The sequence below is a fragment of the Lentzea xinjiangensis genome (assembly GCF_900110955.1).
In the GTDB taxonomy this organism is placed as follows: Bacteria; Actinomycetota; Actinomycetes; order Mycobacteriales; family Pseudonocardiaceae; genus Lentzea; species Lentzea xinjiangensis.
Map to the genome: position 1 here is coordinate 9290 of NZ_FOFR01000004.1, position 221630 is coordinate 230919.

Consider the following 221630-nt stretch of genomic DNA (forward strand, 5'->3'; position numbering starts at 1 on the left):
GTGGTCGACACGGGTCTGCACGCGTTCGGCTGGTCGCGGCAGCAGGCCGTGGACTACCTGCGCGAGAACACCGTGATGTCTGATTCGGAGATCAGCTCCGAGGTGGACAGGTACATCGAGTCGCCGGGGCAGGCCCTCGCGTACATGGTGGGACGCCTGGAGATCCAGCGCCTGCGCGCCGAGGCCGAGGCCGAGACGAGCATGGGCGACCGGTTCGACGTCAAGGGGTTCCATGACCTCGTGCTGCGCAACGGCGCGATGCCGTTGTCCACGCTCGGCAACCTCGTCGTCGCTTGGTCGGAAAGGGTCTGATGTCGCTCGCTGATGAGATGCTCCAGGCAGCCATGGACAGGAAGCCGTTCAGGGCGACGATGTACGGGCTGCCGGGCTGGGACGACCAGGTCGAGGACCTGAGCGTCGAGGGCGAGCAGGCCCTGCGGTCGCGGATCGCCGACATCCTGCGCCGTGCCGAGACCAGCGACGACGACCCGGTCACCCTCGCCGTGATCGAGCACCAGGGCCGGTCCATCGTCGACCGCATCGACGCGAGGCTCGTCGAGCACACCGTCGCGACCGGGATGAACGCCCCGGTGAACAGCCTGCTCCTGATCGCGTCGAAGCTCGACGTGTCCCAGCGCCTCGACCGGATCCCGCCCTACATCGACCAGGCAGGGGAGCGGATCCGCAACTCCGACCGCAAGCCGTTGCGCCGCCACCTCCACACCGGCATCCAGCGGACGGAGAGCTTCCTCGCCTCGCAGAGGCAGGAGTGGGAAGGCGACCACTCCACCGAGATCCGCACGGCCGTCGCCGGGTTCCGCGACGTGTTGGCGTCGGTCGAGGACGCCCGCGGCGACGACCAGCCGGGCCTGTGCTGGCTGCCGGAGGGCGAGCAGAACTACGCGAACCTGGTCCGCAACTACACGACGACCTCGCACACCCCCGAGGAGTTGCACCGGCTGGGGCTCGACCTGATCGCGTCGCTGCGCGAGGAGTACGCGGAGATCGGCTCACGGGTGTGGGGCACTTCGGACGTGCCGGAGATCTTCCGCCGGCTGCGCACCGAACTGTTGTGGGACAACGAGGAGCAGATGGTCTCCAGCGCGGTGGAGGCCATCGCGCGAGCCGAGGCCGAGGCACCGAACTGGTTCAGCCGCATGCCGAAGGTCGGCTGCGAGGTGCGGCCCGTCGCCGAGGAGGAACGGAAGACGGCACCGATCGCGTTCTACCTGCCGGCGCCGCAGGACGGCTCACGTCCCGGCACGTACTGGCTGAACCCCTTGGGCGCCACCGAACGCAGCCGCACGCTGTCCGAGGTGACGGCGTTCCACGAGGCGATCCCCGGCCACCACTACCAGCTCTCGATCGCGGCCGAGACCGACATGCACGACATCCGCCGGTTCGCGTTCATCGAGGCCTACCTGGAGGGCTGGGGTCTCTACACCGAACGGCTGGCCGACGAGATGGGCCTGTACTCGTCCGACGAGCAACGGCTCGGGATGCTGGGCACCGACGCGATGCGCGCCGGTCGGCTCGTGGTCGACACGGGCCTGCACGCGCTCGGCTGGACGCGGCAGCAGGCCGTCGACTACCTGCGCGAGAACACCGTCATGCCGGAACCCGAGATCAACGCCGAGATCGACAGGTACATCGAGACGCCGGGGCAGGCCCTCGCGTACATGGTGGGGCGCCTGGAGATCCAGCGCCTGCGCGCCGAGGCCGAGGCGAGGATGGGCGACCGGTTCGACATCCGGGCCTTCCACGACCTGGTGGTGGGGAGCGGCGCGGTGCCGCTCTCCACCCTCGACCGGATCGTCACCGCTTGGACTGCTTCTCCATGACGGAGTGGCGCTTGGAGTACGCGAAGTAGATGACGAGGCCGATCGCGAACCAGACGCCGAACCGCAGCCAGGTCTCCGGCGTGAGGAACGTGATCAGCCAGAGCGAGAAGATCACGCCGATGATCGGCACCACCGGCATGCCCGGCGTCTTGAACGTGCGCGGCAGGTCCGGCTGCTTGTAGCGCAGCACGATCACGGCGATGCAGACGACGACGAACGCCAGCAGGATGCCGATGTTGGTGAGCTCGGCGGCCTCGGCGATCGGCAGGAACCCGGCGATGACCGCGGAGGCGACACCCAGCACCCAGGTGATGCGCGACGGGACGTGCTTCACCGGGTGCGTCTTCGCGAACCACCGGGGGAGCAGCCCGTCACGGCTCATGGAGTAGCCGACGCGGGCCGCGCCCAGCAGGAACGTGAAGAGCACCGTCGTGATGCCGAGGATCGCGCCGACGCTGATGACGATGCCCAGCGCGGGCAGGCCGATGTCGGCGAACGCCGTGGCGAACGCGGACTCCGAGTCGACGTCGGAGTAGTTCACCATGCCGGTGAGCACCAGGCAGGCCAGCACGTACAGGACCATCGAGATCGCCAGCGAGTAGATGATCGCCCTGGGCATGTGCCGCTGGGAGTCCTTCGACTCCTCGGCCGCCGTCGACATGGCGTCGTAGCCGAACACCGCGAAGAACACCGTCGCCGCGCCCGTGAGCGCACCCGAGACGCCGAACGGGAAGAACGGGTTGTAGTTGCCGGTGTCGATGTGGAACGCGCCGATGACGATGACCAGCGCCACGACCGCGATCTTCAGGTACACCAGCGTCGTCTCGAAGCGGGCCGCGTTCTTCATGCCCATGTTCAGCACGTACGCGATCAGCAGGCACAGCACCACCGCGAACAGGTTCACCTTGTACGTGCCGGCGGCGACGTCACCGGTCTCGGTGCCCGGCGCGCCCAGCATCCACTGCGGCAGGTGGACGTTCAGCAGGCTCAGCAGCTCGGTGAAGTAGCCGGAGATGCCGATGGCGACCACCGCCACGATCGCGGTGTACTCGAGCAGCAGGTCCCAGCCGATGAACCAGCCGACGATCTCGCCGAGCACCGCGTAGCCGTAGGTGTAGGCGCTGCCCGCCTTGGGGATCAGGCCCGCGAACTCCGCGTAGGAGAACGCGGCCGCCGCGCTCGCGATGCCGGCCACGAGGAACGAGATCAGCACGGCGGGGCCGGCCGTCTTGTTCGCGACGGCGCCCGCGAGCGAGAAGATGCCCGCGCCGATGATGCCGCCGATGCCGATCGCCGTGAGCTGCCACAGGCCCAGTGTTCTGGTGAGCCCGTCGCTCCTGTCCTCCGCGATCTGGTCGATGGGCTTGCGCCGGAAGACGCCCTGCGCCGTGCTCATGCTTCAGCTCCCTCGATGAAGTGGGTCCGGCTGAACCTATGCGCGTCAAATGTGACGCGCTTTGGCCGGACCCACCAATCAGGAGACCGATCTTTGGCACATCGTGCTGTTTACGAGCGGGTGAAGACGATCTTGCCGGCCGTCTCGCCGTCGAGCATCGCCCGGAACCCCTGCTCGGCGTCCTCGAACGCGAGCTCCGCGCCGATCTGCGGCTTGAGCCCGCTGAGGGCGCAGAACCGGAGCAGGTCGCCCAGCTCCTCACGGGTGCCCATGGTCGAGCCGACCACGCGCAGCTGCAGGAAGAACAGCCGCTGCAGCTCGGCCGCCGACGCGTCACCGGACGTCGCGCCGGAGATCACCACGATGCCGCCGGGCTTGAGCGCCTTCATCGAGTGCGACCAGGTGGCCTTGCCGACGGTCTCGAACACCGCGTCGACCCGTTCGGGCAGCCGGGCGCCCGACTCGAACACCTCGTGCGCACCGAGCGCCGTGGCGAGAGCGCGCTTGTCCTCGGAACGGCCGGTGACCCACACGCGGAAACCGGCGGCGCGGCCGAGCTGGATCAGCGCCGTCGACACACCGCCCGACGCGCCCTGCACGAGCATCGTCTGACCGGGGCGCAGGCCGGACTTCACGAACAGCATCCGGTACGCGGTCAGCCAGGCCGTGCCCATGCAGGCGGCCTCGGCGAAGGTCAGGTCCGCCGGCTTGGGCAGCGCGTTGCGGGCGGGGACGACGACGTGGTCCGCGAACGTGCCCTGGTGCTTCTCGGTGAGCAGCGTGCGCTTCGGGTCGAGCGTCTCGTCGCCGGCCCAGTCCGGGTCGCCGATGACGGAGTGCAGCACCACCTCGGTGCCGTCGTCGAGGGTGCCGGCGCCGTCGCAGCCCAGGATCATCGGGAACTGCTCGGCCTTGATGCCGACCCCGCGCAACGTCCACAGGTCGTGCATGTTGAGGCTGGCCGCCTTGACCGCGACCCGCACCCACCCGGCGGGGACCTCGGGGTCGGGGCGCTCGCCGACGCGGAGCGAGGCCAGCGGGTTCTCGGGACTGGGTTCTGCTGCGTAAACGGCGAACATGGTTCGCAACGTACCCGGCGTGCGCCTGGCCGAATGCCGTGACACCGGTCACGAGACTAGGGTGGGGCAGGTGGAGTGGCTGGTGCAGTGGTGGGACGGGGTCGAGCTGTGGGTGGTGCAGCTGCCCGTCGCCGTGCAGTTCCCCGTCGTGATGGCCGTGGTGCTACCGCTCTGCCTGGGGGTGGCGCGGCTGATCGACCGCGTGGCCGACTGGGGCGCGAAGAACCCGGCGTCGGCTCCTGAGTCCGAACCCGAGCCCGAGCCCGAGAAGGTCGCTGCGTGAGTCCTGGTCGTCGCCTGACCGTCGCACTGGTCGGGCTGCTCGCCCTCGTCGTCATCGGGTGGTTCGTCAAGGACAGCACGTCCGGCGCGCCCCCCGGGATCACGAAGCCGTTGGTCACCGAGTCCGCGTCGGCGGTGCCCGGCGCCGCGTCGGGGCTGACCGTCGAGGCGTTGTCGAAGCTGCCCGCCGAGGCCGGCCGGACGTGGGAGCTGATCGAGGCCAACGGCCCGTTCCCGTACCCGCGCAACGACGGCGTGACGTTCCAGAACCGCGAGAAGCGGCTGCCCGTCAAGAACTCCGGGTACTACAAGGAGTACACCGTGCCGACGCCCGGCAGTCAGGACCGGGGGGCGCGCCGGCTCGTCACCGGGTCGGAAAGAGAAGTCTTCTACACCGGTGACCACTATTCGACGTTCGTGGTCGTGGACGTGACGAAGTGAAACGGCACATTCTCGTTTCAGAGAAGAAGGCCGCCATCGCGGCCATTGCGCAGGCCCTGGACTTCCCCGACTGGTTCGGGCAGAACCTGGACGCCCTGCACGACAGCCTGAGCGACCTCTCGTGGTTGCCCGAGGGCGAGTACGTGCTGGTCGTGCCCGCCGACCTGGACGCCTCCGTCGCCGAGGTGCTGCGGGACGCCGCGAAGCGGACCGCTGGATCAGGTGACCGCACATTGCGCGTGATTCGCGCAGAACGGTGACGTGCACTGCGCCTTCGCGGTCCGGAGTGGACAGTTCTGCTCCATGGGAACGCAATTCCGCCGGGTGCGCTGTGCATTCGGCGTCGTGCTGGTCGTCGGGGCGCTCTGCCCGGCCGTGTCGTTCGCCGGTGATTCCGGCTGCTCGCAGGAGAAGGCCTTCACGCCGTTCGACACCGCCGACGGCGACAACCCGGTGACGATGCAGAACAGCCGGGTGATCGAGCTGCGCGCGTCGAACGAGTCGAAGTGCGCGTGGGGCCGCATCTCCCACGGCACGCCCGGCGAGGAGATCTGGACGGACCGCAAGGACCCCTCGGCGGGCGAGCACGAGGGGTTCCTCGGGTACACGCGCATCGACTCGGGCACCGCGAAGTACACCGACGCGTTCAAGAACGACGGCAAGGTGATGCGCGCCTGCGGGTCCTCGCAGGGCGTGATCGAGTGCAGCGGCTGGTTCTAGCCCTCAGTCCCCGGCCGGGACCCACGACGGCCTGCGCTTCTCCTTGAACGCCGCGATGCCCTCCTGGCCCTCCGGTCCGCCGAAGTGCCGGGCCGACAGCTCCAGCATGTCCGCGAAGACCTCGCCGAGGTTCGCGGAGCGCTCCTGTCGCAGCATCTCCTTGGTGGCGGCCAGCGCGCCGGGCGCGCCCAGGGCGAGCATGTCCGCGTAGCGGCGGACCTCGGCGTCGACGCCGTCGACGGGCACGGCGGAGTTGAGCAGGCCGATCTCGACGGCGCGCCGCGCGTCGAAGGTCTCGCCGGTGAGGAACAGCTCGTGCGCCTGGCGGGGCAGCAGGCGCGGCAGCACGGTCACCGAGATGACCGCGGGCACGACGCCGATCCGCACCTCGCTGAACGCGAACGTCGCCTCGTTCGCGGCGATCGCGATGTCGCAGGCCGCGACGATGCCGACGCCGCCCGCGCGTGCCGGGCCCTTCAGCGCGGCCACGACCGGCTTCGGGCTGGTCCACAGCTGTTCGAGGATCGCGGGGAACTCGTTGACGCCCTGGTTCCCCGCGCTCGCGCCGGCGGCCTCCTTGAGGTCCATGCCGGAGCAGAACACGGTGCCCGTGTGGGTCAGCACGACCACCCGCACCTGGTCGTCACCCGCCGCCGCCGTCAGGTGCTCGCGCAGCTCCCGGCGCAGCTGCGCGGACAGGGCGTTGCGGTTGTGGGGGGAGTCCAGCGTGATCGTCGCGATGCCACGCCGCACCTCGTAATGGACCAGCTCGTCTGCCATGCGCCGACCTTAGCCGGACCCCGCGTCGACGCAGCCGGTGTACCTGGCGCTGACCGACGGGATCGCGGACTGGGCCGCGCAGCACGAGTGGCCGAACCGCGTCGTGCGCAGGTCTCGCTGGAAGACCTGCGCACGACGCTCGCCACGATGACCGCTGCTACCTCCTGATGCCCGGCAGGGGGTGGGGCACCGGAGTCAGCCGATGGTCGTGGTCGTCAGGACGGGGCTGGGGTCCGGGTAGCCCTTCGCCGCGGCGTTGACCGGGAAGCCGAGCACGGCGACGACGGCGGTGAAGGTGAGGCCGGGCGCGTCGTAGCCGGTGCCGCCCAGCTTCGTGGTGATCGTGCCGGAGGCGCCGGCCTGGAGGCCGATCGTGACGGTCGGCAGCTCGAAGGCCGCGCCGCCCTTGATCGGACCGGGCACGTTCAGCACGACGTCGCTGCCCTGCAGGGCGATCGTCGGCGTGCCACCGAGCCCGGAGCCGCCGGACAGGCTCGCGGAGCGGAACGTCGAGTTGGCGGGCACCGGCAGCCTGAGCGCGAGACCCTTGATCTCCCGCACCTGTCGGCCGCCCGCCTCGGACGGAATCGTGTTGGGGGCGGGGTCGATGGTGACGGCGACGGTGCCGTTCGGCGCGACACCCGCCGGCGCGGCGGCGTCGACGCCCTGGTCGAGCGTGAAGTCCGTCGTCTGCCCGACGGCGCTCGCGCGGAGCTTGTACGTGACGGTCTGCGGTGCCGCGGCTGACGCGGTGGTGGCGAACACCAGCACCGGCACCAGTGCGGCTGCGGTGATTGCGGCTAGCTTCATGGCCTCTCCCCGTTGGGTGGACGAGGGACATCTCCAGCGCGCGGCGTAGTCATGTGACTACTCATGAGTAGGTTTCACGTCAACGGTTCGCGTCGCACATCGCCTGAACGGCGCACCGGGGTGGCAGCGGTTGGGGTCAAATGTGCTAGGCTGTTGTCATAGCCTCCGCCACTAGGTGGAGGAAGTGAGCCCAGGTGCGCTTCCGGACGGTTGCTGCCTGGGCTTCGCGCTGTTCAGGGCTCGATGCGGGTCACGACAGGTCCGATTCGGCGCCTCCAGTCGCCGCCAGCGCCTGAACACCACGCGACGGCGTCACTCACCCAGAGTGCCGGTTCGGCGGACGACTGGATGTGTTCGTAGACGATGCCCGCATCGCGTGCCTTCGTGCGGGCGAGCACCCCGCGGTCGCGTCCGTTGCTCGCATGATCGCGCGAGTCGAGGACGAGTCTGCTCACCCCACGCTCGATCGCCTCCACCACCAGCCGTTCCAGCAGGACGGCTCTCGCGCGATCGCCCTTCTCACTGCTCGACAGCACGATGACCTCAAGGCCGCGCTCGACGATGCGCGACACGATGTACTTGCGGCGGCTGTCCTTCTCGGATTTGAAGTGCACTCGCCGCTCGCCCGGCAGAAGAAGGCCGCGCATCAGCGACCGGGTCGAGTGCAGTGCGGCGGGAGCGACGAGCGTCGCGGCGAGCAGGTGGCCGCCGCGTTCGGTCTCGTCGACGAACATATGCATCCAAACAGGATCCCAGGCAGAAACGGCAATTCCTGTTCGGGTGACGGTGAAGGAGGCGATCGGCCGGTGAAGGCCTAGGCGGCCACCGACTGCCGGGCCAGCGCCTCGTCGTACCGGTCCAGCACGAGCTGCGCGACCTCGACGTCGTCACCCAGCGGCCGCGCCACGACGGCGTCTCCCGCCAGCGAGGCGACCTTGTCCGGCAGCAGGCCGGGTGCCAGGAACCAGGACGCGACGGCGATCCGGGTGGCCCCGCGGGCCTTCAGCCGCTCGATCGCCTCGGGCACGGACGGCGAGGCGATCGAGGCGAACGCCGCCTCGGCACCGGCCCAGCCCGACTCCCGGCTCCAGCGCCGCGCGACCTCCGCCACGGCCTCGTTCGCCGGGCCGTGCGACGACCCGGCGCCGGCCAGCACCACGCCCAGGGACCGGTCTCCGAACGACACCCCGGCCTCGGAAAGCCTGCGCAGCGCGGCGGACTCAAGCCGCGGGTCCGGGCCCAGCACGTCGGAGACGATCGCGGGTACCCGCGTCTCGGCGACGGCGGCCGGCACGTCGACCCGTGCGTGAAAAGCCCTGCCCAGCAACAAGGGTACGACGACCGATGGGCCGCGCAGGACGTCGCTCAGCCGGGGCGCGCAGAGGTCCAGGAAGCAGCCGCGGACGTCCAGTTCGGGGCGCAGGGAGCGCACCACGTCCAGCAACGCGTGCACCGACGCGGCCGAGCGGGGGTCGCGGCTGCCGTGCGCGACGGCGACGAGGGAGGTCACAGCGCTCCCGTCAGTCCGCGGGCGCGCAGCACGGCGCGCTCCAGCGGGCGGAACAGCAGCAGCTCGATCCCGATGCCCACCAGCAGGATCAGGAAGATCGCCGCGATCACCATGTTGATGTCGTTGAGCGACGAGCCGTTGTGCAGGTACTGGCCCAGGCCGGTGCCGAGCTGGGGCGAGGTCGCGATGATCTCCGCGGCCATCAGCGACCGCCAGGAGAACGCCCAGCCCTGCTTCAGGCCGGCGAGGTAGCCGGGCAGGGCGGCGGGCAGCAGGATGTGCCGCGCGGACGCCAGCCGGCCGGCGCCCAGCGCCCGTCCGACGCGGGGCAGCAGCGGCGGGATCTGGTCGATGCCCGCCACCAGGCCGTTGGCGATGGACGGCACGGACCCCATCAGCACGACGAAGTAGATCGTCGACGGCGTCACGCCGAACCACAGGATCGCCGCCGGGACCCACGCCACCGACGGAAGCGACTGCAGGCCGGTCAGCAGCGACCCGATCGCCGCGCGGACCACCCGCACCTTGGCGATCAGCAACCCGAGCGGCGTCGCGATCAGCACCGCCGCGATGAACCCGAACACCGCGCGGTGCAACGAGGTCCACAGGATGCCGAACGCCTCGCCGGAGCCGACCGACCGCACGAGCTCGTCCCACACGTCCACCGGTGCGGGTAGCTGGAACTCCGGCAGGACCGCCGACGCCCACAATGCCTGCCACACGCCCAGCAGCACTGCGAACGCGATGATCGGTGGCACGCCGGTCTTCAGGAAACGGCGCCACAACGGTGGTCGGTGCGCCTCGATCGGCACGTCGAGGGCGTCGAGGCCGGCGCCGACCTTGTCGAGCGTGTCAGGAGGCGTGGCCACTGATGACCTCTCGCAGCTCGGTGTTGATCTCGTCGAGGACCTCGTCGGAGGAGTCCGTGACGTCCCACTCGCGCACGACGCGGCCGGGACGCGAGGACAGCAGCACGACGCGCTGACCCAGGCGCACGGCCTCGCGCACGTCGTGCGTCACGAAGATGATCGCGGTGTTCGTGGTCTCCCACACCCGCACGAGCTCGCTCTGCAGCACGTCACGCGTGATCGCGTCGAGGGCCGCGAACGGTTCGTCCATCAGCAGCAGGGCGGGAGCGCCGTCGGCCGAGACGGTGGTCGACGCCAGCGCGCGGGCCAGAGCCACGCGCTGGCGCATACCGCCGGAGAGCTCGTGCGGCCGCTTGTCCGCGACGTCGCCGAGCCGCACCAGTTCCAGCAGCTCCAGCGCACGGCGCTTGCGCGCGGGACGGCCGACGCCGGCGAAGCGCAGCGCCAGCTCCACGTTGCGCTGGGCGGTGAGCCACGGCATGAGCGCGGGCTCCTGGAACATCACGGCCGGGCGCGACGTGGTGAGCCGCAGCTCACCGGACGTCGCGCCGTCGAGGCCGGCGACGATGTTCAGCAGCGTGCTCTTGCCGCAGCCGGACGCCCCGAGCAGGCAGACGAACTCACCCGGCTCGACCTTGAGGTCGACGCCGTCGAGCGCCACCACGGCCGAGCTGCCGTGGCCGAACACCTTGCGGACGCCGGTCAGTTCGACGGCGACATCCACAGTGGACTGAGCAGTGGTCTCGAGCGTGGCGGTCATGTCCGTGTCCCCTCGGAGGTTACTTCTGGTCCAGTCCGGCTGCTTGCACCTGCGGCTTGCCCTGTGCCTGGAGAACCTTGTTCAGCAGCGTGAAGTCGGCGTACCCGGCGACGTCAGCGGCCTCCTTGGCCACGCCCGCCGTCACGGCGTCCTTCGCGAGCTGCGGGAAGTGCTTGGCCTGCGCGTCGGTGGTCAGCTCGATGTTGTCCCAGGCGGCGTCGAGGATCTTGTCGCCGAGCTTCTTGGACGTGAGCTTCTCCAGCGCGGCGTTGACCGTCTTCTTCGCGTCGCCGGAGTTCGCCTTGGCCCAGTCGATGGCCGCGACGTGGCCCTTGAGCACGGCCTCGACCGTCTCCGGGTGCTCCTGGAGGAACTTCGTCCGCACGATGATCACCGTGGTCGGGAAGCTGCCGCCCTCCCACAGCGTCTTCTCGTCCAGCAGCACCTTGCCGCCCGCCTCGGCGACGATGCGCGCCGACCACGGCTGCGGCGACCACGTGGCGGCGATGTCGCCCTTCTTGAACAGGTCGAGCGACGCGGCGTTCTCCACGTTGGTGACGGTGACCTGGCCGGTGAGGCCCTTCTCCGCCAGGTACTTCTTCAGCGCGACGTCCTGGGTGTTGCCGAGCTGCGGCGTCGCGATGGTCTTGCCCTTGAGGTCCTCGATCGAGCTGATCTCGGGCTTGGTCACGAGCTGCGCACCCCCGGACGTGGCCCCGGCGATCAGCCGCACGGTCTCGCCCTTGGACTTCGAGTACGCGTTGATGGCGGGCCCGGAACCGATGTAGCCGATGTCGAGTGACTCGCCCAGCAGCGCGTTGACCTCGTCGGGGCCGGCGTTGAACGTCTGGGTGGTGAGCTTGGTGCCGCCGAGCTCGGACTTGAACAGCTCCTTCTCGACACCGATCAGCGCGGCGGCGTGCGTGACGTTCGGGAAGTAGCCGAGGCGGACTTCGGCGGCGGCGCCCTTCGACTGGGCGGCGGGTGTCTCCGCGGTCCCGGCGCGGCTGCACCCGGACAGTGCGGTCAGTGCGATCAGTGCGGCGGCGATGGCGGGCTTGAGGTTCACGGGGCGGTGGCCTTTCAGGGACCGGGGGAGACGAGGGCGTGGTTGTCCGGGGTGGCGTTCTCGCCACCCCCGCTACAGCTCTCCACGCCGTTCTCCAGCAACGGCAGCGGAGCCCCGACCAGCCCGGCGGCGAGCGTGGAACCATCGCTCGCGTCGATCACCAGGAAGGACCCGGTGCGCCGGCTGAAGCTGTAGTCGTCCAGCGGAACGGGCTCTGCCAGGCGCAGAGCCACTCGGCCGATCTCGTTGAGCTCCAACGAGCTCGGAATGTCCACACTGGACAGTTTCTGCTCGTCGAAGCGGTCGCACAGCTCGGTGACCACCGCCTGCACGGTGCGCGTGCCGTGCTTGACGAGCACCCTGGCGCCGGTGCGGAGGGGCTTCTCCGCGAGCCAGCAGAGCGTGGCGTCGAGCTCGTCGGTGACCTTGGGTTCGTTGCCCGCCACCGAGATCAGGTCGCCGCGCGAGATGTCGATGTCGTCGGCCAGCAGCAGCGTCACGGACTGGCCGGCCGCCGCCTCCGCCAGTTCGCCGTCCGCCGTGTCGATCTTCGTGACCGTCGAGCGGCGGCCCGACGGCAGCACCACGACCTCGTCGCCCGGCTTCACCGTGCCCGCCGCGACCAGACCGGCATAGCCCCGGTAGTCGAGGTGCTCCGCGGTGCGCGGCCGGATGACGTACTGCACGGGGAACCGGAACGGCGCGTCATGCGGGTCCGGCTCGACCGGCACGTTCTCCAGGTGCTCCAGCAGGGTCGGGCCGGAGTACCACGGCGTGTTCGCGGACTTGTCCACGACGTTGTCACCGGCGAGCGCCGAGACCGGGATCTCCACGACCGCGTCCTCGGTGTAGCCGAGCGCGGTGGCGTGCGCGGTGAACTCCTTGGCGATGCGGGAGAACGTCACCTCGTCGTAGTCCACGAGGTCGATCTTGTTGACCGCCAGCACAAGCCGCGGCACGCCCAGCAGCGCGAGAACCGCGGCGTGGCGGCGGGTCTGCTCGATGACGCCCTTGCGCGCGTCGACCAGCAGCACGGCGAGCTGCGCCGTCGAGGCGCCCGTGACCGTGTTGCGGGTGTACTGCACGTGGCCGGGGGTGTCCGCGAGCACGAACGACCGCTTGGGGGTGGCGAAGTAGCGGTACGCCACGTCGATCGTGATGCCCTGCTCGCGCTCCGAGCGCAGGCCGTCGACCAGCAGCGACAGGTCCGGTGTCGCGAGGCCGCGGTCGGCGCTCGCGCGGTGCACGGCGTCGAGCGTGTCCGCCAGCACCGACTTGGTGTCGTAGAGCAGCCTGCCGACGAGCGTGGACTTGCCGTCGTCCACGCTGCCCGCGGTGGCCAACCTCAACAGGTCGCTCATTTAGAAGTAGCCCTCCCGCTTGCGGTCTTCCATGGCGGCCTCGGACAGCCTGTCGTCGGCCCGCGTGGCGCCGCGCTCGGTCAGCCGGGACGCGGCGACCTCGGCGATCACCGCGTGGATGTCGGCGGCGTCGGACTCGACGGCACCCGTGCAGGAGCCGTCGCCGACCGTGCGGTAGCGAACCGTCTTGCGCTGCAACGTCTCCCCGGCGCGCGCCGTGCCCCACGGCCCCTCGGCGAGCCACATGCCGTCGCGCAGGAACACCTCGCGCTCGTGCGCGTAGTAGATGTCCGGCAGCTCGATGCCCTCGCGCTCGATGTAGTGCCAGACGTCGAGCTCGGTCCAGTTCGACAGCGGGAACACGCGGACGTGCTCACCGGCGCGGTGCCGGCCGTTGTAGAGGTTCCACAGCTCGGGGCGCTGGCGCTTCGGGTCCCACTGGCCGAACGCCGTGCGCAGGCTGAAGATCCGCTCCTTGGCGCGGGCGCGCTCCTCGTCGCGGCGGCCGCCGCCGAAGACCGCGTCGAACCTGTGCTGCGTGATGGAGTCCAGCAGCGGCACGGTCTGCAACGGGTTGCGCGTGCCGTCCGGGCGTTCCTCCAGGCGGCCGTCGTCGATCCAGTCCTGGACCTTCGCGACCTCCAGGCGCAGGCCGTGCCGCGCGACGACGCGGTCGCGGAACTCGATGACCTCGTCGAAGTTGTGCCCGGTGTCGACGTGCAGCAGCGGGAACGGCACGGGCGCCGGGTAGAACGCCTTGATCGCGAGGTGCAGCAGCAGCGTCGAGTCCTTGCCGCCGGAGAAGAGGATCACCGGCCGGTCGAACTCGCCCGCGACCTCGCGGAAGATGTGGATCGCCTCGGATTCCAGGCGTCCCAGGGTGTCCAGTGCGAGAGTCATCCGTGCAACCCGCATTCCGTCTTGGCCTGGCCTGCCCACCGGCCGCTGCGGGCGTCCTGCCCCGGCAACGGCTTCGCGGTGCACGGCAGGCACCCGATCGAGGGGTACCCCTCCTGCACCAACAGGTTTTCGAGGATGCCCTTCTCGCGGATGTAGGCGTTGAACTCGTCGTCGGTCCACGGCGCGATCGGGTTGATCTTCACCAGGCCGTTGCGGTCGTCCCACTGCACGATCGGGGTGTTCGCCCTGGTCGGCGCGTCCACGCGGCGCACGCCGGTGACCCAGGCGTCGTACTTCGCGAGCTCGCGGCGCAGCGGCACGACCTTGCGCAGGTTGCAGCACTTGGCCGGATCCGACTGGTACAGCAGGCCGAACTCGCGCTCCTGGTCCTCCACCGACTGCTCGGCGGCGGCGTTGACGATGCGCACCTCCGGGTAGACGACCCCGACGGCGTCGCGCACGCCGATGGTCTCCGGGAAGTGGTAGCCCGTCTCCAGGAACAGCACGTCGAAGTCCGGCTTCACCTTCGCGGCGAGGTCGATCAGCACCGCGTCCTGCATGTTGGAGGCGACGATGTAGCTGTCGCCGAACGTCCGCGCGGTCCACTCCAGGGCCTCGATCGCCGTGGCGTCCCCCAGCTCCCGCTCGGCCGCCTCGGCGACGATCTTGAGGTCTTCCTTGAGGTCGCTCACTTCTTCACCTCCTGCGGCAGGTTGAGCCCGACGAACGAGACCTTGAAGACGCGGCGGCACCCGGTGCACAGCCACGCGTAGCTCGGTTCCTCCTGCGGCCGGAGGTCCTCGTCACCGCAGTAGGGGCAGTAGAAGGGCGTCGCTCTTTCACTCATCGCGGCCTCCGCTGAGAGACGTACGTCGGCTGGCGCTCATCGCAGCGAACCCTCTTCCGCACGGGCGACCCACTGGGCGAAGCGCTCGTCGGTCTCGCGCTGGGCGACGAAGTTGCGCACCACGCGCTCGACGTACTCGGGCAGCTCGTCCGCGGTCACCTTGTGGCCGCGCAGCTTCCGGCCGAAGCCCGCGTCGAGGCCCAGGCCGCCGCCGAGGTGCACCTGGAAGCCCTCGACCTGGTTGCCCTGGTCGTCGGTGACGATCTGGCCCTTCAGCCCGATGTCCGCGGTCTGGATGCGGGCGCAGGAGTTGGGGCAGCCGTTGATGTGCACGGTGATCGGCGCCGTGACGCCGTCGACGATGTCCTTGAGGTTCGCCTCGAGCTGCGTGACGAGGTCGAGCGCACGGGCCTTGGTCTCGACGATCGCGAGCTTGCAGAACTCGATGCCGGTGCAGGCCATGATCCCCCGCCGCCACGGCGACGGGTCGACCTGCAGGCCGAGCTTCGCGAGGTCGCTCTTGAGCGCCGGAACCTCGGCCTCGGCGACGTCGAGCACGATGATCTTCTGCTGCGGCGTGAACCGGACGCGCCGCGACCCCGCCCGTTCGGCGGCCTTCGCCACCTCGACGAGGATCGAGCCGGACACGCGGCCCGCGACCGGCGCGGCGCCGACGTAGTGCAGGCCGTCCTTCTGCTTGTGCACGCCGATGTGGTCGAGCTGCTGGTCGAGGACCTCCGGCGCGGGCCCGTCGATCATCTTGCGCTTGAGGTACTCGTCCTCCACGACCTGCCGGAACTTCTCCGGGCCCCAGTCGGCGACGAGGAACTTGATGCGCGCGCGGTGGCGCAGGCGCCGGTAGCCGTAGTCGCGGAAGACGCTGATGACCGCCTCCCACACGTCGGGCACCTCGTCGAGCGGCACCCAGGCGCCCAGCCGCTTGCCCAGCATGGGGTTCGTGGACAGGCCGCCGCCGACCCAGAGGTCGAAGCCGGGCCCGTGCTCGGGGTGGTGCACGCCGACGAACGCGACGTCGTGGATCTCGTGCGCGACGTCCTGCAGGCCGGAGATCGCGGTCTTGAACTTGCGCGGCAGGTTGGAGAACCGCGGGTCGCCGATGTAGCGCTCGAGGATCGTGTCGATCGCCGGTTGGCCGTCGACGACCTCGTCCTCGGAGATGCCCGCGACCGGGGAGCCGAGGATGACGCGGGGGCTGTCGCCGCACGCCTCCATCGTCGTCAGGCCGACGGCTTCGAGCCGCTGCCAGATCGTGGGCACGTCCTCGATCCGGATCCAGTGGTACTGGATGTTCTGCCGGTCGGTGATGTCGGCGGTGTCGCGGGCGTAGGTCTGCGAGATCTCGCCGAGGACCTTGAGCTGGTGCGTCGTCAGCGCACCGCCGTCGCTGCGGACGCGCATCATGAAGTACTCGTCGTCCAGCTCCTCCGGCTCCAGCGTGGCCGTGCGGCCGCCGTCGATGCCGGGCTTGCGCTGCGTGTAGAGGCCGTACCAGCGGAACCGGCCACGCAGGTCGGCCGGGTCGATCGAGTCGAAACCGCCGTGGGCGTAGATGTTCTCGATGCGGGCGCGGACGTTGAGCGGGTTGTCGTCCTTCTTGCTCCGCTCGTTGGGGTTCAGCGGCTCTCGGTACCCGAGCGCCCACTGCCCCTCGCCGCGACGCTGCTTGGCGCGCGGTGACGTCTGCGGCGGGACCATCGCCATCCTCCGGGGATTCGAGGCGCTCGGTGCGCGTGCGAGCCCGGAGGTGCTTGTGGTGGGGGCGTCGTCAGCGCGCCGGGCGCCGACGGGAACAAATCAGCGCGCGGTCAGGCCGAACGACGGCACATCGCGCTGGAGACACGACGGAAGTCGACGTGGCGGCGGGCCACGAGGCGGACTCCAGTCGAAGGCATGGCCTCAGTGTGCCTCGCGTCCAGAGCATGGTCCACCGCCAACCGCATGCTGGGATCTCCGAGGAGAAGTTGACATCGCGGACCGGTTTCACTCAGTGATAACTCTGTCACCGACAGATACTTCCCTCGGCTGAACACCGCCATTCGGGCCGGGTAGGGAACACTGGGAGTCATGCCCTCCGCTCTGCCCGAAGGCGAGCCCGCGCCCGCCGACGGTTCCCTCCCCGCGTCCGCTCTGGCCGGTGTCGGCTCCCGCCCCTTCGGCGTCTACGTGCACGTGCCGTTCTGCGCGACCCGCTGCGGTTACTGCGACTTCAACACCTACACGCCCGGCGAGCTGGGGTCGTCCGCGTCGCCTGCCTCGTGGCTGGAGGGCCTGCGCCGCGAGCTCGACCTCGCCGCCGCGGTGCTCGGGACTCCGGTGCAGGCCGAAACGGTGTTCGTGGGGGGAGGCACCCCGTCGCTGCTCGGTGCCTCCGGCCTGACCGACGTGCTGGACGCGGTCCGCCAGTCGTTCGGCCTCGCCCCCGGCGCCGAGGTGACGACGGAGTCGAACCCGGAGTCGACGTCCGTCGAGTTCTTCGAGGGCATCCGGTCCGCCGGCTACACCCGCGTGTCCCTCGGCATGCAGTCCACGGCACGGCACGTGCTGGCCGTGCTGGACCGCAGGCACACGCCGGGCCGCCCCGTCGACGCGGCGCGTGAGGCCCGCAAGGTCGGGTTCGGCCACGTGAACCTCGACCTGATCTACGGCACGCCGGGGGAGCGGCCCGCCGACCTGGCCGCGTCGCTGGAGGCCGTGCTGGAGGCCGGCGTCGACCACGTGTCCGCCTACGCGCTGATCGTGGAGGACGGCACCGGGCTGGCGCGGCGGATCCGCCGCGGTGACCTGCCGATGCCGGACGACGACGTGCTGGCGTCGTCGTACGAGATGGTCGACTCGGTGCTCGGCGGCGCCGGGTTCTCCTGGTACGAGGTGTCGAACTGGGCCACGTCCGAAGCCGCCCGCTGCCGGCACAACGTCCTGTACTGGAAGGGCGCCGACTGGTGGGGCTTCGGGCCCGGCGCGCACAGCCACGTCGGCGGCGTGCGGTTCTGGAACGTGAAGCACCCCGCGAGGTACTCGTCGGTCCTCGCCGAGGGCAGGTCGCCCGCGGCGGGTCGCGAGGTGCTGTCGGAGGAGGACCGGCGGGTGGAGCGGGTGCTGCTGGAGCTCCGGCTCGCCGAGGGACTGCCGATGGACGTGCTCGACGACGCCGGGCGTGCCGAGGCCCGGTCCGCGATGGCGGACGGCCTGCTCGAACCGCTCGCCGACCGGTGCGTGCTGACCGCCCGCGGCCGGCTGCTCGCCGACGCCGTGGTCCGGCGGCTGCTGCCCTGAATCGGCGTGCCCTGAATCGGCGTGCCCTGAATCGGCGTGCCTTGGGTCAGCGTGCGCGCAGGTCGTGCTGGCTGCGCACCTCGACGACCTCCCGACCGTCCCTGAGGTAGGTCACCTCGCCCCACCACAGCCCGTCCTCCCGGCGGGTCCCTTCCCACCTCACCGCGCCCTTCCACCACTCGCCGCCGCTGTGCACCAGGCACGCCCTGCCCGGCGTCGGCGGCGGCTCGCCGTCCCGCACCACCGACAGGTGCCTGCGCCCGTCCTCCGCCACGGTCCGGACCCTAGCGAGCACCACCGACAAAAACCTGGAGCCCGGATCGCGCACGACTCCGGAGCTGGCACCAGGCAGGAATCGGCCTGGGTAAACTCGGGAACAGTGGACACGGAGGTGAACAGCGATGAACGCCGATGAACGTCGGTTCGAGGTGCTGCGCGCCATCGTCGCCGACTACGTGTCCAACCAGGAGCCCGTCGGGTCGAAGGCCCTGGTGGAACGGCACAACCTGGGTGTGTCGAGCGCGACCGTGCGCAACGACATGGCCGCGCTGGAGGACGAGGGCTACATCGCCCAGCCGCACACGTCCGCGGGGCGGGTGCCGACGGACAAGGGCTACCGGCTCTTCGTCGACAAGCTGAGCGAGGTCAAGCCGCTCTCCCCGGCGGAGAAGCGGGCCATCCGCAGCTTCCTCGACGGGGCGCTCGACCTGGACGACGTGATGCGCCGCAGCGTGCGGCTGCTCGCGCAGCTCACCAGGCAGGTCGCGGTGATCCAGGTGCCGACCCTGTCCCGCGCCGCCGTGCGGCACCTGGAGGTGCTGCCGATCACGCCGTCGCGGCTGATGCTGGTGCTGATCACCGACACCGGCCGCGTCGACCAGCGGATCGTCGAGCTGGGCGACGTGATCAGCGAGGAGCACACGGCGCAGCTGCGCGGCGTGCTGAACCAGGCGATGGCGGGCCAGCGCCTCGCCGAGGCCTCCGCCAAGGTGGCCGAACTGCCGGACGAGGTCCCGTCGAACCTGCGCGACCCGATGCTGAGGGTCGCCACGGTGCTGATCGAGACGCTGGTCGAGCACCCGGAGGAACGGCTGGTGCTCGGCGGCACCGCGAACCTCACCCGCAACATCACCGACTTCCCCGGCTCGCTGCGACAGGTGCTGGAGGCGCTCGAGGAACAGGTCGTCGTGCTCAAGCTCCTCGCCGCCTCCCGCGACCCCGGTCGCGTGCTGGTGCGCATCGGCGAGGAGAACGAGGCTGCTGAGATGCGCAGCACTTCCGTGGTGTCCATCGGGTACGGCAGCCGCGACAATCCGCTCGGCGGCCTCGGCGTCGTCGGACCGACCCGCATGGACTACCCCGGGACCATGGCGGCCGTGCGCGCGGTCGCCAACTACGTCGGTGAGATCCTGACCGGTCGTTGAACCAGGAACTTTGCTGAAATGAAAACGAAAGCGAATCAGGTGGCCAGGGATTACTACGGCATCCTCGGTGTTTCGCAGAACGCGACACAGGATGAGATCAAGCGCGCCTATCGCAAGCTCGCGAGGCAGCTGCACCCGGACGTCAATCCCAACGAGGAGGCCCGCTTCAAGGAGGTCACGGCCGCCTACGAGGTGTTGTCGAACCCCGAGAAGCGCCGCATCGTCGACCTGGGTGGCGACCCGCTCGACTCGGGCGGCGGCGGTCGCGCGGGCGGCGACCCGTTCGCGGGCTTCGGTCTCGGCGACATCATGGACGCCTTCTTCGGCGCCACGTCCGGCAGCGGCCGCGGTCCGCGCAGCCGGGTGCAGCCCGGTTCCGACGCGCTCATCCGGCTCGAGATGACGCTGGAGGAGTGCGCGGCGGGCGCCACCCGCGAGCTGACCGTCGACACGGCGATCCTCTGCGACCGCTGCCACGGCGCCGGCACCCAGAACAACTCCAAGCCGGTCCAGTGCGACACCTGCCACGGGCGCGGTGAGGTCCAGTCGGTGCAGCGCTCGTTCCTCGGCCAGGTCGTGACGTCGCGGCCCTGCCCGGTGTGCCGCGGCTTCGGTGAGATCATCCCCGACCCGTGCCAGCAGTGCGCGGGCGACGGCCGCACGCGGTCGCGCCGCACCATCTCGGTGAACATCCCCGCCGGCGTCGCCGAGGGCATGCGCGTGCGCCTCGCGGGCCAGGGCGAGGTCGGCCCCGGCGGCGGCCCGGCCGGCGACCTCTACGTCGAGGTGGAGGAGCAGCCGCACGAGATCTTCGAACGCGACGGCGCCGACCTGCACTGCGTCGTGCAGATCCCGATGACGACGGCCGCGCTCGGCGCGACCCTGCCGCTGAAGACCCTGGACGGCGAGGAAGAGCTGCAGATCGACCCCGGCACGCAGCCGAACACGCAGCTCGTCCTGACCGGCCGCGGCATGCCGAAGCTGCGCTCCACCGGCCGCATCGACGGCCGCGGCGACCTGCACGTGCACCTCGAGGTCGTCGTGCCGACCAAGCTCGACGCCGCGCAGACCGCGTTGCTGCGCGACCTGGCCGAGATGCGCGGCGAGAACGAGCCCTCGCTCTCGCACAACGGCAAGGGCGGCGGCGGGTTGTTCTCGCGGCTGCGTGCTTCCCGCGGCCACCGGTGACCCTGCCGGTCTTCCTCGTCCCGGCGCTCCCGCCGGGCGAGGAGTTCGTGCTGGACGGACCGGAAGGCCGGCACGCCGCGACGGTCAAGCGCCTGCGCGTGGGCGAGGAACTGGTGCTGGCCGACGGGTCCGGGGTGCTGGCGCGTTGCCGCGTGGTCGCGGTCGAGCGCGACGCGCTGTCGCTGCGCGTGCTCGACCGCGCGGAGGAGCCCGCGCCGACACCGCGCGTCGTCCTGGCCCAGGCGCTTGTGAAGGGCGACCGCGGCGAGCTCGCCGTCGAACTGGCCACCGAGGCCGGCGTGGACGGCGTGCTGCCGTGGCGCGCCGCCCGGTGCGTGGCGAAGTGGGAGGACGGCCCGCGCGGCGCGAAAGCGCTGGGTCGTTGGCGGTCCACGGTGCGTGAGGCGGCGAAGCAGGCACGGCGTTCGAGAGTGCCTTTCGTCGACGAGCCCGTGTCGACCAAACAGCTCGCTCATCGCGTGTCGTCGTCGGCGCTCACGCTCGTGTTGCACGAGAGCGCGACCGAGCGTCTCGCCGATGTCGAGCTGCCTTCCGAAGGAGATGTGCTGCTCGTCGTAGGTCCCGAAGGGGGAATTTCCCCCGAGGAACTCGATGTTCTGCGATCTTCGGGCGCACGGGTTGTCCGATTGGGCCCAACCGTTCTCCGTGCGTCCACCGCAGCCGCGGTTGCACTCGGCGCCATTGGGGTACTCACTGCCCGGTGGTGACCCCGCTGACTTCGAAGATGAACATCGGATGGATTGGCTTGACGCAAGTTGTAGCGAATCGCAGGCGGATGGGGTTACCCTGGTTTGCAGAGGGGCCGATTGGTCTATCCGGAAGCGGAGCAGACGATTAAGCCCTTCTGACCACAAGGACTCGCCGGACACCTCCCCCCTCGGTCCGGCGTCGGCGCCTCGCGGCGAAGCGACCCCCAGGCTTCGGACCGCGAGGCGCCTTCTTTTGGGTTGGGCCCCTTCGGTTTTCCGGCGCCGAGCCCCGAAACCCACCCCGGCGCCCTGCCGTCCGGCCTTCGAGGCCGGTGAGCCCTTGCTGATTCGGCCGGCGCGGTTCCGTTCCTTCTTGACATGACGGGCGGCCTTTTGGTGCGTCCCGTACTTTTTGGGGGTGCAGCGGATTGCTTACGGTGACCACCCCAGTCAGTTCGGTGAGCTATATGTGCCCGAAGGGGCGACTCAGGGTGCTGTTGTCGTCATTCACGGTGGTTTTTGGCATCAGCGTTATGGGCTGGAGCTCGGCCGGCCGCTGGCGGACGTTCTCGTGGCGGACGGGTTCGTCGTCTGGAACGTGGAATACCGGCGCGTCGGCGGCGGTGGAGGATGGCCGCAGACCGGGGAAGACGTGCTCGCCGCCATCGAGGCCGTCGACATCGGGCCCGTCGTGACGCTCGGCCACAGCGCCGGAGGACATCTTGCCGTGTGGGCGGCCAAGCACAGCCCCCGAGTGGTGGGGGCCGTGGCGCAGGCGGCGGTCCTCGACTTCTCCCGGCACATCACCGCCAGGGCGTTGGAGCTGTGCTCGGAGGAGCAGTTCGCGGAGGCCTCACCGGCCGCCCTGGTGCCCATCGGCAAGCCGGTGGTGTGCGTGCACGGCGACCGCGACGAGGACGTTCCCGTGGCGCAGTCCGCCGAGTTCTGCGCGGCCGAGCCGCAGGCCGAGCTCGTCGTGGTCGAGGGCGCCGGGCACATGGACCTCATCACGCCCGGCACCGCGGCGTGGGAGCGGTGCCGCGCGGCGGTCGGCAGGCTGGCGCGCGGCTGCTAGAAAGGGGCCCGTGCCGAAGGTTGTCGACCACGAGCGACGCCGCCGCGAGCTCGCCGAGGCGGTCTGGCGCATTGTGCGGCGCGACGGCATCGACCACGCGTCGGTGCGCGCCGTCGCGGCCGAGTCCGGGTGGTCGAGCGGGTCGCTGCGCCACTACTTCCCCACGCAGGACGCGTTGCTGGGCTTCGCGATGGAGCTCGCGTACCGGCGGTTCCTCGCGCGGCTGGCGAAGATCGACACCTCGGCCGGCAACCGGGAGCTGGTGAGGGCCCTCGCGCACGAGCTGCTGGCGCTGGACGACGAACGCCGGGTCGAGGCGGCGGTGTTGCTGTCGTTCCTGCCGAGGGCGCTGGTCGAGCCGTCGTTGCACGAGCTGGAGCGCCGCGGCACGCGTGAGCTGTACAGCGGGATCGAGCGCGTGCTCGTCGCCGCCGGGGAAGCCGGTGAGCTGCGGGAGGGCGTGGTCCCGGCGAAGGCGGCGCGGCGGCTCGTCGCGCTGGTCGACGGGCTCAACATCCACCACGGGCTCGGGCCGGACGAGCTGACGGCCAGCGACCTGGTCGAGGCCGTCGACGAGCAGCTCGACGCCATCTTCGCTTAGCTGGGGGCATGTCCTGCTTGTTCTGCCGGATCGCCGGCGGTGAGGTTCCCGCGACGATCGTGCACGAGACCGAGACGACGCTCGCCTTCCGCGACATCCAGCCCAAGGCACCGGTGCACGTGCTGCTGATCCCGCGCGAGCACGTGCCGGACGCCGTCGACCTCGGCGGCGACCGGCTCGGCGACCTCTTCGCCGCCGCGAAGGAGGTCGCCGAGGCGGAAGGCGTCGCGGAGAGCGGCTACCGGCTGCTGTTCAACACCGGACCGGACAGCGGGCAGGAGGTCTTCCACGCCCACCTGCACCTGCTGGGCGGCCGGCGCCTCTAGCCCAGGGCCTGCAGCAGGGGAGCGCGGTAGCGGGCGCGGTCACCGGGCAGCTCCTCGGCGCCCCTGACCATCCAGGTGGCCTCGCCCCACGACTCCAGCCCGTGCGCGCGGACGAACGCGATCACCCCGGGGTCGTGCACGTCGACGCGCACGCTGGGGACGCCGGCCGCGCAGTCGGCGATGAGCGCGCACGCGTCGGCCTCGGTGTCCGCGATGACCGGGCCGATGAGCATCCGCTGCTCGCGGACCTGCCACGTGCCGGCGACACCGCGCCCGGAGATGCGGATGCCGCCCATCGCGAGCAACGACTCCCACAGGTACGGCCGGGTGATGCCGGTGACCTTGGTGTCCAGGGCGACGACGTCATCGAGGTCGGCCGCCGTCGCGAGGCGCGACGCACCCGCCGGCGGCCCCGTGAAGGTGCCCGTGTGGATGTCGGTGAAGCCGACGGCGTGGAAGCCCAGCTGCTCGTACAGCGGCCGCCCCATGTCCGTCGCGAACAACGTCGAGACACCCGAGTCCAGCACGTGCGACACCAGGCGCCGGGCGTGACCGCGGCGCGCGGCGCGGTCCGCGACCAGCACCATGCTGATCGACGCGAGCTCCGGGTAGCGGGTCGAGATCGTCGTGCCGACGAGGCCCTGCTCGTCGAACAGCCCCCAGCCCTCGCCGTGCGCGAGCAGGAACTCCCACTTCTTCTCCTCGCGCGCCCACGACCGGCTTTCCGCCAGGTCGGAGCACGCGGGGATGTCGTCCAGCCCGAGCCGTCGCAGTTCCACCGCAGTCCCCCGATCATCCCAGCGCGAGCGACGCGGGCGCGAAGTACCGCGCACGGTCCCCGCCGACGTCCTCGACGCCGCGCACCATCAGCGTGCAGCCGCCGCGCACTTCGAAACCCCTGCTGAGCAGGAACTTCGCGACGTCCTGGCCGGTCACGTCCACGCGGACCCGTCCGGCACCGGCGGCCACGTCCACGATGATGTCGCACGCCGCCGAGGCATTCGGCGCCACGAGCGGACCGATGACCAACATCTCATCGATGCGGCGCGTGCAGACGAAGCCGTCGTTCGCGATGTAGGGCGTGTACGAGGAGGACGGACCGAACACGTGCGCCCAGAACGCCTCCCGCGTGAACCCGCTCGCAGCTCGGTCCATCGCCACCACCGCGGGCAGGTCATCGGGCGTTGCAGGCCGCGTCACCCCGGTCGCCGCGCCCGCGAGTTCGCCGTGGTGCGCCGAGGCACGCCCGACCGGGTGAAAGCCGAACCGCTCGTACAGCGGCTCACCCATCTCGGTCGCGTACAGCACCGACGGACCGGTATCCAGCACATGGGACACCAACGCGCTCGCGACGCCCCGCCGACCGGCCCACGAACCGACCAGAACGCCGCTGATCGCCTGCATTTCGGAGTACGGCGTGACCAGGGTCGTGCCGAGCAGCCCGGTCTCGTCGAAGGCGCCGTAGCCGGGGCCGAGGGCCAGCAACATCTCCCACTGCGCGGGCGGCCAGCTCCAACCGCGGTCAGTGACGAGTTTCATGCACTCGGGTATGTCCCCGGCACCAAGCCTGCGAATCTCCACAGGCCATGAGCACACACGGTGAGCAATCCGGTAGCCACTCATTTTCGGCCGGACTAGCATCGACGTCATCAGATCCGAGCGACAGGAAGCAGGCCGGGGCCACGTGGCCGAGGAAACACAGCAGAGCAACAAGGAAGGTCAGTCCCGGTTCGCCGTGCCCGATGGCGCGGTGCTCAGCCTGCTGGGGTCGCGCGACGAGAACCTCCGGCTCGCCGAGGAGCTGCTCGACGCCGACGTCCACGTGCGCGGGAACGAGATCACCTTGTCCGGCGACCCCGCCGACGTGGCCTTCGCCGAACGCGTCTTCACCGAGCTCGTCACCCTCGCGAGCCGCGGCCAGGCCATCGACCAGCACACCGTGCGCCGCATCGTCGCGATGCTGAGCGCGAACGAGGCGGAGTCACCCGCCGACGTGCTGAGCCTCGACATCATCAGCCGCCGGGGCCGCACGATCCGGCCGAAGACGCTGAACCAGAAGCACTACGTCGATGCGATCGACAAGAACACCATCGTCTTCGGCATCGGCCCCGCCGGCACCGGCAAGACCTACCTCGCCATGGCCAAGGCCGTGCAGGCGCTGCAGGCCAAGCAGGTCAACCGGATCATCCTGACCCGCCCGGCCGTCGAGGCCGGCGAGCGGCTCGGCTACCTGCCCGGCACGCTCTACGAGAAGATCGACCCGTACCTGCGCCCGCTCTACGACGCGCTGCACGACATGGTCGACCCGGAGTCGATCCCGCGCCTCACGCAGGCGGGCACGATCGAGGTCGCGCCGCTGGCCTACATGCGTGGTCGCGCCCAGCCGATCTTCACCCCCGTCCTGACCCCCGACGGCTACCGGCCGATCGGCTCGCTGCAGGTCGGTGACCTCGTCATCGGCTCCAACGGCGAACCGACCCCGGTGCTCGGCGTCTACCCGCAGGGTGAGAAGGACGTCTACCGGGTCACGGCGCAGGACGGCTCGTCGACCCTCGCCTGCGGTGAGCACCTCTGGACGGTTCGGACGGCGTCCGACCGCCGCCGCGGCAAGCCGTGGCGGGTCCTCGAGACCAAGGAGATGATCGGCAACCTGCGGGCCGCGCACGCCCGCCGCTACGAGCTGCCGCTGCTCAGCGCTCCGGTCTGCCTGCCGGAACGCGATGTGCCCATGGACCCGTACGCGCTGGGCCTCCTGCTCGGTGACGGGTGCCCGGCGTCGGCGATCGCCCTGCGGACGACCGCCCACGGCAACGTCCTGGTCCTGGAGCGTGCCGCTACGTCAGAAGGCGATGCGTCTGTCGGCGAGACGTACCTGCGCAACACCGTGCAGGTACGTCTCGATTTGCTGCAGGGTCTCCTCGATGCGGGTGGTGCACCGGCCGGTCAGGCCGATGGTGGCTGCCGTGTTCGTTTCGCGGCCTCCTCGCCGCAGCTCCAGGCTGACGTCATCGAACTGGTGCGTTCGCTCGGTGGCATCGCGTACAGCCGAAATGGGCGTGCGATCGACATCCGGCTGCCCCAGGGCGTCGAGCCGTTCCGGCTCGAGCGCAAGCGGCAGAAGTACCACGCCGCCGGTGGTGGCGGGCGTCCGATGCGCTTCATCGACAGCATCGAACCCGCGGGCAGGACGGAGACGGTCTGCATCCAGGTGGCGGCGCAGGACTCCCTGTACGTCACCGAGGACTACCTGCTGACGCACAACACCCTGAACGACGCGTTCATCATCCTCGACGAGGCGCAGAACACGACGCCCGAGCAGATGAAGATGTTCCTCACCCGCCTCGGCTTCGGCTCGAAGGTCGTGGTGACCGGCGACATCACCCAGGTCGACCTCCCCGGCGGCCAGCGCAGCGGTCTGCGGGTCGTCAAGGACATCCTCGAAGGTGTCGACGACGTGCACTTCTCGGTGTTGACCAGCCAGGACGTGGTGCGCCACCGCCTGGTCGGCGACATCGTCGACGCCTACGACAAGTGGCAGGTCCAGCAGGACGCGCTCGACCAGAACGGGCAACACCACGGACCCGGTGCACGCCGGGGGAACCAGCGCCGGGGACGATAGGCGCCGTGAGCATCGAGATCGCCAACGAGTCGGGTGTCGGAGTCGACGAGGGTTCCATCGTCTCCGCCGCCCGCTTCGCGCTGGACCGCATGGGCGTGAGCCCGCTGGCCGAGTTGTCCGTCCTGCTGGTCGAGCTGGACGTCATGGCCGACCTGCACGAGCGCTGGATGGACCTGCCCGGTCCCACGGACGTCATGGCCTTCCCCATGGACGAGCTGGACTCCGCGCGCCGCCCCGACGCCGCGGGCCTCGGGCCAGCGCTGCTCGGGGACATCGTGCTGTGCCCGGCGTTCGCCAAGGACCAGGCCAAGAAGGCCGGTCACGGGCTGCTGGACGAGCTGCACCTGCTGACCGTGCACGGGGTGCTGCACCTGCTCGGCTACGACCACGCCGAGCCCGCTGAGGAACGCGAGATGTTCACGCTGCAGAACCGCATCCTCGCGGACTTCCGCACCGCGCGTGACGAGGCCGAACGGGCGGCGCACCAGCGCAGTGCGGACGACAAGGTGCTCGGCGCCGTCGGGCTGGACGAGCAGAGGCCTCTGCAGCATCCCGAAGAAGACTGACGGCGATGAGCGCGAACCCTGCCAGTGTGATCGTGCTGGCCGTTTTCCTCGTGCTCGCCGCCGGGGTCTTCGCGTGCGTGGACGCCGCGCTGGGCACGGTGTCGCGCGCTCGGGTGGAGTCGCTGCAACGGCAGGGCCGGTGGGGCACGGGTCAGTTGCTGCAGGTCCTCAACGACCGGCCGCGGCACGTCAACCTGTTGCTGCTGCTGCGGCTGTTCTGCGAGATGTCGGCCGCGGTGCTCGTCACGACGGTGTTCCTGGACTACGTGGACCGGGATTCGCTCGCCGTTCTGTACTCGTGCCTGAGCATGCTCGTCGTGTCGTACGTGCTCGTCGGCGTCGGACCGCGCACCATCGGCCGTCAGCACCCGTACGGCGTGAGCCTGCTGGCCGCGGGTACCGTCCGGCAGCTCGGCCGCGTGCTCGGGCCGTTGTCGAAGGTCCTGATCCTCATCGGTAACGCGATCACGCCCGGCAAGGGCTTCCGCGAGGGCCCGTTCAGCTCCGAGGTGGAGCTGCGCGAGCTGGTCGACATGGCGCAGGAACGCGGCGTCGTCGACGAGGGCGAGCGCGAGATGATCCACTCGGTGTTCGAGCTGGGGGACACCATCGCGCGCGAGATCATGGTCCCGCGCACCGAGATCGTGTGGATCGAGCACTCCAAGTCGCTGCGGCAGGCGCTCGCGCTGTCGTTGCGCTCCGGCTACACCCGCGTCCCGGTGATCGGCGAGAGCGTCGACGACGTGCTCGGCGTGGTGAACATCAAGGACCTCATGCGGGCCACGCTCGCCGAGGACGAGCACCCGAAGAGCGTCTCCGAGCTGATGCGCCCGATGAGCTTCATCCCGGACTCGAAGCCGATCGCGGACCTGCTGCGCGAGATGCAGGTGTCCCGCCGGCACATGGCGATCGTCGTCGACGAGTACGGCGGCACCGCGGGGCTGCTGACCATCGAGGACATCCTCGAGGAGATCGTCGGCGAGATCACCGACGAGTCCGACACCGACGACCGCCCGCCGGTCGAGCACCTCGACGACGGCGCGGTGCGGGTCAGCGCGCGGCTCCCGGTCGACGACCTCGACGCGCTGTTCGGCACCGAGCTCGACGACCACGAGGTCGAGACCGTGGGCGGCCTGCTCGCCCAGCGGCTCGGGCGCGTGCCGCTGCCGGGCACCGAGGCCGAGATCGCGGGCCTGCGCATGCGGGCGGAGGGCGGCAAGGACGAGCGGGGCCGCATCCGCGTCACCACCGTGCTCGTGCGTCCCGTGCAGAAGGAGACCGAAGAAGATGAGTGACCTGGATCCCGAGGACGCCAAGCTCGTGACGCTCGCGCGTTCGGTCCGTGCGCGCAACGGCGCCGCGGAGGGGGCCGCGGTACGCGACCTCGACGGCCGCACGTACAACGCGTCCACCGTCGCGCTGCCGTCGCTGAAGCTCACGGCGTTGCAGGCGGCCGTCGCGGCCGCCGTGTCGAGCGGTGCCGAAGGGCTGGAGGCGGCTGTCGTGGTGACCGGCGAGGACGCGCTCGACGCGGCGTCGGTGTCCGCGGTGCGCGACCTCGCGGCAACTGCGCCGGTTTTTCGTGCAACTCCGGCCGGGGACGTCGCCGACGTGGTTCGCTAGCCCCCGAAGCGGGCTGAGACCCGTGTGAGCTGGGGGAACTGCTGATGAGACGGTTGTCCGCGTTGTTCGGCGTGCTCGCGATGGCGGCGGGTGCGCTCCTCTTCTCCGCGTCGGCGGCGCGGGCGGCGTGGAGCGACTGGACCGGGCACGGCGGGAAGGTGTACGGCACGCCCACCGTCACCACGTGGGGTCCCGGGCGGCTCGACGTGTTCGCCGTCGCGACGGACTACACGTTGCAGCACCGGGTGTACGAGAACGGCCGGTGGCTCCCGTGGGAGTCGCTCGGCGGGCACCTCACCACCTCGCCGTCCGCGGTGGCGTGGGGACCGGGCCGCATCGACGTCGTCGCCGGCAACGTCGACGGCGGGGTGCAGCGGCTCGTCTACGACGGTGTGTGGCGCCCGTGGGAGACGATCGACACCGGCACGTACCGCTACGCCCCGGCCATCTCCTCGCGCGGGCCGGGCAGGCTCGACCTCTTCACCGTCGGCCGCGCGGGCACCGAGGACAGCGGGCTCCACGTGAAGAGCTTCGCCAACGGCGCCTGGTCCGGCTGGACGTCGCTGGGCGGCGACCTCACCTCGGCACCCGCCGCGGTGTCGTGGGACGCCGGCCGGATCGACGTCTTCGCCAAGGGAGGCGACAACTCGCTGCACCACACGTGGGCGGACAACGGCGTGTGGGGTTCGTGGGAGTCGCTGGGCGGCGGTATCTCCCAGGCGCCCGGTGTCGCGTCGTGGGCGCCCGGCCGGCTCGACGTCTTCGCGCGCGGCACGGACGACGCGCTGTACCACAAGGCGTTCGACAACGGCTGGCACGCGTGGGAGTGGCACGCGGGCGTGCTGTCCTCGGGTGTGAGCGCCGTCTCGTGGGGCCCGAACCGCATCGACGCGTTCGTCACCGGCAACGATCAGGCCGTGCACCAGAAGGCCTGGTCCTGACCGGTCGGGAACGCGGCGGGGTAGCAGATCCCGGGACCGGCGACAACCCTGTTGCCGGTACCGGGGACAATGGGGAGATGGATGGTTACCGCTCCGGGTTCGCGTGCTTCGTCGGACGCCCGAACGCAGGGAAGTCGACGCTGACCAACGCGCTGGTGGGCACCAAGGTCGCCATCACGTCGAGCAAGCCGCAGACCACCCGGCACACGATCCGCGGCATCGTGCACCGCGAGGACGGCCAGCTCGTGCTGGTCGACACACCGGGGCTGCACCGGCCGCGCACGCTGCTCGGGCAGCGCCTCAACGACCTGGTGCGCGAGACGTGGTCGGAGGTCGACGTGGTCGGCTTCTGCGTGCCCGCCGACCAGAAGGTGGGGCCCGGCGACAAGTTCATCGCCGCGGAGCTGGAGAAGGTCGCCAAGCGCACGCCCGTGGTCGGCATCGTCACCAAGACCGACCTGGTCTCGCAGCAGCAGGTGATGGAGCAGCTCCTCGCGCTGCAGAAGGTCATGGAGTTCGCCGAGATCATCCCGGTGTCCGCGGTGGACGGCTTCCAGGTCGACAAGCTGGGTGACCTGCTGCTGGGCAAGCTGCCGGAGGGGCCGCAGCTGTTCCCGGACGGCGACCTGACCGACGAGCCGGAGCAGACGCTGGTCGCGGAGCTGATCCGCGAGGCCGCGCTGGAGGGCGTGCGCGACGAGCTGCCGCACTCCATCGCCGTGGTGGTGGAGGAGATGCAGCCGCGCGAGGGCCGCGACGACCTGATCGACATCCACGCGTTCGTGTTCGTGGAGCGGCCGTCGCAGAAGGCGATCATCCTGGGCCACCGGGGTGAGCGGCTCAAGCAGGTCGGCACGGCCGCCCGCAAGCAGATCGAGGCGCTGCTGGGCTCGCGCGTCTACCTCGACCTGCACATCAAGATCGCCAAGGACTGGCAGCGCGATCCGAAGCAGTTGCGCCGCCTGGGGTTCTGATGGCGAACCTGTACCGCGACACCGGCATCGTGCTGCGCGTGCAGAAGCTCGGTGAAGCGGACCGGATCATCACCTTCCTGACCCAGCGGCACGGCAAGCTGCGCGCCGTGGCCAAGGGCGTGCGCCGCACGTCGTCGAAGTTCGGCGCGCGGCTGGAGCCGTTCTGCCACGTCGACGTGCAGTTCCACCCCGGCCGGTCGCTCGACATCATCACGCAGGTGCAGACGCTCGACGCGTTCGGCGTGGGCATCGTCAACGACTACCAGCGTTACACGGCCGCGTGCGCGATCTTGGAGACCGCCGACCGCCTCACGGCTGAAGAGGGCGAACCGGCCGTGCGGCTCTATCTGCTCGTCACGGGCGCTCTGCGGGCGCTGGCCGCGGGCGAACGGGATCCGTCGCTGCTGCTGGACGCGTACTTGATGCGTGCGATGGCGTTCGCCGGTTGGGCACCCGCGGTCAACGAGTGCGCGAAGTGCGGCGATCCCGGTCCGCACCGGGCCTTCAGCGTGCAGGCCGGAGGCTCGTGCTGCCCGAACTGCCGCCCGCCCGGCTCCGCCTCGCCGTCGCAGGACACGCTCACGTTGCTCTCGGCGCTGCTGCACGGGCGGTGGAACGTGGTCGACGACATCCCGCACGTGGCCCGCCGGGACGCGAGTGGCCTGGTCGCGGCACACCTGCAGTGGCACCTCGAACGGCAGCTCCGGTCGTTGCCCTTGGTCGAGCGCAAGGCCAGAGCCGACGAAGGCGCCAGAGCCGGCGAAGGCTAGGGTGGCGGCTACCGACAACGGTTTTCGCTGAGAGGATGCCGAGCCCCATGCTGCGTCGCCGCCGTTCCGAGCGTGAGAAGCGCGTACCGCGCCCGCCGGAGCCGCACCCCTCCGGCGCTGTGCCCCCGGCCATCCCCGCCGAGTTCGTGCCCAAGCACATCGCGATCGTGATGGACGGCAACGGCCGTTGGGCCAACCAGCGCGGCTTGTCGCGGGTCGAGGGGCACAAGCGCGGCGAGCAGGTCGTCGTCGAGGTCGCCAAGGGCGCGATCGAGATGGGCGTGAAGTGGCTGTCGCTGTACGCCTTCTCCACCGAGAACTGGCGCCGCAGCCCCGAAGAGGTCCGGTTCCTGATGGGCTTCTCGCGCGACGTCATCCACCACCGCACCGACGAGCTCGACGAGCTGGGGGTGCGGGTGCGCTGGGCCGGTCGGCGGCCGAAGCTGTGGCGCAGCGTCATCAAGGAGCTGGAGGTCGCGGAGGAACGCACCCGCGACAACGACCGGCTCAACCTCGCGATGTGCATCAACTACGGCGGCCGCGCCGAGATCGGTGACGCCGCCCGCGAGATCGCCCGCCTGGCCGCCGCCGGGCAGCTCAACCCGGACAAGGTCGACGAGAAGACCATCGCGCGCTACCTCTACCAGCCCGAGATGCCGGACGTGGACCTGTTCATCCGGCCGTCCGGCGAGCAGCGCACCTCGAACTTCATGCTCTGGCAGTCCGCGTACGCCGAGCTGGTGTTCCAGGACATCCTCTGGCCCGACTTCGACCGCCGCGACCTGTGGAGCGCCGTCGAGAAGTTCGCCGAGCGCGACCGCCGCTTCGGTGGTGCGATCGACAAGCCCGATTCGGAGGTCTCGTGAACGCGAGCGGTGAGGCCCTGGAGGCCGCGCGCAAGGCGCTGGAGCTGTTCCACGACGTCGCCGTGGACGACGACGGCGCGTTGAGCTTCCGCCACGGCGACGTGCCGTGCGCGGTGCAGGGCATGGAGCTGGCCGAGGGCCTGACCGTGCTCTCGCTGACGTGCGTCGTCGCGTGGGACCTGCCGGGTGATGCGGCGGTGTGGGTGGCCGAACGCGCTGGTCAGGGCTTGTTCGGCACGCTCGGGGTGATCGCTTCCGAACGCGGCACCGACGTGATGCTGCGGTACGCGTTCCCGGCGGACGGGCTCAAGCCGGAGCCGCTGAGCACGCTGCTCATGCTGGTCGTGTCGACCGCCTCGCAGGTGCGCGGCGAGCTCCTCTCCCGGTTTTCTTGAGAAAGGACCCTTCCATGGGTGGCGTGATCATTTACGAGCCGGAAGAGGACTCGGACGTCAACGAGTTCCCGTGGACCGTCACGTTCGAGCCGTCGGGCGGCGACGACTGGGACTCGTTCATCTGCGGCCCGTACGAGCGCGACCACGCCGTCGCGCTGGCGGAGGCCGTGGCCCTGGAGGACGCCGAGGGCGGCGTGCTGGCGATCGTGAAGCCGATGCTGCCCGCGCTGTCGGCCGAGGACGTGAGCGCCACGATCGAGGAGCTGCGTGAAGCCGCCCTCGAGGAGGACGCCGCCGAGGAGGCCGTCAACGGCACCGCGGTCGACTTCGCCGACGACGAGGACCTCGAGGAGGAAGAGGCCGAGTTCGACGAGCCGCCGTCGCCGGAGGAGATCCGCGAGGGCATGGCGCGCCAGTACCGCCGGCTGCTGGACCTGGACGCGGAATGACGATCACCGGCGAGATCCGCTCGTCGAAGCGGCGCTCCGGCCCGCCTCGGCTGAAGATCACGTCGTTGGAGGTGCTGTGCGGGATCCTCGTGCTCGCACTGCTCTTCCAGTCGCGGCTCGTCGACCTGCTGGACGTGCCGAAGCTGCGCACCGCCTCGACCGTGTTCGTGGCGATCTGCGTGCAGGCCATGCCGTTCCTGGTGCTGGGCGTGCTGATCTCCGGTGCCATCGCGGCGTTCGTGCCGGCCGCGGCGCTGCGCCGGCTGCTGCCGTCCCGCACCTCGCTGGCCGTGCCGGTGGCCGGTGTCGCGGGCGTGGCGCTGCCGGGGTGCGAGTGCGCTTCGGTCCCCGTCGCCCGGCGGTTGATGCAGCAGGGCGTGGCGCCGGCCGTCGCCTTGACGTTCCTGCTGGCGGCGCCCGCGGTGAACCCGATCGTGCTGGTGTCGACCGCGGTGGCGTTCAACGACACCCCGATGATGGTCGTGGCGCGGTTCGCGGGGTCGCTGCTGACCGCGATGGTCATGGGCTGGCTGTGGGTGCGCTTCGGCAAGGCCGAGTGGATCGCCGAACGCGCCCTCGCCCGGCTGGAGGACCGCTCCGGTGGCTCCCGCTGGGCCGTGTTCGCCGAGAGCGCGCGCCACGACCTCGTCGACGCCGGCGGGTTCCTGGTGCTCGGCGGGTTGTTCGCGGCGGCGTTCAAGACGTTCGTGCCGGTCGCGTGGATGCAGACCCTCAGCGGTCAGATCGTGCTCGGCGTGCTCGTGATGGCCCTGCTCGCGGTGGTCCTGGCCCTGTGCTCGGAGGCGGACGCGTTCGTCGCCGTCGCCTTCTCGGCCCTGCCGCTGCTGCCGCGGCTCGTGTTCCTCGTCGTCGGCCCCGCGGTCGACGTGAAGCTGATCGCGCTGCAGGCGGGTGCGTTCGGCAAGTCTTTCGCCTTCCGCTTCGCACCCGCTACGTTCGTGGTGGCGATCCTGTGCGCGGTGGTGACGGGAGTGGTGCTGCTGTGAGGCGGGAAACCCAGAACATCCTGCTGATCCTGCTCGGCGGCGCGTTGCTGAAGATCAGCTTCTCCGGGCTGTACCTCAGGTACGTGCAGAAGGGCCTGCTGCCGCTGCTGATCGCGGCCGGCGCGATCATGATCGGGCTGGCGCTGTTCGCGATCGTCCGGGACATCCGCCGCGGCCAGGCCGTCGACGACGGTCACGGCCACGGGCACGCGCACTCGTCGCGGTCGACGTGGCTGATGCTGCTGCCGGTGATGGCGGTGTTCCTGATCTCGCCGCCGGCCCTGGGCGGCGACGTCGTGAACTCGGCCGCGGACACGAACCAGACGCAGCGGTCGCGCAACCTGCTGGGCGAGCTGCCCTCCGGCGACGTCATCCCGCTGTCCATGACGGAGTTCGTCACGCGCACGGCGTGGGACGAGTCCGGGACGCTGGACGGGCGCCGGGTGCGGCTGACCGGCTTCCTGCTGCGCGCCGAGGGTGACACGTTCGTGGCGCGGCTCGCGATCTCGTGCTGCGCGGCGGACGCGCGGCCGTTGAAGGTGCGGCTCACCGGCGACGTGCCCGCGCTGCCCGACGAGCAGTGGGTCGAGGTCACCGGTCAGGTCGTGCCGAAGTCGGCGTCGGAGAAGAACTCCTGGGTGCCGAGCTTCACGGTCGAGTCGTTCACCCCGGTGGCGGAGCCGGTCGAGCCCTACGAGTCCTAGAGGCCCTTGGCCGTGCAGTCCGCGCACGTCCCGAAGATCTCGACGGTGTGGCTGACCGCGGAGAAGCCGTTCTCGGCGGCGACGCGGTCGGCCCACTTCTCGACGGCGGGTCCCTCCACCTCGACCGTGCGGCCGCAGTGGCGGCACACGAGGTGATGGTGGTGGTGGGCCGAACAACGGCGGTAGATGGCCTCGCCCGAGTCGGTGCGCAGGACGTCGACCTGACCGGCGTCCGCCAGCGACTGGAGCGTGCGGTACACCGTGGTCAGGCCGATGCCCTCGCCACGGCGGCGCAGTTCCTCGTGCAGTTCCTGGGCGCTGCGGAAGTCGTCGAGCTGGTCGAGCAGGTTCGACACCGCGGTGCGCTGCTTGGTGGACCTCAGTCCGGTCACAACTTCTCCTCGACGTGCGTCACAGCGTCCACGACGATGTGCGCCAGGTGTTCGTCTACCAGTCGGTACACGACCTCGCGGCCGTGGCGTTCGCCGTGCACCACGCCCGCCGACTTGAGCACCCGCAGGTGTTGGCTGATCAGCGGCTGGGCCACGCCCAGGGCCTCCACCAGCTCGTGCACGCAGCGGTCGTGCTCGCGCAGTTGCAGCACGATCGCGATGCGGACCGGTGCGGCCAGCGCGCGCAGCAGGTCACCCGCCTCGGCGAGCGTGTGCGCGGAGCGGGGTGGCGCGGGCGCGGGAGCCGCGCGTTCGGGGGAGTGCTCGCCGTGCAGCTGGACGGTCATGGCGCCGCACCTCACCTGGTAGGGATTTTCACCACCAATTCTACGGTGATGACGACCAGTACCAGCAGGACCACCACGCGCAATGTGCGTTGAGCTGGGGAAAGCACCTTCCAGGTGGCCGCCAGCAGCACGCCGGCGCCGAGCACGAGCACCCCGAGCAGCACCGCGCCGAGGGTGCCGCCGACGAGGACGCCGGTGACGAACAGTCCGAGGACGAGCACGAACGCCACGACCGGGCGCACAGGCGCGAGTGGGCCGTCGCCGGGCAGGAGAGGGCGCTTGGAGGTCACCGTGCCATCCTTGCACCGTGCTGCTCGTGTGCCGTTTCCGCGTATCCGACCCCGAGACGTTCACCGCGCGCGTCGAGCAGGCGTTGACGCTGTTGACGGCTCAGCCCGGCTGCCGTCGCGGCACGCTGGCGCGGTCCACCGACGAGGACGACCGGTGGGTGCTGACGGTCGAGTTCGACTCCGTGGTGGCTTATCGGCGCGCGATGTCGCCGTTCCCCGTGCGGGAACACGTGATCCCGCTGCTGTCCGAGGCGCTCACCGACGAGCCCGCGATGTACGAGCCGACGCTGACCAGCGCCGACGGCCAGGTCGAGGAGCACACGAGCGTGCTCGCCGAGGACGCGTTCACGGTGCGTCTGGGCGAGGCGGCGGGGCCTGCGACCCCGCGGCGATAGCCTCCATCTCCTCGACCCACTCGTCGTGCGAGTCGTGGGGGAGGAACTCGAGCGCCCTGCGCGCGGCCTCGGCGGCCTCCGCCGTGCGGCCGAGCGCGTGCAGCGTCTTGGCCTTGCCGCTCTCGGCGTACGCCTCCGGCGTCTTCTCGAACGCGTCCAACGCCTCGTCGTAACGGCCGTTCTCGTAGTAGAACCAGCCGAGGTTGTTGTGCAGCGGCCCGAGCCAGCGGACCAGCTCCGGGTTGGCCACGACCAGTTCGAGGCCCTGCCTCGTCCACTTCTCCGGGTCGTCGACCAGCGACGCCATGTGCGCGGCGTCGACGGCCAGTGACAGGTCACCCCTGGTCTTGGCCAGCACGAACGCCGCCACGAACAGCGGTTGGGCCGCTTCGGCGTCACCTGCGGAGCGGTGCAGCCTGCCGCGTTCGAGCAGCGCCCGCACCCGGCCCGTCGAGTCGGGGGCGACGAGCGTCTCCGCCTCGTCGACCAGGGCGTGGCCCGCGGCGAAGTTCTCCCGCAGGCCCTCGACGCGGGCGAGCTGGGTCAGCACCTCCGCGCGCTCGTCGTCGGTGCCCACCTCGCCGAGGAACGCGCGGAACCTCGCCTCGGTGCCGTCGAGGTCGGCGAAGTCCCACAGCTCGCGCAGCCGGTCTTCCATTGCTGCAGCGTAAGGCTCCGGTCGCCCGTTCGGGGCGCAACGTGACGGGCTAGGCTTGGGCCCCCGAATCTGATTCCCCCGATGGAGTTCCCGTTGGCCGCCGATCGTATTGAGACCGTTGTCAGCCTCTGCAAGCGCAGGGGGTTCGTCTACCCGTGCGGGGAGATCTACGGCGGTACCCGCTCGGCGTGGGACTACGGGCCTCTGGGCGTCGAGCTCAAGGACAACATCAAGCGCCAGTGGTGGAACTTCATGGTCCGCGGCCGCGAGGACGTCGTGGGCCTGGACTCGTCGGTGATCCTGCCGCGGGACGTGTGGGTGGCCTCCGGTCACGTCGAGGCGTTCGTCGACCCGCTCGTCGAGTGCGAGTCCTGCCACAAGCGCTTCCGCGCGGACACGCTGTCGGAGGAGTACGCCGAGCGCACCGGCAAGGAGGTCGCCGAGGGCGACGTCTCGGACGTGCCGTGCCCCAACTGCGGCACCCGCGGCCAGTACACCGAACCGAAGATGTTCAACGGCCTGCTCAAGACCCACCTCGGCCCGGTCGAGACCGAGGAGGGCCTGCACTACCTGCGCCCGGAGACCGCGCAGGGCATCTTCACGAACTTCCTGAACGTGCAGACGACCTCGCGCAAGAAGCCGCCGTTCGGCATCGGCCAGATCGGCAAGTCGTTCCGCAACGAGATCACGCCGGGCAACTTCATCTTCCGCACCCGCGAGTTCGAGCAGATGGAGATGGAGTTCTTCGTCGAGCCGGGGACCGACGAGGAATGGCACCAGTACTGGATCGACGAGCGCACCCGCTGGTACACGGACCTGGGCGTGTCGAAGGAGAACCTGCGGCACTACGAGCACCCGCGGGAGAAGCTCTCGCACTACTCGAAGCGCACCGTCGACATCGAGTACCGCTTCCGGTTCGGCGGCCAGGAGTGGGGTGAGCTCGAGGGCATCGCGAACCGCACCGACTTCGACCTCACCACGCACTCGAACCACTCCGGCGTCGACCTGTCGTACTTCGACCAGGCCACGAACTCGCGCTACAAGCCGTTCGTCATCGAGCCGGCCGCCGGCGTCGGCCGCCCGATGATGGCGTTCCTGCTGGAGGCCTACACCGAGGACGAGGCCCCGAACGCCAAGGGCGGCGTGGACAAGCGCGTCGTGCTGAAGCTCGACCGCCGCCTGGCCCCGGTGAAGGTCGCCGTGCTGCCGCTGTCGCGCAACGCCGACCTCTCGCCGAAGGCCCGCGACCTCGCGACCGCACTGCGCCGCAACTGGAACGTCGACTTCGACGACGCCGGCGCGATCGGCCGCCGCTACCGCCGCCAGGACGAGATCGGCACGCCGTTCTGCGTGACGGTCGACTTCGACACGCTCACCGACCTCGCCGTGACGGTGCGGGAACGCGACACGATGTCGCAGGAGCGCGTGGCGATGGACCAGCTGGAGTCCTACCTCGCGGCGCGGCTGATCGGCTGCTGACCGCTGCTCCCCGCTCGGCGACGGTGCCACCGCAGGCACAGGGCCTGAACGCCGTAAAGGACGTCGCGAACCAGCCGCGCGCGTCGCTGAACAGCCTGGCCAGCTCGATCGACGCGTTCTGGATCGCGATGGGCGTCGCTTTCGCCACCTTCGTCGTGTCGGCTGTCGGTGCGATCGCGGCGGCCTGCACGGTCGTCGGCACGCCCGCCGCCATCGCGGGTGGACTCACTGTCGCGATCGGCATCGTCGGCGCCACGATCATGGCGCTGGAGTCGCACACCAACACGATCGAGACCGAGCAGAACGCGATCACGCAGAAGATCCACGGCATCGGCCGCGAGTGGACGATGCCCAACGTCGGCGACATGAGCGATGCCAGCGTCGCCGACGGCGACGGTTCGGACTGGAAAGCCGATGATCGATGATCATCGGTCAGGGCGCGGCGTTCTGGGTGGTGCTGTCCGGCCTGAGCCTCACCACTGCGCGGTCCCGCGTCCGGGACGGGTACGTCGACGTGAACGGGGTTCGCCTGGTGCGCCGCCTGCTCGGGGTGTGGTGGGTGGGGTGATCTTCTGCGGACTGGCCGCCGGGTTCGCCGAGATCTCGGCGTTCAACGTGAAGACGCGGCCGGTTCCGTTCACGGCGGGGGCGGCGGTGTACCTCGCGGTGGCTGGCGCTCCTCGTGGTGCTGCGCGGCGTCGCGTTCTTCACCGCGCAAGGTGCTGCGGCTCAGCCCTTGACGCCGAGTTCCGCCAGGACGGCCCGCGTGACGGCGTTGATCGGCTCGCGGGCCGTGGCTACCCGACACGGGTCAAGGTGCTCCTCCCGCAGGAAAGGCAGGTCCACCGTCCCGCTACATCAGGTGGCTGCGTCATTGTCAGCCGGGCGATGTCCTGAGCCGCACTCACTCTGACCGTCACCGTGAGGTACCCGATCATGGAACCGCAGTAGCCACCGCCGCTGTCGGAGGTCCGTGCCGGAGTCTTTCCGGTGGCTTCCGCGTCGTTACCGATCAGTCTGACTGCATCGCCGCAGACCGTTCGGTAGAGGTACACGCCAGGCTCGGATTCCACGATGGTCAACTTGTGCCGGCCGTCGGTCCAGGTACCGGCGATCCCGGTCTGTCGAGCACTTGTGATCTTGGGCTTTTCGGCTTTCGCGACACCGGTCCTTCCCACACCGGCGGTCGCGGTCGGCCGACGGCTGGTGGCCTCCTCGTCCTTGTTCTTGTCGTACGCGATGAGGGCGACGGCACCGACGATCGCGAGTGTGACGAGGAGCGTGGCCAGTAGCGAGCCGCCCTGCGCGGTGGCTGCCGCCGTTGCCCCGGTGGCGCTGCCGGGTAGCGCCGGACTTGTCGTGTTGGCGGTCAGGCCGGGGTCGCCGGCGTCCGGTGCGGTGGTGTTGCCGAGCGATTGGGCCGGGCCCGGGCCGGGTGGCACCCCGGATTCGGCGAGTTCGGCGAAGTCGGTGCTGGAGTAGCCGGGGTCGGCACTGTCGTGGGTGGTCAGTGCCGAGGGTTCCCGCGTCGTGTGTTCGAGGTCGGCCATGTGGTCGGCCACGGCCTGGGAGGTGGCGCCCTCGTCGGGGACCGCTTGCGCCGGTGCGTCGATCCGGCCGGGTGGCTGGAGTTCCTGCGGCAGGAACTGGTGGGCGTCGGACGCGGCGGTCGTGCCCTGGTCGTCGCCGAGGACGTGCCACAGCACGGCCGCCTGTGCCAGCAGGGCCGCCGCCGCGATGCGCTGACCTGTGACCAGGCAGCGGATGCCTTCCTCGTGGATGAAGTACGCCTCGGCCAGCCGATCGCCCGCACGCCGGGCACCGGCCCAGCCGCGGCCCAGCGTTCGTCCCCAGGCGTTGAACCGCAGCGAGTGCGCCAACTTCGGCGATGCGGCCCGGCCGAGCGCCACGGTGAGTTCGGGCATCCCGGCGTTCGTCGCGAGGCCGGCGACCTTCTCGATCGCCCTGCTGTGGGCAGCGACCTGGGCGGGTGTCGTGGACGGATCGGCCGCCCAGCGGGTGAAGTACCGGCACAATCCCTCGACCGGGATCGCCGCGGGGTCGCGGTGCCGCACGGCCGACGCCACGCCCGGTGCGCACCGGTAGCCGTGTTCGCCTGGCACCATGAGCCCGAGGCCGGTGAGGCGTTCGCACAGCGAGGCCGGATCCGGTTCGCTTGCCAGGGCGCCGATGTGCTCGGTGGCGAGTTCGGCGTCCTGCAGTGCCGCGAGGAGGTTCAGCGTGTCCATCGCGGAGTTGTCGAGCTGTTCGAACAACTGCGGCAGCAGGTCCTCGACAGCGCCCGGCGCCGGCAGTGCCGACCGGCCGGATGCCGCCATCCCGGCCGCGCGCACCAGGAGCAATGGGTTTCCGCCGGACACGTGCCACAGGTCGGCCGCCGTGACCTGTTCCGCGTCGTGCAGCGGCCTGCCGAGGGTCTGGGTCAGCAGTCGCGTCGCCGTGTCCTGGCCCAGGCCGTCCAGGTGGTGCACGGCGCCATCGCCCAACAGTGTGCTGTCCCGGCAGGCCACGACAAAGGTCGCGTCGGGTACCAGGTCGGTGAGTTCCCGCAGCTCGTCGATCGTCAGGTCGGCGTCGTCGACGTACACCGTGATCCGCAGACCGGTCAGCATCCCGCGCAGGTCGGTCCGGGAGGGCGCGTAGCCCCACGTCCGGTAACAGGACTCGAACACCTCCTGCGCGAGATCGGCGACCTGCTTGTGCGTGGCACTGACGAACACCACACCGTCGGGTCCGTTCTCAGCCGTGCGCGCCAGGTGCCGCAACAAGATGCTCTTGCCGATCCCGGCCGGCCCACAGAGCTGCACCAGACCACGTCCGGCGATGGCGGCGGCCAGCGTCGCCGTGTCCGCTTCCCGCCCGAGCGGCTCGCGCGTGGGCCGGGGAAGAACCGAGATCCGATCCCTGCGCACAGGCGCAGGCCGCTCCCGCGCCACCCTTCCCACCGTGACGGAGGACCCGTGTCGCGCGTCGATCACGAGGTTGTAGTCCCCGGCGACCACCGGTCCGTCGGTGCTCCCGCCGACCTCGACGTTGTGGCTGATGCCTCGGTGGGTCCGCGCGGGGCCTTGACCGTCCTCGTCCGGTCGTCCGAGGTCTTCATGTGCCCGGCTCACGACCACCCCTCCTCGTAACGTGAGAAACCTCGGCACCGAAAGGGCCGGTCACAACAACCGCCACCAGGCGTCGCACGACGTCTCCTTGACGACCACCGCGAGGTGCCGGTAGCCGATGGGACCGACCTTGCAGTAGCCCTCGTCCACCACGTGCTTCGCCGCGTCCGACACCACCAGCGCCAGGCACGCGTCGCCGGCCTCCCCGAGGACGTGCTTCACTTCGGGCGCGTCCACCAGACGTGCCGCGTGCACCAACGGGGTCCCCGACCACTCACCGCCCACCTGGTCGACGTAGCCGACGTGCACCGCGGCCCGCAGGTCGATCCGGTAGGCGTCACTGGCCGCCTGGTTGTGCTCCCGCAGCGCCTTGGCGACCCCCTCGACGAAGGTGTCGAGGACGTCGACCAACGTGACCGCCTCGGGCATCACCACCTGAAGGCCGTCACCGCGGTCGACCGGCTCGAAGACCTCCTGCGGCACGCCCAGCGCCACGGCCCCCGCCTGGACGCACTCCTCCAGCGCTCGACGCATGCGCCGTTGCCCGTCGTTGTTGCGCGAGCTCGACCTCTGCACGTCCGTGGTCACCACGACCCGGTACGCCGCCAGCAGGTCGGCACGCCGACCCCGTTCGGACGCAACCTCCGGCTCGGGGGTCGCGGTGTTCATGTGGGTGACGTTGCCATTGCCGGCCACTACCGGACCGTGGGCGTTCCCGCCGATCTTGACGCGCACACCGTGAGATGGCTCGCTCTGCATCACGACTCCTCGCCGCCGAATCGCACCGATCCGGTCACCCCCTGGGTGATCGCCCGCCTCGCGGGGCGCCCGAAGAAACGCAGTTGTACCGATCAACGGAGGCGCGATCTGCGTCAGTTGACGCACAAGTCACTCGTTCAGCCGCTCAGCCCACTCAACTGGTCGACGATCGATACGGCGCCGTTCCCTGCGCGTGTCGGCGAGGATGATCAGCAGGCAGCCCGCCGGTCGCCAACCCGCCCGACACCGGCTTGCTGATTCGTCCAGGAGCACTGCGGCTGCAGCGACCAGCTCGAACCGGCCCATCACTCTGGGCGACGTAGGCGTTCTGCGCGACCGGTATCTGTGCGGAGTCCGTGCCCTCGTCACGCCAGGCGAGTTCGGCGGACATGGCGTTGCGTTCGGCCGACGCCCGCCAGCCTGCGGGCCAAGCGCAGCGCGGTCCTCCGCTCACCGATCCATCCGGCGCGGATGGCGGGCCCTGCTTGGCGTGGACGCCGGTGGCGCCGAGCAGGGCGAACGCCTGGTCGAAGCCGTCGGCGGCGGTGGCCGGGGCGGCGGAGAGCGCGGCTGCGACCGCGCCGCGCACCGGTGATCCGAGGACGTGGTGGTGAAGCCGCACCATGCCGTCGGCGGCCAAGATCGGCTTCGACAGCGACGCCGAGCGGAACGGCCGGTCGCCCTTTCGGAGACCACCGGGTCGGAGTCGAGGTCCATGAGGGCGAGGCCGACATCGGACGCCCGCCTGCGGCTGCCGTGCCCGGCACGTCGGCTGCCGACATGTCCGACATCGCGGACCTCGGCTCCGGTGCGACCAGGGCGTCCGGGCCGCGTGAGGAGGAGGATCAGGGCCCAGCGCACATCTCCGCGGTCCGCGTCACAGCAGCCTGGTGTCGAGCTTCTCCTCCTGTGCGGTTGCCGAAGAATCCTCCCTGACCACGACGTACGCACCCGAGCCGCGGCGTTCCGCCACGGCCTCGACGAACTCGGTGCCCCGGTAGAGCAATCCGACGCCGTCGTCGGTGCAGTACGTCATCGGCAGCACCCCGGTGGCGACCGCCTCGTGGATCTTCGGGCGGCGCTGCTCCTCGGAGTCGTAGTGCACGCCGTTGCCGTAGGGCAGGAAGCCCAGGCCGTTGGTGACGACGCGGAGGTCCGGGCCGAACGAGTCGGTGGCGCCGCCCGCGTGCCAGCAGATCGAGCCCGCAGACACGCCGCTGAGCACCACACCGGCCTGCCACGCCGTGCGGAAGACCTCGCCGAGCCCGTGCACCTCCCACACCGCGAGCAGGTTCGCGACCGAGCCGCCGCCCACCCACACGACGTCGTTGGACAGCACGTAGTCCTCGAGGTCGTCGGTCGGCGGCATCGTGAAGAGGTTGAGGATCGACACGTCGACGCCCGCGACGGCGCCCGCCTCCACCACGTTCGCGTTCATCGACCGCTGGTCGCCGCCCGCTGTGCCGACGTGGCACAGCCGCGGCCGGCGGCCGTCGACCCCGGACAGCTCCAGCGCGAAGTGGATCAGCTTGTGGAACTCCAGGGGGGTCCGGCGGCCGGAGCGCCAGCCCCCGGACGTGGCGAGGATGGTGGGCTGCTCAGCGGGCATGGCGTTGATCCTCGCAGGGGCGTCAATGCGGCGGCGGCCGGATCTGCGACCATGCAGGGGTGCGGACGACGCCCCTGAGACCACTCGCCAGGATTCGCCGGATCGTGCTGCGGTTGTTCTTCGGCGCGATCGTCATCGGCATGCTGGTCGTGGGCGGCACGGCGTTCCGGGTGTGGCAGGTCGCGCGGGTCGACGACTGGACGAAGGCCGACGTGGCGGTCGTCCTCGGCGCCGCGCAGTACAACGGCGTCCCGTCCGACGTGCTCGAAGCCCGGCTGCGGCACGCGCTCGGCCTCTACAGCAAGGGCGTCGTCGGCTACATCGCGACGACCGGTGGCCGCCAGCCCGGCGACAACTTCACCGAGGGCCAGGTCGGCAAGCTGTGGCTGGTCGAGCACGGGGTGCCGGAGGACCACGTGCTGCAGGTCGGCGAAGGCGCGGACACGCTCGGCTCGTTGCGGGCCGTGGCGTCGGTGGCGCGGGAACGCGACCTGAAGACGGCGGTGATCGTCAGCGACCCGTGGCACTCGCTGCGCGCCCGCACGATGGCCGAGGACGCCGGTCTGCAGGCCTGGACGTCGCCGACCCGCAGCGGCCCGAACGTGCAGACGCGCGAGACGCAGCTGTTCTACATCCGGCGCGAGACCGGAGCCTTGCTCTACTACCGCCTGATGAAGGCGCACGCCGGCGTGTTCGAGGAGCTCAACCTCCCTAAAATCGGCTGATGGGATACACCGGCCACGACGCGGAGCGTCTGCTCACCGAGCAACCGAAGACCGCGGTGCTGCCGGGCGCTCGCACGGACACGCGCACGCCGTTCTCCCGCGACCGCGCCCGCGTGCTGCACTCCGCCGCCCTGCGCAGGCTCGCGGGCAAGACCCAGGTCGTCGGTCCCGGCGAGGGCTCCGAGGTCACCGGTGTGCCGCGGACCCGCCTGACGCACTCGCTGGAGGTCGCGCAGATCGGCCGCGGCATCGGCGAGGAGCTGGGCTGCGATCCCGACATCGTCGACACGGCCGGTCTGGCGCACGACATCGGGCACCCGCCGTTCGGGCACAACGGCGAGAGGGCGTTGAACGAGCTCGCCGGCCCATGTGGCGGCTTCGAGGGCAATGCGCAGACGTTCCGCATCCTCGCGCGCCTTGAACCCAAGTCGGCGCACGGCCTGAACCTCACACGCGCGGTGCTCGACGCCTCGACGAAGTACCCGTGGGCGCGCAGGCCGGGCACGGTGAAGTTCGGTGTCTACGAGGACGACCTCGAAGTGTTCGAGTGGATGCGCCAGGGCGCGCCGGATCGCGAACGGTGCATCGAGGCGCAGGTGATGGACTGGTCCGACGACGTGGCGTACTCCGTGCACGACGTCGAGGACGGCGTGCTGGCCCACCGCATCAGCCTGGGTGCGCTGGCCCGCCCCGACGAACGCGCGGCCATCGCCTCCCTCGCCGCCAAGACGTTCTCCGACGAGTCCGTCGCCACGCTCGAGGCCACCGCCGAGGAGCTGCTCACACTGCCGGTGATCGCGTACTGGACCGAGCACGAGTACGACGGCTCGCTGGGCGCGCAGGTGGCGCTGAAGAACCTCACCAGCGAGCTGGTCGGCCGCTTCGCCTCGGCCGCCGTCACCGCCACCCGCGCTGTGCACGGCGACGGCGCGCTCACCAGGTACAACGCCTCGCTGGAGGTTCCGAGCCAGGTCGCGGCGGAGGTGGCGCTGCTCAAGGCGATGGCCGTCCGGTACGTCATGAGCGACCCGGCCCGCCTGGCGATGCAGGCGCGGCAGCGCGAGCTGATCACCGACCTCGTCACCCGGCTGGTGGAACGACCGGAGCTGCTCGACCCCGCGTTCGGACCGGTGTTCGCGGCCGCTTCCTCCGACGCCGCACGGCTTCGCGTCGTCGTCGACCAGGTCGCGCTGCTCACCGACGCGCAGGCCGTGGCCTGGCACCGCGCATCGGCGTAGCTTCGACGACGGAGGGGCCCGTCCTCAGGGAACCCGGTCGTGCCGTCACCGCCAGATCCGCGCCGATGGAGGAGCTCTCGTGACCGACCAGGCCGACTTCGCCCTGACCCTGCACCGCGTCGCCGTACCTGATCCGTCCTCCACCGCGTGCTGGTCGCCGTTCTCGGTCGCCGGCGCGCTCGCACTGGCCCGTGAGGCCGCGCGCGGCGAGACCCGCGCCCAGCTCGACGGGCTCCTGGCCGGCTTCGACCCCGCGGACGCCTTGGACGTGCCCGAGCTCGCGGTCGCGAACACCCTGTGGGCCGACGACCACCTCACCCTGAACCCGGACTTCTCGCTCGCGTCCTCGGTCCGGCGCACCGCGTTCTCCGACTCGGCCACCGTCCGCAAGCTGGTCAACACCGACGTCGCCGAGACGACCCGCGGCCTCATCCCCGAGCTGCTGTCGAGCCCGCCGCCACCGGACGCCGCCGCGATCATCGTCAACGCCCTCTACCTCAAGGTGGGCTGGCTGAACGCGTTCCCGGCGCACGAGACCGCGCCGGCGCCGTTCCACGCGCCCGGCGGGGACGTGGACGTGCCGACGATGAAGATCACCGAGAAGTTCCGCTACGCCCACCGCGACGGCTGGCGGACGATCGTGCTGCCCGCCGATTCGGGCGTCGAGGCGGTGGTCCTGCTGCCGGACGAGTCGCTGGAGCAGCCGCTGCACCCCGCCGCCTTCACCGCGCAGGACTTCGTGAGGCTCGAACTGTCACTGCCCACAGTGGACGTCCGGGCGAAGTTCACCCTGAAGAGTGCGCTGCGGCAGCTCGGCGTCGAGCGCATGTTCGCCCGCGAGGCCGACTTCTCCTGGCTGGCGCCCGGCGACCGGATGTTCGTGGACGACGTCGTGCACGAGGCCGTGCTGCGCCTGGACGAGGAAGGCCTGGAGGGCGCGGCGGCCACCGCCGTCACGTTCCGGACGGTGTCGATGGAGATCCCGGTGGACCCGGTCGTGGTGACCGTCGACCGGCCGTTCCTGCTCGCGGTGCGGCACGCGCGCTCGGGTGCGGTCTACTTCCTCGCGCAGGTCGCCCATCCGTGAGCATTCGCCCTGATGGGTGGGCGTTTCGCGCGGCGAGATCATGATCACGGCTTTACCGTTCCAGGCATGACCCAGCACGGTGCCGGCGAGCAGCTCGTCGTGCTCGCCGCCGCGGGCGCCACGCGGATCACCTGCTTCAGCGGCGTCACCATTCCCGTTCTGCTGCGCACCGAGTGGTACGCGAAGGCGCTGGCCAGCGCGCTGGGCCTCACGCCGGCCCCGGAGCTGCAGTGCGCCGGCGTGCTGCCGCAGTGCGTGTTCTTCATCCACGAGTACGCGCTGCGCACCCTCGTCGGCAACAACCGGTTGATGGAGGACCAGGTCCTGCACCTGCTGTTCCACGCGCCCTCGATCCGGATCGTGCCGGCCAGCGCGGGCGGGGCGGCGGCGGTCGGGCTCGACTACGCGCTGATCCAGTACGAGCACGAGCCACCGCTGGTCTACCTCGCGAACTGGGTGCTCGCCAGTGACGCGGAAACCGTCGAACGCGCCGTGCGGGTCTTCCAGCGCATGCACGCCGTGGCGCTCGACAACGAGAAGTCGCGTGATCTGCTGATGGAGTACGTGGCGGTCTACGACCGTTAGTTCGGATCGTTGCGGCGCAGGAAGAGGCGCATGCCGTCCTCGCCGGGCAGCGCGCACAGCAGCAGCCGGACGTTCTGATGACGCACCGGCACCGCGCACGAGTCGCCGGCCAGCAAGGTCCCCGCCAGCAGACCGGCCGACTCGTGATCGATGTCCAGCACGAAGTCGTTGCTCATGCGGTGGACCCTATGAGCTGGGCGCCCTGCTACCCAGTCACCCAAAGGTGTCACGTTTCCGCGGGCCGCCTCGTCCAGTGGGCATGACCAGGATCAACGGAGTCTCCCGCAAGGAAGCCGGCCCGCTCGTCAAGGCCCTGTACTGGTTCGCGCGACGCGAGTTCGGCGCGGTGCCGGAACCCGTCGCGGTGATGGCGCACCACCCGGCGCTGGTGGTCGCGAGCGCCCGGCACGAACTCGCCGTGAAGAAGGCGGTGAAGACCTCCGCGCACGGGCCGTTGTTCGAGCTCTGCGTCTACCGCACGGCGGTGCGGCTCGGCTGCTCGTGGTGCGTCGACTTCGGTGCGATGCTGATGAAGCACGGCGGGCTCGACATCGAGCGGCTCAAGCACATCGACTCGTACGCCACCTCGCCGCTCTTCACCGACCTCGAACGCAAGGCGCTCGCCTACGCCGACGCGATGACCGGCACACCGGTCAGCGTCCCCGCCGGGCAGGTGGCCGAGCTGGAGGACCTGCTGGGGCGCAAGGAGCTCGTCGCGCTCACCTACCAGATCGCGCTGGAGAACCAGCGCGCGCGGTTCAACAGCGCGTTCGAGATCAAGGACCAGGGGTTCACCAGCGGCGACGCCTGCCGCGCACCGGCACACTAGACGTGTGGAGAAAATCACCCTGACGGGTGCCCAGGAGACCATGCTCGCCACGCTGTACGGCCGGGCGCTCGACAGCGAGCGGCCCACCTCCGTGCTGCACGACGACGAGGCCAGGCGCGCGGTCGAGCGCATCGACTACGACTTCCGCAAGACCGGCATGACCACGACCACGGCGGTCGGTGTCGCGATCCGCGCGCGGGTGCTCGACGACTGGACGCGTGACTTCGTCCGGCGCACCCCGTCCTGCACGGTGCTGCACCTGGCGTGCGGTCTCGACACCCGTGCGCAGCGGCTCGAACGGCCGGACACCGTGCGGTGGGTCGACGTCGACATGCCCGACGTCGTCGCCTTGCGGCACAAGCTGTTGCCAGCGCCCGCCGGTGACTACCGGCTGGTGGCGTCATCGGTCACCGAGGACGCGTGGCTCGACGAGGTGCCCGCCGACCGCCCGGTGGCCGCCGTCTTCGAGGGCCTCTCGATGTACCTCACGCGGGACGAGGGCCACGCGTTGATCAGGAGGATCACCGAGCGGTTCCGGAGCGGTGAGCTGCTGTTCGACGTCTACGGCTCGTGGGGGATCAAGATGCAGAAGCTCGTTCCCGCCGTGCGCAACGCCGGGGCGACCCTGCACTGGGGCGTCGACGATCCGCGCGAGGTCGAGGCGCTGCACCCCGGACTGACCACAGTGGACGCCCGGCGCAGCGTGGACCTGCCGCACCTGGACGCGTTGCCCAGGTCCGGCAGGATCCAGATGAAGGTCGTCGGCGCGATCCCGAAGCTGCGCGACGTCGGGAAGCTGCTGCGGCTGCGGTGGTGATCAGAACTCGACGTGCCCGAGCTTGTCCGGGTTCGCGATGTCGTAGACGGCGGCGATCTTGCCGTCGTGCACGGTGAACGCGGTGACGCGGGACGCGATGTCGCCCTGCGCCGCCATGACGACGCCGAGGTCGCCGTTGACGAGCACCGGCCGGTGCTCGGGGTGGCCGTACTTGCGCAGGAGGCCGGCGAAGAAGCGGGCCACCTTGTCCGCGCCGGAGACCGCGTGGACGGCGGTGCGGGCCTTGCCGCCGCCGTCGCCGATCATCACCGCGTCCGGGTGCAGCAGCCCGAGCACGGCGTCGATGTCGCCGCCGGCCAGGGCGGTGAGGAACTTCTCGAGCACCTCGCGCTGCTCGTCCAGCGCGGCGCGGGGCGGTGGCGTGGAGCCGCTCACGGCCTTGCGGGCCCGGGACGCGTGCTGCCGGGCCGCCGCCTCCGAGACGCCCAGCACCTGCGCGATCTCGCTGAACGGCACGGCGAACGCGTCGTGCAGCACGAACGCCACGCGCTGGTCGGGCGTGAGCTTGTCGAGCAGCACCAGCGCCGCCATCCGCACGCCGTCCGCGCGCACCACGCTCGCCAGCGGGTCGTCGTCCTCGCCGGTCGTCACCAGGGGCTCCGGCAGCCACGAGCCCACGTACGTCTCGCGGCGCACGGCGGCGGAGCGCAGGCGGTCCAGGCAGATGCGGCTCACCACGGTCGTGAGCCAGGCGCGCGCGTCCTCGACGCCCCGCGCCGCGGCGAACCGGGGCCACGCCTCCTGCACGGCGTCCTCGGCGTCGGCGACGCTGCCGGTCAGCCGGTAGGCGACCCCGATCAGGTGGGAGCGGTGGAGCCGGAAGTCGTCAGCCGCGGTCACGGTTGGCAGTTTGCCAAAGGATTAGACTCGGGCACGTGGCAGGACGCATCAGGGAGAGCGACATCGCGTTGGTGCGTGAGCGCAGCCGCATCGACGAGGTCGTGGGGGACCAGGTCTCGCTCAAGAGGGCCGGCGGGGGAGCGCTGAAGGGGTTGTGCCCCTTCCACGACGAGAAGACGCCCTCGTTCAACGTGCGCCCGTCGCACGGCACGTTCCACTGCTTCGGCTGCGGCGAGGGCGGCGACGTGATCGCCTTCGTGATGAAGGTCGAGCACCTGTCGTTCGTGGAGGCCGTCGAGCGGCTCGCGGACCGGGCGGGGATCCAGCTCAACTACGAGGGCGGCGGCGCGACGACCCAGCGCGACCGCGGCACGCGCAGCAGGCTCATCGAGGCGCACAAGGCGGCGGCCGAGTACTACGCCGAGCAGCTCGCCTCCCCGGAGGCGAAGCAGGCGCGCGAGTTCCTGGCCGAGCGCGGGTTCGACGAGGCGGCGGCCAGGCAGTTCGGCTGCGGGTTCGCGCCCGGCGGCTGGGACAAGCTGACCAAGCACCTGCTCGGCCGCGGGTTCGAGGTCACCGAGCTGATCAAGGCCCAGCTCGCCAAGGAGGGCAAGCAGGGGCCGATCGACCGGTTCCACCGGCGGCTGCTGTGGCCGATCAAGGACATCGGCGGCGAGGTCGTCGGCTTCGGCGCGCGGCGGATCTTCGACGACGACCCGATCCAGGCGAAGTACCTCAACACCAGCGAGTCGATGATCTACAAGAAGTCGCAGGTGCTGTTCGGGCTCGACCAGGCCAAGCGCGAGATCGCCAAGCGCAAGCAGGCGGTCATCGTCGAGGGCTACACCGACGTGATGGCGATGCACCTGGCAGGCGTGCCGACGGCGGTCGCGTCGTGCGGCACGGCGTTCGGCACGGAGCACATGAACGTGCTGCGCAGGCTGCTGATCGACGACGACGTGAACGGCGAGGTCATCTTCACCTTCGACGGTGACGAGGCGGGCCAGAAGGCCGCGCTGAAGGCGTTCGACGGGGAGCAGCACTTCTCCGCGCAGACCTACATCGCGGTCGCGCCGGACGGCATGGACCCGTGCGAGCTGCGGCAGGCCAAGGGCGACGTCGCGGTGCGCGACCTGGTGGCCAGGCGCACGCCGCTGATCGAGTTCGCGATCAAGGCGCAGCTCAAGGCCTACGACCTCGACTCGGTGGACGGCCGCGTCGAGGCGCTGAAGAAGATGGTGCCGTTCGTCGCGCAGATCAAGGACCGCGCCAAGCGCGACGGCTACGCGACCCGGCTGGCCTGGTGGGTCGGCTGGGACGACGAGGCGATGGTCGTGCGCCGGGTGCGCCAGACCGCCGGCGGCAAGGCCCCGGCCGCCCCCGCGCAGCGCACCGACCCGAACCAGACGGCGCTGGCCGTGGAGGTCGACGGCCCGCCGCGGCCGAACCCGCGCGACCCGCGCCTGGTGCCCGAGCGCGAGGTGCTCAAGGTCGCGCTGCGGCTGCCCGAGTACGCCGGTCCGCTGTACGACTCGCTGCCCGACGAGGCGTTCACGCACCCCGCGTACGTGGCGCTGCACCGGGCCATCCGCGCCGCCGGTGGCGCGGCCTCCGGTCTCGCGGGCACGACGTACCTCGACGCGATCTCGCAGGAGTGCTCGCACGCGTCGGTGCGGTCGGTGCTGACCGAGCTCGCGGTGGAACCGTTGACGGTCAAGCAGAACGACGAGTTCCGCTACGTGTCGATGGTGATCGCGCGGCTGCAGGAGGTGCAGGTCGGCAAGCAGGTCGAGGACGTGAAGTCGCGGCTGCGGCGGCTGTCGCCGATCAAGGACGCCGACGAGTACCGGGCGCTGTGGGGCGACCTGGTGGCGCTGGAGGAGTACCGCAAGGCACTCCTGCAGCAGAGCGCTGGAGTGCTGTAGTGGGACTGTTGCGGCGGTTGTTCGGCAACGGTGCGCCGGACGGGTTCACCGGCGCGCTGGAGCTGGACGAGACCGTGATCGCGGCCACGGCCGTGCGGGGCGGCGGCCACCTCGTGGTGACGTCACTGGGCCTGTGGGTGCCCGGCCCCCGCCGCATCGGCTGGCACCTCATCAGCAAGGTGAAGTGGGAGGGCTCGCTGCGGGTGGTGGAAGCCGCCGAGGCCTCCGCGGAAGGCCCTGTCGTGCTGCTGGAGGACCGTCCCGCGCACCGGTTCGCCGTCGACGACGACCCCGGCCGGGTGCTGCGCGCGATCAGCCAGCGCGTCGAGGGGTCGATCCGGGCGCGCGAGCGGGTCGAGTCGCCGGGGGTGTGGATCGTGCAGCGCAAGATCCCCGGCCGGGACGGCGTGGTGTGGCAGGCGCGGGGTGACGCGGGAGTGGACCTCGCCGCCGTGCGCACGGCCGCGGCGGCGTTCGCCGAGAGGCTGACGCGCTAACAGTACGCGTGTACTGTAAGTCGCATGTGGGATCCGGCGCAGTACCTGGCCTTCGCCGATCACCGGGCGCGGCCGTTCTACGAGCTCCTGGCGCGCGTGGGGGCCGAGTCCCCGCGCCGCGTGGTCGACGTGGGCTGCGGGCCGGGGAACCTGACCGCGACGCTGTCCGCCCGGTGGCCGTCGGCGGTGGTCGAGGCCTTCGACTCGTCGCCGGAGATGGTCGAGGCGGCGCGCGCAGCGGGCGTCGACGCGCGCGTGGACGACGTGACCGAGTGGGAACCGTTGCCGGACACCGATGTCGTGGTGTCCAACGCGGTGCTGCAGTGGGTGCCGTCCCATCCCTCGATCGTGTCGAAGTGGGCCGCTTCCCTGCCCGCGGGCGCGTGGCTCGCGTTCCAGGTGCCGGGCAACTACACCGACGCGTCACACCGGCTCATCCGCGAGGTCGCCGGACCTTCGCTGGCGCACGTCTTCCGCGCGGACGAGCCGGTGCGCAGCCCCGTGGAGTACGCCGAGCTGCTGGCCGGCTGCTCCTCTGTGGACGTGTGGGAAACCACGTACGTGCAGCGGCTGTCCGGACCGGACCCCGTGCTCGAGTGGGTGAGCGGCACGGCTTTGCGGCCCGTGCGCGCGGCACTGTCCTCACCGGACTGGGAGGCCTACCTCGCGGAACTGGCGCCGCGACTGCGCGAGGCCTACCCGGAGCGGGCCGACGGCACGACGTGGTTCCCGTTCAGGCGGATCTTCGTGGTGGCGCAGGTGTGAAGATCGTCACGCCCGCGGGACGACCGGCGGCGCGACGGGACGCCCGTTGGCCTCGTCCTGGTGCCGCCACGGAGCCTTCTCCGCGGCCTTCTCGGCGGCGTCGGACGCGAGGTCTTTCGCCTGGTGAGCGGCCACGAACGCCTTGTCCTTCGCCTGGTGGGCGGCCACGAACGCCTTGTCCTTCGCTTGGGCGGCCGTCTTGCGCACCGTCGGGTTCTCGACGAAGCGGTGCCAGAGACGCACGATCTGGTCGTAGCGCTCCCGTCCGGCCTTCGCGCCGAGCACGTAGCCGATCGCCGCACCGACCAAGATGCCCTTCATGCGGGTCTCCTCTCACATCGTGCCTGGTCAGGCCCTAGTTCGTCGCAAAGTGGGGGGTCCTTGCAGAACCCGTTTTGCGGCTCATGTAGAGTTACCCACTGTCAGGAGGAACCAAGCCTGACAGCGTGGAACAACAGAACATTCCCCCATAGCTCAATTGGCAGAGCATGCGACTGTTAATCGCAGGGTTACTGGTTCGAGTCCAGTTGGGGGAGCTTGGCGCCAGTTGAGGCCCCATCCCTTGTGGATGGGGCCTCACTTCGTTTCACGGATCCTACGCTTAACCCACGCTAATGGTCGCGACTCACTCGCGTCTGACCACGGCCTCCATGACCTTCGCGGCGCCGGTCTTGGCCACCTTGCGCTTGAAGTAGTTGTCCTGGGTCATCGAGACCTTGGCGTGCCCGAGCTGGTCAGCAGCGGCCCGCGCACTCAGGCCGGCGTCGTCCATCATCGAGGCCACAGTCTTGCGGTAGACGTGGCTGGTCACCCAGTCGTAGCCCGCCGCGGTGAAGGCCTCCTTGAGGTCCGCGTGCGTGTTCCTGTTCGACGGGGCTCGATGGTCGCCCATCGGCGCTGTGAAGGTCGGGTCGTTCGGCTCGGCGTCGACCGGACGTCAGCGAAGCAGCATGGCCACGGCCCAGGACGGCAACTCCACCGTGCGGTAACCCGGCTTGCTCTTGGACTTCGGCTGGAGCGCCAGGCCGACACCCTTGACCCGGATGACGATGGCCCGAACCTCCACCGTCGCGGTGTCAAGGCGGCCTGCGGGGCCGCTTAGGTCGACGCTCTGTCCCCGTTCGACAGAGGCTTCACGGCCCCATCTCTGTGTCGCTCGGGTAAGCGGGCGGGGCCCCGGCCTGTGGCCACCCACCCACACCCGGCGACGGAGACCGGCCTGCCCCGATCGAACGGGACAGCGACCTAAGCGACCCCACAGCCACCGCGAGCGGAGGAGAGGGACCGCGACGAGGCAGTGCGAGCAATTGCCAGTAGTTGTGGGTCAGGTCGCCTCTTGATCGATTCTCGGAGTAATCTCCAGCTGTCGGCGTAGGCGCTTGATTTCGGCGATGAGGCGCGGGACGCCGTCGCGCGCCGCGGCGATGAATCGAGCGTTCTCGTCCCAGCGCTCGTCGGAGGAGTCGACATAGCGGGGCTGCTGGACAAGAGTTGCGGCCACTATCTCGCCGTGGGCGAAACTCGGCCACCGCTCGCCGAGGCCGGTGTCGGGCACGGTGCTCACGGCAATGAGGTTCATCGCGTAATCGTCGTCGAGAGCACGGACGAACCACGGGCCTGGCGTCGCGGCGGTCGCAAGTTCGTCGAGCTCGTCCAGCTCTTTGTCGGTGAGCCACTCGGGGGTGGTCATCAGGCCGCCAACTCCTCGCGCTCGGCGAGGACGCCGTTCTCGAACCGGGCGCCTCGCGGACCTGCTCGGTGACCGTCACAGGATCATTCGGGAAGATACGCCCTCCGTCCTCCCTGACCCGATCCACAGGTCTTGAGCATTGCTCGGGCAGTGCGTGCAGCCGCCGGAAGGCCCCATCCGTTGTGGATGGGGCCTCATTGCGTATCGCGGCTCCCGCGATGTGCCCACGCCGGTTGCCGCGACTCACTCCCGCCTCTCGACCACGAGTACCGTCGTGCGACGTGATCACGAGCTGTCCACACGACTGGCTGCTTCCGGAGCCCGATCTGACGTGTCTGGACGATGCCGAGGTCGTGTTCCGGTGTGAGCGCGACCCGTCGGTGTCGGTGCGCTTCGCGGAACGGCACGCGGCGGTGGCGCCGCAGGACGGCAGGATGTTCTTCGTCGTTGCCGCGCAGGCACCCCGGCTGGAGGCCCGCCTGGAGGGCGTCACCAACTTCGTGGTGGGCCGAGGTCTTGCCCGTTTCCTCGACCGCCTCGACTTCCGCGGTTGGCAGGGCGAGCGGCGCTGGGCCAACGCTGATCGAGACCTGGCGGTCGCCGCGGTGTTCGAGTCCGGAGGACATGTCGCGTTGACGTGGACGCTGCGGCCGTGGCGGTCCGCTCACGGTGGTTGGGAGGCCACGGTCATCACCCGGCTGGAAGCCGGTGCGATGAAGGACGACCTGGCCGGCCGACTCGACGCTTTCCTCACCGCGGACGGCTGGCCCGTCCAGTACTTCGAAAGCGACGACGAATTCCGCTGACGACGTGACGGGTTGGCGAAAAGCTGTTGGTGGGTTGGGACCCCGGTCATCCGACTGGGGCCTTCTGCTTTCGCGGGCTTTGCGTCAGGTTGGGTGGATGGCCCGCTTCGCGAACCTCCGCCGGATCTCCTCCCTGGACCCCGTCGCCGACCACGAGGAGATCATGCGGATCTCCTCCGGCCTGGAGTTCCCCTGGGACTACCAGAAGTCGTTGGAGATGGCGCTGTTCCGCACCTACTGCGTCCCGACGATCTCGGGCCTGCTGGAGCGCACCGGCGAGTTCGAACGGCGGCCGCAGAAGCGTTACGACGACACCGCCACCCTGATGGCCGAACTCGTGGAGCACGGCTACGACTCCCCGCGCGGGCGTGAGGCGTTGCGGGTGGTCAACCGCCAGCACGGCCGTTACGACATCTCCAACGACGACATGCTGTACGTGCTGTCGACGTTCATCTACGACCCGATCGAATGGCTTTCGCGCTACGGCTGGAGGCCGCTCTCAAGGAACGAGCAGCTCGCCGGATTCCACTTCTACCGCGCGGTCGGCGCCCGGATGGGCATTCGCGACATCCCGGCGGACTACGACGAGTTCCTCGCCTTCAAGAAGGCCTACGAACAGTCGCACTTCGTGTTCGCGCCGTCGAACCGCCGCATCGGCCAGTACACCCTGGACCTGTTCTGCTCCTGGTACCCGCGGATGTTCAAGCCCGTCGTCTCGCGGGCCGTGGTCGCGATGCTGGACCCGTTGATGGTGCGCGCCTTCGGTTTCATCGCGCCGCCGGCGTGGGTCGGTGCGGTGGGACGCACGGCGTTGCGCCTGCGGGCCTTGGTGGTGCGCCGGATGCCGGCACGCCGCTCGCTGAAGCTGACGCGTGCGCGCAACCGCACCTACCCCGGCTACCCGGACGGCTACCGGCCGTCGGACCTGGGAGCGATCTCCAGCACCGCGCGCTGACCGTTGAGGGTGAAGCCCAGAGCCTTGAGGAACTCGTTGCCGGGCTGGAAGTCGTCGAGCGGCACGTGCACGCGCCTGATCCGCGGATAACGCTCGGTGAGTGCCCTGGCCATCTCCCGGCCGATGCCCCACCGGCGCAGGTCCTTGGGCACCAGGAAGAACCGGATGCCGGCCTCACCGGGCACGGGGTGGTCCAGCACCAGGTCGACGAACCCGATCATGCCCTCGGCCTGCGCGACCAGCAGCCGCTTCTGCTCGAACGCGGCCCCCTCCGGCAACGCGTAGAAGAGGCCCTGCACGTCACCGGGCCCGGACGGGTGGCCAGTGGCGGCCTGGAACCAGTCGTCGCAGTCGGCGAACAGCCGCAGCAGCTCGGGCTCGTCCGCCGGGGTGAAGTCGCGGAGGGTCAAACGCACGCGTCCAGCCTATGTGTCGCTCGCCACGGGGGTGCGCAAGGCCCGTTCGGCGTGATCGGTATCCTCCACCACGCAGCGTTAGCGGGGGATCGGGTCGCCGCTGCGACGGGGGCAGTAGCTCAGCTGGTCAGAGCAGCGGACTCATAATCCGTCAGGTCGTGGGTTCGAGCCCCACCTGCCCCACTGGCTTTACCTGCGGATACAGGGCTTTCGAAGATCGTTAGATGATCCGCTGTCCATGCTGCTGTCCATTGACATCGGGCTGACCATGAGGTCATGACCAGGGCAGACGGCTCGCAGGACCGCCGGACACGGGGCAGCATCCGCGTTCGCGGCAACTCGCTTCAGGTCCGCGTCTTCGCGGGCAAGGACCCGGTTACGGGCAAGGACGTCTATCTCACCGAATCGGTGAAAGGCACCGACAAAGCCGCGTACAAGGCTGCCGACAAAGTGCAGACGCGGCTGCTGGCCGAAGTCGACGGGCAACGGGCGGCCAGCACCACGGTGACGTTCTCCTATGCGATTGACGAGTGGTTGCGCACGTCTGATCTTGAGGACAGCACCCGCGACGGCTACGAGGGCTACATCGAACGCACCATCAGGCCCGCGCTGGGCGCCACGCAGGTGAAGAAGGTGACCGCGCGGGCGCTCGAAAACCTCTACGCGGATCTTCGGCGATGTCGGGCGCGCTGCGACGGCAAGCCGTACGTGGAGAAGCACAAGAAGAACGGCGAGCACGACTGCAAGGAAGCCAAGTGCAAGGCGCACAAGTGCTCCCCGATGGCCGCTTCGACCGTGCGGCAGATCCACTCGATCATCAGTGGCGTTCTGAACGCGGCGGTTCGCTGGGACTGGGTCACCAGCAACCCTGCCAAGGTGGCGAAGAAACCGGCTCAGAAGCCGCCACAGCCCGACCCGCCGTCCTCTGCTGAAGCCGCCCGCTTGGCCGAGGAAGCGTTCGTCATGGATGACGACTGGGGAACGCTGGTGTGGCTCGTGATGACCACCGGTGTCCGACGCGGCGAGATCTGCGCGCTGAAGTGGTCTCGCGTTGATCTGGACGAAGGCGTGATCGAGGTCCGTCGCAGCTACGCACTGCGTCGTGGCGTGGGCAAGGAGAAGGACACCAAGACCCATCAAATGCGTCGGATCGCGCTCGACACGGAGACCGTGGTCCTGCTCATGGAACACCGGCAGCGATGTGAGCAACGGTTCGCCGAACTCGGGATCGACCTCACCGACGACATGTACGTGTTCACCGGCGTGCGGAACGTCGACCCCACGACGCCCTATTCGCCGCACGCCGTGTCGAGCCGCTACAAGGACATGGCGGAACGCCTCGGGATCAAGACGCACATCCACGCACTGCGGCACTACTCCGCTACGGAACTGCTCACGGCGGGCGTAGACCTCCGCACAGTCGCCGGCCGCCTCGGTCACGGCGGCGGTGGAGCTACGACGCTGCGCGTCTACGCGGCCTGGGTCGCGGCGTCCGACCGCAAGGCTGCCGAACTGCTTGGGTCGCGTATGCCGAAGCGAAAGCTGAGGAAGTCAGCCGACTAGCGAGGCGAGCCGTTTACGCTGACGCACCGAACCCACCTGAGTCGCCAGCAGCCGCGCACGTTCCGCGTGCGCGGCTGCGGCGTCTTTGTCGCCCGTTGCGGTGAACACCTGGGCAAGATCGATCCTCAGCGCTGTCTCAGCCCGCGCGAAACTGGGGTCAAGGCGCTCCAACACGTCGGAAAGAACATCGATTGCTTCAGGTGCCCCCAGCCGAGCAAGGGCGTTGCCACGCCACCGGGACAGGTGGGTCCCGTCGAAGACGAGGTACGGAGGCTCGCTGCTGTCGTCGGCTGGAATGGCTCCCAGAGCATCATCGAAGGCCCTCATTGACCGCGTGTGCTCGCCGTTTGCGGCACATGCTTCGCCGTAGGCCGCTGTGAGCCATGAGACCAGCAGACGCGGCACTCGACCTCTCGCGGTGCGGCGGGCGTGATCCGTCAGATCGACGGCTGCCTGAGTCTCGCCGAGGTCGAGCAGAACGACCGCTTTGCCCGCGCTCGCATAGGCCTCAAGCGCGGGTGATTGCGCGTGCCTCCCTGCTCGCACGGCCTTGTTGTAGAAGGCCCACGCATCCCTTACGTCTCCCTGATCGAGCGACTGCCATCCGGCGAGCGCGGACGCGTCGACCACGACCGCGGCCAAGCTCGTTTGCACCGATCGATCAAGGACGTCGTCCAGCATTCCGTCCATCTGGTCGATCTGTGCCCGAAGCTCACCCAGCAATACGGACGCGCCCAGCCGACGATCGATCACGCGCGTGATGTCGAGCTTCTGCTGAAGGAGTCGCACGGTCTCGCGGTCAACGTTTCTTCCTCGGGTGATCCGCGCCTGCAACTCCAGGTCTTCGGAGACCGATGGGGTCGGAGCTTTCACGGGTGCAAGAAGGCGGTCAATCGGCACGCTGAACATCTCTTCGAGCAGCCGCTGGGTGACGAGCCGGGGAGGGCCAAGCGGACGACCGTCCTCCCGGACACCAGACGCCAAGCGCTGAACCTGGCGTGCCCCGAGTGTCACCTTCATGCCGCGTTGCCGCGCGAACAGTTCGGCTTGCCGGCTGAACTGCTCAGCAGTCAGACGACGCTGCCGCAACAACTCCCCGAACAGCGTCCCCGGCCGTCCACCTCGCTCTGCTGAGCCCATGGGCTGACCTCTCCGTCTCGCTAATGTCAGCGCCGACGATTGTAGGTCGATTTATGTCGCCTTAGGTCGCTGCCAGGTTATTTACGCCCGATCTGCCGTCCGACACGCTGATGTTGGCTGATCTGACGTCAGCGGAGGCGGGTGACTGTCGTGGTGTGGGATACAACCGGACTTCTGCTGTTCCTTCTCTGGCTTCTGCTGCCTCCGCTGTACGTCGTCGCGCTTGGCCGGGCCTATGTCCGGCGGTGTTCCAAGACGCTCCAACGCACGGCCACCATCCGTGACGAACTGCTGGACCTGTTCGATGACCTCGAACTCGTACGGGAGTCAGCGGAGCCGCCTGAAGACCTGCCCTCGGTCATTCCCACAGCACGCGATGACGACACCCAGGACTTCATCGCCCTCGTTCCTGCCGCCGGACGACACCGGCTCGACCCTTCCCCGGTCCGACGGTGATCGTGATGGGGCATGGCGCCGTCTTCTTGCTCGTGCGTCTGTTGCCGGGGCACGTGCGTGAGTCGCAGCGCACCTGTCACGTGGTCTCAATGCCAGTGGCGGACGTCGTTCCCCAGAGGCTCACCGCCCTCTGCGGCCTGGTGATCGAGCGCGGCACCGCCGAAGTGGTCAAGCGAGGCGAAGGCATGCCTTGCGTGAACTGCCTGCTGCGAGCACCTCGCTGACTTCGTCAGCACTCATGACCATCGGTTCCGCCTCACGACCTAGCGAGATGCGTTCACATGCCGAAGAACTTCACGTCCAACCTCCAGAACCGCGCTGTCGCCCGCGCGCTCACGTTGTGGCGGCAGGAAAGCGGCTTGAGCCTGTCCGAGGTGGGCAAGCGTGTGCACTGGTCGTCGGCCAAGACGTCGATCATGCAGAACGGGCTGACCCTGATCACCGACGCGGACGTCATGGCGCTTGCGCTCGCGTACGGGATCAACGAGGAGCGGCGGGCACCTGCGTTCCACGGTGCGCAGCGAGCGCGAGATCCCCGGACGTTCGACCTGCTGACCGGTGGCGGCGTGCCGTGTGTCGAGTGGACTTATCCCGAGGTGGAGCGAGAGGCGAACCACTTGCAGGTCGTGGCACTGGACGTCTTGCCACCGTTGGTCCGCACTCCGGAGTACTCGGCCGGGCTTGGTAGCGCTCAGGTCGGATCTGTGGCCGCGCGTGACCACCGGCAGTACCTCGGCAGCCACCGTGAGCAGGTTCTGCGGAAGCTCGCTGACGGCGTGTCATTGCGGATGGACCTCGTGGTGGGCGAGTCGGTGTTGCGGAAGCCGGTCGGCAGCGCGCTGGTGATGGCGGACCAGTTGTTCGGGCTGGCGTCACTGGCTGAGCTTGCCGCCGTGCAGGTCTTCCTCGTGCCGGATGACGTGGCCGCGTTCGCGGGGGCCGTCTCCTTCTCCGTCCTGTCGTTTCGCGAGGCGCAGTTCGACACCGTGGTCTACCTCGACCAACTGCACGGCGGCACGTGGCTGGAGAGCGAGTTCGAGCGGCGTCCCTACGTGGACACGCACGAGCGGTTGATGGACGTGGCGCTTCCGGTAGACGTGACGACTGAACGGATCGTGGAAGCCGCGCAGCACTTCAAGAACATCGCGTCCTGAACGGGTCGCGACTCAGAAACCGTTGCAAGGAAACAGTATGCCGAAGCGAGTCTCAACCGCGCGTGGTCGTGAGTTTGGTGAAGGCCTTCGCGTGGCCCTCGAACGCACGGGTTTGGCATCGCACACAGTCGCCAAGATGCTCGACTGGGACCCGTCCAAACTGTCCAACGCGGTGAACGGCAAGGGTGGCGTCAGTCAGCTAGAAGCCGCCACGCTCCTGGGGATCTGCCGGGTCGACGCTCCTGAACTCGCCCACCTGTTGGCGCTTCACCAGGACGCGCACATTCGAGGCTGGTGGCAGCAACATGGTGTGTGCGCACCGGTACGGCTTCGGACAGTGGTTGAGCATGTGAAGTTGGCTGGGACGCTGATCAGCTGGCACACGCACATGGTGCCGCTCTTCCTCCAGACGGCCGACTACATGCGCGCGGTGCTGCTCGCCTCCGCAACGGTGCCAGCGGACGAGGTCGAAGATCGAGTACAGGTGCAGCTCGGGATGCAGGAGGCGCTTCGGCGCAGCGGGCACGGTGCACGTTCTTCATCCACGAGCTGGCGCTGCGTCTCAAGATCGGTGGTCCTGCGGTCCATGACAAGCAGTTGCTGCACCTGTTGTTCATGATGAACTGGCAGAACATCCGGGTGCGGATCGTGCCTGCTGCGTTGGGCGCTCATGCGGGTCTGGCTGGACCGTTCACGCGGATGACCTTCAGCAAGTACGAGCCGTTGGTGTGGGTGGCCGCCGAGAACTCCAGCCTGTTCATCGAGTCGGCGGATGCGGTTGAGGGCTATGGGCGGCTCGTCCGCGCGCTTGATGAGACGAGCTGGGACGAGGAAGAGTCCAGGTCGCTCCTCGTCCGTGAGTGCGACGACTTGTAGGGACCGACGCAAGGCGTGACGGGTGCCGTGCCCCTCTCGGAGGGGCACGGCACCCGGCTGTTTCCAGGTGGTTGTGACGGGTCATCCGTCACGTGTCACACCCGTCACGGCGGCTCGTTTTCGCTGGTCATCCATGTTTTCTGATCCGTCACAGGGCGTGTGACGCGTGCCGGGTCCGGTGGGACGGGTTGTGACGGGTCAGCGGTCGTCATCGAGCACCTCCGCATCGATCACTGCGCTGTGCCGGGCGCGTTCGGCTGCCGCGCGGATGTCCGCCACGTCGTAGCCGCGCACCTGCTTCACCCCGTCTTCAGTAGGTACCCGGTCGCGGGTGGGGCGGCAGCCGAACTCGGCCATGTCGAGGCCGAACCCCTTCGGCTCCACGCCGAGCGCCTCCACGAGTTCGGCTGTGGGCACGAAGTCCCTGCCGTCGTGTCCCGCCAGGTAGTCCACAACGGACGCCAGTGGTTCCGGCAACTCGACCTCCGCGACCCGTTCCGCATCGGTGAAGGTGCCGCCGCTGATCGCTTTCGCGACGGCCATGCGGTCAACCGTCGGCAGCGTCGTCTGCCCTGCTGCATGGCCGCTGAGAGTGCCCTCCTGTTCTCGTAGTGCTCGGCCTTGCGCGCAGATCTCGCGCCAGTCCTCGTTGGGCATGTAGAACGTGCGCACCGTCAGCGCCAGCACGTCGGCTCCGGCCTGGGTCTCACCGTCCGGGCGCAGGATGCCGACACCCTTGTGAGAAGGCAGCAGACGACTGGAGTCGTAGCCTCGGGTGTTCATCTGTTCGCCCAGGATGATGTTGCTGTCGCGCCAGTCCATGACTCGCAGCGCGAAGCGTGATCCGAGTACCGCCCGCAGTCCGGACGGGATGGTCTTGCCGTCCGGCCGTTGCGTCGCCAGCATGAGGATGACCCCGGCCGCCGGTGCCTTCTTGGCGAGCCACATCAGCAGCTCGCCGCAGTACTCCCCGGCCGTGAGCTTCTTGCCCTGCACCTCCACTGGCGTGCGGTCCTCCAGCGGAATCTGGACCTCGTCCACGACCAGGGCGGTGATCGGCATCCCCAACGCGATGTCACGGGACATCGCCGGCGTGACCTTCGACTCCGGACACGTGACGTCGTCGAGCTCCTGCATCCGCCGATACCGCGCCTGCACGTCGGCCACGAGCTCCACGAGCCAGTCCACGAACCTCAGCACGTGCTCGGAGTCGTCCCCTGCCATGAACCGGTGCGCCACCTGCTCGGCTGCCTTCCAGTCCTTGCCGTTCTTGAAGTCGGCGACGTAGAGCCGCACATGCGGGTCCAAGATCAAGCCCGCGGCCGCCAGCCGTTCGGCCATCGTCTTGCCCTGCCTCGGTATCGCACCGATCAGCACCGACGTCCACACCAACGGCAGGTCGATCCGGCGCCCGCGCGCGTCGGTGCCGAACGGCACCGGCCGCCACGCATCCCACCGCGCCACCGCCAGCAACGGCGTCCGGACCGATGGAGCGCTGTAGGGGTCCTCGTCCGCGACCCACAGCGCCACGCGTCCAGCGTGGCCGCCGCTGCCCCGGACCCGCTCCACGCTGAGCTGAACCTCGTCCACAGCGAGCGCGGACGCCAGCGCGTCCCGGTTCTTCACCACATCCACTGCCTTGCGGGTGGCGGGCAGGTCGACCGTGACCGCCCACCCGGCACCCTCTCGGGTGGCACGGTGGACCAGGCGCAGCGTCTCGTCCTTCCCGATCAGCTTCGCGTCCCGGAAGGCGTCCACGAGCGCCTGTGAGTCCATGGTCCACGTCAACGTGCGCGGGCCGGACAGCACCGGCCGCCTGCCAGGACTGCCGTCCTTGCGGCGACCCAGCACCGCAAGCATCACCGCTACGACCATGCCGGCGAGCCACAGCGCAAGCGTTCCGTAGAGCAACCACAGCACCAGGCCTGCTGCCGGAAACACGGCGGCGACGGTTCCGGTGACCTTCCACCGGAACAGGGTGAGCGCGCGGATGTCGCCGAACTTGTCCGCAAGCTTCTCGGACTGCTCCGCAGCCTGGCGGTAGTCCCGCACCGTCACCCACGACCGCCACCACCGCACTGCGACCACCAGCCCGCGCACGACCGCTCCAAGGAACCGGAACGGTGCCCGCACCACGGCCACGGTCAGATCCTTCATGGCCTGCACCGCGTGAACGCGGTCCTTCGCCCACAACGGCACACGCGGTGAACGCCGCCACACGTTCACGAACCGCAGCCACCATGACAACTGTGGTGCGCCGGTGTCGTTCACGAACTCACCCTCGAACACCTGTCGTACTGGAAGCTCACGGCCAACGTCGGCGAGTTCATGACTCTGCTCAGCCATTGCTCTCACCGCCGTCCACCTCAGTCGCCAGCGTTGCTGCCAACCGTGACGACAGCCCGCGCGAGCATCCGGTGACGGCACGGACCCATGCCGGACTCACCACGACACCAGGCGACCACGCTTCCCGTGCCAAGCCGAGATAGCCCGCGAACGACACCCGCGCCTGTGGACGCTTCCTGTTGTGAGACCTGGGTTTCGCAGGTTCATGACCAGCCTCTGCGGATGAATCCGCGGTGACCTGTGTGGCACGTACGGACGCTTCGGAGAACGCCGCCGCAACCGCCTCCGTGAGCTTGTCCCGCAGGTCCGTGACCGCCTCCGCAGCGACGAACACCACGAGTGGCGGCACGGAGTGCAGCACGACACCGGACACCGATCCGGCCGCCCACGAGTGCCAGGTGTTCATGACATAGGTGGCCGCGAGCGTGAACCACTTCGCCCGCCGCGTCCACGCACCCGTCCGCACCCGGTACCGCGCAGTCACCTGCTCGGCGCGCAGGATCGCCAGCAGCACCAGCGAGACGGTGGGATCGAGCAGCCATGCCGCCAGCCACGGCAGCGACCACGCCGGCGTGCCCGCCGCCGCGAACGACTGCACGTTGGTCATCGTGAACCCGAGACCGAGCACGATCCCCGACCAGCACAACCGGTCCACCTGAGCGCGCACCCGCTCGACCCGCAACGCGATCACATCCGGATGCGTCGCATACGCCCGCAGCTCCGCCGCCTCGAACGCCGCATCGGCAGCCAGCCTCTCGGCAGCCGGGGCGGCGGGTGGCCGCCCGAAGGCGACCACCCCTTCCCGAACCCTGATCGGCGTCCTCATCGCCGCTCACCCCGACGTGGGCCATCATGCGTGGTAATCGTGAGCGCCTTCGTCAGCGTGTACGCCGCGAACAACGCGGGCACACCCAGCACCACGAGCAACAACGTCACGTCGCCCCGGTGCGTGATCACCACCCACTGCACACCCACGATCGCCCCGGCCATCACCAGCACCCGCCCGGTCAGCGACAACAACCGAGCACCGGCACGCGCCGCGCCCGCCGCTGCCTTCGCCCGCCGGGCACCCGCCCGCCAGACCCAGAACAGCACCACGACCACACCCACAACCGCGAGGATCTGTGTCGGCGTCAGGTTGATCGTCATGACGACCCACCACCCTCACGACGAGCACGCCACACCCGGAACACCTCACGGCGGTCCTCCTGCGACAAACCACCCCATACACCCACCGTGTCCTCACCGGCCGTGCGCAACTCCAACTCCAAGCACACGCCCCGGACCGGGCAGTCCGCACACAACCGCGCAGCAGCCTCGCGGTCGCTGATCTCCTCCTGCTCCCACTCGGGGCCGTCGCCGTCGGCCCACAACCACATGCACACGCCGTCCCGCGTCACGATCTCCAGCAGCACCTCGTCCGGCACCTTCGCGTAGCGGTCCAACTCGGCCGCCACCACCTCGTAGTAGTCCTCCGGGTTCACCACGCACCCCCGGTAGCCCGCTCGAAGTCACGGGCGTTGCGGCGGTCGGCGGCCATCTGCGCGACGTCGACAACGCCGCTGGATTCCGCTGCCTGTCGCGCCAGTTCCTCAACCGCCCGCGCGGGCACGACGTACCTGGTACGCACCCGCACGGCGGGAAACGCATCCTCCCTGATCGCCCGGTAGATGGTGGCCGCGTCGACGCGCAAGATCTGCGCGGCCTCTGTCACCGTGTAGAAGATCGGCGAGCGCTCGCCCGCCGCACTGTTCGATGTCATTGCGGTAAGCCCTTCAGAAGACTGATTTCTTCGATGAAGGCGCTGACATTGGCGGCAATAACTACCTATTCTCCGCTGATGTCTGCGCAAACTCCGTTTCCCACTCGCAGGCCGCGCTAATGTCGGCGCTGAGGCGGAGCACGGAGGCGCACGTGGCGGAGGACTGGTCGGCGGTCGCGGAGGCAATCAATGCCCGCGCGGCGGAGCTGGCTTTGAAGCAAAAGGAAATCGCCGAGAGGTCCGGCGTATCGCACGCGATCGTTCGCGAGATGCAGCAAGGCCGCATTGAGCGCCGGCGAAACCCGCGCACCCTCGAAGCGCTGTCGATCGCGCTCGACTGGCACCCGCAGCACCTGACCGCTGTGCTGCAAGGGAAAACCCCGCCGGAGGCGGACTCCGCGGTCACAGCCGCAGAGGACCCGCTGGTCCCGTTGCTGCAAACCATCATTCGTGAGCTTCGAGGTCTTCGGGCTCAGGTCGGAACACTGACAAGTCGCCTCGACGATGGGAGTCGACGAAAGGACTAGACGGAATTCCTGAATCAGTTGCGGTGTTGCTGTCATGGGAACAGCAGACCGCTGAGAAGGGGGTGTAAATAATTGCTCGCGGTTAGCAAGCCGCGTGTTAGGAGGAGTTAAGTTCGCAGGTCACGACCGTTGGGGAGCGGGGGAACGTGACGAGAAGAAGAAGGGGAGAACCGCCGCGTACGCGCTTGCAGGCGGTCCGTGAAGAGCTGGGCCACACCCAGGAACACGTCGTCAGATACTTCCTGACACGGGGTCCGCAGATCGGTGTTGGCGTGGCGTCGCAGTCAGCGCTGAACATCATGATCTCGCGCTGGGAGAACGGCCACGTAGAGGTGACCGAACCTGGCTACCGGCGGCTGTTCCGAGAGGTCTACGGCCGCTCGAACGAAGAGCTTGGCTTCCCACCGGAAGTCCTCAACCAGTCCGCCGAAGAGCTTCGCGACCGCCTGGTCGTCGCGCGGACCATCGACACCGCGACGCTCGACCTGTTCCAGCGTCAGGTCAACGACCTTCGCCGCTCCGACCGCCAGTTCGGCGCGGTCGTGGTGCTTGATCAGCTCAACAGCCTTGTGCGCCAGATCGAATCCGTGCGGGTCTTCAGCGTGAACTCCCGGCTACGTGAACGTCTGGCCGCGATCCTCACCGACGCTCGGACGCTGGCAGGGTGGACAGCGCTGGACCGGGGATCACAACTCCAGGCATGGCAGTACCACGAAGACGCGAAAGTCTCTGCGCGAGAAGCGGATTCGCCGTACTTGCTGGCGCACGCGGCGGCGCAGCAGGCCGTGATCCTGCTCGACATCGGTGAAGCCGACGCGGCGGTCGAGTTGCTGGAGTACGCGCGGTACGTCGCGGAGAACCGTGCGCCGTCGCTGCTGCAGAGCTGGCTCGCTGCTGCGCACGGTGAAGGCTTGGCCGCAGCCGGCCGCCGGGACGAGTCGTTCCGTGCCTTCGATACGGCAAGTTCTTTGCTGCCAACGAACTCGGTCGATCCGGCGATGCCGTTCCTGCTGCTGAACGAAGGCCAGCTCACACGTTGGCGTGGCAACGCGCTACTTCGGCTGGGAGACCCTGACGCGATCGTCCAGCTTGAGGCTTCCATGCGGGATCTTGCCAACCCGGAGTGGTCGGCGATCCGTGGTCTGACGAACACCTATGTGGACCTGGCGTTCGCGTACGCCGCCGCTGGCGACAGCAGGGGAGCGATGCGGCACGCGCAAACTGCGCGTCAGCTCGCCAAGCGCATCGGGTCTGACCGTCAGCGGCAGCGTCTCGCGAATCTGGAGCTACCGGGACCCAGAGGTCCCAGTGTTGCGCGAGGCTAGATAATAGAGGAGAGGGATGATCGCGCCGGAGCCAAGGATTTCGCCCCGCCGGACGAGGTCCAAGACGCGGTCAACTGGGATCCATTCGATCCGTGCGGCTTCTTCTTCATCGGTCGGCTCGCCGACCTTCTCCGCTGTACGCCAGAGGTAAGCATCTACGGGCGAATCGATGATGCCCGGCAATGGTTGGAATGTTCCGATGTGCTCGGGCGCGCCAATCGGGCGCCATCCGGTTTCCTCCACTGCCTCGCGTGCGGCTGTAGTTGCTGGTTCCTCGCCAGCTTCTACAAGACCGCCGATCAACTCGTATCCCCACTGGTCGACAGCGAACCTGTATCGCCAGAGAGTTAGAACTTCCTCGCGCTCGTTCACCAAGAGGGCAACGGCGACGTGGTCGAGCTTTACGACGTGGTGCTCAAATCGACTTCCGTCTGGCGGCTCGACGTCGACAAGATTCACCTTCACCCAGCGGTTGTCGTAAACGTTCCGTTCGCCATGAACCTTCCATCTAAGCTTTTCTGGATACTCCGTCACGCCGGTAGCGTACTTCGAAAGATGAGTTAGGGCAATATTTTCAAGTTGAGCGCGTCTTGATGTGTTGTGAGTTTGCCTTCCTGGATCAATTCTTGGTCTGCAGGTTGTATGATTACCAATTAGATAATGATACTCTTGAATTAGTAGTACAACGTGGGGTTTAATGCGGATTTTGTCAGATAGTCTGGTAGGCCCTTTGGGCTATGGGGTCGCGGAGGTAGGGGATGCTGAAGGTGTAGTTTGAATCGTCACAGTTATTACTGGATCAGATTTCTTCTTGTCGGACTCAGCTTGCTTCAGGGTTACCCACGCGACATACAAACTTGCCACTGCTACCGCAAGCGCTACTAGTGTTATCGTCAACGTCGACCGCTGAAGCCTGGCGTTTGAAATAGATTGGCGAAGCTCGGCGGAGGCCGTAATTCCAGTTGTTGCGGCACGCGAGCTAGTTACGAGTTGATCTGCGCGATCTGAAATCGCGCTGAGAATACTACTAGATAGGTCCTGAGATGCCGCCCCAGGGCTTGGTGGATGATTTGGTCCCCGTGAGTCATCCGCTCTAATGAACCTCGTACTCGTGTATCTATGAACCGAGAGCGCGTCTGAGTGTGTTTTGACTTCTTCGGCAATCATCGATAGGTCGATGCCATCTCGCATGATGTAGTTATCTAGTTTGCGAGCTTGGGCAACAGGGCGAAATCTTTGTTTTCTGGCTGCAACAGTATCGCGGAGGTGTGACAGGTGTCTCATGTATACATCAAGTAGTTGCGACACACCCCAGATGGAAATTAGCTGTGCGAACTCCTCATGGAAGCCCTGAGATATCGTCCATTTGGATTCTCGTTCGTCGTCCGGTCCTGACGTCAGCTCTCCAAGGACGGCGCGGACTCCGGAGAATGTAAGGACGCTATTTTGATTGCGGAATCGGTCGACGTTCGCTGTCCATCCTTCCGGCGAAGTGCTCGCCCATAGGTCCCAGTGTGAATTGATTCCTGCTGCAGTTGTCCATGTTAGGCCGCCAGTGGAAATGGGTTTTTCCTTGCGGGTAACGATTAGACGGGCCTTTGGTCGACTTTCCAGGAGTTCCTCACTGAATCTTCCCGGAAACCTAGATTCAAACCATTCCGAGCAGGGTGCTTCATATCGTTCAAAGATGGCGTCAGTTTCCTCCTTTTTTAGCTGCCAGACCATTTTTGTGTTCCGGGTGGTGCTGAATCTTCTTGGTCGCGCCCAAGGAATCTTCGAGCGCAGCGATCCGAGCGCACCTTCGACGAATACATTGACTTTTCCGTATTCTGTCTGGTGAGTTTCTAGGAGTGGTTTAGTTAGGTTTCCCTCTTCTTCCTCCAGTATGAATGTGCAAACCAGGATTGTTAGTGATGGTGTGGCTGTAACAATTGTTGTTGTGGCTGCGCTGATGCCTTCTGGCAGTGTTGGATCTATGTACCCAGATGGGTGCACCCATTTTCCAGGGCGTCTGATTAGGTCGATGTTTACCCAGCCGCCAGCTAAGCCGAGATTGCGGCTTCGCTCCAAGTGCTCAATGGCCGGAGTCGGTGCCCCTCCCAAGCGATTCTGAAGTTTATTTAGCGATTCACTCAGTCGGTACACTGTTGTTGGTGTATACGCTTCGATTAGGGTGAAGCTGGCTAGATGTAGAGACTCGTCCGGCGGAGGCATGAACCGATTATTCATCTCCGCGTCAATTTCAGTCCTTCGTGCTGGTGTGGCGTAAGGGTCGCCGCTCTTCAATTGGTGGATCGAAGTTCGATGGCGCCACTTCTTTCGACTGGTTTTTTTGGGTCTGATATTGCGCGTTGGCTTTTCATTCCCTAGCGATGCTGGCGGGATGACGCTTTCTGGAACTGTTGCGTCTTTATTTGCTTGGTCGTCATGCACTTGCATATCTTTGCACGTGTCCGCGCGGTGTTCGACTGGTCCATTGTGGACAGTTGGATCTGTCCATGGAGGCGTCCATGGAACGTGGCTCGCGAACGCCGACGATGCGGCATTCGCTCGATGGTGAGCCCCCTATTGTCGCAGGTAGCAGGCCGTAAGGTGTGACCTTGGACACTCATAATCCGTCAGGTCGTGGGTTCGAGCCCCACCTGCCCCACCAGGCTCAGCTGCGCAGGCCTTCGACGTAGATCGACAGGAAGCGCCGCCACTCGTCGGGCGAGTCGCGGATCACCTGCGCCATCGCCCTGGTCAGCGTGGCCATGTCCGTGACGGAGTAGTCGGGGCGGAGCGTGCCGGCCGCGATGGCGCGCATGATCAGGGTCTCGACGTGGCCGGCGCCGCGGTGGCAGGCCGACACGACCTCGGGGGCGTTCGGGAGGTCGCGGGCCAGGACGTCGTTGAGGCCGCGGTCCGCGGCCTGCAGGGCGTAGAGGTCTTCGAGGTAGCCGACGAACGCGCGCCACGGGTCCGGGTCGGCCAAGGCCTTCTCGCCGATGACGTCCAGGGCCGCCAGGCGCTCGGGGAAGATCGCCGCGACCAGGTCCTCGCGGGTCGGGAAGTGCTTGTAGAGCGTGCCGATGCTGACTTCGGCGCGTCGGGCGATGTGTTCCATGGGCACGTCGAGGCCGCGTTCGCCGAACAGCGCCGCGGCTGCCGCCAGCAGCTTCTCGCGGTTGCGTGCCGCGTCCGCACGCAGGGGCCTCGACGCGATGACCATGTGCGGATCCTACGCACCAGCTAAGTCGAGGGTGCCCTCGAATTCTGTGGTAGCGTCGGCGGTGCAAGTCGAGGGTTGCCTCGAATTAGCGGCCGGAAGGAAGAAACCCATGTCTCCCACCGCACTCGTGCTCGGCGTTGGTCCCGGGTTGGGCATGTCCGTCGCGCATCGCTTCGGGCGTGAGGGCTACGACGTCGTGGTGGTGTCGCGACGCAGTGAGCGGCACGCCGAGTACCTGGAAGCTCTTGCCGGCGCGGGGGTGAATGCGCGGGCGTTCGCCGCCGACGTGCGGGACAGCGCGCAGTTGTCGTCCATTGTGGACTGCCTTGGGCCGGTGGACGCCGTGTACTACGGGCCGGGCGGCACCGACCTGGACGACATGCCCGGTGAGATCACGACGACCACCTCGGACGAGGCGCGCGCCGCGATGAACTGGCTCTACCCGGCGATCGACGTCACGCGGCGCCTGGTGCCGGGCATGGTCGAACGCGGGGGCGGCGGCCTGCTGTTCGCCGGTGGTCTCAGCGCGGTGCGGCCGATGCCGGTGCTGGGTGCGCTTGCCCTGTCGAGTGCCGCCTTGCGCAACTACGCCGTGACGCTCAACGCGGCGCTCGCGGACAAGGGCGTGTACGCCGGCACGCTCACGATCGGGGGCGTCGTCGAGCGCGGCGACATCCACAAGATGGTGGCGAGCAGGCCGGAGCAGTTCGGGGACCTCACCGGGCACACCCTCGACCCCGACGAGATCGCCGAGACCGCGTGGCAGATGTTCGTCGAGCGGGACCGGGCGGAGGAGGTGTTCTCCGCGCTTTAGAGGTATGAGCCGGGGGTGTCGCCGAGAGAGCGCCGGAAGACGTCGATGAACGCGCTCGCGGTGGCGAATCCGCACCGCAGGGCGACGGCGGTGACCGGGTGGCCTTCGGCGAGCAGGCGCAGTGCGTGGTAGAGCCGTAGCTGGGTGCGCCATTGGGGGAACGTCATTCCCATGTCCTCGCGGAACAACCGGGTGAGGGTGCGGCCGCTCGTGCCCGCGGCACGGCCGAGTGCTTCGAGACCGCGTGAATCCGAGGGGTCGGTCTCGAGCAACGCGCAGACGGCCGCGAGCCTGGGGTCACGGGCGGTCGGCACGCGCACCGGTTGTTCGGAAGAGGTCGCGAGCTGGTCGAGCAGCACCGCGCGCAACCGTTTCCCCGCAGGGGTTTCCGCGTCTTCCAGCTCGGTGTAGGCGATCAGCAGTTCGCGTAGCAGCGGGGAGACGACGAGAGCCGTCGGCTCGTCGAGTCTCAACGGATTCTGGGCCAGACCGAGGAAGTGCAGCCGTGTCACGCCGTATGCGCGGTGTGCGTGCACAGTGCCTGCGGGAATCCACAGCGCGCGGTGGGCGGGGGCGATCCACCTCGTGCTGTCGGTGTGCACGGCCACGACACCACGGCTGGCGTAGACGATCTGGTGCTCGTCGTGCCAGTGCGCGGCCACACCACTGGCGGCCGCCAGGTCGCGGCTCGTGGTCGGCGCCGTCGGCAGATGGCGCGAATTCGACATATGTCGGCAGAATATCGGAATCGGGAACATGCGACCGGCGTGACGATCAGTGCGTGAACAACTCGCGATGGCGGATGACGGTCCTGGTCGCCGGGCACGCGGTGGACGACCTCTACCAGGGAGCCGTCCCCGCCGTGGTGCCGTTCCTGGTCGCCGAACGCTCCTACAGCTACCTCGCGGCGGCCGGCATCACGGTCGCCGCGACCCTGCTGTCCTCGGTCGTGCAGCCGCTGTTCGGCGTGCTGACCGACCGACGTCCGATGCCGTGGCTGGTGCCCGTCGGCATGATCGTCGCCGGTGCCGGCATCGGGTTGTGCGGGCTGAGCTCCTCGTACCTCTTCACGTGGCTCGCGGTCGCGTTGTCGGGTCTCGGGGTCGCCGCGTACCACCCGGAGGCGGCGCGGCTCGCCCGCCGGGTCTCCCGCGGCGGACACGTCGGCATGGGCTGGTTCGCGCTGGGCGGCAACGTGGGATTCGCGCTGGGGCCGGTGTTCGTCACGCCGGTGCTGGCGTTCGGCGGGCTCGCGGCGAGCCCGGTGCTGGCCGTTCCCGCACTGGTGGGTGGCGTGCTGACCTGGGTGGCACAGCGCGGTGCGCGCGGGAACGGCGGCCAGCCCGAGATCCGTGCCGGCCGTGACGACTGGCGCCAGTTCGGCCGCCTGACCGTCGTGGTGATCGCGCGCTCGATGGTGACGTTCGGCCTCGGCACGTTCCTCGCCATCTGGGTGGCGCAGCGCGTCGGCGGCCTCATCGCGGGATCGGTCGCGCTGGTCGTGCTGTTCGGCGTCGGCGCCGCGGGCACGTTGCTCGGCGGTGTGCTCGCCGAACGCTGGGGTCGCATCCGCGTGGTTCGCGTGTCGTACGCGCTCGGGGTGCCCGCGGTGGCCGGTGTCGCGCTGGCACCGGGGCCGGCGGTGTACGTGTTCGTCGCTCTCACGGCGGTGACCTTGTACGTCCCCTTCTCCCTGCACACGACGCTCGGCCAGGACTACCTGCCGAACCGGCTGGGCACCGCCGGCGGGGTGACTCTCGGCCTCGCGGTCAGCGTCGGCGGTCTGGCCGCTCCCGCTGTCGGCGCGCTCGCGTCGGCGGCCACGCTGCAATGGGCGCTGCTGTCGCTGGTGGTGTTGCCGCTGGTCGCCTGGGTCGCGGCCCGCGGCCTGGCCGAGCCCGTTCGATGCGGGCTCGAGCCGCGGTGACTACCGTGGAGCAGGTGCGAGTGGCGACCTGGAACGTGAACTCCGTCAAGCAACGCGTGCCCCGCTTCCTGCCGTGGCTGGACCAGCGGCAGCCGGACGTCGTGTGCCTGCAGGAGACCAAGCTGGCCGACGACGCCTTCACCGCGCTGCTCGGCGACGCGCTGAAGGAACGCGGCTACGAGGTCGCGCTGTTCGGCGAGCCGCAGTGGAACGGCGTGGCGCTGCTGTCCCGCGTGGGGCTGGAGGACGTCGCGGTCGGAGTGGCCGGCGCACCGGGTTTCCCGCACGTCGAGGCACGCGCCGTGGCCGCCACGTGCGGCGGAGTGCGCGTCCACTCGCTGTACGTGCCAAACGGCCGTGAGCCCGAGTCCGACCACTACAAGTACAAGCTCGAATGGCTCGCCGCGTTGCGTGACGTGCTGGAGGCCGGGCCCAAGGACGCCGTGGTGTGCGGTGACATCAACATCGCTCCTGCCGACGCCGACGTCTTCGACCCCGACGCTTTCGCCGGGCACACGCACGTCACCGAACCGGAGCGCGCCGCGTTGCGAGCCATCGAGGCGTTGGGGTTCCACGACGTCGTGCGCGACCGGTGGCCCAACGAACGGATTTTCAGCTACTGGGACTACCGGGCCGGGATGTTCCACCGCGACCTGGGGATGCGGATCGACCTGATCCTCGCGTCGGACTCCGTGGCGCCGCGGGCCAAGGCGGCGTGGATCGACCGGCATGCGCGCAAGGGCACCGGTCCCAGCGATCACGCGCCGGTGATCGTGGATCTGGACGAGGCTCCGGACGGGGACATCGGGCCCGTGGTGCCGCCGCCGTCTGCGCCGGGGGCGAAGAAGAAGGTCAAGCTCCCCCAGGCGAAGTAGACCGCATCTGCTTCCAGTGCTTGCGCAGCCACTCGCGTTGCGCTGTGGTCAGTCTGGGCCGCAAGGGCTTGCCGTGCAGGCTCGCGTAGTCCTCGTAGGGTGAGAGGACCGGGTGCACGTCGATGTGGAACGTGTCGGGGCGCACCGCGAGGAAGCCCAGGTCGAAGAGCCTGTGGACGTCGCGGCGCATCAGCAGGCCGCCCTCGTCGTGGTGAGTGCCGGTGGCGGCGTAGCTGTAGAGGTGCGCCGCCTCCAACGCGTCGACGGGCATGCGGCCGGTGAACGCGCATTCGTCGCCGTACCTCGCCAGGAGCGCGCTGCGGAACGGGCCCTGCCCGCGTCGCACCCGCACGAAGGCCTCGCGGTGGCCGCTTCGCACGTACTTCGCCGCTGCCTCCAGCGGTGCCAGCGAGGTGGGCGTCGGCGCCTCACCGATCGCGGCGCGGAAGCGGTCGTAGTCGAGCGGGCGCAGGCTCAGCTGCGATTTCGGGCTCACGCACAGCTCCCGGAGTCGGGCGCCGTCCAACCGGCCCGCCAGGTCGATCCAGCCCGCGTCGTGCCGGGTGCGGTAGGTGTCGACATCGGCGGTGCGCGTCTTGGGCTCGTCGAACTCGTGGCCGCAGTTGTAGCACTTGATGCGCGGTAGGAGCGTGGTGCGGAACTCGATCCGCGCCTTGTCGCACCGAGGACAGCTGTGGATGTCCTTCGGCGCGCGGCCGCGGTCGATCTTCTCGATCACCGACGCGCCGAGCAGATGCTTCTTGTCCCACAGGACTATGACGTGGCCTTCGGCCGGCTTGGCGTGGTTCGGGACCGTGCTGTCCCAGCTGTAGTGCGACGACGGGTCGTCGTCGTAGCCGTCGTTGCTCGCGCGCGCACGGTCGTCGCCTGCCGCCAACATCAGCCATGCGGTCGTGTCCCCCATGGTGGACAGATCGCAACATCACCCGATCGTGTTAGCGGGCGGTGGCAGGGCCATGGTGAAGGCCACGTCTCCTTCCGGCGAGAACCCGTCAGAGCCGGGTCCGCCGGATGTTCGGGTTCTGCGAAGATCACCCCAAGAAGATCACCCCAGCAAGATCACCGCAGCGCGACGCCGTGCGCCGCCGCGGCCTGTTCGAGCGGTCGCATCCGGTCCCACACCCGTTCGGACCGCAGCTCCTCCGCCACGCCGACGGCCCGCATGCCGACGGTGCGGCCCTGGTCGAGGTCGCCGTCCAGGAAGTGGCACGAGGCCAGCGCGATCAGGCAGAACGTCCAGCTCCTGGCCATCGCGGGGCCGAAGCCGGCGAGCGCGGACGACAGCGCCGGGATCGCCTGCCGGGTGTCGCCGAGCTCGGTGTGGATGACGCCGATCATCGCCGTCAGGTCGGTCTCGTCGTGGAACCGCGCCCAGTCCGGCACGGGGGAGACGTCCGCGCGGGCGAACGAGTCCTGTGCCTTGCCCAATGCGCGCAACGCTTCCTCGGAACGATTTTGGCGCGCGTACGCCCACGCTTCATTCGTGAACATGATGCTCGACGCCAACGGTGCGAAAGCGCCTCTCTGGAAATACGCCAGCGCGTCACCCGGCGCGCCTTGGTGCAGGTGCACCCGGCCACGCCGGTAGATGATGTTGGCCGTCAGGTCCTCGTCGCCGCGCGCGAAGTCGAGCGCGCGATCGAAGTGGTGGTACGCCGCTCCGGCCTGCCCGCTGTCGAACGACGTCCACCCGGCCAGGTTGTGCAGATCGGCGACGGCGGACATCAGGCGCGCACGCACGTTGTCCGAGGCCTCGGCCGCCAGGAGCTGCTGCGCCCAGTAGATCCGCACGACGACGGCGTCGCGGCACGCCCCTCCGCCGTGCCGGTAGTCCACCGAACGCAGGGAACGCGTCTGCGACTCCAGCTGTTCCACATCGCTCATCCCGATGCGGGTGGAGTGCGGGGGAGGAAAATACGCAGGATTCGCCATGTAGTACACCTCTGCGCCGGTCGGAACACGAGCCTAGAATGCCGAGCGGGAAGTGAGAAGAGGCTTCCACCGCGAATGGAATTCGCCGGAATTCGCCGGTTGAACAGGTATTAATGCGGGTATGCTGGTCCGCCTCCGGGAGAGCAGAATCGGCGTCATGAGGCGACGCGCGCACCTGCGGCTGGTGACCTCCTCCGAGCCAGGAGGCACGTTCCTGGCGGCGGTCCTCGACGGCGAGGACCTGGCCGAGGAACTCGGTCTCGACCCCCACGCCCGAGTCACGTGCGGGCTGCATCGCCGCTGGTTGCACCAGTGCGTCGGCTCACCGGACCACGTCATCCCCGTCACCGGGCACCGCTGGTGCCGTCCGTGCCGCCGCCCCCTCGACGTGGTCGTCGACGGGACGACAGCCCGGCTGTTCTGCCCCCGGTGCGGAACGGGAACGCCGGACACCGCGGCCAACCGGCAGGTCGTCAGGGCGTGCCGCACCAGCATCGCGGCGAGCAGCGCCCGGTAGAACGACCCGGAAGCGCTAAGCCCGGTGGGTGAAGACGGCGGCCTCCCGGAGAGAGCCCGGGGGCCGCTGGCTGTCCTCCGGCACGTCGAGCACCGCCCAGATGATGTGCCGGCCGCCACCGGCCGGCGTCTCACCCATGCTGAAGTTGCAGACGGCGATGGACGCGACGTCGTGCCTCATGTTGTGCCACTGCTTGAGGTCGAGGCGTGCGGTCGTGCGCACGGCAACGGACAGCTTGTCGCCACGCATGCGCAGCAGCAACGTGAGCGGGCCGTCGTCCTCGATGTGCGAGACCAGCTCGACGGCCACCTGCGGTGCCACGTCGAGCATCGACTGGACGCCCCACCGCTCGCAGGCGCGTTCGGTGATCCGCTCGGCCACGTGCGGCAGGCAGCGGCACGTCGGCAGCGTCGCGTCCACCCGGTCCTCGTGCCGCAGCCGCGTCACGGCGGCCACCGCGGTCGAGGTCGTCGCGTGCAACGGGATGTGCCGGGGGAGGCCGCGGGACTCGAGCGTCGAGCGCAGCCGGTGGTCACCCACGACGAGGCTCAGGGAGATGCCGGGCCAGCGCGCCGCGGACAGCCACACCACGTCGAACACCACGAGCAGCGCGGGTGACTCCGCGACGAGGTCGTCGAGCTCCACCACGACGCCGACGAGCTCCTTGGTGGCGCAGTCGAGCAACACGTCCTGCACCCGCATGTACGTCGACCAGTCGAGCCGCCCGCTGAACCGGACCACGAGCACACCGTTCTGCTCGCGGATGTCGACCTCGAGGCCGTCGCCGGTCATGATCCGTGTCCCTCCCACAAGCGTTTGCGCAACCTCCAAGGCTGGCAACGCCGCGGTGGGTGTCCTAGGGGGTAACTACCCGTTTCGCCGTTGGTGCCTCCGGGGGACCGCATTGCAGCGGGAGATCCGGCCGACCTAGGGTTCCGCTGTGGGCGGTTCGCGTTCCCCAGGTCGCGCAGGCAATTTACCTGCTGACACAACTACTTTCGTCGGCCGCAGGAACGACGTCGCCGAGGTGAGGAGGCTGCTGTCCGAGTCCAGGCTCGTCACCCTGACGGGTGTCGGTGGCGTCGGCAAGACGCGGCTCGCGCTGCGGGCGGCCACCGAGATGCAGCGGGCGTTCCGCGACGGGGTGTGGTTCGTCGAACTGGGTGGTGTCACCGACCCCGAGCTGGTCGTGCACACGGTCCTGGAGCAGCTCGGCATCCACGACGACACGGTCCGCCGGCACCGCACCGTCCTGGTGGAACAGCTCCGCGACCGGCAGTTGCTGATCGTCCTCGACAACGGTGAGCACGTCGTCGACGCCACCGCCGAGCTGGTGGACGCGTTGCTGCGCGGGGCTCCCGGCCTGCGCGTGCTGGTGACCAGCAGGGAACGCCTCGGCGTCGACGGCGAGCACCTGTGGCAGGTTGCGCCGCTGCCGCGCGATCCCGCCCTCGCGCTGTTCGCCGACCGGGCCGCCGCCGTCGAGCCGGGCTTCGTCCTCGACGAGGGCAACCTCGACGAGGTCAGCCGGATCTGCGCACTGCTCGATGGAATCCCGCTGGCCATCGAGCTGGCCGCGGTGAGGTTGCGCGTGCTGACGCTCGAACACCTGCTGTCCCGATTGGACGACACGTTCCGCGTCCTGGGCGACGGCAAGCGCGGCGGCGACCCGCGGCACCAGACGCTGCAGGCCGCGGTGGACTGGAGCTTCCACCTGTGCACGCGGTCCGAGCAGGTCCTGTGGGCGCGGGCGGCGGTCTTCTCCGGCACGTTCGACCTGCCGGCGGCGGAGCAGGTCTGCGCGGGTGGGAGCGTCGCGCCCGACGAGGTCATGCACGCGCTCAGCGGCCTGGTGGACAAGTCGGTCGTGGTGTCCGAGCGGCACCCGTCCGGCACCCGCTTCCGGCTGCTGGAGCCCCTGCGGCAGTACGGTCTGGAGAAGCTGCGCGCCGCCGGCCATGAGCGGGTGGTGCGGGAACGGCACCGCGACCACTTCATCGAGTGGGCGCGGCGGCGCGAGCAGGAGTGGTTCGGGCCGTGCCAGCCGCGGATCTTCGACCTCACCCGCCTGGAGCAGGCGAACCTGCGGTCGGCACTGGACTTCTGCCTCGACGACGACGGTGAGCAGTGCCTGGGCCTGGCGAGCACGCTGTGGTTCTACTGGGCGGGCTGCGGCATGCTCGGCGAGGGCCGTCACTGGCTCGACCGCGCGCTGCGCACACCGGTGCGGGGGCTGCCGCGGGCGAAAGGCCTGTGGATCAACGGGTACGTCGCCACGTTGCAGGGCGACATCCCCGCCGCGGTGCGCATGCTGCGGGAATGCCACGACTACGCCGTCGAGTCGGGGGACGGGCAGGCGCTCGCCTACTCGACGCACCGCCTGGCCTGCACGCACCTGATCGGTGACGACCTGGACGTGGCCGACCGGCTGTTCGAGGAGGCGATCTCCCTCTACCGCAGGCACGGCGTCGTCAACAGCCATTCCATGCTCGCCGGCATCGAGCGGGCGATCTCGGCGACGTTCCAGCGCGACTTCGGCACGGCGGAACGGCTCTGCCTCGAGGCCAAGGCGGTCGGCGAGGAGCACGGCGAGCTCTGGGCGCAGGCGTACGCGATCTACGTGCTGGCGCTGTGCGCGTGGGTCAGCGGTGACTTCGAACGCGCCGACCGGCTCGGCCGGGAGTGCCTGCGGATCAAGCGGACGTTCCACGACCTGCTCGGGATCGTGCTCGCGATCGAGGTGCTCGCCTGGATCGCGGCCTCGCGGGACAACGCCGAGCGCGCGGCGACGCTGCTGGGCGCCACCAGCGAGATCTGGCAGTCGGTCGGCTACCCCATGTTCGGCTCGCGCCACTTCGGCGCCCCGCACGGCGAGTGCGAGTCCGCGGCCATCTCCGCGCTGGGCGAGCAGGAGTTCCGCGCGGTCTTCCGCAAGGGCATGGACCTGGAGCTGGAGGACGCGATCTCGTTCGCGATCGGCGAGGAGCTCGCCGAGCGGCCGCGGCCGGCGGCGGCTCCCACCCCGCTGACCCGGCGCGAGCAGCAGGTGGCCGAGCTGATCGCCGGTGGCTTGTCGAACAAGGAGATCGCGGCCAGGCTGGTGATCGCCCGCCGGACCGCGGAGGGGCACGTCGAGCGGATCCTGCAGAAGCTCGGGTTCAGCTCACGCGCGCAGATCGCCACCTGGGTCACCGAACGCCGGAACCAGCCGCATGAGCCCGGAAGGGTGACTTGATCGGCCGTTCCGGTGAGCCGCCGTCACGAGAAATCGAGCCGATCGCACTTCACCGACACCTCGATGGCCTCTTTCCGATCACCGTGGTCGTCCAGAATCGTAAGCGCGACCGCCACGGCGTAGTGGCGGTCGCGCACGTACCCCTCCGGAGAGTCCAAAGACCCTTCCGGACCAGCCCGGGCAACGGGATGGTGGCAACGGCGCGGCGAGTATCAGCGGTGTGTAACGGGTATTCGTACAACGGGTGACCGGCGCACGTCAGGAGGGACAGCGATGTTCAACGGCGACGCATTTCCAGCTCGCGTGGACAAAACCGACGTGCGGCACGTGGAAACGCTGACCGGCGCACTTCGCGCATTGGACTACGAATACGGTGGCGGGGCGTGCCGGGACGCCTGCGTGGCATTGCTCAACTGGGCGACGCCGCTGCTGGACGCCGGTTCTTCCGGACGGGTGCTGCACCGGCTCCAGGTGGCCATCGCCGACCTGCACAACCTGGCCGGATGGGCGTCGTTCGACATGGGTCTCCTGCAGTCGGCGCACCTGCACTTCGGGCGGGCGATGGCACTCGCGCGGGAGTCCGGCAACAGCGCGCTGGAGGCCAACATCCACTATCGGATGGGTCGCGTGCACCTGCACTACGAACTGCCCGAGGATGCTTTGTCGTGTTTTCGCCACGGTTTGCCCCTCGCGCAGTCGAGCGGCTCGACCCTGGCCGTGTCGATCTTGCACGCCAACGAGGCGTGGGCGTTCGCGAAGATGGGTGCGGAAAAGCAGGCGCTGCGCCAGTTCGCCCGTGCGCAGGAGGAGTTCGACCGCGCGGAGACGGAAGACGCACCGCCGTGGGCGCGGTTCTTCGATCTGGCGGACCTGATCTCGATCGGCGGCATGGTGCACACCGAGCTCGCGCGCACGTGCGATGTGAAGTACGCGCGAACCGCAATTCCGTTGCTCACCAGAGCCATTTCCTCGGCGGGAGGGGACGCGTCGCGCAGCCAGTCGTTCCGGCTCGCCGCGCTGGCGGTGAACTACCTGGTGCAGAACGAGCCCGAACAGGCGCGCGAGATCGGGGAGCAGGCGATCGAGGTGTCCGGCCCGATCCGCTCGATCCGCACGCGGGACCGCATGCGGCCGTTGAAGCAGGAGACCGACCGGCTGCGGGGCAACGAGGCCGCGGACGAGCTGTCGGCGAGCCTGAGGACGTTCATGTCGGCGTCACGCGGAGCCGCCTGAGGCGGCGGACGGCATCGCCGGGATCCGAGGAGAGGTTTGGGCTTCGGATCCCGGCGACACCATGAACGGAGCGGCATCGAGCTGGGGGCCCTGGATGCCGCTCCGGCTCGGTGCGTCAGCAGCGGATGTCGGTGCGCGCCCGGTAGGTCATGGCGCCGGAGTTCCACTCGGCGTAGGCGGAGGTGCAGGTGCTCAGCGTGTCGGTGCCGCCGGACCACAGCTCCTGCTGCCGGTAGCCGCCGTTGCGCAGGCCCGCGTGGCCGTACGGCTCGCGGGCGCTGGTGCTGGCCCACTTCTCGATGACGACCAGTTCCGGGGTGTACGGGGCGCCCGCGCTGTGCGTGGAGTCCCAGGTGTAGATGTAGGCCCAGTTCTTGCCGCAGCCCTTGAACTGCTTGACCGACGCCCACCGCTGGCCGTTGTCGCCGATGTAGGCGGTGCTGCCGATCTGGGTGACGGGCCCGCAGCCGGGAGCGCTCTCGGCGACCGCGTTGGTGGCGGTGACCAGACCGAGAAGCACCGCACCCGCGGCGATCAGTGCTGACCTCTTCATGGGTGTGAGCATCACGACCGCCGCTGACATTTCGCTGACACTCAGGGTTACCGGCTGGTTAGGATCGGTGACATGCAACGGCGGTGGGGGTTCAGGGTTCTCGGATCGTTGCAGGTCATCGACTCCGGCGAGGTGGTGGAGCTCCGCTCGGCCAAGCAGCGGGTCCTGCTGGCCGCGTTGTTGATGAAGGCCAACGCGCCGGTCTCGTCCTACGAGCTGATGGAACACCTTTGGGGCGAAGAGCCTTCCGGATCAGCGCGCGCGACTCTGCAGACGTACATCATGCGGTTGAGACAATCGCTGGACGACCTCGCCGACCGCAAGCTCGTGCGCACGTGGCCGACCGGCTACTCGATCCACGTCGAGGACGACCAGCTCGACCTGCTGACGTTCCAGCGGTTGCGCGCGGAGGCCCGGCGCGCGCCCGACCTCGAGACCGAGGCCCGGCTGCTCGGTGAGGCCGCGGCGTTGTGGCGCGGCCCGGCGCTGGACCAGGTCTCGTCGCTGCGGATGGAGCAGACCGACGTGCAGCGCCTCAACGAGCAGCGCTGGGAGGTGCTCGAGCGCCGCAACGACGCCGAGCTGCAGCTCGGCCGGCACGACCAGATCGTCGACGAGCTGCGGTCGCTGGTCGCGGAACACCCGTTGCGAGAACGCTTCTGGTACCAGCTGATGCTCGCCCTGCACCGCTCCGGACAGCAGGCCCAGGCGCTCGACGTGTACCGCCGCGCCGGCGAGGTGCTCGCCGACGAGCTCGGCATCGACCCGAACGCGGAGCTGCGCGCGCTGCACATGGAGGTCCTCGCCGGGTCGTGCGCGCCGGTCACCGTCCAATCCGGACCTTCCTGGCTGCCGCCCGCGGTGGGCGACTTCTCCGGTCGCGCCGAGGAGGTCGCACGGCTCACGGCCGGGTTGCGCTCCGGCGGGACGTGGACGATCACCGGGCCCGGTGGTGTCGGCAAGACCTCGCTGGCCGTTCAGTGCGCGCACGCCGTGCGCGACGCCTTCCCCGACGGCCAGCTCTACCTGAACCTGCGCGGCGGCGAGCAGAAGCCCGTCGAGCCCGCCACCGCCCTCGACCGGCTGTTGCGCGGGCTGGGTGTGTCGGGGGGCGCGATCCCGTCGACCGTGGAGGACCGGGTCGACCTGTACCGGGACCTGTTGTCGGACCGGCGGATCCTCGTCGTGCTGGACAACGCGACCAACGAGGCCCAGGTCCGCCCGCTGCTGCCGGGGACGACCTCGGGCGCGGCGCTGGTGACCTCACGCGCGGCGCTCGCGGGCCTGGAGGCGGCGCACGTCGTGCCGCTGGACGTGCTGCCGTCCGCCGATGCGCTGGCACTGCTGCGCGCGGCGGTCGGGGAGACCCGGTGCGCCGCGGAACCCGGTGCGGCGCAGGAGATCGTGACGTACTGCGGCAAGCTCCCGCTGGCGTTGCGGGTCGCGGCGGCCCGGCTGGTCGCGCGGCCGCACTGGCAGCTCGCGAAGCTCGCGGGCCGGTTGTCCGACGAACGCCGCCGCTTCGACGAGCTGTCGCTGGGCGACCTCGACGTGCGCGCCTGCCTCGCGCTGTCCTACGACGGGCTGGACGAGTCGCACCGCACCGCGTTCCGGTTGCTGTCGCTGCTCGACACGCCGGACTTCCCGGCGTGGGTGGCCTCACCGCTGCTGGGCCTCGGCCTCGACGACGCGGAGGACCACGTCGAGGCGCTGGTCGACGCGCGCCTGGTCGACTACGCGGGACGCGACGCGGTGGGACAGGTGCGCTACCGGTTGCACGACCTGCTGCGCGCGTTCGGCCGCGAGGCGGCGACCGAGGACCCCGCCGTGGCGCTCAAGGCGTTGTTCGAGCAGTGGCTCGACCTCGTGACGCGGGCCGACGTGGAGCTGCCGCACCAGGCGATCCGGCTGGAACCCGTGGCGCTGGAGCGGTTCGACCTCGGCGACCCGGCCGAGTGGTTCGACGCGGAATGGGTGAACCTGCACGCCGTCATCACCCAGGCCGCCGCGCTGGGCCTGGGCGCGCTGGCCGCGGAGCTCGCGATCCGCTCGGCGGCGTTCTGCGACCTGCGGGCGCGGTTCGACGACTGGGAGCAGCTCAACGACCTCGGCCTGTCGTGCGCGCCGCCCGAGCGCAGGCCGGTGCTGTTCCAGCAGCGCGCGATCCTGCGCGCCCGGCTGCACGACTACGCCGCGGCGTCGGAGAACTTCCAGGCGGCGCAAGAGGGTTTCGCCGCGGCCGGGGACGTGTGGGGCGAGGCCTACGGCTGGTACGGCATGGGCTGGATGCACGAGTGGGGCGGCCGTTCCGCGCAGGCCCGCGAGGCACATCGCGAGGCCATGACCCGGTTCGTCGCGTCCGGCAACCCGCACGGCGAGATCGAGGTGCTCTGCTCGCTGGGGGCCATCGAACGGCGTGCGGGCGGCCTGGCGGCGGCGCAGGACTACCTGGAGCGGGCGCGGCGGCTCGCCGGGCAGCTCGGGGACGAGCAGAGCGAGCTGATGGCGACGCTGGAACTGGGGCGGCTGCACCAGTTCACCGGCGACCTGCGCAGCTCGGCGGAGTTCCTGCGGTCCTCGCTCGCCGCCGCGCAGAAGCTCGGGGACCCGGACATGGCGGCGAACATCCGGCTGTTCCTCGCGGACACGCTGATCCGGTCAGGGCAGGTGCCGCTGGCGGAGGAGCAGCTGCGGCAGGCCTGGGAGTTCTTCGAGCAGCACGACGACCGGCAGGGCCGCATCTGGGTGTGGCGCCTGAGGTCGGGCCTCGCGGAGGAACCGCAGGAGGCCCTGCGCCTCGCCTCGCTCGCGCTGGACCAGGCGCGGGAGATGGGCTCGCCGCCGGAGTTCGGCCGGTCGCTGCGGGTGTTCGGCAACGCCCTGGACCGCGCCGGGCGCACGGAGGAGGCCCGTGAGCACTGGCGGCAGGCGGAGGAGACGCTGACCGCGGCCGGGTTCCAGGCGGAGGTCGACGAGTCGCGCCTGGCGAGGTCCTGACTCGGCCGCACGTGGCAGGCGTCGGCCTGGTGCTCACCGGGAGGCGTGCGGGTTCGGACAGCCGTCGGTGCCGGGTGAGCGTTGACCGCGGCCGGGTTTCCGGCGGAGGTCGACGAGTCGCGGTTGGCGAGGTCCTGACTCGGCCGCACGTGGCAGGCACCGGCCCGGCGCTCACCGGGAAGCGCAAGGGTCCGGACAGCCGTCAGCGCCGGGCGACGGGGCACGGGTGCCGCCCGGCACCGACGGCTGCGGGATCAACTGACGGTGATCGCGCCCGCCGGGCACAGGCTCGCCGCTTCCTTCGCGGTGGCCTCGTGCCCGGGGCCGGGGTGCTCCACCAGGAGCACCACCGTGCCGTCTTCTTCGTTCTGGTCGAAGAGGTCCGGGTCGGTCAGGACGCACATCCCCGAGCCGCAGCACCGCGACTGGTCGACGGAAATCTTCATGCCGACCACGCTACTGGCAACGAGTGGACCCCGTAGATCCCCATGTCGGTGCGCAGCGGCACCTCCTCGGGGTCGACGTCGAGCCGCAGGTCCGGGAACTCCTGGAACAGCCGGGAGAACCCGATCCGCATCTCGATGCGGGCGAGCTGCTGGCCCAGGCACTGGTGGATGCCGTGGCCGAACGCGACGTGGCCCGACGCGGGCCTGCGCAGGTCGAGCTCGTCGGGGTTGCCGGGGAACTTCTCCGGGTCGCGGTTCGCGGCCGGCACGTGCATGAGCACCGTGTCACCGGCCTTGATCAGGTGCCCGTCGATCTCGACGTCCTCGGTGGCGGTGCGCACCGGTCCGAAGTGGATGATCGACAGGTACCGCATGAGCTCCTCGACGGCGTTGTCGATGACCTCCGGCTCGTCCTTCAGGACCTTGAGCTGGTCGGGGTGCTGCAGGAGCGTGAACGTGCCGAGGCCCAGCATGTTCGCCGTGGTCTCGTGCCCGGCGAGCAGGAGCAGCATCGCCATGTTCGACGCTTCCTCGTCCGTCGGCTCCCCGGTGGCGATGAGGTCGCTGATCATGTCGTCGCCTGGGTTCTCCTTCTTGCGGGCGATCAGCTCCCGCATGAACGCCTGGACGCGCTGGATGGCCGCCATGGCCTCGTCGAACGTGGAGTCCAGGCTCAGCATCTTCGCCGTGTCCTCCTGGAAGCGGTGCCGCTCGTCGTAGTCGACGCCGAGGATCGCGCAGATCACCAGTGAGGGCACCGGCATCGCGAACTCTTTGACCAGGTCCGCTCGGCCGCCGAGCGACCGCAGGTGCGCGAGCTGGTCGTCGACGATCGTGCCGATCCACTCGGCGAGCTGGTTCATCCGGCGGACCGTGAACTGGCCCTGCAGCATCCTGCGCAGCCGGGTGTGGTCCGGCGGGTCCTGGCTGAGGAACATGCCGGGCTCGACCTTGCGGCGCTCCGGGGGCACCTCGCCCTGGAACCGGGCGTCGGACTGGTGGTGCCTGGCGGGGTCGTTGGTGAACTTGGGGCTCGCCAGGACCTCGCGCACCTGGTGGTGCCCGGTGGCGAGCCAGCCGAGGTGACCGTCGGCGAACCTCAGTCTGCTCATGCGGGCCTTGTCGCGGATCTCGGTGACCTCGGCGGGTGGGTCGAACGGGTGCTGGCGCGTGATCGGCAGCTCGTCGGAGATCAGTTCGGTCATCTCGCACACCTCCCAGTGCTCGGCAGAAGACCTTCTTCTGAAGCTACAGAACTTTCATGACTTCGTGAAGCTGATTTCAGGGTTACCGACCGCCACGAAGCGAAATCCGTCCGCATCTGCCGGTCGTGGGTCGCGACGGCCACCGCTGCCCGCGTCCCGCGCAGCGCTTCGGTGAGCTCGTCGACCAGCGCGATGGACAGGTGGTTGGTCGGTTCGTCCAGCAGCAGCACGTGCGGGCCGCGGCTCAGCAGGATGGCCAGCTCCAGCCTCCTGCGCTGACCGGTGGACAGGCGGCCGACCGGGCGGGTGAGGGCCTGCCCGCCGAGCAGGCCGAGCTCCTCCACCCGCGGGCACAGCCGCACCGCGGTGGCGTCCTCGTCCTCGAACGCGGACTCCTGGGCCAGCAGGCCGACCTGGCCCGCGTGGGAGACCGTTCCGGTGGCCGGCGGCAGCCGGCCGGCCAGGACGTTCAGCAGCGTCGACTTGCCGGCGCCGTTCGGCCCAGTGATCAGCAGCCGTTCGCCGGCGCCGAGCGAGATCGGCTCGGTGAGCGCGAGCCTCCCGGGAACCGTGAGCGCGGTGGCGTGCAGCAGTTCGCCGCTCGCCGCCAGCTCCGGCGGGGTGAAGCGCAACGGCGGCGGGGGAGCGGCGACGCGCTGGTCGTCGAGCTCGTCCAGCCTGCGCGCGACGGTCCGGACCCTGTTCGCCACGCGCGTGCTGCGCTTGTGCTTGGCCGCGCCCTTGGGAGGACGCCAGCCGTCCTGCAGGCGAGCCCTGGCCCGCTCGACCTTCCCGGCCAGCTCGTCGTGCGCGGCCTCCTCCTGGGCGAACCGCTGCTCCCAACGCCGGCGCTCGGCGAGCTTGGCTTCCCGGAACGCCCGGTAGCCGCCGCCGTGCAGGTGCACCTCGCCGTCCGGGGACGGGTCGAGGTCGAGCAGCTGCGTGCAGACGTCGTCGAGCAGTGCCCGGTCGTGGCTCACGAGCACCACGACGCCGTGGTGCTGCCGGAGGCGTTCGGTCAGGAACGCCAGCGCTCCCGCGTCGAGGTGGTTGGTCGGCTCGTCGAGCAGCAGGAGGTCCGCGCGCTCGGCGAGCAGGCAGGCGAGCCTGACCCGGTAGCGCTGGCCCGCGCTGAGCTGCCCGAGCGGGGTGTCCTCGGCGTGATCGGCGTCGAGTGCCGCGAGGGCGATCCTGGCGCGGCGTTCGGCGTCCCACGCCTCGATCTCCTCGGCGTGGGCCAGTGCTCGCGCGTAGCGCTGCTCGTCGAACGGCTCCGCCGCACTGTCCAGTTCGGACAGTGCGCGACGGCTTCCGCGCAGCGCTTCGGACAGCAGATCCCCCACCGTTTCGCTGTCGTGGAACGACATTTCCTGGCGTACCAGGCTCAACGAGCCGTGCCGGGTGATGGTTCCCCCGTCCGGCGCGAGGTCACCGGCGAGCAGGCGCAGGAGCGTGGTCTTGCCGCGGCCGTTCTCGCCGATGACGCCGAGGCGCTGCCCCGCGGAGACGGTGAGGGTGATGCCGTCGACGACGGGGCCGGTCTCATAGCCCTTGGTGAGGTCTTGGGTCGACAAATGGACATGCGAACGCACGGGAATCCTCTTCTGGGTACGCGAAATCAGGACGTGTTGCGCGGTGGCACACGTCCTTGATCAGAGGTAGAAGACCCCGTACCCGAATCCCATGAGACCTACGGTACGTACGCTCGCAACGCTTTTTCGGCGGGAAGCGGCCGAAGCATGACGCGCTTCCCGGCGGGGGAGGTGCCTGGCCGAGTTCACTCGAACGGGTCGGATCCGGCGGTGAACTGGATCACTGGTCAATGTTTGGTCGCGGCGGGATAACGGTCCAGAACCACTCTTTGTCCCACCTTTTGTCACTCTGTTGCGGTATCAAGTACTCGCTGAGCGTGTCGGACGCGGTCCAGTGATCCGGACGGCGTAACGCTAGAGGCGGTTCCGGCGCCACGAAAGCGCAACTACGGTGCCTCGCCATGACCCCCGTCCCGACTGATGTGATGCCCCGTTCCCTCACGGCGCTCCCCCCGGCGCAGGTCGAGAAGCTCGGCGAGATCGACATCCCCGAGGCAGAGGACTTCGTCCGGCAACACCACGCCGAGTACCCGGACCTCGGTCCCGTCGAGGCCAGGCTCGCCGAGGTGCACGCGGAGATCGCCGCGACCGGCACCTACCGCCACACGGCCGCCGAGCTGGCCTTCGGCGCCCGCGTGGCCTGGCGCAACAGCTCCCGGTGCATCGGCAGGCTCTACTGGCGGAGCCTGAAGGTGCGCGACCTGCGCGAGGTGTCGAGCCCGGCCCGCGTGGCGGCCGAGTGCGTCGAACACCTGCGCGTGGCCACCAACAAGGGCAAGATCCGGCCCGTCATCACGGTCTTCGCGCCCGCCGAGCCCGGTGTGGACGCCCCGCGGATCCTCAACGAGCAGATCGTCCGCTACGCGGCCTACCGCGGCCCGGACGGCGGTGTGCTCGGCGACGCGCGCAACCTGGCGCTGACCGAGCTCGCGCTGAAGCGGGGCTGGCGGCCGCCGGCCACGCGCGGCCCGTTCGACGTGCTGCCGCTGATGGTGTCCTGCAAGGGCCACGAGCCCGCGCTCGTCGACATCCCGGCCGACGCGGTGCTCGAGGTCCCGCTCTCGCACCCGGAGCTGCCGTGGCTCGCGGCGCTCGGCGTGAGGTGGCACGCCGTTCCCGCGATCAGCAACATGCGGCTGCGCATCGGCGGGATCGACTACCCGGCGGCGCCGTTCAACGGCTGGTACATGGGCACCGAGATCGGCGCCCGCAACCTCGCCGACCACGACCGGTACGACCTCTTGCCCTACCTCGCCAAGCGGATGGGCCTGGACATGTCGTCGGAGGCGACGTTGTGGCGCGACAGGGCTCTGGTCGAGCTCAACCGCGCGGTCCTGCACTCGTTCGGCGAGGCCGGGGTCACGATCACCGACCACCACACCGAGTCGCGGCGCTTCCTGACCCACCTGGAGAAGGAGGAGGCCGCCGGCCGGAAGTGCCCCGCGGACTGGTCGTGGATCGTGCCGCCCGTGTCGGGCGGGCTCACGCCGGTCTACCACCGCTACTACGACACCGATGAGCTGCTGCCGAACTTCTTCCCCACCGGCGGCCCGGCGAAGGGATGTCCCGTCTCGCAGTGATGTCCACCGGCCGGCCCGGCGCTCGACGTCCGGCGGGTGGTTCTCTGGCAACTGTGATGTGGCCCAGATCACCTTTGATCGCGTAACGTGCGTACGGTGAGAGTGGGAGCACCCGCAGAGTCGCGGCCCGCCGAGCGTCGTGTCGCCTGCGTACCGGAGACGGTGTCGTCGCTGGTCGATGCCGGTCTGACCGTGCACGTCCAAGAAGGCGCCGGGCGCCACGCCCACGCCCTCGACGCCGCCTACCGCGCGGCCGGGGCGACCGTGACGCCCGAGGACCCGACGGCGCAGTCCGACGTCGTCGTGTCCGTGCAACCCCTGACCGTGCACCAGGCCGGGCTGCTCGAACCCGGCACCGTCACGATCAGCTTCCTGCAGCCGGCGAACGAGCGCGAGCTGCTCGGCGTCTACCGCGACCGCGGCGTGACGTCGTTCAGCTTCGACCTGCTGCCGAGGGTGACGCGCGCCCAGAGCGCCGACGCCCTGTCCTCGCAGGCGCTGGTGGCGGGCTACCGGGCCGTCCTGGTCGCCGCCGAACGGCTGCCGCGCTTCCTGCCCATGTTCACCACCGCCGCCGGCACCGTGCCCCCGGCGAAGGTGCTGGTCCTGGGAGCCGGGGTGGCCGGGCTGCAGGCGATCGCGACCGCCCGCCGGCTCGGCGCCGTCGTCGAGGCCTACGACGTGCGCAAGGCCGCGGGGGAGGAGGTCCGCAGCCTCGGCGCGAAGTTCCTCGAACTGGACCTGGAGGCGCAGTCCGGCGTCTACGCGTCCGCGCAGTCCGAGGAGTTCCTGGAACGCCAGCGAGAGCTCATCGGCCGGCACGTGGCGGCGTCCGACGTCGTCATCACCACGGCCGCGATTCCCGGCCGCAGGGCCCCGGTGCTCGTGACCACCGACATGCTCAAGGCGATGGCGCCCGGGAGCGTGGTGGTCGACCTGGCCGCGGAGTCCGGCGGCAACTACGCCGGGTCCGTCGCCGGGCAGGAGGTCTGGGTCGGCGACGTGCTGGTGCACGGCGCGTTGAACCTGCCGTCGAGCATGCCGGTGCACGCGAGCCGCCTGTACTCGCGCAACGTCCTGAACCTGCTCAAGCTGATGGTCGTGGACGGGTCGGTGCGGCCGGACCTCGGCGACGAGGTGCTCGACGGCTGCTGCCTCACCCACGACGGCCGGATCCGCAAGGAGTTGCCGTGATCGACCTGCTGACGATCTTCGTGCTGGCCGTGTTCGTGGGCTTCGAGGTGGTCTCGAAGGTGTCCACGATCCTGCACACCCCGCTGATGTCCGGCGCGAACGCCATCCACGGCGTGATCCTGGTCGGCGCGATCCTGATCACCGGGTCCGCCGGGAGCACCCTGGAGCTGGTGCTGGGGTTGCTCGCGGTCTTCCTGGCCACGGTCAACGTGGTCGGCGGGTTCGTGGTGACCGACCGGATGCTGGAGATGTTCCGCAAATGACCGTCCAGCTGATGTACCTCGTCGCCGCGCTGTGCTTCATCCTGGCGCTGAAAGGGCTGAGCTCGCCCAAGTACGCGCGCTACGGCAACTTCATCGGCGCGTTCGGCATGCTGGTCGCCGTCGTCACCGCGTACGTGCACGGCGTCGTCCACAACGGACTGTGGATCCTGCTCGCCGTCGCACTCGGGGTGGCGGTGGGGATCCCTGCCGCCCGGTCGGTGAAGATGACGGCCATCCCGCAGATGGTGGCGCTGTTCAACGGCGTCGGTGGCGCCGCGGCGGCGCTGGTCGCGCTGGCCGAGTTCTTCGCGGTGCCGGGCACGACGGTCCTGTTCCGGCTCGCGACGGTGCTGACGGTGCTGATCGGGTCGGTCAGCTTCTCCGGTTCGGTGGTCACGTTCCTGAAGCTGCAGGAGCTCATGACGACCCGGCCGGTGCTGCTGCCGGCGGGACAGCAGCTCGCGATCGCCGCCGGGGTGTCGTCGCTCGCCCTGTGCGCCTTGACGATGGCGGTGCCGAACGGGTTCCTGCTGTGGTTGCTCGCCGTCGTGGGACTCGCGCTCGGCGTGCTGTTCGTGCTGCCGGTCGGTGGTGCGGACGTGCCGATCGCGATCTCGTTGCTCAACGCGTTCACCGGTCTCGCGGTCGCGGCGTCCGGGTACGTGCTGGCGAACACGCTGCTGATCGTCGCGGGCACGCTCGTCGGCGCGTCCGGCACCATCCTGACCCGGTTGATGGCGCAGGCGATGGGGCGCTCGCTGGCCAACATCCTGTTCGGCGCCTTCAAAGCCACACCCGTTGCCGCGCAAGGGGAAGAGCAGCGTTCGGTCAAGTCGGGCACGGTCGAGGACGTCGCGATCCTGCTGGGGTACGCGAACAACGTGGTCGTCGTGCCGGGGTACGGACTGGCGGTCGCGCAGGCCCAGCACGCCGTGCGCGAGCTCGTGGCGCAGCTCGAGCAGCGCGGGGTGTCCGTCGCCTACGGCATCCACCCCGTCGCGGGCCGGATGCCGGGGCACATGAACGTGCTGCTCGCGGAGGCGGACGTGCCGTACGAGCAGCTCAAGGAACTCGACGACGTCAACCCCGGGATCACGTCGGTCGACGTCGCCGTCGTGGTCGGCGCGAACGACGTGGTGAACCCCGGTGCGCGGGACGAGCCGTCCAGTCCCATCTACGGCATGCCGATCTTCGACGTGGACCGCGCGAAGTCCGTGGTGTTCATGAAGCGGTCGATGCGGCCGGGTTTCGCGGGCGTGGACAACGAGCTGCTCTACAACCCGAAGACGACGCTGCTGTTCGGGGACGCGAAGGACTCCCTCACGAAGCTGCTGGCGGCGGTGAAGCAGCTCTAGCCAGCAGGTCGGTCACCTCGGCCGCGGTCAGGGCGGGCAGCAGCCCGATCACGCCGTCCGCGCCCGCGGCACGCCAGTGGTCCGCGTCGGTGGCGGTGTGCACCTCGTCGACGCCGAACCGCACGCCGAGGCTGTGCACCGTCGCGATGAGGTCGTGCATCGCCTGGCGCAGCGGGGAGTCCGGGTTCGGCGCGGGCGCTCGGGTGATCACCGCGCGGACCGGCACCTCGGTGAGCGCGGCCAGTTCGTCGTGGCCGCCGCGGAACCCGTCGAGCGCCGTCACGACGCCGCTGTCGTGCAGCACCACCGCGTTGTCGTCGCCGGCCAGCACCGACGAGATGTCCAGCGCGATCCGCAGCTTCTCGCGCGGCAGGCCCGTCTCGTCGAGCGCCCGCTTGACGTCGGCGACCAGGTCCTCGTCGCGGGACTGCAGGGCGCCGAGCCCGACGTGCAGCGTGGGCGCCCGGTCGCCGAACTCCGCCACCCACGCCGCGGCCTGGGCGCACGCCTCGCGCAGCAGCCACCTGCCGATCGGCAGGGACAGGCCCGTCGAGTCGGCGAGCTCCATGCAGTCGTTGTGGCTCAGGTCGTCCCAGTGCAGGCGGGCGACGGCGCCCAGCACCTCGTTGGTCTCCAGGCCGTGCACCGGCGCGTAGAGGATCTTGATCTCGCCGTGCTCCCACGCGCCCGGCATCGACGCGGCCAGCGCGTACTTGCCGCGGCGGCGGGCGTCGTCGTGCGGGTCGTGCAACGCCCATTGGCGCTTGCCGCGCGCTTTGGCCTGGCGCAGCGCCGCGTTGGCGCACCGCATCAGCTCCGCCGCGGTCGCGAACGCCGGTGGCCGGTCCACCACGCCGATGCTCGCCGACAGCGCGATGCCGTGGTCGTCGACGAAGGTCGGCTCGGTGAGCGCCTCCTGGATCTCTTCGACGGTCGTGGTGACGTTGTCCGAGGTCGTCAGGAGCGCGAACTCGTCGCCGCCGATCCGCGCCAGCACCGCGTGCTTCTCGTCCGCGACCGCGCGCAGCCGGTTGGCGACGATCTTGAGCAGCTTGTCGCCGGTCTCGTGGCCGAGGCCGTTGTTGACGACCGAGAACGCGTCCAGGCCCAGGTGGTACAGGGTGATCGGCCTGCCGTCGAGCTGTCGTTCGAGCTGCGTGACGAAGTGCTGGCGGTTCGACAGGCCGGTGAGCGAGTCGTGCAGCAGCTGGTGGTCGAGGTTGCGCTGCAACAGGTGCAGCTCGCTGATGTCCTCGACCATCGTCACGAAGTGCGTCGGCGCGCCGTCGGCGTCGCGCAGCAACGACACGGCGAGGTGCACCCACACCGGCTCGCCGTCCGCGCGGATCAGCTTGCGCTGGTCGCGGAACCTGTCGACGCGCCCTTCGCGCACCCGCCGGTAGGAGACGCCCAGCGCCGCCGCGTCCTCGGGGTGGAAGAAGTCGATCAGCGGTCGTGCACCGAGGTCCTCGCCCGACTCCAGACCCACGATCTCGGCGAGCGTGTCGTTCGCCTCCACGCACCGGTCGTCGAAGTCGGTGATCGCGATGCCCAGCGCGGAGGACTCGAACACCTCCTGGAACCGGGCCTGGCTGACCTTCAGCGTGCGCTCCACCCGCTGCTTGGCCCGCACGATGGCGACCTTGATCTGCTCCTGCTGGTCGAACGCGTCCATCCGCATCGCCTGCGCGTACGCGGAGCTCAACCTGGCGAGCAGAGGCAGCTCGAACGTGGGCGAGAGGACCTCGATCGTGACGCGCAACGAGTCCGGGCCGGTTGCGTGCAGTGACACCAATCGATTGGCAACCGATTCAGGTGACTCCGGTAGCTCCACCAGCGAATCGAGCAGAGCCTGCCTGATCTCGGCGCGGGACAGCGGGATGTACGCGGTCGAGGTCAGCGCGTTCATCCAGCGGGCGGCGAGCTCCGGAAGTTCCATCCTGTGACAGAGAGTACGGATTCCACCGACGCCCAGCCAATGCCGACGGGCCGCTAGACCTTGCGGCCCACCGCGGCGTAGATGCCCGCCTTGTCCGGATCGTCGGTGTTCGTGTCCTCCGGCCGCCACAGCGGCAGCGGGACGATGCCGGGCTCGATGAGTTCGAACCCGCCGAAGAGGCCCTCGATCTCGCCCTTCGTGCGCGGGAACATCGGGTTCTGGCTCTTCTTCATCACCTCGACGACCCCCGCCATCTCCGCGGGCTGGAGGTCCTGGGTGAACTGCGAGAACGCCAGGTAGCTGGCCGCGGGCACGGCGTCGCGGTACGCCGCGACGACCGCCTCCGGGTCCGCCTCCGGTGGCACGAAGTGGAAGACGCCGACCGTGAGCACGCCGACGGGCTGGGAGAAGTCGATCAGGCCGCTGTCCCGCGCGGCCTTGAGCACCGCGTCGGGCGCGGTCATGTCCTCCTGGACGACCGCCGCGCGCGGGTCCTCCTCCAGGATGAGCTGGCTGTGCGCGACCGCGACCTCCTCGAAGTCCACGTACACGACGCGGGCCTCCGGGTCGGCTTTGCGGGCGATCTCGTGCACGTTGCCGACCGTCGGGATGCCGGAGCCGAGGTCGAGGAACTGGCGGATGCCCCGGTCCATCATGAACAGCACGGCCCGGCGCAGGAACGCCCTGTTCAGCCGCGCGATCGTGCGGGCGTTGGGCTGGGCCCGCAGGAACTTCTCCGCGAGCTCCCTGTCCGCGGCGAAGTTGTGGCCGCCGCCGAGCAGGTAGTCGTAGAGGCGTGCCGCGCTCGGCTTCCCCGTGTCGACGCCTTCCGGTACCCAGCTCATCCGTTCGGACATGGGGCGAAGGCTACCGACGCGCCGCGCGGGTGCGCCAAGGGGCAGCGCCCTTCCTGGCTGACGCGAACGCCTCCCTCACCGGAGAACGCCGATCAACGCCGTGGCGACGGCGACGCCCAGCGCCGTCCCGAGGCCGCGCGCGACGTTGACCAGCCCGCTGCCGAGGCCCGCCGACGACTCGGGCAACGCGCTCATGACGCGTTTCGTGCAGGCCGGCGCGATGATCCCGAGCCCGGCGCCGGCCACGACGAGCTGAAGTGCCTGCGGCACTGGCAGAACCGGCGCGATGGCGACCAGCAGCGCACCGGTGGTGACGCCCCGCTTGTGCAGGGTGGTCGCCGCGATGGCGAACCCGATCGGCAGCGCTGCGGTCGTGAGTCCTATCTCCGCCAACGGTTTTTCCACGACGAACGGCAGCAACGCCATCGGCGCGAACAACGCGGCGTAGGCGAGCAGCACGCCCACCAGCCCCGGCAGGACCTTCCAGGTGGCTCTTCCCTTGTCCCCGGCGGTTCTCGTGCGGGGGAGCAGGTAGTGGCCCGCGACCACGGCCACGACCCCGACGGGCACGTTGATCGCGAACACGGCCTGCCAGCCGAAGTGCTCGGTGAGGTACCCGCCGGCCAGCGGCCCGGCCGCCAGTCCGGCCGCCTGCGCCGCGGCCTGGACGCCGAGCGCCTTCCGCCGCTGCTCGGGCGCCACCGCCGCGGTGACCAGCGCGACGCTGTTGGCCTGCAACATCGCCGCCCCCGCCGCCTGGGCGACGCGGGCGGCGATCAGCGCGCCGAAGGTCGGCGCGCACGCGCACGCCGCGGACGCGACGGTGAACAGCGCGAAGCCGTGGACGTAGACCACCTTGCGGCCCACCCGGTCCGCGATCCTGCCCAGTGGGACGAGCAGCGCCACGAGGGTGATCAGGTAGCTGAGCGAGATCCACTCCGGATCGGCGCCGAAGTGGGCGCTCATCGCCGGGAACGCGAGCGTGACGATCGAGGCGTCGAGCTGCCCCATGAACGCCCCGAAGCAGACCGTCGCGATGACCAGCCAAGGCGCGTACGGCCGACGGGCGATCCACGCCGGTCTGGGTGACTCCGTGACCAACCAGTTCATCGTGGTCCGATTATATCTGAACCAGAGCTATTGTCCGGAGTTCAGTAAGATTTCCGCATGTCAGACGAAGCTCGCACGCTCACCGACGTCGTCACTCGTCTGCGCCGGGCGCTGCGGACGAGCATCCGTGCGGACTGGCCGTGGGAGTCGCTGCCGATGGCGCAGGTAGAACTGCTGCAGACCCTCGCGGAGCGTCCGCCGATGAAGGTCGGCGACCTCGCCGCGGCGTTGCGGCTCGCCCCCAACACCGTCTCCGGCCTGGTGTCCCAGCTGATCGACTCCGGCCTCGTCGTGCGCGGCGGAGACCCCAGGGACAGACGGGTAGCGCGGCTGTCCGTCTCACCTCGTGGACACGAGCAACTGCTCGTCTGGCAGCGCGAGCACGAGAAGCGGATCGGCTCCGCGCTCTCGAAGCTGGAGCCCTCGGAGCGCGAGGACGTCGTGCGCGCCCTGAAGGCCCTGGACCACCTGGTGGAGCACCTTGCCGAACCCACGGCCTGAGCGCCCGCTGGCCTTCGTGTCGCTGGTGTCCCTCGGCGGCGGCCTCGGCGGTGTGGCGCGCTACGGCCTGACGTCGCTGGTGCCGGGCGCGTGGGGACTGTTCCTGATCAACGTGCTGGGTTCGTTCTTGATCGGGGTGTTGATGGGGCTGGTGCCCCGGCCGTTGGTGCGCGCGTTCTTCGGTGTGGGACTCCTGGGCGGCTTCACGACCTTCTCGTCGTACGCGGCGTCGTGGTCCTGGGCTTTGGTGGCGACGCCGGTGTGCGCCGTGGCGGCGGCGTTCCTCGGGCTGCGGGTGGCGCGGTGACCCTGCTCGCGGTGTTCTTCGGAGCCGCCCTCGGGGCTCCTTGCCGGTACCTGCTCGACCGGTTCGTGCAGTCGCGGCACTCGTCGGACTTCCCCTGGGGCACCCTGGTGGTCAACGTCGTGGGGTGCTTCCTCATCGGCTTCGTCGCCGGCACGTCCTGGATGCCGTTGCTCGGCATCGGCTTTTGTGGCGGGCTCACGACCTACTCGACGTTCGGCTACGAGACGGTGAAGTTGCTGGAGGCGGAGCGGTACCGCGCCGCGCTGGTGAACGTGGTGGTCAGCGTGGCGCTCGGGGTGGGGGCGGCAGCGGTTGGCCTTGGCTTGGCACGCTGATCTCCCGGTTCCTCCACGCGTTGACGTACATCCGCACGGGTTCGGGAAAACAGGGGTCACTCCGCACCTTGTTCCTCGGCAGGCCTTCGAGTTCGAAGTACGGCAGGCTGAGCACCAGCCTCAACGCAGTGATGCCGCTGCTCAGGTCCGGCATGGCCGGCAGCAGGTCCGAGCCGGGGAAGGTGGGTTCGCTGAACCACGGCGTGTCCTGCTCGGTCATCGCGACAGCGAGCCGGTCGTCGGCGACGCGGGAGATGTCCTTCACCAGCCGAAGGCGCTTCTCCGCCACGCTGGACAGGAACCAGTTGTGGTAGTTGCAGCGGTGGTAGAGGGCCGACACCCCGTGGCGGCGAACGACTTCCTCCAGCAGTGGGGAGTCATCACTGGACAGCGTGGTGGCCCAGGTGGAGGCCATCCGCAGCTCGTGGAGAGCTTCGCGGTGCTCGCTCGAGAGGTCGTCGTGGAGCTGGAGGACGATCTGCGCCACCACATCCCATTGCCCGCCTCTTTCCTTGAGCTTGAGCGCCTTCCTCAGCTCTGCGGCGGTGTGGTGGGTGCGGACGAGGCACCGGCTGATCGAGGCCTGCGGCTGACGCGGACCGCGACTCCAACCCGACGTCGGCGGGCGGCCGCGGAGCAAGGCGGTGCGCCCGGCGCCGTACCGGCGCGGTGGCACCACCTCGGACGGCGGAAGAGGAACGGGCTGGGAGGCCCTGGGGGCGAGCTGGTCGCCGACGAGCGGTGCGATGTGGTCACCTGCCGCCTGCACGCACGCCACCCAGGGCTCCGAGCGTTCGCTAGGAAACGTCCTTCAGCCGGGATAGCACATCGGGCAGCGTTCCGGTGTGCACGACGCCAAGTCGTTGCGTGGCACGGGTCAGCGCGACGTACAGGTCCGAGGCGCCGCGCGGCGACTCCGCCAGGATCCCGTCCGGGTCGACCACGACGACCGAGTCGAACTCCAGACCCTTCGCGTCGGTCACGCCGAGCACCACGACCTGCGCCTCCTCCAGGTCGTTGCCCTCGGACGACCCCGGCACCGCGGCGACGACCGCGGAACCCACCGACGGCAGCAGGGCTTCCGGCACGATCACCGCGATCTTGCCGTCGCCGACCGCGGTCACCTCGCGGGCGATCAGTGCGGGCACCTCGGCGTCGAACGACGAGACCGTCGCGACCCAGGGCGGCACACCGGTTTCCCGCACCGACGTCGGCGGCACCAGGGCCGGGTCCACCGACGCGAGCACGTCCGCGGCCACCTCCATGATCTCGGCCGGCGTGCGGTAGTTGACCGTCAGCTCGGTGAGGCGCCAGCGGTTCTGCACGTACGGGGACAGCACGGCGCCCCATGAAGTGGCGCCGCCGATGTCACCGGTCTGCGCGATGTCGCCGACGACCGTCATGGACTTGCTGGGGCAGCGGCGCATCAGCGTGCGCCACGCCATCGCCGACAGCTCTTGGGCCTCGTCCACGATGATGTGGCCGAACGTCCAGGTGCGGTCCGCCGCGGCGCGTTCCGCCGCGGTCTCGTAGCGGTCGACGCCGTGGCGCTCGGCCAGGCGGTAGGCGTCCATCAGGTCCGTGGCCATCAGGATCTCGGGGTCCGCGTCGTCCTCCAGGTCGAGGATGTCGAGGACGCCCTGCGCGTACTCGATGGCCTGGCGGCGCTGGCGTTCCGCGCGGGCCTTGGCCTCGGTGTCGTCCTCGCCGAGCAGCTCCGCGGCCTCGTCGAGCAGCGGCACGTCCGCCGGGGTCCAGTCGTCGGTGGACCGCTGCAGCAGGTCGCGTTCCTCGCGGCTGAACTTCGACATCGCGCGGTTGCGGCGCTTCGGGTTCGCGTAGAGTTCCGAGAGCAGCGAGAACGGCGTCAGCACCGGCCACAGCGACGAGATCGCGGCCTGCACCTCCTCGGACTCGCGCAGCTCGCGGCGGATGTCGTCCACGTCCGTCTTGTCCAGCAGGTGGCCGCCGAGGCGCGAGACCACCATGCCCGCCAGGGTCGAGATGATCTCGCGGGCGAACGTGCGGCGGGCCTCGTTGTGCGGGCGGCGGGTGCGGCGCGCCCTGCCCCGCGCGTCGGAGATCGCCCGCCGGTCCAGGCGCAGCACGTCGTTGTCGAAGCGGATCTCGACGAACGGCGGCGCTTCCTGGCGGTCGCGCACGGCCGCGGCGATCACGTCCGCCATCTCGATGCGGCCCTTGATCGCGGCGACCTCGGCGGACTCCCGGCCGGTCGCCGTCAGGTTCGGGTACAGCTCGCCGACGGTGGACAGCAGGACGCCGGTCTCGCCCAGCGACGGCAGGACCTGGCTGATGTACCGCAGGAAGGTGGTGTTCGGGCCGACCACCAGGACACCGCGTTTCGCCAACTGCCGGCGGTGTGTGTACAGCAGGTACGCGGCGCGGTGCAGGGCCACCGCGGTCTTGCCGGTGCCCGGTCCGCCCTGCACGACGACGACGCCGTTGAGCTCGGACCGGATGATGACGTCCTGCTCGGCCTGGATCGTCGCGACGATGTCGCTCATCTGGCCGGTGCGCGACTCGTTCAGCGCGGCCAGCAGGGTCGCCTCGCCGGTCAGGCCCTCGCTGCGCGAGGCGTCGGCCGAGTTGATGTCGAGCACCTCGTCGTCGAGGCCGATCACCTTGCGCGAGCGGGTGCGCAGGTGCCTGCGCCGCCGCACGCCGTCGGGGGAGGCGGCGGTGGCGAGGTAGAACGGCCTGGCGGCGGGCGCGCGCCAGTCCATCAGCAGCGGCTCGTATTCCTTGTCCTCGTCGAAGAGACCGATTCGGCCGATGTAGAAGCGGTCACCGTTGTGGAAATCGAGCCGGCCGAACGCGAGGCCGTTCTCGACCGCGCTGTACTGAGCCAATTGATCGGTGTACATCGCGACGGAGGTGTCGCGCTCGGACCGCATCTGGTGCGTGCCGCCGGTCTGTCGCAACGATTGTGCGAGTCGTTTCGACGTCTGTTCGCGGAGGTCGTCGAGCCGGCCGTACAACATGGCCACGTATTCCTGCTCCGGCTCCATTTCGGCGAGCCGGAGGTCATCGGAGGGGCTTGACAACGTGCCTCATTTCTCGATACGCTGCGACGTCGGGTTTTAATCCGTGTCGCACATTCCTGCTCGCACCACCGTCGGACGAGCGCAGACTGTCTAATCTACACGCAGATCCGCGTGGTGCAGGTACGCCTTCCGCAGCAGTGTGGTGAGTTCAACCCGTTCCTGCGGGGTCAGCGGCGCGAGCAGCTCGTCCTCGTGCGCGCGAGCCGCCTCCAGCCGCTCGCGCAGCGCCTCCCGCCCGGCGTCGGTGATCGACACGGTGAAGCGCCGCCGGTCCCGCTCGTCCCTCCTGCGCCGGGCGAACCCACGGCCCTCCAGGTCGTCCAGCACCGACACGAGGTCGCTGGGATCCATCCGCACCCGGTCGCTGATCCGCTTTTGCGCCACGGCTTCGCGCTCCGCGAGGTGCGCGAGCACCGTCAGGTGCGGGCCGCGCAGGTCGGCCCGCGCGATCCGGCGCATCTCCCGCACGAGCTGGAGCATCAGGTAGCTCGGGAGGCGAAGAAGCTGATCGATGCTCATGTAGATCAGCATAGGAAAAATCTGTCCCCCGATAGTGGGTAGCGCTGCGTGACGAACGCACCCGGGCGGGGGCCGTGCGGGTGAGCGTCGGGGTGACGTTTCCCCGCGAACCACCTGGGAGCGGCAAGGTGGGGGTATGACGCGTGCGGAGATCGTCCGGCTCGCCCGCTGCGTGGTGCGCCGGCCCAGGTGGCAGCTCGTCGTCGCGGTCCTGCTGTCCGCCTGGACCCTCGCCTGGGTCCTCGGGCAGCTCGCCCGCACCCCGCTGTCCCCGCTGGACGTGCTCGCCTGGACCGGCATCCCGCTCGACGCCGCCTCAGCCTGGGCCAGGGACCGCGTCGACGTCCTCGTCTGGCTCGCCACGCTCGGCGGCCTGAGCTGGGCCGCCACCACCGAGCAGGGCCAGCTCCCGGCGCTCGCGGGCTGGTTCGCGGTGCTGGTCGCGGGGGAAGCGGCCGGCTACGAGCACGCCGTCCAGCGGGCGATGCTCAGCATGGTGGTGTTCCTGGGCATCCTCGCGGCCGTGTCGGTCACGGGCCGGCACGCGTTCGTCGTCGACCGCGTCGCCGTCATGCCGAAGGACGTCGTACGCGCGGGGATCACCGCCGCCGTCCTGACGGCCGTGGTCCCGCTCATCGCCCCCGGCCTCGCCCTCACCCGGCTCGTCCGGCCGTACGTGACGAAGCCGCCGCGGCCGCTGAGGCGGGTTGAGACCCCGCTGCTGAGGGAAACCGGCTGAGGTGAGCGACTACCTGCCGCCCCCTGCTCCTCCGCGCAGCGCGCTGACGCTGCGGTTGTGGCTCGCCGGGTTCGGGCTCGTCTTCAACGCGGTCGCCGGTTGGCTGGCACTGCGGGCCGGCATCGTCTGGCTCGGCGTCGTGCTCCTGCTGCTCGCCGTCGTCTGCGTCGTGGACTTCGGCTGGGTCGTCCACCGCAAACGGCGGGGCGACCCGGGCTGACGCCGTCGGAAACCCGTGCTTGGGACTTCCCGCCCGGATGGATGAAGATGTCTTCGTGCATGAAGATCCGGCCAGGGACAGATTAGCCAGGGTGATGCGTCGGCAGCCTGTGCAGCAGCGCGGCGCGGCTACTGTCTCCGCGATCCTGGACGCCTGCGCGAGCCTGCTGAACGAATACGACTACGACGACATCACCACGGCGCGCATCGTCGATGTGGCCGGTGTGCCTATCGGCTCTTTCTACCAGTACTTCCCGGACAAACGATCCGTTGTCCACGCTTTGGCGCTGCGCGGCATGGAGACCTATCTGCGCGAGGTCGGGGAGCTCTTCGCCACCGGCCTGATCGCGGACACGTGGCGCGAGGCCATGGCGCAGGCCGTGAGCGTCTACATGCGGATGCTGCACGAATTGCCGGGCTTCGGGCGGGTGCGGTTCAGCGACATGCTGGACAGCCACCGCCTCGACTCGAGCGTCGACCAGTACGAGCTCATGGCCGAATGCCTGGCGGAGATGTTCGGCAACCGGTTCGGCACGCACGGCGACGCCCCGGTGGTGCTGACGTTCCGGATCGCCGTGCAGACCGCGGACGCGCTGTTCAAGCTCGCCGAACGGGTCGGCGAGGACGACCGCGCGTACGTGGTCGGCACGGCGAACGAGCTGCTCACCGGCGTGCTCGGCACGGTGCTGGAGGCGCCGCGGGACCCGGCTCAGAGGCCGTAGGCCTCCAGCAGCCGCAGCCAGACCTCGCTGATCGTCGGGTACGAGGGGACCGCGTGCCACAGCCGGTCCACGGTGACCTCGCCGACGATCGCGACGGTCGCCGAGTGCAGCAGCTCGGCGACGTCCTGGCCGACGAACGTGACACCGACCAGGGTCCGCGTGCGCTCGTCCACGACCATCCGCGTCTTGCCCCGGTAGCCGTCGGCGTGCAGCGACGAGCCGGCGACCGCGATGTCGAGGTCGACCACCCTGATCTCGCGGCCGGCCGCGCGGGCCTCGGCCGCGGTGTGCCCGACGAACGCCACCTCGGGGTCGGTGAACACGACCTGCGGCACCGCGACGTGGTCGGCACTGGCCTGCCCGGCCGACCACGGCTTCGGCTCGAACCCGCGGGAGCGCTCCAGGATCGCCGTGCCGACCGCCCGTGCCTGGTACTTGCCCTGGTGCGTGAGCAACGCGCGGCCGGTGACATCACCCGCCGCGTACAGCCACCGCCCGTCCACATCGGACACCAGGCCGGTGTCGTCGATGGTCAGCGGCTTGCCGTCCTTCGTCGCCGGCACCCGCCCGGTCGCGACGAGGATCTCCGAGCCCCGCACCACCCGGCCGTCCTGCAACGTCAGCGCGCCCGGCGCGATGGCCGACGCACGGGCGTTGAGCAGCACCTCGACGCCGTCCTCGCGCAGGCCCTCGGCGACCAGGGGCCCGACGAACTCCTCCAGCCGCGGCAACGGCCGGTCGCCCGACACCACCAGCGTCACCTTCGACCCGAGCCGCGCCCAGGCCTGCGCCATCTCGACGCCGACCACGCCGCCGCCGAGCACGACCAGCGAGTCCGGCACCTCGCGCGCCGACGTGGCCTCCCGCGAGGTCCACACCGGAGTACCGTCGATGCCGTCCAGCGGCGGCATCTTCGGCACGCTGCCGGTGCAGACCACGACGGCCTGGCGCGCCCGGTGGACCTCGCCGCCCACGGTGACCTCGCGTTCGCCGGTGACCTCACCGTCGCCGCGGATGACGTGGATGTTCTCCGACTCCGCCCACTCCACCTGGCCGCTGTCGTCCCAGTCGGAGGTGAAGCCGGTGCGGCGGGCGAGCACCTCGCGCGGGTTCAGCGACCCGGCGTCCACACCTCGCACGCGCCGGGCGGCGGCGAGCGCGTGGCCGGGCCGCAACAACGCCTTCGAGGGCATGCAGGCCCAGTACGAGCACTCGCCGCCGACCAGCTCCTTCTCGATCATGGCGGTGGACAGGCCACCGGCGGCCGTCCGCCACGCCACGTTCTCACCTACGGGGCCACCACCGATGACGATGACGTCGAAGTCCATGGCCGCCAGCGTAGGCTCCGGTCAGGAAAGCCACACGAGGCAGAAGGTGTGCCCGACCGGGTCCGCGTACACCCGGAACGTGTCGTCGGTGTCCTTCTGCACCAGCCGCGCGCCGAGCGCCAGCGCCTTGGGCTCGGCCTCCTCGATGTCCTCGACCAGCACGTCGAGGTGGACCTGCTGCGAGCCGTGCGGGTCGGGGAACGTGGGTGGCTGGTACTCGGGCGAGAGCTGGAACGCGAGGCGCGTGCCGTTCGCGACGACCACGACCCAGTTGTCGTCTGCACCGGCGAGGCGTTCGGCGCCGAGGAGTTTTTCGTAGAACGAAGCCAGTTCGGGAGGATTCGGGCAATCGAGCACGACAGAACGCAGTTGTCCGACCATGCCCTCCACCTTCTACCGGGTGGCGGGCAGCCGCAACGCCTGCTTGGCGATCGGGTCCAGGGCCTGGTCGCCCGCGCCGCCCGACCACACCACGAACGCGAGCTGGACGTGGCTGCCCTTGGCGCCGCTCGCGAACGCGGCGTTCTCCAGCGGCTTGCCGTCCGGCCCGTGCACACCACCGGAACCCGGCAGGGAGACGACCGAGAGCAGCGCCGTCGCGCTCGGCGAGTCCAGCAGGTCGAGGTCCGCCACGAGCACGGTCGCCTGCTTGTCCCGCACCGTCGTCTCGTAGGTGGCGCGCAGCAGCGCGCCGCACTCGTTGGCGATCAGCCACGCCTTGACGTCGCCGAACGCCTGCGCCTGGCAGTCGGTGTCCTTCCTCGTCTCCTTCGGCACGAACGCCGTGCCGTCGACGACCACCGTCGTCGCCTGCGGCACCGCCGGCTGCGACGTCGACCCGGTCGCGCTGTCGTCACCGCCGGACAGCAGCACCATCAGCCACACGAGCAGGACCAGGGCGATGGTCCCGGCCACCGCGAGGAAGGCCCAGGGCCGCTTGCCCGGCGCCCGCGCGCCGGCGGTCACCGGCCGGGCGTCGACCTTCGGGATCAGCATCGTGGAGGCGGACGCGAGGTCGGGCGAGACCGCGTCGCTGAACCCCTCGGTGAGGATCGAGCGCGCGTCCGGCGGGGTGCCGGTGGGCTGCAGGATCGCGAGGAGCTTCGCCGCGTGGTCGGCCGTGCACGGCACCGCCGACGTCGCGAGCTCGCGGGCGGCGGTGAGCAGGGTGGACGGCTTGGGGTGCAGGACCCGCACACCGCGGTTGAGGTCGACCGTCGGCTGCACGACCTGGCTCACGAACGGGCCGACCGCCACGACCGTGCTGACCGGGAGCGGCTCCGCGCGCATCGCCTGGATCCGCTGCGCCACCGCGGTCGCCGCCGCCACCGCCTCGGTCGCGGGGTTCGCGGTGCCGTCCTTCGCGACCAGCGGCCAGCCGTCCATCTTCCACTGCTCGCCGAGCGGGGCCTCGAGCTTCACCGCCGGGTCCGGCAGGTCGACGCCGACGATCACCAGCACGCCCTTGGGCAGCACGACGATCGCGTCCAGGGGCATGGGGCAGCCGGGTGGCTGGACGCCCATCAGCGCAACGCCACCGAGCACACCGGTACCCGCGCCGCACGCCGTCAGGGCGGCACGGACGTCCGCCCCAATGGCCGAGGGTTCAGCGCCCAGACGGATCAACCGCACGAGACCCCACCTTTCCGCACGGGGGGACACGGTAGCGGTCCGGGGTCGGCTGACCTCAGCCAGTCGAGACATTGCGTGATGCCCGTCACCGGTGAGTGGATCACTCGTTGGATTGATTGCTTGCCTATGTTCACGGAGCGTCCTGGGACGAGCGCTCAGTGCTCGCCGTGCTGGTCGTGGCCGTCGTGTCCCCTGTCGCGACGGCCGCGACACTCACGCGAAGGGCGAGGCGGGGACGCGTCGGCACGAAAGACGGCGTCGTGGTGCGGACGAACGCAACGGCGCTGCGGGAGGGCTCCTCGACGTGATCGCCGCGATAAACCCGCTCCAGATCACGATCACGCATCACTCGGTGGGGAAGATCGGGACTTAAGACCTGTATCCACCCCGGTCGGGTGATGATCGAGCTGGTTCTTATGGCGGACATGGCTCAAGTCGGGGCAGAATGCAGTGAACGGGAATTCACGGTGATCACCTCACTCGGCAAAGGCGTAGGGGAAGACGTCCCTCGTCGAGTAGCGGAGGTCAGCAGTGAGCACCCGTGGCAGCACCAGTGGCGTGGTCTACGTCCACTCGTCGCCGTCTGCGGTCTGTCCGCACGTCGAGTGGGCGATCTCGGGCACCCTCGGTGTCCGAGTAGACCTCAGGTGGGCAGCGCAACCCGCGGCACCAGGCCAGTTGCGCGCTGAATGCGCGTGGACCGGAGACGCCGGAACCGGCGCGAAACTCGTGGCTGCGCTGCGCGCGTGGCCAATGCTCCGCTTCGAGGTGACCGAGGAGCCGTCACCTGGTCAGGACGGTGAGCGCTTCTGCTTCGCCCCTGTCCTCGGTCTGTGGCATGCCCGCACCTCGGCCAACGGCGACATCGTGGTGAACGAGGACCAGCTGCGCGCGCTCGCGGTCAGAGCCCGTGGCGGTGAGTCGTTCGCGCACGGGGTGGACGAACTGCTCGGCGCCGCGTGGGACGACGCGCTGGAACCGTTCCGCCGCGCGGGCGACGGCGCTCCCGTCACCTGGCTGCACCGCGTGGGCTGACCGGACCGGCCGTCCGGAGTGGACCCCGCTCACCGCTTGGGCAGCGGGGTGTCCTCCCGGTGCGTGGGGTCCCAGGCCAGCATGAGCTGCCCGTAGAGCGCGGAGGTCTTGAGCAGGTGCTCGTGGGCGCCGAGCAGCGGCTTGCCGCCGTCCATGACCAGCACGCGGCCGGCGCGCAGCGCCGAGCTCAGCCGGTGCGCGATCACCACGAGAATTCCTCCCCGCTGCGCGAAAGCCCGCTCGACGCGGGCCTCCGCCGCGGGGTCCAGGTGTGAGGTCGCCTCGTCGAGGATGACGACGCTCGCGGACGTGGCGTAGACCCGTGCGAGCGCCAAGAGCTGTGCCTCACCGGCGGAAAGTCCTTCACCGGCGTGACCGAGGGTGGCGTCCAGGCCACCGAGCCGGTCCAGAAGTGGTGCGGCGCCGACCTTCTCCACCGCCTCGGCCAGGTCGCGGTCGGTCGCCCACGGCGCGAGCAGCGCGAGGTTCTCCCGCACGGTGCCCGTGAACAGGTACGTCTCCTGCGGGATAAGGGCGATCGCGTGGTGCCTCACCGCGGGCGTCACCCGGTCGACGCGGGCGCCGCCGAACAGGACGCTGCCGCGGTCCGGCGCCATCAGGCCGGTGAGCAGACCGGCCATTGTGGACTTGCCGATGCCGGACGGCCCGACCACGGCCAGGTGGTCGCCGGGGCGCAGGGTGAGCGACAGGCCGCGCAGGACCGGTTCGGCGTCCGGGCTCCAGCCGAACGCGACGTCCTGCAGCAGGAACCCGCCGTGGGCCGGCACCTGGTCGCCGGGTCTCCCCGCGTCCCGCGGCGCGACCTCCTGGAGCCGTTTGAGCGCGACCATCAACCGCATCACGACGGTGCTGGTGGTGCGGGCGAGACCGTGCAGCGCGGGGTTCACGCTGCCGGTCAGGTAGACGACCGCGGCCAGCACCGCACCGGTCGTGAGCCGGCCGGACGCGACGAGCGGCGGGGCGAACGCCACCAGCAGCGCGATCGGGGCGAAGCCGCCCACCGCGATCACCGTGGCCCGCAACGAGTTCGCCCACGCGACGGTGATCGTGGCCCTGGCCTGCTGATCGACCTGCCTGGCGATGTCCGCGCCGGCCTCGTCCGACGCGGTGCAGGCGGCGACGTCCCGCAGGCCGGTGAGCACCGAGCCGGACGCCTCCGCGGTGCGTTCGTCGGCCATCACGGCGTCGCGCTGGCGCCGGGCGAGTGACGGGAGCATGAGCCCGAAGAGCAGCAAGGCCACCAGGATCGGGAGCACGACCAGCCAGATCAGGGCGGCGGCCGTCGTCGCGAGACCGATGAGCGCGGCGATCGTGGTGACCAGCAGGGCGCGGGCCTGGACGAGGACGCCGGCCGTGGCGTCGCGCACCACCTCGACGTGCCGGGTGATCATGGCGACCGCGCTGGCGTCCGGGGTCCTGCGGTGCGTCGGGTCGCTCAGCACGCCTTTGACGACCTGCGTGACCAGGGCGTCGCGCATGGGTTCGACGACGTCGCCGAGCCGGGCGAAGACCTGGCGCTGGCCGAGCGCTCCGAGCACCGCGAGCGCGGCGAAGGCCAGCAGCCACAGGACGCCCGCCAGCGGGTTCCCCGCGGCGAAGCCCTCGTCGACGGCGGTGCCGACGAGCTTGCCGCCGAAGAACGCCGGCACGCCCTCGAGCGTGGACCAGCCGAGCAGGACGAGGACGCCCCTGCGGTGTCCTGCCAGCGTGGAGAGGTAGAAACGCATTTACTCGCCCCCGGTGAACACAGCGCGGTAGTCCTCGTCGTCCCACAGCTCGGCGTGGGTGCCGGTGCCCCGGACCCGGCCGTCTTCCAGCCACACCACGACGTCGGCCCGTGCCGCCGTCGCCGGGCGGTGCGTCACCACGACCCGCGTCCTGCCGGGCAGGGCGGTGGTGAGGGCTTCGTCCACTTTGGCCTCGGTCACCGTGTCCAGGCTCGCGGTGGCGTCGTCGAGCACGAGGACCTCGGGGTCGCGCACGATCGCGCGCGCCAGCCCGACGCGTTGCGCCTCACCGCCGGACAGCGGCACCTCCGAGAGCGGGGTCCCGTAGCCCTGTGGCAGGCGGATGAGCACGTCGTGCACCTGCGCCGCGACCGCCGCGTCGCGCACCCGGACCTCGTCCGCGTCCGTTCCGTAGGCGATCGAACGACCGATCGTCGTGCCCAGCAGAGCGGGGCGTTCGAAGGCGTACCCGACCTCGCCGTCCCTCGCGACCTCGCCGTCGTCCACAGCGGACAGTCCGCCGAGCACCGCGGCCAGCGTCGACTTGCCCGCGCCGGAACGGCCGACGAGCGCGGCGAACGAGCCTTCGGGAATCGTGAGGCTCACGTCGTGCAACGCGCCCTCGACGCTGACCCCGCGCAGCTCGATGCCTCCGCCGGAGGGCTTGGGCGCCGGGCGGTCCGGTACCTCGCTCGCGAGCACCTCGGCGATCCTGCCGGCGGACGCGCGGGTGCGTTCCAGCGCGGTGAGCTGCGGGATCTGCCCCACGATGCCCATGCCGAGCGCGGTGTAGCCGAGCGCGGCGAGCACGTCGCCGGGGGTCAGCCTGCCCTGGAGGATGCCGAAACCGGCGGCGATGAGCACGGCCAGCTCCACGGCCGGCAGCAGCAGACCCGCGCGCCACATCATCTTCGCCTGGGTGCGCCACATGCCCCCGCCCGCGGAGGAGAGGCGGGGGAGGGGCTGCAGCACCCGCCCGGACTCGCGGTCGGCGATCCCCGCGGCGGCGATCGTGTGCCGACCGGCCACCGCGTCGAGCAGGCGGGCCGAGATCTCGCCGGAGACCTCCTGGTAGGCCAGCACGTCGTCCGCGGTGAGCTGCATGTGCGTGCGGACGAGCAGCATCGCCAGCGGCACGCTGACCGCGAAGACCGCGGCGAGCCGCCAGTCGAGCAGCGCGAGCGCCACCACGGCACCCACCGACGACACCACGGTGACGACGAGGGTGATCAGCGTGACCACGACACCACCGGCGTTGCCGCAGTCGCCGGTCAGCCGGCTCACGGCGTCACCCGCGGCGAACCGCGGCGGGTGGCCGAGGGCGAGCAGGTGGCGGGACAACATCTTGCGCAGCCGGGCGGTGGTGCGGGCGGTGATGCTCGCGGCGAGCACGATGCCGATCGCGTCACCGACGATCTCGGTCGCCGCGAGCAGCAGCAGCCACAGCACGGTGACCAGCACGAACGTTCCGCTCAACGCCATGTCCACGGCGTCGGCGAGCGCGGCGGGGAGCAGCAGGCCGCCCGTCGTGGCCACCGCGGCGTTGAGCAGCAGCAGCCACGGGCGCACCTGTCGTCGCGTGACGGAGAACAGCAGTGCGTCACCGGGTTTGGCCATCGGCTGTTCCTCCGGGGGTCGGCAGGGCGCATCATGAGCGAGGGCCCGACAGCTGGCCGGCTGCCGGGCCCTGCAGGTGGCGGGTGAGCGGCATACTTCGCCTATGCCGCTCACCCACCGCGGTGGTTCAGTTGAGGCGCAGGTCAGCAGGCCAGCAGGCTGACGGTGCTGTGCGAGCAGGGGAGCAGCAGCGACGCGTTGGACGCGGTCGTGGAACCGCCGCCGCCACCGCCGCCGCCGTGGCCCGACGCCATCGCGTTGCTCGGCGCCTCGGGGGTCTCGAGGTCCTGCATGTCGAGGATGAAGCCCATGACAATCTCCTAGTTTCGAGGGATCGATCTCCACTGCTACCGGTCGGTGAGGACCGGCGTTCGTGAGCCCAGGAAGGGCAGTGGTGCGCGGTCGTCCACTGTGGACGCGATGGCGAGCAGGACGCCCGCACCGCCGGTGTTGAGGTCCATGGAGAGCCGGCGCAGCTGCACGCCGGGGAACGCGATGCCGTCCCCGAAGCGCACGGCGTGCCAGCCGAGTGCCCGCAGGTGCCGCCCGACCGCCCGATCGAGCCCGGCGTCCGGCCGGTGCCGCGCCGCGTGGGCGAGGGTGGCCAGCAGACCGGCCCTGCCCAGCGTGAACGCCGGCTGGATGACGAACTCGCCGGTGCAGCCGCTGAGCAGCCCCGGGAGCTGCTCGGCGCACGGGCGGTCCGGCGCCACCGCGGCGAACTCGGTGAGCACCAGCGCGATGCCGGCGCCGCCGATGCCGACGTACGGCAGGGTCCGGAACGTGCCGTCGCGCACCTGCAGCGAACCGTCCAGCGCGACCATCGTCTCGGCCAGGTCGCGTTCGAGCGACTGCTCGGCGAGGTCGAGCCAGCGCCGCTCGGTGGTGTGCTCGAACATCCGCAGGAAGAACAACGCGGGCCCGGACCAGCCGTGCAGCAGACCGGCCTTGGCCTTGTCGCCCGGCCCCGGCGCGTCGGCGAGCTGCCGCGCGAGCCGTTCGGCGAGCTGTTCGGCCTGGACCGCGAAGGCCTCGTCCCGGCGGGTGTTCGCGAAGTGCAGCAGGTTGAGCCCGATGCCGGCCAGGCCCGCGCTGAGCCCGTGGTCGCGCGTGGCGGGGACCAGCGGGGCGTAGCTCTCGACGAGCTCGGTCGCGGCGTCGTGGTGGCCGAAGTTCTCCAGCACGTGCGCGATGCCGTGCGCGCCGACGAAGAAGCCCGGTTGCTTGGGCGGATCGGTCCGCACGGCCTTGAGCAGCCAGTCCTCGTGCTCGGCGTAGCGGCCCTCGCCGCTGACGTCGAGTGCGTGCAGCACGCCCGCCGCGCCGTAGCCGAAGCACGTGCCACCGACCTCGAACTGCTCGATGTCGCCGGGGAACAGCCGGTCGCCGCGGTGGGGGGTCGCGCTGTGCAGGATCGCGGTGGCGATCTCCTTGCGCACGACCGTCCAGTCCGGGTTCTCCTCGTCGAACTCCGTGAAGGCGGGGTCCGCCGGCGGGTCGACGCGCGGCGTGAGCACGTCGACGATCGACCGGCAGTACTCGTCGCCGAGCCCGAAGCGCTCCTTGACCACCCGCACGTGCTGGGGCAGCTTCGCGGGGGCGAGCTCCAGCACCGTGTTGAGCGGCAGGAAGATCCACAGCTTGAGCGCCGCGAGCGGGTGCTCGTCGATCTCGAAGCCCTCGCGGTCCGCCGGGGCCTGGAACCCCGGGGCGCCGAGCGTCGGCCGGTGCACGTCCTCGATGGTGGACGACAGCTCGAAGTCGATCAGCGAGACCTCGTCGTCCTCGTCGACCAGGATGTTGAGCGTGTGCAGGTCACCGAACACGACGCCGCGTTCGTGCACCCGTGCCATCAGCTCCTCGACCCTGCCGATGAGGGCGAGCGCGCGCTCCTTGTAGTCGGCGAGCTTCTCGTCGGTCGCTTCCTTGTGCGTCAACGGGTAGTTCATCCCGAGCCACTGGCCGAGCGATCGTCCCGGCATGAACTCCATCGCGACGAAGAGGTGCTCCCACTCGGTGAAGCGGTCGTACACCTCCGGCACGCCCTTGACGCCGCGCAGCCTCGTGAGGATCTCGTGCTCGCGCTCCAGCCGTGCCACGGCGTCGCGGCCCTCGCGGTCGAGCCCGGCGTGCGGCCGCGCCTCCTTGAGCACGATCTCCCTGCCGTCGCTCTTGCGCGTCGCCAGGTACACGCCGCCGCCGTTGGAGAAGTGCAGTGACCGGCGGATCTCGTAGGGGAACCGCGCCAGGTCGCCGGCGTTGCGCTCGGCCAGGTGCGGTGCGAGGAACTCCGGCAGCTCGACCCACTCCGGCACGCTGAAGACCGGTTTGCGGGTGTCGGGGACCAGCGTGCCGTCCGGACCCTCGATCGCGAGCACCCGCTGCCCGTCGACCTCGAGCCACTGCTCGGAGAACCCGCCGTAGCGCACGTAGAGCGGTCCCTTGCCGAACCGCAGGTCGCTGAGGACGTAGGCGCCGTGCTCGCCGTCGAGGAGCTCGCCGAGCTCGGTGGTGATCGTCCGCAGCTGCTCCGCGTCCACCGGGTAGATCGTGATGAGCTTGCCGCTGCCCTCACGGGGCGCGTACTTGGAGTTGCGGGCGAGGACGATCGAGATCGTCCGCAGGTACTTGAACGGGATGCGCCGTTCCGTGCAGTAGTCGAACGTCGTCCGGAGGACTTTCGCGGCGTTGTCCAGGCCCGCCGAGACGTGCACCTTCCACCCCTGCTTGGGCAGTTGCACTCCCTGGGGGTGCAGGTGCCGCCAGACGTTGCGCTCGATCTGCACCCACCCGTCGGGCAGGGCCGGCAGCTCACGCGAGTAGTCGTCGCCGGGGAGGTCGTTTTCGGTGCTGCTCTGCAGATCGTAGAACCGCCGATCCGCGAAGCAGAACGCCTCGTATCTGAGGTCCACCGAATTCCCCTCCTCAACCGTTTTTGTTTCTTCGACGCCGCATATTCCCGCACAATTCGGCGCCTATGGCCAATCCGCCGTTCGAGTCGTATGGGTAACCCGTTCGAGAGCAAAAGACCCAGGGTTACCGGCGCGTATGCAACTGTGGGTGATGAGGTTTGGAGCCGGATCACCCGGTTGCAAGGTTTGCTCATTGGTACATCCGCAGGAGTCGTCTGGATGGTCGCTAAACGGCACCGCGTGGTTCTCGATTTCACGGCTCGCTGAGCTGAGCTATTCCAGCTCAGTCGACACGTATAGTTGGCAGGGGACAACGGAGGTGCACGCACGGTGTTGTCTGCTCTTTGCGGGTGAAGCCGGAATTGCCTGCCAATGCGTGTTTGACGCGGCCGTACGGCGTAATCCTCTGAGCTGGACGGACCCATTCGTAGGAGTAGATTGCACATCAGCTTTTATGTAGCAGTCATTGTCTTGCTACATGCATCTTGCCTAATCGGTGATCGATGTCCCTTTTTCGGGTGAAATTGATGTCCACGTGTAACGGCGCCGTCCGTGAGCGGTCCTCGGCTGCCTGGGCGTGTCGTCCGGCTAGGCTGCGTGCGTGGGGAGCGTGGCGAGCCGCTGGCTGGTGCCGGCCGTCGTGGTGATCACCGGCGCCGCGGTGGCGGCCGGGATGGTGGGGCGGACCGTGTACTCGCGCCCGGCCGAGGCGAAGGGGGCTCCGGCCGTCGCGTCCTCGTCCGTCGCCGGGCCGGTCCCGGGGTCCGCCGAAGTGCGGTTGAGCCCCGACTCCTTCACCCACCCCGACCGGTCGGCCGTGCAGCGGGTGCTGCAGACGTACTTCGACTCGATCAACGCCCGCGACTTCGGGGTCTGGCGGTCCGTCGTGTCCGCCCGGCGGGCGTCCCAGGCCGTCGAGTCGACGTGGGCGGCCGCGTACGAGTCCACCCGCGACGGCGGGATGGTGGTGCAGCGGATCGAGTCCGACGTGCCCGGCCGGCGGTTGCGGGTGCTGATCTCGTTCGTCTCCACCCAGGACGTCGCCAAGGCCCCCGTCGCCCTGCCGGAACCCTGCATCCGCTGGCGGGTCGTGTACGTGCTGGCGTGGGAGGGCGGGGAGCTCAAGGTGGACGACGCGCCGGAGAACCGGTCTCCCCAGATGGAGAAGTGCTGAGCGGGCCCCGGTGGGAAACACGTCGCCCCGGCCTGCGCGGGCAGACCGGGGCGGCGTGTGCGTGCGGGTGGAGCTAGGCCGGGGTGAAGGCCAGGGCCACGTTGTGGCCGCCGAACCCGAACGAGTCGTTCACCGCGGCGTCGAGCTTGATCTTGCGGGGTTCGCCCGCCACCACGTCCAGCGTCACCGCCGGGTCGAGGTTCTCCAGGTTGAGCGTCTGGGGAACGATGCCGTCGCGGATCGACAGGACCGTCACGATGGCCTCCACCGCGCCCGCCGCGCCCAGCAGGTGGCCCAGCGCGCCCTTCGGGGCGGTCAGGACCGGGTGGTCACCGATCGCCTTGCGGATCGCCACGGTCTCCGCGACGTCGCCCACCGGGGTGGACGTGGCGTGGCAGTTCACGTGGCCGACGTCGGACGGGTCGATGCCGCCGGAGCGCAGGGCTGCGGCGATGGCACGCGACTGGCCGACGCCCTCGGGGTCGGGGGCGGTGATGTGGTAGCCGTCGGCCGAGGTGCCGATGCCCGCCAGGCGGCCGTAGACGCGCGCGCCCCTGGCCTCGGCGAACTCGCGGCGTTCCAGGACCATGACGCCCGCGCCCTCACCGAGGACGAAGCCGTCGCGGCCCGTGTCGAACGGGCGCGAGGCCTTCTCCGGCTCGTCGTTGCGGGTGCTCATGGTGCGGGCCTGGGAGAAGCCCGCGACCGGGATCGCCGTGATGCACGCTTCCGCGCCGCCCGCCACGACCACGTCGGCCTCACCCGACTTGATCATGCGGTAGGCCCACGCGATGGCCTCGGCGCCGGACGCGCAGGCGGAGACCGGGGCGTGCACGCCCGCCTGGGCCTTGAGCTCCAGGCCCACGTGCGCGGCCGGGCCGTTCGGCATCAGCATCGGGACCGTCAGCGGCGACACCTTGCGCAGGCCGTGCTGCTCCAGGAGGTCGTCCTGGGTCAGCAGGGTGATCGCGCCGCCGATGCCCGTGCCGATGATGACGGCGAGGCGCTGGCGGTCGACGGTGTCGTCGCCGTGGCCCGCGTCGGCCCACGCCTGGCGGGACGCCACGATGGCGACCTGCTCGGAGCGGTCCAGGCGCCTCGCCTCGACGCGGGGCAGGACTTCGGTGGGGTCGACGACGAGCTGGGACGCGATCTTCACCGGCAGGTCGTACTTCTCGACCCACTCGTGGGTCATCCTGCCGACCCCGCTCTTGCCGGCGAGCAGCGCGTCCCAGGTGGACGTGACGTCACCGCCGAGCGGGGTGGTGGCGCCCAGCCCGGTGATGACGACGTCGACCTCGGAACTCACTTGTTGCTGGTGATGTAGTTCACCGCGTCACCAACGGTCTTGAGGTTCGCCAGCTCGTCGTCCGGGATCTTCACGCCGAACTTGTCCTCGGCCTGGACGGCGATCTCGACCATCGACAGCGAGTCGATGTCGAGGTCGTCCACGAAGGACTTCTCAGCGGTGACGTCGTCGGCGGCCACGCCGGCGACCTCTTCGACGATCTCGGCAAGACCGGTAAGGACGTTGTCGCTCACTGAAGTTCCCTTTCGGTTGAAACGGTGAAAATCATGGGCACCGGACCACCTGTCCCGCGTAGGACAGACCTGCGCCGAACCCGACCATCAGCACCACGTCTCCGCTGGAGATCTCGCCCGCCGCCCGCATGTGGTCCAGTGCCATGGGGATCGAGGCCGAGGAGGTGTTGCCGGATTCGACGATGTCTCGAGCGACCTTCAGGTCCTCGCGCGCACCATTGTTGCGCAGGCGCTTGGCGATCGCCTCGATGATCCGCAGGTTCGCCTGGTGCGGGGCGAACACGTCCACGTCGGACAGCGCGACGCCCGCGAGCTCGGCGGCGCGGAGCGCGACCGGCGCGATCTGGGTCGTCGCCCAGCGGAAGACCGTCTGGCCTTCCTGGTGGATGAAGGAGTCGCGGTCGGTGATGGAGATGACCTCGGCCATGTCGCCGGCGGAACCCCACGCGACGGGGCCGATCTGGTTGTCGTCGCTCGCGCCGATCACGACGGCGCCCGCGCCGTCCGCGAAGATGATCGCGGTCGAGCGGTCGTCGAGGTCGGTCCAGTCGGTGAGCTTCTCCGCGCCGATGACGAGGACGTTCCGCGCGGTGCCGGCGCGGACGAGGTCCGCCCCGGTCGCGACGGCGTAGCAGAAGCCGGCGCACGCGGCGTTGAGGTCGAACGCGGCGGCCGCCTTGATGCCGATCTTGTCGGCGACCTGCGCGGCGGCGTTCGGGATCGTCGACGGCATGGTGCACGTCGCCACGATCACCGCGCCGATGTCGGACGGCGAGATGCCCGCGTCCTCGATCGCCCTGCGGCCCGCGGTGACGGCCATGTCCACGACGCCCTCGTCCTTGGCCGCGAACCGCCGGTTCACGATGCCGACGCGTTCGCGGATCCACTCGTCGGAGGTGTCCATGCGCTCGGCGAGGTCGTGGTTGCTCACCACCGTCTCCGGCTGGTAGCTGCCGAGACCGATGATGCGGCTGCCCGCGGAAGCTTGCGGGGCGGTGAAAGGCACAGCGGTCGTCCCTGAGAAGGTCATTACTGCGTGGCTCCAACGGTGTCGAAGAGCTCCGCGACCTTCTCGAGCTGGTCGGGGGTCTTCAGGGCGAGGGTGGCGGTGCCCTTCATGGCCCGCTTGGCGAGACCCGTGAGCGCGCCGGCGGGCGGCAGCTCGACCGAGCCGGTGACGCCCTTCTCGACGAGGGTCGCCTGGCAGACGTCCCAGCGCACCGGGCTGGTGACCTGGGTGACCAGGCGGCGCAGCACCTCGGTGCCCTCGGTGACGGCCTGACCGTCCTTGTTGGACAGCAGCGGCATCAACGGGTCGTGCGTGGTGACTTCGGCGGCGCGCTCGCGCACGGCGTCTTCCGCGGGCGCCATGTACTTCGTGTGGAACGCGCCCGCGACGGCCAGCTTGCGGACCTTCGCCGTGCCCGGCGGGTTCTCCGCGAGCTCGTCGAGGGCGGCGCGCGGACCGGCCGCGACGATCTGGCCCGCGCCGTTGCGGTTGGCGGGGACGAGACCGAGCTGATCGAGCCGCGCCAGCACCTCCGGCTCGTCGCCGCCGAGGACCGCGGCCATGCCGGTCGGCTCCAGGGCGCACGCCTGCGCCATCGCGGCGCCGCGCACACCGGCCAGGGCGACCGCGTCGTCGGCGCTGATGACGCCCGCGATCGACGCGGCGGCCAGCTCGCCGACCGAGTGACCCGCGACGATCACGCCGGCGGGCAGCTCGACGCGGCGGCGCAGCTCACCGAAAGCGAGCAGGGTGAGCGCCACGACCAGCGGCTGGGTGATCGCGGTGTCGACGATCTCCTCGGCTTCCGCGGTGGTGCCGAGCCGCACGAGGTCGAGGCCCGTGATCTCCGACCACGTGCGGACCTGCTTCTCCGCCCCCTCCAGTTCGAGCCAGGGGGTGAGCATGCCGGGCGTCTGGGACCCTTGTCCGGGCGCGAGGAGTGCGATCACGTCGATTACTAAAGCCGGTGGACCCACCGGTACCCCATGCCGCAAAGGACGAAGTACGGCGATCGTATTTGTAGAGATCCTACAAAACTGCCGCCCACGCGCACCGTCCGCGACGTATCGCCAGCTCAGCGCCTCGGTGACTCGTTTGGCCCTCACCCTAACGGATGTGTGCGAAGTCCGTCACAGCCTGTTCGCTACCACAGGCCCCGTGCGCGGGCAAGGCGTCCTACAGACAAAGCGACGCGGAGCACAAGCGCGTCTCGAGCGTCGTGTGCATTTCTTCCCGTCATTTCCTGAACTCGCCGAAGGCGATATCTCACCGTGTTCGGGTGCACGAACAGTCTTTTCGCGCACGTCTCCAGCACGCCGCCGACCTCCAGGAACGCGTCCACGGTCTCCAGCAGCGCGCCGCCCGCGTCCTCCAGCGGCCGGGCGACCCTGTCGACGAGCTGCCACTCGGCCTCCGGGTCGCCCGCGAGGGCCCGTTCCGGCAGCAGGTCGAGGGAGCGGACCGGGCGCGGCGCGGCGGGCCAGCCCACGACCGCGCGCAGCCCGCTCAGCGCGTCGCTCGCGCTGCGGTGGGCCTCGGACAGGCTCGCCACGGTCGGTCCCGCGACCACGGGTCCCTCGCCGAAGCCCTCGGCGATGCGCCCCAGCACGTCCTCCCCGGTCTCGGTCGGGCCGCCGAGCACGACGACCAGCCGCGAGCCCTGCACGGACAGCAGCACCGGCCGGCCCGCGCGGGCGGCCTTGCTGCGCACGGAGTAGACGATCGTCGGCGGGTCCTCCCCGCCGGGGTTGCCGACCAGCACCGTCGCCTCGAGCGCGGGGTCCCAGCCGAGCGCGGTGGCCCTGCTGAGCAGGGACTCCTCGGGATCGCCGCGCACGACGCCGTCCACGACCAGCGCTTCGAGCCGCGCGTCCCACGCGCCGCGGGCCTCGGCGGCGGCGGCGTAGGAGGTGGCGGCGGAGAAGGCGATCTCGCGCCCGTACCGCAGCACGCCCTCCATCAGCAGCGCGCGCTCCGCCTCGGTCGCCGCCATCGCGGGCATCTGCTCCTCGAACCGCTCCAGCGCTATCCGGACCAGCTCGACGGTCTGGCGCAGGCTCACCCAGCGGGAGATGTCCTTGGGGGCGCTGCGGAACGCGTCCGCGGTCAGCCGGATCGCCTGCTGGCGGTCGTGCAGCCACTCGACGAAGCCCGCCACGCCGTTCTGGATCAGCAGCAGCACGCTCGCGCGCTGGTCGGCGGGCATCCGGGCGAACCACGGCAGCCGCTGCTCCATCTCGGCCACGCTCGCGGTCGCGAGCGACCCGGACGCGCGCTCGATCTTGCGCATCGTGCGGGCGGAGAGGGTGGGCGGGTGCTCCTCCTTCGCCGGAACCTTCGTCATAGCCGCAGCTTAAGGCGTTGGAGATGACATCACCGGGACGGGTGACGGAACCCGCGGAGCCGGTTCGGCGGCCATACCTTCGGGCAGCAGAGGTTCTTTACGTACGGCGCGGAGGTTCGTCTTGCCCAGGTACTCGTTCCTCACCCTCGGCGTGGTGGCACTTCTGACGACGGGCGCGGCCGCGTCCGCGGACCCTCCCGACCCGCTCACCGCGTTCTACGCCCAGCCCGTCGCGTGGGCGCCGTGCCAGGGAAAGCTCACCCAGCTCGAGTGCGCCACGCTCGTCGCGCCGCTCGACTACACCAGGCCCGCTGGCGACCGGATCACCCTCACGATCAGCCGCAAGAGGGCGGCGGCGCCCGAGCGCCGGCGCGGCGTGCTGTTCACCAACCCGGGCGGACCCGGCGGCTCCGGGCTCGGCCTGCCGCAGTTCCTCGCGAGGTCCGAGCTCGGGCAGGTCTACGACCTGATCGGCATCGACCCGCGGGGCGTCGGCCGCTCGACGGCGCTGAACTGCCGCACCGCGCCCGCCATCGCCGCGCCGGAGTCCCGGCCGGGCGACGGCGAGTTCGCCCGGTGGGCGGCGGAGGCGCGCGCCGCCGAGGAGGCCTGCCAGCAGTCCGCCGGGGGGATCCGGCAGTTCATCAACACCCCCAACACCGCGCGCGACATGGACGTCGTGCGGGCCGTGCTGGGCGAGGCGAAGATCAACTACTTGGGCTACTCCTACGGCACGTACCTGGGCGCGGTGTACGGGACGTTGTTCCCGCACCGGCTCGACCGCAGCGTGCTCGACTCGGCCGTGCACCCGGAGTGGGTCTGGCACGAGCAGTTCCGCCAGCAGGCCGTCGCCTACCGGCACGGCGCCGAGGCGTGGGCGTCGTGGGTGGCGGAGCGCAGCGAGAAGTTCGGGCTGGGCAAGTCGCGCGACGAGGTGATGGCCGAGGTCGAGAAGGTCGCCGCGAAGCTGCACACCACGCCGATCGGCGAGCACGACCGGTCCTCCTTCGACGGCGCGGTCGGCGTGGGCGCGCGCTACCGCCCGCTGTGGTCGGACCTCGCGACGATCGTGACCAAGCTGAGGTCGGGTGACCAGCCGGCGACCGCCGAGGCCGCCGCGGCGGGGCAGCTGCTCGCGAAGACCGGGCTGCAGGAGCTGCGGTCGGGCGTGTTCGACACGGTCACCTGCGAGGCGGACTGGCCGACCGACCTGCACGTCTACTACGAGGACATGCGGATCTTCCGCGAGCGCTACCCGTACGGCTTCGGCATCGTCAGGGCCGCCCCGATGACGTGCACGTTCCGGTCGTTCACCCCGCCGGAGGCGCCGGTCAGGATCGCGCGCGACGGCTACCCGGTCGGGATCGTCGTGCAGTCGGAGGGTGACACGCAGACCCAGTACGCGAGCGGACCCGCGATGGCGGCGCGGCTCGGCCACAACCTGATCACCGTCGTGGACGAGGGCAAGCACGGCCTCTACAACGGCGGCAACTCCTGCGTGGACCGGAAGGTCAACCGGTACCTGATCGACGGGGCGCTGCCGGGCAGCAGCACCCAGTGCGCGGGCGACCCGCGGCCGGAGGTGCCGCAGGACGGTCAGGCGGGTGCGCCGCCCGCGTTGTCGCAGGGCCGGATCGAGGGCTACCTGGCCGGGCGCGGGCTCTCCGCCCAGACGTAGCGGGTCGGGGGAGAAACGTGGAAGCGCCCGCCACGGAGCGTGGCGGGCGCTTCCCTCTCCCCGGTCCCCACCGGTAGTTCCACTGTGTACTGCCAGGGGACAAAAATCCACGTCAGCCACCCTTTCGTGTCACGGTGTCGCGATTGCCGGGCGGTGTGATCCACGAAACGATCAACCGGTCGGATCTTCACTCACCGCAACTTCGTTCGAGGAGGGCCCCGTGGGCTCCCAAATCACCGAGGGCCTGGGCCAGGCGTGGGCGATGGTCGCCACGTTCGTGCCGAAGCTGCTCGGTTTCCTGCTCGTCCTGCTGATCGGCTGGTTCATCGCCAAGGCCCTCGCCAAGGGCGTCCGGTTCCTGCTCAAGCGCGTCGGCTTCGAGAAGCTCGTCGACAGGTCCGGCCTGAACAGCGCGATGAAGCAGTCGTCGATGGACGCGAGCGGCCTGATCGCCAAGATCGTGTACTACTTCGTGCTGCTCATCGCGTTGCAGCTCGCGTTCGGCGTCTTCGGCGCCTCGAACCCGGTCAGCACGCTGCTGAACGAGGTCATCGCCTACCTGCCGCGCATCGTCGTGGCCGTGGTGCTGGTGATCGTCGCGTCGGCGATCGGCACGGCGCTGAAGGGCCTCGTGACCGGTGCGCTGGGCCAGCGCTCGTACACGCGGATCCTGGGCAACATCACCTACGGCTTCGTGATGGCGCTCGGCGTCATCGCGGCCCTCAACCAGCTCGGCATCGCGGTCTCGGTGACCATGCCGGTGCTGATCGCCGTGCTCGCCACCGTCGCCGGCGTGGTCGTCATCGGTGTGGGTGGCGGCCTGGTCCGGCCGATGCAGGCGCGCTGGGAGGGCTGGCTGAACCGCGTGCAGGACGAGGCGGCGGCCGCGCAGTCGCCGACGCCTCGCGCCTCGCAGGAGACGCCGGCGGGCATGAGCGCACGGGCCGGTGACCCCCCGACCACGCCGGTGAGCCTGCCGAAGACCGAGCTGTAGTTCCGGGAAGCACGTCCCAGCCCGTGGAAGGGGCCCGGCGCAAACATCGCGCGCAGGGCCCCTTCCTCGTGTTCTGACGGTTCTCCAGTTCCGGTCCACCGCGCGCACCCAGCCTCGTACCCACCCGAACTGTTCCGTCGCGGTGGAGGACCTATGAAAGCCCTAGTGCTGTCGCCGGGCGTGCGCCCGGCCGGACACTCCCTGCCCAGGTACGTCGTTCCCATCGCCAACAAGCCGGTGCTCGAGTACGCCGTGGAGAACCTGCGGGACGTCGGGATCACCGAGATCGGCATCGTCGTCGGCGAGGGCGGCCGGGAGATCTCCGAGCTGTTCGGCGACGGCGCCCACCTCGGTGTGTCGCTCACCTACCTCCGGCAGGACGCGGCGCTGGGCCTCGCGCACTGCGTGCGGATCGCCCGGCCGTTCCTCGGTGACGACGACTTCGTGCTGTACCTGGGGGACAACGTGCTGGCCGAGGGCATCGGCCAGATCGCGGACGAGTTCGCGCGGCTGCGCCCGTCCGCGCAGGTGCTCGTGGACAAGGTGGCGGACCCGAGCCGGTACGGCGTCGCGGAGGTGGACGAGAACTCGCGCGTGACGCGGCTGGTCGAGCACCCGCGGGAGCCGCGCAGCGACCTCGCGATGATCGGCGTCTACTTCTTCACGCCCGCGATCCACCCCGCCGTGGACGCGATCGAGCCGTCGTGGCGCGGCGAGTTCGAGATCACCGACGCGTTGCAGTGGCTCGTCACCAACGAACGCGACGTGCGGGCGCGGATCTACTCGGGGTTCTGGAAGGACACCGGGGAGGTCGAGGACGTGCTGGAGTGCAACCGCGAGCTGCTGATGGGGCTGCGGACCGACATCCAGGGCGTCGTCGACGCCGAGTCGCGGCTGATCGGCGAGGTCGTGGTCGAGGAGGGCGCGCGCGTGGTGCGGTCGTGCATCGTCGGCCCCGCGATCATCGGCGCCGGGACGCTGGTGGAGGAGTCCATCGTCGGGCCGTACACGTCGATCGGCGCGGACTGCCGGATCACGGAGTCCGGGGTGGCCGACTCGATCGTGCTGAACGAGGCGTCCGTGCACAACGTGTCCGGGATCGAGACGTCGCTGATCGGGCGCCGGGCCAGGGTCGGGTCGGCGCGCCAGCACCGGCTGGTCGTCGGTGACGGCGCGCACGTCGACGTGGCCGCCTAGAACCGGCCGAGCCAGTCCTGAAGGCGGTCGCACTCCTGCGCGACCGCCTTCTGCCTGCTGCGGGGCAGTGGGGCGAGGTGGTCGACGGTGATCGTGCGCTCCTTGGTGACGGCCCACGTCGCGGCGACGTAGCCGTCGACGAGGACCGTGGGCTTGCCGCCGATGACGACGCCGAGCCGGTCGTCCGCGATGACCCGGCGCCGGTCGGCGTGGGCGAGCAGGACGTTGTCGAACTCGGGCAGCAGCCGCACGGGCAGCGGAGTGTCCTGGTCGGGGCGCGGGGCGTCGGGCAGGTCGAACAGCTCCCGGCCCGCCTCGTCGCGGAAGGTCAGCAACCGCGGCCGCAGTGCCTCGAACACCTCACCGAGCTTGGTCAGGCCGGACCACTGCTGCGCGTCCATGACCGCCGCCGGGCCGAACGCCCCGAGGTAGCGCAGGACCAGTTCGGTCTTCGGCGTGGCCCGCGGCGACTCGCCCAGCCAGCTCTCGGCGGTCGTGCAGACGGCCCGGCCGCTGCGGTGCCACAGGCCCCGCGGCGGGAGCTGGACGAGCGGGAGCTTGTTGCGCAGGACGTTGCCGAGGACCGTGTGCTCGTGGCCGGGCCAGCGCTGCCCGAGCTGCCTGCCGGCGTCCGCGGTGCCCTGCGGGGTGTCCTCGAGGATCTTGCGGCCCGCCTCGGCGACCTCGTCCAAGTCGAGGCCCCGCAGGCGTGTCGCGAACGGCCCGCTCCGCAGTTCGCGGTCGAGCTTGAGCTGGGTGTGGGGCCTGAGCCCGAGGGCGTCCCGCGCGCTCACCAGGTGGATCGTGCCGCGCATGAGCAGGATGCGGACGGCCTGCCTGCCGGTGAGGAGGTCCTCGAGCTCCTGCGGCCGGAAGTCGCGGACGCGGCTCCAGAGGCCGATGTACGGGGACTTCGGTTCCTGCGCCTGGATGCCGACGAGGTGCTCGATGGTGGCGAGCGCGCTCCCGGTGGCGCGCTCGCGCAGCATCTGGCGTTCGATCAGCGCTCGGTTGAGCTGGTTCAGGTTCAGGGTCCCCATCGGGACAGGTTAGAACCTGATGAACGCGAACCCGGTGCCTTCTGGACGTTCGCCGTCGTGGACGACCAGCAGGTTGAGCTTGCCGAGGACGATGTCGGCGCCGTCGGAGTGCTCGACGTCCTTGATCCTGAAGTCCCGGAGGGGCGACATGTCGGCCTTGCGGTAGGCCACGAACCGCGAGTCGCCCTGGCTCGACGCGAGCAGCACGTCACCGGCGATGGCGAGCCCCTCGGCGTCGGCCTCGAGCCACTGGCCGCCGAAGCCGGGGTTCGGGCCGTCGGCCACGCACTCCTCCGTCTCCGGGTCGTACTTCTGCGGCGCGCCGAACGTGCGGACCTTGTCGACGAGCTGCGGCCGGCCGAAGCCGCCCGCGCGCAACGGGATGCGCCAGATGCCGACGTCCTCCTGCGCCGCGTACAGGGTGCTCGTCCGCTCGTCGATCACCATGCCCTCGACCTGGGGGCCCTCGCCCGGCTCGCCGCAGACCGTCCAGCTCCGGCCGTCCGGGAGGGTGAAGGTGCTCGGGAGGTCCAGAGTGGACACCTTCCTGGTGTCGTAGGTCCTGCCCGGCACGACGTGCAGCAGGGCGATGCTCGTCTCGTTGCGGCGGCTGGTGACGACGACGTCCCTGCCGTCGAGGCGTCCCGCGGCCAGGCCGTAGGCGGTGTGCTGGTCGTCGACCTCGGCCTCGGTCTTCGAGAACACCGGCGCCGTCGCGGGGTTCGTGACGTCCCTCACCCCGCGTTCGTCCACTTGGAACACCCGGATGCGGTCGCGGCCGCGGTCGCTCACGAACGCGAGGTCGCCCAGGACGTCGACGTTGTTGTAGCGGCCGGGCTTCGCGTCCGGCGTCGGCGGCAGCGGTGCGGGTTGGACGCCGATCGTGCGGCCGTTCAGGTCGAACGCCGCCAAGCCGCCTTCCTTGAGCGTGCCCAGGACCACGCTGCGTTCGGTGTTGCGCGGGTTCACCCAGATGGCCGGGTCGTCGGCGTCCGCCGGCTCGGCGAACGTCTGCGTGGTGACCGTCGGCGTGATGACGGGCGTCACGGCCACGGGCCCGGTGAGGAACAAAGGCACGAGCGCCAGTGCTAAGGAAGATGACATGGTGGGACCGTAGGAAACACCGGTATACGGCGACTGAACCGCGGGGGAACAAGCCGTGTGGTACGAGCTGGGATTGACGATTTTCGGCCAGAAGATCGCGTACACCGAGCTGGTCGGGCAGGTGCTGGCGCTCGCGGTGGTGTTCCTCGCGCAGCGCCGTTCACTCTTGACCTGGCCTGTTCAGCTGGTGTCGGTCGCTTTGCTGTTCACCGTCTATCTGTCCGCTCACCTGGGCGGCCTAGCGACCCGTCAGGTCGTCGTCGGGGCGATTGCCGTCTACGGCTGGTACGCGTGGGTGCGTCGCCGTGACCCGGTCTTCGGCGTGGTGGTGCGCAAGGGCTCCTGGCGGGAGCGCCTCGTGGTCGCCGGGGTCTTCGTGGCCGGCACGGTGGCGTTCGCGCTGGTGCTGGACCGGCTCGACGCCTCGTGGGCGCCGTGGCCCGACGCCGCGATCTTCGTCGGCACGATCCTGGCGTTCACCCTGCAGGGGCTGGGCCTGGTCGAGTTCTGGCTGGTCTGGCTGGTCGTGGACTTCGTGGGCGTGCCGCTGCAGATCCAGTCCGGCCTGTACTTCAGCGCGTTCGTCTACGTGATCTTCGCGGGCCTGGTGGTGCACGGCTTCATCGACTGGAACCGCACGGCCCGGCGGTTGACACAGGCGGCAAAGTCTCCCCTATGAGGGGACTGATCGCGTTACTGGCCGCTGCTTCGTTGCTGGTTCCCGTGCCCGCCCTCGCGGCGGAACCGCCGCGGACGGGTTTCGAGAAGACCGGGAACTGGACCACCGAGGCCGAGGAACAGGCCTACCTGCGCGCGACGGGCCTCCCGGTCACGCGGATCGGCACGACGGCCCAGGGCCGCCCGATCCAGCTCGTCCGGGTCGGTCCCCGGTCGGCGCGCACGGTGGTGGTCTTCATCTGCTCCCAGCACGGCGACGAGCCCGCCGGGCGCGAGGCGTGCCTGATCCGCATGCGCTCGCTGCCCAGGGCTTCCGGGACGACCTACCTCTTCGTCCCGAACGCGAACCCCGACGGCCGCGCCGCCGACACCCGCGGCAACTCGGCCGGCATCGACGTCAACCGGGACCACCTGCTGCTGCGCACCGCGGAGGCACGCGCGATGGCCGCGGTCTTCCGCGACTGGAAGCCCGACGTCATCCACGACCTGCACGAGTTCGGCCCCTCCGCGCCGTACTACGTGAAGGACGTCCTCTGGCTCTGGCCCCGCAACCTCAACGTCGCCGACGGCGTCCACGACCTCTCCGAGACGCTGTCCCGCTCGTACGTGCGCCCGTCGGTCGAGGCCGCCGGCCGCACCTCGGGCGTCTACGGCATCCACGTCGACCCGGTCACCGGTGAGCCCGTTCGCCAGGTGGCGGGCGACGGCCAGGAGCGCATCCTGCGCAACACCGGCGGCCTGAAGCACGGCATGGGCCTGCTGGTGGAGACCAACGTCGACAACACGCCCCGGTTCCGCGTCGAGTCGCACCTGAAGGCTTTGGACGGGACGCAGTCGTTCGTGCGCTCCGAGCGCCAAGCCGTCGAGGCCGCCACCGCCGCCTCCCGCGCCGTGCGGTCCGGCCCGCTGTACTTCGGCGGCGCGGACAACCAGGCCCCTGCCCCCGAGGACGTGCTGACGACCCCGCCGTGCGGCTACGTCCTCACCGGCGCCCAGTACCGCGACTTCGCGGACGAGCTCGCGCTGCACGGCGTCACGTCCCGGTACCTGCGCGGCGGTGACCGGATCGTGCCGCTGAAGCAACAGGCCCGCGCTCTCCTGCCCCTGCTCCTCGACGCCCGCGCCGACGAGCCGCTCCTGCACGCCCGGCCCGTCGCCCAGTGCTAGCCGCCTGACCTGCGGTTCTCCTCCCGGATGCAAAAGACGTTTGCGGACGTCCGCAAACGTCTTTTGCATCCGGGCGCGGAGGGACGCCGACATATCGATCGCGCTTGATCTTGTGAGCGTGCTGCGATGACCTCATGCGCGTGGAGCGGTACTGCTACTTCGCTCTGGTGAGCGAGACGGTGTCCGCGGCCGGTCTGTCGGCCCGGCTCGGCCTGGAACCGGACGAGCGGGGTGCGGGCACGTGGCGGATCGTCCGGCGGGGCGAGGAGCCGGTCCACGAGCAGGTCCGGAACCTCGTCGAACGGCTGGAGCCCTTCCGCGACGAGCTCGTCGCGCTCACCGCCGATCCCCGGACCACCGCCCGCCTGGTCGTGGTGCGCCAGTTCCGCGACGGCACCGACGGCCCTCGCGGCACCGACGGCACTGGCGTCGGCTGGCGGGTCGCCGCGGCGTCCATCGAGTTCCTCGCCGCGGTCCGCGCCTCGCTGGACGTCGACGAGTACGACCTGGTGGAGCCCCGCGACGACAGCCCGCGCCGGGTGGACGCCGGGCTGCTCGCGAGCATGGAGCAGAACCTCGCCGAGCACGCCTGCCACCTGCATCGGCACCTCACGCGGGCGACGGTGGCGGAGCCCGGTGACCTCCTGGTCGCCGACAGCGGCCTGGACGACGACACGTTCAACATCGTCGCCATGGCCCGGTTCACCCCGGAGACGGTCGTCGCCCGCGTCACGGAGACGGTGCGTGCCCTCCAGGCCTCCGGCCGGCCGTTCTCCTGGTGGGTCGGGCCCGCGTCGACCCCCGCGGACCTCGGGCCGGTGCTGACGCGGGCCGGCGTCACGGCGGCGGAGACCGAGGCGGCCATGTGGACCGACCTCGCGGACGCCGCTCTGCCAGAGCCCCGCGCGGACGGGCTGGAGATCCGCCGGGTGAGCACCGAGGCCGAGCTCGCGGACTACGCGGCGGTGCTGGCCGCGAACTGGGACCCGCCCGCTGCCGCGGTCCGCCGGTTCTACGCCGAGGTGGCACCGCACGCGTTGACCAGCCAAGCGCGCTACCTCGTCGGGTACGTGGACGGTCGTGCGGTGTGCACTGCGGAGGTGTTCCTGCACGCCGGTGTGGCCGGGATCTACAACATCGCAACACTCGCCGGAGATCGGCGGCGGGGCTATGGCGGCGCGATCACGCTTGCCGCGCTGCACACCGCACGCGCCGAGGGCTACCGAATCGCCGTTCTCCAGGCTTCTGCGGACGGTGAGCCCGTTTACCGGCGTCTGGGGTTCACCGTCGCCGGTCAGTTCACCGAGTACGCCCTCAGGACGTGAGAAGGGCCGTCCCGCGCACGGCGGGACGGCCCTTCTGCAACCGATGCCTACGCGAGGCCCGCGTCCGACGTGGACGGGCCGGCCGCCTGCACGTCGTCGATGCGGTACTTGCGGGCCGCCTCGACCACCTTGGCCTGCTCGACCTCGCCGCGGCGGGCCAGTGCGGCCAGCGTGGCGACGACGACGGACTCCGCGTCCACCAGGAAGTGGCGGCGGGCGGCCGGGCGGGTGTCGGAGAAGCCGAAGCCGTCCGTGCCCAGGGTCGTCATGTCGGTCGGCACGTACGGGCGGATCAGGTCCGGGATCGCCGACGCCCAGTCGGACACCGCGATGACCGGGCCCTGCACGTCCTTCAGCACCTGCGTCACGTACGGCACGCGCGGCTCGGCGTCCACGTGCAGCAGGTTGTGGCGGTCGGTCTCCACGGCCTCGCGGCGCAGCTCCGAGTACGACGTGGCGGACCACACGTCCGCGGAGACGCCCCACTCGTCGGCCAGCATCTGCTGGGCCTTGAGCGCCCACGGCAGGCCCACGCCGGAGCCGAGGATCTGGGCGCGGGGCCCGTCGGTCCGCGGGCCGTCCTGGTACTTGTAGAGACCGCGCAGGAGGCCTTCCACGTCCAGGTTCTCCGGCTCGGCCGGCTGGACGTACGGCTCGTTGTAGACGGTGATGTAGTAGAAGATGTTCTCGGCGTTCTCGCCGTACATCCTCCGCAGGCCGTCCTTGACGATGTGCGCCACCTCGAACGACCACGCCGGGTCGTAGGCGATCACGGCCGGGTTCGTGTGCGCCAGCAGCAGCGAGTGGCCGTCGGCGTGCTGCAGGCCCTCACCGGTCAGCGTGGTGCGGCCCGCGGTGGCACCCAGCACGAAGCCGCGCGCCATCTGGTCCGCCGCCGCCCACAGGCCGTCGCCCGTGCGCTGGAAGCCGAACATCGAGTAGAAGATGTAGATCGGGATCATCGGCTCGCCCTGCGTGGCGTAGGACGTGCCGACCGCCGTGAACGACGCCGTGGAACCCGCCTCGTTGATGCCCTCGTGCAGGATCTGGCCCTGCTCGCTCTCCTTGTAGGCGAGCATCAGGTTGGCGTCCACCGAGGTGTACGCCTGCCCGTTCGGGTTGTAGATCTTCTGCGTCGGGAACATGGAGTCCATGCCGAACGTGCGCGCCTCGTCCGGGATGATCGGGACGATGCGCGGGCCGATCTCCGGGTCCTTCGCGAGGTCGCGGACGAGCCGGACGAACGCCATCGTCGTGGCGACCTCCTGCTTGCCGGAACCGCGGCGAATGCCGTCGTAGACCTTGTCGCCCGGCAGCACCAGCGCCTTGGACTTCGTGCGGCGCTCCGGCACGAAACCACCGAGCTGGCGGCGGCGCTCCAGCATGTACTGGATCTCCGGCGAGTCCTGCCCGGGGTGGTAGTACGGCGGCAGGTACGGGTCCTTCTCGAGCACCTCGTCGGAGATCGGGATGCGCAGGCTGTCCCGGAAGCCCTTGAGGTCCTCCAGGGTCATCTTCTTCATCTGGTGCGTCGCGTTGCGCGCCGCGAAGTGCTTGCCGAGCGAGTAGCCCTTGATGGTCTTGGCGAGGATCACCGTCGGCTGGCCGACGGTCTCGGTGGCCGCCTTGTAGGCCGCGTAGACCTTGCGGTAGTCGTGGCCGCCGCGCTTGAGGTTCCACACCTCGTCGTCGCTCATGGCCTCGACGAGCGCCTTCGTCCGCGGGTCGCGGCCGAAGAAGTGCTCCTTGATGTAGGCGCCGTCGTTGGCCTTGTAGGTCTGGTAGTCGCCGTCCGGCGTGGCGTTCATCAGGTTCACGAGCGCGCCGTCGCGGTCCGCGTGCAGCAGCGCGTCCCACTCGCGGCCCCAGACGACCTTGATCACGTTCCAGCCGGCGCCGCGGAAGAACGACTCCAGCTCCTGGATGATCTTGCCGTTGCCGCGCACGGGACCGTCGAGGCGCTGCAGGTTGCAGTTGACGACGAACGTCAGGTTGTCGAGCTGCTCGTTGGCGGCGAGCTGGAGCAGGCCGCGCGACTCGGGCTCGTCCATCTCGCCGTCGCCCAGGAACGCCCACACGTGCTGGTCGGACGTGTCCTTGAAGCCGCGGTCGCGCAGGTAGCGGTTGAACCGCGCCTGGTAGATCGCGTTCATCGGGCCGATGCCCATGGAGACCGTGGGGAACTCCCAGAAGTCCGGCATCAGGCGCGGGTGCGGGTACGACGGCAGGCCGCCACCCGGACCGGCGTGCGAGTACTCCTGGCGGAAGCCGTCGAGCTGGTGCTCGGACAGCCGGCCCTCGAGGAACGCGCGGGCGTAGACACCGGGGGAGGCGTGGCCCTGGATGAAGACCTGGTCACCGCCACCGGGGTGGTTCTTGCCGCGGAAGAAGTGGTTGAAGCCGACCTCGTAGAGCGAGGCGCTGGACGCGTACGTCGAGATGTGGCCACCGACACCCACACCGGGACGCTGCGCGCGGTGCACCGTCATCGCCGCGTTCCACCGGATCCACGCGCGGTAGCGGCGTTCCACCTCCTCGTCACCGGGGAACCACGGCTCCCGCTCGGTGGGGATGGTGTTGACGTAGTCGGTGCTGGTCAGCGAGGGTACGCCGACCTGGTTCTCGCTCGCCCGCTCCAGCAGGCGCAGCATCAGATAGCGAGCCCGCTGCTGACCGCCGCCCTTGAGCACCTCGTCGAACGACTCCAGCCACTCCGACGTCTCTTCGGGGTCGATGTCCGGCAGGTGCGCTGCCAGGCCATCACGAATGACACGTACCCGCTCGGGGCCGGTGTTCTGCGGGCTCAAGGTGTCTCCTCGGCTTCGTTGGCGGTACTCGCGATGGCCCGGAAACCGTGCCACGCGCTCCTATCGTTGTCCTTGCGCGACGACTTCGTCATCGCTACTGATCGGTAGTTCTGGATCGTGTCGCTCACGCGCGCGCGATAAGAGGTATGTAGAGCGTGCCTCATGCCAGTCTAGGCATCTCCACAGGGGTCCGTGTTACGGCGTGTCACGTGGTCAACAGTTGCGCCGGAGGTAGCCGACAGTGTTCGCTAGCCCGAGTAACGGACTCTGGCGGCAGTCTTAGGGCTGTCGCTCTTGCGTAGTTGGAGGAGTGAAAACCGTGGTCGCCGCGGAAGACGCCGGCAAGATCGGCGTCGCCGAGAAGCTCGGGATCGAATCGGGCATGGTCGTCCAAGAACTCGGCTGGGACGAGGACGTCGACGACAACCTCCGTGCCGCCGTCGAAGAGCAGATCGGGGGCGACCTCCTCGACGAGGAGGCCGACGAGACGGTGAGCGTGGTCCTGCTGTGGTGGCGGGAGGACGACGGCGACCTGGTGGACGCCCTGCTCGAAGCTACCGGCGTGCTCGCCGAGGACGGCGTGATCTGGGTTCTCACCCCGAAGACCGGCCGCCCCGGCCACGTGGAGCCGAGCGACATCGCCGAGGCCGTGCCGACCGCCGGCCTGTCGCAGACGTCGAACATCAGCGTGGCCGACGACTGGGCGGGCACCCGCCTGGTGTGGCCGAAGTCCACCAAGGCCAAGCGCTGACCCCAGCCGGACCGACATAGGGTTGACCCACGGACGCATCCACCGTCCGTGGTTCGTCTCGTCACACCGGAGGGGTCTGCGCTCATGGCGGTCGAGGTCGGTTCGGAAGCCCCGGACTTCACGCTGCACGACTACAACAAGCAGCCGGTGACGCTGTCGTCGTTCCGGGGCGTGAAGAACGTGCTCCTGGTCTTCTTCCCGTTCGCGTTCAGCGGCACCTGCCGGGGCGAGCTGTGCCGGTTGCGGGACGATCTCGCGACCTACGAGAACGAGAACGTCCAGGTGCTGGGCGTGTCGGTGGACTCACCGTTCGCGCTGAAGGCGTGGGCGGACCAGGAGGGCTTCCGGTTCCCGCTGCTGTCCGACTTCTGGCCGCACGGCGCCGTCGCCCAGACCTACGGCGTGTTCAACGACGCCGCGGGCCTGGCGCTGCGCGGGACGTTCCTGGTCGACGAGTCGGGTGTGGTGCGCTTCACCGAGGTGAACGCTCCCGGTGAGCCCCGCGACCAGGACGGCTGGAAGAAGGCCGTAGCCTCTTTGAGGGCATGATGTAGCTGTGCCTCCTGCGTCTTCCGGGCGCGGGGGTGAGGGCGTGTAGCTCAGCGGAAGAGCACTCGGTTTACACCCGAGCGGTCGCAGGTTCGATCCCTGTCGCGCCCACCAACGTGCGGCTCGTGCACACCACGGCCCGCGAAGAACTCCCGGCGGCCCGTTTTCGCTCCGTCCTTCCGGTGAACCTTCGCGTTTCCGCGGGCCGGCCCTTGCCGATGGCCCTCTCCGTCGATGTGATCTTGCTAAAGTCACCGCCCACACCTCGAAGGAGCGAAGGCATGGCCCAGAAAGTTCTCGTTCAGCTCATCGACGACCTCGACGGCACGGCGGCCGACGATGTCGAAGCCGTCAGCTTCGGTCTGGACGGCGTCTCCTACGAAATCGACCTCAAGCAGGAGAACGCCGCGAAGCTGCGTGACGCGCTGGCGAGTTTCGTCGCCAGTGCCCGCCGCACGAGTGGTCGTGCGAAGAGGGCGGCGAACACGACGCGCACCGTCGTCGCCGAGTCGCGCACCAAGGAGCAGACGAAGGCGATTCGCGAGTGGGCCAAGGTCAACGGCCATGAGCTCTCCGACCGCGGCCGCATTCCCACGAACATCATCGAGGAGTTCGAGAAGGCGCACCGCTGAAGTCGTGCTGCGATTCCGGCCGAGCCCTGGTCGAAGCATTCGGCGTGAGACGGTTCCTGCTTTTGGCTTACGGCGCTATCGTGCGAGTGTTCGCTCCACAAGCCCTGCCTGGGCGTGAACCGTCGCGGCAAGCTCCGCCAGGGCTGTACTTGACGCCCGACCAGTAGATCGGCGTCACGCTCGACAGCCTGACGATGCCTTCGCGTTTCACGCGCACGACAGCGAAATCGCTCGTGTACTGCGTGCCGTCAGCGTGCCTGCCTTGGAGGTGGAGTACGGACACCCGGTTCGATCCGGATTCGCCGGCATCGACCGTGTAGCCCGTCACCGCGGGGAGCACGGCGTCGATCGGGGCTTGGGCGCGGGCGTCCTGGGCGAGGTGCCTGCATAAGGAGGGTTCAGTGGCGATCGAGCGGCAGATGCCGTCGTAGTCACCGGCTTTGGCGAAATTCGCGACGTCTCTGAGCAACGACTCGGCATCTTGCTGTGATACCGCTTCTACCTCACCGGCCGAGTGTTCGAGGGTGTTCCAGGTAATCGCACCTATTGTGGCGAACAGGAGCAGTGTGAATGCCGCCGTTAACATCCTGTTCGATCGACGTGGCCTGTCCCTCATTGAACCCCCTGGACCGAGCGGCGTGACGAGCAGTATCAGTAAACCTCATCAAGTATTCGAGCGTTATAGCTTCTTTCGGCGTAACGCCCTCCGGCGAGGACATCCACCAAAGTGACCTCCTCCGAACTCACCCGCTCGCCCCGGCGGGCCGGTCTCGCCGTGCTGGGCGTTGTCGCCGTTGCAGGCCTGGGGCTCGGAGCGTGGTGGATGACGGGAACGGCACCGCCGGAGCAGCCGGAACGCCGGGTGCCCTCTGCGTCGGGTTCGCCACGCCGGACGCCGATCATCGGTGCGCGACGGATCGAGGCCATGACCCGGTGTCCGACATGGAGATCGTGGTCTCCCGCGTGGGCCTGTGCCTCGACGGCAGAGGACATCCGTGTGCGGGAGGCACCGTCAGGCGACCGGCCACCGCGGCTGTTGCCGAGACCGCCCGGCAGCGGCTGGCGGAAGCCGGGTTCGGCGACGGTTCGGTGGCGTGGGAGAAGAATCCGGCTCCCGCGGGGAGCTTGTCCTACGCCGCCGAGGTGCCCGGCGGTGGCGGTTGCCGGGAGGGCGCTGTGCCGAGGCGTAGGTCTTCGCGGTCTGCTGGTTCTGATCTGGAGCGGGAGCGGGCGGTGCCGTAGTTTGAACGGCTGCCGGGCCCGCCACCTCCGGAGGACGACGACCTGTGAAGCGCAAGCCCAAGGCCGTGGAGCCGGTCAGCACCACGGTCACCCAGGAGCAGGTCAAGCTGCTGGCGCTGGTGGAGCAGGGTGGCGTGCACCGCGGGGCCACGCGGTGGTACGTCGAGCACCGGCCGGCCCAGCGATGGGACGCCGACGACCTGGAGGTCCTGCGGCAGCGCTGCTGGATCACCTGGGAGCACCCCGAGCGGCCCATGCGGCACGGCATGGCGGCGCCGGTCTGGATCACGGCTCAGGGGCGGGCGGCGTTGCGGCACCACCTGCCGGAGTGGGTGTCGGAGCGCAGGGCGGTTGTCGCGGCGCCACCTCGGTTGCCCCGCCGGCAGACGATCAGGGCCCTCGACGCGCTGTAGGAGGCGAGCCTCGACCATGTCGGACCTGCTGATCGGTGGCGGTTTACGTGCACGTGAGCACCATCGGATCGAGGACGACGCACGGGCGGAAGGGCCGCTGCACGGTGTGACGTTGCCCAACGGCGTCGAGATGCAGGTGGTCACGGTCGGGCTGGAGCTCACCCGCAAGCTGCTGGCGGACCGCAGGCTGTCCAAGGACAGCGACGCTCTGCAACGTGAGATCAAGCGTCAGCTCGCGGAGCGCGGTAGTGCGCAGACGGAGCTTGCCGGGTTGTTCGGGCCGAGCATGCTCAACAGCGATGACCCGAAGCACGCCCGGTTGCGCGCGCTCGCGGTGAAGGCGTTCAACGGGCACGCGGTGCAGCGGCTCGCGCCTCGGATCGAGGAGATCACCGCGGACCTCATCGGCGGGTTGCCCGAGGGCCAGGAGGTCGACCTCGTCAAGGCGCTGGCGGTGCCGATGCCGCTGCACGTCATCGGTGAGGTGCTCGGTGTGCCGGAGGACGACCGGGACCGCCTGCGCACGCTGATCGAGGCGATGATGTCCATGGAGCCCGAGGTGTCCCAGCCGGCCAGCGGCGCGTTGGGCGGGTACTTCCACACCCTGCTCACGGGCGACGTGCTGGACAAGGACTCGCTGTTCGGCGCGCTCACGGCCGGTGGCGCCGACCGTCTGACGCACGACGAGTTGATCGCGATGGCGTTCCTCCTCGTCGTAGCGGGCCACGAGACGACGGCGGGGCTCATCGCCAACGTCGTGCACGATGCGTTGGACAACGGGCTGTGGGAGCAGGTTGCCGCCGATCCCGGACTGGTGCCACTGCTCGTCGAGGAGACGCTGCGGCACAACCCGCCGGTTCGCCACGCCACCCACCGCGTGACCACCGAGCCGGTCGAGATCGACGGTGCCGAGGTTCCCGCGAACACGCTGCTGCTGATCAACCTCGGCTCCGCCGGGCGGTGCCCGCGGGCGCACGGGGACGCCGCGCGGTACCGGATCGACCGGTCCGCGACCGGACACGCCGCGTTCGGGCACGGCCCGCACTTCTGCCTCGGCGCGGCGCTGGCGCGGTTGGAGACCGAGACCGTGCTGCGGCGGCTCACGGCCCGGTTCCCGCGCGCTGTCCGCGTGGGCGACGAGCAGCCGGCGGTGACGCACAACGACATCATGGCCAGCCTGCGGGCGTTGCCGGTCGTTCTGCGCCGCTGAGCTGCGCTCGACGGCGTGGAGACCGGCGCAGGGAGTCCACATGAGACTAAAACGGAGGTCCTGCCGCGGGCGTTGACCGGGTGCAGGTGAGAGGGCGCGGGTGGACCAAGGTCGGCGGCCCCGTGCCGCATCCGCGCCACGGCCGACTGGAGCAGCGCTGCCGCCGCACGGCCGGAACTGGGGTACGGGACCGTTCCGCGGGGGATTAGGGGATGCACCCCAATGCGTCTGACCAGGGCTATCCCAATGTCCATTCCAGACGTAACTTTTCCTCATGTCAGTGCGCACGTTCGCCGCCGTGGTCGGTCTCGCGTTCCTGCTCGGCGGGGCCGCGATCCTGCTCGTCGCGCTGGCCGTCGAGGCGCCGAGCGGCACGCTGGTCCCGTGCGGCAACGGGCTGGGCATCGGGGTCGACGAGCCCGCGGTCGCCGCGGTGAGTCCGGCCTATGTGGACATCTGCGCCGACCTGCGGCACCGACGGCTGCTCTGGGGCCTGCCGGTGAGCGGCGTGGGCGTGGTGCTGCTGGTCGCCTCGCTGATCGGTGCCCGCAAGGCTACTCGCCGGTAAGGTCGCGGTATGACGTGGATGGTCTACGGCGCCAACGGCTACACCGGACGTCTCATCGCCGCGCTCGCGGTCGAGCGCGGGCAACGGCCGATCCTCGCCGGCCGCTCGGCCGAGAAGGTCGCCCCGCTCGCCGCCGCCCTGGGGCTCGAACACCGGGCGTTCGACCTGGGACGGGCCAGGGCGAACCTCGAGGACGTCGACGCCGTCGTGCACTGCGCCGGACCGTTCGCGCACACATCCGCGGCGATGGTCGACGCCTGCCTGCAGACCCGCACGCACTACCTCGACATCACCGGCGAGATCGACGTCTTCGAGTCCGTCGGCCTGAGGCACATCGACGCGCGCAAGGCGGGCGTTGTGCTGTTGCCCGGTGCCGGGTTCGACGTCGTACCGACCGACTGCGTCGCCGCGATGCTGAAGGACGCCCTGCCGACCGCCACGCACCTCGACCTCGCGTTCGTCGTCGGAGGAGGAGCCAGCGCGGGTACGACGAAGACGTCCGTCGAAGCCGCCGCCGTGGGTGGGCGGATCCGGGTGAACGGCGAGCTCAAGAGCGTCCGCATCGGGCACCGCAGGCGCACGGCCCACTTCCGGTCCGGGCCGCGTGAGGTCGGCAGCATCCCGTGGGGCGACGTCAGCACCGCCTACCGCTCGACGGGCATCCCGAACATCACGACGTTCACCGCCGTGCCGGGCGTGCTCGGACAGCTCCAGCGGATCTTCGCGCCCGTGCTCAAGACGCCGCTCGTGCAGAAGGTGGCGACAACCGTAGCCGGCCAGGTGAAGGGCCCCGACGAGCGCAAGCGCGCCAACACCCGCGCCGAGGTGTTCGGCGAGGCGTGGGACGCGCAGACCAGGGTCCAGTGCGCGATCACCACGCCGAACGCCTACAGCCTGACCGCCGACTCCGTCCTCAGGGCCATCGGCCGGATCGACGGCGTGGCGCCCGGCGTGCACACGCCGTCCAGCGCGTTCGGCGCCGGGTTCGTGCGCGAGCTGGACGGGGTCGTGGCGGGCGAGATCCGCTTCGGCTGACGCCCTCCGCCTCCCTCGTCGCGTTGTCCTGCCGCCACGCCTGAGCACGCGGACGTCACGCCACCGTCGGGTGAAAACCGGGTGGACGCGCCCACCGCCGGGAAAGCCGGGAACCGCGTGGTGCGCCGCCGTCGGACGCGGTCACCGGGCGACAGGGCGAACGGGCGGGGGTGGGCGCGGATGGGCGTGGCCGAGGCGGTCGCACTCGACGATGCCACGCTGGTGGCGCGGTCCCGCGAGGGCGACGTGCGGGCTTACGAGCACCTGGTCCGGCGTTACCAGGGGCCGATGTACCGGCTGGCGTTGCGCATCGTGGGCGGCTCCGGTGACGCCGAGGACGTCGTGCAGGACGTGTTCCTCACGGCGTGGCGGCGGCTCGGGCAGCTCCACGACGACGGGGCGTTCCTCGGCTGGCTCTACCGGAGCACCACCAACCAGTGCCTGAACGTGCTGCGCAAGCGCAAACCGCACGCCGACACCGATCTCGACGAGCACGAGTCGCCGGCGCCGCGCACCCGCCCCGAACGCGAGGTGGAGATGAACGCGCAGCTCGACGCGTTGCGGGCCGCCCTGCGCGGGCTCACGCCGCAGCAGCGGGCGTGCTGGGTGCTCCGGGAGGTCCACGGCCGGTCCTACGACGAGATCGCCGAGGCGATCGGCACGACCCAGCAGGCGGTGCGCGGCAGGCTCGCGCGGGCACGGGCCCAACTCGCGGAGGCGATGGCGCCGTGGCGGTGACGTCGGGCCACGTCCTGCCGTGCGGGTGTGACGTGGAGCAGGTCTGGGAGGCGATCGGCCTCTCCGGCGGGCACGCGCGGTCGTGCCCGCACTGCGCGGCGGTGCGGGAGAGCCTGCTGGTGCTGCGCGCGGCGACGGCGGAGCTGGCTCGCGACCAGGCCGAGCCGTCGTCCGGCCTGGTCAGCCGCGTGATGTCCGCCGTGCGGGCCGAGGTGCGGCGGTCGGACGTCCTGCCGTCGCCCGGCGACGGGCCGGCCCGGATGAGCATGCGCGCGGTCGCGATGGCCGGGGACGTCGGCGAAGACCCGATGTGCGTGCGGCTGGTGGTGACCGATGTGGACGGACGTTCCCTCGATCACCTGAACGGGACGTGACGATTCCGCCGCGAGCCGGGTCGTTGCGCTGTGGACAGTCCGGGGAAGGGGAAGCGATGAGCGCGCAGACAGCGGAGAAGAACGGTGTCCCCGGCGGGAGCCTGGCGACCGACAAGGGGTCGACGACCATCGCGGACGTCGTGGTGCAGAAGGTCGCGGGCCTCGCCGCACGGGAGATCCGGGGCGTGCACGCGCTCGGTGGTGGTGCGACGCGGGCGTTGAGCGCGTTGCGCGAACGCATCCCCGGCGCCACCGCGAGCGTGGGCCAGGGGGTGTCGGTCGAGGTCGGCGAGAAGCAGGCCGCGGTGGACCTGGAGCTCGTCGTCGAGTACGGCGTGCCGATCGCGGACCTGGCGAGGTCGGTGCGCGGCAACGTGATCAACGCGATCGAGCAGATCACCGGCCTCGAGGTGGTCGAGGTCAACATCAACGTGAACGACGTGCACATCCCGAGCGACTCCGAGGGCGACGAGCCCGGCACCGCTCGCGTGCGGTGAGGGGGAGCGCCATGAGCACCACGGCACTGGGCCTGCTGACCGGGCTGGCGCTCGGCCTGGCCGCCGCGTTCGGGGGCTTCAGCGCGTTCCTGCTCGTGCTCGTCCTCGGCGGTCTCGGCCTGGTGGTGGGCCGGGTCGCGGAGGGCAAGCTGGACCTCGCGCAGCTGCTCGGCAGGGAACGGGACTGACGATGACCGCACCGCTCGTCGCCGCCCAGCCGGGCGTGACCACCGTCGCCGACCGCGCCGTGAGCCGCATCGCCGGACGCGCCGCGCTGGAGGTGCCGGACGTGCTCGCGGCGGCGGTCACCGCGCGGGTGACCGCAGGAGTGGCGGCGCTGGACGTCCGTCTCGACCTGCGGTACCCCGCGCCCGTCGCCCCGGCCGCCGCACGCGTGCGCGCACACCTGGCCGAACGGGTAGCCGTCCTCACCGGGCTCCGAGTGTCCGTTGTGGACGTTTCAATCGGTGTGCTGCGCGCGGAGCCGCGTGCGGGGAGGGTGCGATGACCCGCCGCTCCCGCCGGGCCCTGCCCGCCACGCTCACGGCACTCGTCCTGCTGGCCGTCTCGGTCGTGGTGGCGGTGTCCGCGATCCAGCTCGCACTCGGTGAGACACCGTTGCTGCCGTACGACGTGATCGCGGCCCGGCTGCACGGCACGACGTGGTCGGCTTCCCCGGTGGCCGTGGCCGGCGGTGTCATCGCGGGCACCGGGTTGCTGCTGTTGCTCATCGCGGCGTTGCCCGGCCGTGCCAGGACCACCGCGCTCGACGAGCACACCGCGGTGTCGGTGCGGGGCCTGCGCAACGCACTGCGCTCGGCCGCCCGGGTCGACGGCGTCGAGTCCGCCGCGGTGAAGGTGCGCCCCGGGCGGGTGAAGGCGGTGGTGCGCACTCGGCGTTCGGCCGCGCAGGACATCGGGGACGCCGTCCGCCACGCGCTCGAACGACGCGTCGACGAGTTCGCGCTCGCCCGGCCGCCGCGGGTCGTCGTCCGCGTCAAGACGCTCAGGAGCACGACGTGAACCGCATCCTGCTCGGCCTGCTGGGACTGGTCCTGCTGACCGCGGGCGGCACGGTGATCGCCGCCCACCTCGGGCTCGTGCCCGCGGTCGGCCGCGACGCCGCGCTGGTGCCCGGCACGGCGTTGCCGCCGGCTCCGGTGCTCGTGGCGGTGGCGACCGCGGCGGTGGTGGTCGCGGTGCTGTGCCTGCGCTGGCTCTTCGCCCAGCTACCGCGCCGCGAGGTCGCCACCTGGCGCTGGGCGGACGACGCCGGCACCACCCGCATCACCACCTCGGCGGCCGCCGCGCCGTTCGCCGAGGAGGTGACCGGCTACCCCGGTGTGCGCAAGGTCGAGGCCGCGTTGACCGGGCCGCGCACCCACCCGAGCCTGGCCCTCGTCGTCCGCGTCCACGGCGACGCGGATGTGCGGGGCATCCGTCGCCGCATCGACGACGAGGGCCTGCCCCGCCTGCGGGAAGCACTCGGCACGCCCGGCCTCCTGGCCACCGTGGAGTTCCGCCTGGCCGCTCCCACCGGCGCGGGGGCGCGCTGAAGACGCCGAAGCGGGCCGGCACCCGGTGCCGGCCCGCTTCCGCGTGCGTGGGTCAGCGGGGCGCGAGCAGGCTCGTGATCTCCTGCGACGCCGACACCGTGAGCAGGTGCCGGAGGTTCTCCGGCAGGTCCTCGCCGCGCTTCTGCTTCGCCTCGGCGTACAGGCGGCCGGCGCGGTAGGAGGAGCGGACCAGCGGGCCCGCCATCACGCCGAGGAAGCCGATCTTCTCGGCCATCTCCTTGTGCTCGACGAACTCCTCGGGCTTCACCCAGCGCTCGACCGGGTGGTGCCGCGGCGACGGGCGCAGGTACTGGGTGATGGTGATGATGTCGCAGCCCGCGTCGTGGAGGTCGCTGAGCGCCTCGGTGACCTCTTCCGGCGTCTCGCCCATGCCGAGGATCAGGTTCGACTTGGTGACCAGGCCGAAGTCGCGGGCACGGGTGATGACCTCGAGGGAGCGCTCGTAGCGGAACGCGGGGCGGATCCGCTTGAAGATCCGCGGGACGGTCTCCAGGTTGTGCGCGAGCACCTCGGGACGGGACTCGAAGACCTCGGCGAGCTGCTCCGGCACCGCGTTGAAGTCCGGGATCAGCAGCTCGACGCCGGTGCCGGGGTTCATCTCGTGGATCTGGCGGACGGTCTCCGCGTACAGCCACGCGCCGCCGTCGGGCAGGTCGTCACGGGCGACGCCGGTGACGGTCGAGTAGCGCAGGCCCATCGCCTGGACCGACTCGGCGACCCGGCGGGGCTCGTCGCGGTCGAGGTCGGCGGGCTTGCCCGTGTCGATCTGGCAGAAGTCGCAGCGCCGCGTGCACTGCTCACCGCCGATCAGGAAGGTGGCCTCGCGGTCTTCCCAGCACTCGTAGATGTTGGGACAGCCGGCCTCTTCGCAGACCGTGTGCAGGCCTTCGCGTTTGACCAGACCCTTGAGCTCCCGGTACTCGGGGCCCATCTTCGCCCGCGTCTTGATCCACGAGGGCTTCTTCTCGATCGGCGTCTGGCTGTTGCGGACCTCGAGCCGCAACAGCTTCCGACCCTCAGGTACCACAGTCACCACCTCACCCTACGCTGCGTGCCGGCGTGTCCGGGGTCACGCACGACAGGGTGAGGGCAGGTGCCAGAACCGGGCTCGCGCCGGAACGTTCGTTCACGGGAGGTCCGGGGTGATCCCGGTCAGCTTGACCGTGAGCTCCCAGAGGCGGTTCGCGGCGAGGTCGTCACGGGCGGCGGTGCTCATGCGCGCGACGGCGGGATGGCCGCGCAACCCCCTGAAGCCCTTCGGGCCGTAGTACTGGCCGCCTCGCGCCTCGGGTGACGTCGCCGCGTAGAGCTGCGGCAGCGCGCCCATCTCGACGGACTGCGAGAACAGGTGGCTGACCTTGCCGCCGACGCGCAGGAGCACCGAGTTGTGCGCGCTGGCCATGTTGTTGGTCAGTTCGGTGACCGTCGCGCCGGGATGCGCTGCGATGGACGTCACGTCCGGAGAACGGCGCTCCAGCTCGCGCGCGAAAAGAATGTTGGCCAGCTTGGACTGGCTGTACGCACCGCGGGAGCTGTACGGCCGACGCTCCCAGTTCGGGTCGTCGAAGTCCATGTGGCCGTACTGGTGCATCAGCGACGACACGGTGACAACGCGCGCGCCCGGCCGTTGCCGCAGGGCCGGCAGCAGCAGGAACGTCAGCGCGGCATGGCCCAGGTGGTTGGTGCCGAACTGGCGCTCGAAGCCGTCCGCGGTCCGGCCGTTCGGGACGGCCATGATGCCCGCGTTGTTGACGAGCACGTCGAGCGCTTCGACCTCGGCCGCCGCCGCGCGCACGGAGGCGAGGTCGGCGAGGTCGAGCTCGAGCACCTCGGCGGACCCGCGGACGGTCCGCCGGGCGGCCTCACCCCGCTGCACCGAGCGGCAGCCCATGAGCACATGGGCGCCTTTCGCCGCGAGCACCCTGGCGGTGTGCAGGCCGAGACCGGAGTTCGCGCCCGTCACGAGGACGGTGCGGCCGGTCTGGTCGGGGATGTCGGCTTCGGTCCAACGACTCATGGAGTCATTCCTACCGCCCGGTAACTGTCGAGCGAAAGGTGCGCGTCGAGCACCGCTCGCAGCACCGGCTCCTCGGCGGCCAGTTCCGCGATGACGCGGTCCTCGTCCACCTCGCCCTCCAGTGCGGCGGCCTCCATGCGGGCGGTCAGCTTGTTCTGCCAGCGGTGGTCCAGCGCCAGCAGCAGTTCGTGCAGCGAGGAGAAGACGTCCGGATCCACGATCAGCGGTGCGGACGGGTCGCGGCGAGCGTCGCGCAGCACGGCGTCGAGCGCGTCGCGGCGGCGGTAGTGGTCTGCCCAGCCCATCTCTCGTACCCCCGGTCTCTCGCATACTGTCGGTATGACACGACCATACCACCGGTACGTACCGGCGGTATGTGAGATACGTTTCGTCCGTGCGAACACGGCGGGCCGAGTACTCGGAGTCGACCAGGCAGGCGCTCGTCGACAGCGCCGTCGACCTCTTCACCAAGCGCGGATACGCGGGGACCTCGCTCGACGAGGTCGTCAAACGCGCCCGTGTGACGAAAGGCGCGCTCTACCACCACTTCAGCGGCAAGCAGGCGTTGTTCGAGGCGGCCTTCGCCAGGGTCGAGACCAAGGCGATCGAGTCGCTGACCGCGGTCGTCACCGGCGACGGCGCGCCCTGGGACACCGCGATCGCGGGTCTGCGCGCGTACGTCCGCAAGTGCCTGGAACCCGAGTACCAGCGCATCATCGTCCACGAGGCGCCGGTGGTGATGGGCTGGGAACGCTGGCGGGAGGCCGAGGAGCACTTCAGCTTCGGCCTGCTCCGCACGGCCGTGCAGCTGCTCGTGGACGCCGGCGAGATCGAGGAGGCGCCGGTGGAGATCATGGCCCGGCTGCTGTTCGGAGCACTGTCCGCGGGTGCCAGCACCATCGCGAGCTCGTCCGATCCGAAGCGCACGGGGCGTGAGGTCGAACGTGCGATCCTGCGCGTTCTGGAGGGTTTGCGCAAGAAGTAGTCGAGTTCGGCCCTAGCGGCCCGGCGCAACGTCGATCACCACGCGGACAACGAGGTGGTCAGCATCATGATCGAACCGGTCAACACGCGCCTGGGACTCGACGGCAAGATCGCTCTGGTCACGTCGGGAACGCACGGGCTCGGTCTCGCCATCGCGGCCAAGCTCTGCGACAACGGCGCCCACGTCATCCTCACGACCTCCGACGACGACGTCGACCTGGAGCGCGCGAAGCTCGTGCTGGCGGGCAAGCCCGGCTCGGTGACCGTCACCCAGCTGGACATCCACGACGAGCGCTCGGTGCGCGGCCTGCTCGACCGCGTCAAGCACGAGCGCGGCCAGCTCGACGTGTTCGTGCACCACGCCGAGTCGCCCGACCTCACGCCGCTGCTCGGCATCGTGGAGCCGCTCGCCAAGTCGCTGCAGGACGGCGGCCGGGTGGTCGTCGCCGCCTACACGGCGACCCCGGTGTACGGCGTGATCAGGACGCTCGCGCTGGAACTGGCCTGGTACCGGGTGGCCGTCAACGCCGTCGTCACCACGGTCGTCGACAACGGCCCCATGAACATCGACCCCGGCCTGGTCGACCGGCTCGCGATCAAGAGCCCGTCCGGCCGCGTCACCCTGCCCGAGGACATCGCCAACGCCGTGTCCCTGCTCTGCACCGACGAGGCCGCCTGGATCCAGGGACAGGTGATCACCGTCGACGGTGGGCTCGAACTGCTGGAGCGGTGGGGCGAGCCCCGCTGAACCGCCGCGACGAGGGTGGAATCGCGTGCACCGGTTCCTGCCCGTGCGGTGCCGAAGGCGTTCCCGTCGCCGTTTCGGGCCTGAGCGATGGGTGAGCGAGTGGTGACCCGGGGTTACCCGCCGATTATTGCCTTGAATTGCTCGTAGCGCATTCGGAGTAACGCTTTGGGCAGTCGGCCCCAATGCTTGCCTGCATGGTCACCGAGTGTAAAACTCGAATTGGTGACCTGGGGGCAAGAGGGGGTCGGATGATCAGAGTGCTACTCGCCGAGGACGTGCAAATGGTCCGCGGTGCTTTGGTCGCTTTGTTGAATCTCGAACCGGATATTGAGGTCGTCGCGTCGGTGGCAACGGGTGATGAAATCGTCGCGGCGGTGGCGAAGAACAAACCCGACGTGGCGGTCCTGGACATCGACCTTCCCGGTATGGACGGTCTTTCCGCAGCTACCGTCATCCACGACACCACCCCGGAGACGCGCACCCTCATTCTCACGAGCCTCGGGCGGCCGGGCACCCTGCGCCGCGCGCTGAACGCCCGCGTCAACGGCTTCATCCTCAAGGACGCTCCGGTCAGCGAGCTCGCGGACGCCATCCGCGGCGTCTCGGTCGGGCGCCGGGTGATCGACTCCCAGCTCGCGCTCTCGGCGTGGGACACCGATGAATGTCCTTTGACGCCGCGCGAGCTGGAGGTGTTGCGGCTCGCCTCCGACGGCGCCGACGCCATGGAGATCGCGACGACGTTGTTCCTGTCCGTCGGGACGGTGCGCAACTACCTGACGGCGGCCACGGCCAAGCTCGACGCCCGCAACCGCGTCGACGCCGTCCGGATCGCCCGCAAGTCCGGCTGGTTCTGACCGGCCGGCGCGCCGCACCCGCCCGCCGTTCCTGATCTTCACCCCGGCCTTTGCAACGACTCTTTTGCCGACGAAGTCCAAAGAGTCGTTGCAAAGAGGCAGGTCAGCGCAGTGCGCCAAGATCGTTCAGTGCGTGAACGGCAGCATCGCGGCGCCGGTGCGGTGGCCGCCGAGCCGTGGTCAGGGATGCGGGAGTGCGGCCGGGATGGCGGCGTGGACGTGGAACGAGCCGTCGCCGACGTGGCGGGCGGTGAACGTGCCGCCGGCGGCGCGGACGCGTTCGGCCTGGTTGCGGACGCCGTTGCAGTCCGCGGAGGCGGCGCGGTCGGCGGCGCCGTCGTTGATCACGTCGAGCAGGACCGTGGCGCCGCGCTGCCGCACGCCGATGGTGCAGGTGCTCGCGTCGCTGTGGCGCAGGACGTTGGTGACGGCCTCGCAGAGCACGGCGGACAGGACGGTCTCGACGGTCTCCGGGAGCGGGTCGTGGTCGAGCTCGACGCGGACGTCGATGTTCGAGGCGGCCAGCATCGCCTTGGCCGAGTCGGACGTGTCCGCCAGCGAGAGCGGGCGGTAGGCGCGGGCCAGTGAGCGCACGTCGGCGAGTGCGCTGTGGGTGATGTCGAGGATCTCGATGATGTGCTCGCGCACGAAGTCCCAGTCCCGGTCGGGGCGGTCGGTGACGATCCGGTGCGCGAGCTCGCTCTTGAGCTTGATGGCGCTGAGGCTGTAACCGAGCAGGTCGTGCAGGTCCCTGGCCACGCGGACGCGTTCGGCGGTGACGGCGGCGACCGTGGCGACGGCGGTGTCGGTGGTGTCGGCGACCGGTGGGGCCGGGGGCTCGGCGGGGGTCGCGCGGTGCATGGCGAAGCCGGTGGCCAGGCCCGCGAGCAGCAGGGCGGTGGCGGCGGTGGCCATCATCGGTTCGCCGTGGGCGGTCTGCACGAGGGCGGTCGCCACCACGGTCGTCACGAAGACCGCCCAGCCCGGCACCGGGCGCAGGACGAGCAGGGCGTTGCCGGCGACCAGGCCCGCGACGCCGGTCCAGGAATGGCCGTGGAGGACGAAGGGCAGCGTCAGCAGGACGGCCTGAGCGGCCAGGACCAGGTGGCGGCGAAGGGAGCTCAGCGGTCGGAAATACGACACTTGCAGCAAGACAAGTACCGCTAAATCAATGACCGATACCGCCATTTCGGTGATCTCGCCGACGAGAAGTAACGCGCGGGTCAGGTCGGTCAGGCAGACCGCGGCGAACACCGCCACGATGATCGCGCGGTATCTCGGTGCCGAAGACGTTGCATTCACGTGCCCCCCAAGAGCAACCGCTCCAGAGCAAACGCGGCTCCAGGCGCGCGCCCAGGCCGAATACTAGACAGGAGAGGGCAGTCGAGGGGTACGTCTGCATCGGTTCAGAAGGTGAAGCCTTGATTGATCGGCGAGTCAATGTCACGCCAATGGCCGAGACATTTCAGTCGTTGTCACGGGACGTGTCCGGTCGATTACCGGACGGATCCGTTCGGGTTCGTTCGGATATATGAGTTTTTCACGTCCGGCTCAGTACTTCGCCATCCGAGAGTCATGGCGGCGTACGTGGCGTGCGATAGCCCCGCTCAGGTGAACTTGGTGGCACGACCAAGTCGACCGCCGCTGAGCAGGGGAGGCTCCAATGGAGATCAAGGTTCTCGGACCGCTGGAGGCACGGGAGAACGGCGTCTCGATCGCGCCGAGCGCGGTGAAGCCCAGGCAGGTGCTCTCGCTGCTCGGACTGCAGGCAGGTCACGTCGTCACGGTGCCGACGCTGATCGAAGAGCTCTGGGGGATGACACCGCCACGCAGCGCGCTCACGACGCTGCAGACCTACGTGCTGCAGGTGCGCCGGCGCATCGAGGCGGCGATGCCGGGTGACGGCCCCGGCATCGCGAAGAACGTCCTGGTGACCCGCTACGGCGGCTACATGCTGGACGTTCCGCCGGAGAGCGTCGACGTCCGCAGCTACGAGCGGCTCGCGAGCGCGGGTCAGCGGGCGTTCGAGGTGGGCGACCTCGAGTCCGCGAGCCGGCTGCTGCGCGGTGCGGCCGAGGTCTGGCGCGGGCCGGTCCTGGTGGACGTGCAGATCGGCGTCCGGCTCGGCATGGAGGTCACCCGGTTGCAGGAGAGCCGCCTCGGCGTGCTGGAGACCCGCATCGAGGCCGACCTCCAGCTCGGCAAGCACCAGTCGCTGCTGAGCGAGCTGTCCGTGCTCACCGCGCAGCACCCGATGCACGAAAACCTGTGTGCGCAGTACATGCTCGCGCTCTACCGGGCGGGCCGGCAGTGGAAGTCGCTGGAGGCCTACCAGTCGCTGCGGGACACGCTGATCGAGGAGCTGGGGCTTGAGCCGTCCGAAAGGCTGCGTCAGTTGCAGCGGGCGATCCTGAGCTCCGAGCCGTCGCTCGACAAGCCGTTGTCCCCTCGCCAGCTGGAGCGCCAGCTCGCGGGCTGAACCCGTTCGGGAGCAACCGTGGATACCACCGGTGCAGGTGCGTTGGTCAAGGCGCTCGAGGACGTCGGCTGCGAGGTGATCTTCGGGATGCCCGGCGGGGCGATCCTGCCCGCGTACGACCCGTTGCTCGACTCGGTGAAGATCCGGCACGTGCTGGTGCGCCACGAGCAGGGAGCCGGGCACGCCGCCCAGGGGTACGCGCAGGCGACCGGACGGGTGGGCGTCTGCATGGCGACGTCGGGTCCCGGCGCGACGAACCTGGTGACGCCGCTGGCCGACGCGTACATGGACTCCGTGCCGATCGTCGCGATCACCGGCCAGGTGTCGCGCGGCGTGATCGGCACGGACGCCTTCCAGGAAGCGGACATCCGCAGCATCACCCTGCCGATCACCAAGCACAGCTACCAGGTGCACGACCCGGCCGACATCCCGCGCGTGATCGCCGAGGCCTTCGCGCTCGCGGCGTCGGGACGACCGGGACCGGTGCTGGTGGACCTGCCCAAGGACGTGCTGGCCGCCGCCACGACGTACACGCCGCCGAAGCTCACCACGCCGTCCCGCCCGGTGCTCCCGCCGGTGCAGCTCCGCAACGCCGCGCAGCTCATCGGGAGCTCGAAGCGGCCGGTGTTCTACGTCGGTGGCGGCGTGATCCGCAGCGGTGCGGCGCAGGAGCTGCGGGAACTGGCCGAGCGGACCGGCATCCCGGTCGTCACCACGTTGATGGCGCGCGGGGCGTTCCCCGACTCGCACCGGCTGCACCTGGGGATGCCGGGCATGCACGGCACGGTGCCCGCCGTCGCCGCGCTGCAGCGGGCGGACCTGCTGATCGCGGTGGGGACCCGGTTCGACGACCGGGTCACCGGGTCGCTGCCGGACTTCGCGCCGCACGCCGCCGTCGTCCACGCCGACATCGACCCGGCCGAGATCTCCAAGAACCGCAAGGCGGACGTGGGCATCGTCGGCGACTGCCGCGACGTGCTCGCCGCGTTGTCGGCCGTGGTCACCGGCACCGCCGACCTGACGGAGTGGTGGCACTACCTGGGCGGCCTGCGCGCCACCTACCCACTCGGCTACGACTGGCCCCCCGACGGCGCGCTCGCGCCGCAGTACGTGGTCGAACGGCTCAGCACGCTCGCCGGCCCCGAGGCCATCTACACCGCGGGCGTCGGCCAGCACCAGATGTGGGCGGCGCAGTACGTGAAGTACGAACGCCCCGGCTCGTTCATCAACTCCGGCGGCGCGGGCACGATGGGCTTCGCGGTGCCGGCGGCGATGGGCGCGCAGACGGGCGCGCCGGACCGCACGGTCTGGGCGATCGACGGCGACGGCTGCTTCCAGATGACGAACCAGGAGCTCGCGACCTGCGCCGCCGAGGGCATCCCGATCAAGGTCGCGATCATCAACAACGGCAACCTCGGCATGGTCCGGCAGTGGCAGACCCTGTTCTACGACGGCCGTTACTCCAACACCGGGCTCGGCACGCACCAGCGCCACCCGGACTTCGTGAAGCTCGCGGACGCGCTGGGGTGCGTCGGCCTGCGGTGCACGACGCAGTCCGAAGTGGACGGCACCATCCTGGAGGCGATGGAGGTCCGCGACCGGCCCGTCGTCGTCGACTTCGTGGTGGGACAGGACGCCCAGGTCTGGCCGATGGTCGCCGCGGGCACGGGCAACGACGAGATCATGGCCGCGCGGGGCATCCGGCCCCTGTTCGACGAGGAAGAGTGATGACCAGACATTCGCTTTCCCTGTTGCTGCGCAACGAGCCCGGCGCGCTGGCGCGGATCGTCGTGCTGTTCTCCAGCCGCGGCGTCGACGTCGAGTCGCTCAGCCTCGGGCCGGCCGAGCCGCACGGCGGCCACAGCGCGCTCTCGCGCCTCGACGTGGTCGTGGGGTTGCAGCCCGGCCGCACGGCCGCGCAGCTCGTGAAGCAGCTCGGCCGGATCGTCGACGTCAAGAGCGTCGTCGACCGCACGCACGACGAGGCGCTCGAACTCGGTGCCTGAGACCGATGTGGGAACGGCCGCCCGATCGGGCGGCCGTTCCCTTTCGTGCGCCTGGACCGCAGGAGGTCTCAGGCGGCCTTCGGGACGTGCTTGTCGACGACGCTCGCGTACTTCTCGAGCGTCTCGCCGGGAGAGGGACCGTCGAGCGCCTTGTGGATGCCCTCGGCGATCTCACCGTGGCGGTGCAGATCGGCGTGCGTGAGCGTCACCTTCGTCGTGGTCGGGCCGACGGCGACGAAGTCCACCTTGATGAACGAGGCCTTCTCGTCGTCGAAGATCGGCTGCCAGTAGGGGCCGACCCGCCACGTCATCACGAGCCGGTTCGGCGGGTCCCACTCGGTGATGGTGCCCCAGGCGATCTCCTCGCCGTCGGCGCCGCGCTCGAAGTAGCGCCCGCCGACGAACGGCTCGATCGTGATGGCCTGCCGGTCCTTGACGAACACGTGCGACTCCGGCCACCACTCGATCGGCTTCGACGCGAAGATCGCGAACGCCTGCTCGATCGTCGCCTCGACCGTCACCGACTTGGCGACATCGGGAGTTGAGGCCATGTGGCCCTCCTCGCGAGTTGGGAGATACGGGTGATGTCGCGTCCGACCGTGCCCGGTGCGTCTCAACCCCACCTGGAACCGGGGTCGAACCAGGACGGCTCGACCGGATGTCCAGCGGCCGCACCCATATTCGCGGTAGCGAAACCGGCAGACCGAGGAGTCGTCGTGTCCCCAGTCAATGTTGCGGTCCACATCGAGGTCCAGACGTTCTACGCCCAGCAGATGCGGCTGCTCGACGCGTTGGACGTGGAGGGCTACGCCCAGACGTTCACCGAGGACGGGGTCACCGACCACGCCCACCGCGGTGAGAAGGTGGAAGGTCGCGCCGCCCTGATCGCCGGCGCCAGCGCCGCGCTGCCCCGCTACAAGGGCGTCGCCGTGCGGCATTGGAACGACCACTACCTGATCGAAGAGGTCGACGAGAACACCCTGAACGTCAGCTACGCCTCCCTCGTCACGCGCACGACCGCCGAGGGCGTGGTCAGCTTCGAGCCGACGTTCTCCATCGACGACGTGCTCGTGCGCGTCGACGGCAAGCTCTACACCAAGTCCCGCACGATCCACCGCGACCTGCCCGTCCAGGCTGCGTGACCACGTTCTCCAGGAGGTGACGAGGTGACTGCTCAGAACACCGGACTGGCTGCCGCCGCGGAGAAGGTGAAGCTGATCGCCGCGGAGCACGCCGCGCAGGCCGACGCCACCCGCAAGCTGGCTCCCGAGGTCGTGGAGGCACTGCGCGAAGCCGGGTTCGCACGGCACTTCGTCGCCGCCGGGCGCGGTGGCGCCCAGGGCACGTTCGCCGAGCTGACCGAGGCGGTCCTGCTCGTGGGGCAGGGCTGCTCCGCCGCGGCGTGGTGCGCGTCGCTGTCCGCCTACTCCTCCCGGTTCGCGGCGCTGCTGCCGCGGGAGGGCCACGACGAGATCTGGGCGTCCGGCCCGGACGCGTTCGTCGTGACCGGCCAGCCGCCGATGGGCAAGGGCACCGCCGTGGACGGCGGGCACCGGCTCAGCGGCCGGTGGACCTACGTCAGCGGCGTCGACTTCGCCGACTGGGCGCTGCTGTGCGGGGTGGTCGGCGAGGAGGGCCGCTTCTTCGCCGTGCCGCGCAAGGACTTCACCGTGCTCGAGACCTGGGACAGCGTCGGCATGAAGGCCACCAGCAGCCACTCCGTCGTGGTGGACGACGTCTTCGTGCCCTCCCACCTGTCGTTCTCGCGCACGGATCTCGTCACCGGCACAAGCTGGTCGCCGGTGGAGAGCCACAACGTCCCGTTCCAGGCGGTCGGCGGTCTCACGTTCGCCGCTCCGGCCGTCGGTGCGGCGATGGGAGCGCTCGACGCGTGCGTTTCGGTGCTGTCGGGGAAGAAGCAGGCCGTGACGTCCGCGGTCGACCTGGTCCGCGCGTCGGGCCAGGTCGAGTCGGCGAAGCTGCTCGTCGAGCAGAACGCCAGGGTGCTCGACGACCGCGAGTTCACCCCGGCCGCCATGGCGCGCAACGAGCGCAACGTCGCCTACGCGGCCGAGGTCCTGGTCGACGCGGTCGGTGGCCTGGTGCGGGCCGCCGGCACCAGCGGACTCGCGGAAGGCGGTGCGCTGCAGCGGTTCTGGCGCGACGTGGTGAGCAGCTCGAGCCACGTGGCGCTGCGGTACGAGACCGCGTCGGTGCGCACCTACCCGGCGTCGCTGTACGGCTGACCGCCGCCACCACCCGGCCCTGGCGCCCCTCCCGGCGCCAGGGCCTGCGGCGTGCCCGGAGCCGCTCCGCCACGACCTGACCGCCGCTCAAGCGGAGGGGACCACGCTGGTCACTCGACCGGCAGTGTCGCCACCGAACACCAGGGGTCTTCCGGCCACGCGCCGCTTGACCGGCGTTCCAGTCGTGACGAGTACCCAGGACCCCAGCACCCCACCGGCGTTCGTGCGCAGCGAAACATCTGTGATCTGAGGAGATACAGTGACCTCCACCAATGTCAACCCCGACCTGGAGTCGCCATCGGCGACTGCCACTGCGCAGGCGACCCAGGTCGCCGACGCACCGGCCCCCGACAAGAGGCGGTGGGCCGCCTTCGTCATCATGACCGTCGCCGTCTTCATGGACATGCTCGACGGCAGCATCGTCAACGTCGCGCTGCCGTCCATCCAGCGCGACCTCGGCGCGAGCTTCGGCCAGCTCCAGTGGATCACCGCGGGCTACGTGTTCGCGTTCGCCGTCACGCTGATCACCGGCGGGCGGCTCGGTGACATCTACGGCCGCCGCAAGATGTTCCAGCTCGGCGTGCTCGGCTTCGCCGTGTCGTCGCTGCTGTGCGGCATCGCGATGGACCCGGGCATGCTGGTCGGTGCCCGGCTGCTGCAGGGCCTGTCGGCCGGCCTGATGGTGCCGCAGGTGCTGTCGATCATCCACGTGACCTTCCCGGACAACGAGAAGGGCAAGGTCTTCGCGGTGCACGGCATGGTCGGTGGCGTCGCGGCCACGGTCGCGCCGCTGATCGGTGGCGTGCTGGTCGCCGCGAACATCTTCGGCTGGGACTGGCGGCCGATCTTCCTGATCAACGTGCCCATCGGCATCGTCGGCTACTTCATGGGCTGGAAGTTCATCCCGGAGTCGAAGGCGCCGCACGCGTTGCGGCTGGACATCGTCGGTGCCGTGCTCGCCACCGTCAGCCTCGTGATGCTGCTGTTCCCGCTGACCTTCGGCCGCGAGCTGCACTGGCCCGTGTGGACGATCGCGTCGATGGTGCTGTCGGTCGGCGGTTTCGCCGTGTTCATCGCCTACGAGCGCGCCAAGCAGCGCCGCGACGGCGCTCCGCTGGTGCCGCTCAACCTGTTCAAGGCGCGCAGCTTCTCCTCGGCGCTCGGCCTGATGCTGGTGACGTTCTCCTTCACCGGCATGTTCATGCTGGCGCTGTACCTGTTCATGCAGGAGGGCCTCGGCTTCTCGCCGCTGCGCAACGGTGTGACGCTGCTGGCGTTCTGCATCGGCGCGTTCCTCACGGCGTCGGCGTCGGTCATCGCGCTGGTGCCGAAGTTCGGCCGGGCGGTGCTGCAGGGCGGCGCGGTCGTGATCGCGCTCGGAATCGGCCTGTTCCTGCTGGTCAACAGCGGTGAGGTGGGTAGCTGGGGCATGGTGCCGGCGCTGTTCGTCATCGGTCTGGGCTTCGGTGCGCTGGCCACGCCGATCTCGATGTTCGCGCTCGCTGACGTCCCCCACAAGGACGCGGGCGCCGCGTCGGGTCTCGTCAGCACCCAGCAGCAGCTCGGTTTCACGCTCGGCATCGCGGTCGTGTCGCTGGCGTTCTTCGCGCCGTTGAGCTCGTCCGCCGCCAACAGCGCGGAAGAGCTCACCCCGCAGCTCCGCCAGGAGCTGGTCGTGGCGGGCGTGGCGGCCGAGCGCGCCGACCAGATCGCCGGGTCGTTCAAGGCGTGCACCGTCGAACGCCTGGGTGGCGCGGCCGAGCCGGGCACCTCGGAGAGCTGTGTCGCGGTGGCGCAGGACGCGCAGGCCAAGCCGGTCGTGGAGAAGTTCGCCGCGAAGGCCGCCGGCAACACGCACTCCGGTGCGTTCGACATCACCCTGTGGGTCGGACTCGGCATGGTCGTGCTGGCGTTCCTGCTCGCCGGGGCGCTGCCGAGGAGGCTGGCCGCTCCGCAGGGCGCTGCCTGAACCCTCTGAGCCGAGAACGCCCCAGGCGGGTTTCCGCCTGGGGCGTTCGGCTTTCCGGGATCCGCACGGGAGCTAGAGGCGCTTGGCTTCGGCCTCCACCTGGACCGGACCGAGCAGCGGCGTGCCGTCGGGCCGGTAGATGTAGGCGATCGCCTTGGTGGTGAAGCGGGTGCGGGTGACCTTGCCGAGGTGGCTCGCGTTGATCGACCCGTTGACCTCGGGGTGGGTGATCCAGAAGCTGAACGTGCCGCGGCCGGTCTGGGTCCAGATGCCGTCGCCCTCCAGCGGTGGCACACCCGGCTTGGTCATGCAGTGCAGCTGGTGGTCGGGGGTGAAGTCGCAGATCTGTGGAGCCTGCTGCGGCGGCTCGCCGGTGTGGATGGTCACCAGCACGTCCCACCTGCCGACGAGGCTGACCTCCGCGGTGGCGTCGGCCGGACCGGCGGCGGCGAGGGGGAACGCGAGCAGGCACGCGGCCAGCGCGGTGCGCACGCGACGGGATTTTCGGGGCACAGACACGGAAAACGCCTCCAGCTTGGTTGACGGGGTGCGCCGAGTCTGCGTCGGGTACCTCAAACATCGGTGCAGAGCCGGTGGTGGCGGCCGCGGCGGGCCGACGCCGAAGTGGCCACCCGCGACGAGGCGGGTGGCCACTTCGGTTCCGGGTGCTCCCGGCTACGCGGTCTTGACCCCGGCCGCCACCAGCAGCGGGCCGTGCACGAAGGTGCGGTCCCGCTCGGAGCGCTCGCGCTGCTCGGCGAGCCAGCCGTCGGCCTGCTCCCGGCTCACCGCGCCGGCGTCCACGCCCGCTTTGGCGATGCTCTCCAGCACGTGCACGCAGTCGGAGTACTTGGTGTAGACGCAGGTGAACGCCTCCGCCTCGACGTCGGTGAAACCGTTGTCCAGCAGCAGGCCGCGCAGCTTCCGCCCGCTCCACGGGTTGCTGATCGTGTCGGCGAACGCCCGCAGCAAGGTCCGCGTCAGGTCCTTGTCGTCGGAGTCGACGCACCAGCCGTCGGCGTCGATGTCGATCAGCACGATCCGCCCGCCGGTCTTGAGCACCCGGCGCGCCTCGGTGATCGCCACCTGCGAGTCGGCGAGGTGCTGGTACACCCGCTCGGCGCGGTAGCCGTCCGCGGAGGCGTCGGCCAGCGGCAGCCGCTCCGCCCCGGCGACCCCGTAGTCGCAGTCGGGGAAGCGCTCGCGGGCCACGTTGATCATGCCCTCGCTCGGGTCGACCCCCATGACCTCGGCGCCGCGCTTGGCGAGCTCCGCGACCGAGATGCCCGCTCCGCAACCGACGTCGACGACCCGGTGACCGGGCCGCACGCCGAGCAGGTCGTAGGACCGCTCGCGCAGCGCGGGAATCGGGGCCATGTTCTCGGCGTGCTCGATGAACGCCACGAGCTTGGCCGCGCCCGCGCTCGAGTCCACATCGGAAAAATGGCCGAGTTCGGCTGTCTGTTCTGACGAGGTGCTCAACGGCCCCCTCCTTACGTGAAGACACTTCTCATCCACGGTCAGGGTCCCGGCCGGGACTCGGAGGTGCCTGGAACCACCCTGGACGCCGGTCTCGACCTGACGTCGAGCCCGGTGCCCGATCCTGGAGCCGACGAGGAGGCTGGGATGACGACTACAGCGGTGACGACGACGTCGGTGACGGGAGCGTTCCGCGACCAGGTGGCGCGGACACCCGGCGCGGTCGCGGTGTCGGCGGGGCGGGACGCGGTCACCTACGCGGAGCTCGACCGCTGGTCGGACGCGCTCGCGTGGCGGCTGGCCGCGGCCGGTGTGCGGCCGGGCGACCGGGTGGCCGTCTGCCTGGAACGCTCACCGGAGCTGGTGGTGGCGCTGCTCGGCGTGCTCAAGGCCGGGGCGGCCTACGTGCCGGTCGACCCCGCCGACCCCGGCGTGCGGAAGGCGCTGGTGCTGGCGGACTCGGCCGCCGGCGCCGCACTGTCCACACCGGACCACGCGGAGGTCTTCGCCGACGTCGTGGCGCTGGAGGTGCCGCTGCGCCCGGACGGGACCACGGCGCCGTTCGACGCGCCCGTCACACCGGACGACCTCGCGTACCTGATGTACACCTCGGGGTCCACGGGCAAGCCCAAGTCCGTGATGGTGCGGCACCGCAACATCACGAACCTGGTGACCGAGCCGAACTTCGTGGAGATCCGCGCCGAGGACCGGATCCTGCAGCTCGCGCCCGTCGCCTTCGACGCCGCGACGTTCGAGGTCTGGGGCGCGCTGCTCAACGGCGCCCGGCTGGTGCTGGCGCCACCCGGCGTGGTGCACGCCGAGGAGCTGGCGGACCTGTTGCGGGACAACGGCATCACCACGATGTGGCTGACCGCGGCGCTCTTCCACCGGCAGATCGACGTGGACGTCGAGGCGTTCCGCGGCCTGCGCACCGTCCTGGCCGGCGGTGACGTGCTGTCCGTGCCGCACGTGCGGCGGCTGCGCGACGCCTTCCCCGGCCTGCGGATCGTCAACGGCTACGGGCCGACCGAGACCACCACTTTCGCGCTGTGCCACGGCATCGCGCCCGACGAGGAGCTGAGCGGCACGGTGCCGATCGGCAGGCCGCTGCAGAACGTGGACGTCAGGGTGGTCGACGCCGCGGGAGATCCGGTCGCCCCCGGCACGCCGGGGGAGCTGCTGATCGGCGGTGCCGGCGTGGGCCTCGGCTACTGGCGGCGGCCCGAGCTCACCGAGCGGGCGTTCGTCGAGCGGACCTTCGACGGGGTGACCGGCCGGTACTACCGCAGCGGGGACCGGGTGGTCCGCCGGCCGGACGGGGTGGTCGAGTTCCTCGGCCGGATGGACGACCAGTTCAAGCTGCGCGGCTTCCGGATCGAGCCGGGCGAGGTCGAGAACGTGCTGGCCGAGCACCCGCAGGTGCGTGCAGCGGCCGTGGGCGTACGGGAGCACCACGACGGCGACCGGCGGCTGGTGGCGTGGATCGTGAGCGCGGGGGAGGACTTCGACCGGCGGGCACTACGCGCCCACCTGCGTGCGCACCTGCCCGAGCACATGGTGCCCGCCGGGTTCGTCTCCGTGGCGGAGCTGCCGATCACCGGCAACGGCAAGGTGGACCGCAAGGCGCTGCCCGACCCGGACTGGTCGTCGCGGTCGCTGTACGTGTGAGGGCGTGGAACGCGCGAGTGGGGCTTCCCGGCCGGGAAGCCCCACTTCGGCTGCGGGAGATCAGGACGCCCAGTGCGGGGTCTCGAGGATCTCGACCACCGCCGCGGTCCACACGTACCCACCGCCCGCGCACTGCAGCAGGATGAAGTCGCCCGGCTTCGGCTCGCGGTGGGTGAGCACGTGCTCGAGCCCGAGCACGATGTCGATCGTGCCGACCATGCCGATGTCCTTGCCCCAGTCGAAGGTGGTCTTCTCCCGGTCGACCCCGAGCAGCTTGTAGATGCCGTACTCGGCGATGGTCTCGGCGAGCTGCTGGTGCAGGAAGAACCGGACGTCGGAGAGCTCGATCCCCGCCTCGTCCAGCGCCGTGCTCACGGAGTGCTGGACGCCGCCGGAGATCCGCTCGACGATCTCGTCCAGGTCGATGTCCTTGTTGTGCATGTAGTCCTGCATGCTGCGGTCGAGCTGCAGGGTCTTGCCGTCCGGGAACGGCGCCGTGCTCCACTCGGCCCGGCAGCGGCCCAGCGGCTCGAGCGACGGGTCGCCGTAGGTGAACATCGAGCGGATGCGGGCGAAGCCGGACCGGGTGGACAGCACGATCGCGCCACCGCCGTCGCTGTCGACGTTCTGCTCGTGGGAGTTCCACCGGTCGAGGTAGGGCAGGTGGAACGCGTCCCCGCCGGTGACCAGCCCGGCGTGCGCGTCCGGGTGCGTGTAGAGGTAGGAGGCGGCGAGGTCCATGCCGCCCACGAACGCGTTGCAGCCCATCCGGACCTCGTACGCGGGCGCGCTGCCGCCGATCGTCTCCTGCTGCACGTAGCTCGCCGGCGTCCACAGGTCGAGGCCCTGGTGCCCGACGTAGCTGTGCACGAGGACCCCGAACTCGTCGTGCGCGAACCCGGACCGCTCCACCGCCACGCGGCCGGCGGTCGCCGCCATCACCGGCCCCGTCTCGCCGGGCGCGGACACCCGCGCCGCGCGGTAGCCGTTCATGGCCTTCTTCTCCTCGGTGTACCGCCCGGCCGCGATGGCCTCGTCGACGGTCTCCACCTGGTCCGGCAGGTAGCTGCCGACCCCCGCTATGTACAGGTTGTCCCAACGCATTGCGATCTTCCCCTCAGTCGCTCATTCGCTCAGGCGCTCAGCTGGTCCAGCTCTCGCGCCACGGCGGAGGCGGTCGGCCCCTCGTAGAAACGGCGTAACGTGATCCTCACGCCGAGCCGGGAGTGGATCTGGCGGACCAGTTTCGACGCCAGCAGCGAGTGACCGCCGAGGTCGAAGAAGCTGTCGTCGGGCGCTATCTCCGGTAGCCCCAGCACCTCAGCGAACAACGCGCACAGTTGTTCCTCTCGCACGGTCACCGACCTCTCCCTTCCTTTGGTGGCACAAAATATGGTTTAATGAAGTGGAATAACGATTCGTTGACGCAGCACCACCTTCCCGCGCGCGGGTCGAACACAGCTCGTACGAGGGCGGAACGGCTCACGCGGACAGCGCCTCGTCCAGCTCGTCGTCGTCGAAGTCCTCGACGGACAGAACGCCGGACGCGGTGGCGAAGTACCGGTCGGTGAGCGTGGGCGACTGCGCCACCGCGCGCAGCATGGTCAGCCTGTGGTCGGTGACCTCGAGCTGCCCGATCATCAACGTGTTGCGGTAGCACTCGAACAGCCCGTCGACGAGGTCGTCGGCGTACACCGCGAGCCGCTTGTCCAGCGCCGCCGGGTCGTGCAGCGCGTCGCCCACCGCCGTGACGAGCAGTTCGGCCTGCCAGAACGCGTCGTTGATGCCGCGCGCGGTGATGGAGTCCTTGTGGTGCGCCGCGTCGCCGACCAGCGCCCAGCCGGGGCCGGACGCCTGGCGGAAGAAGTTCTGCTGGTCGCCGCTGCCGTGCATGCGGTCGACCTGCTCACCGGCCATCGCCCGTTCGTACAGCGCGGGAGCCGTGGTGCGGATGCTCTCCAGGTAGTGCGCCTGCGGGTCCGCGCGCACGACGTCGAAATCGGCCTGCGGGGAGTAGGAGGCGATGAGCGTCGCGTCGTTGGTGGGCACCACGCCGATCCAGTTGCCCGGCCGTTCGTAGAGCTCGAAGTCCGCGGGCAGGCCGGTCCAGTAGCTGTAGTACGCGCAGGTCCTCAGCGGGTCCTCGACGACGTGGGGTGCGCCGAGGCGCTTGGCCACGGTCGACCGCATGCCGTCCGCTCCGACGACCAGGTGCGCGTGCTCCCTGGTCCGCCCGTGGCGCTCGGAGCGGAACTCGACGCCGACGGCCCGGTCTCCGTCGAGGACCGGCCCGGCGACCGAGGCCCCTTCCCGGAACTCCACGCCCGCGGCGACCGCGGCGTCGATCAGGATCTTGTCGAGCAGGTGGCGCCGCGGCGCGTAGGCCGCGCGCTGGTCGCCCGCCGGCAGCGAGCACCCCGCCAGCCGGACGTCCGCCACCTGGTAGACGGCCCGGTCCAGCGCCGGGCAGCCGGTGGCCACCACGGTGTCCAGCACGCCCCAGTGGGCGAGCCGGTCCACGCCGGGCTGGTGGATGTAGAGCGTGGACAGCTTGTCGCTCGGGAACCGCGCCCGGTCCACCATCAGGACCCGGTACCCGGCCCTGGCGAACTGCAGTGCGGTGGCGGCTCCCGCGACCCTCGCGCCCACCACGATGACGTCATGCATGTTGGCCCCTCATACCGTCGAGTTCTCACCGGCCAGCGTCGCAGCGGTGCCTCGGCATCCGCTCGACCGGCTCGCGCTGGAGTCCACATCGGACAAAGAATCGAGCGGGACTCAGATCGTCATGCAGGGGGACGGCCGAGGGTTCGTCGACTGTTCTGTCGAAGGGGATCTGAGGGGAGTGGACGATGCGGATTCTGCAAGCGGTCGCCGTCATCGTGGTGGCGCTGCTCGCGCTCGCCGGGGTGAGCGCGGCGAACCCTGGGTGCACGCCGGTCGGCGTGTGGGACGGAGAGGTGCACCTCTCGGACGGCCCGCACCCCACGCGGCTGGAGTTCCGGTCCGGCGGTGTCTCCTACATCACGAACCACCAGGGCACGACGACGAAGGGGTCGTGGCGGCCGACGGGACCGGACACCTTCCGGTTCTCCTTCCGCGGCGAGAAGGTCTACGACGAGAACGGCGACTACTTCGCCTACGTCGACTTCGACCAGGACGCCGTCCAAAGTGGACCGGACAACCTGACCAGCAGCGGCCCGTCCTCCTTCTACCTCGAGGACGGGACGCTCGTCGGCACTTCGATCATCCAGTTCGTGGTGACGCGCACGTCGTGACCTGACGCACGCGCCACCGGGGGCTACGCCGCCGGTGCGAACACGGCGGCGTTCTCCTCGACCCACTGGCGGAACGTCCGCGCCGGCTTGCCGGTGATGCGCTCCGCGGTGGCACTCGCGTCGAGGGGCTTGCCGTTCGACGCCTCCCACTGCGCGAGCAGGGAGGCGAGGATCGGCGCCTCCACCCAGGCGCTCATCTGCTCCTCGCCCTGCTCGCGGGTCAGCTCGCGGACCTCGATGTCGCGGCCCGTCACGTCGGCGATGACGGCGAGCTGCTGCCGGAACGTGAGCGACTCGGGCCCGCACAGGTCGACGACCTCGTCGACGAGCTTCTGCTCGGTCAGGGCGATGACGGCGACGTCGGCGATGTCGTCCTCGTGGATCGGCACGGTGTGCGCCTCGGGGAAGACCTGGTCGATCGCGCCCTGCTGGATCAGGTAGCTCCAGCCGAGGGCGTTGCTGCAGAAGGCGCCCGGCCGCAGCAGCGTGTAGGAGATCCCCGAGGCGACCAGCGCCTCCTCCACGACGATGTGGTGGTGGCCCAGCGGGTCGTTCTCCGGGTCGGGCAGGTCCGCGGTGTTGGACGACAGCAGCACGATGTGCCGCACCCCGGCCTCCTTCGCCGCCTTCATCAGCTCCTCGGCGCCGTCGGGCTCTGCGTAGAGGAGCACCGAGGTGACGCCGTCGAAGGCGGCGGCGAAGGTGCCGGGGTCGTTGAGGTCCAGCCGGACGGTCTCCACGCCGTCGGGAACGTCGAGCTCGGACGGCGTGCGACCGGAGGCGCGCAGGCTGTGCCCGGCGGCGTACAACCGGTGCAGCACGCGGCGGCCGACGTTGCCGCGCGCTCCGGTGACGAGGATGGTCATGGTGGAACTCCCCTGATCGGTGACTGGGCGTAACCGGTTGACTGCTCCACGTTCCCGTCACGCGCTCGAACGGCGCTGGACCGGGCTTCAGGCCGTCGTTCCTAGCGTGCGGTGGAACCCTGTTGTCCCGCCGAGGAGAGACCGTGGCCACCGGAGACGAATTCCCCCTTCCCGGATCGAGCTACCGGGGACCAGCCCCGCACTTCGCCCGGTTCCGCGCCGGGCAGCCCGTTGTCCGGCTGCCCGCGGCCGGCGGCGGGCACGCCTGGCTGGTGACCCGCTACGACGACGTCCGCGCCGTGCTCGACGACCACCGGTTCAGCCGGGCCGCCTCCTACGCACCGGAGGCACCGCGGTTCCCCGGCCTGTTCCAGGCGCCGCCCGGCATGATCATCTCGCTGGACGCGCCCGAGCACACCCGGCTGCGCACCCTGGCCGCACAGGCGTTCTCGGTGCAGCGGATCGAGGCGATGCGCCCCCGGATCCGCCAGTTGGTGGACGAGCTCGCGGACCGCGCGGACGCCGAGGCCGTCTCGGCGCCGGTGGACCTGCTGGGGCGCTTCACCTTCCCGCTGTCCCTGACCGTCATCGCCGAGCTGCTCGGCGTACCGCACGAGGACCAGGAGCGCTTCAGCGTCTGGATCCGCCGGTTCGCCGCCGTGGACGGCCCGCAGGACGAGGCGATCGCCGCGCGGGAGCAGCTCGGCGAGTACATGGCGGGCCTGGTGATGAGCAAGACCGCCGAGCCCGGCGACGACGTCCTGTCCGCCCTCGTGCGCGCCAGGATCGGCGACGACCGCCTGGACACCGGCGAGCTGATCGGCCTCGGCTACACCCTGCTGGGCGCCGGCGCCGACTCCACGGCCTGCCACCTGGCCAGCTCGGTCCTGACGCTGCTCGCGCACCACCGGGACGTGTGGGTGCGGCTGGGCTCGCACCCCGAGGAAGTGCCCGCCGCCGTCGAGGAACTGCTGCGCTGGGTCAGCCTGTCCACCAACGACACGACCGGTCTGCCGCGGATCGCCCTGCAGGACGTGGAGATCGCCGGCGTCACGATCCCCGCGGGGGACGCGGTGTTCGTGTCGATCACCTCGGCGAACCGGGACGAGGCCGTGTTCACCTCGCCGGACGAGCTCGACTTCGCACGCGGTGGCGAGCACCTGGCGTTCGGGCACGGCATCCACGCCTGCCTGGGCGCGCTGCTGGCCCGCATCGAGCTCGTCACGGCGCTGGAGGAACTGACCCGCCGCTTCCCCGCCGCCCGCCTCGCGGTGCCCGAGCAGGAGCTGCGATGGCAGCAGGCCGACATGAACCACCGCCTGGCGGCGCTTCCCGTCGACCTGCACGGCAAGGACTTCTAGGTCTGCTTGCGGGGCACGGCCAGCGCGGCCAGGGCACCGCAGAAGGTGAAGGCGGCAGCGCCGAACAGGGCGAGACCGTACCCGGAGCCCAGGGCGTGGCGAAGTGGTTCGCCCTGGGCCACCAGGGAGTCCGCGCGGGCTGACGACATCGTGGCCAGCGTGACCAGGCCGATCGCGCTGCCCATCTGCCGGATGGTGTTGAGCAGGCCCGATGCGAGCCCTGCCTGCTCGCGCGGCACACCGGAGGTCGCGGCGTTCGTGGTGGCGTTGAGCACCGCCCCCATTCCCAGGCCCAGCAGCGTCGTCGGGACCAGCAGGCCGCCGGCGAACGTCGAGCTCTCGTCCGCCGCGGACGCCCACAGCAGCCCGGCGCACGCCGTGAGCAGACCGGTGATCAGCACCGGCCGCGGGCCGGTGCGCGGGACGATCCTGGCCACGCCGTAACCGCCGAGCGCGATGCCGATCGACATCGGCAGGTAGCCCAGACCCGTTGCCAGCGGCCCGAAGCCCATCACCTGCTGCATGACGAGCGTCAGGAAGTAGAAGGTGCTGAACAGGGCGGCGATCGCGAAGAACGCCACCAGGTTCGCGGCGCTCACCGAGCGGTTGCGGAAGATGCCCAGCGGCATGAGCGGGTGAGCGGAGCGGGTCTGCTGGCGCAGGAACAGCGCGAACAGCACGACCGACAGGACCAGCGAACCGGCCACCTGCCACGAGTCCCAGCCGAGCTCGTGCGACTGCGCGATGCCGTAGACGCCCGCCATCAGGCCGATGGTCACGGTGACCGCGCCGGGAACGTCGAGGCCCTTGCGTCCGCCGTTGCTCGTGGTCTCGGGCACCACCCAGCGGATCATGGCCAGCAGCGCGATGCCCAGCGGCACGTTGATCAGCAGCACCCAGCGCCAGGACAGGGACTCGGTGATGATCCCGCCGAGCAGCACGCCGACCGCGCCGGCCGAACCGGAGACCGCGCTCCACCAGCCGAACGCCTTGGCCCGTCCGCCCGGATCGGTGAACGTGGTGCCGAGGACCGTCAACGTCGCCGGCGCCATCACCGCGGCGCCGAGCCCCTGGAACCCGCGGGCGGCGATCAGCGTGCCGGGTGAGGTGGCGAGGCCGCCCACCGCGCTGGCGAGGGTGAACAGGGCGGCGCCGAACAGGAAGATCCGGCGCTGCCCGAAGAGGTCGGCGAGCCTGCCGCCCAGCAGCAGGAAGCCGCACACGGCGATGGTGTAGGCGCTGTTGACCCACTGCAGGTCGTGCCGCTCGAAGCGGAGCTCCTCGAAGATGGACGGCAGTGCGACGTTCATGACCGAGGCGTCCAGCACGTTCATGAACTGGCCGAGGCAGCACACGGCCAGCACTAGGCCGAGCCGGGAACCCACCCCGGCGGACCGGGTACTCGTCGTGTGAGCTGTCATGCGCTCCACGGTGCTCGGGCGTGGTCCACGCGGGTTCGGGCCTCGCTCGAACAGGTCCGTCAGCGCAGTGTGCGGAAGAACCCGCGCAGCTCCTCGACGAGCACGTCCGGGCACTCCAGCGCGGGGAAGTGGCCGCCGGACGGCATCTCCTTCCAGTACCGCAGATCGGTGAACCGGTGCTCGGCCCACGCCTTGGGCATGCGCGCGTCGGCGGGGAACACCGAGAAGCCCGTCGGCACGTCGACCCTCGTGAGCGGCGACTTGTTGTAGCTCTCCCAGTACAGCCGGCCGGAGGACGCCGCGGTCGCGGTGAACCAGCACACCGACACCATGTCGAGGATGCGGTTCCGCGGGATGATCTTCTCCGCGTCGCCGTCGTGGTCGCTCCACGACCAGTACTTCTCCCCGGCCCAGCCGAGCTGGCCGACGGGGGAGTCGGTGAGGCCGTAGGCGAGCGACTGCGGCTTCGTGGACTGCACGGCGGCGTAGGCCGACTCCTTGGCGGCGAACTCCTTCAGCGCCCCGAGCCCCCGGTAGTCCTCTGGGGACAGTCGCACTTCCTCCTCCGGCGCCGCGGCGAAGGGCATGACGAGGTGGATGCCGTCGAGGTGCTCGGGCGCGATGTGGCCGAGGATGCCCGTGATGAACGAGCCCCAGTCGTTGCCGTGCGCGAAGAACCGCTCGTAGCCGAGCCGCTGCATGAGCGTCACCAGCGTCGCGGCGATGCGTTCCAGCGTCCAGCCGGTGCCGGTCGGCTTGTCGCTGAACCCGTAGCCGGGCAACGAGGGCGCGACCACGTGGAACGCGTCGGCCGGGTCCGGCGGGTCGGTCAGCGGTCCGATGACGTCGAGGAACTCCGCGACCGAACCGGGCCAGCCGTGCGTGATCAGCAGCGGCCGGGCCTGCGGGTGCGGCGAGCGGGCGTGCAGGAAGTGGATGCCGACACCGTCGATCGAGGTCTTGAACTGCGGGACGGCGTTCAGCCGCGCCTCGGTCGCGCGCCAGTCGTAGCCGGTCGCCCAGTACTCGCTCAGCTCCTTGGCGTAGGCCAGGGGCATGCCCTGCGACCAGTCGTCGACCGTCTCCGCGTCCGGCCACCTGGTCGCCGCCAGCCGGGTGCGCAGGTCCGCCAGTTCGGAGTCGGCGACGGCGACCCGGAACGGCACGAGTTCAGCGTTCATGGCGCCGACGCTAGGTTCCCGTGCTCGATTCCGGGTCGACGTTCCCGGTCGAGTCGCTTTCGAGGCGGGGCGGGCACTGTCGGCGCCGATGCTCAACTCATCGCGAGCCGTCCTGCCCTCCGGAGGTGCCACCTTGTCTGCGCATGAGCTGGAAGAGTTTCCGTTCGCCGGCTCGTCCTACCACGGACCGGCTCCCGTCTACGCCAAGATGCGCGCCGAATGCCCGGTGGCGAAGGTGCCGACGGCGGGCGGTGTGGACGCCTGGGTGGTGTCCCGCTACGAGGACGTGCGGGCCGCACTGGCCGACCCGCGGCTGAGCCGCGCACTGACCTGTGTGGACGGTGCGCCGCGCATCGGCGGATCCATGACCACCACCCCCGAGATGATCATCTCGCTGGACGGCTCCGAGCACTCGCGGCTGCGCAAGCTCGTCGCCGGCGCGTTCACCGTGCGGCGCGTCGAGGCGATGCGGCCCAACGTGCAGCGGGTCTGCGACGAGCTGCTGGACGCCATCCAGGAGAAGGGACCGGTGGTCGACCTCGTCGAGGCGTTCTGCGTGCCGTTGCCGCTGACGGTCATCGGCGAGATGCTCGGCGTGCCGAGCGAGGACCTGCGGGCCTTCGAGAAGGACGCCCGCGCGTTCGCCACGGTCGACGACCGCGCCGGTGGCGAGGAGTCGCTCGCCGCGCTGGGCAGGCTGAACGACTACATCGTCGGGCTCATCGCCGACAAGCGGGCCAACCCCGGCAACGACATGCTCTCCGACCTGATCGCGGCCAGGGACAACGACGACCGCCTCAGCGAGCGGGAACTGGTGACGTTCGGCTTCACGCTCATCGGCGCCGGCTTCGACACGACCGCCAACCAGCTCGCCAACTCGCTGCTGGCCCTGTTCGAGCACCACCGCGAGGACTGGGACCGGCTGGTCGCCCAGCCGGAGCTCATCCCCACCGCAGTCGAGGAGCTGCTGCGGCACGTCAACCTGTTCGCCACCGACACGACCGGCTTCCCGCGCATCGCCGCGGAGGACCTGGAGATCGGCGGCGTGCGGATCCCCGCGGGCGACCCGGTGATCTTCTCGCTCACCTCGGCCAACCGCGACGGGGACGTGTTCGCCGACCCCGACGAGCTCGACATCACCCGTGAGCACAACCCGCACATCTCGTTCGGGCACGGAATGCACTACTGCCTCGGCAAGCAGCTCGGGCGCATGGAGATGGCGCTCGCGCTCGAGGGCCTGACGCGGCGCTTCCCCGACCTGCGGCTCGCGAAGCCGGAGAACGAGCTGCCGTGGCACCACGGCGAGATCAACCACACGCTGAGCACCTTGCCGGTGATCTGGGGATAGGGGAACAACACCATGCCGGACAAGCAGCGCGAGGTCAGACTGGCCGGGCACGTCGAGGACGACCTGACCCTCGGCCACTTCGACGTCGTCGAGGTGGCCGTCCCCGAACCCGGTGACGGTGAGGTGCTGGTGCGCGTCGACTACGTGTCGGTGGCCGCCGCCTTCAAGGAGTTCATGAGGACCGACTGCCAGATCCCCGGGGTGCCGCCGTGGAAGGTCGGCGACCCCGCGGGCGGCGGCGGTGTCGGCACGGTCGTCAAGTCGAACAGCCCCGATCTCGAGGTCGGCGACCTCGTGCAGTCGTTCGGCGGCTGGCAGGAGTACTGGTGCGGGCCGGCGCAGCAGTTCATCAAGCAAAACCCGCACCACGTGCCGAGCCCCGTCTACTTCCTGTCGCAGGGCCCCACGGCCTACTACGGCATGGCGACCATCGCGCAGGCCGGTGAGGGCGACGTCGTGTTCGTCACCGGTGCCGCCGGCGGTGTCGGCTCGCTGGCCGGGCAGATCGCGAAGGCCCGCGGCGCCACGGTGATCGGCTCGGCCGGCAGCGAGGCCAAGGTCGACTGGCTGGTGCGCGAGCTCGGGTTCGACGCCGCGTTCAACTACAAGGACGGCCCGGTGGCCGACCGGCTGCGCGAGCTGGCCCCCGACGGCATCAGCGTCTTCTTCGACAACGTGGGCGGCGAGCAGTTCGAGGCCGCGGTCCAGGCAGCGCGTCCCCACGCGCGCTTCGCGCTGTGCGGGGCGCTGGCCAACCAGGTCGACGGCCGGGCGGAGCACCCGCGGCTCGACCTGATGACGGCCATCACGAAGCACCTGGAGATCCGCCCGTTCGCCTGCTACCACACGCCGGAGCAGATCCAGAACTGGGTGGTCCACTTCGGACAGTGGTTGCAGGAGGGCAGGTTCGTCTTCCCGCACACCGTGGTCGAGGGCGGGGTCGAGGCTGCGCCGCAGGCGTTGCTGTCACTGCTGGCCGGCGAGTACACCGGCAACGTGACGGTCAAGGTCTCCTGACGCGCGCACGAAGAAGGGGGCGCCGCAGCCGGCGCCCCCTTCGAGGTGCGGTCAGCCCAGCCGCCGCGCCGTGATCCGGATCGCGGCCTCCCGCGCTGTCGTGCCGTTCGCGAGGCGCACCACCGCGTTGCCCTCGCTGACGAACTCGTCCCCGCGCAGCACGGCGTTCTGCGCGATCTCGATCGTGCCCATCTCGATCGCGCCCTGGGCCCCGGTCAGCTCCTCCCGGATCCGGTAGCTGAACGTGTCGGGACCCGTCTGGGTCCACGTGCCGGCTCCCTTGCCGCCCACGACGAGCATCGCCGTGCCGTCGCGCGCGAACTCGAACTCGCTCTCCGTGTCGCCACCGGGTCTGCCGACCCGTGCGCGCCACCTGCCCACCGCCAGGATTCCCATGGCCCAAGGGTTTCCGCCTGGCCTAGACCTGGACTCAAGGCTCACCGAGCAGGGTTGCGGGTAACTGCCCTACCGAGTGGAGAGAAGCTGGAGGCGTCATGTCGGACGCACCATTTGCCGGACAGCAGGTCGTCGTGACGGGTGGGGGAACCGGCATCGGCCGCGCGGCGGCGCTGGCGTTCGCCGACCTCGGCGCCGGGAACGTGATCATCACCGGCCGCCGCGAGAACCGGCTCACCGAGGTCGTCGCCCTGCACCCCGCGATCACCGCCGTCGTCGCGGACGTGACGACGCAGGAGGGCGCGCAGAAGGTCGCCGACGCCGTGAAGCTCGGCGGCGGCAAGGTGGACGTGCTCGTGCACAACGCCGGGATCTTCCGCTTCACGCCCGTCGCCGGGTTCGACCTCGGCACCGCGCGCGAGGTGCTGGAGACCAACCTGGTCGGCCCGATGGTGCTGACCGCCACGCTGCTGCCGCAGCTCACTTCGCCCGGCGGCAACATCGTGTTCGTCTCCAGCAACGCGGGCCACAGCGCGGTGCCCGGTGGCGGCGTGTACGGCGCCAGCAAGGCCGCCGTGGACAGCCTGGTCCGCAGCTGGGCCCTCGAACTGGCTCCGCAGGGCATCCGCGTCAACGCGGTCGCGCCCGCCGCGGTGCGCACGGAGGTCTACGCGGCCAACGGTTTGAGCCCCGAGGAGGTCGAGGGCTACTTCGGCTTCCAGGCCTCGCAGACGCCGCTGGGGCGCACCGGTGAGGTCGACGACGTCGTGCCGTGGATCACCCGCTTCGCCGAGCCGGCGAGCTCGTGGGTGACCGGTCAGATCATCACGCTCGATGGCGGCGCTGACCTGGCGTGAGCCAACCCGAACCAGGAGGAATCGACCGATGACCAGCAGCGCCACCGAGCCCGGTGTGGACACGTTCCCGTACAAGCGCCAGTGCCCGTTCACCCCGCCCGCGCAGTACACCGAGATGGCCGAGGAAGACGTCGTCCAGGTGACGCTGACCGGGTCCGGCCTGCGGATCTGGACGATCAGCGGCTACCACACGATCAAGCAGCTCCTCACCGACCCGAGGATCAGCGCCTCGCGCAAGCACGACAACTTCCCGTTCTACTTCATCGCGCCGCCGGAGTTCCGCACCGAGACGTCGTTCATCGGTTACGACAACCCGGAGCACACCAAGACCCGGCGCAAGGCGGCCGTGACGTTCACCAACCGCCAGGTGAAGCGGCTGCGCGGACGCATCCAGGAGATCGTCGACGAGTACATCGACAAGATCCTGGCGATGACGCCGCCGATCGACTTCCACCGCGAGTTCTCGCTCGCCGTGCCGATGACCGTCATCTGCGAGCTGCTCGGCATCCCGCAGGACGAGCACGACTTCTTCATCGAGCACGGCACCTGCCTGCTCGGCGGCCACTCGACGCCCGAGCAGCGCCAGGCCGCCATCGTCGAGGTCAACGCCTACGTCGACAAGCTGATCACGTTGAAGGAGAAGGAGCCCGGCGAGGACCTCCTCAGCCGTGCGATGGCGGAGTACGCCGCCTCCGGCGAGGAGTACACGCGCCGCGACCTGTTCAACATGATCCGCCTGCTGATGAACGGCGGCCACGAGACCACGGCCTCGATGCTGTCGCTGGGCACCGCCGCCCTGCTGGAGAACCCGGACCAGCTCAAGCTGCTGCTCGACGACCCGGAGGGCATGATCGAGCCGGCCGTCGAGGAGCTGGTGCGCCTCGCGACCATCGGCGACACCGCCATCCCCCGCGTCGCGCTGGAGGACATCGAGATCGCGGGCAAGACCATCAAGGCCGGCGACGGCATCCTGTGCCTGGGCCTCAACGGCAACCGCGACCCGGAGGTCTTCCCGGAGCCGGACAAGCTGATCCTGGAGCGCGGCACCCGCAAGCACCTCGGCTTCGGCCACGGCCTGCACCACTGCATCGGCGCCGACCTCGCGCGCCTGGAGATGCAGCTCGTGTGGACGACGCTGTTCCAGCGGATCCCCTCGTTGCGGCTCGCCAAGCCGTTCCTGGAGATCCCGCGCAAGGAGGGCGCCGTGATCTACGGCCTCTGGGAGCTGCCGGTCACCTGGGACCTGCCCGCGGAGGACTGAGGCACGACGCGAAAGGGGCCCCGCACTCCGGTGCGGGGCCCCTTTCGCGTCGCGCTGCTTCAGTCCTGCGGGATGTCCGGGCGCTTGACGTGACCGGGGACGGTGACGCGGGCCTGCGCCGGCAGCACCCCGTCGACGAGGTAGTCGTCGACCAGGGCGTCGAGAACCTCGTTGCCCGCCAACGCGTACACCTCGTGGTCACCGGAGTCCTCGACGACGACCAGCGGGTGGTCCAGCAGCTCGGCCAGCACCACGCCGCCCTCGTAGCGGTCCATCGGGTCGCCGTCGGCCTGCACCACGAGCCCCTTGGGGTACCCCGGCTGCGCGAGCTTCGTCGGCGGCTCCAGGCTCTCGAACGTGCGGAACGCGCCGACCCACGGCTGAGCCCGCAGCACGCCGTACCCGTACGGGTGCTTGGCGCGGTGCTCGCGGACGTCGCGGTAGTAGACCTCGAGGTCCTGCGGCCAGTACGTCTCCAGCGTGATGGCCTCCAGCACACCGATCCGCAGGTCGCCCTCCTGGTCCTGCGGCCGCCACGTGCCCTGCCCGACGATCAGCGTGCGCGCCTTGTCGAGGTTGCCGTCCTGCAACGCGGTCTTCAGATCCCCGATGAGGTAGCCGAGCGAGTCCCACTGCGCGCGGTCCGTGGCCCTGGTGCCGACCGCGCCGTCCAGCAGCGTGCGCAGGTGCACCTGACCCGCCTCTTCGAGCTGCTCGACGACCCCCTCGATCTCGGCGATGACGGCGTCGCAGTCCCGGCCGAGGTGGAAGTGCCCGTCGCGGTCCGCGGTCCAGTTCGCCCAGTGCACGACGTTGCGGTAGACCGCCTCCGCCTGCGTGACGAACTGCTCCCGCCAAGTCCACTGTGGATTGATGCACGAGTCGAGCACTGTGCGGTCGAGGTGCTCGGGGAACATCGTCCCGTACACCGCGCCGACGTAGGTGCCGTAGGCGTACCCGACGAAGGAGATCTTCTCCTCGCCCAGGACGGTGCGGATCACGTCCATGTCACGTGCGGTGTTGCGGGTGGTGATGTGCTGCCGCAGCTCACCGCCGGCCTTCTGGCACCCGAGCTCGCGCAGCCGCATGTCCTCGGCCAGCTGCTCGAACAGCTCGTCCGGCGGCCTGGAGTCGAACGGCGCCTTGGGAACCGTGACCTCGCTGTAGAGCTTGGTCGACTCGCCGTACCCGCGAGGGTCGAACCCGATGAGGTCGTAGGCCGTCCGCAACCGCCCACCGAGGCGCTTGATCAGGTTCAGCCCGTCCCCGCCGTCCCCACCGGGACCGCCGTTGACAGCCAGCAGGACACCGCGCCGCTTGCCGGGATCGGTGGCCCTGAGGCGGGCGAGGGCGATGGTGAGCTTGGGACCGTCCGGCTCGGAGTAGTCGCGTGGCACGACGACCGTCGCGCGTTCAAGGCCGTCCTCGAACGGCGGTGACCAGTTCACCTGCTGGTCGTAGAACTCCTTGAGGGGCACGATGGAACCTCCGCGTGTGGGTGTGCGCCGACACCGCAATGTCGCAAGGGCGGCTCGAATGCCAGCGGAGCTGGCGCTGTTGGGCGCGGTGGTGCGTGCCGTGGTTGCGTGGGTGTCCGTGGGCCGCAGTTTTTGCTTGGCAGCAGCGGGTCGCCATGTGAGTCGGGGCAGGGGTGCGTGCCGATCCTGGGCGCGTGCGTTTGCGGTGCTGTCTGTGTTGGCGTTGCGGCTTGCGTTCGGGGTGCGGCTTGCGTTCGGGGTGCGGCTTGCGTTCGCGGTGCCACCCACATCCGCCGTGCCGCCTACGCCCGCCGTGCCGCCGACGCCCGCCGTGCCGCCGACGCCCGCCGTGCCGCCGACGCCCGCCGTGCCGCCGACGCCCGCCGTGCTGCCCACGCCCGCCGTGCCGCTCGCGCCGGCCAGGGCGCGCCGTGCCACGCCACGCCAGCCACGCCGCGCTCGCCCGCATGGCCGCGCCGGCTGTCCCGAAGTCCCCAGACCGTGCCAGCTCATGCCAGCCCATGCCCGCCCCGCCCAAGACCCGCGAGCTGCCCCTCGACCAGCCCCACGAGCAGTCCTGGCCAACCCTGCGGCGCGCCCGGCCCTCAAAGGCCACTCCGTGTCCGATCACGCCCGATCACGCCCGACCGTGCCTGCCCCCGACCGCGCCTTCCATTTCTCGGCGGCGAAGATGACCATGTTTTCCGTTCATCCACTAGACGGCGCCAGGCGTGAATCAGGACAAGGATCACCCGTCCGAGTGACCTGAGCCAGCCGCGCGCCCCTCCCACGGCTGCCACGACGCCCACAGCACCGCAGCGCCCGCAACACCACAGCCCCCGCAACGCCGGCAAGAACCGCAGCACCCCCGAACGCTCAAGGTGGTCTCCACCACGTGCAAAGCGCCGCCGGTCAAGGTGAACCACGTCCGGCGAGCCGCAGATCCGTGGGAGAACTGCCATGCCAAAGATCACTTACGTAACGCACGACGGTGTCGAGACCGTTGTCGACGTTGCCCAGGACGACACCGTGATGCGCGGCGCGGTTCTCAACGGCATCAAGGGAATCGTCGCGCAGTGCGGCGGAGGCGCCTCCTGCGGCACGTGCCACGTCTACGTGGACCCGGAGAACACCAAGCCGTTGTCGCAGATGCACCAGGTCGAGGACGAGCTGCTGTACTTCACGGCCTGCGAGCGCAAGGAGAACAGCCGGCTGAGCTGCCAGCTGCCCGTGACCGAGGAGCAGGACGGTCTCGTCGTGCACATGCCTGAGAAGCAACTCTGAGGAGAGAAGAAGCATGAGCCAGCGACGGGTCGCCCTGGTCACGGGCGCCACCAGTGGAATCGGTCTCGAGGTCGCGCGCAGTCTCGGCAGGGAGGGCCACGCGGTCTTCGTCGTGGCGCGCACCGCCGAGAACGTGCAGACCACGGTGAAGCAGCTTCGGGAAGAAGGCCACGAGGCGGACGGCGCGGCCGCCGACGTCACGTCCACCGAGGACGTCCGCGCCGCGGTGCAGAAGGCCGTCGACGTGTTCGGGCCCGTCGAGATCCTCGTCAACAACGCGGGCCGCGGTGGCGGTGGCATCACCGCCGAGCTGGACGAGAACCTCTGGCTCGACGTCATCGACACCAACCTCAACGGTGTCTTCCGCTTCACCAAAGAGGTGCTGTCCACCGGCAGGATGGTCGAGCGGACCTGGGGCCGGATCATCAACATCGCCTCGACCGGCGGCAAGCAGGGGGTCGTGTTCGCCGCGCCCTACTCGGCTTCCAAGCACGGCGTCGTCGGCTTCACCAAGGCCGTCGGCATCGAGCTCGCCAAGTCCGGCATCACCGTCAACGCGGTGTGCCCCGGCTACGTCGAGACCCCCATGGCCGGCCGCGTCCGGCAGGGGTACGCGAACCACTGGGGTGTCACCGAGGACGAGGTCCTCGAGAAGTTCAACGCCAAGATCCCGCTGGGTCGGTACAGCACGCCGGAAGAGGTCGCCGGTCTCGTGACTTACCTGACCACGGACACCGCGTCCTCGATCACCGCGCAGGCGCTCAACGTCTGCGGCGGACTGGGCAACTACTGACATGCGCGGCGAGTCGGTAGTCGTCGTCGGGGCCGGGCAAGCGGGTTGCCAGGTCGCGGTGTCCCTGCGCGAGCAGGGACACCGCGGCCCCATCACCATCGTCGGTGACGAGCAGGCGGCGCCGTACCAGCGGCCGCCGCTCACGAAGGCCTACCTGGCGGGGGAGACCGACCTCGCCGGACTGGTCCTGAGGCAGGACTCCTACTACGAGGACCACGGCATCAAGCTCATCCGGAACGAGCGGGTGATCGGTGTCGACCGCCGGGCGCGTGTCGCGGTGCTGGGCTGCGCCCGCACCATCGGCTACGACCACCTGGTGTTCGCGACGGGCGCGCGGCCGCGGCCGTTGCCCATCCCCGGCGCCGAGCACGTGCTGAACCTGCGCACGGTCGCCGACGCGGACGCCATCCGGCGCAGGCTCGACGGCCGGATCGGGCTCGACGTCGTCGTCATCGGCGGCGGGTTCATCGGGCTCGAGTTCGCCGCCGTGGTGCGCAAGCTGCGCCACGAGGTGACCGTCGTCGAGGCGCAGCCGCAGGTGATGCAGCGGGCGGTGTCCGCGGAGACGGCGCAGCACCTGGTCAACCGGCACCGCAGCGAGGGCGTCCAGATCCTCACCGGAACGGGTGTCGCCGCGGTCAGGGAAGGCCTCGTCGAGCTGGCCGACGGCACGGTGCTCGTCGCCGACCTCGTCGTCGCGGGCATCGGCGTCATCCCGAACACCGAGGTCGCCCAGCGCGCGGGGCTCGCCGTCGACGACGGCATCCTCGTCGACGCCCACCTCGGCACGGTCGACCCGCGCATCCGCGCGGTCGGTGACTGCGCGCGGTTCGCCAGCACGCACGCCGGCGGCCTGATCCGGCTGGAGTCGGTGCAGAACGCCACCGACCAGGCCACGACCGTCGCGGCGGCCATCCTGGGCAGCGCGGAGCCCTACACCGCGCTGCCGTGGTTCTGGAGCGACCAGTACGACGTGAAGCTGCAGACCGCGGGCCTCACCAACGGTCACGACCGCACGGTCACCGTCGGCGATCCGGCCGAGGGCCGGTTCTCGGTGTTCTGCTTCAAGAACGACAAGCTGGTCGGGATCGAGGCGTACAACCGCCCGATCGACTTCCTGATGGGTCGCCGGATCCTGGAGAGCGGCACCGCGCTCACCCCGGAGGTCGTCGCCCGGCCGGGCTTCGACCTGCGGGCGAGCCAGCAGAAGGCAGCGTGAGCGATGCCGTCCGCACAGCCGTCAGAGCCAGCCGGCCTCGTCGGCGATGCGGATGGCGTCCACGCGGTTGCGGCCGTTGAGCTTGGTCATGATCGTCGTCATGTAGTTGCGGACGGTGCCGACCGAGAGCGACAGCGCGACAGCGATGTCAGGCGCGTCCGCGCCGTTGGCCGCCATGCGCAGCACCTCCAGCTCGCGGTCGGTCAGCGGGCACTCGCCGCGGTCCCACGCGGCCAGGGCGAGCTGGCTGTCCACCACGCGCTCACCCGCGTTGACCCGGCGGATCGCGTCGGCGAGCTCCGAGGGCGGCGCGTCCTTCAGCAGGAAGCCGTCCACGCGGGCCGCCAACGCCCTGCGCAGCGTGCCCGGCCGGCCGAGCGACGTCAGCATCAACGTCCTGACCTGCGGCATCGTCTCGCGGATCTTCGACGCTGCGCTCAGCCCGTCGAGGATCGGCAGGTCGATGTCGATCACGCAGACGTCCGGGCTGTGCTGACGCGCGGTCGGCACGATCTTGTCCCCCGAGCTGACCTCGGCCACGACCTCGATGTCCGGTTCGAGGTTGAGCAGCGCGATGAGAGCACCGCGCACCATGTGCATGTCCTCCGCGAGCAGAACCCTGATCATCGCGCCCCTCCGCGCGACACCATATCTCCGAACGTTCATGTCGCGCTCCACGCCACATCGAGGCCACCCGACCAGGGTGGGAAGAGCTGCCTCGCGAAGGGATGCGCCATGGAACGCAGCGTCAACGTGACAGTCGTGTACTACTCCTCGACGGGGACGATCCACCGCCTGGCCACGGAGATCTCCGAGACGGCCGAGAAACACGGCGCCGAGGTGCGGCTGGTGCGGGCTGCGGAGCTGGCGCCGCAACGCGCGGTGGACTCGCGGCCGGCCTGGGCCGCGCACCTCAGGGACACCGAGGACGTCCCGGTCGCCTCCGTCGACGACGTGCTGTGGGCCGACGCCGTCGTCTTCGGCACGCCGACCCGCTTCGGCAACGTCTCCGCGCAGCTCAAGCAGTTCATCGACACGCTGGGGCCCGCGTGGTTCAGCGGGCTGCTGGCGGACAAGGTGTACAGCGCTTTCACGTCGGGCGGCAGCATGCACGGCGGCATGGAGACCACGCTTGTGTCGATCTACAACATGGTGTGCCACTTCGGCGGGATCATCGTGCCCCCCGGTGGCGACCTGAACCCCTACGGCACCTCGCACGTCCTGGGCGTGGACAACGTGCCGGTCAGCGAGATGGCGTTGCAAGCGGCCCAAATGCAGGCGGATCGCGTCGTGCGCGTCGCACGCGCGCTGAAGGAGGTCTGACCGCGGTGCGAGTGAAGGATGTTTTCGTCAGCGGCAACGGGGTGCGCCTGCCGTCGACGCTGACGGTCGCGGACGCGATCGCCGCGGGGGAGTGCGAGCCCAAGCTCGTCGCGCGCACGGACGTCGAGTCCGTCTCGGTGTCCCCGCACGAGTCGGCGGCGGAGATGGCGGTCGAGGCGGCACGGGTCGCGCTGGCACGCGCGGGATCCGCGCCCGACGACGTCGACCTGATCCTGCACGCCACCACCTACCACCAGGGCCAGGACCTGTGGCCCGTCGGCTCCTACATCCAGCGGGAGACGGTGCGGAACTCCTGCCTGGCGCTGGAGATCCGGCAGATGTCCAACGGCGGCCTCGCCGCGATGGACCTCGCCGTGTCCTACCTGTCCGCGCGGCCGGGCAGGGACGCGCTCCTGACCTCCTCCGACCGCTTCTGCCTGCCCGGCATCGACCGGTGGCGCACCGACCCCGGAACGCCCTACGGCGACGGCGCGTCGGCCATCGTGCTGTCCACCCGCGGCGGGTACGCACAGCTGCTCTCGCTCGCCATCAACGCCGACTCGGACCTCGAACCGCTGCACCGCGGCGACGTGCCGTTCGGCCTCGCGCCGTTCTCGCACCGCATCCCGGTGGACTTCGAGGAGGCCAAGCAGACGTTCAGCCGCGAGTTCGGCCTGTCCTACGGCATCAACAAGGCCAACGCGGGCCAGGCGCTCGCCGTCGAGCAGGCGCTGTCCGACGCCGACATGAAGATCGGTGACGCCGACTGGGTGATCCTGCCGCACTTCGGCCGCCGCCGCCTGGACGTGAACTACCTGCGCCCGTACGACATCGCGACGGAGCGCACCACCTGGGAGTGGAGCCGCACGGTCGGCCACCTCGGCGCGGGCGACCAGTTCGCGAGCCTCGACCACCTCGTCCAGACCGGCAAGGCGACCTCCGGCCAGCGGATCGTGATGTTCGGCGTGGGCGCCGGCTACAGCTGGGGATGCGCGGTCATCGAGATGCTGTGACGCCGCAGCGGTGAGGTACCACGTGCGAAGCGGTCGTCATCGGAACTTCCGATGACGACCGCTTCGTGCTGTGCCTAGCTCAGGGGCAGCGGGATCTCGGCGCGCAGCCGGTAGGTGTGCTCGGGCGTGAGACCGGCGTGCAGGTCACCGCCCAGCGCGCGGACGCGCGTGGTGAGGTTGTCGATGCCGCTGCCGTCGGGGGACCTCCGCTCGACCGTGATCCCGTCGTTGACGATGTCCATCGTGACCAGGTGCCGTGAGCTCGAGAGCACGATCTCGCAGTGCTCGGCCTTGCTGTGCCGCAGGAGGTTCGTGACGCCCTCGCGCAGCACCGTCGCGAGCGTCACCTTCACCTCCTTGGGGAGCTGGTCGCACGCGTCGATCTTGACGGTGACGTCGATGTCGGCCGCGGACAGCAGCGCCTGCGCCGACTGGGTCTCCTCGTCGAACGACAGCTCGCGGTAGCTCAGCGCCACGGACCGCACGTCCGCCAGCGCCTGCCGGGAGATCTCCAGCACCTCCGTGAGCTCCTGCCGGGCCCGGGCCGGGTCGACGGTGAGGAGCCGGTGCGTGAGCTCGCTCTTCAGGGTGATCGCGGACAGGCTGTAGCCGAGCAGGTCGTGCAGGTCGCGGGCGAACCGCAACCGCTCCTGCGTCACCGCCGCCGTCGCGAGCTCCTCGCGCGCCTCGTGGAGCTGCATCACCATCGACCGCAGCCGGGTGAGCGCGTAGAGCACGAGGCCGTGGTTGGTCGTGGCCAGCACGCCGTACGCGATGGCCACCGCGTCCTCGCCGAGCGCGCCGTAGACGACGCCCTGCAGGACGACCACCGAGAAGAACGCGATCCACCCGGCCCGGCGGGGCAGCAGCAGCGCTCCCGCTCCGGCGAGGAAGCCGGGGACGCCCGCGAGGTAGGGGTTGCCGAACACCAGCGGCGGCACGTACACGCAGATCGCCAGCCCGGTGAGCACCGCGACGCGCTGAGCCAGGCTCAGCCGGACGTGCGGGCGGATCACCACACCGAGCACGAGCGCGACGGTGCCGGCGATCCCGGCCGCGGTGACCTCGACCCCGGTCACCGCGATCGGGTAGTACGTCACCAGCGTCATCGCCATCGCCGCGTACCCGATGACCACGGCCGTGAGCAGCACCTGCGCGAACCGCGTCGCGATCGGCGGGCCGGAGAAGCGCGGGGTCTTCGCCGGTTTCTCCGGCGCCGGGTCGGCCGGGACCTCGGCGTGCAGCCGGTAGGTGCCGTCCGGGGCCGCGCCGGCGAGCAGGGAACCACCGATCGCGGTGGTGCGGGTGACGAGGTTGCCCAGGCCGCTGCCGCGCTCGGTCCCCGGCTCGGCGGGCGCTCCGTCGTTGACGATGTCGATCGACGCCAGCCGGTCCGTGCCGGTGATCGTGATCGTGCAGCGGGTGGCCTCGCTGTGCCGCAGCAGGTTCGTCACGCCCTCGCGCAGCACCGTCGCGAGCACCGTCCGGGACCGGGGGGAGAGGTCGGAGTGGTCGGTCTCGATCGTGGCCCGCACGCCCGCGGCGGTCAGCACCGAGCGCGCCGACTCGATCTCGTCGGCCAGCGACAGCTCGCGGTAGCTCGACGCCACCGCACGAACGTCCGTCAGGGCCTCGCGGGCGATGCCGAGGATCTCCGCCAGCTCCCGCGCGGCGCGGTCGGTGTGGGCGCCGATCATCCGGGTCGCGAGCTCGACCTTGAGCGTGATCGCCGACAGGCTGAAGCCGAGCAGGTCGTGCAGGTCGCGGGCGAACCTCAGCCGTTCCTGCGACACCGCGAGGTCGGCGAGCTCGGAGCGGGCGGTCTCCAGCTGCTTGACCAGCGTCGGGAGCCGGGACAGGCCGTAGACGGCCATGCCGGCGACCATCGCCGACACCACGTGGTAGGCGAGCTGGGCGGGGTCGCTGACGTACTGCGACCTGATCGCGCCGTTGCTGAGCGCCACCGCGGCGAACACGAACCACCGCACCCGGCCGGGCAGCACCAGCAGCGCGCTGCCCGCCAGGAAGCCGGGCATGCCCGCCCAGGCGTTCGGGAAGAAGGAGTAGGGCACGTAGACCAGTCCGGCCATCACGCCCAGCGCCGCGTACGACTTGGCCGAACGCAGGTTCGAGCCCGGTCTGCTGAAGACCCGCAACTGCAGGTACCCGATCGTGAGCAGGCAGGCGAGAGAACCCGTGATGCGCGTGGGGGTCGGGCCGGCCTGCAGCACGTAGGAGAAGGCGTTGGTGAGGTAGTTGGCGAACACCACGCTGATGACGACGTACGCCAAACGACGGGACACCGACGAGCGTTCCTGTCGTAGCGTCACAGCAGCAGCTCCCACGCGAGGGTCGGGACGCGGCAATGATACGGGCGTGTCCTGGGAAATCTCGCTTTTCGGGATCCCCGATCGGAGCAACATGACGGCTGCTCAACACCTCGCCGGGACGACGAGCCCGGCCCCGGCGAGGTAGGCGACGACGTCGGCGACCAGGGTCTTCTCGACCTGCAACGCTTCCGCCACCGCGGCGACCGTGCTCCGCGCGTCCAGCAGCGACTTCGCGATCTCCGTCGCCGGCGCGCCGTGCAGGATCACCTGGTAGGCGAGACCGGGACACGCCAGCGCCTGGTCTCCGTTGAGCCGCTCGATCTCGGTGCCCCGCCGCATGGTGACGAGCTCGTCGTCGCCCAGCGGCGGCAACGCGAAGATGGCGTCCCGCGTCACCGCGACGACCGAGAGGATCGGCCCGGCACCGTCGTTGAGCCCGAGCGACGGCACGACGCAGCCCCCCAGCTGGTCGAGCGTGTTCTTGAGCTTGCGCCAGATGAGGCACGGCCCGGAGCCGGTCTTCCAGCGCACGAAGTTCTCGTGCAGGGCGGAGATGTTCTCCAGCGCGACCGGTCCCAGGCTCATGCGGTGCAACGCCTCGCGCACGAGGGGGCTGGTGTCCTCGATCTCGATCGTGCCCCACCTCCCGTGCACGGTGAGGTGCTCGCTCCCCTCGTCGACGAACGCGTCCTCCAGCAACGACCACAGCGGCCGGCCGGCCGGGATGTGCGACCGGGTGGGAACCACAGCGCCTCCGCTCTGGCAGCTACATGAACAGTGGGATGGGGTTCAGCTCGTCGTAGCGGTGGGGACGGGACAACAGCCCCAGTTGTACGGGAACGTCGTAGAGGCGCCCTTGAGCGAACCTCGACCAGAAGTGCCGCAGTCCCGGCACGACCACCCGGACCACGGGAAGCCCGAAGTCGGGCCTGGTCTGGTCGAGGGCCAGCAGCTCCATCCCGCGCGCTTCGAGGGTGTGCTGGATGGAGCGGATGTCGTCGACCAGGTCGCCGCGGTGCGTGTAGCCGTGGTGCAGCACGTCGCGCGCGGGCCGGGTGGGGTCGGGGCGCAGCCACGGGTGGTCGGAGACCTTGGTGTCCTCGAACCATCGTCGCACGTCGACGTCGAGCGTGCGCGGATCGGCGGACCCGCACACCATCGGCATGCACTGGTTCAGCTCGGTGAGCGCCCGGCGCGCGGCGATCCGCGGGTCGAGGTGCGCTCCGCAGCCGAGCACGACGTCCTCGCGCGGTCCGCCGTCCGTGCGGCGGGAGACCGCGACCATGACCGGTACGCCGAGGTCCGCCGTGACGTCGAGCAGCCAGACCTCGCGGCCGAGGCTCGCGTGCACCTCGTCGTTCTTGCTGATCCACGGGTCCTGGAACGAGTCGAGGTCCACGCCGGGCATCGGGATGCGGTTGTACCACCAGATGGCGACCGCGTCGCGTTCGACGAGTTCCAGGAGTCCTTGCAGCACAGCGTCTTCCAGGCTGCTGCCGGCGGCGCACCCGTTGGAGTTCGACGTGACGCTCGGCGGACAGGGGGCGCCGAAGTAGAGCATGCCGGTGGGGAGGAGCTTGTGCCGCTGCTCGGTGAACGACCACAGCGGGGTCCAGTCCATCACCTCGTCGTCGTCGAACGGGGCGGTGACGTGCTGGAAGCTCGAGTGGGCCGCGTTCCACGCCTCGCGGCCCGTGAACTGGCGCGGGTGGTAGTGCTGCACGGTGTCGGGGTGGATCGCGCGCTCGCCCAGCGAGCGGTAGGAGCCTCGCACCACGGCCTCGTCGCCGACGAAGGAGCCGCTGCGCCGTTCGACGGCCTCGCACAGCGCGCCGACCTGGGCGTCGAGCGCCGTCACGCCCTTGCCGCCGGTGTCCGCGCGCAACGCCGACCGCAGCCCTTCGATGCCGTCCCCCGCGGCGATGTTCGAGCCGGACCGGAAGGAGTTGAAGAACTCGGGACCGTTGTCGTCGCGGCGGATCTCCTTCACGATCCCGGTGACCGGGCCGATCAGGTGCCGGTAGGTGTCGAGCACCTCCTGCGGCGGCGACGACCGGTGGCCGCCGCCGTCGCAGGAGTGCTTCGCGCGGCTGGTGAGCTCGACCGGCTCGAACGCCCTGCGCGCGACGATCCCGGGGTCGCCGCAGCCCGAGCACTGCGGGCGGACCCGCACGTCGTGCTGCGTGACCTGCATGGTCAGGCTGTCGTAGCTCCAGATGGACCGCTGGGTGTCCTGGCGGATGCCGGCGAGCCACTTGGCGGTCTCCACCGACGCGATCTCCAGCGCCATCGCGGTGAGCGACGGCAGTCCGATGAGCGGCCGCGGCGCGGGACCCCGTTGTCCGCACCGCCGCCTCACGTGCGCCTCGGCCTTGCGGTTGGCCGACAGCCGGGCCGCCAGGCAGCGCCAGCACGGGCCGTCGCCCGGGGTGAAGAAGGGGCCGACGGACACCTCCGCCCCCACGGGCTTGACCAGCAGCCACGGCTTGCCCGCCGCGCGGTGCGCGTCGTCGATGTCGCGGAGCTCGGACGCCAGGTAGTCGGCACACGCCACGACCGTCAGGTCACCATTCCCCGAGGTGACGGTGAGCTCGTTGCGGTGCAGGGCGTCGACGAGCGCTTCGCGGTCGATGTCGCCGATCGTGACGACCGAGACGAGCGACGTCGTTGTCGCCGTCACGGCGTCCGCGGGGTCGAGGCCCGCCGCGTCCCAGTAGGCGAGGGTGGCCTCGGCCGAGCAGTCCTCGTCCTCGCCCCGCCGCCCGATCAGTCCCGCCGCGGCGAGCCTGGTGAGCATGCGGCCGACCACGTCGGCCGTCAGGCCGGCGGGCAGGTCGCGCAGCAGGGCCGCGAGGTCGCGGGTGCCGTCGAGCAGCGGCGCCAGTGACTCGACGTGGGGGCCCTGGATCGCGGTGACCCCAGACTCCCCGATCAGGTACACGGCCTCACCCCGCACGATCTGCGGGCGGAGGTGGCGCCGGAAGCCGATGCGGTGCGCGTCCGGCTCGGCCAGCTCGGGTCTCATGCCGCGAGGACTTCGTCGGTCGCGCGGTACGTGCCGGGCGAGCAGGTCGTCCAGATGATGCCGGTGAACCAGTCCATCGAGGCCTCACGGTCGAACTGGTAGATCTTCATGTCGTCGGAGTCGTCGGCGGTCGCGGAGGCCGGGGTAAGACGCTCCAGGGTGGCGGTGGGGAACATTTGCGTCTCCGATGTTTGGGGCCGGTTCGTCGTGGGTAATCATGCGGATCCGCGCTAATGGCCCGGTAGTTACCGGCTAATGCGCCCCCGTATGAAGTTTTCATACCCGGCACGGGCAGAACTCACCTGACATCGATGGCCTGTGCACTAACGCGCTCCCGTTGGGCCGAGCAGACTAATGGTGTGCTCGGAACCGAAGGAGGGGTCGCGATGCAGATCAAGGTCCTGGGGCCGGTGGAGGCCAAGGTGAACGGTCGCTCGGTGACACCCACCGCGGCCAAGCCACGGCAGATCCTGGCGCTGCTGGCGCTGCACTCCGGACAGGTCGTGTCCGTGCCCACGCTGATAGAGGAGCTGTGGGGCGACCGCCCGCCGCGCAGCGCCCGCACCACCCTGCAGACCTACATCCTGCAGCTGCGCAAGCTGATCGGGGACGCGCTGTCGTCGTCCGGTGAGAGCGGCGCCAAGGAGGTGCTGGTCACCCGCTACGGCGGCTACCTGCTCGACGTGCCGCCGGAGTCGGTCGACGTGCACGAGTTCGAACGCCTCGGCCGCGCCGGCCAGCAGGCCTACGACGTCGAGGACTACGCCAACGCCTCGCGGCTGCTGCGGCAGGCGCTGGAGATGTGGCGCGGCACGGCCGTCGTGGACGTGCGGCCCGGCATGCCGCTCGGCATCGAGGTCGTGCGCCTGGAGGAGGCCCGCCTGGGCGTCCTGGAGACGCGCATCGACGCGGAGCTGCGGATGGGCAAGCACAAGGCGTTGCTCAGCGAGCTCTCCGTGCTGACCGTGCAGAACCCGATGAACGAGAACCTGTGTGCGCAGTACATGATCTCGCTCTTCCGCGCGGGCCGGCAGTGGCAGGCGCTCGACGCCTTCAAGGCTTTGCGCAACACGTTGATCGAGGAGCTCGGCGTCGAGCCCTCGTCGCGCCTGCAGGCGTTGCAGCACGCCATCCTGACGTCCGACCCGCGCCTGGACAGCGCGGAGACCCGTCAGCTGCAGCGACTGCTGGCCTGAGCTGGGCTCCAGCGGCCCCCGCCACACTGTGGCGGGGGCCGTTTTTCTTTGTGCCGCAACGGTTTCTTCGAGGACATCTCCAGTGACCCACAGCCGTGCGCTGGCAACCTCAGACGTGGGCGCGCGGAAACCGCCCGCTGGAGGAAAGGAAACTAGCCGTGAGCGCACTGACCATCGAGGGCCTCAAAGAGATCCTCAACGAGGCCGCGGGCGACGACGACTCGTTCAAGCCGGGCCAGGACATTCTCGACATCCCGTTCCTCGAGCTGGGCTTCGACTCCCTCGCTCTGCTGGAGACGGTCGCGCTGATCAAGCGCAAGCACGGTGTCGCCATCGCCGACGACCAGATGGCGTACATCGAGACGCCGCGTCAGCTGCTGGACAAGGTCAACGGACAGATCGCGGCCTGACGCCGGCGAACCGGAACGGAGACGGACATGACGCACACCACCACGCACACGGTCATGATCGGGGCTCCCGCCAAGGTGGTGTACGACCTGGTCGCGGACGTGACGACCTGGCCGTACATCTTCGGACCCACGGTGCACGCCGAGGTGTTCGAACGGGACGGCTCGACCGAGCGGTTGCGGTTGCACGCGTTCGCCAACGGTGACGTGCGCACGTGGACGTCCCGGCGCCGGCTCGACCCGGCGAACCTGCACATCTCCTTCGAGCAGGAGCGTTCGGCGGCACCGGTGAAGACGATGGGTGGGGAGTGGCGGATCGTCCCGATCGCCGACTCGGCGACCCGGGTCGATCTGCTCCACCACTTCACCGCGGCGCAGCCGGAGGCGGTCGACGTCATCCTGAACGCCGTCAACAACAACAGCGAAGCCGAGCTGGCCGCGCTCAAGCGGGCGGCCGAGTACGGCGACGACTACGACAAGCTGGTGCTGTCGTTCTCCGACAGCATCACGATCCACGCGAGCCGCAAGGACGTGTACGAGTTCCTCTACCGGTCGGACCTGTGGCCGCAGCGCCTGCCGCACGTGGCGCGGCTGGACCTCGAGGAAGCCGTCACCGGGGTGCAGTCCATGGAGATGGACACCCGCAGCCCGGACGGGTCGATCCACACCACGCACTCGGTGCGGGTCTGCACCCCGTACGAGGGCATCGTCTACAAGCAGACGCACACGCCGGCGATCATGGCGGCGCACGTCGGCAGGTGGACGTTCCGGGACATCGGTGACGGCATCGAGGCCGGGATCGAGGCGACCTCGCACCACACGGTCGTCATCCGGCCCGAGGTCGTGCCCGAGGTGCTGGGCGCCGACGGCACGGTCGAGCGCGCCCGCGAGCTCATCCGGCACGCGCTGGGCACCAACAGCCTCACGACGCTGCGGCACGCGAAGGAATTCGCGGAGAACGGGTGAGGTGACCGCGATGGGGCTGGGTGGCGCGGACCTGCTGACCGCCGCGGCGCGCGCCGCAAGCCGCAACGGGCTCTTCGTGGTGTCCATGTACCTGGAGAAGGCCGCGGTCGAGCACCAGCGCGAGGGGTGTCCTTCGGAGGTCGCCCCCTGCGCCTACGAGATCGAGGCCTCCCGGGTGCTCCTGTCGGGCTTTTAGCCCACGAGGCGCGTGGGGTTGCGGATGAAGCTCTACGACATCTCGCTGCGCCGCACCAGTCTGTCCACTTCGGACAGACTGGTGGCGGCGCGGCGTCTCGACGCGCTCGGTGTCGCGTTCGTCGACGGAGGAAGACCGGTCCGGCCGGCCGGCCGCAGGACGTTCTTCGGCAGGGCGGCGGTCGAGCTCCGGTTGCGGACCGCGACCCTCGTCGCGTCCGGCGGTGCGGAGGACCTCACCGCGCTGATCGCCGCGGAGACACCCGCGGTGGCAGTGGTTGTCCAAGGGCACGGCTTCTCGGTGGTCCGCGAGGCCGTGCGTCAACTCGTGCGCGCCGAACGACGAGTGATCGTCGAGGCGCGGGACTTCTTCGACGGCTGGCTGGCCGACCCCGAGCACGCGCTCGAGGTCGTGCTGACGGCCGCCGAGGCTGGAGCGGAAACCGTGTTGCTGCACGACACGGCGGGCACGCTGTGGCCGGACCAGATCGGCGAGATCGTCGGGACGGTCGCGGAAACCGGGGTGCCCGTCGGCTTCGGATGTCACGACGACGGCGGTTCGGCGGCGAAGAAGCTGTTCGCGGCCGGCGCGGGGGCGGGGCTCGTACAGGGGTCCTACGCCGTCGTTCGAGGTGGCCTCGATCGGGCCGTTTCACCATCGGTTCATTCGGCAGAAACAGGTGTCGCTCCCGTGCCCTGTCCGAGATTGGAGCAGACCGTGTCCGCACAGAAGGCGATTGGAGGTGTCCGATGAGTCGTCGCGCCGTCATCACCGGGGTGGGCGTGGTCGCACCTGGTGGCATCGGAACGAAGGCGTATTGGAAACTGCTGTCCGAAGGGCGTACGGCGACTCGCAACATCACGCACTTCGACGCGTCTCCGTACCGCTCCCGCATGGCGGGGGAAGCAGATTTCGATCCAGTGCGCGAAGGCCTGACGCCGCAGGAGATCCGCCGTCTCGACCGCGCCGCGCAGTTCGCGGTCGTCGCGGGTCGTGAGGCGATGTCCGACTCCGGCATCGAGTTCGACCAGCTCGACCCCGGCCGCATCGGTGTCTCGCTCGGCACCGCGGTCGGCTGCACGACCTCGCTGGAGCGCGAGTTCATCGTCGGCTCCGACCGCGGCAAGTACTGGGAGGTCGACCAGTCCTACGCCGTCCCGCACCTCTACGACTACTTCACGCCGTCCTCGATGGCGACGGAGCTGGCGTGGACGGTGGGCGCCGAAGGACCGGTCTCCGTGGTCTCCACGGGCTGCACCTCCGGTCTCGACTCGGTCGGGTACGCGGCCGAGCTGATCATGGAGGGCTCCGCGGACGTCGTCGTCACCGGCGGCACCGAGGCCCCGCTCTCCCCGATCACCGTGGTGTGCTTCGACGTGATCCGCGCATCCAGCACCCGCAACGACGACCCCGCCACGGCGTGCCGGCCGTTCGACAAGACCCGCGACGGCCTGGTGCTGGGTGAGGGGTGCGCGATCATCGTGCTCGAGGAGCTGGAGCACGCCCGCGCCCGCGGTGCGCACATCTACGGCGAGATCGGCGGCTTCGCCTCGCGGTGCAACGCCTACCACATGACGGGCCTGCACCCCGAGGGCATCGAGATGTCCGACGCCATCAACATCGCGCTGAAGCAGGCGCGGGCGGACGCCACGGACGTCGGTTACATCAACGCGCACGGGTCGGGCACCAAGCAGAACGACCTGCACGAGACCGCGGCGTTCAAGCGCAGCCTCGGTGCGCACGCGTACAAGACCCCGGTCTCCGGCTTCAAGTCGATGATCGGGCACTCGCTGGGCGCGATCGGGTCCCTGGAGATCGTCGGCTCGCTGCTGGCGTTCGAGCAGGACCTCATCCCGCCGACGGCGAACCTGCACGAGCCGGACCCCGAGTGCGACCTCGACTACACGCCGCTGGTCGCGCGCGAGAAGAAGGTCAACACGGTCCTGACCGTGGGCAGTGGCTTCGGTGGATTCCAGAGCGCCATGGTGCTCAAAAAGGTGGAAGGGGCAGGCCGGTGACTCGGGCGGTGGTGACGGGAATCGGCATCGCGTCGCCGAACGGGCTGGGGCCGACCGCGTACTGGCGGGCGACCCTGCACGGGGAGGCGGCGATCAGGCCGATCACCCGGTTCGACAGCGCCAACTACTGGGCGAAGATCGCCGGTGAGGTGCCGGGCTTCGAGGCAGGCCGGCACCTGCAGGGCCGGCTCCTGCCGCAGACGGACCACATGACGCGGTTGACGCTGGTGGGCACGGACTGGGCGTTGCGCGGCGCGGGTGTGCAGCCCAACGACATCCCGGACACCGACATCGCGGTGATCACCGCGGCGACGGCGGGCGGGTACGAGTTCGGCCAGCGCGAGCTGCAGAAGCTGTGGCACCAGGGCCCGGAGTACGTCTCGGCGTACCAGTCGTTCGCGTGGTTCTACGCGGTCAACACGGGCCAGATCTCCATCCGCCACGGCACCCGCGGTCCCGGCGCGGTGGTGGTGTCCGAGCAGGCCGGTGGCATCGACTCCATCGGGCACGCACGGCGCCAGCTGCGCAAGGGCGTCCAGCTCGCCCTCACCGGCGGCATGGACTCCTCGCTGTGCCCGTGGGCGTGGGTCGCCCACCAGGCCTCGGGTTGCCTGTCCCGCAACAACAACCCGAAGCGCGCCTACCTGCCGTTCGACCGCGACGCCTCCGGGTACGTCGCCGGTGAGGGCGGCGCGATCATGGTGGTCGAGACGCCGGAGTCGGCGGCCGGGCGTCCCGGCACCAGGATCTACGGCGAGATCGTCGGCTACGCCTCGACGTTCGACTCGAAGATGCCGTCGCGGGAGCCGGGGCTGAAGAGGGCGGCGGAGCTCGCGCTGCGCGACGCCGGCATGGACGCCTCGGAGATCGACGTGGTGTTCGCCGACGCGGCGGGCATCCCCGAGCTCGACAAGGCGGAGGCCGAGGCGATCAAGGGCATCTTCGGGCCGTTCGGCGTGCCGGTGACGGCGCCGAAGACCATGACGGGCCGCCTGTTCGCGGGCGGCGGCTCCCTCGACGTGGCGTCGGCGATCCTCTCCATCTACTGGAGCGCGATCCCGCCGACCATCAACGTCGAGAACCCCGTGCCGGAGTACGAGATCGACCTCGTGATGAACGAGGCGCGGCACGGCAAGGTGAAGGCCGCCCTGGTGCTCGGGCGCGGCAAGGGCGGCTTCAACTCCGCCATGGTGGTTCGCGAGTACAGGTGATGTCAGGCCTCGAGGGCCGCGAAGGTGTCTCCTTCGCGGCCCTCGAGCCGTCTCTGGAGGAACTTGTGGATGTAGCGCTGATGTTTCCGGGGCAGGGGTCGCAGTACCCGCGGATGGCGGCGTCGCTGTACGGCACGGACGCCGTGTTCACCTCGGTGGTCGACGAGGTGTTCGAGCTGTTCGGCGAAGTGGGTTCCGCCGCCTGCGAGGACTGGCTCTCGGGCGCCGACGTCGACCACGTCTCGCGCGCGCAGCCGCTGCTCTTCGCGGTCGACTACGCGCTGGGACGCACCGTCCTGTCGTGGGGCGTCGAGCCCGTCGCGCTGATCGGGCACTCCGCGGGCGAGGTGGTCGCGGCGACGCTGGCCGGGGTCTTCTCCCTGGAGGAGGCCGTCTCGCTGGTGCGGGACCGGGTGCTGTCGGCCGTGCCGATCCCGTCCGGCGGCATGCTGGCCGTGGCGGCGGCCGAGGCCGACCTGGTGCCGTACCTGGAGGGCGACGTCGCGATCGCCGCCGTGAACTCGGCCCGGCAGACGATGCTCGCCGGGCCCGACGAGCCGCTGGCCCGCGTGCGGGCGCGGCTGGAGGCGGACGAGTACGTCGTGGTGACCGTGCCGGCCTCCACGCCGTTCCACAGCCCGGCCATGCAGCCCGCCGTGGACGAGGCGCTGGCGTCGTGGAGCGCTGCGCCGGTCGCACCGTCGATGCCGGTGTACTCGGGCTACACCGGCAAGCTGATGACCGCCGAGGACGCGCTGTCGCCCCGGTTCTGGACCCGTCAGCTGACCGATGCCGTCTACTTCGGACCGGCGCTGAACGAGCTGGTGGCGATGTACGACGTCCTGCTGGTGGAAGCGGGACCCGGCCAGACGCTCACGTCGTTCGCGCGTCGCACCAAGGCCGTGCGGTCGGGTGCCTCGCAGGTGCTGCCGTTGCTGGACGCCGCGGACTCCGTCGAGACGGCTCGCGCCCGGCTGGCGTGACACCGGTAAAAGGGCCGCCCTCCGGTCGGAGGGCGGCCCTTTGGCGGGCATTCAGTCGATGCCGCGGACGATGTGGTCCTCGTTCTCGGGTGGCCATGTTTCGCTGGTTTCCATACCTTTCACGGTAGGTACGGTGATTCAGCTCTCACTTGAGCACTAGTCGTCGAGCAGGGCGACGGCCCTGGTCCAGCCCGCGCCGGCGCCCTTGATCTTGACCGGGAAGGCGACGACGGTGAAACCGAAGTCCGGCAGCGCGTCCAGGTTCGCGAGCCGTTCGATCTGGCAGTACTCGCGGTCGCGGCCGGCGAAGTGCGCGGGCCAGAGCACGCTCTCGTCCCCGCTCGCCAGGTACCGCTTGACGATGTCGGGGAACGGCGCGTCGAGGCTGAACGCGTCGGTGGCGATCACCTTGACCCCGAGGTCCAGCAACAGGTTCGTGGCGGGGCCGTCGAGTCCGGTGTAGTCGGTGAAGTACGTCTGGGTGCCCGCGTGCTCGGCCGCACCGGTGTCGAGGACGACGATGTCCATCGGCTTCGGCGTGTAGCCGATGCGGGCGAACTCCTTCTCCAGCACCTCGGGGCCGATGGCGCCGGTGCCGTGGCCGCGGACGTCGAGCTTCACGCCGGGGTTGTGGAACCACTCCAGCGGCATCTCGTCGATGTGGCGCGGGATCCCGTTGCCATAGGTGGTTTTGGAGCCGTAGTGCGACGGCGCGTCGACGTGCGTGCCGGTGTGGGAGGTCAGGCTGATCCGGTCCAGCGTCAGGAACTCGGAGTCCCGCAGCACGGACACGTCGAAGTCGATGCCGAGCCGCGCCTTGAGCTGCTCGGCCATGTGTTCGGCACCCTGGGCGGCCGTGAGCACCTCGTGCGTCACCGGGTCCGCTTCGTACGCGGTTGCGTCAATGGGGGAAGACAGATCGATGATGCGCATGGTGCTGAGCCTGGCGGGCGTTCCTTGAGCACGTCTCAAGACGCGGTGGGCATGGTTTTCCCAGCCTGACAACGTTTCTGCAGGGGAGTGCCAGCATGATCACCTTCGTCAACCGCTTCACCCTCACCGGTGACCCCGAGGAGTTCGAGAAGGCCTTCGACTCGACGGCGGCGTTCCTGCGGGAGCAGCCCGGCCTGATCAAGTACACGCTGTCGCGCCAGCTCGACGACCCGGCGTCCTACATCAACATCGCGCTGTGGGAGAGCGCCGACGCCCTGCGCGCGGCGCTGGGACACCCGGACTTCGGCAACCACGCCAAGGCGATGCGCGGACTGGCCGAGTCGCACGGCGCGATCTTCAGCCCGCGCCTGTCCTTCGACTCGCAGCCGTCCGAAGCCTGATGGCGGTTCTCGACGGGCTGAAGGTCGTCGAGTTCGGCGGCATCGGCCCCGGCCCGCACGCCGCGATGCTGCTCGCCGACCTCGGCGCGGAGGTCGTGCGCGTCGAGCGCCCGTCCGGCGGTCTGTCCGTGGTGCCGGACGCCTCCCGCGACTTCCTGTTGCGCGGCAGGCGTTCGGTGTCCGCGGACCTGAAGTCCGCCGACGGCCGCGCCACGGTCCTGTCGCTGGTCGCGTCGGCCGACGTGGTGATCGAGGGCTTCCGGCCCGGTGTGCTGGAACGGCTCGGGCTCGGCCCGTCCGACTGCCTCGCGGTCAACCCCGGCCTGGTCTACGCCAGGATGACCGGCTGGGGCCAGGCCGGCCCGCTGGCGCAGCGAGCCGGCCACGACATCAACTACCTGTCGGTGACCGGCGTCCTGCACGCGATCGGCAAGCCGCCGCTCAACCTCGTCGGCGACTTCGGCGGGGGATCGCTGTACCTGGTGCTGGGCGTGCTGGCGGCGCTGTGGGAACGGCAGCGCACCGGCCGCGGTCAGGTCGTCGACGCGGCGATCGTCGACGGGGTGGCCTCGCTCGCGCAGATGATCTGGTCGATGAAGGCGCAGTCGGTGTGGGAGGACGCCCCGGACTCGAACCTGCTCGACGGCGGGTGCCCGTTCTACGGGCTGTACGAGTGCCTGGACGGCCGCTCGGTGGCCGTGGGGTCGCTGGAGCCGCAGTTCTACGCCTTGCTGGTGGCGGGACTGGGGCTGAACGCCGCCGACCTGCCCGACCAACTGGACCGCGCGTCCTGGCCGTTGCTGCGCAAGACGTTCGCCGAGGTGTTCCGGACGCGGACCCGCGACGAGTGGTCGGAGGTGTTCGCGTCGACCGATGCCTGCGTGACCCCGGTGCTCACGCTGGAGGAGGCGGCCTCGCACCCGCACCTCGTAGCACGCGGGGTGTTCACCTCCGACGGCGCCGCCGTCCCTGCGCCGCGCTTTTCCACGGACTAGATTTGCTCTTCGTGGAACTGCGCATCTTCACCGAGCCCCAGCAGGGGGCGAGCTACGACGACCTGCTCCGCGTGGCCAGGACGGCCGAGGACGCCGGCTACGGCGCCTTCTTCCGCTCCGACCACTTCCTGAGCATGGGGTCGGCCGACGGGTTGCCCGGCCCGACGGACCCGTGGATCACCTTCGCGGGTCTCGCCCGCGACACGACGACGATCCGCCTGGGCACGCTGATGACCGCCGCGACGTTCCGCTACCCAGGACCGCTCGCCATCAGCGTCGCCCAGGTCGACCAGATGTCCGGTGGCCGCGTGGAGTTCGGCATCGGCGCCGGCTGGTACGAGGCAGAGCACACCGCCTACGGCATCCCGTTCCCGGCGCTCGGGGAGCGCTTCGAGCGCTACGAGGAGCAGCTCGCGATCATCACCGGGCTGTGGGAGACCCCGCTCGGCGGCACCTTCTCGTTCGAGGGCAAGCACTACTCGCTCACCGACTCGCCCGCCCTGCCCAAGCCCGCGCAGGACCGCGTCCCGGTGCTCATCGGCGGCACGGGCGCCAAGCGCACCCCGGCGCTCGCCGCTTCCTACGCCACCGAGTTCAACCTGCCGTTCGTCGGCATCGACCAGGCGGTCGAGCAGTTCGCCAGGGTCGACGCCGCGTGCGCGGAGATGGGCCGCGACCCCGGCGAGATCATCCGCTCGGTCGCCCTCGTCGCGTGCGTCGGCCGCACCGACGCGGACGTCGCCCGCCGGGCCGCCGCGATCGGCCGCGAGGTGGACGAGCTCCGGCAGAACGGTCTCGCCGGCTCCCCGGCCGAGGTCGTCGACCGCATCGGCCAGTGGCGGGACGCGACCGGTGTCCAGCGCGTCTACCTGCAGGTGCTGGACCTCTCCGACCTCGACCACATCACCGACGTCGCGATGGACGTCGCACCGCAGCTGGTCTGACGCGGCGGACGTCAGGCGAGCGCCGCGCGGACCGCGGGGTGCATCGGCATCACGTGGTCCGCGAAGCGCCGCCGGAGCCCGAGGTACCGCAGTTGCAGCGCGGGGTCGTCGAGGTAGCGCTCCTCCAGCCCGCGCTGCCCGAGCACCAGCTCGAGGCCGAGCCCGAGCATCGACGGCGAGCCGAGCCCGAGGCGGGCGCGCACCACGTCGGCGGCCGCGTGGTCACCGAACTCCACCGCGGCCCTGCGCACGGACTCGACCGGCACCATCCGGTACTGCTCGTCGGCGTGGACGCCGTCGGTGTGCGGGATGCCGAACGCGCCGAGGGCCACCTGGTGCGCCCCGCCGTCGAGGCCGAGGTAGTAGCGCTCCCACTCGCCGACCTGGATCTCACCGCTCCAGACGCCTCCGGGCGCGGCCACCGCCGCCGCACCCGCGGGCAGTCCTGCTGACGCGAGTGCCGCCACTCCGGCAGCCGTGAACAACTGGCGTCGGGACAACATCACGACGCACTCCCTCCGGAATCCCGCGGCTCCCCGCCGCGGGGCTACGGAATGCTAGCGAAGGTGATGCCCGCGGCGACGGGTTCGGTGCGGGCCAGCGTGCGGTCCGCCAGGGGGAGCGTGCCCTCCAGCGCCGCGAGCACGGCGTCACGGGCCATCGGCAGCACCTCGGCCACGGTGACGTCCCGGCCGAGCTCGTGCGAGAGCGAGGCGACGCCCGCGTCCTTGATGCCGCACGGGATGATGTCGCCGAACGCGTCGAGGCTCGCGTTGCAGTTGATCTCGAAGCCGTGCATGGTCACGCCGCGCTGCACGCGGATGCCGATGGCGGCCACCTTGCGCTCCGGGCCGCGGTCGTCGGCGGGGATCCACACGCCGCTGCGGCCCTCGACCCGGCCGGTGTGCACGCCGAGCCGGTCGCACACCTCGATCAGGCCCTGCTCGATCCGGCGGACGTAGTCGACGACGTCCATCGGCTCGCTCAGCCCGACGATCGGGTAGCCGACCAGCTGACCCGGGCCGTGCCAGGTGATCTTGCCGCCGCGGTCGACGTCGATGACCGGGGTGTCGCCGCCGCGCGGGCGCTCCTCGTCGAGGGTGCGCCTGCCGCACGTGTAGACCGGCGGGTGCTCCAGCAGCAGGAGCGTGTCGGGGCCGGTGCCGTCGGCGCGCTCCCGCGCGATCTCCTTCTGCAGGTCCCACGCCGCCATGTAGTCGATGAGCCCCAGCTCACGGACGACGACGGGGTCTGACGAGGCGCGGCACGAGTTCACGACCCGACGTTACCAACCCCAGCGCGAGTGCGGCCACGAGACCAACGCCCGTCACACCCAGCACGGCGCCGATGACGTCGGTGACCCAGTGCATCTCCAGCACGACCCTCGCGAACCCGGCGACCAGCACCGCCAGCACGGCCCACAGCACCCCGCGCTTGAGCAGCACGACCAGCGTGAACCCGATCGACGCGACCGCCACCGTGTGTCCGCTCGGGTAGCTCGGCAGGTGGTACTCGACGGGTCGCACCCGGTCGAAGAGGTAGCGCGTGAGCACCGTCGCGCAGCACAACCCGTGCACCGCCAACGCCTTCCACAACCGCGGATCGTGCCGCCACCACGCGAGCCCGAACAGCACCGCCGCGAACGCCCACCCGAGCGTCGGCCCCAGCACCAGGCTCACCACGAACGCGATGTCGCGCAGCCACTCCGGGCGCGGCAGGGCGTCGTGCACCCACGCGTCGAGCCCGGTGAGCTCCGGCATGCCGAGCAGCACCCAGGAGATCACCAGAACGGCGGCGACGGCTCGCGTCATGCGACCGCCGCGGTCAGCGCGGCCGGCAGTGCCGGGTGCAGGAACTGGAACCCGCGGCTCTCCAGCACCTCCGGCGCCAGGCCCGGTCCGCTCAGCAGCAGTTCCTGGGCCATCTCACCGCCGAGCAACGCCTTGAGGGCGAACGCCGGCACCACCCACGGCGTCGGCCTGCGCAGCGCCGTGCCGACCGCCCTGGTGAACTCGGCGTTCGTCACCGCGCCGGGCGCGGCGACGTTCACCGGCCCCCTGATCTCCTCGTGCTCGACGACGAACCGGTACGCGGAGACGACGTCGTCCAGCGACACCCACGGGAAGAACTGCTCCCCGGTCCCGAGCCGGCCGCCCAGGAAGAGCTGGAACACCGGCTTCAACCGCCCGAACACCCCGCCCGACGGGGAGATGACGACAGCCGTGCGCATGAGCACGACACGCACACCGGCTTCCCGCGCGGCGGACGTCGCCGCCTCCCAGTCCTGGGTCAGCCGGGCCATGAACGTGTGGCCGCCCGGCGCGTCCTCGGCCACGAGCCGGGCGCCGGTGTCGCCGTAGAAGTGGGCACCCGACGCGTTCACCAGCGCCGGAACCCCGTGCTCGACGACCGCCGCCGACAGCACCTCGGCCGGCACGACGCGGCTGTCGTGCAGCACCTGCTTGCGCGCGTCGTCCCACCGCTTGTCGCCGATGCCCGCGCCGCACAGGTTGACGACGGCGCCGGCACCGTCGAACGTGCCCTCGTCGATGCGCCCGGCGTACGGGTCCCAGCCGCGTTCGTCGGGAGCGGCGGCCTTGCGGCGCACGAGCCGCAGCACCTCGTGGCCGGCGGCGCGCATCGACGCCACCAGGCTCGTTCCGATCAGGCCCGACGATCCCGCGATGACAACGCGCATGGCTAGATCGTTCCGCAACCGGCCGGTACGTGCACAGTGGCACGGATGTGCCGAAGGCCACCCCGGTACCGACCGGGGTGGCCTTCGGCAGTGGTGTCCGGCGGGTCAGAGACCGAGGTCGGCCTCGAACGCGCCCTCCTCCAGGCGGTTCTTGACCGTCGTGAGGAAGCGGCCCGCGTCGGCGCCGTCGACCAGGCGGTGGTCGTACGTGAGCGCGAGGTACATCATCGAGCGGATCGCGATGGTGTCGTTGCCGTCCTCGTCGGTCATGACGACCGGGCGCTTCTTCACGACGCCGACGCCCAGGATGCCGACCTGCGGCTGCTGGATGATCGGGGTGTCGAAGAGCGCGCCGTTGCTGCCCAGGTTGGTCAGCGAGAACGTGCCGCCGGTGAGCTCGTCCGGGGTGAGCTTGTTCGAACGGGCACGAGCGGCCAGGTCACCGATCTTGTGGGCGATGCCCGACAGGTTCAGGTCACCGGCGTTGTGGATCACGGCGTTGAGCAGGCCGCGCTCCGTGTCGATCGCCAGGCCGAGGTGCTCGGCACCGTGGTAGGTGACCTCCTTGCGCTCCTCGTCGATCGACGCGTTGAGCACCGGGTGGGCCTTGAGCGCCTCGATGGCGGCCTTGGCGAAGAACGGCAGGAACGTGAGCTTCGCGCCCTCCCGCGCCTCGAACGCCTTCTTCGCCTGGTTGCGCAGGCGGGCGATCTTGGTGACGTCGACCTCGAACACCTGGGTGAGCTGGGCCGACATCTGCAGCGACTCCCGCGTGCGCTGCGCCACGATCTGGCGCAGACGCGGGAGCTTCTGCACGGTGCCGCGCTTGCCCGAGTTGTCGGCCGCGACGGGGGTCGCGGTGCGGGCGGCCGGGGCGGAGGCGGCCGGAGCCTGCTGCTGCGGCGCCGGAGCCGGGGCCTTCTTGGCCTCGACGGCGGCGAGCACGTCCTGCTTGCGGATGCGGCCACCGACGCCGGTGCCCTTGAGCGAGCCCAGGTCGATGCCGTTCTCCGACGCGAGCTTGCGCACGAGCGGGGTGACGTACGGGGTGCCGTTCGCGTCGTCCGAGGACGAGGCGGGAGCCGGTGCCTGCTGCTGCGGCGCGGCCTGCGGGGCCGGGGCCTGCTGCGGGGCCGGTGCCGGAGCCGACTGCTGCTGCTGCGGAGCCGGTGCCTGCTGCTGCTGCTGCGGAGCCGGGGCCGGGGCGGACTGCTGCGGCTCGGGCTTGCTCTCGGGCGCGGGAGCGGACTGCGCGGGGCTGCCCGACCCGATGACGGCGAGCTTGCCGCCGACCTCGACGGTCTCGTCCTCGCCCGCGGTGATCTCGAGCAGCGTGCCCGCGGCCGGCGACGGGATCTCGGTGTCGACCTTGTCGGTCGAGACCTCGAGCAGCGGCTCGTCGACCTCGACGCTGTCGCCGACCTGCTTCAGCCAGCGGGTGACGGTGCCCTCGGTGACGGACTCGCCGAGCGCGGGCATCGTGACGTCGGTGCCCTCGGCCGGACCACCGGACTGGGCTGGGGCCTGCGCCGGGGCGGCTTCCTGCGCGGCCTCGGACGGCTGCGCGGAGGGCTGCGTCTGCTGCGGCTCCTCCTGCCGGGGTTCGGGCGCGGACTCCTGGGCGGGGGCCGGGGCCGAGCTGGAGGAACCGCCGTCACCGTCGCCGATGACCGCGAGCTCGCCGCCGACCTCGACGGTGTCGTCCTCCTGCGCGACGATCTTCTGCAGGACGCCGGCCGCCGGGGACGGGATCTCGGTGTCGACCTTGTCGGTGGACACCTCGAGCAACGGCTCGTCCACCTCCACCCGGTCGCCTTCCTGCTTCAACCACCGGGTGACCGTGCCCTCGGTGACACTCTCACCGAGTGCGGGCATCTGGACGGAGAAGGCCATTGTTCGCTGACTCCTCGTGCTCTCGTGTGGCTGACTTGGATGGGGAACGGTCAGCCGTGCACGTGCAGCGGCTTGCCGGCCAGGGCGAGGAAGGCCTCGCCGAGGGCTTCAGTCTGGGTCGGGTGGGCGTGGATCAGCGGAGCCACGTCGTCCGGGTAAGCCTCCCAGCTGTAGATCAGCTGGGCCTCACCGACGAGCTCGCCGACGCGTTCGCCGACCATGGTGACGCCGACGACGGGGCCGTCGGGAGCCTTGATCAGCTTCACGCCACCGGCGGTCTTGAGGATCTGGCTCTTGCCGTTGCCCGCGAGGTCGTAGACGAACACCTCGGCGGAGCCGTACTTCTCCTTCGCGGCGGCCTCGGTGAGACCGACGGAGGCGACCTCGGGCTTGCAGTAGGTGACGCGCGGGATGCCCGCCTCGTCGATCACCTTCGGCTGCTGGCCCGCGATCTCCTCGGCCACGAAGATGCCCTGCTGGAAACCGCGGTGCGCGAGCTGCAGGCCCGGCACGATGTCGCCGACGGCGTAGACGTTCGGCAGGTTCGTGCGCAGGCGCTCGTCGGTGACGACGAACCCGCGGTCGATCCGGACGCCGGCCTCCTCGTAGCCGTGGCCCGCGCTGTTCGGGCCGCGGCCGACCGCGACCAGCAGCAGGTCGGCGTCGAGGACGTCGCCGTTCTCCAGGGTGACCGACACCCCGGAGTCGTTCTGGGTGGCGCCGGTGAACTTCACGCCGGTCTTGAACTTGATGCCGCGCTTGCGGAAGGCGCGCTCGAGCTGCTTGGACGCGTACTCGTCCTCGGCCGGCACCAGGCGGGGCAGGGCCTCGACGATGGTGACGTCGGCGCCGAACGACCGCCACACGCTCGCGAACTCCACGCCGATGACGCCGCCGCCCAGGACGACGACCTTCTCCGGGATGAAGTCCAGGTTGAGCGCCTGGTCGCTGGTGATGACCCGGCCGCCGATCTCCAGGCCGGGGAGGCTGCGGGCGTACGAGCCCGTCGCGAGCACCACGTTCTTGCCGGTGTAGCGCCGGCCGTCCACCTCGACGGCGTTCGGGCCGACGAACGTGCCCGCGCCCTCGACCAGGGTGACCTTGTTGGCCTTCGCGAGACCCTGCAGACCCTTGTAGAGCCGCGAGATCACGCCGTCCTTGTACGAGTTGACACCGGCGATGTCGATGCCCTCGAGCGAGCTCTTCACACCGAACTGGTCGCCCTCGCGGGCGTTGTCCGCCACCTCGGCCGCGTGCAGCAGCGCCTTGGTCGGGATGCAGCCGCGGTGCAGGCAGGTGCCACCCAGCTTGTCCTTCTCGACCAGCACGACGGACAGGCCGAGCTCGGCCGCGCGGAACGCGCAGGCGTAACCGCCCGAACCACCGCCGAGGATGACGAGATCGGCGTCGGTGGCCGACTCCAGTTCCGGCGAAGTCACTTCGGATCTCCTCGGGATTACTTACTACGCGCGGGTGCGCGCGAGGTACGCGGCCATCTTGTCACTAGTTGCCGAAGCGTGGTGATCCGGCATGGGCGAGCACGTCGAGTGCTGATCATTCACCTACTCATAACACCCCGGCCTGGCACCATGGGGGAAGCAGGCACAGGAGGTGCTCGATGGGGTTGTTCGATCGTTTTCGCAGGAAGCCGCGTCCCGGTGTGCTCCGCACCGCCTCCAACCAGGACACGAGCCACCTCGAACAGTGGACCGCGAGCCGCCAGGGCGTCGAGGCCTATGTGGAACCGAAGACCACGGTGACCGAAACCACTGTGGTCCTGGTCGCCCACGACGGCGAGTGGACACGCCGCCGGGTCGCCAGTGCCGACGCCGCCCGTGCGTTCGCCCGCAAACGCGGCATGCCCATCTACGACGCCGGCATCGTCGGTTACCCGCAGCGCATGCGCGATTACAGCGCACGCCAGAAAAAGCTCGGCAACGGCTAAAGCGCGGCCACCGCCGCGGCGACCCAGGAATCACTCGCGCCGATGTCGTGCGGATCGGGCAGCGGCCTGCCGCTGATCGTCTCGGTGAGCGCCACGAACCGGTCGAGCACGTCGCCGAACTTCGCGACGGCCCGGCGCGCGTGCTCGTCCACGACCGGGTCGGGCTCGCCCAGCGCCCGCTTCAGCCCGGCCGTCTCCGGCGCCGCACCGGTCACCTCGGCGGTGAGCCCGGCGAGCGAGGCGAGCAGCCGTCCGGCGATCTCGCGCCCCCGCGGCGAGTCCGGCGCGACCCCGGACCGCTCCGCCTCGCCCGCCTCGGCCTCGACCAGCCGGTGCGCCTCGACGCGCGCCATCACCTCCGGTGACGTCACGGTGGCCGCCTCCGGCGAGGCGAAGCTCGTGTGGAAGAACTCGCGCACCGCGGCGCGGAAGCCCGCGTCCCGCACCAAGCCGGCGAGCTCGATCCACGCCTGGAGCTGCTCGGTGCCCGGCTCCTCCGGCAGCACCGGCCGCAGCCCGTGCAGGTGCTCGGTGAACGCCGGGTGCACGGCGAGCCCGTCGGTGACCTCGCTCCAGAACCGGTCGAGCAACCCCTCGCGGTCCTCGTCGGACATCGAGACGAGCTCGTGCATCAACGCCACCTGCCGCGCACCGCCGCCCTGGCTGACCACGGTCCGCAGCACGGCCCGCCGCGCCTTCAGGTGCCGCAGCTGCCGTTCGACGATGACGAGGTGCGCGGTGGCGAGGTCGTGCAACGAGGTCTCCTCCGCCAGCAGCCGGCGCACGTCCTCGACGCTCGCGCCGAGATCGCGCAGCGTCCGCACGAGTTCCAGCCGCGCGATGGCCTCGACGTCGTAGAGCCGGTAACCGCCGTCGGTGTGGCCGGTCGGCGGGACGACACCCTCGTCCGCGTAGAACCGGATGGCGCTCACACTCAGCCCGGTGCGGCGCGCGACGTCCCCGATGGGGTAGAGCTGCTCGGTCATGGCGACCACCCTGCTGTCTCAGGCGGCTTGAGACTCAAGCCCATTCCACCCGGTGCCGCACGGGAATTGTCCGTCCGCGATGACGCCGACCTCGTCCGCAATCACCGAAGAACAGCGCGGGCAAATCACGCGCCACCCGCCGAAACGCTGCATCGGCGAGTCGTCCCGCCTGCGCCCGCAACGGCCGGTCTCGCCGCTCATCCCGGTACGGCGGCAGCCGCGACGCCGCTGACCTGCACCCTTGCAACGACTCTTTGGACTTCGTCGGAAAACGAGTCGTTGCAAAGGCAGGGGGAGGGCGGCGGCGGAGGCGTCCGGAAAAGCGGGACGGGCGGAGATTCCGAGGAATCTCCGCCCGTCGCGGAAAAGCGGTGGGAAAGGCTCAGTCGTTGGCCGCGATGTCCGCCAGCACGGCCGCGATGGTGCGCACCGGGACGCCCGTGCCGCCCTTCGCGGTGTACCCGTACGGGCCACCCGTGTGGTACGCCGGGCCGGCGATGTCGATGTGCGCCCACTGCACGCCCTCGGCCACGAACTCGCGCAGGAACAACCCCGCCGCGAGCATGCCGCCCCAGCGGTGGCCCGTGACGTTCGCGAGGTCGGCCAGGCGCGAGTCGAGGTCGGCGCGCAGCTCCTCGGGCAGCGGCATCGGCCACGCCGACTCGCCGACCGCGGTGCCGATCGCCGCGACGCGGTCCCGGAACTCGTCGGAGCCCATGACGCCCGCGGTCCGCTTGCCCAGCGCCACGACCTGCGCGCCGGTCAGGGTCGCGGTCTCGATCAGGTAGTCGGGGCCGTCCTCGCACGCGCGCACGATCGCGTCGGACAGGATCAGGCGGCCCTCGGCGTCGGTGTTGAGCACCTCGACGGTCTTGCCGCCGTACATGGTCAGCACGTCGCCGGGGCGGTAGGCGTCACCGGACGGCATGTTCTCCGCCATCGGGATCGACGCGATGATCTCCAACGGGTACTTGAGCTTCGCGGCCAGCACCATGCTGGCGACGATCGCGGCGGCGCCGGACATGTCCGAGGTCATCTCGTCCATGCCCGCGGCCGGCTTGATCGAGATGCCGCCGGTGTCGAACGTGATGCCCTTGCCGACGAGCGCGACCTTCTTGGTGGCCTTCGCGCCCTTGTACGAGATGCGCACGAGGCGCGGCTGGCGCGACGAGCCGGCGCCGACGCCCAGGATGCCGCCGAAGCCCTGCTTCTTCAGCGCCTTCTCGTCCAGCACCTCGACGTCGAGGCCGGCGGCCGTGGCGAGCCGCGCGGCGCGGTCGGCGAAGGAGCCGGGGTAGAGGTCGTTGGGCGGCGTGTTCACGAAGTCGCGCGCGATGGCGACGGACTCGGCGATCGCGACGGCGGCCTTCAGCGCGGCCTTGTTCTCCTTGGACGCGGCGGCGACCAGGTCGACCTTCGCGACGGCGGGCTCGCCCTTGTCGGACTTGTACTCGGTGAACGAGTAGGCGCCGAGCAGCGTGCCCTCGGCGGCGGCGCCGACGTGCAGGGCGGCCAGCGCGTTCAGCGCGCGCTTCTTGCCGGCCAGCGCGCGGGCGGCGACACCGGACGCGCGGCGCACCTGCTCCTCGCCGGTGCTCTTGCCGAGGCCGACCGCGAGGACGAGCGGGGCGGCGATCTTGCCGAAGGTCGGCACCTTCACGAGCTCGTCGGCCTTGCCGGACGCGCGCAGGGTGCCCAGCACCTCGAGCAGCGCGCCGTCGAACGCGGCGTTGACAGCGTCGGCACCGGGGGCGAGCTCCAGACCGTCCGCACCCTGCAGGGTGCCCACGACGACTGCGTCCGCGGCGGTGGTGCTCAGGTCACCTTCGGTGAGGGCCAGCTTCGGGGCTGTCACGTGCTGCTCCAGAGTTGTGCGGGGGAGGGCTCGGAATCGTGAACTATGCTAAAGGTCGGCCGGTCCCACGACCGTCGGGGCTCGCCCACGCCCGGCCGCGATCCGTGACGTTCACAGTTGCGCCCAGTTGCGCTCAGTGGCGATTCGCCCGTTTCGGGCATCAACCGACCGGGTGGTTACCACCGGATGCCGCATCTGAGAACGTGTACCGGTGACCCACACGCCTCGCGACATCGTCGCCACGGTCGCGCTCGGTCTTCCCGCGGTGCTCGGAGCGGGGGTTTTCGCCGGATTCGCCCCGGCCGCAGGTCTTGCGGGCTGGTGGGTGCTCCCGGCGCTGGCCGTCTCCGCGCTGGCCGCGCTGTGCTCGGCGTTCTCGACCGCGGACCAGTCCCGCGCCTACCCCGACATCGGCGGTGGTTACGGGTACGTGCGCGCGCAGCTCGGCGTGTGGCCCGCTCGGCTGACGGCGAGCGCCCACCTCCTGGGTCGGTTCGCGATGGCGGCGGCCGTGGCGTCGATGTTCGGCGCGTACGTGGTGCCCGACCAGCCGGTGGCCGGCGCACTCGCCCTCGTCGTGGCCACGGCGCTGCTCGGCGCGGCCGGGTTCCGCTTCACCACCGGCGTGAGCGTCCTCGTCACCGTGGTCGTCCTCGGCGTGCTGGCACTGGTGGTGGCGTCGAGCTTCGCCATCGAGCCGGTGCCGTCGGCGGGGGAGGCGGGCACGGCCAGCGAACTGGTCGGCGTCGCGGGCGTGATGTTCATGGCCTTCGCCGGGTTCGAGCGCATCACCGCCCCGCACCGCGGGGAACGGCCGCACTCGCCGGCCGTGCTGAGGTTCGCGATCCCGATCCTGATCGGGCTGTCGTTCGCGGTCTACCTCGCGGTGGGCGCCGGTGTGCTGCGCCAGCTCGGCAGCGCGCGCCTCGCGCTGTCGCCCGCGCCGCTGCGGGACGCGCTCGTCGCGGCGGACGCGTCGGCGCTGGTGCCGCTGGTGCAGATCGCCGCGGCGGTGGCCGGTGTGGCCGTGCTGCACTTCGTCCTCGCGTCCGCGCACCGCACGGTGACCGGCCTGGCCGAGGACGGCGACCTGCCGACCCGCCTCAGGCCCGGCGCGATCTCGCTGGTCCTGGTGGCCGCGTCCGCGCTGGCGGTGGTCCTCCTGCCGGTGGGGCTGGCGCTGGGCACGGCGGCGTGCGCCACGTTGTTCTACTACGCCTTCACGAACGCGTCGGCTCGAGTCCTGCTGCAGAACGACCGCACGTGGCCCATGCGCACGGCTTGTCTCGGACTCGGGCTCTCGGTGCTGCTCGCGATGAGCACCCCCGTGCCCGCGCTGCTCATCTCCCTCGCGGGACTGGGCGCGGGCACCGGCCTCATCGGGCTGACGGCGTCTCTCAGAGCGTCACTGAGAGGAAGACGAGAAGAGTCACTCCAACACACGCAGCGAGCCCGTACACCCGGCCGTTCGTAGAGGGCTTGTCCTTGCTGATGCCGTAGTAGATCGCCAGGAAGAAGACGGCGAGGAAGACCGCGGCGACCACCCCTCCCACGCCACCGATGACCCAGCCGTCGAGCAGGGTCATGCCGGTGCCGAGGACGAGCAGCGCGGCCTGCGACACGGTGCGGATGTCGGCACCCGTTGAAGATCCTTCTTCCTTGGTCATGGCCGGGGACTCTATAGAGTCCGAGTTAGTAGGACGTCCGAGTTTTGGGATGAGGATTTTCCCTATCCCGACCAGCGGGTTACCGTGCTCACATGACGAGCGAGTTGCCTTTCACCCGGACTCCACACCCGCACCCGGCGACCCCGGAGCGCGTAGCGGAGGTACTTGCCAAGCCGGGCTTCGGGCAGCACTTCACCGACCACATGGTGACGATCCGCTGGAACCGCGAGCAGGGCTGGCACGACGCCGAGGTCGGCCCGTACTCCACCCTCGCACTGGACCCCGCGGCAATGGTGCTGCACTACGGCCAGGCGATCTTCGAAGGGCTCAAGGCCTACCGGCAGCCCGACGGTTCGATCGCGTCTTTCCGCCCTGAGGCCAACGCCGAGCGCTTCCGCGCGTCGGCCCGCCGCATGGCGATGCCCGAACTTCCCGACGAGCTCTTCCTGGAGTCGGTCCGGCAGCTCCTCGCGGTCGACAGCCGCTGGGTGCCGGCGGCCGAGGAGGAGTCCCTCTACCTGCGGCCGTTCATGATCTCCACGGAGAAGGGCCTCGGCGTGCGACCCGCGTCCGAGTACCTCTACGTGCTGATCGCCTCCCCCGCCGGCTCCTACTTCGCGAGCGGCGTCCGCCCGGTGAGCGTGTGGCTCTCGACCGAGTACGTCCGCGCCGCCCCCGGTGGCACCGGCGCGGCCAAGTTCGCCGGCAACTACGCCGCGTCCCTCGTGGCGCAGGCGCAGGCCGCCGAGAAGGGCTGCGACCAGGTCGTCTGGCTCGACGCGGTGGAACGCCGCTGGGTCGAGGAGATGGGCGGCATGAACCTGTTCTTCGTCTACGGCGACAAGGTCGTCACCCCGGAGCTGACCGGCACGCTGCTGCCCGGCATCACCAGGAGCTCGCTGCTCGAGCTGGCCTCCGAACTCGGCCTCACCGTGGAGGAGCGCCGCGTCTCGACCGACGAGTGGGAGAAGGCCAACGCCTCCGGTGAGCTCACCGAGGTCTTCGCCTGCGGCACGGCCGCGGTCATCACGCCGGTCGGTCACGTCAAGCACGCCGGCGGCGAGTTCGACATCGCCGACGGCGGCACCGGCTCGGTGACGTCGAAGCTGCGCGAGCGCCTGACCGGCCTCCAGCACGGCCACGTCGCCGACACCCACGGCTGGATGACGACGCTGCACCCCTAGGCGATCACCAGCACGGCCAGGAGCGCGATTTCGGCGGCAGCACCGAGCACATCACCGGTGATGCCGCCGAAACGCCTCCCGGTGTGCCGCACCAGCGCCCACACGAGCGCGCCCGCGACGACGACGGCGACGACCGCCCGCCACCCGAGCGGAACCGCCGCGGCCGCGAGCACCACCCACGTGCCGGCGACCAGCGCCGGGTGCTGCGTGCCGGCGACCAGCGCCCCGAGGCCTTCCGGCCGGGCGGCGCGCACACCGCGCAGGCAGCAGATCCCGAACGCCGCCCTGCTCGTCGCGAACGCGAGCAGCACGACGCCCCAGCCGGCGCCGGGCAGTGCGGCGGCCTGCGCACCCAGCACCACGATCAACGTGACGACGCCGAACGGCCCGGCGCCGCCGTCCTTCATCACCCGGAGCGCGCGCTCCGGCGGTCCGTAGCAACCGAGCCCGTCCGCGGTGTCCGCGAGACCGTCGAGGTGCATGCCGCGCGTCGCCAGCGCGACGACACCGACGACCAGGAACCCGGACACCTGCGCCGCCACGCCGGACACCGCCAGCAGTTCGAGCACGCCCACGACGAACGCGCCGAGCAGAACACCGACGACCGGCGTGCAGGCGATGGCCCGCCCCGCCGCCCCGCGGTCGACGTCGTCGACCCGCAACGGCAGGACGGTCAGCCACGACAGCGCGAGCTTCATTCCTTCGTCGTGGCTTCAGCTTCGTTCGCTGCGTCGGCTTCGGTCGTGGTTCCGCCCTTGTTGGTGACCCCGGCGCTCTCGAACGTCGCCATCTCCGCGAGCACCTTCACCGCCGAGATCAGTAGCGGCAGCGCCGCCACCGCGCCGGAACCCTCACCGAGCCGCATCCCGAACTCCAGCAGCGGCTTCAGGTTGAGGTGCCCGAGCGCGATCGCGTGCGCGGGCTCCGCCGACTCGTGCCCCGCCACCCACCACTCGCGCGCACCCGGCGCGAGCTCCTCGGCGACGACGGCGGCCGCGCCGACGACGACGCCGTCGAGCACGACCGGGGTCCGCCGGACGGCGGCCTGGGCGAGGAACCCGGCCATCGCGGCCAGGTCGGCGCCACCGGCCGTGGCCAGCAGGGCGACCGGGTCGCTGATCACCGGGCGGGCCCGGCGCAGCGCGTCCCGGATCGCCGCCGTCTTCCGCATCCACGCCTGGTCGTCGATGCCGGTGCCGCGCCCGACGACCGAGACGGGCTCCGACCCGGTCAGCGACGCGATCAGCACGGCGGCCGGCGTCGTGTTGCCGATGCCCATGTCGCCGGCGACGAGCACGTCGGCGCCCGAGTCGACCTCCTCGTCGGCGACCGCCCGACCGGCCGCGATGGCGAGCTCGCACTGCTCGCGGGTGAGCGCGTCCTCGCGGTCGATCGATCCCGAGGACCGGCGCACCTTGTGCGCGCTGACCGCGGCCGGGGTGTCCGCGTCGACGGCCATGTCGACCACGCGCACCGTCGCACCCGCGACCTGTGCGAGCACGTTCACCGCGGCCCCGCCGGTCATGAAGTTCGCGACCATCTGGCCGGTCACCTCGCTCGGGTACGCCGACACGCCCTGCGCGGTGATGCCGTGGTCGCCCGCGAACACGACGACGCGAGGCCGCACGAACGGCTTCGGCGGCACGACGCCCTGGCAGGCCGCGACCCAGTTGCCCAGCTCCTCGAGCCGCCCGAGCGAGCCGACCGGCTTGGTCAGCACCGCGTGCCGGGCCCGCGCCTCGCGCAGAACGGTCTCGTCCGGCGGTTCAACCGGCGGGAACTCGGTGCTCACCTGTCGCTCCTAACGCAGTTTCAGTCCGATGCCGGCGACGAGCAGGGTGACCTCGTCGCACACCTCGGCGACGCGCGCGTTGAGCGCACCGAGGTGATCTCGGAAGAGTCTGCCTGAGCGGGTCGAGGGGATGACGCCGAGGCCGACCTCCGCCGTCACCAGGACCAGCCGCGTCCGGCACGTGGCGACCGAACGCACGAGCGCGTCGATGTCGCGCTCCACCACCTCCGTGCCGCCGCCCTCCCAGGCGTCGACGTCGTCGAGCACCCCCACCAGCCACGTCGACAGGTCGTCGACCAGGATCGGCGGGTCGTCGTACGAGGTCGCGGTGAGCAACGCCGGCAGGTCCGGCGGCGCGGACGCCTCGACCGTGTGCCAGGTGGACGGACGACGCGCGACGTGCGAGGCGATGCGCGCGTCCCAGTCCGGGTCGTCGGGGTATCTGCGCGCGGTTGCGACGTAAGTCACGACCGGCTCGGTGAGCAGGCCTTCCGCGTGCGCTGACTTGCCTGAACGCGCTCCGCCGAGCACGAGCGTGCGAGAGGACAAGAGTTAGCCTTCGTCTCATGGAATTTCGCTGGCGCTACCAGGATGCACAAGGCCGCGACGTCGCGGGCCCGGATGTGGCGTTCGCCGGGCAGACGGAGGCTGAGGAGTGGTTCAGCGCCCAGTGGCGCGACCTGCTCGACGCCGGGGTCGAACAGGTCACGCTGCTGCGCGCGGAATCCGAGGTGTACGGCCCGATGAGCCTGCACCCGGCGGGTTAGCCCTGGGCCGTGAGCCTCGGGTCGTCCGTGATGACGCCCGCCAGGACGTCGTCGATCCGCGCGAGCACGTCGTCGCCGAGCTCGACGTCGACGGCCTTGACGTTCTCGTGGACCTGCTCCGGCCGCGACGCGCCGATGATCGCGGACGCGACGTTCGGGTTCTTCAGCACCCACGCCACCGCGAGCTGCGCCATCGTGATGCCGGCTTCCTCGGCGATCGGCTTGAGCCGCTGCACGGCGGTCAGCACCTCGTCGGTCATCCAGCGCGCGATCATCTGCGACCCGCGCTCGTCGGCGAGGCGGTGCGGATGCTCGCAGCGGAGGGCCGCGTCGAGGTGAAGCCGAACGAGCCCGACAGCATCCACTCAGGTCAGCGAGGGAATCAAGGCTTGCCAACCGTCTTGTTCCGCCGCTTTGCCCGCTCAGCGATTCGAGGCTTCGACGCGGGGAGCTGTTCTTGCTCGTAGGCTGCTGGGATCTGCCCGGCAGCCGGGCCGTTGATCGTGATCTCAACGTGCGGCAGGGGGAAGGTGCGCGCCTTCACGGTTGCGCCGGCTTGCCCCTGACATCGCAAGGTCTTGAGGACCATCCGCGCGAAGAGGTAGCACCACACGGGCGAGACGCAGAACGCGACGAGAGCCAACCAGGGGCCAATGGTGGCGACCAACTCGCCGAACTGCTGAAGCACGCGCGCACCTGTCCGGCGACCAGTCCCGAAGTGCCAGGCCACCTCTTCAGGTGGGCCTACCGTGCCGTACCCGCAAAGTGCCGCTTGCGTCCGTAGGTGCCCCAACTTCGGGTGGCTCTGTCTCTGTCGACGAGCCTTGGCGCACCGCTCTTCGGGTCCCACGGAGACACGACAATGCTGGGCTCTGCGTCTTCGACGCTCTCAGCGGACTAGTTCCGCCGCTCCAGCACTAACGGGGCTCGCACCCTGGATGACACCAACGTACCAGCGCGTACTCCACCAGCCTGAGTGGCGCGCACAAGTTCGTTAGCAAGTCGAACTACTTCGCAGTAGGCTGGCGGCATGGAGTTTCGACGCCTCGGCCGCAGTGGCTTGAACATCAGCGAAATCTCGTACGGCAACTGGCTCACCCACGGCTCCCAGGTCGAGGAGGACCAGGCGACGGCTTGCGTCCGCGCCGCCCTCGACGCGGGCATCACGACCTTCGACACCGCCGACGTCTACGCGAACACCGCCGCGGAGTCGGTGCTCGGACGGGCGCTCGCCGGCCAGCGTCGTGCCTCATATGAGCTGCTCACGAAGGTGTACTGGCCCACGGGTCCCGGTGGCCCCAACGACAGGGGGCTGGGTCGCAAGCACATCATGGAGTCGATCGACGGCTCCTTGGAGCGCCTCCAGACGGACTACGTCGACCTCTACCAGGCCCACCGATTTGACCACACGGTGCCGCTGGAGGAGACGATGCTGGCGTTCGCCGACATCGTCCGCCAGGGCAAGGCCCTCTACATCGGCGTGTCCGAGTGGACCGCCGAGCAGATCACCCGCGGCGCGGCGCTCGCCCGCGAGCTGAACGTGCCGCTGATCTCCCACCAGCCGCAGTACTCGATGCTGTGGCGCGTCATCGAGCCGCAGGTGATTCCTACCTGTGAGCGCGAGGGGATCTCGCAGATCGTCTTCTCGCCGATCGCGCAGGGCATCCTGACCGGCAAGTACCTTCCGGGCGCGGAACTTCCGGAAGGTTCACGGGCGGCCGACGAGCGCGGCTCGAAGATGATCGCCCGGTGGATGCGCGACGACGTCCTGAACGCGGTCCAGAACCTGAAGCCGGTCGCCGAGGAGGCCGGTCTCACGCTGGCCCAGCTCGCGGTGGCGTGGGTGCTCCAGAACCCGAACGTCGCGTCCGCGATCATCGGCGCGTCGCGTCCCGAGCAGGTCGCGGAGAACGTCAAGGCTGTCGGCGTGAAGCTCGACGCCGAGCTGCTCAAGAAGATCGACTCCGTGCTCGAAGGGCTCGTCACCGACGACCCGCGGCTCACGGCGCAGGGTTAAAGGGCTGGTCTCGCCGGCTTGTTCGGGAGCCCCCGTGCAACTCGACGGGGGCTTCTGCCGTTCCTGGCAGTAGCGCGGACCGCTCGGCGTTCGAGTCCTCGACCTTCACGGTGACGAACTTGCCCATGATGCTGATGTCGATCTTCCGGCCTGTGAGGGACTTCCTCAGAGCGAGCCCCACGATCACGCAAATCGTGGCAAGAAGTGCCACAACCACAATCGTTCCGATCATGGGGCCGCCCGACGGGGCGAAGTCGAGAAACGGGAACACGCGCGTACACCTGTCCGGCGACCAGCCCCGAAGCTCTAGCCACCTGTCAGGTGGGTCATGCGTGCTCAACCTGCTGTAAACCAACGCGCCAACCTTGGGGAGGGTCTAGTCGTGGTCGACCGTTGGCGCCTGTACTCGCTGATTGGTGGGTGGTGGGTATCAGCACCGCAACGGTAGCAGCCTCAGGTTGCACCTTAGCGGCGCGCTGAGCCACGCTGTTCGTGATCGAGCCGGGACGTCCTCGCGGGGTTCGAGCGCGTCTGAGAGCACCCACTGTGCGACGCGGACTCCAGCGCCTTCTTTCGGGATCACGAACGCGACGTATCCGACCCAATGGCCGGTCGTGGTCATCTCCTCCATGGACAGCTCACCAGGAACGCGCGCCTGAAGGTCGAGTCCCTCCTCGAAGGGGTCGCGGAGGCGGTCGATGCGGAACACCGCGCCAAGATCGACCCGGACAGCCTTCGGCGGCTTGCACACGACCTGACGGCCCGTCTTTCGCGCGGCCTGGCCCTTTCGGGCCTCACTGTTCGAACACGGGTTCGGATATGCGTTCCCGTCCAAGACCGGGCTGCAGCAGCTCGCGGACCGCAGTGAACCGGTCGTCAGTCCGCGCCGAAGGCATCCGTTCAGCGAAGCTCGCGGCTTGGTCGAGCGTGGCCTTTGCGGCGTCGAAGGCGCCAGTCCGCGCGTAGGACTCGGCCAGAAACGAGAGGTAAAGCGCCACTTCGCGCGAGTGCTCCTCGGGGTAGGTCGCTACGGCCTTCGACAGCAACGGCTCGGCTTTCGCGGGGTCGCCAAGCTCGATCATGCAGCGGCCGGCCATGACGTCGATCTCGGAGCGGTTCAGCCAGTACACCCACTCGGGTTCCTCAATGTCAGCCGACCGCGCTTCATACGCATCGTCCACGGCGTCCAGCGCTCGACGAGTCGCGTCCTGGTCGCGCGTTCGAGCGTTCGCCCACGCCACACGTTCGAGCAACAACGCTCGAACGACCGGAGTGGCTTCGCGCGCTCCCTTGACGGCCGACCGTGCGAGCAACAGGGCGTCTTGCGGCTTCCCGATGTTCGCTACCTGGTAGCTCAGCGACCAGAAGAGCTGCGCCGCGAGCGTGCTGTTCCCCGCCTCCTCGGCGGCGTCGACACCCCCGAGGTACTTCCGCTCAGCGTCTGCGTGCTTCCCCGCATCACTCGCGACCCACCCGGCGAGCTGCGCGAGTTCCCCGGTGGCGGTGAGTAGCCGGCGCCCGATCGGCTCGGCGAAGGTGCTCGTCCGCACGAGCGCGCGAGCCTCGGTCAGCTCCTTCTCAATCGCGGGGAGAAGGTCAGCGCTTCCCACGACGTCGTCAAGGTGGCGCAGCTCGATCACACGCGCGTCGAGCTTGTCTGCGAGCGACTTCCCGACCTGCCGGCCGGAGCGGCGGTGTTCGACCATCGGGGAGTCGGCCAAGAGCCACTCGTGCGCGCGTCGCACGGGGTCGCTCCTGAGCGGCACGCCGAGCGCATCCTCGTACGCGGTAACGACGTCTGGCTTCGCAGCGCGGAGGCCGTTCTCGATTCGGCTCAGGTACGGCTCGCTGTAGTGGGTCGCCTTGGACATCCGGGCGAGGCTCATCCCGGCAGCATTCCGCGCCGCTCGAAGTGCGGCCCCGAGTTCCGACACGACGCCTCCGGTTTGGCAAGACTTGGCAAGGCCTCTACCAGCATAAACCGGTCCCAACTCGGCTAGAAATAGAGACCTGGGCAGCCCCGCTGATCGGCCCGAAACCGTTCGACCGCGGGCGGCCCGTCCAAGTCGGGAGGTACGTCAATGCTCGCCGGAGCACTGCTCGCGTTGCTGGGAGTCATCTTCGGCTTCGCGGTCATTTACCTGTGCCGCATCTGCCACGCTTGGCTCGGCTGCACCTCCTGTGATCGTTTCGTGCATCTGCGATTTCTCCTTGATTCGCCGCTGAAGGCAGCACGCAGGTTCAGGGAGGGCGTTCATGTTCAATCGGGAAGGACTGTGGAAGGTGAGTGAGGGTGAGCAGGCAGCCCCGGAGCGGATCGAGACCATGATCGCGTTCCAGGCGTTGCTTCGAAACGGGTTCATCGCAGTCCCTTATGGCGACAACCCTGCCGAACCGGACGAGCTGGGATTCGTGAAGATGCGCTGGGGCATCCACGAAATCATGCGGGTCTACAGCGAAGACGAAGCAGGCGCAGTTCGCTTGGTTGGAGGCGTGTCGAAGGAGAAGGCGGAGGGCAAGGCCGTGGATGTCGTGCGGACGGTTCTCGGCTGGCCTCGGATCGTCTCAGTCAACGGCGACCGGATCTGACCGTGAGTACCCACCTGCACTCGGCAGAGTTGGCCGTGGACGCCTGGGGTGTCCAACAATGGGTCGGTACTGGACTCGCCGTCGCCTCCGGCGCATTCATCGTCTCGGGTTCGCCTGGGAGCGGCTGAAGCGCACGCGCCTTCTTGGCTGGGCCTGGAAGAGGAATCCAAGGAAGCGGAAGAGGAAGTAGCTCGCGCTCGCCCCTGTAGCCCAACTGGTAGAGGCAGGCCCCTTAAAAGGGTTTCAGTAGCGGTTCGACTCCCGCTCAGGGGCACCAGCGGCCTGCGTGAAGTAGGTCGTATCGAGGAAAACATGAGAGGACGGCAATGACGGCAACGATTGAGCCTGCGGCCAAGCTCGCCCAGGCCAGGGTCTCGTCCGAGTTCCGCACGAAGTGGCGCAATCAGATCATGCAGGAGCACAGCCTGGAGTTGGTGGAGGCTGACCAGATCATCTCGGACACGTTGAGTTTCCTCACCGTGGGCATTGCCAATCGAACCGAATACCGGCCAAGCAAGAAGGTCGACATCGGTTGGCACCAGTTCATCTTGAACACCCAGGAGTACGCCGCGTTCTGCGCGCGGGAGGCCGGGTACTTCATCCACCACGCCCCCGATGAGTTCACCGCGCCGCGCCGCGACGAGGCCGCGGTCCGAGAGGCGCTCGCACCTACGGTGGAGGCCATCACCAAGGCCGGGCTGCCGTTCCACCCGGAGCTGTGGCAGTCAGGCGGCGACCGGTGCTCCCAGTGCCACAGTGGGTGCACCAACTGCGGCCAGGGCGACGACCCTCACTAGCAGCCGAGACAGAGGAGCCCGACGATCAAGCGCCTTAACTGGAGCGACCTGCCCGCAGGTGTGGCCGCCGCCGTCAGCGAGCGCACAGGCCGCGTCACCGAAGCCGAGGATGCCTCCGCCGGCCGCAACTCTGCGGTTGCCGCATCGCTTCTGACGGCTGGCGGCTGGGTCTTCTGCAAGGGCATCAAGGTGGACGACCCTCAGTCGTTCATGCACCGCAACGAAGCTGCGGTGAACCCCTTCCTGCCTCAGGATGTGGCTCCGCGGCTGTTGTGGCAGGTCGAGAGCGGCGGGTGGTTGCTGCTCGGGTTCGAGCACGTCGCGGGACAGCACGCTGACTACTCGCCGAACTCGCCGGACCTGCCGCTCGTGGCAAAGACCGTGCAGGTGATCAGCCAGACCGAAGCGCCAACGATCGCGGACGACAGGCGCGCGATTCAGGGACAGTGGGCGGCGGCCCTGGACCGAGAACTGGCCCTCGCACCGCCCGACAACGCCCACTCGTGGTCACGTGAGAACGTGCCGACGATCGAGGAGTGGGCACGGCGTGCCCCGTCCTACCTTGGCGGCTCCGCGTTGATCCACTCCGACCTCAACCCGTTCAACGTCCTCGTGGCAGATCGGGCACAGGTCGTGGACTGGGCGTGGTGGAAGACGGGACCCGCATGGGTCGACGCCGCGCACCTCGTCGTGCGCTTGGTTGCCGCCGGGCACTCCCCAGCGGAAGCAGAGGCGTGGGCCGCCCAGTTCGACGGGTTCGACTTTGTAGAGCCTGACGGCATAACGGCGTTCGCCGCCTCGCTGGTGCGTCTCTGGGAACGGAAGTTCGCGGGGACCGAGGCTACGGATGCCGCGGTGCGCTGGCTTGAGCACAGGCTCAACAGCCGCTGAAGCTGGCGCACGCGAGAGCCCCGTCGAAGGGATCGACGGGGGCTCTTTGCTGTCTGGCTGGCTTCAGGTCACGCGGTGGCGGCGTCCTCCGTGTGGATGGTTGACCTGCTCGGCGCCGGTGTTCGCAGCACCGCCCGGACCCGCTCTGCCTGAACTCTCTCAAGTTGGCCAGATCGGCACACCTTGGTCACGATCTCCAGCGACTCGCGCCGCTCGCCCTTGAGCGCCCCGCCGAGCACCGCCTCGGCAGCGGTGTTGGCGTAGACGTCGGCGGTGCCGAAGGTCGTGATCCCCGATTCGAGCGCCGCCTTGACGCAGGCGTGGCCTGCTCCTCCTCGACGGAACTTCATACATCGGAGCTGAACCGAAATCGTTCGTCCTGCTAATGAAGTTCCGGTGCGCGCCACACCAGGGAATACCGCCAGAACAGGTGTCTGCGGATCCGCGCGCCGGGCACGATCGCGGCCGCCGCCGCGCGGATCTCGGGAAGCGTCGGAGCTGTCGTCACGATGGGCATCTCGGCGTCGTGCGGCTTCCCGCCGCCACCGGTCACCGCCTTGGCGAGACCGACGAGGGCGTTCGCGGGCAACGCCACCAGCTCCACGGCCCTCTCGGCGGGCGTCGACGTGAGGTACAGCCCGATGACGATCAACAGCCCGCCCGGCGCGGTCAGCTCCGCGAGCCGGGCGAGGCCCGCGCGCAGCGGCAGGTGGTGCAGGCTCGCCTCGGCGGTGACGACGTCGTAGCGCCCCAGCTCGTGGGTGAGCACGTCACCGTGGATCCACCGGACGCGGTCACCGCCGGCCGCACGGGCGCGTTCGACCATGCGGGCGTCGGCGTCGATCGCGGTGACCTCGGCGGCGTCGATCGACCGGGCCAGGTCGCCGAGCCCGCAGCCGACGTCGAGCGCCGACCGGGCCCCGGACGGCAGCCGCCGGAGCAGCCGGCGGCGGTACCACGCGTTGTGGTCCCACCGCAGCCGCTCCGGCAGCCGGAGCTTGCGCTGCTCCGCGCGCACCTACTTGATGGCTTCGCCCGGCTTCACGCGCGGCTTGGGCACGCGCAGCCGGCGGAGCTGGCTCGCGCGGATGAACGAGTACCAGCCGATGGAGATGCCCTTGATCGGCTCGGTCGGGAACTTCGCCCGCACCCGCCGCGTGACGATCCGGCCGAGGACCAGGCCCTCGATGATCATCGCGAGCAGCATGAACGTCGTCGCGAGCGTCGCGTACCGCTGCACGGCGAGCGAGGGCGTCAGCAGCGCCACGAACACCAGGATCGCGAGCGGCATGAACAGGCCCATGAGGTTGCGGCGCGAGTCGACGAGGTCGCGGATGTACGCCTTCACCGGACCGCGGTCGCGCGGCAGCAGGTACTTGTCCTCGCCCGCCATCATGCGCTGACGGCGCTCGACGGCCGCGGCACGGCGCTCTTCCTTGCTCACCTTGTTGCCGCGCATGCGCTTGAAGGCCTCGCGCTGCGTGCGGGGCGGCGGCGGGACGGGCCCGGAGCGCCTGGCCTGCGCCTCACGCCGCTTCGGCGTGGGCCTGCCCTTGCCCGCCGGGCGGGTGGAGTCGGCGGCCTCGGCGGCCGGCTCGGCGGCCGGGGCTTCGGTGTCGGCGGTGTTGCGGCGCAGGAACCTCACGGCACAAGGGTAGGACAGTGGTCCTTCTGTACCTTTCGCGAGGTGCGCGTACTCATCGCTCCGGACTGCTTCGGTGGCACCCTGACGGCCCGCGAGGCCGCCGATGCCATCGCCACCGGCTGGCGTGCCGCCAAGCCCGGCGACACCGTCGTCGAACGCCCGCTGGCCGACGGCGGCCCCGGTTTCGTCGACGTCCTGCACGCGGGGCTGGGCGGCGAGGTCCGGCACGTCACCGTCACCGGCCCGCTGGGCGACCCCGTCGAAGCCCGCTGGCTCAGCGTGTGCACGGGCGGCCGGCGCTTCGCCTACGTCGAGTCCGCCGAAGCGTGCGGCCTGCACCTCATCCCGGCGGAGGCCCGTGCGCGCGCCTGCGAGACCGCGACCACCCGCGGCGTCGGCGAGCTCGTCGCGGCCGCGGCGGCCGGCAGCGAAGTCGTCACGGTCGGGCTCGGCGGCTCCGGCACGACCGACGGTGGCGCCGGCCTGCTCGCCGCCCTCGCCGAGGCCGGCACCGACCTGGCCGGTGTGTCGCTGGTCGCCGCGTCCGACGTCGAGAACCCGCTGCTCGGCCCGCACGGTGCCGCGCGCACGTTCGGCCCGCAGAAGGGCGCGTCCCCACAGGCCGTCGAGCGGCTGGAGGCCAGGCTCGCCGCGATGGACGTGCTCCGGCCCGTGGCCGGCGTGCCCGGTGCCGGAGCGGCCGGCGGTCTCGGCGCCGCGCTCCTCTCGCTGGGCGCCGAGGTGCGCTCCGGCGCGGGCCTCGTCCGCGAGCTCACCGGGCTCGACGCCGCGCTCGACGCGGCCGACGTCGTCATCACCGGCGAGGGCAGCTTCGACTGGCAGTCGCTGCGGGGCAAGCTCATCACCGCCGTCGCCGCGGGCGCGGCCGAGCGCGGCATCCCCTGCGTCGCCATCGCGGGCCAGGTCAGCGTCGGCCGCCGCGAGATGGGCGCCGCCGGCGTCCAGGAGGCCTACTCGGTCTCCGAGCACGCCGGCTCCGTGCAGACGTCGCTCGCGCACCCCCGCGACAGCCTCGTCGCGACGGCCCGGCACGTCGCGGGGCAGTGGTCGCGGTAGCCGGCGCCGCGGGCGTGCCGATATATCGGTGGACGCGCAGGTGGTCTACGTGACAGTCACCACTTGGGTCGACATGGCCGCGTGTTGTGGGACCATGGAAGTGGAACAAAGCGGGGAACGCCCGTGTTGTTGAGGGGCGAACCGCCCGCAAAGGACCTCTTAGGAGAGCCATGACGACCGCTCAGGAAGCCGCTTCGACCTCCGAGGCGCCCACCCACGGCGTGACGCTGACCGATGCGGCCGCCTCCAAGGCCAAGGCGCTGCTCGACCAGGAGGGCCGCGACGACATGCACCTGCGCATCGCCGTCCAGCCCGGCGGTTGCGCTGGTCTGCGCTACCAGCTTTTCTTCGACGAGCGCTCGCTCGACGGGGACGCGCTGGTCGACTTCAACGGCATGAAGGTCGCCGTTGACCGCATGAGCGCGCCCTACGTCGAAGGCGCCGTCATCGACTTCGTGGACACGATCGAGAAGCAGGGCTTCACGATCGACAACCCGAACGCCGGCGGGTCCTGCGCCTGCGGCGACTCCTTCCACTAAGGCGACTGACGCGCGAGGCCGCGTTCCCGCTCGTCGGGAACGCGGCCTCGCGCTGTGTCCGGACTCCGGTGTCAAGACCGGGGTGCCAGGACCGGGGTGTCAGGACCGGGGACCAGGGAAACTGCCAGGTCCCGACCGGGCAGACTGGGCCGAACGGACTGGAACCGGGCGGACCGGGAAGTGGGACCCTGGGGGTCAGACGCCGTACTCGGCGAGGCCTTCGACCTGGTGGGCGCACCTCTCGTCGACCTGCCAGGGCGCGGCGTCGCGCGGGGCGGGCAGGGGGTGCTCGGGATGGGTCAGGGCGAAGGGGAGCTGTGCGCAGTCGTCGATCAGTTCACTCATCGTGCTGGCCTCGGGGATCGTCACGCGTCGACCGTATGACGATGGTGTGACCTGCGATAGTCCTACCAAACGGTAGTCTTCACCGCTGCACTCGCCAGGGTGAGTTGTCACGCAGCGCGACGAGAAAAGAGGAGCCGACGTGCCGGTAGCCGTGTGCGGCAGCATCGCGACCGACCATTTGATGCACTTCCCGGGTCGATTCGCGGACCAGCTGGTCGCGGAGCGCCTCGACCGCGTGTCGCTGAGCTTCCTGGTCGACGACCTCGTGGTCCGCCGCGGCGGCATCGGCGCGAACATCGCGTTCGGCCTCGGCGTCCTCGGCGTCCGGCCGGTGCTCGTCGGCGCCGTCGGCAAGGACTTCGACGACTACCGGTCGTGGCTGGAGCGGCACGGCGTCGACACGTCCGGCGTGTACGTGTCCGAGGTCGCGCACACCGCGCGGTTCGTCTGCACGACGGACGACGACATGTGCCAGATCGCCTCCTTCTACGCCGGCGCGATGGCCGAGGCGCGCAACATCGAGCTCGCGCCGATCGCGGGCCGCGTCGAGAACCTCGAGCTCGTCGTGATCAGCCCGGACGACCCGGCCGCGATGCTGCGCCACGCCGAGGAGTGCCGTCAGCGCGGCTACACCTTCGCCGTCGACCCGTCGCAGCAGCTCGCCCGCATGGACGGCGAGCAGGCGCGCGCGTTCGTCGAGGGCGCCGAGTACCTCTTCAGCAACGACTACGAGTGGGAACTGCTGCTGCAGAAGACCGGCTGGGCCGAGGCCGACGTCCTCGCCCGCGTCGGCAGGCGCGTCACCACGCTCGGCGCGAAGGGCGTCGAGATCGTCGACCGGCACGGCTTCGCGCTGCACGTGCCCGCGGTCCCCGAGGTCGCGAAGACCGACCCGACCGGTGTCGGCGACGGGTTCCGGGCGGGCTTCCTCGCGGGCATCACCGCGGGTCTGAGCTTCGAGCGCGCCGCTCAGCTCGGGTCGCTCATCGCCGTCGAGGTGCTCGAAACCGTCGGCACGCAGGAGTGGGTGCTGGAGCGCGACTCGGCGCTCGCCCGCATCCGCGGCGCGTTCGGTGAAGTTGCCGCTGAGGAGATCGCCCCCGTCCTGCCATGATCGGACAATGGGGACGTACCTGTTCGGCGACACCGCCGAGTTGCTCGATCCGCACTTCGACGCGCTGAGCTCCCTGCTCGACGCGGGCACGTTCGCCCGCGTCGAGCAACTGGGCATCGCGAACGGCTGGCGCTGCCTCGAGGTCGGCGGCGGCGGGGGATCGGTGGCGAACTGGCTCGCCGACGTCGTCGCGCCGTCCGGGCACGTGACGGTCACCGACATCGACGTCTCCCGGCTGGAGGAGCGGGACAACGTCACCGTCCTGGAGCACGACGTGGTGTCCGGCGTCCTGCCCGGCAACGCCTACGACCTGGTCCACGCCCGCCTGGTGCTCTTCCACCTGCCCGCCCGCGAGGCCGTCCTGCGCAAGCTGCGCGACGCGTTGCGCCCCGGCGGCTGGCTCGTGCTCGACGAGTTCGACTGCCTCCCGCTGGAGGTCCTCTCCGCCGCCCCCGACGACGCGAAGCTGATCATGCGGGTGAAGAACGCCCTGCTGACGCTGCTCGACCACACGGGCGCCGAGCTGGCGTGGGGCGCGCGCATCGAGAGGGCGCTGTCCGACGCCGGGCTGCACGACGTCAGCGGTTCCCGCGAGGTGCAGGAGTGGGAGGGCGGCTCATCGGGCTGCCGGCTGCTCGCGACGACCGCCCGCCTGGTGCGCGCGAAGCTGCCGCTCTCCGACGACGAGTTCGCCCGCTACCTGGAGCTGATGGCGTCACCGGAGACCGTCGTGAGCTCCTACGCGATCTGCAGCGCGCAAGGGCGCAGATGAGCGGAAGGGCCCCTCCGCGGAGGGGCCCTTCCGCCACACGCCTACAGCTTGACCGGGTACTGCGGCTCCGGCACCACCGGCTGGATGCGGCCCTCGACGAAGATGCCGTGCCAGATCATGAACACCAGCAGCGCCCAGATCCGCCGGCTGTGGTCGAGCACCCCGGAGCGGTGCTCCTCGATCAGCCGCAGCACGGCGTTCTTGTCGATGTACTGATCGGTCTGCGACGAGCGCACGACGTCGACGGCCCAGTCGTGCATCTCGTCCTTGAGCCAGTGCCGGATCGGCACCGGGAAGCCGAGCTTGCGGCGGTTCAGCACGTGCGCGGGCACGATGTCGCGGATGGCCCTGCGCAGGGCGAACTTCGTCGTCTCCGGCGTGATCTTCAGCTCGGTGGGGATCTGCGAGGCGATCTTGAAGACCTCGGGGTCCAGGAACGGGACGCGCAGCTCCAGCGAGTTCGCCATGGTCATCTTGTCGGCCTTGACCAGGATGTCACCGCGCAGCCAGGTGAACAGGTCGACGTGCTGCATGCGCGTGACCGGGTCCCAGTCCCGCGACTCGCGGTACGGCTGGGCCGTGACGTCCACGTGCGAGACCGCCGGGTCGTAGGTGCGCAGCACCTGGCGCAGGTGGTCGTCGAGGAAGATGCGCGCGTTGCCGTAGTAGCGCTCCTCCAGGGTGAGCGAGCCGCGCCGCAGCAGGTCCTTGCCGCGCACACCGTGCGGGATCTTCGTCGAGACCTTGCCCATCGCCTTGCGCAGCGCGCCCGGCACCTTCTCGAACGCCGCCAGCGACAGCGGCTCGCGGTAGATCGTGTACCCGCCGAAGAGCTCGTCCGCGCCCTCGCCGGACAGCACGACCTTGACGTACTGGCGGGCCTCGCGCGCGATGAACCACAGCGGCACCAGCGCCGGGTCGGCCACCGGGTCGTCGAGGTACCAGGTGATCAGCGGCAGGGCGTCCATCATCTCCTGCGCGCTGACCGTGCGGACGACGTGCTTCACCCCGATCAGCGCCGCCGACTCCGCGGCCACGTCGACCTCGGAGAAGCCCTGCCGCTCGAAGCCCGTGGTGAACGTGATCAGGTCCGGGTTGTGCTCCTTGGCGAGCGCCGCCAC

Annotated in this window: 238 protein-coding genes, 4 tRNA genes and 6 pseudogenes (1 of these 248 cut by a window edge); 134 read left to right on the plus strand and 114 right to left on the minus strand. The window is 70.1% G+C overall.

Going from position 1 to position 221630, the window contains the following annotated elements; all coding sequences use genetic code 11:
• Together BMW88_RS41785 and BMW88_RS11730 are read left to right on the plus strand one after the other, a co-directional pair.
• Positions 1–312 (plus strand): DUF885 family protein (locus BMW88_RS41785; protein ID WP_177221058.1); only part of this gene is annotated, 312 nt, incomplete at its 5' end.
• Entirely contained in the window at positions 312–1841 is a 1530-nt protein-coding gene (locus BMW88_RS11730; protein WP_089950714.1) for a DUF885 domain-containing protein, read from the plus strand. The genes BMW88_RS41785 and BMW88_RS11730, both read left to right, overlap by 1 nt.
• Here the strand turns inward: BMW88_RS11730 and BMW88_RS11735 are convergent.
• Together BMW88_RS11735 and BMW88_RS11740 are read right to left on the minus strand one after the other, a co-directional pair.
• Entirely contained in the window at positions 1816–3237 is a 1422-nt protein-coding gene (locus tag BMW88_RS11735; RefSeq protein WP_089950715.1) for an amino acid permease, read from the minus strand. The genes BMW88_RS11730 and BMW88_RS11735 overlap by 26 nt on opposite strands.
• Before the next feature lie 110 nt (positions 3238–3347).
• Entirely contained in the window at positions 3348–4316 is a 969-nt protein-coding gene (locus BMW88_RS11740; RefSeq protein ID WP_089950716.1) for a quinone oxidoreductase family protein, read from the minus strand.
• A 70-nt stretch (positions 4317–4386) separates the two neighbouring features.
• Here BMW88_RS11740 and BMW88_RS11745 point away from each other — a divergent pair, with 70 nt between their 5' ends.
• From BMW88_RS11745 to BMW88_RS11760, 4 genes are read left to right on the plus strand one after another with little or no spacing between them, the layout of a single operon-like run.
• A complete protein-coding gene (locus BMW88_RS11745) occupies positions 4387–4599 on the plus strand; it encodes a hypothetical protein (RefSeq protein ID WP_089951074.1) in 213 nt (70 codons plus the stop codon).
• A complete protein-coding gene (locus tag BMW88_RS11750; protein ID WP_089950717.1) occupies positions 4596–5039 on the plus strand; it encodes a guanyl-specific ribonuclease in 444 nt (147 codons plus the stop codon). Before BMW88_RS11745 ends, BMW88_RS11750 begins: the two co-directional genes overlap by 4 nt.
• Positions 5036–5299 (plus strand): barstar family protein, encoded by a 264-nt coding sequence (locus BMW88_RS11755; RefSeq protein ID WP_089950718.1) that lies wholly within the window; start codon positions 5036–5038, stop codon positions 5297–5299. Before BMW88_RS11750 ends, BMW88_RS11755 begins: the two co-directional genes overlap by 4 nt.
• A 43-nt stretch (positions 5300–5342) precedes the next feature.
• A complete protein-coding gene (locus BMW88_RS11760; protein ID WP_143116036.1) occupies positions 5343–5759 on the plus strand; it encodes a hypothetical protein in 417 nt (138 codons plus the stop codon).
• Between the two features lie 3 nt (positions 5760–5762).
• On the opposite strand, the gene BMW88_RS11765 is transcribed toward BMW88_RS11760, so the two are convergent.
• From BMW88_RS11765 to BMW88_RS11820, 12 genes are all read right to left on the minus strand, one after another.
• Positions 5763–6539 carry an enoyl-CoA hydratase-related protein gene (locus BMW88_RS11765; RefSeq protein WP_089950720.1) on the minus strand — a complete coding sequence of 259 codons (777 nt, stop codon included), beginning with the start codon at positions 6537–6539 and terminating at the stop codon, positions 5763–5765.
• A gap of 195 nt (positions 6540–6734) precedes the next feature.
• A complete protein-coding gene (locus BMW88_RS11770) occupies positions 6735–7349 on the minus strand; it encodes a hypothetical protein (protein WP_089950721.1) in 615 nt (204 codons plus the stop codon).
• A 233-nt stretch (positions 7350–7582) separates the two neighbouring features.
• Positions 7583–8089 (minus strand): hypothetical protein, encoded by a 507-nt coding sequence (locus tag BMW88_RS11775; RefSeq protein ID WP_143116037.1) that lies wholly within the window; start codon positions 8087–8089, stop codon positions 7583–7585.
• A gap of 74 nt (positions 8090–8163) precedes the next feature.
• A complete protein-coding gene (locus BMW88_RS11780; protein ID WP_089950723.1) occupies positions 8164–8859 on the minus strand; it encodes a sirohydrochlorin chelatase in 696 nt (231 codons plus the stop codon).
• The gene (locus BMW88_RS11785; RefSeq protein WP_089950724.1) at positions 8856–9728 is read right to left on the minus strand and encodes an ABC transporter permease; all 873 of its coding nucleotides are present in this window, start codon (positions 9726–9728) and stop codon (positions 8856–8858) included. The genes BMW88_RS11780 and BMW88_RS11785 overlap by 4 nt, the downstream gene beginning before the upstream one ends.
• Entirely contained in the window at positions 9712–10488 is a 777-nt protein-coding gene (locus tag BMW88_RS11790) for an ABC transporter ATP-binding protein (protein ID WP_089950725.1), read from the minus strand. The genes BMW88_RS11785 and BMW88_RS11790 overlap by 17 nt, the downstream gene beginning before the upstream one ends.
• A 19-nt stretch (positions 10489–10507) precedes the next feature.
• Positions 10508–11557, minus strand: coding sequence for an ABC transporter substrate-binding protein (locus tag BMW88_RS11795; RefSeq protein ID WP_089950726.1), 1050 nt, complete (start codon positions 11555–11557; stop codon positions 10508–10510).
• A 14-nt stretch (positions 11558–11571) separates the two neighbouring features.
• Positions 11572–12918, minus strand: coding sequence for a sulfate adenylyltransferase subunit 1 (locus BMW88_RS11800; RefSeq protein ID WP_089950727.1), 1347 nt, complete (start codon positions 12916–12918; stop codon positions 11572–11574).
• Entirely contained in the window at positions 12919–13818 is a 900-nt protein-coding gene (gene cysD / locus BMW88_RS11805) for a sulfate adenylyltransferase subunit CysD (RefSeq protein ID WP_177221059.1), read from the minus strand.
• Positions 13815–14510 carry a phosphoadenylyl-sulfate reductase gene (locus BMW88_RS11810; protein ID WP_089950729.1) on the minus strand — a complete coding sequence of 232 codons (696 nt, stop codon included), beginning with the start codon at positions 14508–14510 and terminating at the stop codon, positions 13815–13817. Before BMW88_RS11810 ends, cysD begins: the two co-directional genes overlap by 4 nt.
• Positions 14507–14665: a hypothetical protein gene (locus tag BMW88_RS11815; protein WP_030472080.1), complete on the minus strand. Its 159-nt coding sequence runs from the start codon at positions 14663–14665 to the stop codon at positions 14507–14509. The genes BMW88_RS11810 and BMW88_RS11815 overlap by 4 nt, the downstream gene beginning before the upstream one ends.
• A 36-nt stretch (positions 14666–14701) precedes the next feature.
• Positions 14702–16381 (minus strand): nitrite/sulfite reductase, encoded by a 1680-nt coding sequence (locus BMW88_RS11820; protein WP_089950730.1) that lies wholly within the window; start codon positions 16379–16381, stop codon positions 14702–14704.
• Positions 16382–16750: 369 nt separating this feature from the next.
• On the opposite strand from BMW88_RS11820, the gene hemW reads away from it, so the two are divergent.
• Positions 16751–17959, plus strand: a complete 1209-nt coding sequence (gene hemW / locus BMW88_RS11825; protein WP_089950731.1) for a radical SAM family heme chaperone HemW — start codon at positions 16751–16753, stop codon at positions 17957–17959.
• Between the two features lie 46 nt (positions 17960–18005).
• On the opposite strand, the gene BMW88_RS11830 is transcribed toward hemW, so the two are convergent.
• Positions 18006–18233, minus strand: a complete 228-nt coding sequence (locus tag BMW88_RS11830; RefSeq protein WP_089950732.1) for a hypothetical protein — start codon at positions 18231–18233, stop codon at positions 18006–18008.
• 127 nt (positions 18234–18360) lie between these two features.
• Between BMW88_RS11830 and hrcA the strand changes: the two genes are divergently transcribed.
• The 6 genes from hrcA (at position 18361) to BMW88_RS11860 (ending at position 23283) form a co-directional block, all read left to right on the plus strand.
• The gene (gene hrcA, locus BMW88_RS11835) at positions 18361–19383 is read left to right on the plus strand and encodes a heat-inducible transcriptional repressor HrcA (protein WP_089950733.1); all 1023 of its coding nucleotides are present in this window, start codon (positions 18361–18363) and stop codon (positions 19381–19383) included.
• A 39-nt stretch (positions 19384–19422) separates the two neighbouring features.
• Entirely contained in the window at positions 19423–20571 is a 1149-nt protein-coding gene (gene dnaJ / locus BMW88_RS11840; protein ID WP_089950734.1) for a molecular chaperone DnaJ, read from the plus strand.
• On the plus strand, positions 20568–21299 hold the full coding sequence (locus BMW88_RS11845) for a 16S rRNA (uracil(1498)-N(3))-methyltransferase (protein WP_089950735.1): 732 nt from the start codon (positions 20568–20570) through the stop codon (positions 21297–21299). Before dnaJ ends, BMW88_RS11845 begins: the two co-directional genes overlap by 4 nt.
• A gap of 451 nt (positions 21300–21750) precedes the next feature.
• Positions 21751–22356 carry an alpha/beta hydrolase family protein gene (locus BMW88_RS11850; RefSeq protein WP_342715052.1) on the plus strand — a complete coding sequence of 202 codons (606 nt, stop codon included), beginning with the start codon at positions 21751–21753 and terminating at the stop codon, positions 22354–22356.
• A gap of 10 nt (positions 22357–22366) precedes the next feature.
• The gene (locus BMW88_RS11855) at positions 22367–22957 is read left to right on the plus strand and encodes a TetR/AcrR family transcriptional regulator (protein ID WP_089950737.1); all 591 of its coding nucleotides are present in this window, start codon (positions 22367–22369) and stop codon (positions 22955–22957) included.
• Between the two features lie 8 nt (positions 22958–22965).
• Positions 22966–23283 (plus strand): histidine triad nucleotide-binding protein, encoded by a 318-nt coding sequence (locus tag BMW88_RS11860; RefSeq protein ID WP_089950738.1) that lies wholly within the window; start codon positions 22966–22968, stop codon positions 23281–23283.
• Here BMW88_RS11860 and BMW88_RS11865 read toward each other — a convergent pair.
• Together BMW88_RS11865 and BMW88_RS11870 are read right to left on the minus strand one after the other, a co-directional pair.
• On the minus strand, positions 23280–24062 hold the full coding sequence (locus BMW88_RS11865) for a GNAT family N-acetyltransferase (protein WP_177221061.1): 783 nt from the start codon (positions 24060–24062) through the stop codon (positions 23280–23282). The two genes, BMW88_RS11860 and BMW88_RS11865, sit on opposite strands and share 4 nt — an antisense overlap.
• A 13-nt stretch (positions 24063–24075) precedes the next feature.
• Positions 24076–24822 (minus strand): GNAT family N-acetyltransferase, encoded by a 747-nt coding sequence (locus tag BMW88_RS11870; protein ID WP_089950740.1) that lies wholly within the window; start codon positions 24820–24822, stop codon positions 24076–24078.
• A gap of 145 nt (positions 24823–24967) precedes the next feature.
• Between BMW88_RS11870 and BMW88_RS43185 the strand changes: the two are divergent.
• The 13 genes and pseudogenes from BMW88_RS43185 to BMW88_RS11930 form a co-directional block, all read left to right on the plus strand.
• Positions 24968–25660: pseudogene (locus BMW88_RS43185) on the plus strand (PhoH family protein); the annotation flags it as partial.
• 885 nt (positions 25661–26545) lie between these two features.
• A pseudogene (locus BMW88_RS43190) lies at positions 26546–26902 on the plus strand (PhoH family protein); the annotation flags it as partial.
• A 5-nt stretch (positions 26903–26907) separates the two neighbouring features.
• Positions 26908–27468 carry an rRNA maturation RNase YbeY gene (ybeY, locus tag BMW88_RS11880; RefSeq protein WP_089950742.1) on the plus strand — a complete coding sequence of 187 codons (561 nt, stop codon included), beginning with the start codon at positions 26908–26910 and terminating at the stop codon, positions 27466–27468.
• A 5-nt stretch (positions 27469–27473) separates the two neighbouring features.
• The gene (locus BMW88_RS11885; protein WP_089950743.1) at positions 27474–28763 is read left to right on the plus strand and encodes a hemolysin family protein; all 1290 of its coding nucleotides are present in this window, start codon (positions 27474–27476) and stop codon (positions 28761–28763) included.
• Positions 28756–29091, plus strand: coding sequence for a cytidine deaminase (locus tag BMW88_RS11890; protein ID WP_089950744.1), 336 nt, complete (start codon positions 28756–28758; stop codon positions 29089–29091). Before BMW88_RS11885 ends, BMW88_RS11890 begins: the two co-directional genes overlap by 8 nt.
• 44 nt (positions 29092–29135) lie before the next feature.
• A complete protein-coding gene (locus tag BMW88_RS11895) occupies positions 29136–30032 on the plus strand; it encodes a PLL family lectin (RefSeq protein WP_143116038.1) in 897 nt (298 codons plus the stop codon).
• Positions 30033–30109: 77 nt separating this feature from the next.
• Positions 30110–31006, plus strand: coding sequence for a GTPase Era (gene era / locus BMW88_RS11900; RefSeq protein WP_089950746.1), 897 nt, complete (start codon positions 30110–30112; stop codon positions 31004–31006).
• On the plus strand, positions 31006–31776 hold the full coding sequence (gene recO / locus BMW88_RS11905; RefSeq protein ID WP_089950747.1) for a DNA repair protein RecO: 771 nt from the start codon (positions 31006–31008) through the stop codon (positions 31774–31776). The genes era and recO overlap by 1 nt, the downstream gene beginning before the upstream one ends.
• 47 nt (positions 31777–31823) lie before the next feature.
• On the plus strand, positions 31824–32642 hold the full coding sequence (locus BMW88_RS11910; protein WP_089950748.1) for an isoprenyl transferase: 819 nt from the start codon (positions 31824–31826) through the stop codon (positions 32640–32642).
• Positions 32639–33037 (plus strand): YbjN domain-containing protein, encoded by a 399-nt coding sequence (locus BMW88_RS11915; protein WP_089950749.1) that lies wholly within the window; start codon positions 32639–32641, stop codon positions 33035–33037. The genes BMW88_RS11910 and BMW88_RS11915 overlap by 4 nt, the downstream gene beginning before the upstream one ends.
• 23 nt (positions 33038–33060) lie before the next feature.
• Entirely contained in the window at positions 33061–33486 is a 426-nt protein-coding gene (locus BMW88_RS41790) for a hypothetical protein (protein WP_177221062.1), read from the plus strand.
• Positions 33483–34493: a permease gene (locus BMW88_RS11925; RefSeq protein WP_089950750.1), complete on the plus strand. Its 1011-nt coding sequence runs from the start codon at positions 33483–33485 to the stop codon at positions 34491–34493. The genes BMW88_RS41790 and BMW88_RS11925 overlap by 4 nt, the downstream gene beginning before the upstream one ends.
• Positions 34490–35197: a TIGR03943 family putative permease subunit gene (locus BMW88_RS11930; protein ID WP_089950751.1), complete on the plus strand. Its 708-nt coding sequence runs from the start codon at positions 34490–34492 to the stop codon at positions 35195–35197. The genes BMW88_RS11925 and BMW88_RS11930 overlap by 4 nt, the downstream gene beginning before the upstream one ends.
• Here the strand turns inward: BMW88_RS11930 and BMW88_RS11935 are convergent.
• Genes BMW88_RS11935 through BMW88_RS11945 form a run of 3 tightly spaced genes read right to left on the minus strand, consistent with a single transcriptional unit; the run spans position 35194 to position 36226 of the window.
• On the minus strand, positions 35194–35589 hold the full coding sequence (locus BMW88_RS11935) for a Fur family transcriptional regulator (protein ID WP_089950752.1): 396 nt from the start codon (positions 35587–35589) through the stop codon (positions 35194–35196). The two genes, BMW88_RS11930 and BMW88_RS11935, sit on opposite strands and share 4 nt — an antisense overlap.
• Entirely contained in the window at positions 35586–35936 is a 351-nt protein-coding gene (locus BMW88_RS11940; protein ID WP_089950753.1) for an ArsR/SmtB family transcription factor, read from the minus strand. The genes BMW88_RS11935 and BMW88_RS11940 overlap by 4 nt, the downstream gene beginning before the upstream one ends.
• 11 nt (positions 35937–35947) lie before the next feature.
• A complete protein-coding gene (locus BMW88_RS11945; RefSeq protein WP_089950754.1) occupies positions 35948–36226 on the minus strand; it encodes a hypothetical protein in 279 nt (92 codons plus the stop codon).
• 17 nt (positions 36227–36243) lie between these two features.
• On the opposite strand from BMW88_RS11945, the gene BMW88_RS11950 reads away from it, so the two are divergent.
• Positions 36244–36621: an antibiotic biosynthesis monooxygenase family protein gene (locus BMW88_RS11950; RefSeq protein WP_089950755.1), complete on the plus strand. Its 378-nt coding sequence runs from the start codon at positions 36244–36246 to the stop codon at positions 36619–36621.
• On the opposite strand, the gene BMW88_RS11955 is transcribed toward BMW88_RS11950, so the two are convergent.
• Positions 36572–37279: a tetratricopeptide repeat protein gene (locus BMW88_RS11955; RefSeq protein WP_089950756.1), complete on the minus strand. Its 708-nt coding sequence runs from the start codon at positions 37277–37279 to the stop codon at positions 36572–36574. The genes BMW88_RS11950 and BMW88_RS11955 overlap by 50 nt on opposite strands.
• Before the next feature lie 93 nt (positions 37280–37372).
• Between BMW88_RS11955 and BMW88_RS11960 the strand changes: the two genes are divergently transcribed.
• From BMW88_RS11960 to BMW88_RS41795, 3 genes are read left to right on the plus strand one after another with little or no spacing between them, the layout of a single operon-like run.
• Positions 37373–38758 carry a glycine--tRNA ligase gene (locus BMW88_RS11960; RefSeq protein ID WP_089951075.1) on the plus strand — a complete coding sequence of 462 codons (1386 nt, stop codon included), beginning with the start codon at positions 37373–37375 and terminating at the stop codon, positions 38756–38758.
• A gap of 23 nt (positions 38759–38781) precedes the next feature.
• On the plus strand, positions 38782–39183 hold the full coding sequence (locus BMW88_RS11965) for a hypothetical protein (protein WP_177221064.1): 402 nt from the start codon (positions 38782–38784) through the stop codon (positions 39181–39183).
• The gene (locus BMW88_RS41795) at positions 39180–39326 is read left to right on the plus strand and encodes a hypothetical protein (protein ID WP_177221065.1); all 147 of its coding nucleotides are present in this window, start codon (positions 39180–39182) and stop codon (positions 39324–39326) included. The genes BMW88_RS11965 and BMW88_RS41795 overlap by 4 nt, the downstream gene beginning before the upstream one ends.
• Positions 39327–39555: 229 nt before the next feature.
• Here the strand turns inward: BMW88_RS41795 and BMW88_RS11970 are convergent, their stop codons facing one another.
• The 4 genes from BMW88_RS11970 to BMW88_RS11980 all read right to left on the minus strand — a co-directional run bounded on the left by BMW88_RS11970 (position 39556) and on the right by BMW88_RS11980 (position 44260).
• A complete protein-coding gene (locus tag BMW88_RS11970; RefSeq protein ID WP_143116039.1) occupies positions 39556–41895 on the minus strand; it encodes an ATP-binding protein in 2340 nt (779 codons plus the stop codon).
• A gap of 48 nt (positions 41896–41943) precedes the next feature.
• Entirely contained in the window at positions 41944–42561 is a 618-nt protein-coding gene (locus BMW88_RS11975) for a hypothetical protein (protein WP_143116040.1), read from the minus strand.
• A gap of 244 nt (positions 42562–42805) precedes the next feature.
• Positions 42806–43291, minus strand: coding sequence for a hypothetical protein (locus BMW88_RS40885; protein ID WP_143116041.1), 486 nt, complete (start codon positions 43289–43291; stop codon positions 42806–42808).
• 237 nt (positions 43292–43528) lie between these two features.
• A complete protein-coding gene (locus BMW88_RS11980) occupies positions 43529–44260 on the minus strand; it encodes a Type 1 glutamine amidotransferase-like domain-containing protein (RefSeq protein WP_089950759.1) in 732 nt (243 codons plus the stop codon).
• 140 nt (positions 44261–44400) lie between these two features.
• On the opposite strand from BMW88_RS11980, the gene BMW88_RS11985 reads away from it, so the two are divergent.
• The 4 genes from BMW88_RS11985 (at position 44401) to BMW88_RS12000 (ending at position 47895) form a co-directional block, all read left to right on the plus strand.
• Positions 44401–44985 (plus strand): YdcF family protein, encoded by a 585-nt coding sequence (locus BMW88_RS11985; protein ID WP_089951076.1) that lies wholly within the window; start codon positions 44401–44403, stop codon positions 44983–44985.
• Entirely contained in the window at positions 44985–46223 is a 1239-nt protein-coding gene (locus BMW88_RS11990; RefSeq protein WP_089950760.1) for a deoxyguanosinetriphosphate triphosphohydrolase, read from the plus strand. The genes BMW88_RS11985 and BMW88_RS11990 overlap by 1 nt, the downstream gene beginning before the upstream one ends.
• 79 nt (positions 46224–46302) lie before the next feature.
• Positions 46303–47310, plus strand: a complete 1008-nt coding sequence (locus BMW88_RS11995; RefSeq protein WP_089950761.1) for a serpin family protein — start codon at positions 46303–46305, stop codon at positions 47308–47310.
• Positions 47311–47376: 66 nt separating this feature from the next.
• Positions 47377–47895, plus strand: a complete 519-nt coding sequence (locus BMW88_RS12000) for a Scr1 family TA system antitoxin-like transcriptional regulator (RefSeq protein ID WP_089950762.1) — start codon at positions 47377–47379, stop codon at positions 47893–47895.
• Here BMW88_RS12000 and BMW88_RS12005 read toward each other — a convergent pair.
• Complete coding sequence (locus BMW88_RS12005; protein WP_089950763.1) at positions 47892–48071, minus strand: hypothetical protein; 180 nt, start codon at positions 48069–48071, stop codon at positions 47892–47894. The genes BMW88_RS12000 and BMW88_RS12005 overlap by 4 nt on opposite strands.
• A gap of 83 nt (positions 48072–48154) precedes the next feature.
• On the opposite strand from BMW88_RS12005, the gene BMW88_RS12010 reads away from it, so the two are divergent.
• Complete coding sequence (locus BMW88_RS12010) at positions 48155–48724, plus strand: carboxymuconolactone decarboxylase family protein (protein ID WP_089950764.1); 570 nt, start codon at positions 48155–48157, stop codon at positions 48722–48724.
• A 4-nt stretch (positions 48725–48728) separates the two neighbouring features.
• Positions 48729–49541: a class I SAM-dependent methyltransferase gene (locus BMW88_RS12015; RefSeq protein ID WP_245777727.1), complete on the plus strand. Its 813-nt coding sequence runs from the start codon at positions 48729–48731 to the stop codon at positions 49539–49541.
• Here the strand turns inward: BMW88_RS12015 and BMW88_RS12020 are convergent, their stop codons facing one another.
• Entirely contained in the window at positions 49542–50402 is an 861-nt protein-coding gene (locus tag BMW88_RS12020) for a sigma-70 family RNA polymerase sigma factor (RefSeq protein WP_245777728.1), read from the minus strand.
• A 35-nt stretch (positions 50403–50437) separates the two neighbouring features.
• Between BMW88_RS12020 and dnaG the strand changes: the two genes are divergently transcribed.
• The 3 genes from dnaG to BMW88_RS12035 are packed head-to-tail and all read left to right on the plus strand — an operon-like array spanning position 50438 to position 53589.
• Complete coding sequence (gene dnaG, locus BMW88_RS12025; RefSeq protein WP_089950766.1) at positions 50438–52327, plus strand: DNA primase; 1890 nt, start codon at positions 50438–50440, stop codon at positions 52325–52327.
• A complete protein-coding gene (locus tag BMW88_RS12030; protein ID WP_089950767.1) occupies positions 52327–52824 on the plus strand; it encodes a hypothetical protein in 498 nt (165 codons plus the stop codon). Before dnaG ends, BMW88_RS12030 begins: the two co-directional genes overlap by 1 nt.
• Before the next feature lie 24 nt (positions 52825–52848).
• Complete coding sequence (locus BMW88_RS12035) at positions 52849–53589, plus strand: trans-aconitate 2-methyltransferase (protein ID WP_089950768.1); 741 nt, start codon at positions 52849–52851, stop codon at positions 53587–53589.
• Between the two features lie 6 nt (positions 53590–53595).
• On the opposite strand, the gene BMW88_RS12040 is transcribed toward BMW88_RS12035, so the two are convergent.
• Complete coding sequence (locus BMW88_RS12040; protein ID WP_089950769.1) at positions 53596–53910, minus strand: YtxH domain-containing protein; 315 nt, start codon at positions 53908–53910, stop codon at positions 53596–53598.
• Between the two features lie 142 nt (positions 53911–54052).
• Between BMW88_RS12040 and BMW88_RS12045 the strand changes: the two genes are divergently transcribed.
• Positions 54053–54125 (plus strand) — tRNA-Asn (locus BMW88_RS12045).
• An 89-nt stretch (positions 54126–54214) separates the two neighbouring features.
• Here the strand turns inward: BMW88_RS12045 and BMW88_RS12050 are convergent.
• The 3 genes from BMW88_RS12050 to BMW88_RS12055 form a co-directional block, all read right to left on the minus strand.
• Positions 54215–54481, minus strand: a complete 267-nt coding sequence (locus tag BMW88_RS12050; RefSeq protein WP_089950770.1) for a tyrosine-type recombinase/integrase — start codon at positions 54479–54481, stop codon at positions 54215–54217.
• Between the two features lie 45 nt (positions 54482–54526).
• A complete protein-coding gene (locus tag BMW88_RS43980; RefSeq protein ID WP_281249394.1) occupies positions 54527–54655 on the minus strand; it encodes a hypothetical protein in 129 nt (42 codons plus the stop codon).
• 258 nt (positions 54656–54913) lie between these two features.
• Positions 54914–55279, minus strand: a complete 366-nt coding sequence (locus BMW88_RS12055; protein ID WP_089950771.1) for a hypothetical protein — start codon at positions 55277–55279, stop codon at positions 54914–54916.
• 281 nt (positions 55280–55560) lie between these two features.
• On the opposite strand from BMW88_RS12055, the gene BMW88_RS12060 reads away from it, so the two are divergent.
• Together BMW88_RS12060 and BMW88_RS12065 are read left to right on the plus strand one after the other, a co-directional pair.
• The gene (locus BMW88_RS12060; protein ID WP_177221066.1) at positions 55561–56085 is read left to right on the plus strand and encodes a DUF6228 family protein; all 525 of its coding nucleotides are present in this window, start codon (positions 55561–55563) and stop codon (positions 56083–56085) included.
• A gap of 97 nt (positions 56086–56182) precedes the next feature.
• Entirely contained in the window at positions 56183–57040 is an 858-nt protein-coding gene (locus tag BMW88_RS12065; RefSeq protein WP_089950772.1) for an oxygenase MpaB family protein, read from the plus strand.
• On the opposite strand, the gene BMW88_RS12070 is transcribed toward BMW88_RS12065, so the two are convergent.
• Positions 56995–57456 (minus strand): GNAT family N-acetyltransferase, encoded by a 462-nt coding sequence (locus BMW88_RS12070; protein WP_089950773.1) that lies wholly within the window; start codon positions 57454–57456, stop codon positions 56995–56997. The genes BMW88_RS12065 and BMW88_RS12070 overlap by 46 nt on opposite strands.
• A gap of 108 nt (positions 57457–57564) precedes the next feature.
• Here BMW88_RS12070 and BMW88_RS12075 point away from each other — a divergent pair.
• Together BMW88_RS12075 and BMW88_RS12080 are read left to right on the plus strand one after the other, a co-directional pair.
• Positions 57565–57639: transfer RNA gene (locus tag BMW88_RS12075), tRNA-Ile, on the plus strand.
• A gap of 93 nt (positions 57640–57732) precedes the next feature.
• A complete protein-coding gene (locus BMW88_RS12080) occupies positions 57733–59019 on the plus strand; it encodes a site-specific integrase (protein WP_089950774.1) in 1287 nt (428 codons plus the stop codon).
• Here BMW88_RS12080 and BMW88_RS12085 read toward each other — a convergent pair.
• Positions 59008–60159, minus strand: coding sequence for an NsdA family TPR-like regulatory protein (locus BMW88_RS12085; protein ID WP_143116042.1), 1152 nt, complete (start codon positions 60157–60159; stop codon positions 59008–59010). The two genes, BMW88_RS12080 and BMW88_RS12085, sit on opposite strands and share 12 nt — an antisense overlap.
• A 141-nt stretch (positions 60160–60300) precedes the next feature.
• Between BMW88_RS12085 and BMW88_RS12090 the strand changes: the two genes are divergently transcribed.
• The 3 genes and pseudogenes from BMW88_RS12090 to BMW88_RS43195 all read left to right on the plus strand — a co-directional run bounded on the left by BMW88_RS12090 (position 60301) and on the right by BMW88_RS43195 (position 62645).
• Positions 60301–60615: a hypothetical protein gene (locus BMW88_RS12090; protein WP_089950776.1), complete on the plus strand. Its 315-nt coding sequence runs from the start codon at positions 60301–60303 to the stop codon at positions 60613–60615.
• A 281-nt stretch (positions 60616–60896) separates the two neighbouring features.
• Positions 60897–61769 carry a helix-turn-helix domain-containing protein gene (locus BMW88_RS12100; protein ID WP_089950777.1) on the plus strand — a complete coding sequence of 291 codons (873 nt, stop codon included), beginning with the start codon at positions 60897–60899 and terminating at the stop codon, positions 61767–61769.
• A gap of 388 nt (positions 61770–62157) precedes the next feature.
• Positions 62158–62645 (plus strand): annotated as a pseudogene (locus BMW88_RS43195) (DUF5753 domain-containing protein).
• Positions 62646–62843: 198 nt separating this feature from the next.
• On the opposite strand, the gene BMW88_RS12115 reads toward BMW88_RS43195, so the two are convergent.
• Genes BMW88_RS12115 through BMW88_RS12135 form a run of 5 tightly spaced genes read right to left on the minus strand, consistent with a single transcriptional unit; the run spans position 62844 to position 66753 of the window.
• Positions 62844–64991, minus strand: a complete 2148-nt coding sequence (locus BMW88_RS12115; protein ID WP_089950780.1) for an FtsK/SpoIIIE domain-containing protein — start codon at positions 64989–64991, stop codon at positions 62844–62846.
• Positions 64984–65817 (minus strand): hypothetical protein, encoded by an 834-nt coding sequence (locus tag BMW88_RS12120; protein WP_089950781.1) that lies wholly within the window; start codon positions 65815–65817, stop codon positions 64984–64986. The genes BMW88_RS12115 and BMW88_RS12120 overlap by 8 nt, the downstream gene beginning before the upstream one ends.
• Positions 65814–66140, minus strand: coding sequence for a hypothetical protein (locus tag BMW88_RS12125; protein WP_089950782.1), 327 nt, complete (start codon positions 66138–66140; stop codon positions 65814–65816). Before BMW88_RS12125 ends, BMW88_RS12120 begins: the two co-directional genes overlap by 4 nt.
• Positions 66137–66478, minus strand: a complete 342-nt coding sequence (locus BMW88_RS12130) for a WhiB family transcriptional regulator (protein WP_089950783.1) — start codon at positions 66476–66478, stop codon at positions 66137–66139. The genes BMW88_RS12125 and BMW88_RS12130 overlap by 4 nt, the downstream gene beginning before the upstream one ends.
• On the minus strand, positions 66472–66753 hold the full coding sequence (locus BMW88_RS12135) for a helix-turn-helix domain-containing protein (protein ID WP_089950784.1): 282 nt from the start codon (positions 66751–66753) through the stop codon (positions 66472–66474). The genes BMW88_RS12130 and BMW88_RS12135 overlap by 7 nt, the downstream gene beginning before the upstream one ends.
• 152 nt (positions 66754–66905) lie before the next feature.
• On the opposite strand from BMW88_RS12135, the gene BMW88_RS12140 reads away from it, so the two are divergent.
• Positions 66906–67280, plus strand: coding sequence for a helix-turn-helix domain-containing protein (locus BMW88_RS12140; protein WP_089950785.1), 375 nt, complete (start codon positions 66906–66908; stop codon positions 67278–67280).
• 185 nt (positions 67281–67465) lie between these two features.
• Positions 67466–68605: an NsdA family TPR-like regulatory protein gene (locus BMW88_RS12145; RefSeq protein WP_245777729.1), complete on the plus strand. Its 1140-nt coding sequence runs from the start codon at positions 67466–67468 to the stop codon at positions 68603–68605.
• On the opposite strand, the gene BMW88_RS12150 is transcribed toward BMW88_RS12145, so the two are convergent.
• From BMW88_RS12150 to BMW88_RS12155, 3 genes are all read right to left on the minus strand, one after another.
• Entirely contained in the window at positions 68567–69139 is a 573-nt protein-coding gene (locus tag BMW88_RS12150; protein WP_089950787.1) for an NUDIX hydrolase, read from the minus strand. The two genes, BMW88_RS12145 and BMW88_RS12150, sit on opposite strands and share 39 nt — an antisense overlap.
• A gap of 201 nt (positions 69140–69340) precedes the next feature.
• The gene (locus BMW88_RS40895) at positions 69341–71038 is read right to left on the minus strand and encodes a hypothetical protein (protein WP_143116044.1); all 1698 of its coding nucleotides are present in this window, start codon (positions 71036–71038) and stop codon (positions 69341–69343) included.
• 223 nt (positions 71039–71261) lie between these two features.
• Positions 71262–71816, minus strand: coding sequence for a TetR/AcrR family transcriptional regulator (locus tag BMW88_RS12155; protein WP_089950788.1), 555 nt, complete (start codon positions 71814–71816; stop codon positions 71262–71264).
• 109 nt (positions 71817–71925) lie between these two features.
• Here BMW88_RS12155 and BMW88_RS12160 point away from each other — a divergent pair, with 109 nt between their 5' ends.
• On the plus strand, positions 71926–72630 hold the full coding sequence (locus tag BMW88_RS12160) for an SDR family NAD(P)-dependent oxidoreductase (RefSeq protein WP_089950789.1): 705 nt from the start codon (positions 71926–71928) through the stop codon (positions 72628–72630).
• Here the strand turns inward: BMW88_RS12160 and BMW88_RS12165 are convergent.
• A complete protein-coding gene (locus tag BMW88_RS12165; protein WP_089950790.1) occupies positions 72627–73358 on the minus strand; it encodes an AraC family transcriptional regulator in 732 nt (243 codons plus the stop codon). The genes BMW88_RS12160 and BMW88_RS12165 overlap by 4 nt on opposite strands.
• Before the next feature lie 53 nt (positions 73359–73411).
• Between BMW88_RS12165 and BMW88_RS12170 the strand changes: the two genes are divergently transcribed.
• Entirely contained in the window at positions 73412–74557 is a 1146-nt protein-coding gene (locus tag BMW88_RS12170) for an MFS transporter (protein ID WP_342715053.1), read from the plus strand.
• Positions 74558–74571: 14 nt separating this feature from the next.
• Positions 74572–75432 carry an exodeoxyribonuclease III gene (locus tag BMW88_RS12175; protein ID WP_425434648.1) on the plus strand — a complete coding sequence of 287 codons (861 nt, stop codon included), beginning with the start codon at positions 74572–74574 and terminating at the stop codon, positions 75430–75432.
• Here BMW88_RS12175 and BMW88_RS12180 read toward each other — a convergent pair.
• Positions 75410–76333, minus strand: a complete 924-nt coding sequence (locus BMW88_RS12180) for an HNH endonuclease signature motif containing protein (RefSeq protein ID WP_143116045.1) — start codon at positions 76331–76333, stop codon at positions 75410–75412. The genes BMW88_RS12175 and BMW88_RS12180 overlap by 23 nt on opposite strands.
• A 179-nt stretch (positions 76334–76512) precedes the next feature.
• Positions 76513–77385, minus strand: coding sequence for a tetratricopeptide repeat protein (locus BMW88_RS12185; RefSeq protein WP_143116046.1), 873 nt, complete (start codon positions 77383–77385; stop codon positions 76513–76515).
• 157 nt (positions 77386–77542) lie between these two features.
• Here BMW88_RS12185 and BMW88_RS12190 point away from each other — a divergent pair, with 157 nt between their 5' ends.
• Entirely contained in the window at positions 77543–77902 is a 360-nt protein-coding gene (locus BMW88_RS12190; RefSeq protein WP_245777731.1) for a hypothetical protein, read from the plus strand.
• 15 nt (positions 77903–77917) lie between these two features.
• On the opposite strand, the gene BMW88_RS12195 is transcribed toward BMW88_RS12190, so the two are convergent.
• Positions 77918–78694, minus strand: coding sequence for an STAS domain-containing protein (locus BMW88_RS12195; protein ID WP_089950795.1), 777 nt, complete (start codon positions 78692–78694; stop codon positions 77918–77920).
• 235 nt (positions 78695–78929) lie between these two features.
• On the opposite strand from BMW88_RS12195, the gene BMW88_RS12200 reads away from it, so the two are divergent.
• Positions 78930–81137, plus strand: a complete 2208-nt coding sequence (locus BMW88_RS12200) for an ATP-binding protein (RefSeq protein WP_177221067.1) — start codon at positions 78930–78932, stop codon at positions 81135–81137.
• Between the two features lie 216 nt (positions 81138–81353).
• A pseudogene (locus tag BMW88_RS12205) lies at positions 81354–82370 on the plus strand (NsdA family TPR-like regulatory protein); the annotation flags it as partial.
• A 115-nt stretch (positions 82371–82485) separates the two neighbouring features.
• Here the strand turns inward: BMW88_RS12205 and BMW88_RS12210 are convergent.
• On the minus strand, positions 82486–82923 hold the full coding sequence (locus BMW88_RS12210) for a hypothetical protein (RefSeq protein ID WP_143116047.1): 438 nt from the start codon (positions 82921–82923) through the stop codon (positions 82486–82488).
• Between the two features lie 72 nt (positions 82924–82995).
• On the opposite strand from BMW88_RS12210, the gene BMW88_RS12215 reads away from it, so the two are divergent.
• Complete coding sequence (locus BMW88_RS12215; RefSeq protein WP_089950799.1) at positions 82996–85920, plus strand: AfsR/SARP family transcriptional regulator; 2925 nt, start codon at positions 82996–82998, stop codon at positions 85918–85920.
• A gap of 254 nt (positions 85921–86174) precedes the next feature.
• On the opposite strand, the gene BMW88_RS12220 is transcribed toward BMW88_RS12215, so the two are convergent.
• Genes BMW88_RS12220 through BMW88_RS12230 form a run of 3 tightly spaced genes read right to left on the minus strand, consistent with a single transcriptional unit; the run spans position 86175 to position 89193 of the window.
• Entirely contained in the window at positions 86175–86366 is a 192-nt protein-coding gene (locus tag BMW88_RS12220; protein ID WP_089951080.1) for a ferredoxin, read from the minus strand.
• Entirely contained in the window at positions 86363–87571 is a 1209-nt protein-coding gene (locus BMW88_RS12225; protein ID WP_089950800.1) for a cytochrome P450, read from the minus strand. The genes BMW88_RS12220 and BMW88_RS12225 overlap by 4 nt, the downstream gene beginning before the upstream one ends.
• A complete protein-coding gene (locus tag BMW88_RS12230) occupies positions 87568–89193 on the minus strand; it encodes an ABC-F family ATP-binding cassette domain-containing protein (protein ID WP_425434652.1) in 1626 nt (541 codons plus the stop codon). Before BMW88_RS12230 ends, BMW88_RS12225 begins: the two co-directional genes overlap by 4 nt.
• 371 nt (positions 89194–89564) lie before the next feature.
• On the opposite strand from BMW88_RS12230, the gene BMW88_RS12235 reads away from it, so the two are divergent.
• The 4 genes from BMW88_RS12235 (at position 89565) to BMW88_RS12250 (ending at position 93555) form a co-directional block, all read left to right on the plus strand.
• On the plus strand, positions 89565–90743 hold the full coding sequence (locus tag BMW88_RS12235; RefSeq protein ID WP_218148042.1) for a nitric oxide synthase oxygenase: 1179 nt from the start codon (positions 89565–89567) through the stop codon (positions 90741–90743).
• Between the two features lie 96 nt (positions 90744–90839).
• Positions 90840–91937 carry an NAD(P) transhydrogenase subunit alpha gene (locus BMW88_RS12240; RefSeq protein ID WP_089950801.1) on the plus strand — a complete coding sequence of 366 codons (1098 nt, stop codon included), beginning with the start codon at positions 90840–90842 and terminating at the stop codon, positions 91935–91937.
• Positions 91934–92200: an NAD(P) transhydrogenase subunit alpha part 2 gene (locus BMW88_RS12245; RefSeq protein WP_218148043.1), complete on the plus strand. Its 267-nt coding sequence runs from the start codon at positions 91934–91936 to the stop codon at positions 92198–92200. Before BMW88_RS12240 ends, BMW88_RS12245 begins: the two co-directional genes overlap by 4 nt.
• Complete coding sequence (locus tag BMW88_RS12250; protein WP_089950803.1) at positions 92197–93555, plus strand: NAD(P)(+) transhydrogenase (Re/Si-specific) subunit beta; 1359 nt, start codon at positions 92197–92199, stop codon at positions 93553–93555. Before BMW88_RS12245 ends, BMW88_RS12250 begins: the two co-directional genes overlap by 4 nt.
• On the opposite strand, the gene BMW88_RS12255 is transcribed toward BMW88_RS12250, so the two are convergent.
• The 3 genes from BMW88_RS12255 to BMW88_RS12265 all read right to left on the minus strand — a co-directional run bounded on the left by BMW88_RS12255 (position 93521) and on the right by BMW88_RS12265 (position 97461).
• Positions 93521–95494 (minus strand): diguanylate cyclase domain-containing protein, encoded by a 1974-nt coding sequence (locus BMW88_RS12255; RefSeq protein WP_089950804.1) that lies wholly within the window; start codon positions 95492–95494, stop codon positions 93521–93523. The genes BMW88_RS12250 and BMW88_RS12255 overlap by 35 nt on opposite strands.
• A gap of 53 nt (positions 95495–95547) precedes the next feature.
• Entirely contained in the window at positions 95548–96351 is an 804-nt protein-coding gene (locus tag BMW88_RS12260) for an SAM-dependent methyltransferase (protein ID WP_089950805.1), read from the minus strand.
• Between the two features lie 75 nt (positions 96352–96426).
• Complete coding sequence (locus BMW88_RS12265) at positions 96427–97461, minus strand: MFS transporter (RefSeq protein ID WP_089950806.1); 1035 nt, start codon at positions 97459–97461, stop codon at positions 96427–96429.
• A gap of 57 nt (positions 97462–97518) precedes the next feature.
• Here BMW88_RS12265 and BMW88_RS12270 point away from each other — a divergent pair, with 57 nt between their 5' ends.
• From BMW88_RS12270 to crcB, 3 genes are read left to right on the plus strand one after another with little or no spacing between them, the layout of a single operon-like run.
• Positions 97519–97962, plus strand: coding sequence for a MarR family winged helix-turn-helix transcriptional regulator (locus tag BMW88_RS12270; RefSeq protein ID WP_089950807.1), 444 nt, complete (start codon positions 97519–97521; stop codon positions 97960–97962).
• A 16-nt stretch (positions 97963–97978) separates the two neighbouring features.
• Positions 97979–98269 carry a fluoride efflux transporter FluC gene (locus BMW88_RS12275; protein ID WP_218148044.1) on the plus strand — a complete coding sequence of 97 codons (291 nt, stop codon included), beginning with the start codon at positions 97979–97981 and terminating at the stop codon, positions 98267–98269.
• Positions 98266–98604 (plus strand): fluoride efflux transporter CrcB, encoded by a 339-nt coding sequence (crcB, locus tag BMW88_RS12280; RefSeq protein WP_089950808.1) that lies wholly within the window; start codon positions 98266–98268, stop codon positions 98602–98604. The genes BMW88_RS12275 and crcB overlap by 4 nt, the downstream gene beginning before the upstream one ends.
• Here crcB and BMW88_RS12285 read toward each other — a convergent pair.
• The 3 genes from BMW88_RS12285 to BMW88_RS41800 form a co-directional block, all read right to left on the minus strand.
• On the minus strand, positions 98549–99373 hold the full coding sequence (locus BMW88_RS12285; protein ID WP_143116048.1) for a hypothetical protein: 825 nt from the start codon (positions 99371–99373) through the stop codon (positions 98549–98551). The genes crcB and BMW88_RS12285 overlap by 56 nt on opposite strands.
• Before the next feature lie 28 nt (positions 99374–99401).
• A complete protein-coding gene (locus tag BMW88_RS12290; RefSeq protein ID WP_342715054.1) occupies positions 99402–101669 on the minus strand; it encodes a HelD family protein in 2268 nt (755 codons plus the stop codon).
• 90 nt (positions 101670–101759) lie between these two features.
• Positions 101760–102188 (minus strand): MarR family winged helix-turn-helix transcriptional regulator, encoded by a 429-nt coding sequence (locus tag BMW88_RS41800; protein ID WP_177221068.1) that lies wholly within the window; start codon positions 102186–102188, stop codon positions 101760–101762.
• 136 nt (positions 102189–102324) lie between these two features.
• On the opposite strand from BMW88_RS41800, the gene BMW88_RS40900 reads away from it, so the two are divergent.
• From BMW88_RS40900 to BMW88_RS12305, 3 genes are read left to right on the plus strand one after another with little or no spacing between them, the layout of a single operon-like run.
• Complete coding sequence (locus tag BMW88_RS40900; RefSeq protein ID WP_177221069.1) at positions 102325–102927, plus strand: hypothetical protein; 603 nt, start codon at positions 102325–102327, stop codon at positions 102925–102927.
• Position 102928: 1 nt separating this feature from the next.
• Positions 102929–103147: a DUF6343 family protein gene (locus BMW88_RS12300; RefSeq protein WP_177221070.1), complete on the plus strand. Its 219-nt coding sequence runs from the start codon at positions 102929–102931 to the stop codon at positions 103145–103147.
• A gap of 37 nt (positions 103148–103184) precedes the next feature.
• The gene (locus BMW88_RS12305) at positions 103185–103868 is read left to right on the plus strand and encodes a TetR/AcrR family transcriptional regulator (RefSeq protein ID WP_245777733.1); all 684 of its coding nucleotides are present in this window, start codon (positions 103185–103187) and stop codon (positions 103866–103868) included.
• Here BMW88_RS12305 and BMW88_RS12310 read toward each other — a convergent pair.
• Genes BMW88_RS12310 through BMW88_RS12320 form a run of 3 tightly spaced genes read right to left on the minus strand, consistent with a single transcriptional unit; the run spans position 103856 to position 106828 of the window.
• Positions 103856–105196 (minus strand): dihydrolipoyl dehydrogenase family protein, encoded by a 1341-nt coding sequence (locus tag BMW88_RS12310; protein ID WP_089950813.1) that lies wholly within the window; start codon positions 105194–105196, stop codon positions 103856–103858. The genes BMW88_RS12305 and BMW88_RS12310 overlap by 13 nt on opposite strands.
• 21 nt (positions 105197–105217) lie before the next feature.
• The gene (locus BMW88_RS12315) at positions 105218–105577 is read right to left on the minus strand and encodes a VOC family protein (RefSeq protein ID WP_089950814.1); all 360 of its coding nucleotides are present in this window, start codon (positions 105575–105577) and stop codon (positions 105218–105220) included.
• Between the two features lie 12 nt (positions 105578–105589).
• Positions 105590–106828, minus strand: coding sequence for a hypothetical protein (locus tag BMW88_RS12320; RefSeq protein WP_089950815.1), 1239 nt, complete (start codon positions 106826–106828; stop codon positions 105590–105592).
• 531 nt (positions 106829–107359) lie between these two features.
• Here BMW88_RS12320 and BMW88_RS12330 point away from each other — a divergent pair.
• Positions 107360–107863, plus strand: a complete 504-nt coding sequence (locus tag BMW88_RS12330; protein WP_089950817.1) for a DUF3145 domain-containing protein — start codon at positions 107360–107362, stop codon at positions 107861–107863.
• A gap of 29 nt (positions 107864–107892) precedes the next feature.
• On the opposite strand, the gene BMW88_RS12335 is transcribed toward BMW88_RS12330, so the two are convergent.
• The 4 genes from BMW88_RS12335 to lanKC form a co-directional block, all read right to left on the minus strand.
• Positions 107893–109611: an ABC transporter ATP-binding protein gene (locus BMW88_RS12335; RefSeq protein ID WP_089950818.1), complete on the minus strand. Its 1719-nt coding sequence runs from the start codon at positions 109609–109611 to the stop codon at positions 107893–107895.
• Positions 109612–111228: an ABC transporter ATP-binding protein gene (locus BMW88_RS12340; RefSeq protein ID WP_089950819.1), complete on the minus strand. Its 1617-nt coding sequence runs from the start codon at positions 111226–111228 to the stop codon at positions 109612–109614.
• Between the two features lie 143 nt (positions 111229–111371).
• Positions 111372–111539 (minus strand): SapB/AmfS family lanthipeptide, encoded by a 168-nt coding sequence (locus BMW88_RS12345; RefSeq protein ID WP_089950820.1) that lies wholly within the window; start codon positions 111537–111539, stop codon positions 111372–111374.
• A 36-nt stretch (positions 111540–111575) separates the two neighbouring features.
• The gene (gene lanKC, locus BMW88_RS12350) at positions 111576–114140 is read right to left on the minus strand and encodes a class III lanthionine synthetase LanKC (RefSeq protein WP_089950821.1); all 2565 of its coding nucleotides are present in this window, start codon (positions 114138–114140) and stop codon (positions 111576–111578) included.
• A gap of 601 nt (positions 114141–114741) precedes the next feature.
• On the opposite strand from lanKC, the gene BMW88_RS12355 reads away from it, so the two are divergent.
• On the plus strand, positions 114742–115314 hold the full coding sequence (locus BMW88_RS12355; RefSeq protein WP_143116050.1) for a hypothetical protein: 573 nt from the start codon (positions 114742–114744) through the stop codon (positions 115312–115314).
• 73 nt (positions 115315–115387) lie between these two features.
• Here BMW88_RS12355 and BMW88_RS12360 read toward each other — a convergent pair whose 3' ends face one another.
• From BMW88_RS12360 to BMW88_RS12380, 5 genes are all read right to left on the minus strand, one after another.
• On the minus strand, positions 115388–116623 hold the full coding sequence (locus BMW88_RS12360) for a beta-ketoacyl-[acyl-carrier-protein] synthase family protein (RefSeq protein WP_089950823.1): 1236 nt from the start codon (positions 116621–116623) through the stop codon (positions 115388–115390).
• Positions 116620–116856 (minus strand): acyl carrier protein, encoded by a 237-nt coding sequence (locus BMW88_RS12365; protein WP_089950824.1) that lies wholly within the window; start codon positions 116854–116856, stop codon positions 116620–116622. The genes BMW88_RS12360 and BMW88_RS12365 overlap by 4 nt, the downstream gene beginning before the upstream one ends.
• A 31-nt stretch (positions 116857–116887) precedes the next feature.
• Entirely contained in the window at positions 116888–117862 is a 975-nt protein-coding gene (locus tag BMW88_RS12370; protein ID WP_245777734.1) for a beta-ketoacyl-ACP synthase III, read from the minus strand.
• A 23-nt stretch (positions 117863–117885) separates the two neighbouring features.
• Positions 117886–118815: an ACP S-malonyltransferase gene (locus tag BMW88_RS12375; protein WP_089950826.1), complete on the minus strand. Its 930-nt coding sequence runs from the start codon at positions 118813–118815 to the stop codon at positions 117886–117888.
• A 194-nt stretch (positions 118816–119009) separates the two neighbouring features.
• Positions 119010–120209 (minus strand): PucR family transcriptional regulator, encoded by a 1200-nt coding sequence (locus tag BMW88_RS12380; RefSeq protein ID WP_089950827.1) that lies wholly within the window; start codon positions 120207–120209, stop codon positions 119010–119012.
• Positions 120210–120330: 121 nt separating this feature from the next.
• On the opposite strand from BMW88_RS12380, the gene BMW88_RS12385 reads away from it, so the two are divergent.
• The 3 genes from BMW88_RS12385 (at position 120331) to BMW88_RS12395 (ending at position 124078) form a co-directional block, all read left to right on the plus strand.
• Positions 120331–121887, plus strand: a complete 1557-nt coding sequence (locus BMW88_RS12385) for an alpha/beta fold hydrolase (RefSeq protein ID WP_245777735.1) — start codon at positions 120331–120333, stop codon at positions 121885–121887.
• 220 nt (positions 121888–122107) lie between these two features.
• Positions 122108–122881, plus strand: a complete 774-nt coding sequence (locus BMW88_RS12390) for a mechanosensitive ion channel family protein (RefSeq protein ID WP_089950829.1) — start codon at positions 122108–122110, stop codon at positions 122879–122881.
• A gap of 153 nt (positions 122882–123034) precedes the next feature.
• Positions 123035–124078, plus strand: a complete 1044-nt coding sequence (locus BMW88_RS12395; RefSeq protein WP_089950830.1) for a glucose-1-phosphate thymidylyltransferase — start codon at positions 123035–123037, stop codon at positions 124076–124078.
• Here the strand turns inward: BMW88_RS12395 and BMW88_RS12400 are convergent.
• Positions 124075–125118: a winged helix DNA-binding domain-containing protein gene (locus tag BMW88_RS12400; protein ID WP_089950831.1), complete on the minus strand. Its 1044-nt coding sequence runs from the start codon at positions 125116–125118 to the stop codon at positions 124075–124077. The genes BMW88_RS12395 and BMW88_RS12400 overlap by 4 nt on opposite strands.
• Before the next feature lie 9 nt (positions 125119–125127).
• Positions 125128–126222, minus strand: a complete 1095-nt coding sequence (locus BMW88_RS12405; protein ID WP_089950832.1) for a phytase — start codon at positions 126220–126222, stop codon at positions 125128–125130.
• 55 nt (positions 126223–126277) lie between these two features.
• Here BMW88_RS12405 and pnuC point away from each other — a divergent pair, with 55 nt between their 5' ends.
• From pnuC to BMW88_RS43200, 3 genes are all read left to right on the plus strand, one after another.
• Entirely contained in the window at positions 126278–126901 is a 624-nt protein-coding gene (pnuC, locus tag BMW88_RS12410; RefSeq protein WP_089950833.1) for a nicotinamide riboside transporter PnuC, read from the plus strand.
• Entirely contained in the window at positions 126898–128067 is a 1170-nt protein-coding gene (locus BMW88_RS12415) for a M14 family zinc carboxypeptidase (RefSeq protein WP_089950834.1), read from the plus strand. The genes pnuC and BMW88_RS12415 overlap by 4 nt, the downstream gene beginning before the upstream one ends.
• A 134-nt stretch (positions 128068–128201) precedes the next feature.
• A complete protein-coding gene (locus tag BMW88_RS43200) occupies positions 128202–129392 on the plus strand; it encodes a GNAT family N-acetyltransferase (protein ID WP_089950835.1) in 1191 nt (396 codons plus the stop codon).
• 47 nt (positions 129393–129439) lie between these two features.
• On the opposite strand, the gene aceE is transcribed toward BMW88_RS43200, so the two are convergent.
• Positions 129440–132199, minus strand: a complete 2760-nt coding sequence (gene aceE, locus BMW88_RS12425) for a pyruvate dehydrogenase (acetyl-transferring), homodimeric type (RefSeq protein WP_089950836.1) — start codon at positions 132197–132199, stop codon at positions 129440–129442.
• A gap of 319 nt (positions 132200–132518) precedes the next feature.
• Between aceE and BMW88_RS12430 the strand changes: the two genes are divergently transcribed.
• The 4 genes from BMW88_RS12430 to BMW88_RS12445 all read left to right on the plus strand — a co-directional run bounded on the left by BMW88_RS12430 (position 132519) and on the right by BMW88_RS12445 (position 134131).
• Positions 132519–132950 carry a DUF3052 domain-containing protein gene (locus BMW88_RS12430; protein WP_089950837.1) on the plus strand — a complete coding sequence of 144 codons (432 nt, stop codon included), beginning with the start codon at positions 132519–132521 and terminating at the stop codon, positions 132948–132950.
• Positions 132951–133034: 84 nt separating this feature from the next.
• The gene (locus tag BMW88_RS12435; protein ID WP_089950838.1) at positions 133035–133499 is read left to right on the plus strand and encodes a peroxiredoxin; all 465 of its coding nucleotides are present in this window, start codon (positions 133035–133037) and stop codon (positions 133497–133499) included.
• 39 nt (positions 133500–133538) lie between these two features.
• Positions 133539–133613, plus strand: a tRNA-Val gene (locus BMW88_RS12440).
• A 167-nt stretch (positions 133614–133780) separates the two neighbouring features.
• Positions 133781–134131 (plus strand): histone-like nucleoid-structuring protein Lsr2, encoded by a 351-nt coding sequence (locus BMW88_RS12445; protein WP_089950839.1) that lies wholly within the window; start codon positions 133781–133783, stop codon positions 134129–134131.
• Positions 134132–134198: 67 nt separating this feature from the next.
• Here the strand turns inward: BMW88_RS12445 and BMW88_RS12450 are convergent, their stop codons facing one another.
• Positions 134199–134717, minus strand: a complete 519-nt coding sequence (locus BMW88_RS12450) for a hypothetical protein (RefSeq protein WP_089950840.1) — start codon at positions 134715–134717, stop codon at positions 134199–134201.
• Between the two features lie 700 nt (positions 134718–135417).
• On the opposite strand from BMW88_RS12450, the gene BMW88_RS12455 reads away from it, so the two are divergent.
• The 11 genes from BMW88_RS12455 (at position 135418) to BMW88_RS12505 (ending at position 141764) form a co-directional block, all read left to right on the plus strand.
• Entirely contained in the window at positions 135418–135786 is a 369-nt protein-coding gene (locus BMW88_RS12455) for a hypothetical protein (protein WP_089950841.1), read from the plus strand.
• Between the two features lie 16 nt (positions 135787–135802).
• Entirely contained in the window at positions 135803–136996 is a 1194-nt protein-coding gene (locus tag BMW88_RS12460; protein ID WP_089950842.1) for a cytochrome P450, read from the plus strand.
• A gap of 274 nt (positions 136997–137270) precedes the next feature.
• Positions 137271–137564, plus strand: a complete 294-nt coding sequence (locus BMW88_RS12465; protein WP_089950843.1) for a hypothetical protein — start codon at positions 137271–137273, stop codon at positions 137562–137564.
• Positions 137565–137573: 9 nt separating this feature from the next.
• Positions 137574–138599, plus strand: a complete 1026-nt coding sequence (locus BMW88_RS12470; RefSeq protein ID WP_089950844.1) for a saccharopine dehydrogenase family protein — start codon at positions 137574–137576, stop codon at positions 138597–138599.
• A 180-nt stretch (positions 138600–138779) separates the two neighbouring features.
• Positions 138780–139337, plus strand: a complete 558-nt coding sequence (locus tag BMW88_RS12475) for an RNA polymerase sigma factor (protein ID WP_089950845.1) — start codon at positions 138780–138782, stop codon at positions 139335–139337.
• Positions 139328–139711: an anti-sigma factor gene (locus tag BMW88_RS12480; RefSeq protein ID WP_089950846.1), complete on the plus strand. Its 384-nt coding sequence runs from the start codon at positions 139328–139330 to the stop codon at positions 139709–139711. Before BMW88_RS12475 ends, BMW88_RS12480 begins: the two co-directional genes overlap by 10 nt.
• A gap of 56 nt (positions 139712–139767) precedes the next feature.
• Positions 139768–140208: an Asp23/Gls24 family envelope stress response protein gene (locus BMW88_RS12485; RefSeq protein ID WP_089950847.1), complete on the plus strand. Its 441-nt coding sequence runs from the start codon at positions 139768–139770 to the stop codon at positions 140206–140208.
• Between the two features lie 11 nt (positions 140209–140219).
• The gene (locus tag BMW88_RS41805) at positions 140220–140396 is read left to right on the plus strand and encodes a hypothetical protein (RefSeq protein WP_089950848.1); all 177 of its coding nucleotides are present in this window, start codon (positions 140220–140222) and stop codon (positions 140394–140396) included.
• 2 nt (positions 140397–140398) lie between these two features.
• Positions 140399–140716, plus strand: a complete 318-nt coding sequence (locus BMW88_RS12495) for an Asp23/Gls24 family envelope stress response protein (RefSeq protein ID WP_177221071.1) — start codon at positions 140399–140401, stop codon at positions 140714–140716.
• Positions 140713–141231: a DUF6286 domain-containing protein gene (locus BMW88_RS12500; protein WP_089950849.1), complete on the plus strand. Its 519-nt coding sequence runs from the start codon at positions 140713–140715 to the stop codon at positions 141229–141231. Before BMW88_RS12495 ends, BMW88_RS12500 begins: the two co-directional genes overlap by 4 nt.
• Positions 141228–141764 (plus strand): hypothetical protein, encoded by a 537-nt coding sequence (locus tag BMW88_RS12505; RefSeq protein ID WP_089950850.1) that lies wholly within the window; start codon positions 141228–141230, stop codon positions 141762–141764. Before BMW88_RS12500 ends, BMW88_RS12505 begins: the two co-directional genes overlap by 4 nt.
• A gap of 52 nt (positions 141765–141816) precedes the next feature.
• Here the strand turns inward: BMW88_RS12505 and lipA are convergent, their stop codons facing one another.
• The 3 genes from lipA to BMW88_RS12520 all read right to left on the minus strand — a co-directional run bounded on the left by lipA (position 141817) and on the right by BMW88_RS12520 (position 144107).
• Positions 141817–142818, minus strand: a complete 1002-nt coding sequence (gene lipA / locus BMW88_RS12510; protein WP_089951085.1) for a lipoyl synthase — start codon at positions 142816–142818, stop codon at positions 141817–141819.
• A 93-nt stretch (positions 142819–142911) separates the two neighbouring features.
• Positions 142912–143802, minus strand: coding sequence for an oxidoreductase (locus BMW88_RS12515; RefSeq protein ID WP_089950851.1), 891 nt, complete (start codon positions 143800–143802; stop codon positions 142912–142914).
• Positions 143799–144107, minus strand: coding sequence for a hypothetical protein (locus BMW88_RS12520; RefSeq protein ID WP_089950852.1), 309 nt, complete (start codon positions 144105–144107; stop codon positions 143799–143801). The genes BMW88_RS12515 and BMW88_RS12520 overlap by 4 nt, the downstream gene beginning before the upstream one ends.
• A gap of 89 nt (positions 144108–144196) precedes the next feature.
• On the opposite strand from BMW88_RS12520, the gene BMW88_RS12525 reads away from it, so the two are divergent.
• From BMW88_RS12525 to BMW88_RS12535, 3 genes are all read left to right on the plus strand, one after another.
• Positions 144197–144787: a TetR/AcrR family transcriptional regulator gene (locus tag BMW88_RS12525; protein WP_089950853.1), complete on the plus strand. Its 591-nt coding sequence runs from the start codon at positions 144197–144199 to the stop codon at positions 144785–144787.
• Between the two features lie 66 nt (positions 144788–144853).
• Entirely contained in the window at positions 144854–145534 is a 681-nt protein-coding gene (locus BMW88_RS12530; RefSeq protein ID WP_143116051.1) for an SDR family NAD(P)-dependent oxidoreductase, read from the plus strand.
• Between the two features lie 248 nt (positions 145535–145782).
• The gene (locus BMW88_RS12535; RefSeq protein WP_089950855.1) at positions 145783–146388 is read left to right on the plus strand and encodes a response regulator transcription factor; all 606 of its coding nucleotides are present in this window, start codon (positions 145783–145785) and stop codon (positions 146386–146388) included.
• Positions 146389–146568: 180 nt separating this feature from the next.
• Here the strand turns inward: BMW88_RS12535 and BMW88_RS12540 are convergent, their stop codons facing one another.
• A complete protein-coding gene (locus tag BMW88_RS12540; protein WP_143116052.1) occupies positions 146569–147531 on the minus strand; it encodes a sensor histidine kinase in 963 nt (320 codons plus the stop codon).
• Between the two features lie 520 nt (positions 147532–148051).
• Between BMW88_RS12540 and BMW88_RS12545 the strand changes: the two genes are divergently transcribed.
• The 3 genes from BMW88_RS12545 to BMW88_RS12555 are packed head-to-tail and all read left to right on the plus strand — an operon-like array spanning position 148052 to position 150873.
• Positions 148052–148867, plus strand: coding sequence for an AfsR/SARP family transcriptional regulator (locus BMW88_RS12545; protein ID WP_089950857.1), 816 nt, complete (start codon positions 148052–148054; stop codon positions 148865–148867).
• 18 nt (positions 148868–148885) lie between these two features.
• Positions 148886–150595: an acetolactate synthase large subunit gene (locus BMW88_RS12550; RefSeq protein ID WP_089950858.1), complete on the plus strand. Its 1710-nt coding sequence runs from the start codon at positions 148886–148888 to the stop codon at positions 150593–150595.
• The gene (locus BMW88_RS12555; RefSeq protein WP_143116053.1) at positions 150595–150873 is read left to right on the plus strand and encodes an ACT domain-containing protein; all 279 of its coding nucleotides are present in this window, start codon (positions 150595–150597) and stop codon (positions 150871–150873) included. Before BMW88_RS12550 ends, BMW88_RS12555 begins: the two co-directional genes overlap by 1 nt.
• 68 nt (positions 150874–150941) lie before the next feature.
• On the opposite strand, the gene BMW88_RS12560 is transcribed toward BMW88_RS12555, so the two are convergent.
• Complete coding sequence (locus tag BMW88_RS12560; RefSeq protein WP_089950860.1) at positions 150942–151424, minus strand: SRPBCC domain-containing protein; 483 nt, start codon at positions 151422–151424, stop codon at positions 150942–150944.
• A 165-nt stretch (positions 151425–151589) separates the two neighbouring features.
• Here BMW88_RS12560 and BMW88_RS12565 point away from each other — a divergent pair, with 165 nt between their 5' ends.
• The 3 genes from BMW88_RS12565 (at position 151590) to BMW88_RS12575 (ending at position 155088) form a co-directional block, all read left to right on the plus strand.
• Entirely contained in the window at positions 151590–152015 is a 426-nt protein-coding gene (locus BMW88_RS12565; RefSeq protein WP_218148045.1) for a nuclear transport factor 2 family protein, read from the plus strand.
• A 24-nt stretch (positions 152016–152039) separates the two neighbouring features.
• Positions 152040–153119: an acyl-CoA dehydrogenase family protein gene (locus BMW88_RS12570; protein WP_089950862.1), complete on the plus strand. Its 1080-nt coding sequence runs from the start codon at positions 152040–152042 to the stop codon at positions 153117–153119.
• A gap of 259 nt (positions 153120–153378) precedes the next feature.
• Positions 153379–155088 carry an MFS transporter gene (locus BMW88_RS12575; protein WP_089950863.1) on the plus strand — a complete coding sequence of 570 codons (1710 nt, stop codon included), beginning with the start codon at positions 153379–153381 and terminating at the stop codon, positions 155086–155088.
• A gap of 72 nt (positions 155089–155160) precedes the next feature.
• On the opposite strand, the gene BMW88_RS12580 is transcribed toward BMW88_RS12575, so the two are convergent.
• Together BMW88_RS12580 and BMW88_RS12585 are read right to left on the minus strand one after the other, a co-directional pair.
• A complete protein-coding gene (locus BMW88_RS12580) occupies positions 155161–155580 on the minus strand; it encodes a hypothetical protein (protein WP_089950864.1) in 420 nt (139 codons plus the stop codon).
• 183 nt (positions 155581–155763) lie between these two features.
• The gene (locus BMW88_RS12585) at positions 155764–156522 is read right to left on the minus strand and encodes a methyltransferase domain-containing protein (RefSeq protein ID WP_218148046.1); all 759 of its coding nucleotides are present in this window, start codon (positions 156520–156522) and stop codon (positions 155764–155766) included.
• Between the two features lie 111 nt (positions 156523–156633).
• Here BMW88_RS12585 and BMW88_RS12590 point away from each other — a divergent pair, with 111 nt between their 5' ends.
• A complete protein-coding gene (locus BMW88_RS12590; protein WP_143116054.1) occupies positions 156634–158235 on the plus strand; it encodes an amino acid adenylation domain-containing protein in 1602 nt (533 codons plus the stop codon).
• Between the two features lie 60 nt (positions 158236–158295).
• On the opposite strand, the gene BMW88_RS12595 is transcribed toward BMW88_RS12590, so the two are convergent.
• The 3 genes from BMW88_RS12595 to BMW88_RS12605 form a co-directional block, all read right to left on the minus strand.
• Complete coding sequence (locus BMW88_RS12595) at positions 158296–159339, minus strand: ketoacyl-ACP synthase III family protein (protein ID WP_089950866.1); 1044 nt, start codon at positions 159337–159339, stop codon at positions 158296–158298.
• 29 nt (positions 159340–159368) lie between these two features.
• Positions 159369–159596, minus strand: a complete 228-nt coding sequence (locus tag BMW88_RS12600) for an acyl carrier protein (protein WP_177221072.1) — start codon at positions 159594–159596, stop codon at positions 159369–159371.
• A 121-nt stretch (positions 159597–159717) separates the two neighbouring features.
• On the minus strand, positions 159718–160902 hold the full coding sequence (locus BMW88_RS12605; protein WP_089950868.1) for an NAD(P)/FAD-dependent oxidoreductase: 1185 nt from the start codon (positions 160900–160902) through the stop codon (positions 159718–159720).
• Between the two features lie 185 nt (positions 160903–161087).
• On the opposite strand from BMW88_RS12605, the gene BMW88_RS12610 reads away from it, so the two are divergent.
• Entirely contained in the window at positions 161088–161513 is a 426-nt protein-coding gene (locus BMW88_RS12610; RefSeq protein WP_089950869.1) for a hypothetical protein, read from the plus strand.
• Positions 161514–161536: 23 nt separating this feature from the next.
• Here the strand turns inward: BMW88_RS12610 and BMW88_RS12615 are convergent, their stop codons facing one another.
• Positions 161537–162379, minus strand: a complete 843-nt coding sequence (locus BMW88_RS12615) for an NAD(P)H-binding protein (RefSeq protein ID WP_089950870.1) — start codon at positions 162377–162379, stop codon at positions 161537–161539.
• Between the two features lie 143 nt (positions 162380–162522).
• Between BMW88_RS12615 and BMW88_RS12620 the strand changes: the two genes are divergently transcribed.
• Positions 162523–163740: a cytochrome P450 gene (locus BMW88_RS12620; protein ID WP_089950871.1), complete on the plus strand. Its 1218-nt coding sequence runs from the start codon at positions 162523–162525 to the stop codon at positions 163738–163740.
• Here BMW88_RS12620 and BMW88_RS12625 read toward each other — a convergent pair.
• Positions 163737–165161, minus strand: a complete 1425-nt coding sequence (locus tag BMW88_RS12625; RefSeq protein WP_089950872.1) for a DHA2 family efflux MFS transporter permease subunit — start codon at positions 165159–165161, stop codon at positions 163737–163739. The genes BMW88_RS12620 and BMW88_RS12625 overlap by 4 nt on opposite strands.
• A 59-nt stretch (positions 165162–165220) precedes the next feature.
• Positions 165221–166342, minus strand: coding sequence for an epoxide hydrolase family protein (locus tag BMW88_RS12630; protein ID WP_089950873.1), 1122 nt, complete (start codon positions 166340–166342; stop codon positions 165221–165223).
• A gap of 133 nt (positions 166343–166475) precedes the next feature.
• Between BMW88_RS12630 and BMW88_RS12635 the strand changes: the two genes are divergently transcribed.
• Entirely contained in the window at positions 166476–167690 is a 1215-nt protein-coding gene (locus BMW88_RS12635; protein WP_177221073.1) for a cytochrome P450, read from the plus strand.
• 12 nt (positions 167691–167702) lie between these two features.
• Positions 167703–168707 (plus strand): MDR family NADP-dependent oxidoreductase, encoded by a 1005-nt coding sequence (locus BMW88_RS43985; RefSeq protein ID WP_089950875.1) that lies wholly within the window; start codon positions 167703–167705, stop codon positions 168705–168707.
• 51 nt (positions 168708–168758) lie between these two features.
• Here the strand turns inward: BMW88_RS43985 and BMW88_RS12645 are convergent, their stop codons facing one another.
• A complete protein-coding gene (locus BMW88_RS12645; RefSeq protein ID WP_089950876.1) occupies positions 168759–169103 on the minus strand; it encodes a hypothetical protein in 345 nt (114 codons plus the stop codon).
• A 98-nt stretch (positions 169104–169201) separates the two neighbouring features.
• Between BMW88_RS12645 and BMW88_RS12650 the strand changes: the two genes are divergently transcribed.
• Both BMW88_RS12650 and BMW88_RS12655 read left to right on the plus strand, forming a co-directional pair.
• Complete coding sequence (locus tag BMW88_RS12650) at positions 169202–169960, plus strand: SDR family NAD(P)-dependent oxidoreductase (protein ID WP_089950877.1); 759 nt, start codon at positions 169202–169204, stop codon at positions 169958–169960.
• Positions 169961–169988: 28 nt separating this feature from the next.
• The gene (locus BMW88_RS12655) at positions 169989–171221 is read left to right on the plus strand and encodes a cytochrome P450 (protein WP_089950878.1); all 1233 of its coding nucleotides are present in this window, start codon (positions 169989–169991) and stop codon (positions 171219–171221) included.
• A gap of 59 nt (positions 171222–171280) precedes the next feature.
• Here the strand turns inward: BMW88_RS12655 and BMW88_RS12660 are convergent, their stop codons facing one another.
• Positions 171281–172699, minus strand: a complete 1419-nt coding sequence (locus tag BMW88_RS12660; protein ID WP_177221074.1) for an alpha/beta fold hydrolase — start codon at positions 172697–172699, stop codon at positions 171281–171283.
• A gap of 960 nt (positions 172700–173659) precedes the next feature.
• Between BMW88_RS12660 and BMW88_RS12670 the strand changes: the two genes are divergently transcribed.
• From BMW88_RS12670 to BMW88_RS12680, 3 genes are read left to right on the plus strand one after another with little or no spacing between them, the layout of a single operon-like run.
• Positions 173660–173983 carry a 2Fe-2S iron-sulfur cluster-binding protein gene (locus BMW88_RS12670; RefSeq protein ID WP_089950880.1) on the plus strand — a complete coding sequence of 108 codons (324 nt, stop codon included), beginning with the start codon at positions 173660–173662 and terminating at the stop codon, positions 173981–173983.
• Between the two features lie 13 nt (positions 173984–173996).
• Positions 173997–174776, plus strand: a complete 780-nt coding sequence (locus BMW88_RS12675) for an SDR family NAD(P)-dependent oxidoreductase (protein ID WP_089950881.1) — start codon at positions 173997–173999, stop codon at positions 174774–174776.
• Position 174777: 1 nt separating this feature from the next.
• Positions 174778–175995 carry an NAD(P)/FAD-dependent oxidoreductase gene (locus tag BMW88_RS12680; protein ID WP_089950882.1) on the plus strand — a complete coding sequence of 406 codons (1218 nt, stop codon included), beginning with the start codon at positions 174778–174780 and terminating at the stop codon, positions 175993–175995.
• 21 nt (positions 175996–176016) lie between these two features.
• Here BMW88_RS12680 and BMW88_RS12685 read toward each other — a convergent pair whose 3' ends face one another.
• Positions 176017–176622: a response regulator transcription factor gene (locus BMW88_RS12685; protein WP_089950883.1), complete on the minus strand. Its 606-nt coding sequence runs from the start codon at positions 176620–176622 to the stop codon at positions 176017–176019.
• Between the two features lie 108 nt (positions 176623–176730).
• Between BMW88_RS12685 and BMW88_RS12690 the strand changes: the two genes are divergently transcribed.
• Together BMW88_RS12690 and BMW88_RS12695 are read left to right on the plus strand one after the other, a co-directional pair.
• A complete protein-coding gene (locus tag BMW88_RS12690) occupies positions 176731–177318 on the plus strand; it encodes a flavodoxin family protein (protein ID WP_089950884.1) in 588 nt (195 codons plus the stop codon).
• Positions 177319–177323: 5 nt separating this feature from the next.
• Positions 177324–178331, plus strand: coding sequence for a ketoacyl-ACP synthase III family protein (locus tag BMW88_RS12695; RefSeq protein ID WP_089950885.1), 1008 nt, complete (start codon positions 177324–177326; stop codon positions 178329–178331).
• 74 nt (positions 178332–178405) lie between these two features.
• On the opposite strand, the gene BMW88_RS12700 is transcribed toward BMW88_RS12695, so the two are convergent.
• From BMW88_RS12700 to BMW88_RS12715, 4 genes are all read right to left on the minus strand, one after another.
• Complete coding sequence (locus tag BMW88_RS12700) at positions 178406–180661, minus strand: sensor histidine kinase (RefSeq protein ID WP_177221075.1); 2256 nt, start codon at positions 180659–180661, stop codon at positions 178406–178408.
• A 102-nt stretch (positions 180662–180763) separates the two neighbouring features.
• Positions 180764–181408, minus strand: coding sequence for a hypothetical protein (locus BMW88_RS12705; protein ID WP_089950887.1), 645 nt, complete (start codon positions 181406–181408; stop codon positions 180764–180766).
• A gap of 19 nt (positions 181409–181427) precedes the next feature.
• A complete protein-coding gene (locus tag BMW88_RS12710; RefSeq protein WP_089950888.1) occupies positions 181428–183686 on the minus strand; it encodes a TOMM precursor leader peptide-binding protein in 2259 nt (752 codons plus the stop codon).
• The gene (locus BMW88_RS12715; protein WP_089950889.1) at positions 183683–183862 is read right to left on the minus strand and encodes a hypothetical protein; all 180 of its coding nucleotides are present in this window, start codon (positions 183860–183862) and stop codon (positions 183683–183685) included. Before BMW88_RS12715 ends, BMW88_RS12710 begins: the two co-directional genes overlap by 4 nt.
• Positions 183863–184072: 210 nt before the next feature.
• On the opposite strand from BMW88_RS12715, the gene BMW88_RS12720 reads away from it, so the two are divergent.
• The 8 genes from BMW88_RS12720 to BMW88_RS12755 all read left to right on the plus strand — a co-directional run bounded on the left by BMW88_RS12720 (position 184073) and on the right by BMW88_RS12755 (position 190663).
• A complete protein-coding gene (locus BMW88_RS12720; RefSeq protein WP_089950890.1) occupies positions 184073–184882 on the plus strand; it encodes an AfsR/SARP family transcriptional regulator in 810 nt (269 codons plus the stop codon).
• A 158-nt stretch (positions 184883–185040) separates the two neighbouring features.
• Complete coding sequence (locus tag BMW88_RS12725; RefSeq protein WP_089950891.1) at positions 185041–185292, plus strand: acyl carrier protein; 252 nt, start codon at positions 185041–185043, stop codon at positions 185290–185292.
• Positions 185293–185319: 27 nt separating this feature from the next.
• A complete protein-coding gene (locus tag BMW88_RS12730; RefSeq protein WP_089950892.1) occupies positions 185320–186255 on the plus strand; it encodes an aromatase/cyclase in 936 nt (311 codons plus the stop codon).
• A 10-nt stretch (positions 186256–186265) separates the two neighbouring features.
• Positions 186266–186451: a hypothetical protein gene (locus BMW88_RS12735; protein WP_143116056.1), complete on the plus strand. Its 186-nt coding sequence runs from the start codon at positions 186266–186268 to the stop codon at positions 186449–186451.
• Positions 186452–186475: 24 nt separating this feature from the next.
• Positions 186476–187204 carry a beta/alpha barrel domain-containing protein gene (locus BMW88_RS12740; RefSeq protein WP_089950894.1) on the plus strand — a complete coding sequence of 243 codons (729 nt, stop codon included), beginning with the start codon at positions 186476–186478 and terminating at the stop codon, positions 187202–187204.
• Positions 187201–188469, plus strand: coding sequence for a beta-ketoacyl-[acyl-carrier-protein] synthase family protein (locus BMW88_RS12745; RefSeq protein ID WP_089950895.1), 1269 nt, complete (start codon positions 187201–187203; stop codon positions 188467–188469). The genes BMW88_RS12740 and BMW88_RS12745 overlap by 4 nt, the downstream gene beginning before the upstream one ends.
• Positions 188466–189680: a ketosynthase chain-length factor gene (locus BMW88_RS12750; protein WP_089950896.1), complete on the plus strand. Its 1215-nt coding sequence runs from the start codon at positions 188466–188468 to the stop codon at positions 189678–189680. The genes BMW88_RS12745 and BMW88_RS12750 overlap by 4 nt, the downstream gene beginning before the upstream one ends.
• An 80-nt stretch (positions 189681–189760) precedes the next feature.
• A complete protein-coding gene (locus BMW88_RS12755) occupies positions 189761–190663 on the plus strand; it encodes an acyltransferase domain-containing protein (RefSeq protein ID WP_177221076.1) in 903 nt (300 codons plus the stop codon).
• 156 nt (positions 190664–190819) lie between these two features.
• Here the strand turns inward: BMW88_RS12755 and BMW88_RS12760 are convergent, their stop codons facing one another.
• Positions 190820–191596 (minus strand): cyclase family protein, encoded by a 777-nt coding sequence (locus tag BMW88_RS12760; protein ID WP_089950898.1) that lies wholly within the window; start codon positions 191594–191596, stop codon positions 190820–190822.
• A gap of 95 nt (positions 191597–191691) precedes the next feature.
• Between BMW88_RS12760 and BMW88_RS12765 the strand changes: the two genes are divergently transcribed.
• From BMW88_RS12765 to BMW88_RS12775, 3 genes are read left to right on the plus strand one after another with little or no spacing between them, the layout of a single operon-like run.
• Positions 191692–191997: an antibiotic biosynthesis monooxygenase family protein gene (locus tag BMW88_RS12765; protein ID WP_089950899.1), complete on the plus strand. Its 306-nt coding sequence runs from the start codon at positions 191692–191694 to the stop codon at positions 191995–191997.
• Positions 191997–192992: a CaiB/BaiF CoA transferase family protein gene (locus BMW88_RS12770; protein ID WP_425434649.1), complete on the plus strand. Its 996-nt coding sequence runs from the start codon at positions 191997–191999 to the stop codon at positions 192990–192992. Before BMW88_RS12765 ends, BMW88_RS12770 begins: the two co-directional genes overlap by 1 nt.
• 11 nt (positions 192993–193003) lie before the next feature.
• Positions 193004–193936 (plus strand): LLM class F420-dependent oxidoreductase, encoded by a 933-nt coding sequence (locus BMW88_RS12775; RefSeq protein WP_089951088.1) that lies wholly within the window; start codon positions 193004–193006, stop codon positions 193934–193936.
• A gap of 11 nt (positions 193937–193947) precedes the next feature.
• On the opposite strand, the gene BMW88_RS12780 is transcribed toward BMW88_RS12775, so the two are convergent.
• The 6 genes from BMW88_RS12780 to lpdA form a co-directional block, all read right to left on the minus strand.
• Complete coding sequence (locus BMW88_RS12780) at positions 193948–194442, minus strand: hypothetical protein (protein WP_143116057.1); 495 nt, start codon at positions 194440–194442, stop codon at positions 193948–193950.
• Between the two features lie 41 nt (positions 194443–194483).
• Positions 194484–195212 carry a lipoyl(octanoyl) transferase LipB gene (lipB, locus tag BMW88_RS12785; protein WP_089950901.1) on the minus strand — a complete coding sequence of 243 codons (729 nt, stop codon included), beginning with the start codon at positions 195210–195212 and terminating at the stop codon, positions 194484–194486.
• A complete protein-coding gene (locus tag BMW88_RS12790) occupies positions 195169–195747 on the minus strand; it encodes a phosphatase PAP2 family protein (RefSeq protein WP_089950902.1) in 579 nt (192 codons plus the stop codon). The genes lipB and BMW88_RS12790 overlap by 44 nt, the downstream gene beginning before the upstream one ends.
• Complete coding sequence (locus BMW88_RS12795; RefSeq protein WP_089950903.1) at positions 195744–196634, minus strand: TIGR01777 family oxidoreductase; 891 nt, start codon at positions 196632–196634, stop codon at positions 195744–195746. Before BMW88_RS12795 ends, BMW88_RS12790 begins: the two co-directional genes overlap by 4 nt.
• Before the next feature lie 105 nt (positions 196635–196739).
• Complete coding sequence (gene sucB, locus BMW88_RS12800; protein WP_089950904.1) at positions 196740–198527, minus strand: 2-oxoglutarate dehydrogenase, E2 component, dihydrolipoamide succinyltransferase; 1788 nt, start codon at positions 198525–198527, stop codon at positions 196740–196742.
• A gap of 50 nt (positions 198528–198577) precedes the next feature.
• On the minus strand, positions 198578–199966 hold the full coding sequence (gene lpdA / locus BMW88_RS12805; RefSeq protein WP_245777736.1) for a dihydrolipoyl dehydrogenase: 1389 nt from the start codon (positions 199964–199966) through the stop codon (positions 198578–198580).
• Positions 199967–200145: 179 nt separating this feature from the next.
• Here lpdA and BMW88_RS12810 point away from each other — a divergent pair, with 179 nt between their 5' ends.
• A complete protein-coding gene (locus tag BMW88_RS12810; protein WP_089950905.1) occupies positions 200146–200472 on the plus strand; it encodes an oxidoreductase in 327 nt (108 codons plus the stop codon).
• On the opposite strand, the gene BMW88_RS12815 is transcribed toward BMW88_RS12810, so the two are convergent.
• Entirely contained in the window at positions 200469–201458 is a 990-nt protein-coding gene (locus BMW88_RS12815; protein ID WP_089951090.1) for a helix-turn-helix domain-containing protein, read from the minus strand. The genes BMW88_RS12810 and BMW88_RS12815 overlap by 4 nt on opposite strands.
• Positions 201459–201840: 382 nt before the next feature.
• Complete coding sequence (locus BMW88_RS12820) at positions 201841–203313, minus strand: leucyl aminopeptidase (RefSeq protein ID WP_089950906.1); 1473 nt, start codon at positions 203311–203313, stop codon at positions 201841–201843.
• A gap of 211 nt (positions 203314–203524) precedes the next feature.
• On the opposite strand from BMW88_RS12820, the gene BMW88_RS12825 reads away from it, so the two are divergent.
• Complete coding sequence (locus tag BMW88_RS12825; RefSeq protein ID WP_089950907.1) at positions 203525–204787, plus strand: amino acid permease; 1263 nt, start codon at positions 203525–203527, stop codon at positions 204785–204787.
• On the opposite strand, the gene BMW88_RS40905 is transcribed toward BMW88_RS12825, so the two are convergent.
• Entirely contained in the window at positions 204711–204980 is a 270-nt protein-coding gene (locus tag BMW88_RS40905; RefSeq protein WP_143116058.1) for a hypothetical protein, read from the minus strand. The two genes, BMW88_RS12825 and BMW88_RS40905, sit on opposite strands and share 77 nt — an antisense overlap.
• Before the next feature lie 92 nt (positions 204981–205072).
• On the opposite strand from BMW88_RS40905, the gene BMW88_RS12830 reads away from it, so the two are divergent.
• Entirely contained in the window at positions 205073–206164 is a 1092-nt protein-coding gene (locus tag BMW88_RS12830) for a branched-chain amino acid aminotransferase (RefSeq protein ID WP_089950908.1), read from the plus strand.
• On the opposite strand, the gene cobS is transcribed toward BMW88_RS12830, so the two are convergent.
• The 3 genes from cobS to cobU are packed head-to-tail and all read right to left on the minus strand — an operon-like array spanning position 206161 to position 208505.
• On the minus strand, positions 206161–206862 hold the full coding sequence (cobS, locus tag BMW88_RS12835; protein WP_089950909.1) for an adenosylcobinamide-GDP ribazoletransferase: 702 nt from the start codon (positions 206860–206862) through the stop codon (positions 206161–206163). The genes BMW88_RS12830 and cobS overlap by 4 nt on opposite strands.
• Positions 206859–207956: a nicotinate-nucleotide--dimethylbenzimidazole phosphoribosyltransferase gene (gene cobT, locus BMW88_RS12840; RefSeq protein WP_089950910.1), complete on the minus strand. Its 1098-nt coding sequence runs from the start codon at positions 207954–207956 to the stop codon at positions 206859–206861. Before cobT ends, cobS begins: the two co-directional genes overlap by 4 nt.
• A gap of 9 nt (positions 207957–207965) precedes the next feature.
• Entirely contained in the window at positions 207966–208505 is a 540-nt protein-coding gene (gene cobU, locus BMW88_RS12845) for a bifunctional adenosylcobinamide kinase/adenosylcobinamide-phosphate guanylyltransferase (protein ID WP_089950911.1), read from the minus strand.
• Between the two features lie 17 nt (positions 208506–208522).
• Here cobU and BMW88_RS12850 point away from each other — a divergent pair, with 17 nt between their 5' ends.
• Positions 208523–208723, plus strand: a complete 201-nt coding sequence (locus BMW88_RS12850) for a hypothetical protein (protein ID WP_089950912.1) — start codon at positions 208523–208525, stop codon at positions 208721–208723.
• Here the strand turns inward: BMW88_RS12850 and BMW88_RS12855 are convergent.
• Positions 208720–209025 (minus strand): annotated as a pseudogene (locus tag BMW88_RS12855) (aldo/keto reductase); the annotation flags it as partial. The gene BMW88_RS12850 and the pseudogene BMW88_RS12855 sit on opposite strands and share 4 nt — an antisense overlap.
• A gap of 80 nt (positions 209026–209105) precedes the next feature.
• Positions 209106–209411 (minus strand): hypothetical protein, encoded by a 306-nt coding sequence (locus BMW88_RS12860; protein ID WP_089950913.1) that lies wholly within the window; start codon positions 209409–209411, stop codon positions 209106–209108.
• Between the two features lie 342 nt (positions 209412–209753).
• Between BMW88_RS12860 and BMW88_RS12865 the strand changes: the two genes are divergently transcribed.
• The gene (locus BMW88_RS12865; RefSeq protein WP_089950914.1) at positions 209754–210740 is read left to right on the plus strand and encodes an aldo/keto reductase family protein; all 987 of its coding nucleotides are present in this window, start codon (positions 209754–209756) and stop codon (positions 210738–210740) included.
• Here the strand turns inward: BMW88_RS12865 and BMW88_RS12870 are convergent.
• The 3 genes from BMW88_RS12870 to BMW88_RS12880 all read right to left on the minus strand — a co-directional run bounded on the left by BMW88_RS12870 (position 210724) and on the right by BMW88_RS12880 (position 212674).
• The gene (locus tag BMW88_RS12870; RefSeq protein WP_089950915.1) at positions 210724–211011 is read right to left on the minus strand and encodes a hypothetical protein; all 288 of its coding nucleotides are present in this window, start codon (positions 211009–211011) and stop codon (positions 210724–210726) included. The genes BMW88_RS12865 and BMW88_RS12870 overlap by 17 nt on opposite strands.
• Before the next feature lie 159 nt (positions 211012–211170).
• Positions 211171–211449 (minus strand): hypothetical protein, encoded by a 279-nt coding sequence (locus tag BMW88_RS12875; RefSeq protein WP_089950916.1) that lies wholly within the window; start codon positions 211447–211449, stop codon positions 211171–211173.
• Between the two features lie 85 nt (positions 211450–211534).
• A complete protein-coding gene (locus tag BMW88_RS12880) occupies positions 211535–212674 on the minus strand; it encodes a helix-turn-helix domain-containing protein (protein WP_281249396.1) in 1140 nt (379 codons plus the stop codon).
• Between the two features lie 322 nt (positions 212675–212996).
• Here BMW88_RS12880 and BMW88_RS12885 point away from each other — a divergent pair, with 322 nt between their 5' ends.
• The 4 genes from BMW88_RS12885 to BMW88_RS12900 all read left to right on the plus strand — a co-directional run bounded on the left by BMW88_RS12885 (position 212997) and on the right by BMW88_RS12900 (position 215017).
• Positions 212997–213329, plus strand: coding sequence for a hypothetical protein (locus BMW88_RS12885; RefSeq protein ID WP_143116059.1), 333 nt, complete (start codon positions 212997–212999; stop codon positions 213327–213329).
• Between the two features lie 199 nt (positions 213330–213528).
• Positions 213529–213606: transfer RNA gene (locus BMW88_RS12890), tRNA-Leu, on the plus strand.
• A 49-nt stretch (positions 213607–213655) separates the two neighbouring features.
• A complete protein-coding gene (locus BMW88_RS12895; RefSeq protein WP_089950919.1) occupies positions 213656–214126 on the plus strand; it encodes a glycine-rich domain-containing protein in 471 nt (156 codons plus the stop codon).
• A gap of 60 nt (positions 214127–214186) precedes the next feature.
• Positions 214187–215017 carry a phosphotransferase family protein gene (locus tag BMW88_RS12900; protein ID WP_089950920.1) on the plus strand — a complete coding sequence of 277 codons (831 nt, stop codon included), beginning with the start codon at positions 214187–214189 and terminating at the stop codon, positions 215015–215017.
• Between the two features lie 179 nt (positions 215018–215196).
• On the opposite strand, the pseudogene BMW88_RS12905 reads toward BMW88_RS12900, so the two are convergent.
• The 3 genes and pseudogenes from BMW88_RS12905 to BMW88_RS12915 all read right to left on the minus strand — a co-directional run.
• Positions 215197–215363 (minus strand): annotated as a pseudogene (locus BMW88_RS12905) (aldo/keto reductase); the annotation flags it as partial.
• Between the two features lie 36 nt (positions 215364–215399).
• A complete protein-coding gene (locus BMW88_RS12910) occupies positions 215400–216035 on the minus strand; it encodes a class I SAM-dependent methyltransferase (RefSeq protein ID WP_089950921.1) in 636 nt (211 codons plus the stop codon).
• Entirely contained in the window at positions 216036–216662 is a 627-nt protein-coding gene (locus BMW88_RS12915) for a DUF3043 domain-containing protein (protein ID WP_089950922.1), read from the minus strand.
• A gap of 42 nt (positions 216663–216704) precedes the next feature.
• On the opposite strand from BMW88_RS12915, the gene BMW88_RS12920 reads away from it, so the two are divergent.
• Both BMW88_RS12920 and BMW88_RS12925 read left to right on the plus strand, forming a co-directional pair.
• Positions 216705–217739 carry a glycerate kinase family protein gene (locus BMW88_RS12920; protein ID WP_089950923.1) on the plus strand — a complete coding sequence of 345 codons (1035 nt, stop codon included), beginning with the start codon at positions 216705–216707 and terminating at the stop codon, positions 217737–217739.
• 170 nt (positions 217740–217909) lie between these two features.
• Positions 217910–218278, plus strand: coding sequence for a HesB/IscA family protein (locus BMW88_RS12925; protein WP_089950924.1), 369 nt, complete (start codon positions 217910–217912; stop codon positions 218276–218278).
• A gap of 195 nt (positions 218279–218473) precedes the next feature.
• Here BMW88_RS12925 and BMW88_RS41810 read toward each other — a convergent pair whose 3' ends face one another.
• A complete protein-coding gene (locus BMW88_RS41810) occupies positions 218474–218647 on the minus strand; it encodes a hypothetical protein (protein ID WP_177221056.1) in 174 nt (57 codons plus the stop codon).
• Positions 218648–218804: 157 nt separating this feature from the next.
• Between BMW88_RS41810 and BMW88_RS12930 the strand changes: the two genes are divergently transcribed.
• Together BMW88_RS12930 and BMW88_RS12935 are read left to right on the plus strand one after the other, a co-directional pair.
• Positions 218805–219737, plus strand: a complete 933-nt coding sequence (locus BMW88_RS12930; RefSeq protein WP_089951092.1) for a carbohydrate kinase family protein — start codon at positions 218805–218807, stop codon at positions 219735–219737.
• Between the two features lie 7 nt (positions 219738–219744).
• Positions 219745–220509: a class I SAM-dependent methyltransferase gene (locus BMW88_RS12935; protein WP_089950925.1), complete on the plus strand. Its 765-nt coding sequence runs from the start codon at positions 219745–219747 to the stop codon at positions 220507–220509.
• A 41-nt stretch (positions 220510–220550) separates the two neighbouring features.
• Here BMW88_RS12935 and asnB read toward each other — a convergent pair whose 3' ends face one another.
• Positions 220551–221630 carry the 3' portion of an asparagine synthase (glutamine-hydrolyzing) gene (gene asnB / locus BMW88_RS12940; protein ID WP_089950926.1) on the minus strand. It continues 849 nt past the right edge of the window, so 1080 of the gene's 1929 nt are visible here — the last part of the coding sequence; its start codon lies off the right edge, out of view; its stop codon occupies positions 220551–220553.

Coding starts and splice junctions, on each gene's coding strand:
- BMW88_RS11730 (WP_089950714.1), top strand. CDS start 312: ATGTCGCTCGCTGATGAGATGCTCCAGGCAGCCATGGACAGGAAGCCG.
- BMW88_RS11735 (WP_089950715.1), bottom strand. CDS start 3,237: ATGAGCACGGCGCAGGGCGTCTTCCGGCGCAAGCCCATCGACCAGATC.
- BMW88_RS11740 (WP_089950716.1), bottom strand. CDS start 4,316: ATGTTCGCCGTTTACGCAGCAGAACCCAGTCCCGAGAACCCGCTGGCC.
- BMW88_RS11760 (WP_143116036.1), top strand. CDS start 5,343: ATGGGAACGCAATTCCGCCGGGTGCGCTGTGCATTCGGCGTCGTGCTG.
- BMW88_RS11765 (WP_089950720.1), bottom strand. CDS start 6,539: ATGGCAGACGAGCTGGTCCATTACGAGGTGCGGCGTGGCATCGCGACG.
- BMW88_RS11770 (WP_089950721.1), bottom strand. CDS start 7,349: ATGAAGCTAGCCGCAATCACCGCAGCCGCACTGGTGCCGGTGCTGGTG.
- BMW88_RS11775 (WP_143116037.1), bottom strand. CDS start 8,089: ATGCATATGTTCGTCGACGAGACCGAACGCGGCGGCCACCTGCTCGCC.
- BMW88_RS11790 (WP_089950725.1), bottom strand. CDS start 10,488: ATGACCGCCACGCTCGAGACCACTGCTCAGTCCACTGTGGATGTCGCC.
- BMW88_RS11800 (WP_089950727.1), bottom strand. CDS start 12,918: ATGAGCGACCTGTTGAGGTTGGCCACCGCGGGCAGCGTGGACGACGGC.
- cysD (WP_177221059.1), bottom strand. CDS start 13,818: ATGACTCTCGCACTGGACACCCTGGGACGCCTGGAATCCGAGGCGATC.
- BMW88_RS11815 (WP_030472080.1), bottom strand. CDS start 14,665: ATGAGTGAAAGAGCGACGCCCTTCTACTGCCCCTACTGCGGTGACGAG.
- BMW88_RS11820 (WP_089950730.1), bottom strand. CDS start 16,381: ATGGTCCCGCCGCAGACGTCACCGCGCGCCAAGCAGCGTCGCGGCGAG.
- hemW (WP_089950731.1), top strand. CDS start 16,751: ATGCCCTCCGCTCTGCCCGAAGGCGAGCCCGCGCCCGCCGACGGTTCC.
- hrcA (WP_089950733.1), top strand. CDS start 18,361: ATGAACGCCGATGAACGTCGGTTCGAGGTGCTGCGCGCCATCGTCGCC.
- BMW88_RS11860 (WP_089950738.1), top strand. CDS start 22,966: ATGTCCTGCTTGTTCTGCCGGATCGCCGGCGGTGAGGTTCCCGCGACG.
- BMW88_RS11870 (WP_089950740.1), bottom strand. CDS start 24,822: ATGAAACTCGTCACTGACCGCGGTTGGAGCTGGCCGCCCGCGCAGTGG.
- BMW88_RS11885 (WP_089950743.1), top strand. CDS start 27,474: ATGAGCGCGAACCCTGCCAGTGTGATCGTGCTGGCCGTTTTCCTCGTG.
- BMW88_RS11890 (WP_089950744.1), top strand. CDS start 28,756: ATGAGTGACCTGGATCCCGAGGACGCCAAGCTCGTGACGCTCGCGCGT.
- BMW88_RS11895 (WP_143116038.1), top strand. CDS start 29,136: ATGAGACGGTTGTCCGCGTTGTTCGGCGTGCTCGCGATGGCGGCGGGT.
- era (WP_089950746.1), top strand. CDS start 30,110: ATGGATGGTTACCGCTCCGGGTTCGCGTGCTTCGTCGGACGCCCGAAC.
- recO (WP_089950747.1), top strand. CDS start 31,006: ATGGCGAACCTGTACCGCGACACCGGCATCGTGCTGCGCGTGCAGAAG.
- BMW88_RS11910 (WP_089950748.1), top strand. CDS start 31,824: ATGCTGCGTCGCCGCCGTTCCGAGCGTGAGAAGCGCGTACCGCGCCCG.
- BMW88_RS11925 (WP_089950750.1), top strand. CDS start 33,483: ATGACGATCACCGGCGAGATCCGCTCGTCGAAGCGGCGCTCCGGCCCG.
- BMW88_RS11940 (WP_089950753.1), bottom strand. CDS start 35,936: ATGACCGTCCAGCTGCACGGCGAGCACTCCCCCGAACGCGCGGCTCCC.
- BMW88_RS11955 (WP_089950756.1), bottom strand. CDS start 37,279: ATGGAAGACCGGCTGCGCGAGCTGTGGGACTTCGCCGACCTCGACGGC.
- BMW88_RS41795 (WP_177221065.1), top strand. CDS start 39,180: ATGATCATCGGTCAGGGCGCGGCGTTCTGGGTGGTGCTGTCCGGCCTG.
- BMW88_RS11975 (WP_143116040.1), bottom strand. CDS start 42,561: ATGAACACCGCGACCCCCGAGCCGGAGGTTGCGTCCGAACGGGGTCGG.
- BMW88_RS11980 (WP_089950759.1), bottom strand. CDS start 44,260: ATGCCCGCTGAGCAGCCCACCATCCTCGCCACGTCCGGGGGCTGGCGC.
- BMW88_RS11985 (WP_089951076.1), top strand. CDS start 44,401: ATGCTGGTCGTGGGCGGCACGGCGTTCCGGGTGTGGCAGGTCGCGCGG.
- BMW88_RS11990 (WP_089950760.1), top strand. CDS start 44,985: ATGGGATACACCGGCCACGACGCGGAGCGTCTGCTCACCGAGCAACCG.
- BMW88_RS12000 (WP_089950762.1), top strand. CDS start 47,377: ATGACCCAGCACGGTGCCGGCGAGCAGCTCGTCGTGCTCGCCGCCGCG.
- BMW88_RS12005 (WP_089950763.1), bottom strand. CDS start 48,071: ATGAGCAACGACTTCGTGCTGGACATCGATCACGAGTCGGCCGGTCTG.
- BMW88_RS12010 (WP_089950764.1), top strand. CDS start 48,155: ATGACCAGGATCAACGGAGTCTCCCGCAAGGAAGCCGGCCCGCTCGTC.
- BMW88_RS12035 (WP_089950768.1), top strand. CDS start 52,849: ATGTGGGATCCGGCGCAGTACCTGGCCTTCGCCGATCACCGGGCGCGG.
- BMW88_RS12040 (WP_089950769.1), bottom strand. CDS start 53,910: ATGAAGGGCATCTTGGTCGGTGCGGCGATCGGCTACGTGCTCGGCGCG.
- BMW88_RS12050 (WP_089950770.1), bottom strand. CDS start 54,481: ATGGGCGACCATCGAGCCCCGTCGAACAGGAACACGCACGCGGACCTC.
- BMW88_RS12055 (WP_089950771.1), bottom strand. CDS start 55,279: ATGACCACCCCCGAGTGGCTCACCGACAAAGAGCTGGACGAGCTCGAC.
- BMW88_RS12065 (WP_089950772.1), top strand. CDS start 56,183: ATGGCCCGCTTCGCGAACCTCCGCCGGATCTCCTCCCTGGACCCCGTC.
- BMW88_RS12080 (WP_089950774.1), top strand. CDS start 57,733: ATGACCAGGGCAGACGGCTCGCAGGACCGCCGGACACGGGGCAGCATC.
- BMW88_RS12085 (WP_143116042.1), bottom strand. CDS start 60,159: ATGGGCTCAGCAGAGCGAGGTGGACGGCCGGGGACGCTGTTCGGGGAG.
- BMW88_RS12100 (WP_089950777.1), top strand. CDS start 60,897: ATGCCGAAGAACTTCACGTCCAACCTCCAGAACCGCGCTGTCGCCCGC.
- BMW88_RS12115 (WP_089950780.1), bottom strand. CDS start 64,991: ATGGCTGAGCAGAGTCATGAACTCGCCGACGTTGGCCGTGAGCTTCCA.
- BMW88_RS12120 (WP_089950781.1), bottom strand. CDS start 65,817: ATGAGGACGCCGATCAGGGTTCGGGAAGGGGTGGTCGCCTTCGGGCGG.
- BMW88_RS12125 (WP_089950782.1), bottom strand. CDS start 66,140: ATGACGATCAACCTGACGCCGACACAGATCCTCGCGGTTGTGGGTGTG.
- BMW88_RS12135 (WP_089950784.1), bottom strand. CDS start 66,753: ATGACATCGAACAGTGCGGCGGGCGAGCGCTCGCCGATCTTCTACACG.
- BMW88_RS12155 (WP_089950788.1), bottom strand. CDS start 71,816: ATGGTCATCGCGTCGAGGCCCCTGCGTGCGGACGCGGCACGCAACCGC.
- BMW88_RS12160 (WP_089950789.1), top strand. CDS start 71,926: ATGTCTCCCACCGCACTCGTGCTCGGCGTTGGTCCCGGGTTGGGCATG.
- BMW88_RS12165 (WP_089950790.1), bottom strand. CDS start 73,358: ATGTCGAATTCGCGCCATCTGCCGACGGCGCCGACCACGAGCCGCGAC.
- BMW88_RS12180 (WP_143116045.1), bottom strand. CDS start 76,333: ATGTTGGCGGCAGGCGACGACCGTGCGCGCGCGAGCAACGACGGCTAC.
- BMW88_RS12185 (WP_143116046.1), bottom strand. CDS start 77,385: ATGGCGAATCCTGCGTATTTTCCTCCCCCGCACTCCACCCGCATCGGG.
- BMW88_RS12190 (WP_245777731.1), top strand. CDS start 77,543: ATGAGGCGACGCGCGCACCTGCGGCTGGTGACCTCCTCCGAGCCAGGA.
- BMW88_RS12195 (WP_089950795.1), bottom strand. CDS start 78,694: ATGACCGGCGACGGCCTCGAGGTCGACATCCGCGAGCAGAACGGTGTG.
- BMW88_RS12210 (WP_143116047.1), bottom strand. CDS start 82,923: ATGAAGAGGTCAGCACTGATCGCCGCGGGTGCGGTGCTTCTCGGTCTG.
- BMW88_RS12215 (WP_089950799.1), top strand. CDS start 82,996: ATGCAACGGCGGTGGGGGTTCAGGGTTCTCGGATCGTTGCAGGTCATC.
- BMW88_RS12220 (WP_089951080.1), bottom strand. CDS start 86,366: ATGAAGATTTCCGTCGACCAGTCGCGGTGCTGCGGCTCGGGGATGTGC.
- BMW88_RS12225 (WP_089950800.1), bottom strand. CDS start 87,571: ATGACCGAACTGATCTCCGACGAGCTGCCGATCACGCGCCAGCACCCG.
- BMW88_RS12235 (WP_218148042.1), top strand. CDS start 89,565: ATGACCCCCGTCCCGACTGATGTGATGCCCCGTTCCCTCACGGCGCTC.
- BMW88_RS12250 (WP_089950803.1), top strand. CDS start 92,197: ATGACCGTCCAGCTGATGTACCTCGTCGCCGCGCTGTGCTTCATCCTG.
- BMW88_RS12255 (WP_089950804.1), bottom strand. CDS start 95,494: ATGGAACTTCCGGAGCTCGCCGCCCGCTGGATGAACGCGCTGACCTCG.
- BMW88_RS12260 (WP_089950805.1), bottom strand. CDS start 96,351: ATGTCCGAACGGATGAGCTGGGTACCGGAAGGCGTCGACACGGGGAAG.
- BMW88_RS12265 (WP_089950806.1), bottom strand. CDS start 97,461: ATGAACTGGTTGGTCACGGAGTCACCCAGACCGGCGTGGATCGCCCGT.
- BMW88_RS12270 (WP_089950807.1), top strand. CDS start 97,519: ATGTCAGACGAAGCTCGCACGCTCACCGACGTCGTCACTCGTCTGCGC.
- BMW88_RS41800 (WP_177221068.1), bottom strand. CDS start 102,188: ATGAGCATCGATCAGCTTCTTCGCCTCCCGAGCTACCTGATGCTCCAG.
- BMW88_RS40900 (WP_177221069.1), top strand. CDS start 102,325: ATGACGCGTGCGGAGATCGTCCGGCTCGCCCGCTGCGTGGTGCGCCGG.
- BMW88_RS12305 (WP_245777733.1), top strand. CDS start 103,185: ATGGATGAAGATGTCTTCGTGCATGAAGATCCGGCCAGGGACAGATTA.
- BMW88_RS12310 (WP_089950813.1), bottom strand. CDS start 105,196: ATGGACTTCGACGTCATCGTCATCGGTGGTGGCCCCGTAGGTGAGAAC.
- BMW88_RS12315 (WP_089950814.1), bottom strand. CDS start 105,577: ATGGTCGGACAACTGCGTTCTGTCGTGCTCGATTGCCCGAATCCTCCC.
- BMW88_RS12335 (WP_089950818.1), bottom strand. CDS start 109,611: ATGCGTTTCTACCTCTCCACGCTGGCAGGACACCGCAGGGGCGTCCTC.
- BMW88_RS12340 (WP_089950819.1), bottom strand. CDS start 111,228: ATGGCCAAACCCGGTGACGCACTGCTGTTCTCCGTCACGCGACGACAG.
- BMW88_RS12345 (WP_089950820.1), bottom strand. CDS start 111,539: ATGGGCTTCATCCTCGACATGCAGGACCTCGAGACCCCCGAGGCGCCG.
- BMW88_RS12380 (WP_089950827.1), bottom strand. CDS start 120,209: ATGACGAAGGTTCCGGCGAAGGAGGAGCACCCGCCCACCCTCTCCGCC.
- BMW88_RS12395 (WP_089950830.1), top strand. CDS start 123,035: ATGAAAGCCCTAGTGCTGTCGCCGGGCGTGCGCCCGGCCGGACACTCC.
- BMW88_RS12400 (WP_089950831.1), bottom strand. CDS start 125,118: ATGGGGACCCTGAACCTGAACCAGCTCAACCGAGCGCTGATCGAACGC.
- BMW88_RS12405 (WP_089950832.1), bottom strand. CDS start 126,222: ATGTCATCTTCCTTAGCACTGGCGCTCGTGCCTTTGTTCCTCACCGGG.
- BMW88_RS12415 (WP_089950834.1), top strand. CDS start 126,898: ATGAGGGGACTGATCGCGTTACTGGCCGCTGCTTCGTTGCTGGTTCCC.
- BMW88_RS43200 (WP_089950835.1), top strand. CDS start 128,202: ATGCGCGTGGAGCGGTACTGCTACTTCGCTCTGGTGAGCGAGACGGTG.
- BMW88_RS12435 (WP_089950838.1), top strand. CDS start 133,035: ATGGCGGTCGAGGTCGGTTCGGAAGCCCCGGACTTCACGCTGCACGAC.
- BMW88_RS12445 (WP_089950839.1), top strand. CDS start 133,781: ATGGCCCAGAAAGTTCTCGTTCAGCTCATCGACGACCTCGACGGCACG.
- BMW88_RS12450 (WP_089950840.1), bottom strand. CDS start 134,717: ATGTTAACGGCGGCATTCACACTGCTCCTGTTCGCCACAATAGGTGCG.
- BMW88_RS12460 (WP_089950842.1), top strand. CDS start 135,803: ATGTCGGACCTGCTGATCGGTGGCGGTTTACGTGCACGTGAGCACCAT.
- BMW88_RS12465 (WP_089950843.1), top strand. CDS start 137,271: ATGTCAGTGCGCACGTTCGCCGCCGTGGTCGGTCTCGCGTTCCTGCTC.
- BMW88_RS12470 (WP_089950844.1), top strand. CDS start 137,574: ATGACGTGGATGGTCTACGGCGCCAACGGCTACACCGGACGTCTCATC.
- BMW88_RS12475 (WP_089950845.1), top strand. CDS start 138,780: ATGGGCGTGGCCGAGGCGGTCGCACTCGACGATGCCACGCTGGTGGCG.
- BMW88_RS12485 (WP_089950847.1), top strand. CDS start 139,768: ATGAGCGCGCAGACAGCGGAGAAGAACGGTGTCCCCGGCGGGAGCCTG.
- BMW88_RS41805 (WP_089950848.1), top strand. CDS start 140,220: ATGAGCACCACGGCACTGGGCCTGCTGACCGGGCTGGCGCTCGGCCTG.
- BMW88_RS12495 (WP_177221071.1), top strand. CDS start 140,399: ATGACCGCACCGCTCGTCGCCGCCCAGCCGGGCGTGACCACCGTCGCC.
- BMW88_RS12500 (WP_089950849.1), top strand. CDS start 140,713: ATGACCCGCCGCTCCCGCCGGGCCCTGCCCGCCACGCTCACGGCACTC.
- BMW88_RS12515 (WP_089950851.1), bottom strand. CDS start 143,802: ATGAGTCGTTGGACCGAAGCCGACATCCCCGACCAGACCGGCCGCACC.
- BMW88_RS12520 (WP_089950852.1), bottom strand. CDS start 144,107: ATGGGCTGGGCAGACCACTACCGCCGCCGCGACGCGCTCGACGCCGTG.
- BMW88_RS12530 (WP_143116051.1), top strand. CDS start 144,854: ATGATCGAACCGGTCAACACGCGCCTGGGACTCGACGGCAAGATCGCT.
- BMW88_RS12535 (WP_089950855.1), top strand. CDS start 145,783: ATGATCAGAGTGCTACTCGCCGAGGACGTGCAAATGGTCCGCGGTGCT.
- BMW88_RS12545 (WP_089950857.1), top strand. CDS start 148,052: ATGGAGATCAAGGTTCTCGGACCGCTGGAGGCACGGGAGAACGGCGTC.
- BMW88_RS12555 (WP_143116053.1), top strand. CDS start 150,595: ATGACCAGACATTCGCTTTCCCTGTTGCTGCGCAACGAGCCCGGCGCG.
- BMW88_RS12560 (WP_089950860.1), bottom strand. CDS start 151,424: ATGGCCTCAACTCCCGATGTCGCCAAGTCGGTGACGGTCGAGGCGACG.
- BMW88_RS12595 (WP_089950866.1), bottom strand. CDS start 159,339: ATGCGTTGGGACAACCTGTACATAGCGGGGGTCGGCAGCTACCTGCCG.
- BMW88_RS12605 (WP_089950868.1), bottom strand. CDS start 160,902: ATGCATGACGTCATCGTGGTGGGCGCGAGGGTCGCGGGAGCCGCCACC.
- BMW88_RS12610 (WP_089950869.1), top strand. CDS start 161,088: ATGCGGATTCTGCAAGCGGTCGCCGTCATCGTGGTGGCGCTGCTCGCG.
- BMW88_RS12615 (WP_089950870.1), bottom strand. CDS start 162,379: ATGACCATCCTCGTCACCGGAGCGCGCGGCAACGTCGGCCGCCGCGTG.
- BMW88_RS12625 (WP_089950872.1), bottom strand. CDS start 165,161: ATGACAGCTCACACGACGAGTACCCGGTCCGCCGGGGTGGGTTCCCGG.
- BMW88_RS12630 (WP_089950873.1), bottom strand. CDS start 166,342: ATGAACGCTGAACTCGTGCCGTTCCGGGTCGCCGTCGCCGACTCCGAA.
- BMW88_RS43985 (WP_089950875.1), top strand. CDS start 167,703: ATGCCGGACAAGCAGCGCGAGGTCAGACTGGCCGGGCACGTCGAGGAC.
- BMW88_RS12645 (WP_089950876.1), bottom strand. CDS start 169,103: ATGGGAATCCTGGCGGTGGGCAGGTGGCGCGCACGGGTCGGCAGACCC.
- BMW88_RS12650 (WP_089950877.1), top strand. CDS start 169,202: ATGTCGGACGCACCATTTGCCGGACAGCAGGTCGTCGTGACGGGTGGG.
- BMW88_RS12655 (WP_089950878.1), top strand. CDS start 169,989: ATGACCAGCAGCGCCACCGAGCCCGGTGTGGACACGTTCCCGTACAAG.
- BMW88_RS12670 (WP_089950880.1), top strand. CDS start 173,660: ATGCCAAAGATCACTTACGTAACGCACGACGGTGTCGAGACCGTTGTC.
- BMW88_RS12675 (WP_089950881.1), top strand. CDS start 173,997: ATGAGCCAGCGACGGGTCGCCCTGGTCACGGGCGCCACCAGTGGAATC.
- BMW88_RS12680 (WP_089950882.1), top strand. CDS start 174,778: ATGCGCGGCGAGTCGGTAGTCGTCGTCGGGGCCGGGCAAGCGGGTTGC.
- BMW88_RS12685 (WP_089950883.1), bottom strand. CDS start 176,622: ATGATCAGGGTTCTGCTCGCGGAGGACATGCACATGGTGCGCGGTGCT.
- BMW88_RS12690 (WP_089950884.1), top strand. CDS start 176,731: ATGGAACGCAGCGTCAACGTGACAGTCGTGTACTACTCCTCGACGGGG.
- BMW88_RS12710 (WP_089950888.1), bottom strand. CDS start 183,686: ATGAGACCCGAGCTGGCCGAGCCGGACGCGCACCGCATCGGCTTCCGG.
- BMW88_RS12715 (WP_089950889.1), bottom strand. CDS start 183,862: ATGTTCCCCACCGCCACCCTGGAGCGTCTTACCCCGGCCTCCGCGACC.
- BMW88_RS12720 (WP_089950890.1), top strand. CDS start 184,073: ATGCAGATCAAGGTCCTGGGGCCGGTGGAGGCCAAGGTGAACGGTCGC.
- BMW88_RS12730 (WP_089950892.1), top strand. CDS start 185,320: ATGACGCACACCACCACGCACACGGTCATGATCGGGGCTCCCGCCAAG.
- BMW88_RS12735 (WP_143116056.1), top strand. CDS start 186,266: ATGGGGCTGGGTGGCGCGGACCTGCTGACCGCCGCGGCGCGCGCCGCA.
- BMW88_RS12740 (WP_089950894.1), top strand. CDS start 186,476: ATGAAGCTCTACGACATCTCGCTGCGCCGCACCAGTCTGTCCACTTCG.
- BMW88_RS12745 (WP_089950895.1), top strand. CDS start 187,201: ATGAGTCGTCGCGCCGTCATCACCGGGGTGGGCGTGGTCGCACCTGGT.
- BMW88_RS12755 (WP_177221076.1), top strand. CDS start 189,761: ATGTTTCCGGGGCAGGGGTCGCAGTACCCGCGGATGGCGGCGTCGCTG.
- BMW88_RS12760 (WP_089950898.1), bottom strand. CDS start 191,596: ATGCGCATCATCGATCTGTCTTCCCCCATTGACGCAACCGCGTACGAA.
- BMW88_RS12765 (WP_089950899.1), top strand. CDS start 191,692: ATGATCACCTTCGTCAACCGCTTCACCCTCACCGGTGACCCCGAGGAG.
- BMW88_RS12770 (WP_425434649.1), top strand. CDS start 191,997: ATGGCGGTTCTCGACGGGCTGAAGGTCGTCGAGTTCGGCGGCATCGGC.
- BMW88_RS12790 (WP_089950902.1), bottom strand. CDS start 195,747: ATGACGCGAGCCGTCGCCGCCGTTCTGGTGATCTCCTGGGTGCTGCTC.
- BMW88_RS12795 (WP_089950903.1), bottom strand. CDS start 196,634: ATGCGCGTTGTCATCGCGGGATCGTCGGGCCTGATCGGAACGAGCCTG.
- sucB (WP_089950904.1), bottom strand. CDS start 198,527: ATGGCCTTCTCCGTCCAGATGCCCGCACTCGGTGAGAGTGTCACCGAG.
- BMW88_RS12810 (WP_089950905.1), top strand. CDS start 200,146: ATGGGGTTGTTCGATCGTTTTCGCAGGAAGCCGCGTCCCGGTGTGCTC.
- BMW88_RS12815 (WP_089951090.1), bottom strand. CDS start 201,458: ATGACCGAGCAGCTCTACCCCATCGGGGACGTCGCGCGCCGCACCGGG.
- BMW88_RS40905 (WP_143116058.1), bottom strand. CDS start 204,980: ATGACCAAGGAAGAAGGATCTTCAACGGGTGCCGACATCCGCACCGTG.
- BMW88_RS12830 (WP_089950908.1), top strand. CDS start 205,073: ATGACGAGCGAGTTGCCTTTCACCCGGACTCCACACCCGCACCCGGCG.
- cobS (WP_089950909.1), bottom strand. CDS start 206,862: ATGAAGCTCGCGCTGTCGTGGCTGACCGTCCTGCCGTTGCGGGTCGAC.
- BMW88_RS12850 (WP_089950912.1), top strand. CDS start 208,523: ATGGAATTTCGCTGGCGCTACCAGGATGCACAAGGCCGCGACGTCGCG.
- BMW88_RS12865 (WP_089950914.1), top strand. CDS start 209,754: ATGGAGTTTCGACGCCTCGGCCGCAGTGGCTTGAACATCAGCGAAATC.
- BMW88_RS12885 (WP_143116059.1), top strand. CDS start 212,997: ATGTTCAATCGGGAAGGACTGTGGAAGGTGAGTGAGGGTGAGCAGGCA.
- BMW88_RS12895 (WP_089950919.1), top strand. CDS start 213,656: ATGACGGCAACGATTGAGCCTGCGGCCAAGCTCGCCCAGGCCAGGGTC.
- BMW88_RS12925 (WP_089950924.1), top strand. CDS start 217,910: ATGACGACCGCTCAGGAAGCCGCTTCGACCTCCGAGGCGCCCACCCAC.
- BMW88_RS12930 (WP_089951092.1), top strand. CDS start 218,805: ATGCACTTCCCGGGTCGATTCGCGGACCAGCTGGTCGCGGAGCGCCTC.
- BMW88_RS12935 (WP_089950925.1), top strand. CDS start 219,745: ATGGGGACGTACCTGTTCGGCGACACCGCCGAGTTGCTCGATCCGCAC.